Below are 230,686 nucleotides of genomic sequence, written 5' to 3' on the forward strand. Positions count from 1 at the left end.
CCCACAGATTGCGCTCGCGCGTGGTGCGCCAGCGGAATTCGAAGGCGACGCCGCGAAACACCAGCCCCAGCAGCATCACGATCATCGGCGTATAGAGCGCCGGCATCAGCACCGCATAGGCCAGCGGAAACGCCGCCATCAGCCCTCCGCCGCCGAGCACCAGCCAGGTCTCGTTGCCGTCCCAGACCGGGGCGACCGAGTTCATCATGACGTCACGGTCTTCCTTCTTCGGGAAGAGTGGAAACAGCATGCCGAGGCCGAGATCGAAGCCGTCCATCACGACATAGACGAACACGGCAAAGGCGATGATGAAGGCCCAGACGACCGCTATATCGATCATGACGCGTGCCCCGATGCGGTTGCACCCACGGCCGGGGTAATGCCCGCCGCACGACTCGGCACGTTGCCGGCCGGGCCTTGCTCATCATGATGCGGTGGCGCGGCCATGAGCCGGAGCAGATAGATCGTGCCCGCGGCGAAGACCAGGAAATAGACGATGGCGAAGGCGATCAGCGACGACGCAACGGCTGGCGCCGCCAGCGGCGAGACCGAATCGCTGGTCCGCAGCAGGCCGAACACCGTAAACGGTTGCCGCCCGGTTTCGGTTGTCACCCAGCCGGCCAGCACGGCGATGAATCCGGCCGGTCCCATCGCCAGCGCAAAGCTGTGAAGCAAACGCGACTCATAGAACTTGCCGCGGAAGCGCATGAAGAGGCTCAGCAGTCCCAGCCCCAGCATCAGGAATCCGATGCCGACCATGATGCGGAACGACCAGAAGGTCACCGGCACCGGCGGCCAGTTTTCGCGCGGAACAGTATCGAGCCCGGCCATCGGCGCATTGAGGTCGTGCTTCAGGATCAGCGATCCGAGCTTGGGGATCTCGATGGCGTAGTTCACTTTGCCTTCGGCCTGGCTCGGGATGCCGAACAGGATTAGCGGTGCGCCATGGGGATGGCTTTCGAAATGGCCTTCCATGGCCATGATCTTGGTTGGCTGGTGCTCGAGCGTGTTGAGGCCGTGCTGATCGCCGGCAAGAATCTGCAGCGGCGCGACCAGCGTGGCCATCCACATCGCCATGGAGAACATCACGCGCGGGCCGGGCAGGCGCGTATCCTTGAGGAGATGCCAGGCGCCGACAGCGCCCACCACGAAAGCCGTGGTGAGATAGGCTGCCAGCACCATATGCACGAGACGATAGGGGAAGGACGGATTGAAGATCACCTTCCACCAGTCGGCCGCAACGAACTGTCCGGCAGCGTTGATGCTGTAGCCGGCCGGCGTCTGCATCCAGGAATTCGCCGAGAGAATCCAGAACGCCGAAAACAACGTGCCGATCGCGACCATCAACGTAGCGAAGAAATGCAGCCTTGGACCGACGCGCTTGAGTCCGAACAGCATGACGCCGAGAAAACCTGCTTCGAGAAAGAAGGCGGTGAGGACTTCATAGGCCATCAGCGGGCCGATGATCGGTCCTGCCTTGTCGGAGAAGGCCGACCAGTTGGTGCCGAACTGGTAGGACATCACGATGCCCGAGACCACGCCCATGCCGAAGGCCACGGCGAAGATCTTGAGCCAGTAATTGAACAGGTTGAGGAAGACGTCGCGCCCGGTCCACAACCAGAGCGCTTCGAGCACGGCGAGATAGCTCGCTAGCCCGATGGAGAACGCGGGAAAGATGATGTGAAATGACATCGTGAACGCAAATTGCGCTCGGGCTAGTATGACAGGGTCAAAGCCTTCGAACATCTGCATCCGTCCATGTGTAGTCTGGACGTGTTCTATCATGCAGAGCGCGCGGGCGAAACTGCGCGAGGTCTTTGTTAGTTGGCCGCCCGGATTCGGCAACGTCTTGAAAAGGCTGTCCATCTGCCCACATTGGCGTTCGCCGTTGGACTCGTAGACAATTTGTCCAATTTTGTCAGATGTATTGCGCAGGTCGATGCGGAAGTTCGTGCGTCCGCCGACGATGACAAAGCCGTAGCTCCAAACAGAATACGACCCGGAAGGGGGCATCCCGTCCGGGTCGCTGGAGGTGGGGAGGTTTACGCGAACTGACGTCTGGAACGTTGGAGCAAAAGGAACGCGGCAGATTACGCTGCGATACTGTCGATGCCGGCGGTCTTCAGGAGATCGGCGAGCTGCTTGCGGGCGTAGAACATGCGGGTCTTCACCGTCGACGCGGGGATGCCGATCAGGCCGGCGACCTCTTCCACTGACTTCTCATGATAGTAGACGAGGTTGACGATCTCGCGATGCGCCGGCGACAGCTTGGCAACACAGGCCCGGAGGATGGCGCTGGTGCGGCTGCGATCAAGCGACGCCTCAGGTGTATCGGCCTGGTCGGCGATTTCCATGACATCGTCCTGGTCGATGTCTTCATATTTACGCTGGCGCAGCGCGGTCAGTGCCTTGAAGCGTGCGATCGACAACAGCCAGGTGGAGACCTGCGAGCGGCCTTCGAATTGGCTGGCGGTCCGCCACACGTCGAGGAATACCTGGCTGACCAGATCTTCCGTCGCCGACGTGTCGCGCAGCATGCGGAGAACGAAGCGATAGACCCGCACATTGTGTCGGGCATAAAGCGTGTGCATCGCTGTGCGGTCGCCGCTGGCGATATTCTCCAGCAGCATCTCATCCGAGGTGGCGCGGGCCGTAACGATACCCTGCTGACCGGCGGCATTGAGGGCGATGACGTTCTGCATGACTAACTCCCGTAAGAGACCGCGTTGCGGCTTCGTTGGGAGGATTGTTAAGGAGCCCCGGTTTCAGGGCGTCTGCTTCAAAAGCGGAAAATGGTTTCATGGAACCGGAGAATTGTTTCGTCGCAGAGCTAGGGACGAAACATTCAGAGGTGAAATGCGTGTAAATTGAATGAGATAGATTCCAAAAGGGGTGCTCAGGCCTTGTCGCCCACCGGGGAGAACAAATAGCCCCCGCCGCGAATTGTACGGATCACGGCGGGTTTCGTCGGATCGGGCTCGATCTTGCGGCGGATTCGCATGATCCGTAGGTCAACCGCCCGGTCGAAAGCCTCTGCATCGCGGGCATTGGCCAGTTCGAGCAGCCGTTCGCGCGAGAGCACGCGCTTCGGATTCGCGGCGAATACCTTGAGCAGGCCAAATTCAGAGGCTGTCAGCGGATGTTCGTTGCCCTCATCATCGCGCAGGGCCTGCGCTTCCAGATCGAGCCATTTCGTGCCGAAGCGCACGAGATGATCCTTGCTCTCCTTGGCAGGCGTTGCGTCTGTTGCTGCGCCCTTCACCGGCGTGCTTCGGCGCAAGACCGAGCGGATGCGCGCCATCAATTCGCGGAGTTCGCAGGGCTTGGCGATGTAATCGTCGGCACCGAGTTCGAGGCCGACGACACGGTCGATCGGGCTTGCGGTGGCGGTGAGCATGATCACCGGCACGTTGATGCGGCTCTTGAGGTCACGGATGATCGAGAGCCCGTCTTCCTCGGGCATGTTGAGGTCGAGCACCACGAGATCCGGCACCTTGGTCTCGATCTCGCTGCGCAGGCTCTCGCCGCCGTCGCACAGGGTCACGGCAAAGCCGTGCATCTTGAGATAGTCGCCCACCATCTCGCGGGCGGGTGCTTCGTCGTCGACGACGACGATATGCGGGCTCTGGCTCATGACAGGCCCTCACTGGTGGCTGGCAGCAGGATGGTGAAGGTGGCGCCCTGGCCGGGGCTATGTGCATTCACCTCGCCGCCATGCATGTCGATGATGCGTTTGACGATCGACAGGCCGAGGCCGGTTGAACTTTCACCACCGGTCGGCTTGGCTGAAAGCCGCTGGAAACGACCAAACAGGCGGTCGAGATCCTCCGGCGACAGGCCGGGACCTTCGTCGCTGATGCTGATGCGGACATAATCGGCATCGCCTGTGATGAGCAGCGCGATCTTGCCGCCGATCGGGCTGTATTTGATGGCGTTGCTGACGAGATTGTCGATCGCTTCGCGCATCCGGTCGGCATCGCACATGGTGAGATCGTGGTGATCCGGCGCCGAGACGGAGAGGTCCTGCTGCTTGTTCACCGCAGACGGCCGATTCGCTTCAGCGACGTCCCGGACCAGCGTCGCCAGATCGACCGGCTCACGGCGGATGGTGATATCGAAGGCGTCCGCCATGGCGTCGGAGATCAGGTGATCGACCATCGAGGTCAGTCGCTTGGTGGCGTCACGAATGTGATCGACCTGCGCGGAGATGTTTTCCTTCGGCGATCCCGCGGATATCAGCTCGGTCAGCATCTCGGTGCGGCCGAGGATCACGCCGAGTGGATTCTTCAGGTCATGGGCGACGGTACCCAGAATCTCGTTCTTGAAGCCGTTGGCGCGCTGCAGCCGCAGCCACTGCGCGGAAAGCCGGCGATTGGCCTGCATCAGGGCGCGGGTACGCTGCGCCACGCGGTCTTCCAACTGCGTATTGGCCTCGTGCAGTTGCTGGTAGAGGATCACGTTGTCGAAGGCGATCGACAATCGGCTGCCGAAGATCTCCACCAGCGAGCGGTCTGTCTCCGACAATTGCCGCTCCGCCTGCAGCAGCACGACAACCTCGCGGCCGCTGCCGGTGCGGATGTAGAGCGCCGTCCGATGGTCGGCGAAATCATGCTTGCGGCGCTTGAAGGCCTCTTCGACCATCAGGCGCAGGTCCGGGTCGAGCGACTGCGCGGTGGCGGTACCCATGAAGCGGCTGTAGCAGCCGGATCCGGCGAGGACGGCATAGTCGTCGCCGACAACGCCGCCATCGCGCAGCACCAGAATGCCGGCGCAATCCACATTCAGCAGCGAGGCAATCTGGGTCAGCACGCCTTCGGCAAGCCGCTGCATTGACTTGAAATCATAGAGCGTCGAGGCTGCGTCGATGATGATTTCGAGGCCGCGCCGCGTCTGCACCATGCGTTCGAGTTGCTGATAGCTGCGCAGTGCCGCGGTCAGCGAGGTGAACAGCTTGTCGGCGGTCAGTTCGGTCTTCGCCTTGTAATCGTTGATGTCGTAGTCGACGATGACCCGGCGCTCCGGCGCCTGACCGGGCTGGCCGGTGCGCAGGATGATACGAACGGTTTCGTTGTGCAGTTCGTTGCGGATGAACTCGACCAGTTCGAGGCCGGCCGCGTCGGTCTCCATGATGACGTCGAGCAGCACGGCCGCGATATCCGTATGCTCGCGCATCAGGGCCTGGCCTTCGGCAGCGGAATAGGCCGACAGGATTTCCAGCGACTGGCCGTTCAGGGTGTAATCGCTCAGCGCGAAGCGCGTGCCCTCATGCACGGCCTGGTCATCGTCGATGACCGCGATCTTCCATTTTCGGTTATTGGATTCTTCCGGGACATCACCGGAGTCTTCAATCAGGTAGAGGACATCGTCCTGGTCGGCCATTGCGTAGTCCCGTCAAATGATCCGGCGGCGCCAGTGGCGGCCCGCGGCATGATAATGCGAAATGTCGTGCCTTGTCCCAGTCTTGACTCCAGCATCATCCGGCCACCCAGCTGTTGGGTCACCAGATTGTACACGATGTGGAGGCCAAGGCCGGTGCCGCCTTCGTTGCGGCGCGTGGTGAAAAACGGGTCGAAAGCCTGTCGCTGGACGTCCGGGCTCATGCCGGCGCCGTTGTCAGAGAAGCTGATCTCGATGTCGTCGGTGCCGCGCGGCTTGGCGGTGATAGCGATGGCGCCCGGTTTGCCGTCCGGAAATGCGTGATTGGCCGCATTCAGGAACAGATTGGTCAGGATCTGGCCGTAGGACCCGGGATAGCCATCGATCATCAGCCCGTCCGGCACGTCGACCGTCAGTGTGATCGGAGCCTTTTTCAGGACGGGGCGCAGACTAGCGATGATCTGATCGGTGGCCTCGGAGAGGCTGAATTGCCGCCGTTCAGCGTGGGACCGATCGACGGCGACCTGTTTGAAGGACTGAATAAGCTCGCCGGCGCGATGCAGGTTGGCGACCAGTTGCTGCGCCGCATCGCGTGACGTCTTGACGAATTCTTCCAGTTGCGAGCGCCGCAGCGGGGCATTGGAGCGCAGCTCGGCCTCGAACATTTCCGAGCGCCGCGCGAAGCTCGATGCCACCGTAAGGCTGATGCCGATCGGATTATTGACCTCATGGGCCACGCCGGCGACCAGACCGCCAAGTGCGGCCAGCCGTTCGGCGTCGATCAAATTCTGCTGTGCGGCATTTAGTTCGAGCAAGGCGCTTTCGGCCTTCTCCTTCGACGCGCGCAGCTCGTTCTCGGCTTCGCGCTTGGCGACGGCGTTCTCACGGAACACTTCGACCGCGCGAGCCATGGCGCCAACCTCGTCCTTGGCGGCCGTGCCCTGGACCTTGCGATCATAGTCGCCCGAGGTGATCGCACGCATCGACGCCATGATCTGCTGCAGCGGCAGGCGGATGCTCAGCGCGATAATGATGCCTGCGGTGATGATCAGCCCGAGGAATGCCGCTGCGATGACCATGACATTGCGGGAGATCGCCGTCAGAGTGCGGTCGAAAGTGGCCTGCGCGGACTGCTCGCGCTGCCGCATCTTGACGGACAGGCCATCGATCGCAGCAATCGTGTCGGCCTGGCTGGCATCGATCGAATTGCGCAGCAGGTCCGTGCGGCTGGAGAGTTGTTCGGACAGTTTTGCGAGCCCCTGGCGGAGGGCAACTGAGCGTCCCTTGAGCCGCTGCAACGCAATACGCTGCAGATCATTGTCGGCGAGGTCGGTCATGACCGGGATAGTACGCTCGATCGTCTCGGTGTTGCGGCGTGCATCTTCGGCCGAGGCGGATGCCAGCGACAGATAATAGGCGTTGGCGGCGACCAGCATCGCGGTGAATGCCTCACGCGACTTGCCGAGTGCCGGCCAGATCAGCGCGTCGCGCTGGCCGGTGGCGCCCTCGATGATGGAGTACAGTCCCGCCATGTCCTTGGCAGGCCCAAGCACCTGTTCTTCGTAGGTCTTGGCAATGGTGGTTTGAAGCGTCCGCAATTCACCGAAGCCGCTAAGGAAGCGCTCGGTGACGCGTTCCAGCTCGGCGACCGAGCCGGACAGCATGGGGTCGGTCGAGGCACGGGTATTCAGTGTTCCAAGCACAGCCTCGCGGAGCAGCAGGATTTCGGCGAACAGTTCGGGGCTGGGCTGATTGATATAGCGATGGATCAGGTTCTGCAGCCGGCCGGTCTCGCTCTCGAGCAGGGCCAGAACCTGATCGGACTGCCGGACCTGGCGCACATCGTCCCAGGCGGAGGACAGCACCCGCGAGCCGCTCCAGATCAATCCCGCCAGGACGAGGACGACCGCCGAGTTCAGGGCTGCGATGGACAAAATGCGCCAGCGGATCGGAATCGCACGGACAGCCGCGACGAGGCCGGTCCGGCCTCGCGCCGCCAGCTCGTCCTGTCCTTCAGAAACTCCGTTGTGCGGGCTCGTCACCACAGGTGTGTCATTCGGCCTTGCGAAAGGTTCAATCGGTGAGACAGCCGTGCGTCGCAACCCGGCAATTCGTTTTTTCTAGTCTGAAAGAGTTTCGTTGAGGTTGCGAGACAGTTCAATGTAGCAAATACAGGCGGTGCTGGCTATTAACCTGCAACAACTGGTTGAACTGGCGCAGTCCCGATTGAACCGAACGCCGCGAAGTCGCAACAGAGTGCTGCGGCTGATCGTGTCCGGTGAACGCCACCGTGCGGGGCAATTTCGATCAAAACTATAATGGAATCATTATTTTATTGGGCGGCGGAAGCTTTGGCCTCCCAACAAGAATGATAGCACAGCAGGCCGGCAGCCGACGGCGTTGTAAGGGCAGAATGAAATGAAGTTGAAGGCGGCGCTCGGATATCTCGCGCTCGTGATGACAGTCAGCCAGACGGCGACGCCCGCACGCGCCACCGACATTCAGTGGTGGCACGCGATGTCCGGAGAACTCGGCCGGCACGTCGAAAAGCTGGCCGCGGATTTCAACGCCACACAGACGGGCTATCGCATCGTTCCGGTCTACAAGGGCAACTATACCGAGACCGTCACGGCGGCGATCTTTGCCTTCCGGTCCCGGAGCCAGCCGGCCATCGTCCAGGTCAATGAAATCGCGACGGCCACCATGATGGCAGCGAAAGGGGCGACCTATCCAGTCTATGAGCTGATGCGCGATCAGGCGGAGGCGTTCAATCCGTCAGCCTATCTGCCAGCCATTACGGGTTACTACACCGACATGGCCGGCAACATGCTGTCCTTCCCGTTCAATGCGTCGACGCCGATCCTTTACTACAACAAGGATCTGTTCCGTGCTGCCGGGCTCAATCCGGACGAGCCGCCGCGGACCTGGCCGGAGCTCGGCGCCGCTGCCAGGCGATTGCGGACGGCAGGCGCGGTTTGCGGCTTCACGACGGCTTGGCCGTCATGGATCAATGTCGAGAACTTCTCGGCATTCCACAACATTCCGGTGGCCACCAAGTCCAACGGCCTTGGCGGGTTGGATGCCGTGCTCACCTTCAACAATCCGCTGATGGTGAGGCATATTACGCAACTTGCCGAATGGCAGAAGACCAAGGTCTTCGACTATAGCGGCCGCGCGACAGCGGCTGAGCCACGCTTTCAGAAGAGCGAATGCGGGATTTTTCTGGGCTCGTCAGGCACCCGCGCCGACATTCTCGCCAATGCGAAATTCGAGGTCGGCTATGGCATGATGCCGTACTGGCCGGATGTCACGGCCGCGCCGCAGAATTCGATCATCGGCGGCGCAACACTCTGGGTACTGCGCGATCGCCCGCGCGAAGAATATAAGGGCATCGCGAAGTTCTTTGCGTTTCTTTCGCAGCCCGAAGTGCAGGCGACCTGGCATCAGAAGACGGGTTACCTGCCGATCACGCGCGCCGCCTATGAGCTCACGCGCCAGCAGGGCTTCTACGACCGCAATCCCGGCACCGTGAAATCCATCGAACAGATCACGCTCAAGGCGCCGACGGAAAATTCGAAGGGATTGCGCCTCGGCTCGTTCACGCTGATCCGCGACGCCATCGAGGATGAGCTGGAGCAGGCCTTCAGCGGCAAGAAGCCCGCGCAGGAGGCCCTCGACGCTGCCGCAGAGCGCGGTAACAAATTGCTGCGCCAGTTCGAGCGCGCCAATCCCGTGCAGTGATATCTGACCGGTCGCGGCGCATCATGATCTTCGTTAGTCGCTAACGAAGATCATATCTCAATGGAACATTGAACGCCTCCGTACCGCCGGTCTTCTCCGGCGGAAATGCCGGGAATGGCTGCGCGCGACGAACCATGGCGAGCGTTTCGGCATCGAGCGCTTGATTTCCCGACGATCCCAGGAGGCGAGAAGACAGCACGCGACCGCTGCGATCGAGTGTAAAGGCGATTCTGACGACTGCTGTGCCTGACTGACCGGTGCGTGCACTTTGGGGAAATTGCTTGAAGCGCTGCAAGTGTGATTGAACGAGCTGATTGTAAGACGCTGACGCTGCCCTCGAGGCACCGGCGGCGGCCGCTGATGCTGCAGGCGCGATGCGTTCTGCGCGCGGTGCTGCAGTGGTCTGCGGCGCTGCCGGCGTATCGTTCGGCTTCTTCTTGACCTCGGCGCGTATCGGCTTCGGCTTGGGCTTTTCCGGCACCGGCTTTGGCGGATCGGGAATGATCTTGGCGGGCTCGGGCGGGGGAGGCGTCGGCTCGGTCTTCTGCTCGGGCGGCGCTTCGACGACCGGCTTCTCCATCAGCGGCGTCGGCGGAATCTGTTCTTCCACCTGCTTCTGCTGAACCGGTTCGGGCGGTGGCTCGGACGGCGCTTCCGCTTTCTGCATCTCGGGGCCGGGCGCGATATCCAGTGGTTGCGTTTCAGGCGCGGCGGTGGCCGGCGCCATGTCGATCATGATGGTCGGCATCGTAACGCCCGGCGGGGTCGGTTGATGGTACCACCAGATGCCTGCGGCGATCAGGCCGGCATGGATCGCGACGATAGCGATCGCCGACCCGGTCCAGCGAAGACCGACGCTGTCGGTCGGCGCATGTAGCGCAAAGACGTTCATGGCGCAGAGGTTCGTCCGTCGAGGCCGACCAGCGCGATCTTGAGATAGCCTGCATTGCGCAGCAGGTTCATCACTTCCATCAGATCGCCATAGCTCACGACCTTGTCCGCGCGCAGGAAGATGCGCTCGTCCTTGTTGTTCTTGGTCGCAGCATCCAGCGTGCCGCTCAGCGTATCGCGCGGGATGATGTCTTCGCCGACGGCGATCGTCAGGTCAGGTTTGACGGTGACGAAGACCGGCTTGTCGGGACGCGGCTGTGGTTCGACGGCGCTTGCCGGCAGGTCGACACCGAGATCGACCGTCGCCAGCGGCGCTGCCACCATGAAGATGATCAGCAGAACCAGCATCACGTCGATGAAGGGCGTCACATTGATTTCGTGGTTGACTTCGAGGTCGTCACCGCCACCTGAGCGTCCACCTAATCTTGCAGCCATGATCTATTCCGCCGCCCGCGAGATCGGCATTCCGCGACGGCCGTGATCGCGGCTCATCAGCAGCATGACCTGTGCGGAGGCATCGCCGAGCAGCGCACGGTAAGTCGTGATGTTGCGAACGAGCTGGTTATAGATCACCACGGCCGGAATGGCTGCGACAAGACCGAGTGCTGTCGCGAGCAAGGCTTCGGCGATGCCCGGCGCGACGACGGCGAGGTTGGTGGTCTTGGTTTCCGAAATACCGATGAAGGCGTTCATGATGCCCCAGACGGTTCCGAACAGGCCGACAAAGGGCGCAGTCGCACCGATCGTTGCGACCACGCCGATGCCGCGGGAGATCCGGCGCGACATCGCCTGTTCGACGCGCTCAAGGCGGAGCGCAATGCGCTCCTTGAAGCCGTCATCAAACAGTCCATGGGAGAGGGCAGTCTCGCGCACTGCCGAATGAATGAGCTGGGCCACGGGATCGCGGGCGTTGGCGCTGTCGCGCTCGACCTGGGCTAGCGTCGTGTCGCTTTCCAGTATGTCGAGCCGCCGTTTGGCAGACCGTGTTTCGCGGTTGAGTTCGATGGTCTTTGCGAGCCAGACCGTCCAGGTCACCAGCGAGGCGATGGCAAGCCCGATCATCACGGCCTTCACCACGATGTCGGCGTTCATGAACATGCCCCATGGGGACAGATTATGCGGAAGCAACGCTTCCGTGGTCGCAGCGACAGCAAACTGCGGAACCGCCGCCGTTCCGCCAACCGCCAGGAATACAGTTGCGATGGGAGACCAGGATCTTGTCATAGGGGCTGCATTCCGTCGGTCGAAGTTTGCAATGGGAGATAATGGCGAAGAATACCTTCGCGTGTGAACGATGTCGCCCTCTGGAGGCCGAGTTGAGGCCCAAACTGGAGCGATTCCAAGGTCATTGGGCTCAAAATCTCATACTCGTGAAGAGCCGCACGCCGCGTCCAGGCTGCAACACCTCCGCCTTCTTGAAGGAGATGTGGTTGCGGACCTGCTCGTCGAGCAGATTGTCTCCGGTGACGCCGAAGGTGATGTCGCGCAGGCCGCCGTCGACCTTCGCGAATGTGTGGGTATAGCTCACCTCAGCCTTCAGCAGATTGTAGCCGGCCGTCGAAGTTTCATTGAGCGCAATGTCGTTCTGCGTGAATGCATGCAGGACGCCCAAACGGGCATACCATTCGGCGCTGCGCCACCAGACGCCGCCGCCGACACGCATCGGTGCGATGCGCGGAACATTGCTGCCATCGGCAAAGGTCGCGCGGACCACGTCGAACTGGGTGTCGATCCCGAGCATGCCGTCGCTGAGCGGCGTCACATCGAGTTGTGCCATCAACTCGGCGCCGCGGAAGTTCGCATCTCGCTGACCGTAGGCCACTTGCAGCAGTGGGCCGGTCGCGCCGCAGCTTGCGAAAGTGTCGGTGCAGAAGTTGCCGGTCACCTGCTTGAAGATGAAATCGAGATAGCGCGTGTAGTAGAGACTCGCCTCGAAGCGAAGCTGGCCGCTGCTGCGTTTCAGGCCGACTTCGACCGACTCTGCGGTTTCGATTTTCAGATCCGGATTGCCGATGACGAAGGTGCCGGATGCGCCGTCGGAGCCGCGCGAATAAAGCTCAGGCGCGGCAGGCGCGCGCTGCGCACGCTGTACGCTCAGATTGGCAACCATGTCCCAGGGCAGTGATTTCAGCAGTCCGAAGCTGAAGCTCTTCGGGGTGAAATCGCGTGTCGCTGCGGTCTCGGAAAATGTGTCGGGTGGTGGCAGGAAATTGCTGGGGAAGATTGGCGCCATGCCGGAGACTGACAGGCTCTCGATACGGCCTGCGGCCTGGAATTTGAGTGTGTCCGAGAGCTGCAATTGCTCGAACACGAAGCCTGCGACCGTGTCCGTATTGGTGGGAGCGAGCAGCCCGCCGAGCAGGCCTGCAGTGCCGAGCTTGCGGTTGCTGGCCTGTACGCCCCAGCTTCCGGTCAATGCGCCGAGCGGTGTTGCGACCGCGGCGTGGTCCAGTTCGAAGCGGCCTTCGATTTCCTTGTTGGTGATGGTGTTCTGCAGGCCGTCGACGCCATTGCCGCCGATGCCGAGCTCGCCATGCTTGTAGTCGCTGACACCGAACGTATAGCGGATCGCGGCGATGCCGTCGGTGGGCGCGCGCCATTCGCCCTTGCTGGTCACCTTGGTCTGTTCGAGATCGATGCGAGTCCGCGACGCGGATTCGGCGATGCCGGGGATATGATACAGGCTGGTGATGTGCTGGATCGCGGTGCCGATATAGCCGCCATCGAAGATGTAGGAACCGCCGACCGACTGGCCTTCCGAGCGTAGCCTTGTATTGGCCTGCACGCCGCCGCCGGGAATTCTGTAATCGCCGGCGCTGCGGCCGAAGGTATCGACGTGAATGGCGACATTGTTGCCTGAGGCATCGATGCTGGCCGCGCCGTCGATACTACTATCCACCGAGGAGCCGCCGCCCTTGATGCGTGCGCTGAAATTGTCCGGCACGAGATTTTCCGGAATGCGGTTGTTGCTGGCATTGACGACGCCACCGATGGCCTGATTGCCATAGCGCAGCGTTGCGGGACCGCGGATCACCTCGATCTTGTCGGCGGAGAGCGGATCGACCGGGACCTGATGATCCTGGCTGAAATCTGAAGCGTCCTGGCTGCCGATGCCGTTCTCCTGAATGCGAACACGATAGTCATCGAGGCCGCGGATATTCGGCCTGCTCGCGCCCGGCGCAAAGGTCGATGCCGCAACGCCCGGCTGGGTTGCCAGTAAGTCGGCGATGGAGGCCGAGGTAGTGCGTTGGAGGGCGTCGCCGGTCAGCAGGGTGGTGGACTGGAAGGCGTCCGCTTCTTTCTGCCGCTCGGCACTGACCACGATTTCCGACAGCGTTTGTCCCTCCTGGGCCTTCGCCTCTCCAATCCAGATTGATGAGAGGCACGCTGCCCCCGTGATTGACGCCCACAACCTCAAACTCACGCCATTCCCCAAGGTTCTTGATCTGATGCAAATGCTAATGCGAACTATTCGCAATAAGAAGCGGGAGCCGATATATGTCAAGCCAGAAACAGGCGACCAATGACCGAGCACGGCTGCACGGCAGTCTAAATTATGTGCATATCAATATCTTTGTATGCAATTAAGTCGGATCTCTGGCTACGTCGGCCGCCGGGCTCGTTGCGTAAATGCAAGATTTATCAGTCCCCTAGACGGTCATTAGGGGTTCGTTAAGCTCTGGCACGAAGTTTGCGATGTCTGTTCCCAAGCCGATCCACTCGCGCCCTTGGGGAGAGCCAGAATGAAGCGTCGTGATTTTCTGAAAACCGCCACAGGCGCCGCCGCTGGCGCCATGGTCTCCGGTCCGGCGATCTTCTCGCCCGCCAAGGCAGATGCCCGATCTGAAACCTTGCTGATCGTCTCCGAAAGCGGCCCCAACAATCTCGACATTCACGGCGTCGGCACCAACGTGCCCGGCTATGAAGTGTCCTGGAATTGCTACGACCGCCTGATCGGCCACGAGATGAAGGCCGGCCCCGGCGGCGTGCCCTATTACGACCGCGACAAGTTCAAGCCCGAACTCGCGGAGGACATGACCATCAGCGACATGTCGGCGACCTTCAAGCTGCGCAAGAACGCGAAGTTTCACGACGGCACGCCGGTGACGGCGAAGGACGTCAAGTGGTCGCTGGATCGTTCGGTCAGCGTCGGCGGTTTTCCGACCTTCCAGATGAGCGCCGGATCGCTGAAGAAGCCCGAGCAGTTCGTCATTGTCGACGATCACACCGTGCGCGTCGATTTCGCCACCAAGGATCGCCTGACGATTCCGGATCTCGCGGTGATCGTGCCCTGCGTGATCAATTCCGAACTGGTGAAGAAGAACGCCACCGAGAAGGATCCGTGGGGTCTCGAATATACCAAGATGCAGACCGCCGGCGGCGGCGCCTACAAGGTGACCAAGTGGACCGCGGGCACGGACGTCATCCTCGAGCGCAATGATGATTGGGTCTCCGGCCCGATGCCGAAGATCAAGCGCGTGATCTGGCGCATGGTGCCGCAGGCCGGCAACCGGCGTGCGCTGCTCGAGCGCGGCGATGCCGATATGTCCTATGAACTGCCTTACAAGGATTTCCAGGAGATCAAGGCCAACGGCAAGCTCGACGTGGTGTCGCTGCCGTTCAGCAACGGCATCCAGTATATCGGCATGAATGTCACCAAGCCGCCCTTCGACAATCCGAAGGTGCGTCAGGCCGTGGCCTATGCGCTGCCCTATCAGAAGATCGTCGATGCCGTATTGTTCGGTCTCGCCAATCCGATGTACGGCGCATCAGCCGACAAGCCGACCGAAGTCGCGTGGCCGCAACCGCATAAATACAATACCGACATGGCCAAGGCGAAGGCGCTGCTGGCCGAGGCCGGCTATCCCAACGGCTTCGAGACCACGATCTCATTCGATCTCGGCTTCGCCGTCGTCAACGAGCCGCTGTGTGTGCTGGTGCAGGAGAGCCTCGGCCAGATCGGCATCAAGACGACCATCAACAAAATCCCTGGCGCCAATTGGCGCACTGAGCTCAACAAGAAGGAGATGCCGCTCTATACCAACGTGTTCTCCGGTTGGCTCGATTACCCCGAATACTTCTTCTACTGGTGCTATCACGGGGACAATTCGGTGTTTAACACCATGAGCTACAAGTCGCCCGAGATGGATAAGCGCATCAACGGTGCACGCACCGCCGCCGCAACCGGCGACAAGGCAGCCTATGATGCGGACGTGAAAGGCTTCGTCGATCTCGCTTTCACTGATGTGCCGCGAATCCCGCTGTATCAGCCCTATGTCAACGTGGCGATGCAGAAGAACATTTCCGGCTACCAGTACTGGTTCCACCGTCGACTCGACTATCGCGCGCTCGTGAAGGCGTGATGTGTCATGCTCAGCCTGATCGGCAAACGATTGATGTTCGCGATCCCGAGCTTGATCGGGGTCGTCATCGTCACATTCCTGTTGACGCGCGCGCTGCCCGGCGATCCCGCGGCCTATTTCGCAGGACCGTCAGCGGACAAGCAGGCCATTGAGGAAATCCGCAAGAAGCTCGGTCTCGACAAGCCGCTGATCGAGCAATTCTTTCGCTACACCGCCGATCTGGCCAAAGGCGATTTCGGCAACTCGCTGACGACCGGCCAGCCGGTGGCGACGGAGCTTCGCAATCGCTTGCCGGCGTCAGCCGAACTGACGCTGCTCGGTCTGCTCGTTTCGATCATGATCGCCATTCCGCTTGGCATTCTCGCCGCCACCCGGCCGGGTTCATGGATCGATCATCTCTGCCGGGTGACGACGACGGCCGGCGTGTCGCTGCCGGTGTTCTTCACCGGCCTGGTGCTGGTCTATGTCTTCTATTTCAGGCTGGGCTGGTCGCCGGCGCCGCTCGGACGACTGGATGTTTTCGCATCGACGCCGCCCAACGTGACCGGCTTCTATCTGATCGACAGTCTCATCGCCCGTGACTGGGAAGCCTTCAGGTCCGCCTTCAACCAATTGATCCTGCCGACGGCGACGCTGGCGATCTTCTCGCTGGCGCCGATCGCGCGCATGACGCGCGCGTCGATGCTGGCGATCCTGTCATCGGACTTCGTGCGAACGGCCCGCGCAAGCGGTCTGTCGCCACGCGCCGTGATCGTCACTTACGCCTTCCGCAACGCCATGCTGCCGGTGATCACAACGCTGTCGATGACCTTCTCTTTTCTGCTCGGCGCCAATGTGCTGGTCGAGAAGGTCTTCGCCTGGCCGGGCATCGGCTCCTACGCCGTCGAAGCGCTGATCTCGTCGGATTTCGCGCCGGTGCAGGGCTTCGTGCTGACGATGGCCGTCATGTATGTGCTGATCAATCTGATCATCGACATTCTTTACGGCGTGATCGATCCGCGCGTGCGGCTGGAAGGGTGAGGTGTAAACCATGAACGCTGTCACGCCTGTCGATTCCGAAGCCGTTCCCGCGCCGAAACCTGAGCCCGCAAAGCGTACGTCCGGCTTTGCCGCGACGCTGTCGCACACCCGCTACATCCTGGGCGAGAACCGCGTCACGGCCTTTGCTTTCGGCTTGCTGGTGCTGATCGTGTTTGCAGCGCTGTTCGGTCCCTATATCGTGCCTTACGATCCGCTCGCCAGCGACACGGCGCAGGCGCTGAAGGCGCCGTCCGCGGCGCACTGGTTCGGGACCGATCAGCTCGGGCGTGACATTTTCAGCCGCGTCATTGTCGCGACCCGGCTCGATTTCTTCATCGCTATCGCCTCGGTCATCCTGGTGTTCGCCATGGGCGGCCTCGCCGGCATCGCCTCGGGCTATTTCGGCGGCTGGACCGATCGTATCGTCGGCCGCATTGCCGATACGATCATGGCCTTTCCGCTGTTCGTGCTGGCCATGGGTATCGTCGCTGCGCTGGGCAACACCGTGCAGAACATCATCATCGCCACCGCCATCGTGAACTTCCCGCTTTATGCGCGTGTCGCTCGCGCAGAGGCCAATGTCCGCCGCGAGGCCGGCTTTGTGCAGGCGGCCCGATTGTCGGGCAATAGCGAGATGCGCATCCTGCTGGTGCATATCCTGCCCAACATCATGCCGATCATGATCGTGCAGATGTCGCTCACCATGGGCTATGCGATCCTCAATGCCGCGGGGCTCTCTTTCATCGGTCTTGGTGTCCGCCCGCCGACCGCGGAATGGGGCATCATGGTCGCCGAAGGCGCGTCCTTCATGGTGTCCGGCGAATGGTGGATCGCACTATTTCCCGGTCTCGCGCTGATGATCGCGGTGTTCTGCTTCAACCTGCTGGGCGATGGTCTGCGCGACATCGTCGATCCGCAGCGACGCACCTGAGGGCCCGGACATGACCGCTCAACCGCTTCTCGACGTCAGCGATCTCACGGTCGAATTCGCCACACGGCGCGGCATCGTCAAGGCCGTGCAGCACGTCAATATTTCTGTGGCCAAGGGCGAGACGCTGGGCATCGTCGGCGAGTCCGGCTCGGGCAAGTCGGTGACGTCCTATGCGGTGATGCGCATTCTCGACCGCGCCGGCAAGATCGCCGAAGGCTCGGTGATGTTCTCCGGCGTCGACGTGAAGGCGGCGACCGAAAACCAGATGCGCGATCTGCGCGGCCGCGAAATCTCGATGATCTTTCAGAATCCGCGGGCGGCGCTCAACCCAATTCGCAAGGTCGGCGATCAGATCGAGGACGTGTTGCGCCAGCATGCGCAGGCCGGCAGCGCCGATCGTGCCGAGAGAGCCATCGAGGCGCTCGAGCAAGTCAAGATCGCACGCCCGCGCGAGCGTTATCACGCCTATCCGTTCGAACTCTCCGGCGGCATGTGCCAGCGCGTGGTCATCGCATTGGCGCTGGCCTGTAATCCGCAGCTCCTGATCGCTGACGAGCCGACCACCGGCCTCGACGTCACGACGCAGAAGGCGGTAATGGATCTGGTCGTCGAGCTCACCAAGAGCCGCGGCATGTCGACGATCCTGATCACCCATGATCTCGGTCTTGCCGCTGCCTATTGCGACCGTGTCGTGGTGATGGAAAAGGGCAGGGTGGTCGAGACGGCGCTGTCGGCCGATATCTTCGCCAATCCGAAGCACGCTTATACGAAGAAGTTGATGCAAGCGACGCCCCGGCTTGGCGTCTCGCTGCGCGATCTGCTGCCGGCCGAAGAACGCGCGGCGATGCCAGTGCAGCAGCCGATTGCTGACAGTGTCAGCGCCGATACTGCCGCAAAGCCGCTGCTGGTGGTCGAAAATCTGGTCAAGGAATATGCCCGCCAGGGCGCAACCGCCTCTCTGGCAAAACTGTTCTCGCGCAAGCCGCCGACCGAGCCGGACAAGTTTCGTGCTGTCGATGGCATCAGCTTTACGGTCGGCCGTGGCGAGAGCGTCGGTCTTGTCGGCGAATCCGGTTGCGGCAAGTCGACGACGTCGATGATGGTGATGCGGCTGATCGACAAGACCTCGGGCCGCATCTCGTTCGATGGCGACGAGATCGGCGAGATTGCGCCGAACTCTTTTGCGCGGCTGCCGCTGCGCAAGAGCATCCAGATGGTGTTTCAGGATCCCACGGACAGCCTGAATCCTCGTTTCACGGCGGCGCGGGCCATCGCCGATCCGATCATGCAGCTCGGCGATATCAAGGGCTCCGATGCATTGCGTGCAAAATGCGAAGACCTCGCGCGACAGGTGGGGTTGCCGCTCGAGTTGCTTGATCGCTTTCCGCACCAGATGTCCGGCGGCCAGAAGGCGCGTGTCGGCATTGCTCGCGCCATCGCGCTGCAACCCAAGCTGATCATCCTGGATGAGCCGACGGCGGCGCTCGACGTCTCCGTCCAGGCGGTGGTGCTGAACCTGCTGCAGGATCTCAAGCAGTCGATGGGGATGAGCTATTTGTTCGTATCGCACGATTTGAATGTGGTGCGTTTGCTGTGCGATCGTGTCATCGTGATGCGCACGGGGCGGATCGTCGAACAGGGCCTGACCGAGGCCGTGCTGGATGCGCCGCAAGATGCTTATACGAAGGAGCTGCTGTCGGCGATCCCGCATCCGCCGCTGCCGGTTCACTGATACGAATGATCGAGAGAGGGACCGTGGCCGAACCGCTTGATGACTATATCGACGCTGTCGCCGGGGCGTTGGGACTGCCGATTGAAGACGCGTGGAAGCCGTCCGTCCGTGCCAATCTCGCGGTGACGCTGAAAATGGCTAAAATGGTCGACGAATTTTCGCTGCCAGATGAAACCGAACCGGCCAGCATCTATGCAGCTTGATCCTGTCATCACAGCCCAGATTTTTCAAACCAATGGCGATTGGCGCCCGGCGTCCGACATCGCACAGGCAGTCGCCGCGAAGAAAATCTCGGCGCTCGCCGTCACGGAAGCTGCGCTCGCGCGCATCGCTCAGCACAATCCGGTCCTGAACGCATTCACCGATGTCACCGCCGATCGCGCGCGCGCCACGGCGAAGGCGCTGGATGCCGCGATTGCCGCCGGTCAAAGCGCCGGCCCGCTTGCAGGCGTGCCGTTTGCGGTGAAGAACCTGTTCGATGTCACTGGCCTGCCGACCCGCGCCGGCTCCAAAATTAATCGCGATCGTCCGCCCTCGACCCGCGATGCGACGCTGGTCGAGCGCATGGAAGCCGCGGGCGCCGTCTTGGTCGGCGCGCTCAATATGGGCGAATACGCCTACGATTTTACGGGCGAGAACATTCATGACGGGCCGTCGCGGAATCCGCATGACGTGACCCGGATGACTGGCGGCTCGTCGGGCGGTTCCGGCGGCGCAGTCGGCGGCAGTCTCGTGCCGCTTGCCTTGGGTTCGGACACCAACGGCTCAATACGCGTGCCGTCGTCGTTTTGCGGTATCTTCGGCCTGAAACCGACTTACGGCCGGTTGTCGCGGGCGCGCTCATTTCCGTTTGTCGCGAGCTTCGATCATCTCGGCCCGTTCGCACGATCGGTCGAGGACCTCGCGTTGTCCTACGACGCCATGCAGGGACCCGATGCCGAGGATGCTGCCTGTTCAACCCGCGCGGTCGAGCCGGTGACGGCGCTGCTTGGACAGGATATCGGCTCTCTCCGCATCGCTGCGGCCGGCGGATACTTCCGCAAGAACCTGTTTCCGGAGGCCCAGGAAGCCGTTGCGCGTGTCACGAAGGCGCTCGGCGTCACACGCGACATCGAGCTGCCCGAGGTCGCCCGCGCGCGTTCGGCGGCCTACGTCATCTCGACCGTTGAAGGCGCCTCGCTGCATCTGGATCGCTTGCGCACACGTCCCAATGACTTCGACCCGGCGGTGCGGGACCGGTTGCTCGCGGGCGCCATGGTCCCGGCGCCCTTGGTTGATCGCGCGCAGAAATTCCGTCGCTGGTACCGCGCGAAGGTGCTCGAACTGTTCAAGGACGTCGATGTGATCATCGCGCCGGCGACGCCTTGCGTCGCGCCGAAGCTGGGGCAGGCGACTTTTGTGCTCGACGGCATCGAGCTGCCGGTGCGGGCCAATATCGGCATCCACACCCAGCCGATCTCCTTCATCGGCCTGCCCGTGGTGGCCGTGCCGGTGCCGCTCGATCCGATGCCGATCGGCGTGCAGATCATTGCGGCGCCGTGGCGGGAAGACATCGCGCTACGCGTCGCTTATGCTTTGGAGCGGGCCGGCGCGGTTGCCGCGCCGCGCGCAAAAGGGTTCTGACATGGAAATCGATCTGCCGGACGTCATCGCCGAAGTGGGCGCCGCCTTCGCACGTTATGAGAAGGCACTGACGACCAACGATACGGCGGTGCTTGGCGAATTGTTTCGCAACGATCCGCGGACGCTGCGCTATGGGATGGGTGAAAACCTCTACGGTTATGACGAGATCCAGGCATTTCGCGGTGCACGCTCGCCGGTCGGATTGATGCGCCGCACTGCGCGCACGGTGATTTCCGCCTATGGCCGCGACACTGCGGTCGCCTCGACGCTATTTTATCGCGACACGGCTCCGGGTAAGGTCGGTCGACAGATGCAGACGTGGATCCGCTTTCCAGAAGGCTGGCGAATCGTGGCGGCGTCTGTCAGCCTGATCGACGAACCGCAGGGCGCCAAGGGATGAGTTTCGACGACATGCTGATCCAGCCGGGGAAGCCGCGCCGCAAGGCGGGCATCGCCGGGTCGGTCAGCCGGGTTGACCGTGCCGGGACTATCACCGGCAAGATGACGCGCGCCGAAGAACTCCGCCTGCAACTGGCCGACGAGATCGTGCGCGGCGTGCTGCCCCCCGGTACCTCACTCGACGAAACCGATCTGGCACAGCGTTTCAATGTTTCGCGCACGCCCGTTCGTGAAGCGTTGCGTCAGCTCACGGCCAGCGGCCTTGTCGACTCGCGCGCGCATCGCGGTGCCGTCGTGGCGCAGCCGTCGATCGATCGTCTCACCGGCATGTTCGAGGCGATGGCCGAGCTCGAAGCGATATGTGCGGGTCTCGCCGCCGAACGGATGCCGGCCGTGCAACGTCACGGATTGGAGGCCATTCACGAAGAGCTGCGGGTGCTGAGCTACGACGGCAATCCGGATCGCTTCCACGAAGTGAACGAACGTTTTCACAACGCGATCTATGCGGGCTCACAGAACGAATATATCGCGGAGATCACGCTCGCGACCCGGGTGCGGGTGCAGCCGTTCCGGCGCGCCCAGTTTCGCAATCTCGGCCGTCTTGCCAAGTCGCAGGCCGAGCACGACCGCGTCGTCGTCGCCATCATGCGCGGCGATCGCAATGGCGCCGCGGCGGCGATGCGTGCCCATATCGAACTGGTACGCGGCGAATACGAGCATTACGCCGTTTCGCTCTAGGTCCAATTCCCCTGCATAAAATGGGAACCAACGCGTTCTTCGTGGGTTGTTTCACGGAGAATGTAACCCTCTGGCGCTGAATCACCCGTCACCGCAAGGTTTCGGGCTTTTCGCGTTGATGTCGATTTCCGCTTGTCCATGGGGGTAGCGAACAAATGCTCAGGAGCAAGGCGGCATGGCTTATCTGAGCAGCGCGGATATCGCGGCTTCGCCGGTGCCGGGCCAGACGCCAGCTTCTGACTCGGGTCGTATCATCGAAACCGATATTCCCGCACGCCTGGATGCGCTGCGCTGGAGCGGCTTTCACACACGGGTTGTCCTGGCGCTCGGAATTACATGGATTCTCGATGGCCTTGAGGTGACCCTGGCGGGCGCGCTGTCCGGCGCGCTGAAGGAAGATCCGGCGCTCAAGTTTTCGAACCTCGATGTCGGCTTTGCCAACAGCGCCTATCTTGCAGGCGCTGTGATCGGCGCGCTGGGCTTCGGCTGGCTGACGGACCGCATCGGCCGGAAGAAACTGTTCTTCATTACGCTCGCGCTTTATCTCACCGCGACTGCCGCGACAGCGCTGTCATGGAATCTTGCCAGCTATGCCGTGTTTCGATTCCTGACGGGTGCCGGCATTGGCGGGGAATATACGGCGATCAATTCGACGATTCAGGAGCTTGTCCCAGCGCGCTATCGCGGCTGGACCGATCTGGTGATCAACGGCAGCTTCTGGCTGGGAGCGGCTATGGGCGCCGTTTGTGCCATCGTCTTGCTGGACCCCGCAGTCATCTCACAATCCTATGGCTGGCGGCTGGCCTATTTCACCGGCGCCATTCTGGGTCTCATCGTGCTGTTCATGCGGATGTGGATTCCGGAAAGCCCGCGCTGGCTGATGATCCACGGTCAGCCGCAGCGCGCAGAGGAGATCGTGGCTGAGATCGAAATCTCCGCGCACCAGAAGGCCAAGCCGTCGGTTCTGGCCGCGCTGCCGAAGATCAGGCTGACGATGCGCGATCATACGCCGCTGAAGGAAGTCGCGCAGACACTGTTCGTGCTGTATCGGCAGCGGTCGCTGGTCGGACTCGTGCTGATGGCGTCGCAGGCGTTTTTCTACAACGCGATCTTCTTCACCTATGCGCTGGTACTGACGGATTTCTTCGGTATCCCGTCCAACCATGTAGGCTGGTATATCCTGCCGTTTGCCGCAGGCAATTTTCTTGGACCGCTGCTGCTCGGCCGGCTGTTCGATACGCTCGGGCGTCGCGTCATGATTGCGGTTACCTATGGCATGTCGGGCATCTTGCTTGCGATCTCCGGCTATCTGTTCTCGATCGATGTGTTGAGTGCACAGACCCAGACCATCGCCTGGATGATCATCTTCTTCTTTGCGTCGCCGGCGGCGAGTGCGGCCTATCTCACCGTCAGTGAGACGTTCCCGATCGAGGTGCGCGCATTGGCGATCGCTGTCTTCTACGCGATCGGCACCGGGATCGGCGGCGTTGCCGGCCCGGCGCTGTTTGGCGTGCTGATCGATACCGGGTCGCGCAATAGCGTGTTTGCCGGCTACCTGTTTGGCGCTGTTCTGATGATCGTGGCTGCGATCGTCGGCTGGCGCTATGCCGTCGCGGCGGAACGCCAGCCGCTTGAATCAGTTGCACGGCCGCTGGCCGTGGTGGAGTAACTTGATGAACATGTCTCAGAAAATTATCGAAATTCATGTCGACGATGCGCCGCACTCCGAAGAGGTACTGTATCCGGGTGCGGAATTGCCGCGGCTTAGCGAATGTGCGCTGCTGCTCGATATCGACGGTACGCTGCTCGATCTGGCGCCGACGCCGCGTGAAGTATGGGTGCCGCCGGATCTGGCGACGTCCATGGGCAAGCTGCTGCAGCGCACGAATGGCGCCATGGCGCTCGTTTCGGGCCGCTCGATCAACGATATCGATCTGATCTTTGCGCCTATGCAGTTTCCTGCCGTCGGCGGTCATGGCGCCGAAATGCGATTGTCAGGCGACAATGAATCGGTAGCGTCAGGCGCGCCGCCGATGGACAAGGAACTGAAGCGTCGCCTCGCTGCCATTGCGAAGTTGAGCCCGGGCATTCTGCTCGAGGATAAGGGCTATGCGCTCGCGCTGCATTACCGTCTCGCGCCGCATGCGGAGAAGGCGATCTATGATGCGGTTTCCGCGATCCGTGCCGATCTGCCGAATGCGCCGATCGAAGTGCTGCCCGGCAAGGCTGTCTGCGAGATCAAGCCCGCGGGTGTCACCAAGGCGACGGGCGTGATCGAATTGATGACGCATGAGCCATTCAGCGGGCGCCGTCCGATCTTCATCGGCGATGATGTCACCGATGAATCTGTATTTGCGATCATGCCCGGCATGAATGGTCTCGCATTCTCCGTCGGTCGCCGTGCGCAAGGTGTGTCGGGTCACTTCGACGAGCCGCGCGATGTGCGCGCATGGCTCGCGCGCTTGCTGATCGACGATGCAGCCAAATCGAAGTGATTCATCTCATGTCTTGATACCGATGCAGATGGAACTCACTGAAAGGTGAGTTCCATCGTCGCGTGCCCGAATTTGGTTTCAATTGGGTCGAATGGTGACGAGGAACCATATTGATGAACGGACGTTTATCAATGTGTGCAATCAGGAGGGGACCCTGTGAATCTCGTCGTAGTCTCAAACCGAGTATCGCGCGCTTCGGCGAATGAGCCGATGACCGGCGGTCTGGCAGCAGCCTTGCTGCCCGTGGTGGAGAAATCTGGCGCGATTTGGGTGGGTTCCAGCGGCCGCGTGCGCGACGGCGCGCAAAAGGAACCGTTTGCCGAAATCGAGGCGCTTGGCGCCGGTGCGCTGGCAATGCTCGATCTGCCTGCCGCGCATTACGGTGGCTATTACGAAGGCTTTGCCAATTCGGCGCTTTGGCCTGCGCTGCACTCCCGTACCGACCTAATCTGCACGTCGCACGATGATTATCAGTCGTATCGCGAAGTGAATTCGTTCTTCGCGCGCGCGCTGCTGCGGTTCCGCAAGCCCGATACCGCGTTCTGGATTCAGGATTACCATTTCCTTGCGCTCGGCGCAGAATTGCGCGCGCTTGGCGTGACGCATCCGCTCGGCTTTTTCCTGCATACGCCGTGGCCGGCACGCGATATTTTTGGCGGCGTGCCGCATCATCGCGAACTGGTCGAGGCAATGCTCGCTTATGATCTGATCGGCTTCCAGACCGAAGGTGATCGCGACAACTTCCTGTCTTATGTCGATAGCGAGCTCGGTCTGGACACGACGGGTGGTGTGGTGATGTCGCGTTACGGCGTGTCGCGCTGTGCGGTATTTCCGATCGGCATCGATCCCGCGAAGTTTGCTGCGCATGCTGCCAAGGCGGCGTCGCATCCCGATGTGTCGCGGCTGCGCCGCAGCCTGAACGGCGAGAAACTCGCCATCGGCGTCGATCGCGTCGATTACTCCAAGGGCCTCGTCAATCGTCTCGATGCATTCGATCGCATGCTGACGCGGCAGCCGCAGCTCAAGCGCTCGGTCTCGTTGTTGCAGATCGCGACGCTGTCGCGCGGCACGATCGAGGCCTATGGCGATCTGCAGAACCAGCTTGCGAAGCTGGTGAGCGATATTAACGGGCGTCACGGCGAAGTTGACTGGACGCCGATCCGCTATCTCAACAAGGGCTTCAGCCAGACCGTGCTCGCTGGCCTCTATCGCACCGCGCAGGTCGGCCTCGTTACGCCGCTGCATGACGGCATGAATCTGGTCGCCAAAGAATATGTCGCTGCGCAGAACCCGGTCGATCCCGGTGTGCTGGTGCTGTCGAAATATGCCGGCGCCGCCAACGAGCTCGATACGGCCCTGCTGGTCAATCCGCATGATGTGGACGGCATGGCGCGCACCATCGCGACCGCATTTTCGATGCCGTTACTGGAGCGCCGGATGCGCTGGGAAGCCATGATGGCGAAGCTGCGCGCCGGCACCATTCAGGACTGGTTCGCCGATTTCGTCGAGGCGCTTCAGCAAGCCCATGTCGCCAATGACAAGACGCCGGTGGAAACGCTGCCGGTTGAGCCGGCCGTACTCTGGCCGGTCCAATCGCTGGGCGCTGGGGTCGGTAGCCGGTTCCACTGAGCCGCGGCGCCGCCCAGGCGAAATGGGCAGGTCCCCCGCTGGCGCGGGGGCAGTGCCGACGCATCGCAAGCCGATTCGCCGCTCGCCAGGGCCAGCAGGCGGCGCCAAGGCTCCCCGAATTCCCTATATCCTTCAATAATTTGAGAAAAACCGCCGGGCCGGGCCGGCGGTCCCTTGCAAATCTCGCTCCGGCCCGTCATGAGAAGGCGCGCCGGAGAGATGGCCGAGTGGCTTAAGGCGCACGCTTGGAAAGCGTGTGTGCGGGAAACCGTACCGTGGGTTCGAATCCCACTCTCTCCGCCAGCACCCCCTCCTAACCATCTGATCCATTGCGAGCCGGCCGTCGTCCTTCCGCGTCCCGCGCGCGGTAACAGGATGACGCCTGCGTCGATGGCCAGGTTTTTAAGGAGCCTGTATCGGCAGGCTGGATTGGAAAAGGAATCTCTCGCTCTGGGAGACGGACCTTCCTGAATGGCGCAAAGTCTGGCAAGGCCAAAATGGCCTAATACGTCAGGCTCGTTGGCTTGATTTGAGCCTGAATCATTGGGTAGCCTTTTTGCGTCGTGTCCGGGGCATCAATTGCGTAGATCTCGAATTGTTATCGCTGCTGCGTCTGTCGGAGCCCTCGCTGCGGCCCTGACGTTATGCGCGTATGTTCGAGAGCCTCAAAATGTACTGAGCTTCTTTAAGGCCAAAAATCCAAGTAGTCCCCAGCTCGACGACGTCTCGTTCGTTCAGCGTTTTCCACAAGCGTTTGATTTTGAAGTGTCGGCTTCTAATGTCGAATTGGAAGTTCAGCGGGCTAAGTCGCAGCTCGCGCAAGCAATGCGATCGCAGCCAGTGCTTCCCGCCGACAGTTCGCTCGGAATCTCGGCGGTGAATGGAAAAGTGCCGCTACCGAGAGTCCGACCGTCAGCGGCCAATTTGATTGCTGTGTCTCTGCCCGATCAAGCGTCAACACCGTCTGATCCTTTGTCCAACGTGAGCGCAGCACTTAAAAAAGTCTTCGCGATGCTACAGCCGTCTGAAACTGTTTTGGCATCTGCGTCACCCGAGGGTGGAATCTCCGGTGACGGAAAGGACAGTGCACCTCCAACGTTGGCGGAAACGCGGACGGCACTTTACGACATTTCCGCGCGCACCGTTTACATGCCCGACGGAACGAGGCTCGAGGCTCACTCCGGACTTGGCGATCTGATGGACGATCCAGCGCAAGTCCATGTCCATGATCGAGGCGCGACGCCACCGCAGATATATGAACTGAGCAAGCGAGAGAAGCCGTTTCACGGCGTTGAAGCATTGAGAATGAAGCCGGTGGGTCAAGGTGATCTGTTTGGCCGCGCCGGATTGCTTACGCACAGCTACCTGATGGGACCAAAGGGAGATTCGAACGGTTGCGTATCGTTCAAGGACTACGCAACGTTCTTGCAGGCCTACAAGGCAGGCGCCGTGAAGAGATTGATCGTCGTACCGAGCCTGGCCGATCCGACCGTCATGGTGGCACAAAAAACGTCGATGTAGCCGTGTCTGTGAATACTCAGATATCGCGCCGGCTTAAGATTGATCTTCAGAACTAATTTTCGCCCAGATTTAGATTGGTAGTATGCCAACGCCGAATCGGGGGATTCGCATATGACACCCAGTGACTACGCGCGAATGGCGAAAAATTGCGCTGAGCGAGCTGACGCCTTGGAGCCCGGCCCGAAGAGAGACGAACTGCTTAAGAAAGCACAGCAGTTTCGTTTTTACGCGAAGGTCGAAAATTGGGTGGCGTCACCGGGGCTGCAACCCCCGGATTGATTTCCGCGAAGTCAAAGCGGCAAACTCCGCAGTGCCTGGAAGACGGGACGCAGATAGTCCAGCATTTTCGGCGGATTCTCTGTCATCGGAAAATGCCCGAGCTCCGGCATCTCTGTCACCACGGCGCCCTCGATCCATTCGGCGAGCGCGTAGGCATCGCTCACGGTGGCGGAGAAGTCGTAGTGACCGATCAGGAGATGCACGGGGATCTTGTGGCCATCGATGAGCTTGGCGGTCTGCTCGCCGTCGAACTCGTCCGAATAGAAAGCCAGATCGCCGTCATAGATGCCCGGCGCACCCTGTGAATAGATCCATGCAGCACGTCGGCGCTCCTCAGTGGGGCTGGACGGGCTCATCAATCCGCGCACATAGGCTGCCGAATGCCAGCCGCCATTGACGCGTGCATGCGTGAGATACTCGTTCCGACGGCCGCGTGGGCGCACAGGCGCTTCGAGCGCGATCACGGCTTTCACGAGATCAGGTCGCTCTGCGGCGAGCGCCATGGCGATGCCGGCGCCCATCGAGCAGCCCATCACCACAACGGGCTCGCCGATCGCCTGTTCGATGAAGCTCGCGCACCAGTCCAGATAGGTCGGCTGATCGAGCTGATAGATGCTGCCGTCCCAACCGGCGGGTGGCATGGAGCGGCCGTGATGCGGCATGTCGAAGCCGATCAGGCGCCAGTCGCGCCCGAGTTCGGGATCGCACATTACACCGTGAAACTGCCGCGTATCCGCTCCGGCTGTGTGGAGGCACAGCACTGGCCTGCCGGTGCCCGTGGCCTCTGAATAGATTTCGGCAATCTGCCCGCCGGCGCTGTGCACGCGGTGATAGCGGCCCTCAAGGCGCGTGAGATCGACTTCGACCGCATGCGCGGCCGGTACCGTCAGATTCGCAAACACGGCTTCTAGAAATGCGCGGGCCTGCGCAATAACCAGCGCATCGCCGCTCACGGTGAAGCTGGTATTGCGCAGCTGGATCGATGAAAACGAATGATAGGTCGGCGGCGGGCAGGGCGCCAGCACCTTCAGCCATGCTGTGGCTGGCCCGGATAGCGCGATGTCTGGCGCATTACTGGGTATACTGACAACCGGCTGGTTGTTGCGACAAGCGATAGCGACGGCGGCTTCGTCGATCCCAAACTGAATTTCAAGATCCAGTCCGCGCGCAAAGGACTGCACCTCCGGCGCGGCGATCGCGACCGCAAGTCGATTGCGAAGCTCGTCGATCAGGCCCATGCCCAACGTTACCTACTTCCCGGCAGTGAGATAGCGGCCAATCTCGACATGATCGGCCGACGGTCCGAGTTTCTCCAGCGCAGCATCCCACAATGCGGCGACTTCGTCTGCCAGCGGCGCGCTGACGCCGATCTGGTGTGCGAGCTCGTCGGCGGTGCGGATATCTTTCGCCATCAAGGCCAGCCCAAATCCCGATGTGTATTTCTCGGGAATGATGAACTGCTTGAGCTTGTTTTCGGTCGAATTGTTGCGCCCGGTGGAGGCATTCAACACGTCGACGAGGACATTCGGATCGATGCCGAATTTTCCACCGATGGCAACGGCTTCGGCGGCAGCGGCGAGGCCTGCTGCCGAGACGTAGTTGTTCAATGCCTTGGCGGCGTGACCGGAGCCGAGCGGGCCGGTGCGGAACACCGACTTGCCCATGGCATTCAGCACGGGATCGGCGCGATCGATGGTCTTGCCGTCGCCGCCGGCCATGATCGCCAGCGTGCCGTCGACGGCGCGTTTCACGCCGCCCGACACCGGTGCGTCGATGAAAGCAAGGCCTGCCGCGATCAGTTCTTCGCCGAGCGCGCGCGTGCCCATCGGAGCGGAGGAGCTCATATCGATCACCACCGTGCCCGGCGCGAGCTTCGCCTTGAAGCCTTCCACGGCCGCGCGCACGATCTTGCCATCTGGCAGCAGCGTGATGACCGCGGCTGCGTCCTTAACGGCTTCATCGACGGTCGCAGCTGACGTGCCGCCGGCTTCGGCATATTTGGCGCGGGCTTCTGCAAACGTATCGAAGCCAACCACCTGATAGCCCGCGCGCGCAATGCATGCGGCCATGGGGCGTCCCATATTGCCGAGGCCGATGACGGCGATCTTGGCGGGCGGATTGATGGCGGCTGAATTCGACACGGGCGTTCCTCTTCAAGTTCTTATTTTATGCGATATCTGGCGCGGCAGGTGATCGCGCTGGTCAGGGATTATCGCGCCGTAACGCTTCCAGCGCTATCGCGGCGGCATTCTTGATGTGCTGGACGCAAGCCTGCTCGGCGCCATCTTCGTCGCCGGCCTCGATCGCCACAAGGATGGTCTCGATTTCGGCAAGACTGCGGCCGATGCGATTGGACTGGGTCATCGATGTCATGCGCAGTACCGTGACGCGGTTCAGCAGCATCTTCAGAAAGCGTTCGACGAAAACATTGCCGCAGCCTTCGAGCAGCGCAGCATAGAATTCAGTCTTGGCGGCCAACAGGTCGCTGCGGTCTTCCTGACCGGCAACCGCGCCCATCTGGACGAACTGTTTGCGCAATCGTTCGATGATCACCGGGTCGCGCAGCCGCGCACATTCACGGCCGGCATAACCCTCCAGCAGCGCGCGCAGATCATAGAGCTGCTCGGCTTCCTCGACGCTGATGGTGCTGACGATCGGGCCGCGATGCGGGATCGTGGTGACGAGGCCCTCTGCCTCCAGTTGCCGGAGCGCCTCGCGGATCGAGGTGCGGCCGACGCCGACCTGCTCGCACAGTTCGCGCTCGATCAACCGCTGGCCAGGCTTGAACAGCCCGCTACCGATTGCAGAGCGTAGTCGATTTTCAACCAGCAGCCGCAGGCTGGTCGATTCCCGCGAGACATTCAGGTCCGATTCGATCTTTGCCATGCGTCAAGTTGACCGACTATCAGACAATCTGTCAAGCAGCTTGACCGCTCGTCTGTTTTATGCCGAATTGGCGACGAAGCCGCAAAGGCCGTTCTGCATTCGGAGAAAACGCCCATGTCCAAGACAACCTCCCATCGTGGTGGCCTGAGCCGACGTTCGCTGCTCGCCGGAACCGCGTCGCTGCTGGCCAGCCCGATGATTGTTTCGTCGGCACGCGCGCAGGCGAAGCCGGTCAATATCGGCGTGATCATGCCGCTGTCGGGCGCCAATGCGCAGTTCGGCATCAATTCGCGTAACGGCATCGAGCTGGTCGCCGATGAGATCAACGCAGCCGGCGGCATCAAGGCGCTCGGCGGTGCCAAGATCAATTTGATCGTGGCGGACGCGACCTCGACACCGACCACCGCGGGCACCGTTGCGCAGCGCCTCATCACCCAGAACGAAGTGACGGCGATCCTCGGCGCATTCGCGTCGTCGCTGACCATCGCGATTTCGGAAGTTACAGAGCGCCGCGACATTCCGCTGCTCACCATGTCCTTCGCCGACCAGATCACCGGTCGCGGCTTCAAGAACATCTTCCAGATCGTCGCCAAGGCCTCCGCACTCGGAAAAGCACAGCTCGACTATACGCTGGCGATTGCGCAGGCATCCGGCGCCAAGATCGACAAGATCGCGATCATGTATGAGGACACTGCCTATGGCACTGCGCAGGCGGCCGGCCTTCGTGCCGCTGCCAAGGCAGCCAATATCGACATAGCGATGGACGATGCCTATCCGCTGGGGATCACCGACACCACGCCGTTGATCAACAAACTGCGTGCGTCTGGTGCCCAGGCCGTCTTCCCGGTGTCCTATCTCAACGACAGCCTGCTGCTGATCCGCACCATGCGCCAGCAGCGCATCACCATCCCGGCCATCGGTGGTGCTGCCGGTTATGTCATTCCGGATTTCGAGAAGGGTCTCGGCGAATTCGCCGAGAACGTGCTGTCGATCGCGCCGGCCAATTACGATCTCGCGCCGGATCTCACCGAACGTTTCCGCAAGCGCTTCGGCTACTTCATGGTGCATGAGGCGCTGGAACACGCCGTCGCGCTCGACGTACTGGTGCAGGCGATCGAGAAGGCGAAGTCGGCCAAGGCCGAGGACGTCACCATGGCGCTGCGCGGCGCGAAGTTCACCGGCGGCTGGACCAAGGCGATGACCGGCGGCGCCGTCGAATTCGACAGCACTGGCCTCAATATCCTGTCGGTTCCCGTCATGGCGCAATGGCGCAACAAGGAGCTCGTCACGGTCTGGCCGAAGGACGTCGCCAAGGGCACGGCGGTCTGGAAATCCTGACGAACTGAAGAAAGATCGCAGTGTCATTTCTACAAGCAATAATCGACGGGCTGCTGGTGGGCGGCGTCTACGCCGTCATCTCCATCGGCCTGACGCTGGTCTATGGCGTGATGGGCATCGTGAATTTCGCGCAGGCGGAATTCCTGATGATCGGCATGTTCGTGTCCTGGTTCGCCTGGGCCTATCTCGGCCTTGACCCGGTGCTGGCCGCGCCGCTGTCCTTTGCGGTGGCATTCGGCATTGGCTGGCTGGTGCAGGGGCAGTTGATCGCACGCGTGCTGAAGGCGCCCTCGGTGGCCCAGATCTTCCTCACCGTTGGTCTGTTGATCGTCATCGAAAACGGCTCACTGCTGCTGTTCGGCTCGCAGTTTCGTTCGGTGACCACGTCCTATCAGACCATGTCGCTGTCGCTCGGCGCGCTGTTCATCAGCGTGCCGTATCTGATCGCCTTCGGCATGTCGCTGGCCTGCGGTCTGGCCCTGTGGTGGTTCATGCGCACGAGCTGGTTCGGCCGGGCGATGCGCGCGACGGCGCAGAACCCGATGGCTGCGCAGCTGATGGGGATCGATACGGCATTGATGTACAAGATCGCCTTCGCACTCGGCGTCGGCCTCACGGCCTTCGGCGGCGCGGTGATCCTGCCTTATGTCACTGTCTTCCCCGGGGTCGGTGGCCAGTTCGTCGTGCTGATGTTCACCGTCGTTGTGCTCGGTGGTCTCGGCAGCGTTGCGGGTGCCGTCGTCGGTGGGCTCGCGGTGGGCGTCATTCAGGCATTGTCCTCGCTGTTCTTTCCGATCCAGTTGCAGAACCTCATTCTGTTCATCGTCTTTATCTTCGTGCTCGCGGTGAGGCCGCAAGGTCTCGTAGGAGCATCCCGATGAAACGCTGGATCGCAATTCTGGCTGTGATCGCCATTGCGGCTGTGTTGCCGCTGCTGCTCAGCCCGACCGGATACTGGATCCGCGTGCTCACCTTTACGCTGCTATTCGCGGCGATGGCACAGGTCTGGAACATCATCGGTGGTCTGGCCAACCAGACGTCACTCGGCCACGCCGCCTTCTTCGGCATCGGCGCCTATACGTCCACCATCCTGGTGCTGAAATTCGGCATCAGCCCGTGGATCGGCATGTTCGCCGGCGGCTTCCTCGGCGGCATCGCGGCGCTGATCATCGCCGTTCCGACCATGCGACTGCAGGGGCATTACTTTGCATTGGCAACGCTGGCGTTCGGCGAAGTGATGCGCGTCATCGCCAATGTCTGGTCGTCGCTCACCGGCGGGCCGGTCGGCCTGTCGGTGCCGTTCGTGCCGCCCAGCATCGCGGCCTATTCGTTCAAGCAGCTGCTGCCGCATGCCTATATCGCGCTCATCGCTTTGATCATTGTGACGGTCATCTTCGAGGCGATCCGGCGCAGTGCCATGGGCTATCGGCTGCGCGCAATCAAGGAAAACCCGGCCGCGGCCGAAGTGATCGGCATCGACACCACAAAGGTGAAGCTGCAGACCGCTGTGATCTCCGGCGTACTGATGGCCATGCTGGGCACGCTTTATGCACAGGTCGCGGTGTTCTTCGATCCGGATACGGTGTTCAGCGCCGCGTCCATCTCCATTCGTGTCGCGTTGATCGCTATTCTGGGCGGCGTCGGTACGGCGATCGGTCCGATCCTCGGCGCATTGTTCATCATCCCCGTGGAGGAGGTGATGAACGATCTGTTCTCGTCGGGCGCAGCGGGCCTGTCGCAACTGATCTTCGGCGTCATCCTGATCGCCGTCATTCTGTGGCGTCCACGCGGCTTCATCACCGTGTTCGACGCGTTGATGGCACGCTTCTCGAGCAAGGCACGCTCATGACCATTCTCGATGTGCGTGGCATCTCGCGTCGTTTCGGCGGCCTTCAGGCGCTGTCAGACGTGACGTTCTCGGTGCCGAAGGGTCAGATCGTCGGCCTGATCGGCCCGAATGGCGCCGGCAAGACGACGTTCTTCAGTACACTGGTCGGCCTCATTCGCCCGGACAGTGGCTCGATTCAGCTCGACGGTACCAGTGTGGTCGGCCAGAAGCCGCACAAGGTCGCGGCGCTTGGCATGACCAAGACGTTCCAGAACGTGGCGCTGTTTGCCGAAAGTTCGGTGCTCGACAACGTGCTCACCGCGGGCCTGTTGCGCCACGATGTGGAGACCGCGCGCAAGGAGGCATTGATCTGCCTCGACCGCGTCGGGCTCAAATCCGTTGCTCACAAGCTTGCCGGCAATCTCTCGTTTCCCGAGCGTGCGCGCGTCGAACTGGCACGCGCATTGTGTACCGGCCCCAAGGTGCTGCTGCTCGATGAGGTGATGGCCGCGCTCAATCCGGTGGAGATGCAGGAGATCATGGACCTGATCCGCTCGCTGCGCGACGACGGCATCACGCTGCTGGTTGTCGAGCATCATATGCGCGCAATCATGACGATCTGCGATCGCATCCTGGTGCTGAACTTCGGTCGGCTCCTGGCCGATGGCACGCCGGAGCAGGTGGCGAACGATCCGGTGGTGGTGGAAGCCTATCTCGGCCGTTCGATGGAGGCCCACAAATGAGCGCATCTCAGCCACTGCTCGAGATCAAGGGCCTCAATGCCGGCTACGGCGAGATCGAAGTGCTGCACGGCATCGATCTGCAGTTGTTCGAAGGCGAGTTCGTCTGCATCATCGGCGCCAATACCGCCGGCAAGAGCACGATTCTGCGCGCGATCTCGCGCCTGGTGCCGCATGTCACCGGCACGTTGCGTTTTGCAGGCAATGATCTGTCGAGCCGGGCTTCGCATGACATCCCCACGCTGGGCATCGCGCATGTTCCGGAAGGGCGTCATGTGTTTTCGGATATGATGGTGGAAGAAAACCTGATGCTCGGTGCCTTCACCGCACGCCATGCCAAGGATCTGTCGTCGCGCATGGAAGGCATCTTCGAACTGTTTCCGCGTCTGCGCGAGCGGCGCGGTCAACTGGCAGGCACGCTTTCGGGTGGTGAACAGCAGATGGTCGCTGTCGGGCGCGCGCTCATGCTGCAGCCGAAGCTGTTGCTGCTCGATGAGCCGAGCCACGGTCTGGCGCCGAAGGTCGTCGAAGAGATGCACGATGCCTTCACCAAGATCCACAGCCGTGGAACGTCGATCCTGCTGGTGGAGCAGAATGTCGGACTGGCGCTCGATGCCGCGACGCGCGGCTATGTTCTGGAAAGCGGTCGCATCGCACTGCAGGGCACGTCTGCAGAATTGAATGAAAATCCTGCCGTTCGCGCGGCCTATCTCGGCATATGATCGAGGCAGACGGGCGAACGACGTCGAACCCTTAGCAATCGCAAACGGAAGGACTACAATATGAGCTACGATCAGAACATCACACTCGGCGGAATGTTCGACATCGGTCTTGCCGCACGGCGCGAAGTGCTTGGTGCTGCCTATGTCGACAAGTCGATGCAGTCGACCAATGACTTCATGATGTCGTTCCAGCACATCACCACCGAATGGTGCTGGGGCTATGCCTGGAATCGTCCGGGCCTCGATCGCAAGACCCGCAGCATGCTGAACCTCGCAATGCTGACTGCCCTGAACCGCGCGCCGGAAATCAAGCTGCATACCCGCGGTGCGATCACCAATGGCGTCACGGTCGACGAGATCAAGGAAGTATTGCTGCACGCCACGGTCTATTGCGGCATCCCGGCCGGCCTCGATGCCTTCAAAGCCGCCAACGAAGTGCTCAAGGAAATGGGTAAGGTGGAGTAAGCCGCCGGCCTAACAACGACACCTCAAACGCAAGTTCAACAGTCCGCTTGATCTGCGCAAGATCAGGCGGACTTCGTTATTCGCGGCGATGATACGCACAAGAGCAATTGGCGCAGATATCTACGCCGGACGCTTCTGTTGTACCCATGCCAGTCCCGCAAACTCAGGCAGCGGGCTTGGATGCCGCTGGTGCTCCCTGAGCCTGGGGCTCGGTTGTGGCCTTGGCGAGCGCGTTCCTGAGCGCCTGCTCCTTGGCATCGTCCAGGGACGTCTTCAGCACAGTGCCGCCGGCGTCCTGAATTTCCTTGAGCACCTTGTCTGCAGTGATGCTCTTGATGAGAACGAACAGCGTCGCATTTCCCGGCTGAAGGTTTGCCGATAGCTCCTTCATGAAGTCGTCGTTGATGCCGTAATCCGTCAGTGCGCCGCCCAATGCACCGGATGCGGCGCCCAGTGCTACGCCGAGAAGGGGATTCAGGAACAGCACGCCGATCAATAATCCCCAGAAGCTGCCGGAGGCCGCGCCGGCCATGGTGGTATTCATCAGCTGGTTCAGCTTCACGGGGCCGGCTTCGGTTTTCACCGCGATAACGGCATCGCTGATCGTGATCAGATATTCCTTCTGCAGCTTGAACAGACGCTGCCGCACCTCTTCGGCTTTTGCCTCGGATGGATAGATGATCGCAACGAGATCTGACATTTCCAATCCTCCTGACTAAGAGATTTCTATTCCGCCACGTGGTCTGCGTCGTTGATGGTTCCTTCTGCGGCTATGCTGCCTTGGTTCTCAGCTGCCATGCGTAAGCGAGCCACGCCAGACCGTGAGAGATCATGTCGACGGCCAGCAGAGAGCCGAGGACCCACAGGCCTGTCCTGGGAAAACCTGTCAGAATAACCAGACCTGCCAGAACGCCGAACAGTCCTGAAGCCAGCATGATCCGGCCCCCTTTGCTCCAGCGGCTAAATCCGAGCAGCGCGCGAATGACGCCGGAAACCAGCAGCAATATACCGAGGACATAGGTGAGGATGATTGCGCTGGCGACGGGCTGTTGCACCAGAACGATGCCGAATGCGACGTAGAGAATGGCGAGGAGGATCTGCCACAGAAATCCTCCCCATCCCTTGGTCCAGAACGCATGGATCATTTCGAACACGCCAGCGGCAATGGCCGTCCAGCCGATGAACAGCGTGCTGATGACAGTGGCGAGAACGACATCGCCGAGGATCAGGAGCCCGGCCAAAATCAGAACGATGCCAAGCAGTACGCATATCCAGAACGGCGGGGAAGACAATCCGGTGACGCTTACCGAGGAACTATTGCCATACGTCGTCATCTTGTCCTCCCGCTCCTGCGCTGCTTTTGCGCTATGATTTGAGGCCGCTCGTGTCACCGCGCATGCGCTTCATACCATCAGCGCCAAGCGCAGACGCGGCGACCATGGCGCCACCAACACACACGGCGACGACGTCGCCACGATCGATGCGGGTGGTGAAGGACCCTGCGTGGCGGCCGGCCTGCCACAACCACCTGGGCGTTTTCGGTGAGGGGCTCCAACTTGTTGGCAAGGTCTTTCTGCAGCGGGATTGGCGCGGCCTTGACAGTCGTCAGAAAGACGCTCGTGCCAAGCCCCGTGGCGACCGCGCTGAACAGAAGGCCCTGCAAGAGGTTTCGCCGATCCATCGCTTCCATAGAACTTCTCCTTTCAAGAATAGAAAAGGAACGTCAGGGGATATAAGGGGGCACCGGAACTGCACGGCAGAGCCGATAATCGTAGCGACTCCGAATGGCGACGGCATCGCAAGATCAACGGTGAGGCGCGGACGTGCATGGGCCCGCAAATGGCGGCCGCGAATGATAGTTCACCCATGAAAGCTGTTGTGAAGCGGCGATGGGTTTCAGGCGCCAGCCCTTGAACAGTCTCCGACCAGGTCGATTGCCCAGTCGGGACATCAGGCCGTTCAGCCTGTGTTGCGATCGATTGCGAGTCCATGGGACTCCGTTCCGGCTTTTTATCAGCCTGATTTTTGATATCGCACGGGGCGAATGGATATTACCAAAGGCGTAGTCCGTCAATCAGAACGGGAAGATGCGCTCGATATGGGTATGCCTCGCTGTCTCAATTTTCAGAAGTCTTGAACCGCCTAATTAGATCTGCATGCCGCAACATGTTCGAGAAATTGAGTGATATTTTCAGTGACCTGTCTCTATTTGCCGCGCTCATCTCTCGCCATGCCTCGGTAATTACATCATACGAGCGGTGATGTTGCATCGGGTCAAACCCTGACGCGCGCGGATGTCGTCGAAGACGTGATAGCGTTACTCTCGTGACGGGATTGGGCCTGCTCACAAGAGGCGATGTCATGAAGAGAGGGGATGCGGGAGAAGATAAGCCAGCGAAGGAGCGGAACAGGGAAACGATCGACCCGCGTAGGGGCGATATCGAGGACGATGCCGCCAGCCCTGAACAGCGAACCCTGCTCTCGATGGCCGGGAGCCTGCTTGTTGAAGTCAGTCTGCCGAAGCTCCTGTTTGCCTGGACAGTATCGTTGTTATTGCCGGCGGTGTCGTTGGGTCTCGCGGCATTGGTTGCTTCTGCCTGGCTCTCAACTCTGTCGGACAAGGTGCTCGTCCTGACCGAGATCGGCGCGCTGCTGGTGGCAATCGGGATTGTCGCGCTGGGGTGGATCGGCTGGAAGCCTCTGTTTCGGTTCGCCGAGGTCAACTTCTGGTCTCTTAACGCGCTTGCCATCCAGCCGGGATATGTCTTCGGCCGTGAAGGGCTACAGCATCTGACGGAGAAGGTGCTGGGAAGACATCTGACCGTGCATGGAAGAGCGCGGCTCCGCGCGGTGAATTCGGCCGCGGCAGGAATCGCCATCTCCATCTGCGCTGTAGCGGTTGCGATGTGGGCGTGGCCAGCCTCGCGCTGGACAGGAGGCCTTGAAGATCTTGGTGTTCCTCATCGTTTGATCATTCCAATGCTGGCAAATGCCGCAGTCTTGATATGCGGCTATCTTGCCGGCGCATCGCTTGTCTGGGGTCTGGCCGATGCCCGTATGGCGCAGCCGGTGGACATTGTCGCGTTCGATGCAGCGCCGGCGCATGCCAGGATCTGGCGTGTGGCTCATTTGTCGGACCTCCATGTGGTCGGCGAACGATACGGTTTTCGCATTGAAAGCGGGCGTGCCGGACCGCAGGGAAATGAGCGTCTGCAGCAGGTGATGGCGCGGCTAGCCGCCATTCACGCCGTTGATCCGCTCGACCATGTGCTTGTCAGCGGCGATATGACCGATGCCGGACGGGCGACTGAATGGGCGGAGTTTCTGGACGTCCTGTCGCGATACCCGGACCTCGCTGCGCGCATGTTCGTACTGCCCGGAAATCACGACATCAATATCGTGGACCGGGCGAATCCGGCACGGCTGGATCTCCCGTTCAGCCCGGGTAAACGGCTGCGGCAGGTCCGCACGCTTTCGGCCATCGCTGCCATTCAGGGCGATCGCGCGTTTGTTGTGAAAGACGGAAAAGGTCATACAACGACACTCAACGACGTGCTGGCGCCGTATCGCCGTCAGATGGCCGATTTCGCGGATCTCGGTGGTCTGCAGCGTGCAGCCCGGTTACGTGGGGTCTTCGATGACTTGTATCCGATGGTGGTTCCGCCTCTGGAGGAGAATGGACTCGGCATAGCGCTACTCAATTCCAATGCTGAAACACATTTCTCCTTCACCAATGCACTTGGCCTCGTCTCGATCGAGCAGACCCGCCGGCTGGAGGCCTTTATCGCTCAGTTCCCGAAAGCGCGCTGGATAATCGCATTGCATCATCACCTGATGGAGTATCCGATGCCAGTGACCGCGTTCGCGGAACGCATCGGAACGGCCGTGATCAACGGCAGCTGGTTTGTACGTCGGCTGGAGGCCTTTGCCGATCGGGCCGTCGTCATGCACGGACATCGCCATATCGACTGGATCGGCACCTTTGGATCGTTGAAGGTCATTTCGGCGCCGTCACCGGTCATGGGCGCTGCTGATGCGGCCAGCACGCACTTCTATATTCACAGGCTTGCGGCAGGGCCGGGTGAGCAGCTTTGCTTGCTTGAGCCGGAGCGGATCGACGTGCTGGCGGGCGCGCTTGACCGTGCGGATGCAGCGGAGGATACGACCGCAAGGCCATCGATCGCGTAATGCTGCTACTCGCAATCGTCTGCGGAAATGTATCGACCAGAAGAACCGCGCCGAGCCGTATCGCGTCGTAACTATTCGAATCGAAATCGAGTCAGCTTGTGAGTTGTGCCTGACGTGGCGATCTTGCGGCGCTGAATAGCGACTGCCATATTCTCGCGCAGAAAGTGGAGGCTCCCATGATCAAGAAGGCCCTGCTTGGACTTTTCGGTGCATCCCTTTTGCTTTGCGTTTCATCGCTGCCGGCTTTCTCTGCGGCATTCAGGGCAGGAACGCTGACATGTATGAGCACCCCCCGGATTGGATTGATTATCGGTTCACGTCAGACGCTGCGATGCGTGTTCAGGGTACGAAATGCGTCACGGCAGTACATCTATGAGGGAACGGTGCGCCGTATCGGCCTGGATCTCGGGGTGACTCCGTCGAGCGCGCTGGTCTGGCGGGTCTTCGCCCGAAACTCACAGGTCGGTCGGGGTACGCTCCGTGGAAATTACGTCGGAGCGAGTGGGAGTGTTGCGTTTGGCCCGGGTCTGGGCGCGAATGTTCTGCTCGGGGGATCTCGCAGGACCGTGATGCTCCAGCCACTGTCGCTTGAGCGCCAGATAGGCGTGAGCCTTGCCGCGGGAATAGCGACGCTGACGTTACGCTAGTGGTGGCGCCAGCTATCTTCATAGTTCCGTGGAGCCAAGCCAACGACATCACGCGATGCAGGATCGTGGTCCGCCAGCCGTGGAAACCGCTAGTTTAATCCTGTCACTCAACTGATTTCTGTTGCCGGCGCAGCCGCAATTGTCGCTCGCTCGGAGGTCGCGGCATGGCGTGCAAGCGTGGTCGCCCTCTGCGGTGCAGTGTCTGTCCTTGAGGTTGCCGCGGTTGTTCTACGCTGAGCGGTGACGCTGGTGTCTTCAGGCGGTTGGTGCGGACATCGTCCCGAATTGCTTCAGAATCCAGCCTTTGACCACGCTCGACGGAGTCGCGAGGGTCTGCAGTTGCAGAGAACGCAGCGCACAAGAAAATCAACCCTGAACCTGCCGCAGCAATAAAGTGCTTCATGATATCTCCTGTTGAGGATCGCTCCGAACGGAAACTCTTAAATGAGAAAGCTGCGCATCTCCATGGGGCCTAACGTAGCTTCCTGGTTTGTCAGATCCGCTAATCGTCGCTTAGCCCAAGGCGTCGGCGAGCCGCCTCGATGTCCGATGTGTCTTCGTCCGATGCGTCTTTGTGATCGGGAACCGGATCGCCTGGCGAGGCGGGCCGTGAAGACTTCGTTCGCTCAGATCGACGCGTATCCGTCCGGAGCGACCAGAAAGCCATGGCAAGGCCGATCACGAAGACCACAACCAAAATCAGAAAGAGCGCCGATTGCTTGATCCAGGAGATCGCGGGAACTGCCAGAGCCATCGAGAGGCCGAGAAAGCCCATTTGCAGCGACATAAGGTTCAGGCCGGCGAGAAAGGTGCCGAGCGCCAGCAACATCAGAAGCACGAGACTCGTCGCCGGCGCGGGCAGAAGCTGTTGAACGCCCGCCAGCAGCATGATGTTCATCGTAACAAGAACCGCGATCCAGTGAAGCGCTTGCGTCCATACCAGTCGAACCCGAGCCTGCCTGTCATCGCGCTCAGTCCATTCGGTTACGACGCATACAACGCCAATTGCGAGGGCAAGGAACTCCCAATAGCCAATGAGCGGTTTGCCTGAAAAATTCGTATAGGCCACGCCCGCGATTGCGAGCGCGAGGATCGCGAGAAAGGGGAGCTGCCTGAGGACGATACTTCTCGTTCTGAAGCGAATGTCCTCAGTATCCCGGCTCGGCGGCAGGTCCAGTTCACTCATCGGCGATCCAGTCGTAATTCTGTCCGCTGTCGCGAATTCCGAAACGGCGCTGCCTCCTTCAAAAAGCTAGCCTAAGCTTCTGTGAGGCCGATGCGATATCGGATGATCACCTTAGTGGACTTAGGGGATTTCCCGATGAGCTCGCAGATGCCAATTCGTTTCCCGCCTGGGTGAGGCGTCGCTGGACGCAACAAACGCGGCGCAATCGGCGTTCCCTAATCTGGATTTGCATCTCGCCCTAGGGGAAACACCTGATTGTACTGGTGGCAGCGTCAATGATCTGCTGGGATTTCTCGGCTCGTCGGACGTTCCCTGCGACGGCCGCGCCAGCACGCTGTGTTGCTCGAAGACGATCGAGAAAGGCTATGAGAAACCGTTCGACCGAAGTGGCACAAGTCGGGCGAATAGAAATGAAGCTTCGCAAGGTATCGCAGCTCTTCGATACGCTCGATCCGTCTCCGTTCCGCGAGACTGATCTCGCGCTACAGGCTGAAGATTATATCGTTGATCGCGCGCTGGAGTTTTCCGACCGTGTCCCAATTAAAATCGTCATCTATCTGCCGCCTGACGAACTGCGGAAAACGCATGTATCCGATATCGCAGCCGCGGTCAGATACTACTTTGGCCTTCGAAGCCAGGCCGTCTCACGTGAACTGAGCGAGTTGTTCAAGACCGGCCGGCTGTCACTCGTCGTCGGAATGGTGATCCTTTTCATTTGCCTCTTGCTCGGCTGGGTCTTCGCTCAGCGAATGACGGAGGGACCGTTTTCAAGGGTTCTGTCAGAGAGCTTTCTTATTCTGGGCTGGGTTGCGATCTGGAAGCCTTCGGAAATCTTTCTTTACGCCTGGCCACCCGTTGCAGCTCGCAGAAAACTCTTTGACCGGCTTTCCAGGGCGGCTGTTCTGCTCGATGAGAACGACACCGTGTTGTCGACTGCAGAAGGTGCAAACGGATAGCCGGAACGATCTCGGAGGGACCAGGAAACGGTGCCCTTCTATTGCTGCGCCAATACCGGTCCTTCTTCATTCGACCGATCGTCTTCGAGCGTCAGGTTCAATAGAAAAATGGGAACATCATCCAATCCATCCGATCAGAAGCTCTCGCGCGGCGCGTTGATTGCGCTCGTGGTCGGCTCGATGGTCGGCTCCGGGATCTTTGCATTACCATCGGCATTCGGTCGCGCCACGGGCGGTCTCGGCGCCCTGATTGCCTGGTGCATCGCCGGCACCGGAATGCTGATGCTCGCTTTCGTCTTTCAGACGCTGTCCCGGCGTCGGCCCGATCTCGATACGGGCATTTTCGCCTATGCTGAAGCTGGCTTCGGTGACTATGCCGGCTTTGCATCTGCGGCCGGTTACTGGATCGGATGCTGCCTTGCCGATGTTGCGTGTCTTGTGCTGATCAAAGCGACATTGGGACAGTTCTTTCCGGTGTTTGGCGACGGCACCACGCCCGTTGCGATCGTGGCCGCTTCGTTGCTGCTCTGGAGCGTTCATATCCTTATCCTCCGGGGCATCAAGGAAGCTGCTGCGCTCAATACGATTGCGACATTCGCGAAGATGATACCGATACTCCTGTTCATCGTCGTTGCCGCTTTTGCGTTCAAGGCCGACGTCTTCGCGCTCAATTTCTGGGGCGGTGAGGAGCCGAGCTTTGCCAGTGTGTCGAGCCAGGTTCGCAACACGATGCTCGTCACCGTATTCGTGTTTGTGGGGATCGAAGGAGCAAGCGTCTACTCGCGCTATGCAAGGGACCGCAATGATGTTGGGATCGCGACGGTTCTGGGTTTTCTCGGTGTGCTCGCTTTGCTTGTCCTGGTCACCATGCTGTCCTATGGAATTCTGCTGCGCCCGGAGCTGAGCGCGCTCGCGACACCCTCGATGGCAGGCGTATTGGAAGCGATCGTTGGACCCTGGGGCAAGGTATTCATCAGCATCGCTCTGCTGATCTCCGTGCTTGGAAATTATCTATCCTGGTCATTGCTCGCCGCCGAGGTTCTCCATTCCGCAGCCGTCAGTGGCACGATGCCGCGCTTCCTCACGCGCGAGAACGTCAATAAAGTGCCCGCAGGGGCGCTGTGGCTCACCAACTGCCTGATCCAGCTTTTCCTGCTCGTCACCTATTTTGCTGAATATGCCTTCACGCTGGCATTGAAGATGACGAGTTCAATGACGCTCATTCCCTATCTGTTTGTCGCTGCATATGCACTTAAACTCGCATGGACCGGTGAAACATATCAGGCGGAGCCACGTAGCCGCGCTGTCGACTGGGTGCGCGGTGCGCTTGCCACTATTTACGCGGCTGTGATGATTTACGCAGGCGGTCCCACCTTCCTGCTGCTTTCGGCACTTCTCTATGCACCGGTCACGATCCTGTTCGTGATCGCGCGGCGGGAACAGAAAGCGACGGTCTTTGCGTCTCCCGAGGGAATCTTGTTCGGAGCGATCCTCGTGGCAGCTGCCGCTGGCCTCTACAATCTGGCGATGGGCAATATTTCCATCTAGTCGGAGTTTCCCGCCTCTACCTAAGGTCAGGACCGTCGTTCAGGTTATCTCCCAGGCAGTCCTCTACATAGAGCCGAAGAACGGCGACGCGCCCGATCGCGAATAGCGGCATCGCAAGCGCAATTCCCAGGACGCCGAACAGAGAGCCGAGCAGGACGATGGCGACCAGCGTCCATGCGGGGGGCAGCTCCACCGCGCGCCGCTGAATAAGCGGGCCGATCACATAGCCCTCGATGGATTGAATAACGGTGTAGATCCCGATGGCCCAGATCACCATCGAGGGACCAAGCGGCATTGCCACCAATCCCACGGGGATACTGGCCAATATCGGCCCGAGATAAGGCACGAAGTTCGACAGACCGGCCTGCAGGCCAAGCAGAAAGGCGCTTGGAAGCCCGAGCAAATAGAGCGCCAGCCACACGCAGGCGGTCATCAGGACGATCCGGATCAATTGCCCCATGAGCCATGAGCGCAGCACGGCGCCCATTTCATCCAGAACAGAGCGCATGCGCTCACGCGAGGAGGGCTTGACCAGCAATACGACACCGTCGCGATAGGCCTGCGGATCGAGCGAAAAGAGAAGGCCGAGAAATATGATGACGAGCGTATTGGCAAGAAAGCTTGAGGCGGTCCCGACGGCCGATTGAGCGTGGCCAAAGAGCTTGTCGTGATCGGGAAACCAGCGGGAGAAGTCGCGCCCTCCGTCCGGGCCGAACAGATCCACGCCAAAAGCCAGAAGACGTTGTTGCAGGACATCCAGTTGTGCGTCCATGACGCGCATCAGGATCCGGGCCTGCTCGGGGATTTTTCCAATCCCCCATATTGTCCCGAGCACGATCACTGCAGTCAGGATGACGATCACGATGGCTAGCCGCCACGCGCGCCCGATCGGAATGTATCGACCAAGCGACCGAGCGCAGGCGTCGAGAAGTGATGCAAGCAAGATCGCCGCAAATATGATGAGAAGGCTGGACGACGCGCGCCATGCGAGGAAGATGCCGCTGGCAACACCCAGAATAACGAGTGCCCCCCCGAGGGTCAGCCGCCGGCCGGCGTTCGCGCCTGCCGTCGGAAGATCCCGACTTCGAACGTCCTTGGCTAGGATGGCTTGATCCACTCTCGGCTCAGGCATGGTCCCCCACATTTTCCATAGCAACTAGGGTCCAATCAGTTTCATGCGAATTGCATACCGGACCAGTTCGGCAGTGGAGGAAACTCCAAGTTTACGCATGGCGGATGCGCGGTGGGCCTCGACAGTTTTCACGCTGAGATTCAGTACCGTGCCGACGGACTTGTTGGTGTGTCCTTCGGCGATCAGCTGGACAACGTTTTGCTCGCGTAACGACAGCAGGACTTTCGATTTGTCCCTCTTGCTGGCCAGGTAGTCGTGAAGCAATTTTTCCACGACCACACCGGTGAAGTAAGGCCGGTGATTGAGTAATGCGTCGATCGCTGCAATGAGATGATGTCGCGCATCTGACTTTAACAAGAAGCCTCGTACCCCTGCCAGGAGGGATTCGGTGAGGATTTCATTGCTTTCATGCATTGTCAGGATGAGCACCTCCGTCCGCGGGTAATGCAACTTGATCTGACGGCTCACCTCCAGACCATTCAGGACGGGCATGGAATAGTCGACAATTGCTATATCGGGCTTCAACTCCCTGATCATGGCGACCGCAGCCCTGCCATCGCTCGCTTCTCCGCTCACCGCCCAGTCCGCACGGCTTTCGACGATCGCGCGCAATCCGGATCGCACGACTTCATGATCGTCTGCAATCAAGATCTGCTTCACAGTGCCGTTCCCATTCGTTGGAACCACTGGCCATATCCAATTGACGAAAGCAGCTCGCTAGAACGACCGCCTCGAAATGATATGCGTCACGACTGCCAATTCCGTGAAGGCCGTCGATTACGTTTGCGCAATCAAGCTTCTACTAGATTATTTCGTACGGCGTACCGAACCAGACCTGCAGTTGATTTTACGTTGAGCTTGCGCATCGCGGCAGCTCGGTGGGTCTCGGTCGTCTTGATACTCAAATTCAAGGTCTCGCTTACACGCTTATTGCTGTAACCCTCGGCAACCAGTTTAACGATTGTCTTCTCGCGCGGCGAAAGCGATCGGCCTGTGCCAATATTTCCGTCGGATGATCCGACCATTGTGCCGCAAGTCTCGCCGGCATGAAACGATCTGTGATGCATCAGTGATTCAACGGCCGCCAGGAGCATTTTGTTGGCATCGGATTTTCGCAGGAATGCGCGAACGCCAACTTGAGATGCCTGTAGCTCGAGCGCGATCGAGTCGTGCATCGTGAAGATGAGCACCTCTGTTGCGAGTTTGCACTCCTTCATCCGCCTCGCGACCTCGATGCCGGTCATGAATGGCATCGAATAATCAACGATAGCGACATCCGGCTGCTTCTCGATGGCGCAAGCGACAGCTTCTTTACCGTCGCGGGCCTCGCCAACGACCTCCCATCCGGGACGTCGTTCCAGAACTGCACGAATTCCAGCCCGCACCGCGTCATGATCATCGGCTATCATAATCTGCTTCATGGTCCTCAGTACTCCGATGTCATTTCCTTATGGGCGGCAAAATACTTTCATCGAGAAGATCCAGCCCTTGGAGTTCGTTGCCCTCGCTGAGCGTCAAATTGCTGCATCCGTTAGCTGACCTTTAGCCATGCGACGGTCGGATCTTCGCCGATCCTCGGCCGCCCTGGTGGATATCTGCTGGTTTGTTTCCTTTGCGCGAGATGGCTCGTGGAATAGTCGCGTACACTGTGGTCCCGCTCCATGCCGCTGTGGATGACGAGTGGATCTCAAATGTGCCTCCCATCTGATCCAGTCTCGCTCTCATGGCCGGAATTCCAACACCAAGCGGCACTGCTTTATGGCGATCTCTCGCCTGAGAAATCGGCATTCCGCAGCCATTATCGCTAATCCGAAGCGTGACGTTGGTGTCTGTGGCCTTGATCGAGATAGTCACCTGCGTCGCTTTCGCGTGCCTGAAGACGTTCGCGAGCGCTTCCTGGACAACTCTCAGCAATGAGCGCTGCGTTTCGTTAGGCAATGCGTCGACCGCAGCATCGATCTTGAGACGCGTTTCCAGCGATGTCCGCGATGAAAGCCCCACCACAAACTCCTCGATCGCCGACTTCAATCCGCCGTCGAGCAAATTCTGGGGATGCAGGAGGTAGGTGAAAGCCCTGATTTCCCTAAGAGCCTCACAGATCGACGCGTCGATCTCATCACAAATTTTTATAGCGCTGCCGATGCCAGAAACGGCGCACCTCATTCGCATCATATTCAAACTTGCGGCCAGCAGATGCTGGCAAGTCGAATCGTGAAGGTCTGATGCAATCCGCTGCTGCATATCTTCTTGCAGCGCCAAAAGCTGGATACCAAGGCCTGATTTGCCAAGTTTCGATTTTGTTCGTGCACTAGCGCTGCCGTTGAAAGTGTCGTGAACCACGATCTTTTCCCGAACGTGAATTCGACACGAGTCGTCTACGTGAGCCTTGTGGGCCATCATGTAGTCCGATGCATCTTGGATCGAGTGGCGAGTAACCACTAAGGTTAAATGCCATCGTTCTCTTGCGCGAAGTTATCCTTACTAAATACCCTTGATTGAATCGGCGTCAAGTAAGATGTCGCCAGATCGTCCGATGTCGCGACTGACTATACTCAGTCTCAAAATATACGAAGTAACAATAGAAGTAATTTCAGTTAATTGCCGCGTTTGCTTTGCACAAGGAACCTTGTCGTCTTCAACAGGGCGCATGAATCCCGCTACGGTTTGAGAGCGTCCAGCAGCGCGTCAGAGAATCGTTGGTGCGATCAGTAGTTTCCCCGATACCGGGTAGATATCCGCACCCCCAGAATAGTTTGAGTCATAGAAGAATTGGCGGGCAAGCGATCACGCAGGCAGAAGCCAGTTACCTGCTTTTGCAAGATGGTCGCGAATCTGGTGTGCAATTTTGCTCAGCGAGGGTTTCTTTATGCCTGCGTATGCGCGTCATGCCTACCTATGTCGAGTTACACGATATCGGACGATTATAATTATTCTAACAATTGTGCCGGCGTTTCTGCTGACGGCGTGCGGCAGAGAGTCTGATGAAGCCGCTCCAGTCGTGCGGCCCGTGCGTACAGTCACTGTTGCGAAGAGCATTGCGGGCGCGCCGCTTTCATTCACCGGCCGTATCGAAGCGGAAGACGAGGTGGCGCTGGCATTTCGCATCTCGGGCCGACTGATCGAAAACAACGGGAAAACCGGAGATCGGGTTCAGCCCGGTCAGGTCATCGCGCGGCTTGAATCCCAGAATGAGTTGAACACGTTGCGCCAGGCCCAGGCGGCAGTCGCGGCCGCGCAGGGGCAGCTGACCCAGGCACGCAATCACTTCGATCGTCAGCAGACGCTGCTTGCACAGGGCTGGACCACCCGCGTCAACTACGACCAGGCAACGCAGGCGCAACAAACCGCTCAATCGCAGGTCGATGCCGCCGAGGCCCAGCTCAAGACGGCACATGATCTGGTGAGCTTTACCGAGCTGAAGGTGGACGCACCGGGCGTCATAACCGCTGTCGGACCTGGCGCTGGAGAAGTTATCCAGGCCGGGCAAATGATTCTCAGGCTGGCGCGGCAAGATGGCCGCGATGCAGTCTTTGACGTACCGGCTCAATTTTTCCGATCGGCACCGAGCGATCCGCAAATAGCCGTCAGCCTGACGGACGATCCCGCGGTGACGGCTCACGGTCGTGTCCGTGAGGTCGGCGCCCAGGCCGATCCCGTCACGCGCACCTTTGAAATCAAGGTTGGCCTGACGGATCCGCCGCCGGCCATGCGGCTTGGCGCGACCGTCGTGGGGCGCATGGAAATGGATGCCGTCCCCATGATCGAGATCCCGGCATCGGCATTGACGAGGGCCAATCAACAGCCCGCAGTCTGGATTGTCGATCCCGCGAGTCGCACGGTTTCTATCCGAAACGTGGACGTCTTGCGCTTCGAGCAAGCGCAGGTCGTGGTGTCTCAGGGACTCGACACGGGGGAGGTCATCGTGACCGCGGGTGTGCAGGCGCTGCACCCCGGCCAGAAAATACGTCTTCTTGGGTCAGAGCAATGACCGGCTTCAACCTCTCGGAATGGGCACTTAAGCACCGTTCCCTGGTGGTTTATGTCATGATTGTTGCCGTTATCTTCGGTGTCCTGTCCTACTTCCGCCTCGGTCGCAGCGAGGACCCGTCATTCATCATCAAGACGATGATCGTTCAGGCGGCATGGCCCGGAGCAACGGTTGAGGAGACCGTCAAACAGGTCACCGAGCGCCTCGAGCGCAAGCTGCAGGAAACACCGCATCTGGACTTCCTGCGCAGTTTCACGCGGGCAGGCGTCACCACGATCTTCGTCAACCTGCAGGGGAACGCGAACGCCAAACAAGTCTCCGACACCTGGTATCAGGTCCGCAAGAACATTGGTGACATCCGCCATACGCTGCCGGCAGGGGTGGTCGGACCCGGGTTTAACGATGATTTCGGCGATACGTTCGGAATTATCTATGGCTTCACGAGCGACGGTTTCACGCACCGCGCGCTTCGCGACTATGTAGAAGACGTCCGCTCGAAGCTTCTTCTAGTCCCCGACGTATCGAAGATCGAGTTGCTGGGAGCTCAGGACGAGCGGATCTTCGTTGAATTCTCGATGAAGGAACTGGCAAGCCTTGGCATCGACCGCACGGCACTGCTGTCCGCTCTCCAGACGCAGAATATCATAAGGCCAGCCGGCACGATTCAGACGGGCGACGAGACACTATCGCTTCGGGTGTCAGGCGCATTTCAGTCCGAGCAGGATGTTGCTGACATCAATTTCGTTGCTGGCGGGCGCATGATCCGCCTGAGCGACATTGCTCGGATTACGCGCGGCTATTCCGATCCGCCGCAGCACCTCTTTCGCGTCAACGGCGAGCCAGCCATCGGCCTGGCCATCTCGATGCGTGACGGCGGAGACATTCTCGCGCTCGGAAAGAGTCTCAAGCGGGCGATGGCTGCTATCACGGCGGATCTTCCGATTGGCATCGAACCGAAGCTCATCGCCGACCAAGCTGTCACGGTCGAGAGCGCCATCTCCGAATTCATGATGTCATTGCTGCAGGCAATTGCCATCATTCTCGTGGTGAGTTTTATCAGCCTTGGCGTGCGCCCGGGCCTGATCATTGCGCTGTCCATACCGCTGACACTCGCCATCGTCTTCCCGATCATGAAGCTTGCGGGAATCGATATGCAGCGCATATCGCTCGGTGCACTCATTATCGCCCTCGCGCTCCTCGTCGATGATGCGATGACCACCACGGATGCCACCCTGAACCGGCTGGCTGAAGGCGACGACAAGGTCCAGGCCGCCAGCTTTGCCTTTCGCACCTACGCGTTCGCCATGCTGGCGGGAACACTGGTGACCATCGCGGGCTTCGTGCCCGTCGGTTTTGCCGCGAGTTCTGCGGGAGAATACACGTTCTCCCTCTTTGCCGTTGTCAGTATCGCCCTGATCGTCTCCTGGTTCGTTGCTGTGATCTTCGCTCCGCTGATGGGCGTTGTCATCCTCAAGCCGCCGAAGGAACGCAAGACGGACGCCCCCGGCAGAGTTTTCAGGTGGTATCGCGGCTTCCTGATATTCGCCATGCGGGCGAAATGGCTGACCATCGCGCTCTCGCTGGTTCTTTTCGTCGGTTCGTTTCTTCTTCTCCCGTTCATCCCCCGGCAATTCTTCCCGTCGTCCGATCGTCCGGAGTTGCTCGTCGATATCAGCCTGCCGCAGAACGCATCCATCTATGCCAGCCAGACAGCCGCACAGAAATTCGATGCCGCCCTGAAGGGCGACCCGGATGTTGCGCGCTGGAGCACCTATGTGGGCCGCGGTGCTATCCGGTTCTACCTTCCGCTCAATGTTCAGCTGCCAAATGATTTCTTTACCCAGTCAGTGGTCGTCGCAAAGGATGTCGCAGCGCGTGAACGTATCCGCGCAAAGCTGGAGACGCTTCTGGCGAATGATTTTCCCAATGCGATTACACGGGTCTCGCCTCTTGAGCTTGGGCCGCCGGTCGGCTGGCCCGTCCAATATCGCGTCAGTGGTCCTGACGCAGGCACGGTGCGCGAAATTGCGTTCAAGCTTGCGCAAGTCATCGCCGCCAATCCCAAGGCGAATGGCGTCAATTTCGACTGGATCGAGCCGGCAAGGCAGGTGCGTATTCGGGTCAATCAGGACAAGGCCCGGTTGCTCGGGCTGAGTTCTCAAACCCTGGCAGGCGTGCTGAACACGGTCATATCAGGCACCACGGTCACCCAGGTTCGCGATGATATCTATTTGATCGATGTCGTTGCGCGCGCGGTCGATGACCAGCGCGTCTCGTTGCCCAACTTGCGCAATTTGCAAGTTCCGCTGCCAGGCGGGCAGACGGTTTCGCTCAGCCAGTTTGCAACTTTCGAATACGAGCAGGAATATCCCCTGATCTGGCGGCGTGATCGTGTCCCGACCCTCACGGTGCAGACGGATATCACCGCCGGTGCAATTCCGGAATCCGTCGTCAATTCGTTGACGCCGGCCATTGCCGCACTCTCGAAGACCATTCCAGGATCCTACAGGATCGTGGTTGGGGGCACGGTCGAAGAAAGTCAGAAATCGCAAGCGTCGGTCATCGCCGTTGTGCCGGTGATGCTGCTGATCATGTTTACGGTCCTCATGATCCAGCTCCAGAGCTTTCAGCGGCTGTTTCTCGTCCTGAGCGTGGCGCCCCTTGGGCTCATCGGCGTGGTCGCCGCCCTTCTGCTGTCAGGCCGACCGCTCGGGTTTGTCGCGATTCTGGGCATTCTCGCGCTGCTCGGCATGATTGCAAAAAATGCGGTGATCCTGATCGGTCAGATCGACGCCGAACGCGACGAAGGGAAAAGCGTGTGGGACGCCGCGCTGGATGCCTCAAGCTCTCGTTTTCGCCCGATCATGCTGACGGCCGTGTCGACCGTGCTCGGCATGATACCGATCGCCCCAACGGTGTTCTGGGGACCGATGGCTTTTGCGATCATGGGTGGGCTGTTGGTTGCGACGGTTCTCACTCTGATCTTTCTGCCCACATTGTATGTGGCATGGTTCGGGGGAAAAGAGAGGGCGCCGGAGCCGCTCCGATCGGCGCAAGCATAGTCAGATCGTATCTGTTTCACGCCGGACGCTTCGGCACTTAGGGTAACTCCCGGTCTTCAACCTAGGGCATCACCCGATATCGTGGTGCGTCCCGAATGTGCTCTTCTTTCCAGTAGTTGATGTTGGAAGGGGACGCCGGTGCAGGACCTGATGTTGTTTACATCTGCCAGCGCCTTGCGCGCAACGGCGTGGCTCCTGCGCCAGCCCTATGAGGCTGCGCAACACAATCGGTGCGCACGCTCTTCGCGGTCAATCATTCCTCAATCCCGTCGCCGCGTCTTGCAGACCCCGGTCGCAGGTGGTCGCCTGCATGTCTCATTTGCTGCAGGCCGACTGCATCTGCACATGGGAGTGCTTTGGTCATGAGCAGTGCAGGTGACCAGAAATTGCCGCTTTGGACGCTCACGGCCATGGTGGTTGGCGGGATGGTCGGCGCTGGCGTGTTTTCGATACCGCGTAACTTTGCGCAGGCCACCGGCATCTATGGAGCGCTGATAGCGTGGGCCGTCGCGGGTGCCGGCATGCTGATGCTGGGATTTGTGTTTCAGACGCTGGCCAACCGCAAGCCGGATCTCGATGCGGGCGTCTACGCCTATGCGCGCGAGGGGTTCGGGCCCTATGTCGGCTTCTTCTCCGCCTTTGGCTACTGGGCCAGTGCCTGCGTCGGCAACGTATCCTATTGGATTCTGATCAAGTCGACGCTCGGCGCGTTGTTCCCCGCGCTCGGTCAGGGCAATACGGTCACTGCCATCGCACTATCGTCGGTCGGTGTCTGGGCGTTCCATTTCCTTGTGTTGCGCGGCGTCAAGGAGGCGGCAGCGATCAACAAGATCGTGACGATTGCCAAACTCATTCCACTGCTGTTGTTCGTCGTCCTGTCGATCTTCTTCTTCAAGCCCGACGTGTTCGTCGGCAACCTCTGGGGGGGCGCAAGCGGGGACTACGGAAATCTCTTCGCGCAGATCAAGGCGACGATGCTGGTAACGGTCTTCGTGTTTCTTGGTATCGAAGGCGCCAGCAACTACTCCCGGTTCGCGCAACGGCGCGAGGACGTCGGTATTGCGACTGTGACGGGATTTCTGGCCGTGTTGGCCTTGTTCGCGTCGGTGTCCATTCTTGCATACGGCATCCTCCCCCGCGAAGAGCTGGCGCAACTGCGTCAACCCTCGGTTGGTGGCGTGCTCGAAGCGGCCGTTGGTCATTGGGGTGCGATCTTCATTGGCATCGGCGTGATTATCTCGGTGCTCGGGGCCTATCTTGCCTGGACCCTCATGGCCGCCGAAGTGCTGTCGGTTGCGGCGAAGAGGCAAGATATGCCGGCCTTCCTGGCGCGCGAAAACGCAAACCAGGTCCCATCAATGGCGCTCCTGATGAGCACGTTGCTGGTTCAGGCTGTTCTCATCGCGACGTTGTTCTCCGACGATGCCTTCACCTTCGCTCTCTCGCTGTGCAGCCACCTGTCGCTGATTCCGTATTTCCTCTCGGCGGCGTTCGCGCTGATGCTGGTCTATCGCAAGGAGACTTACGAGACCGATCCGAGCGATCTTCGCAAGGACACGATCATCGCTGTTCTGGCGACAGCCTACACGATCTTCCTGCTGTTCGCCGGCGGCATGAAATTTCTGCTGCTTGGCTTCATCATCTACGCGCCCGGCACAATCCTGTATTTCATCACACGGAGGGAGCTCAAAAAGCAGCTCTTCACTCCGGCAGAATGGGTTCTGTTCGGCGTCGCCGTCGTCGGATGTGTTGTCGGCATCCACGGCCTCGCCACCGGCTATATCAGCATCTAGGAAATCGATGGGAGTTCATGATGGCCAGTGCAAAAAAAGTCCCGTTTGGTGTGCACTCCGAAGTTGGCCAGCTGCGCAAGGTCCTGGTCTGTGCCCCGGGTCTTGCCCATACGCGCTTGACCCCGTCCAACTGCGATCAGTTGCTGTTTGACGATGTGCTCTGGGTCGATAATGCGAAGCGCGACCACTTCGATTTCGTCACCAAAATGCGGGACCGCGGCGTCGATGTCGTTGAGATGCATAACCTGCTCGCCGAGACGCTGGCAGTCCCGGAGGGCAAGGCCTGGATCCTCGACAATCAGGTCGTGCCGAACCAGGTTGGCCTTGGCTTCATCGACGAGCTCAAAAGCTACCTGTCCGGGCTGGACAACCGAAAGCTCGCGGAAACGCTGATCGGTGGCCTGTCGACCCATGACTTTCCCGAAGCACATGGGGGCGCGGCACTCAGGATGGTCAAGGAGGCCGCGGGGGCGACTGAATATCTTCTGCCGCCGCTGCCGAACACGCTGTATACGCGCGACACGACCTGCTGGATCTATGGCGGTGTCACCCTCAACGCGCTGTACTGGCCTGCGCGACATGAGGAAACGATCCTCACCACAGCGATCTACAAGTTTCATCCCGATTTCGCCGGCAACGTCAATGTCTGGTGGGGCGACCCGACAGAGGACCATGGACTGGCCACGCTGGAAGGCGGCGATGTGATGCCCATCGGCAAGGGGGTGGTGCTGATCGGCATGAGCGAACGCACCTCACGCCAGGCGATCAGCCAACTTGCCGCGACCCTCTTTAAAAAGAAGGCCGCGGAGCGCGTCATCGTTGCGGCAATGCCCAAGATCCGCGCGGCCATGCATCTCGATACTGTTTTCACATTCGCCGACCGCGACTGCGTGCTGCTCGCGCCGGACTTCATGAATCAGACACGTACCTACTCCTATCGTCCGAGCGATCATCCGAGCGGTGTCGAGTTGCATGCCGAGAAGAAGTCGTTTGTCGGCGTTGTCGAGGAAGCGCTGGGCCTCAAGAAGCTCCGCGTGGTCGAAGCCGGTGGCAGTGACTACCAGCGGGAACGGACCCAATGGGACAGCGGCGCCAATCTCGTCTGTGCATCGCCGGGTGTCGTCTATGCCTATGACCGCAACACTTACACCAACACATTGCTGCGCAAGGAAGGCATTGAGGTGATTACGATCGTCGGCGCCGAACTCGGTCGTGGCCGTGGTGGTGGTCACTGTATGACCTGCCCGATCATCCGCGATGCCGTGGATTACTAACGCAATCGACCATTCTCTGCTCGGGGGAGCGAGATCGTGGGACTGTTAATACCGAAGCCAGCACCATCGACCGACGGAGAGTAATTGTCTGGGGAGTGTGCAATGCGTGGATCCAGAATTGTCCTGGCAGCAACAAGCTTCCTTTATGCCAGCGGGGCAGTAGCTGCCGACATAGATCTGACCGAGCTCAGAAAGGTCGAGTACACGTCGATGAGCCCGACATGGAGCGTTGTTGGATCCCTATCGCCCACCTACACGGCCAATGCCCTGTTTTCGCGCGACGACCGGCGGGGGGATTTTTACTATGAGCCCGATGTGAGCTTGCGGCTGGACGGCAAACTTGCGCCGGATCTGTCCTACCGTATTTTTGCACGTGCTCAGTTCGAAGCATTTTCCAGGGAACACGACGGCAATGCCGCCATTGCGCGTCTGGGCGCGCGGCTGACGAAGAATCTGTATGGCTGGAGAATAAGCGCCACCTACGAAAACAGATATGACTATGACGGCGTGTTTCGCGATCTCGCCTTCACCTCCCACGACGTCACCGGCGCTATCGCGCGTGATTTCAGCTTCGACAATGTCACGCTCTCGCCGCTCCTCCAACTCACTTATCGTTTCTCCGATCTCGCCGAGGCCAGGCGCTGGCGTGCCGATGCGCTGCTTGGCATCGAGGTCGAGCTGAATTCGAAATGGTCGATCGTCAGCACGCCTTTCATCGAAGCGTTCTGGTTTACAGACGGCTTGAACCGCGACCGGCAGGACCAGATCTATTCGGCGTCTCTCGGCCTGAAATACAACATCGCCAGCAACGTATCGCTCACCACGAACGTCATCTACGAGGCGCGAAACTCAAACGTGGCGCTGCGTCACTATAGAGACTGGCTGATCGGCCCACGGCTCGACTTCGCGTTTTAGCGATCAGGACACAAGAGACGATCATGCGGAATTCGATTGTGGCGGCAGGTACCGCTATTCTCTTCATCTGTACGGCATTCGCCGCCAGCGCGGAGCCGCGCGACTCCGTCGAGCGCGGCGACCGGATGGACCGGGATGCCTTGCGGGACGATGTGCGCATCGATCGTCTGAAGATTCCGCAGCATCCCATCGTCGTCGAAGAACCGCAGCAACCCGTTTACAACACGAAGAGCAAGCAGAAATCAAAGCGGAGCACGGACAGCGGTCGTTAGGGTGGCTTCAATGAATTTGATCAAGGCCGGCAATATTGGCGAGGCGAGTCCGGCGAGGTGGTCGGATGCCATCGGCAGTGCTGTGATCCGCGCTATCGGCTTTTTCTGCTTCTGGCTGATACTGACGCGCGGCGATCCCGGCGATGTGGGGCCCGGTCTGATTGCAGCTACCGCAGCGACCTGGGCAAGCCTCAAGCTGCTGCCTGCCGAACAATGGGGCTTCCGTCCGGTCAAGTTTGCCGGATTCGTCCTGCACTTCCTCCGTCAGTCGATTGTCGCGGGAGCGGACGTTGCGCTGCGGGCGCTTCACCCACGACTGCCGCTGCAGCCAGGCTTCGTCACCTATCAGGCGCAGCAGCCGCAGGGCAGGAAGCGAAATACGTTTTGCGCGATCATGAGCCTGATGCCGGGTACGCTTCCGTGCGGAACCTCGAATGACGGCAGTCTGGCCATTCATTGCCTCGATGTGACGCAGCCCGTCGTCGAGCAATTGTCGATGGAGGAAACTCTGTGCATGGCGGCGCTCGGGGGCGCAAGATCCGATGCCTAGCCTGCTGTTGGGTGCTTCGGTCTTTGTGCTGCTGACGGTGGCATTGGGCCTGTTCGCCATCCTTCGGCGATCGGCCGATGTGGACCGCCTGATGGCCGTCCAACTGCTGGGCACGGGAGGAGTCGCCATCCTGCTTCTGCTCGCGGTCGCAACCGAGACGCCGCCTGTCATGGATGTTGCTGTGATGCTCGCGCTGTTCGCGGCGTTTGCGGCCGTCGCATTCGTCAGAGACGCGTCCGGCGCGTCATCCGAGGCCAGAGGGGAGTGAGGGGCGCATGAGCCTCGTCATGGATATCCTGACCATTTGCGCGGTCTCCGCAGGAGCGCTGTTCTTCCTTGCGGGCACGGTGGGTCTGTTGCGTTTCCCAGATACGCTGACGCGTCTGCACGCGCTGACCAAGGTTGATAATCTCGGTCTTGGCCTGATCGTTCTGGGCTTGCTGCCGCAGACGAGTAGCCCGCTGTTCGCGGTCAAATTGGTGATCGTCTGGCTGCTCGTCCAGCTGTCCGGGGCGGTCGTCACCCAATTGATCGCCGGTGCGGTACGCCACCACGGAGCGGACGGATGAGCATCGCCTCCGTCTTCGATATTGCTCTCGTTGCGCTGATCCTGACGATCGGTGCTTCAGCCATCCTTGTGCGCACGGCATTCGCCGCAGTTGTCATGTTCGTCGTCTATGGGCTGCTTCTGTCCATGGCATGGGTCCGGCTCCACGCTGTCGATGTGGCTCTGACAGAAGCGGCGATCGGCGGCGGCATGACCGGCCTGTTGCTGCTCGGCGCCGTCGCGCGGTCCCGCTCCGATGATGTCGATCGCGTAAGAGTTAGTCATCCGCTGCGCCTTGCCGCAGGTGCATTGTGTGCGCTGGTCGCGGCGGGTCTTGCCGTTGCCATCTTCTATCCGCCGGCGCCCGTTCCGACGCTCGCGCCGATGGTGATGGAAAACCTGCCGCCGAGTGGTCTCGGCAACCCCGTTGCCGGCGTGCTGTTCGTGTTCCGGGCACTCGACACGCTGCTCGAAAAGGTGGTCCTGCTACTCGCTTTGCTCGGGGTCTGGTCGCTGGCGCCAGATCATGCCTGGGGTGGAACGCCAGGTTTGCAGGTTTACGCACGGCCCGATCCCACGCTGATCTTTCTGGCTCAGCTTTTGCCGCCGGTGGGAATCGTGTTCGGAATCTATATGTGCTGGGTCGGCGCGAAGGATCCTGGTGGCGCCTTTCAGGGTGGCACGGTGCTGGCTGCGATGTGGCTCCTTGTCATTGTCGCGGGATTGCAAAAAGCTCCTGCGATCGGTCGGCTCTGGCTACGTGTTCTGCTCGTCACCGGACCGGTGCTGTTCCTTGCCATTGGCCTTGCTGGATGGGTATTTGCCGACGCTTTTCTCGCTTACCCGGCAGGCTACGCCAAACCGCTGATTGTCGCCGTGGAAGCCGCTCTCACGCTGTCGATCGCTGTGGCGCTTGGCATGCTGGCCGCAGGACCGCCGGTACGGGCGCAGCAGCAATGAACGCGACAACGCTGTTCGGCTTGTGTGGCGCAGCGCTGGTGGGCATCGGACTGTACGGGCTCATCACGAATCCCGAGCCGCTACGCAAGATCCTTGCATTCAATTTGCTCGGGAGCGGTGTGTTTCTGCTGTTCGGTGTGATCGCCAGGCGGGGGGCAGCGGCCGGGCTCGGCGGTGACCCGGTCCCCCAGGCGATGGTGATCACCGCGATTGTCGTCGCGTTCGCGGCGACGGCCATGGCTATCGCGCTGGTGCAGCGTCTTGGCGATGAGACCGGCCGGGCCTCGATCAGTTCCGACAGATCTGAAACCGGCGAGGAAAAATCCTGATGCCGGCTGCAACCGCGCTTGAGGCGACAACTGCCGACGGGGCGCTTCTTGTTCTGGCCATCGTATTGCCGGTTGTCGGCATCCTGCTGTCGTTTGTCCTTGGCGGACGGTACGCCGAAAGGATTGCCGCGTTCCTGTTGCCCGCAAGCCTCTGCGTGGCCTGCATTGTCTTCGTGAAAGTATGGCAAAGCGAAACGTCGCTGAGCTACGTTGTGGGTAATTGGAAGCCCCCGCTCGGCATCACCCTGCGCGCCGACGGACTTTCAGTCGCGATGATGGTGGCCATGGCCATCGTGATCTGCCTCATCGGCGTGTTCGCGCATGCGAATTTCGGCAGTCGCGCAGCGTCCGTCGAAACCCGCGCGCCGATGGTGTTCTGGGTCATGCTCATGGCGATCTCGGGCGCGATGAACATGATCTTTCTCGGCGGCGATCTGTTCACACTTTACGTTGCGCTTGAGCTGCTGACCTTCGCTGCGGTGCCGCTGGTCTGTCTCGATGGCCGCGCGGAGACCTTGCAGGCGGCATTGCGCTATCTGCTCTTCGCGCTGCTGGGCTCGATCCTCTATCTGGTCGGAACGGCCTTGCTGTATGGCAGCTATGGAACCCTCGACATCGTCCTGATGTCGCAACGCGTGCAGATCGAGCCGGCGACGCTCGCTGCCGCGACGCTGATGACGGTGGGGCTGTTCGCCAAAACCGCGCTCTTTCCACTGCATCTCTGGCTTCCCCCGGCGCATGCCGGCGCACCGGCGGCGGCAAGCGCGGTTCTGTCAGCCGTCGTGGTGAAGGGATCGTTCTTTCTCATTGTGCGGCTCTGGTTCGACGCTGTGCCGGGACTCTTGAGTGTGGCTGCCGGTCAACTCATTGGGGTGCTCGGGGCGTCAGCGATTATCTGCGGCAACATTGTCGCGCTCCGACAGAAGCGGCTCAAATTGTTGATCGCCTATTCGACGGTTGCGCAGATCGGCTATCTGTTCCTGATGTTTCCGCTCGCTGCCGACCCGTTGCATCTCCAGTATGGCGATGCCCTGACGGGAGGCATGCTTCAGGCCATCTCGCACGCCACGGCCAAGGCAGCCATGTTCATGGCTGCGGGACTTGTCTATGCCGCGCTTGGACATGACCAGATTTCGGAGCTCGGCGGGATCGCACGCGCGCTTCCCATGACGATGTTCGCCTTCGGCCTCGGTGGCCTATGCCTGATCGGGTTGCCGCCAACGGGCGGTTTTCTGGCAAAGTGGCTCTTGCTGGAGGCGACGATTGCAACGGCGCAATGGTGGTGGGCAATCGTGATCATCGCAGGAGGGCTGCTCACGAGCGCATATACCTTCATCGTGCTGTCGCGTGCGATGGGAGCGCCGAGCGCGCCGCTGACATTGCACACCGCGGTGCCGAAGTATCAGGAAGTGGCGGCGCTGGGGCTGGCATTGCTCTCGGTTCTGCTGGGGCTCGTGGCGTTCGGTCCTATCGATGTATTGCAAGTTGGTCGTCCGGAGGCGCCGATGGCTTGGCTGCGATGATAGAGGCCTATCCCTTGCTGGCTTTCGCCTTGCTCTTTCCGCTCGGGATGCTGCTGGCTTGCCTCTGGCCAATGGCATTACTGCGAATGCCTTCATATCTGGCGTTTGCTCCGATTCCTGCATTTGTGGCCGTGCTCCTTGTCTCCGACGATTCCCCGCTTGTCGTCGGCCCCGCCCGTCTGCATTTGACTTTCGCCCTTGATCTCCCCGGGGCACTGCTACTCGGCGTTGCCGCGCTGCTATGGATCATGGCCGGGGCCTATGCGTCACCGTATCTGCAGGGCAGGCCGAATCGCGGGCGGTTCGCCGTGTGCTGGCTCACCGCATTGACGGGTTGCATCGGCGTCTTTCTCGCTGCCGACATGGTGGGTTTCTATTTGTTTTTGGCGATGCTGACGCTTGGCGCCTGTGGCCTCATCATCCAGCATGAAACGGCCGATGCGTGGCGGGCCGGCGCGCTCTATATCGGCCTTGGATTGCTGGCGGAGACATTGCTGCTCATCGCCTTCGTGCTGCTCGCGGCGGATATTCCCGGCAACGGGCTGTTAATCGGCGATGCCGCCGCCGCACTGCCGACGTCGCCGCACCGCGACCTGATCATCAGCCTGTTGATCGCAGGTTTTGGCATGAAGGCTGGCCTTGTTCCATTTCACGTCTGGATGCCACGGGCCTATGCGGCCGCGCCGGCGCCGGCTGCCGCTGTTCTGAGTGGTGCAGCCGTCAAGGCAAGCATCCTCGGAATGATCCGCTTTCTCCCCCTCGATACGGCACTGCCCCACGCAGGAACGTTACTCGCAGCTGCAGGCCTGTTCGCGGCGCTCTACGGGGTGGTGATTGGAATGACGCAACGCAGGCCCAAGGTTGTGCTGGCTTATTCGAGCGTCAGCCAGATGGGATTCATCGTGGCCGTCATTGGCATGGGCATGATCGCCGGAGATGGCCGCGCTGCACTGGCGGCGATCTTCTATTCTGCGAACCATGTGCTGGTCAAAGGCGCGCTGTTTCTCTCCGTCGGCGTGATCGCCGCGACCGGTCGCCGATATCTGTTGCCCATCCTTGTCCCAGTGGCGATCATTGCCGTCGGCCTTGGCGGTCTCCCGCTGACCGGCGGTGCGCTGGCAAAAATCGTGGTCGACGGACCGCTCGGGGACGGGGCCGCCAACACGGTTGCAACGCTGTCTGCTGTCGGCACGACGCTGCTCATGCTGCAGTTCGTGCGAGGCCTGGTGACGACGGCATCAACGGATTACGAGGCGACCGCTGCGCCGAGCCTGTTCTGGCCATGGCTGTCGACCGCCGTAGCGTCGCTCATCGTACCATGGGCGCTATTCCTCGCGGTCCCCGAAGGAATGTTGCCCAATCCTCTGGCGCCCGAACTGCTGTGGAAGGCCCTGTTTCCAGTTCTGCTGGGCGCCATATTGGCGGCAGTGCTGTGGCGCTGGGTGCGGCTACCCCATATTCCCGAGGGAGATATTGTCGTCGTTCTGGACAGGTGTGTGAAGATCGCTCCAGCCTGGGGCAGGACCATCGAGCAAGCGGAAGGCACGCTTCGCCAATGGCATGTGGCTGGAATTTCACTGCTCGCACTGACGGTGGCTCTCGGAGCCGCGCTGTTGGCCCAGTGAGTATGCCGAACAATCGACATCGCTATGGATGCGATGCTCGTGTCGTCAGGCTGATACCGTCGCCAAATTCTTCATGCCGGCGACGACGCGCTGTCGAAGTTCAACGCGCTGCCGGGACGATACGCCCAGAAGGTCTGCCGCACGCCAGATCAGATTCTCTTCAAACTCGTTGACCCGCTGATCCGCGTAGACGGTCTCCCACATCAGTTGAACGATCCGTCGACGTCCATCGTCATCGAGGAACTCGTTGAGTTGCCGGGTAAAGCGATAAAGATCGACCGCGCTACGGGCGACTGCATCTGCATCAACGAGAAGCTGAGCCGTAGCCGTGTCATCGAGCCCATAATGCGATTTGAAAATAGCATGCAATCTGGCGCGCCTGATATTCGATAGCTCGCTATGGACGGTGGCAACGCGGATGAGCAATGCCGCGGTCACGATGAGAAGCTCTCTCTGCTCGACGTTTTTCCGTTGATTGGCGTCTTCCATCGCACGCGAGATGAACGCCTTGATTGATCCAAACATCACCCGACCATTCTCTGTCAGAGACAACGACGACTGCGCTCTTGCGGCCGGCCATCCGGGCCCGCGATATCTGGGAAGTTTCAGGAGCGGTCGCCTGAGCTGAAGATGGCGTTTGTCCATCGGCGCCGCCACTTTCTTACCGAATTTTAAAGTTTCCGGATTCGGCCAAAAGCGAGGCAAAGCAGCCGTAGTTGTGGCGCTCCGGCCTCTGCGCATGGCCTGGAATTTTCCGCGGGGACACGCGTTGCTGCGCGTACCTGAATCCAGATCAATGTTCCCCGGCAATCCGGGTACTCATCACGACCTCTTCAGGGTTTTTCCCGATTACCTATTGCGTGCTGACGGCTAGCCTCGTGCAGCAGACGTCACGTCGTTCGTGTCGCGGTTTCGAGAGGGAAGCAAATGTTCAGCATTCGCATATTGACCGTGGCATGCGCCTTCCTGATCCCGCAGATGCTATCCGCACCGGCTCACGCGCAACAGCTTTTCCGCGTTGGCGGACTGACATGCAGCACCGGTCCGAGAGTCGGGCTGGTTCTAGGCTCACGCCAGGAGATGCAATGTGTCTTCCTGTCGACCGTGGCTGCACGGCAATACAGCTACAGAGGCACGATCAGGCGGGTTGGCCTCGATGTTGGTGTCACGCGCGGGGGAACGCTGTTCTGGGGTGTCTTTGCGCGCAACAGTAATATCGGCCGCGGTACGTTGAGAGGCAGCTATGTCGGGGCAAGCGGAAATGTTGCCATCGGCCTGGGTCTTGGCGCCAATGTCCTCGTCGGCGGATCACGCCGTACGATCACGCTGCAGCCGCTCTCTGTCGAGGGCCAGATCGGATTGAATCTGGCACTGGGCATATCCAACCTCGTTCTTCGATAGTCGGCATTTATCATCGGTCATCGCTTTATCGGGCAGGTTGGGCGGTCTTTGCGGGGGTGAGAATGCTCTCACCGATCCGGCCGACCATATAGGGGAAGAACGGGTTTGATGACGCCCGCATCAGCGAGTCGAGGCTGGCGATCAGCACATTGCGTTCCCCGCGCGGCGCCAGGGTACCGAGGTTCTCGCCAAAATCCTCGGACTTGTCTGGCTCCGCCCCATAGAGAGAATCGCTGACCGGAAATGGCAGCGCCACGTGTGACAGCGAATAGAAGCCCCGTGGATAGTTCAGGCCGAGCGGGCGGGAATGCTCGTCGACGGTGCCGGCCTCGGTCACACGCTCGATCACGTCGTCATTATTGTCACCGGAATTGGTAATGACGGCGAGGCCGTAGCGCCGCGGGCCGGCAGGTACAATGCGTGCCAGCGCGGTATCGGTGCTGGTTCGGAGCAGCGGGCCAAATCTGGCGGTGCGGTTGACGTCGAACAGAACGAGTTCGCTCCCATTGGCCGGCAGATGGGCATAGAGATCGGAGACGATGGCCCGCGTGCTGACGGTGAAATCCATCAGCGACTGGAATGTCAGGATGGGTGGAAACCGGCCCAGTCTTCCTTCGCTCGCATAGCGCGCGAGTCTCCGTTGCAGAGCCCTGGTCAGAAGATGCGATTGACGCGCGCCGTTTACCGGGAATGAATTGTACTTGAAGGGATTGAACTCCGGAACGACATCGAGCCATGCGGCCTTGGCGAAGGCGGGCAGAATTGCCGGAAATCCCGCAAGGCCGGCAAACCGTGCAAAACTGGTGATGCCGACCATCGGCGAGATCAGTATCAGGCGGTCGGGTCGTGACAGTTTTTCGTCGTCGATGGCATCCAGCGCATACATGATGGCCAGTGCACCGCCGTTGGAAAATCCCACCAGATGCAGCGGCACGGGCGAATCCACACGCTTCTTGACTTCCCGCACGGCGAGCCGCGTGGCGGCCATCCAGTCTTCCCACGCGACGTCGGTCAGCGCGGCCGGAACCGTGCCATGTGCCGGTAGCCTCGGTACGATCGCCAGGAAGCCTTGGTCGCGGTAAAAGCGCGCAATATGGCGCTGGCTGTAGGGAGAGTCCGTCAGGCCATGAAGAAGCACGACCGCGCCGATCGGCTTCCCCTTCGGCTCCAGCACAAAGGAGCGATTGAAATCCTGCACGAAATGCGCGGGATAGACTGGGCTGCCTTCGAAATACCGATTGGGTGGCACACGTTCTGTCGGATCGAGCTTCTGCGATACCTCGCGCTGGACTTCGTCGAAAAGCTCCGCCTCAGCCGCCATATATTGCGCCCAGTCGGCAGTATCCAGCTTGCTCGCATGGAACTCATGCGGAACGTAGGTATGCCATGTCTCGAGTGGCAGGCCGCGCTGCGAATCGTAGATGCGGACAGCGAAGATCGTCATCAGCGCGATGCCGAAAAACGCCATCAGGATCTTTGCAAATCTGAAGATTCTGGCCCGCACGACCGAACCCCGTAAATGACGACGTGGTGCAGGATAGCCCGGAAAATTTGAAGCGTGACGGGAGATATAGGGGAAAGCACCTGAGCGGGTATCGGGCTTTACCCTGATAATCGGTAACTTCTTCGGCGACGTCTAGATCCGCGCATGCGACGGCAGTCATATGCAAAGCCGTCAGTTAGCCCGGCAGCCGAAGATCCGGTTGCCGTTCTCGTCGAGAACGAACACCAGATGGGACCCGCAAAGCGCGCCGGCCTTGCCTAGTTCCGTAGCAAGGGCGCGCGCTTGCGTGATCGCAAGCTTCGGATTTGAAAGGCGGCTTCCGACCTCATCGGGAAAAACTTTCGGCCCGTCCAGGATATGGAAAAAGTATCGCATCGCGCTCCAATAATTCGGAAGAGCCGCGTGTCCCAGTGAATAATTAGTAAGGCGCTGACACATACGATGGCGCGTCATGTGCACCGACCAAGGGTTTTCCCCGATAGCCATGGTTCTGGATGTGCATTTCAAATCGGAACGCGTGCGGGGGCCACAGCATCAATTGTCAGGGAGTTACGCATGCGAAGGATCTCAGCCTTGCTCGTTCTACTCGCGCTATCTGCAGTGGTTCCGCTGGCGGATGCGCTTGCCCAAAGCGCAGCAGGACGCGGCGCAGTGTCCGGTGCCATCATTGGCGGCGCCGTCGGTGGGCGACGCGGCGCGGCCATAGGCGCTGCCACCGGAGCGGCCGTGGGGAGTCACAGGCGGCATTGGCATAACCGGTATTACTGGCGTCATGGTCGTTGCTGGGTCCGCACATCGAGCGGAAGATCCCACCCGGTATCGCATCGCTATTGCAGGTGAGCGATACGATTGCACCGTTGCGCCTGCGATAGCCATTCCAGCGCATCACGATCTTTCGCCGTGATCGCAGGGGTGATTCCGCGGCTCGGATCAGGTCAACACCCGATATCGTGATGCAATCGCGTCATCCATTATTCCGACGATTGAAAAGGAGGATGCGATGCAGAACCTGAAAAAGCGTTTCTTATTGTCCCTGCTTGTTTCCACGATTGTGGCGAGCGCGAGCATGGTATTCGTCACCACGCAGAGCGAAGCCAAGGGGAGGGCGTGGTGCGCCAAATCACAGTCGCGGGGCACCGATTGTAGTTATGACACGATCGACCAATGCCGTGCAGCGGTCAGCGGAACAGGTGCCTCCTGTCGCAAGCGCGTCCGCTGAGGCGTAGTGTCGTTTTTGAATCGGCAGCCGTCGCCATGTCATCTGGCGACGGTACCTTTATGCACAGACGAAGCGGCGCCCTTACGGCAAGGGCCTCCGTCAAACAGATCTTTGCTGCGATACGACTGAACAGCGGGCATTGACCACATATCGCAGCGTCTTGCGCTCTCTTTATTCCGCCGCGACCGCGACCGCGACCTGACCCAGCCTGTCGAACACGACGTCGCCACCGAGAATGGTGAGATCGCAGCGGGTGTCTTTCTCGACTTCCTCGGGCACGCAGGTGAAGACGTCGTGGCTGAGCACGGCGATATCCGCGAGCTGGCCCGGCACCAGACGGCCCATGCGATCTTCGGCGAACTGCGTATAGGCGCCGAAATAGGTGTAGGCGTGGATCGCTTCCGCCATCGACAGCTTCTGTCCTTCGCCCAGCAATGTATGACGGTTGGACATGCGCGTGGTCATCGTGAACAGGTTCTTGAACGGATCGGTGGTGGACACCGGCGCGTCCGAACTCGCCGCCGGATGCAGACCTGCGTCGAACCACTTGCGCATGGGATAGGCGACATCGGTGCGCGCCTGGCCGAGATTGGTGATGTAGAGATCGCCGAATTCATACATGAAGACCGGCTGCGGCACCGGGTCGATGCCCGCGGCTGCCATGCGCGCGATCTGGCTGTCGCTGAGGAAGCCGCAATGTTCGATGCGATGGCGACGGCCGAGGATCGGATTGTCCGCCGTACCTGCTTTCTCGATCCCTGACAGCACCTGCTCGATGGCGGCATCGCCGATGGCGTGGATGGCGAGCTGGTAGCCGAGGCCATGATAATGCGCGAGATAGTCGTGCATCTCCTTGTCGGTGTAGCAGAAGATGCCGCGATTATCGGGATCGCCCACGAGATAGGGCTTCGACATCGCAGCGGTGAGGCCGCCGGCGCTGCCGTCGCCGAACACTTTCATCGCGCCATAGCGCAGCATGCCGACCTCGCGGCCGAAGCGATAACCGGCAGCATGCGCCTGGTCGCCGATGCCGTCGGTGTTGCCGTAGATACAGACCCAGGTGCGGATCGGCAGCGTGTTCGATTTCGCAAGATGCTCGTAGGCATCGATCTCATCCATGCCCGCGGCCATGCCGACCGCGGCATCCATCACGCTGGTGAAGCCTTGCTCGAGCATGAACCGGCTGGCGCGGTCGATCGCATCGCGCAGGCGTTCGGCGCTGGGCTTCGGCGCGGCGTCGACGATCAGGCGCAGCGCGCGTTCGGCGAGCAGGCCGGTCAGCTTGTTGTCGCGGCGTTCGATCATGCCGCCATCGGGCTGCGGCGTGTTGTGGCCGATGCCGGCCGCGCGCATCGCCTGTGTGTTGATCACGGCGACATGGCCGCAGGTGCGCTTGAGATAGACCGGATTGTTCGGCGCGACCTGATCAAGCTCTTCCGCGGTGGGATGACGCTTTTCCGCGAGCTCGTAATGGTCATAGCCGCGGCCATTGATCCATTCGCCGGGCTTGGCCGTCTTGGCCTTCTCGGCGACGCGGCGCAGGATTTCGCCGATCGAGTTAGCGCCGGTCTCCGGCCGTAGATTGATCTCGGTCATGGTCAGGCCGAGCGGCAACAAATGCATATGGGCGTCGTTCAGGCCCGGGATGGCGGTGCGGCCGGCGAGTTCGATGATGCGCGTATCCGGTCCGGCAAGCTCGGCGATTGTCTGGGCCGAACCGGTCGCCAGCACGCGTCCCGATGCGATCGCGATGGCTTCGACAAAGCCCTCGTTGAGACCACAGAACACGCGTCCTCCGGTCAGGATGAGGCTTGGCTTTTCCATCTTAAGTCTACCTTTTATTCACGGGATCGAGTGCAGCGACGGGTACGCCAAAATTATTCAGCGGAGCAAGATCGCAGATTGTGCAGTGTGAGCCTGCAGACGGGGCAACGCGCCGCATATCGCGCTTTATGTTGGAGTTTTTCTCGCAGGTCAGGAATTAGACACCTGCCATGCGCGTCACGCAGCGACATTTGCGTGAGGCGCGCGTCGGTGTAGGATTCGCCTGATGTCTGGAGCCGGTGTGATGACGACCAATACTCAAGCTGCAACCCGTGCGACGGCCGAAATCCCGAGCATCCCCTGTGACGCCGAGGGTCCGGTGTTTCGCGAGCCGTGGGAGGCCCAGGCCTTTGCCATGGCCGTGACGCTGCATGAGCGCGGCGTGTTCACCTGGACGGAATGGGCTGCGGCGCTGGCTGCCGAGATCAAGCGCGCCCAGGCGGGAGGTGATGCCGACACTGGCGAGACCTATTACCGGCACTGGCTGGCGACGCTGGAAAATCTGATCGCCGAGAAGGGCGTGACGACGGCGGATGCGCTGCATCGCTATCGCGATGCCTGGGACCACGCCGCCGATCGCACGCCGCATGGCCAGCCGATCGAACTGACCCCGGCGGATTTCGCGCATCACGACTAGCGGTGGCGCGATTACGCCAGCGCCTTCACCACCGCATTGAAGAATGCATTGTCCGCCACCGCCGGGTTCACCATCGTCGGTGGCTTCGACCGCGCGCTCAGCACCGCGCAGATCACGCGATGCTTGGGATTGATATACATCAGTTGCCCGAATATCCCGCGTGCGGTGAAAGCGCCGTCATCGAGCGAGCCGTCCGCGCCCGGTACGATCCACCACATATAGCCGTAATCGACGCGCTGGCCGTTGATCTCACGCGGGGCACCGGCCGCGCGCATCCAGCCTTCCGGCAGCACGCGCTCTCCATCAATCACGCCGTCATCGAGAATGAAACGGCCGAAGCGTGCATAGTCGCGCAGGGTGGCAAACATCCCGCTGCCGGCGACTTCCAGTCCGCCCGGCGCTTCCAGCCACCAGGCGCCGTCGGCCTCCATGCCGAGTCTGGACCAGATCTTCTCCGAGAGATAATCGCTCAGCCATTTGCCGGTGGCCGCCTTCACCAGCGCGCCGACAACATGGGTATCGCCGGTCGAATAGGTCCATTGCGTGCCGGGCGTCGCGGCGCGCGGACGCTCCGCCATGTAGCGCATGATGGCGCCGGGCTGCTGGGCCACCTGCAATTCGAGCAGCTTGCGGCGTTCGGACTGTGCGTCGGTCTGATCGTCGCTCCAGCGCACACCTGACGTCATCTGCATCAGCGTCTTCACGCTGACGCCCTCATAGGCGGTGCCGGAAAATTCGGGAAGATAATTCACCAGCGGATCGTCGACGCTCTTGATGTACCCGTCCTGGATGGCAGCGCCGATCAGTGTGGTGCTGAAGGATTTCGCCATCGACATCGACAGCCAGCGTGTCGATGCCTCGATACCGAGATCGTAATGTTCGAGCAGAACCTCGTCGTCCTTCATCACCAGAAGTCCGGCGACGCGGTTGCGCGAAACATAGTCGTAGATGTCGTAACTCGCGCCATTGGAGACGATCGGAAAGTCAGGCAGCGTATGCTTGCTATAGATCAGTGGCCGCACCGGTGCGCCCGCCTTGATGGTGCGCGTCGCGAAATTCATCTCGGGCGTGACGAAGGTCCGCAGATGATCGACAGGCATCGATCGGCCGGCATAGGAATTGATGATCGCGTCGGTTGCAGTTTGGGGGCTCGTCGCGGAAGCCTGACGAATGGTGCTGTTGGCTTCGCCTGCACCCGGCGCCACATCTGTCACAGTCAAAGGTCTGTCCTGCATCTTCGGGCGCGTCGATGCGCTCAAGGATTTACTATGGCAGGGGAGAAGGACTGTCGAGGGTGCCAAGGTCGAAACGCGCGGTGCGCCGGGATCACCGGCGCGTGCCGCTGATCCCGGCATCACCGGCGCATTATGCTGATTGATGTCAAACCGGTACGGTGTCCTGATGCGACAATCAGCGAACCGCCGTCGTGTTCGAACTGGTGAGCGCGGTCGGCTGACCGGCCTTGATGACGCGGGCCGTCTGGGTGCCGTCGCTGGTGCCCGTGCGGGCGGCAATGCCGAAACCTGCAACCGCGATGCCGGCAACCAGGGCGACAACGACGATCTTCAGATGCGTGCTGCGGTCTGCGCTGTGGATCGAGTGGTTCATGGCGGCCTCCTGCCGTCTACGCGGCTACTTGTTGCATGGAGGTGTAATCCCGGCCGGTTTCCAGCCGATGGCGTCTGTGTAGAAAATTGTTTCGTGGAAGCGGAGATTTGTTTCGTCGCGTAGCCGGATACTTACGAATGCAGCGGTTTTGGCGCCTTTGGCGGTATTTGCGTCACCCGTATTGTTCGATGCCGGGGAATCCCGACCCACGCTTGTCATTCCGGGGCGCGGCCGGCACTTGCCGGACGCGAACCCGGAATCTCAGAGAGTTTTGCGCTGAACAGGTCGAGATTCCCCGCCACTCGAATTGGAGTGGCTGAGGTTCGTCTGCGCGACGGCGCGCAGCCGCCCCGGAATGACAGTTTGGAGCGGCAAGACAGCGCCAAACATATTTTCCTATCCAGTGTTGACAATATCCCGATATGGATTATATTCCCCTTTGTCCGGCCCCGATGAGAGGGGCGAGCGCGATCGTCACGTTCGCGGGGCTGGATGCGGTGGACGCCGGAGATGCGGCGTCACGCGGTTCACGGGGGACGTCTGTCTTCGGGCAGGACGGATCTGCGCCAGCACTGCCACTGGCAAGGAGACGGCCGACCTTCGGATGGAAAGACCCCTGGACAGTGTGACGGACGACCAAGTCAAAACACGTTCGGCCTATTCGCTTGAGGCCCCCTTCCCATCGCCTTGGGACTTTAATTCGCGATCGGAGCGTTCGTCGAGGCAAAGTGCAAGCAACCGAAAAAACACCGCAGGCGGAACGTCGGGCAATCGCTCGTGCTTCCGAAAGTCCTGATGCATTACCCCATGCGGAAGACCGCATTCGCATCAGGCCCAAGGGTGCATCGGGCACCCGGCGTTCCGCACGCCCTCTCGATTGAGGGTGGGAAGGAATGCGCAAAACTCGGACGCCATTGGCGCCGCGAGAATGCGAGCGTGTGTTTCCACGTCACCGAAGCAGGTACCGCCACCCCACTCGATTTAGGTAAGCACTCCTGCTTGTTATTGCGGAGGGCGGCCTTCAAAACTCCTCTTCGAAGGGCTCATGGGCAGACGAGGATCACATGATCATCAAGCCCAGCGCATCGTGGCACACCCGCTCGACCCTCAGCAGGTTGGCGCACATTCTCGAACGGACCGGACTCGCTTTGGTTGGCGCTGCCTGCGGGCTGTTCGTTGCCGAGGTCGGCCGCTTCATCGAGGTCATTGGTTCGGGTGAAGTCGTGTTCGCTATGATCATTTACGGGGCTACCGGTTTCTATCTCGGAATCGATCTGCCCCAGGTTCCTGCCGATTACCGCATGCATCTGCCGCTATGGCGCGGGCTGGGCAACAGTGCGGATATGGTGGAGCTGCTCACTGCGGCCGGTACCTTCATCACATCGGTGACGGCGATCACGTCAGTCTCCAGTATCATTCTGGGTGAAACCGTGCGCCCCAAGACGGCTGGCATCATCTGTTTGAGCTGGGCAATCGGCGCCACCATGCAGATCGCTGCCGGTATCATCGCGCGAATAGAGTTAGGCCGTGCCGTGAAAATGGCGAAGCTCGCGCTCTTCTCCCGGTGAAAGGTCAGGACAATTCCGGCTGACGGAGGTCGAACATGCCGCTCTATATGTATCAGGCTGCCTACACGCCGGAATCATGGGCCGCGCAAATGAAGAATCCGCAGAACCGCGTTGAATCCGTTGGACGGCAGACGACGGAGGCTGTCGGAGGAACGTTGATCGGAGGTTGGTATTGCCTGGGCGAATATGACGTGATGCTGATCGCCGATGTGCCGGATATCGAGAGCATGGCGGCCATCGCCGTCGCGATTGCGGCCGGCGGCGCCATCAAGTCCAGCCAGACGACTGCATTGATGACCGGGGCGGAACTTGTAGCGGCCCTGAAGAAGTCGGAGTCCGTCATCAAGGGTTACAAGCCCGCCCGATAGACATCGGTGGCGTCGAACGCCGCTAGCGTCCCGGCGTCGCATTCACCAGCGCGAGGATCTCGTCGCCGTAATGCTCCAGCTTCTTGTCGCCGATCCCCGGGATTTCGCGGAGCTGGTCGAGCGTGGTGGGATGTTCGCTGGCGATGCCATCGATGGTGGCGTCGTGCAGCACGACATAGGCCGGGACGTTGCGCTTCTTCGCGACTTCCGAGCGCCAGGCACGCAGCACGGCGAGCAGATCGGGATTGGCGTTGTCACTGCGCGGTGCCGCAAGGTCGCCGCGGCGGGATTTGCTGCGCGGGGCGCGGCCGGTACCGCCGGTTTCCTCGCGGAACATCAGCTCGATCTCGCCCTTGAGAACGCCGCGCGCTTCTTCGGTGAGCTTCAGCGCATTGAAACTATCTGCATCCGCATAGAGAAAGCCGCGCGCCACCAGTTGCCGCATCACGGCGCGCCATTGTTTCTCGGTGAGTTCGCCGCCGATCCCGAATACCGACAGCTTGTCATGGCCGAATTGCTTGACCTTGTCGGTGAGGCGGCCGATCAGCACGTCCACCAGATGCATGGCGCCGAATTTCTGCCCGGTGCGATAGGCGCAGGACAACAGCTTCTGCGCGGCGACGCTGCCGTTCCAGACTTTCGGCGGCGAGAGGCAATTGTCGCAATTGCCGCAGCGCGTGCCGGTCGCCTCTTCGCCGAAATAACCCAGCAGTCGGGTGCGGCGGCAATCGACTGTTTCGGCGAGGCCGACCAGCGCATCGAGCTTGCCGATGGAGACGCGCTTGAAGGTCTCCGATCCCGTGGACTCGTCGATCATGCGGCGCTGCTGCACGATGTCGGAGAGGCCATAGGCCATCCACGCATTCGACGGCTTGCCGTCGCGGCCGGCGCGGCCGGTTTCCTGATAATAGGCCTCGATGCTCTTCGGCAGATCGAGGTGGCACACGAAGCGCACGTCGGGCTTGTCGATGCCCATGCCGAAGGCGACGGTGGCGACGATCACCACGCCGTCTTCATTGATGAAGCGATCCTGATTGGTCTCACGCAGGCGTGCGTCGAGCCCGGCGTGATAGGGCAGCGCGAGGATTCCGGCCTTGTTCAATGCGGCTGCGGTGTCCTCGACCTTGGCACGCGACAGGCAATAGACCACGCCGGCCTCGCCGGAATGCCGGTCGCTGATGAAAGCCTGCAACTGCTTCTGTGCGTTGGTCTTGTCGACGATCTCGTATTTGATGTTCGGCCGGTCGAAGCTCGCCACGAAATTCGGTGCGTCTTCCAGGCGGAGGCGTTGCACGATCTCCTGCCGAGTCAGATCGTCGGCGGTTGCCGTCAGCGCAATGCGCGGAATGTTCGGGAACCGTTCGGCGATGACCGAGAGGCCGATATATTCGGGCCGGAAATCGTGGCCCCATTGCGCGACGCAATGCGCTTCATCGATGGCGAACAGGGCGATCCTGGCGCGGCCGAGCATCGACAGACAGCGCGGCGTGACCAGACGTTCAGGGGCGACGTAGAGAAGGTCCAGTTCTCCGGCGAGCAATTGCCGCTCGACCTCGTTGGCTTCGTCCCAAGACAGGGTGGAATTCAGCACCGCCGCCTTGACGCCCGCCTCAAGCAGGCCCGCGACCTGGTCGCGCATCAGTGCGATCAAGGGCGAGACGACGATACCGCAGCCCGGGCGTAGCAAGGATGGCAACTGGTAACACAGGGACTTGCCGCCGCCGGTCGGCATCAGCACCAGGCAATTGCCGCCATCGGTCACGTGGCGAACGATATCTTCCTGTGCACCGCGAAAACCCGGCAGACCGAACACCGAATGCAGCACGGACAATGCGTCCGAGGTCTGGAACACGTCTGGCTGATTTTTCGATTGACGCGAGGCGCCGGCGGGAACGGACATGGCGCAGGTCTATTCCTGATTCGAGGGTCGCGTATATCCCGGGAAACGCGTCGTTCCCCCAGGAGAACGCGTCATTCCCGAGAGAATGCTTCATTCTCTATGGCATCGCGACGTTTCGCCTTGATCGCGCCGCTTTACCCCTGTCGATGATCCGTTCTAAGAGAATGAGTGCGCGACCGCGCCAGCGTCGCTGCAACCGGGCAAAAAGAAAAGCCGTATGCCATTCATTTTGCGAATCTTTTCTTGGCTTCTGAACCGTCGCCGCGGACCCAAGATCCGCTGGCACGCGGCCAATGAGAATGCCGCGCGAAAAGTGCGCCGGAAATTCAAAAAGGGGCCAAAGTCCGCGATCCTGTCCCATGTCATCGCGCATCGGCCGTCCGTGACGCTGGTGGGGCGGCTGCCCGCGGTCGAAATCTGGAACCTGTCAGATCCGAAGCGTGTCGCGCTGCTCTATCTGCAGCATGGCCGCCGGTTGCGGCTGCCAGCGCCAAAGGCGTTGATGGACGATGCCGTGAAGCGGGCCCGCGCCGCGGAATAGCGGACGTGGTCCACGCGGGGCCACTTGTGCCGTGTGACGTCATGGGCTTGACGGGCCAGTTCCGAGCGGGGATGGTCGCGCCCGGGTCACTCCGTTCCACACTCAATGAAAGACTTCTGCATGATCAAGCGTCTCGGTCCCGGCAAGCGTCTCAGCCAGGCTTCCATCCATGGCAACACCGTCTATCTGGCCGGCCAAGTGCCCGATGAATATTCGGGCGACGTCAAGACGCAGACCAAGCAGGTGCTCGACAAGATCGATGCGCTCCTCAAGGAAGCCGGCACCGACAAGAACAACATCCTCAGCGCCACCGTCTGGCTGCCGAATATCAATGACCGCGATGCCATGAACACGGTGTGGGATGCCTGGGTGCCCGAAGTTGGCCCAGCGCGCGCCTGCGTCGAGTCGAAGCTCGCCGACCCCGCCATCAAGGTCGAGATCGCCGTCATCGCAGCGATTCCGTAAATCATGTCACCCGTTGCCATTGCGGTCGCCCCCAACGGCGGCCGCAAGGTCAAGGCCGATCATCCCGCCGTGCCGCTGACGCCGGCGGAGTTGGCGGTGACGGCTGCGCATTGCCTTGAGGCAGGCGCGGCGATGATCCATGCCCATGTGCGTCATCCCGACGGCAGTCACCTGCTCGATGCGGCGGCCTATCGGGACGCCATCGCGGCGATCCGCAGCGCGGTCGGCGACAGGCTTGTCATCCAGATCACCTCCGAGGCGCTCGGCAAATACACACCAGCGCAGCAGTGCGCGGTGGTGCAGGCGGTAAAGCCGGAAGCGGCGTCGCTGGCACTGCGCGAACTGGTGCCCGATGCGAGCGAGGAGCAGGCCTTCGCCGATCTGCTCGGCTGGATGAAGCGCGAGCGCGCGACACCGCAAATCATTCTCTACGATGCGCAGGATGCTGCGCGGCTGGCTGAGTTTCGCAAGCGCGGGCTGGTGCCGTTCGAGAAGCTGCCGGTGCTGTTCGTGCTCGGCCGTTATACGGCGGGGCAGACGTCGCACCCGGCCGATCTGCTGCCGTTCGTCGCGCCCGGTGCGCCAACATTCGAACACTGGAGTGTCTGCGCCTTCGGTGCGCAGGAGACGGCCTGCGTCACCGCGGGCGCATTGCTGGGCGGCCATATCCGCGTCGGCTTCGAGAACAACGAATTGCTGCCGGATGGCTGCCGCGCCAAAGGCAATCAGGATCTGGTTGCGGCGGCGCGACGCGCGATCGAGGCGGTTGGGCTTAAGCACGCGACGGCGGATGAGCTCAGGGCCGCGACCGCGGAGCTTCCCTAACCTCTCCCCGCGCAGTGCGGGGAGAAGGAGCGCACTGCCGGCGCCAGGACTACTCACTCAAACCACGGCCATTCCGCGCCGCCATCATGCGTGACGGCGCCGCCGGGGGCCTGTCCGACGAGCTTGGCATATTTCGCCAGCGCACCGGCGCGGTGACGCGGCGGGCGCTGGGTCCATGCGGCCTTGCGTGCGGCGAATTCGGCATCACTGATCATCAGATCCAGTCGCCGCGCCGGCGCGTCGATGCGGACCTTGTCACCGTCACGCACCAGCGCGAGCGGGCCGCCGATATAGGCTTCCGGCGAGACATAGCCGATGCACATGCCGCGCGTGGCGCCGGAGAAGCGCCCGTCGGTGATCAGCGCGACCTTCTCGCCCATGCCCTGGCCGTAGATGAGCGCGGTGACTCCGAGCATCTCGCGCATGCCGGGGCCGCCGACCGGGCCCTCGTTGCGGATGATCAGCACGTCGCCTTCCTTGTAGTTCTGGTCCTTCACCGCGGCGACGCAGCTTTCTTCGTCCTCGAACACGCGCGCCGTGCCTTCGAACACCGTCTTCTTCAGTCCGGCGACCTTGATCACTGCGCCATCGGGGGACAGGTTGCCCTTCAGCACCGCGACGCCGCCATCTGGCTGGATCGGCTTCGCTGAGGAGTAGATGATCTCGCCATCGGCCTTGTTGGCGTTGCCGTATTCCTCGGCAATGGTCCGGCCGGTGATGGTCAGGCACGAACCGTCGATATGGCCGCTCTCGACCAATGCACGAATGACGACCGCCGTGCCGCCGATATCGTAGACATCCTTGGCCACATATTTGCCGCCCGGCCGCAGATTGCCGATCAGCGGCGTGCGCGCGAACACCTCGCCGACATCGTCGATGGTAAATTTGATGCCGGCCTCGTTGGCGATGGCCGGCAGATGCAGTGCGGCATTGGTCGAGCCGCCGGTGGCGGCGACGATGGCGGCGCCGTTCTCGAGAGACTTGCGCGTGACGATGTCGCGCGGCAGCGGGCCATCGTTGCGCAGCATGTCCATGACCAGACGTCCGGCGCGCCGGGCGAATTGCGCGCGCTCGGCATAGACGCCGGGAATCATCGAGACATTGGGCATGGTGATGCCCAGTGCCTCGGACACCATCGCCATCGTATTGGCGGTGAACTGGCCGGCGCAGGCCCCTATGGTCGGAAGACACGCGCGTTCGATGGCGTCCAGTTCCTGCTTGTCGATGTCGCCGGTCATGAAGGCGCCGACGGCTTCATAGGAGTCCAGGGCGGTCAGCGTCTTGCCTTTGTGCAGTCCCGGCAGCGAACTGCCGCCATAGATGAAGATCGATGGTACGTTGCAGCGGACCATGCCCATAATGACGCCGGGCAGCGTCTTGTCGCAGCCGCCGAAGCCGATCAGCGCGTCGTAAGCGAGGCCATGCATCACGGCTTCGATACTGTCGGCGATGATCTCGCGCGACAGCAGCGAGAACTTCATGCCCTCATGGTTCATGCTGATGGCATCGGAGACCGAGATGGTCGAGAACTCGCGCGGCGTGCCGCCGGCTTCGGAAATACCGGTCTTGGCGGCGTCGACCTGAAAGTCATGGGTCATGTTGCAGGGCGTCTGCTCGCCCTTCATCGACACCACGCCGATCATGGGTTTTGCGATCGCTTCGTCATCAAGGCCCATGGCGCGCATGAAGGCGCGGTGCGGGGCACGGTCAAGGCCGTCGGTGGTGACGCGGGATCGCAATTTCTTCATGGGATCTGTCCGTTTCTTGGTCTTGTCGTCCAATGCAGTGAGGCCACGCCGTGGGGCGTGGCCTCAGGACATCATATAGTGAGATATCGCGTCTTGCTCTACTGGATCGGCGCCACGATGGTCGGGTGCTTGAATTGCATCGCGTCCATCTTCGGCAGCATGCCGGCCTCGGTGTAGATATCGAGCATCTTCTGCATGGCCGGGAAGTTCGGTGCTGCGCCGGGGTCGCGGGCGAAGTCGTTCTCCTTCAGCAGATAGGTCTCCAGTACCGGGATCGGCGCCTTCATGACTTCGTTGACGACCTTCAGCGTTTCCTCGCGGTTGGCCAGCGCCTTCTTCATGCCAAGGGTGATGTCGGCGACATAGGCCTTGGCGAGTTCGGGGTTCTTGTCGACGAAATCGGCGCGGCAGGCTTCAAGGATGTGCACGATGTTCGGCATCGCTTCGTTCAGCGAGAACAGCTTGCGCGTGCCGCCCTTGGCTTCCATGCGCGCGGCAAATGGCTGGTTCATGTTGATGGCGTCGACGCGGCCCTGGCGCAGCGCATCTTCCGAGGCTGCGAAGCCGATCTCGATCAGCTTGACGTCCTTCTCGGGATCGACACCGGCGCCCTTCAGCAGCATCTTGAACGGACCATAGGTACCGCCGCCGATGACGGAAATGCCGACATTCTTGCCCTTGAGGTCGGCGATGGTCTTGATCGGCGAGTCATCCTTCACGGCCCAGTAGACCGAGAAGCTGCCGGGCTTTTCCGACACGTGCTGCGCGACGATATAGGCCTTGAGGTTGCCGCCGTTGACGCCGTTGGCGAGCGACAGCACGCCCTGGGTGGCGCAATCCAGGGCGCCCGCGGCGAGCGCCTGCGTCATCGGCGAGGTGCCCTGAAACTGGGTCCATTCGATATTATAGGTCTTGCCGAGATTGGTGAATTCGGTCGGGCGCTTCATCATCCAGTATTTGGATTCTTCGGCCGGAATGGTCCAGCCGACCTTGATGGTCGGAATCGTCTGCGCCTGCGCCACACCCGACACCGCTCCCGCCGCGAGAGCCGCAGCCACCAGCCACTTCGAAGAACCCAGCTTCATGCCCGCTCACTCCGTTTGATGATGGCCAGACCCGGCCAAAAGAAAAGCCCCACTGTCTTGAAGCCTTTCATGCTTCAAATATTCTGGCAAGCGAGGTGCGTGCCCAACATTCATTCGTGCTGTGGCGCAACATTTGGCAGTTACGCAGGCGTTGATATCATCGTTGCTGCGGCTGCGGACGCAGCGTAGATAGCTCGCAGATGCGAGCAGCGTGGCTCGGCGGCAGAAGGACAACGGCGTCAAAATGGTGGATTCAGCGGGCGGCAAAGAGAAGCTCGGTTACCTTGGCCTCGGCCTGATGGGACTGCCGATGACCAAACGGTTGCTGGGCGCCGGTTACGATGTGGCCGTCTGGAATCGCTCGCCTGGCAAGGTCAATGCGTTGCTAGAGGCCGGTGCGAAAGCCGCCGCTAGTCCGCGCGATGTCGTCGCTCATGCCAGCATCATCTTCATGTGCCTCACCGATGCATCGGCGGTAGAGGAAGTGGTGTTTGGCGACAACGGCCTGTCCGGCACCGACGGCAATGGCAAGCTGGTCGTCGATTTCTCCTCGATTCATCCGGACAAGACCAAGTCCATCGCGGCACGATTGAAAGCCGCAAACGGCATGGGCTGGATCGATGCGCCGGTGTCGGGCGGCACCAAGGGCGCTGAGGAAGCCACGCTGGCCATCATGGCCGGCGGCGAGGCCGCCGATGTCGAACGTATCAGGCCCTATATTCTGGCGATGGCGCGTAACTTCACGCATATGGGGCCGACCGGCGCCGGGCAGATGACCAAACTCTGCAACCAGGTGATCGTCGGCTGCGCCATGGCGGTGCTGGCGGAAGCAACGCGGCTCGCGGTGAATGCCGGCATCGACGCCAAGCGTCTGCCGGAAGCGCTCGCGGGCGGTTTTGCAGACTCGATCCCGCTGCAACTGTTCGTGCCGCGCATGGCGCAGGGCATTCACTCGCCGCCGCTCGGCCACATCCATACGATGCTCAAGGACCTCGATACGGTCGTCGCCGTGGCGCAGGACACATCGACGCCGGTGCCGATGGCTGCGCTCGCGGCGCAGATCTTCCGCATGGGCAAGGCGGTGCGCGGCGCCGATGCCGACGCGCTGGAGATCTACAAGCTGTCGGCGCCCAAAGAGTGAAGATCAAGGAATGAAGGTTCTGGTGATTGGCGCGACCGGCATGATCGGCCGCAAGCTGTGTGAGCGGCTGCTGAAGGACGGTCATGTCGGCGGTGGGGAAATCGGCGATCTGGCGATGGCCGATGCGGTCCCCAGCGATCTGGTCGGCGCGCGCAGCATCATGGTCGATCTCGCAAAACCGGATGCGCCCGCAGCACTGCTGGCGTCAAAGCCCGACCTGATCTTCCATCTTGCTGCGGTCGTCTCAGGCGAAGCCGAGCAGAATTTCGACAAAGGCTACGCAGTCAATCTCGACGGCACGCGCAATCTGTTCGAGGCGATCCGCGCGATGGGGGGTGGTTATCGCCCTCGCATCGTCTACACCTCGTCCATCGCGACCTTCGGCGCGCCCTATAACGGGCCGATCGCCGACGACTTCTTTCATACGCCGCTGTCGAGCTACGGAACGCAGAAGGCGATCTGCGAATTGCTGCTGGCGGACTATACGCGGCGCGGCTTCTTCGACGGCATCGGAATTCGCCTGCCGAATATCTGCGTACGGCCGGGCAAGCCCAATGCGGCAGCGTCGGGTTTCTTCTCCAATATCATCCGTGAGCCGCTGGCCGGCCGCGAGGCGGTGCTGCCGGTAACCGACGAGGTCGGGCAGACACATGCCAGCCCGCGCGCGACGACGGAATTCCTGCTTCATGGTGCGACGCTCGACAGCGCCAAGCTCGGCGCGCGCCGCACGGTGATGATGCCCGGCGTGCGGGCATCGGTCGCCGACATGATCGCGGCGCTCCGCCGTGTGGGAGGTGACAGTGTTGTGACACGCATCAAGCATGTGCCAGATCCCGCCACGATGGCGATGGTTGCCGGATGGCCCACGACGTTCGATACCACACGTGCGCTGGCGCTGGGTTTCCAGGCGGAACCGGACTTCGATTCCATCATTCGTGCTCATATCGAGGATGACCTCGATGGCGTCTTTGTGCGTTAGCGGTTAAGGACAATCATGGCGCGCGATATCATCATGGCGGCGGGAGGCATTGTCGTGCAGCGGGGCGAGACGCCGCTGTTTGCCGTGGTCTGCCTGCGCAAGCGCGGCGACTGGGTGCTTCCAAAAGGCAAGCTCGACAATGGCGAGACGCCGCGTGATGCGGCAGAGCGCGAGGTGCTGGAAGAGACCGGTCATGCCGCGTCGGTGCATGACTATCTCGGAGCGCTGGCCTATCCGCTCGGCGAACGGACCAAGGTCGTGCATTTCTGGCATATGGAGGCCGCGCCCGCGCCGTCACGCAAGCTGATGAAGGATATCAGCGAAGTCGCGTGGCTGCCATTTGACGCCGCGCTGGCGCGGCTGACGCGCAGCCATGAACATGCGTTCCTCGCGCAGGTCGGGCCCATGGCGCTGGCGGCAGCAAGGGCAGCGCCGGTCGTGGATGGCGAGCCCGTGCGGCCAATTGCCGTGGGGCCTGTCGGCGTGCGACGTGACACGGGGTTCTTCGCGAAGATCCGGAACTGGTTGAACGGGTAAGTTCTCGTTGCAGCGATGGCTGAAGCGGCGGGCTCAGTGCGTGTTGGTCGCGTCATCGAAGCGCAGCACATTGCCGAACGGGTCGGTGATCTTTGGGCCCCTATCGGTCGGACTCGGGCGCGCGAAGCGGGCCTGCTTGTCATGCAGCTCCTTTGCGAAAGCCGCGATATTGCTGCCGCGGATATAGACCACGCTACCCGGCGTGCCGTCGCCATAGTGTTCGCTGAGATGCAGCTTCACGCCGCCGCGCGACACCTGCATGTAGAGCGGGGAGTCCGGCTCGTAACGATGTTCCCAGTCGATCGCAAAGCCGAGGAAGTCGACATAGAACTCCTTCGCTTTAGCAATGTCATAGATGCGCAGAACCGGAATTGCCGGTTCGAAAGTGACGTCGGTCATCGCTGTCTCCCGCTCGTGGCGTAGGGGAGATTATCGCAGCGAAGTCGTCATTGACTAGATCGTGCGGCTAGGCGCCGCGCATGATCACGCCGTACCAGCCGAGACCTTTGTAAGTCTCATAGCCCGGTGTGGCATGGAAGGCGACGAGGCCGCCCGAACGGTCGTGATAGAAGCCGCTGCGGCGGCCGTTCAAGGCCAGCGGGATGCGTTCGGTGAGCAGGCCCTGGCCGTCGGACGAGGCGATGACGCGCAGGTTCGAATCCACCAGCAGCACGCGCGTCTTGTCGTCGTCGACGCGAACGCCCTCGACGATGGCGCGCGCCTGAGCTTCCCAGTCGAAATGAATCGCGAGCACGCCGATGGCGCGGCCATTGGCCTTGCCGCCTTCGCGCACGCTGGCGCAATAGGTCGCGACCTGCGCATTGTTCAGGAGCGGCTGGCGCTCGACGTCGCCCGCGGTGTAGTCGTCGCCGGAGCGCAGCGTACGGGCATCGCGAAACCAGGCGGTGCCGGCGATGTTCTGGCCCGTCACATTGAAACGATCGCCACGGCCACTGGCGATGACGTTGCCCTGCATGTCGCACAGCCAGAGATCGAGATAGACGGTGTAGGCGCCGAGGATCACGGCGAGCCGCTCCGATACATGGGCGACGGTGGCGTCGCTCGGTGCGGCCGCGCAGTCGACGACGGCGGAGTCGGTCGCCCACCAGCGGACGTCGCAGGTCCGCTCATAGAGATTGCGGTCGATCAGCTCGATGGCATTCAGCGACAGGTCGACCATGCGTTCGCCGCGCGAGCGTTCGGTCATCTTCTCGATCGACGCCATCAGGCTGCCGGTGCGGGCTGTGAGCTGGGATTCCAGATCGCGCGCGATGGTCTCGACCTGCTGGCCGACATTACGCACTTCCTGCGCGACGACGGCGAAGCCCGCGCCCTGCGCGCCGGCGCGCGAGCTTTCGATCAGCGCGTTCAGCGCCAGCATCTTCATCTGGTTGGTGATGTGCTGGATCGACCTGGTCTTTTCGCAGGCGATCTCGTTGACCTCGGCGGTCAACCGCCCGATCAGCGCGGAGATATCGGAGCTATCGTCGTTCTCTCCGGTTGCATTGGCATGCGCAGAATGACTGCTGCGGTTCATTGCCAAGACCATCGTCGTATCCCCGTTGACAGCAATCAGTTACCTCCCCGTTATTGCCCGGTCATGGTTAATCGTGGCTTAATTTTCCGTGTGCCGGGTTCCGCCGACTTGCACGAATAAGCGGCAGGAGTGCGCAACAGCCACTATCTCATTGTGTCTGGTCATGCGCGGCCGCATCCGCAGGACGTTCGATGCCCCCTAACGGTACAAATTAGGGCGTCATTAGTGATGCTTATGCACGCGCGCCCGATTACTCTGACGAACAACGCGATATCAACCACACTCGTGCAGGCTCAAGGCTTCATAGGCCGAGCCATTGTGATGAGCGTTCTCGAAGACCTGACCGGTGCGACCACGTCGGAACTGTCCGACGAATTGATCTTCCAGATCGCCTCGGCGTCCAGCCCCGAGCAGCGCAAATACGCGGCTGACCTGTTCCGGTATTTCGCCAAACAGCTCGAATTCGAATCTTATCGGCGCGGGCAGCAGAGCATGGCCGTTCCACAGCTTCCGTCGCCGGCCATGATTATCGACGCGACGCCCGAACAGGACGAAGCGCCCACGATCCAGCCGTCGGATGACCCTGGCGATGACCCGTCCGTCGGTCTGATCCCGCCGGTGGGCTGGCAGGATTGACGGCGGCGCGACAGTTTTACGTCAGATCCGTTGCTTCCTACCGATTGGCTTAACCATTCGCAGGCCAAATGAGTCGCGAGTGATTCGAGCGTTGCAATCGTGAAGAGCGGGCGTGCCAGTGAGTGTAGTTATCCCTTTCCCCATGCGTGTAGCGGCCCCCCAGGCCGATGAGTGCGAAATCGATCTGCTGAGCGCCGTCGATCTGGCGATCCGCGATCTCCGCGAAATCTCCCAGACCGCGAACGACATCGCGCAGGCGCGTGCGCGTGAATGCCTGGCCATGCTGGAAAGCGCCTATCACGGTGCGCTGCAGGGCTGACGCATTCTGAGTGCGCCGACAGGAGATCAGCGATGCTGTTTCTGGTGATCTCGAATCCGCGCGCTGATCGTCCGTCCGACATGGCGGCCGCGCGTCAGAGCTTCTGGCCGTGGATGGCGGGGTATCAGGCGTCGGGCATCTGCCAGCACATCTATCCGCGCGTCGGCCGCGGCGTGGTCGCGGTGTTCAAGGTCGATGGCAATGAAGTGCTGCATCGCATCCTGAACGAATGGGCCGATATCATCCCGGCGCAGTTCGAGGTCTATCCGCTGGTCGATCTCGATGCGACCACGGCTCTGCTCGCATCGCAGGTCGCTGCTTCGAAGTAGCGTCGCGAGTTTCAGTTCCCGATCAGCCTTTTCGCGCGGAAACCATCGGTTCGCACCATGGACTCGGCAAATCCGCGTCGCTATATGCGTGATCTCTCCCTTACCAGTATCGGGCACTTTTCATGACGACCACTGACACCGCTGCACCCGTTTCCCAGCCGTTCCAGGCCGAAGTCGCCGAATTGCTGAACCTGATGGTTCACTCGGTCTATTCCGAGACCGATATCTTCCTGCGTGAACTGGTCTCCAACGCGTCCGACGCCTGCGACAAGCTGCGCTATGAGGCGATCGCCAATCCGCAGCTGATCCCCGACGGCCAGTCGCCCAACATCACCATCATTCCGGACAAGGCGGCCGGTACGCTGTCGATCGTCGATACCGGCATCGGCATGGATCGCCAGGAGCTGATCGACAATCTCGGCACCATTGCGCGCTCCGGGACCAAGTCATTCCTGTCGCGGCTCACCGAAGCCAAGGACGGCTCCAACCTGATCGGCCAGTTCGGCGTCGGTTTCTATGCAGCTTTCATGGTTGCTGAGAAGATTGTGGTCACCAGCCACCGGGCCGGCACCCATGACGCCTTCACCTGGACCTCGACCGGCGGTGCGGGTTTCGAGATCGGCCAGGTCGCTGATGGCATGAGCGTGCCGACCGGCACGTCGATCGTGCTGCATCTGAAAGACGACGCGAAGAAATATCTCGAAACTTACGAGATCGAGCGCATTGTCGGCGCCTATTCGGACAACATCCAGTTTCCGATCATGCTCAAGGACGGCGATGCCGAGCCGCGCCAGATCAATTCGGCCAGCGCGCTGTGGCAGCGCTCCAAGTCCGAGCTGACGCCGGAAGATTACAGCGCGGCCTACAAGTCCATCGCCCATGCCTATGACGAACCGGCGATGACGCTGCATTACCGTGCCGAGGGTCGCTATTCCTATGCGGTGTTGCTGTTCGCGCCATCGCAGAAGCCGTTCGACCTGTTTGAGCCGAACCGCAAGGGCCATGTGAAGCTCTATGTGCGTCGCGTCTTCATCACCAATGATGCGGACCTGTTGCCGTCCTATCTGCGCTTCATCCGCGGCGTCATCGATGCCGAGGATCTGCCGCTGAACCTCTCCCGGGAGATGCTGCAGAACAATCCGCAGCTGGCGCAAATCCGTAAGGCCGTGGCGACGCGTGTGATCGGTGAGCTGGAGACGCTGAGCGAGAAGGATGCCGAGACCTTCACCAAGATCTGGGATGCCTTCGGTTCGGTGATCAAGGAAGGCATCTATGAGGACTTCGAGCGCCGCGAGAAGCTGCTGGCGCTGTCGCGCTTCACCACGACCTCGGGCGAGAAGCGCTCGCTGAAGGATTATGTCGCCGACCTGAAGCCGAACCAGACCGAGATCTATTATCTCGCCGGTGACAGCCTCGATCGCCTGAAGTCGAATCCGAAGCTGGAAGCCGCCAAGTCGCGCGGAATCGAGGTGCTGCTGCTGACCGACGCGGTCGATGCGTTCTGGTCGTCGGCGCCGCTGGATTTCGACGGCAAGCCGCTGAAGTCGCTGAGCCAGGGCGAGGTCAATCTCGATCTGATCCCGCGCATTGATGAAGATGCGACCAAGGACGAGCCGAAGACCGAGACCGATGAGGCGGCGACCATCGCCGTCATCAAGGATGCGCTCGGCGAGCGCGTTTCGGACGTGAAGGCCTCGACGCGTCTGACCACGTCGGCGTCGTGTCTAGTCGCCGGCGGCGCCGGTCCGGATCGCGAGCTCGAGCGCATGCTGGCGATGCAGAATCGCGGCAGCGTCACCAAGCCGATCCTCGAGATCAATCTGCGCCATCCGCTGGTGGCGAAGATCGCCGGTGCCGACAAGGCGGCGGGCGGCGAAGCGTCCGACATCGCGTTCCTGCTGCTGGAGCAAGCGCAGATCCTCGACGGCGAATTGCCAGAAGATCCGGCCGCGTTTGCGAGCCGTCTCAACCGGTTGGTGCTGCGCGGTTTGTGATCGCCGACCGTTCACGGCGCGGGGCATTCGTCCCCGCGCTTTTGATGCCAAGGAATTCCCCCATGAGCACTGTCTTCGAAAAACTCATCGCGAAATACGCCGAGCGCGGCGATTTCGAGCGCCTGCAGGGTTATCGGGACGATCGCCTGGCCATCCTGAAGAGCATTCAGGACGGGACATACGAGAAGATGCACCTGATCTCCGACGCCGATCCTGTCTCGATGGTCGCGGAGATCGAGCGGGAACTCGCCTGTATCGACGCCGCGCTGAAAAAGCGGATGCAGTGACCGCGCGCGTGCGTTGCAGCAATCGTCGTTGAGAGTGATCTTGAACTAACGCAAAGCTGATCTGCACATTTCGGCTAAGTCGAAAGATTATCTGGTTCGTCCCGAGCTTCTCACATAGCGTGCGCCCAAATTGAAAACCTGGGAGGCATTGATGAAATTCGGACTGTTGTCGACGGCTGCGCTGTGCGGTCTTTTCCTGGCCGCGCCGGCCTCGGCGCAAGGCGTCAAGATCGGCATTCTCAACGATCAGTCCGGTGTCTATGCCGATTACGGCGGCAAATATTCGGTCGAAGCCGCCAAGATGGCGATCGAGGATTTCGGCGGCGAGGTGCTCGGCAAGAAGATCGAACTGGTCACCGCGGATCACCAGAACAAGCCTGACCTCGCCGTCTCGATCGCGCGGCGCTGGTATGACGTCGAAGGCGTCGACATGATCACTGAATTGACCACCTCGTCGGTGGCGCTCGCGGTTCAGGAGCTCTCCAATCAGGAGAAGAAGATCGACATCGTGGTCGGCGCGGCCTCGTCGCGCGTCACCGGCGATGCCTGCACGCCCTATGGCTTCCACTGGTCGTTCGATACACGCGCCTTGGGTGTTGGCACCGGCGGCGCGCTGACCGAAGCTGGCGGCGACACCTGGTTCTTTCTCACGGCGGACTACGCCTTCGGTTATTCGCTGGAGAAGGACACCGGCGACATCGTGAAGGCAAAGGGTGGCAAGGTGCTCGGCGCCGTTCGCCATCCGCTGAACTCGTCTGACTTCTCGTCCTTCCTGCTGCAGGCGCAGGCGTCCAAGGCCAAGGTCATCGGCCTTGCCAATGCCGGCCTCGACACGACCAACGCCGTGAAGCAGGCGGCTGAATTCGGCATCGTCGCCGGCGGCCAGAAGCTCGCCGGTCTCCTCCTCACGCTGGCCGAAGTGAATGGCCTCGGGCTGCAGGCGGCGCAAGGCCTGGTGCTGACGGAATCTTTCTACTGGGACCGCGATGACAAATCGCGTGAGTTCGCCGATCGCTTCTTCAAGCGCACCCAGCGCATGCCGAACATGATCCAGGCCGGCACCTATTCGTCGACGCTGTCTTATCTGAAGGCAGTCAAGGCGGCAGGCACCAAGGACTCCGAAGCTGTCGCGAAGAAGCTGAAGGAACTTCCGGTCGATGACGCCTTCGCCCAGGGCGGCAAGGTGCTCGCCAATGGCCGCATGGTGAAGGACCTCTATCTGTTCGAGGTCAAGAAGCCGTCGGAATCGAAGAAGCCATGGGATTACTACAAGCAGCTCGCCGTGGTGCCCGGCGACAAGGCCTATCCGACCGCGGCCGAGAGCGGATGCCCGCTGACGAAGTAAGCTTCGCTTCCTTAACCTCTCCCCGCTTGCGGGGAGAGGTCGGAGTCGACGCGAAGCGACGGCTCCGGGTGAGGGGCAAGGTACGGCGTTCGCCGCAAGCTCGTATTCGCGGATCGGATGATGATGCGATCAGAGAGTTGGGTGATCGGGTAGGCAGTGTGCCATGCCCCTCACCCGACCGTCTTCGCTGCGCTTCGCCGGTCGACCTCTCCCCGCAAAGGGCGGGGAGAGGTTAGGTAACAGCCTCAATATCCCGTCATTTCCAGATAGCCTGTACCGCTGTGGCTGCCGGTGAAGCTCACCGGCCCTTCCCAATAGGGGAAGCTCGTCGTCATCCAGCTCCTGGTATTCAGCGGCGAGGTCGCGATCTGCAATCCGCGCGATGCGATCGATACCTTCCATGACGTCGGGATCCTGCGGCCGGCGATCTCCGTCATGACCGTCGGCGTCATATCTATAGCGCCTGAGGCAACCTGTTCGGATTTTCCGTCCGCGGTGATCCAGTTGCCGGCAAAATAATGCGCGCCATCCTTCTGCCGGAGACGAAACAGCATCAGCTTTGCGTTATCGGGCAGATGCAGCGAGAACCAGTCCCAGCCGGTTTGGTCGGAAGCGAGCGGCTGGCTCGAATATTCCCTGTCCATCCAGGCGTGGCCGGTGACGGCAATCTCCTTGCCGTCGATGGTCAGCACGCCCGATGCGGTGAAATAGGGCTGGCTGTAGTAATACGACGCTTGCCCACGTTCCGACTTGCGGCTGAAGCCGTTGTCGCCCTGCAGCACCAGCGGCTGCTGCGCAGTGAGCCGGAGCCGGTAGCTGAAATCCGCTGACGAAGCGGACACGTCGAGCGGCGCAATCGACACGTCGTCGAAGTTCTCAAGCCCACGGATCTCCCATGCATCGATCCATGCCCGGAACGGCGTCGCAGTCACGCCGGCCTGGCCGATGCCGCCGCGGGCAAAGGTTTCTGTCGCATGATGCGACTTTGCAGATGTCACCGCCGCGTGGCCCATCCAGATCTGCGGCGTCGCCCAGCCATCGTCTGGCGCGCCCGCCGCCATCGCCTGACGAAACAGCGTCCACTGCGCGCCATAGGCATTGCCTGATGCATCCGTGAGATTGGCGGTGAGGTACCACCATTCGATGCGATAATCCGGATGCGGGCCGTGATCAGCCGGAAAGGTGAGGGGGCGGCCCGGAACGACAGCCGCAAAACCTTCGGCGTCGCGGCCGAGGCCGGCAAAGCCCTGGGCGAATGCGCGTGAACCGCCGAGGCCGAGCAATGCGGCGGCGCCGATCAAGCTGCGACGTGTGAGCAAGCTATCGCTCATTGGCGAACACTTTCACCAGCGTGGCCGGTTGCATGCGCAGCAGTTTCAGGATCGGTAGCAGAGCTGCGAGCAGCGAGGCCAACATGGCAACGCCGAGCAACTGGACCAGTTGCAGCGGAAACACATGGAACGGAAGTCGCCAGCCAAAGGCCTTCACATTGACGATAGCGATGAGGCACCACGCCACCAGCAGCCCGAGCGGCAGCGCCAGCAGTGAGGTAATCAAGGCAACCGACAGTGTCTTCAACAGCTCGATACCGGCAAGGCGGCGACGTGTGATGCCAATGGCCCAGAGGGGCGCGAGTTGGGGCAGGCGCGAATTGCTCAGCGTGAGCAGGCTGGTGAGCAACGCGACGCCTGCAACGCCAAGCGTAAAGGCATTGAGCGCTGCGGTGACCGCGAAAGTGCGGTTGAAGATTGCCCGTGACTCCGATTTCACCGTCGTCTGATCGGCGAGGTTGCGGCCGTCGAGACCGAAGCGCGTGCGGATGGCGTCGATCAGCCCGGGCACATCCGCAGGTGCGACGCGCAGGCCCATGCGGGTCTGCGAAATGTCAGGGAAATGTCTGACCAGCGCATCGATATTCACGCCGATCTGGCTTTTGGGATTGCCGTAATCCGCATATACCGCAACGACGTCCATCGGCCATGTACCGGTCGGCGTCGGCACGTCCAGACGGTCGCCGGGTTTGAGCTTCATGCGCAGCGAGAGTTGTTCGCTGACGAGTGCGCCGTCGCCGCTGCGCACGCGATCCCATGCATCGCTGGTTGAATCCAGCAGCGGCCATTGATCGCGATAGGTGGCGTGATCGGCGAAGCCGAGAAGCTCGATCGGCGCACCGTTGAACTGCAGGTCGGTGCGGCTGCCCGGCAGAACGGCCTGCACGTCGGGGCGCGTCTTCAGCCAGGTCTTGATCTCGATCGCCTGCTTCTCGCTCGCCGCGTTCAGATAGATCTCGGACGCCAGCCGCCCGTCGAGCCAGCCCGTAAAGGTCCGGCTGAAACTCTCCACCATGGTGCCGACGCCGACATTGACGGCGAGCGCCAGCAGCAACGCCATCAGCGCCAGCGACAGGCCGGAAAGCTGCAGTCGGCTGTCGGCCCAGAACCATGTGACGAGCGGCCGTCGCGTGCTGCGTTCACCGCAGGCAAGGACGATGCCGAGGATAACCGGCAATGCGAGCGCTGCGCCGAGCAGCAATGCAGCAAGCACGAAGAAGCCAGCAATCAGTGAATCGCCAAGCCAGAGCGCGAGCCCGGCAGCGATGAACACGAGCAATGCGCCCGTGCCTTGCAGTCGCAGCCAGCGATGCTGTGCCTGTTGCCAGGCATAGGGCTGTGCGGTGGCGAGCAAGGGGAGATGGACAGCTTTCAGCAGGCTCGATGTCGCCGCCAGCAGCGCACCGATGATGGAAATCGCGAGACCAGCGAACCACCATTCCGGCTTCAGCGTCAATTGCCCAGGGATTTGCGCGCCATAGAGCCCGCGCAGGCTGGCCGCAACATCGGGCAGCAGCGATGCGGCGATGAAATAGCCGCAGACGAGACCGATGGCGCCGGCGATCAGTGCGATGCTGACGAGTTCGAGGATCAGCACACTGTTGAGCTGCCGCGCCGAGACGCCGCAGGCACGCAAGGTGCGCAGCATCGGCAGGCGCTGTTCGAAGCCGAGGCCGATGGCCGAATTGACGATGAACAGCCCGACGAAGAAGGATAGCAGGCCGAAGGCGGTGAGATTGAGATGGAAACTGTCGGTGAGACGTTCGAGGTCGGTCTCTGCATCGGGCTGCACCAGCCGCAACCGATCGCCGGCGACGCTTTCAAGCGAAGCGCGGGGACCCTTGGCGCTGCCGATCAGCAGGCGCGAGATCTGATCCGGCATCTTCAGCAGTTTCTGCGCAATGCCGATATCGACCACCAGCACGCCGGGTGCGAGCTGCGGCTGCAGTTTCAGGGGCGGCAGCAGCGCTCCGTCATTGAGCGCGGGCGTCGCGCCCTCGGCGAGACCGAGGCTCGCCAGTGTTTCCGGCGCAATCAGCGCCTGACCGGGCGGCGTCAGAAACGCCTGCGCGCCGGTCCTGCCGATCTCCGTCGCAGCGCTGGCTTCGACAGGCATGGTCACCGGCTCGATGCCGAGCAGGCGCACCGAGCGGCCGCCAATGGAGATGCGGCCTTCGACCACAGGGGACACCGGCCAGCCCGCGCGGCGGAGATCGACAAAGAGCTGTTGCGAAAACGCGCCGCCATTGGTTGCGACCAGCATCGGCGTGCGCGTTCCGCCGAAGGCCGCGGCGGCGCGGTCATAGCTGGTGCGGGCCTGCTGGTTGAGCGCCTGCACACCGCTCCATAATGCGGTCGCGGCGATCAGGCCGATCAGGAGCGTGGCGAACTGCATCGGATGCCGGCGCCAGTGGCTGAGCAGTACCGCAAGGATCCAGAGCGCGCGTCTCACGCGATCAGCCCGGCATGAAGATGGATGCGGCGATCCAGCGTGGCCGCGAGACGCTCGCTATGGGTCACCATCAGGAAACCGCAGCCGGTGCGGGCGACCAGATCGCGCGCCAGCCTCAAGACTTCGTCAGCCGTATCCTCGTCGAGATTGCCGGTGGGTTCATCGGCGAGCAGCAGCGGCGGCTTCGATGCCAATGCGCGGCCGATGGCGACGCGCTGTTGCTGGCCGCCGGAGAGTTGTTCGGGATAGCGCCTGAGCAGCGCGCCGAGGCCGAGGCGCTCGGTCAGTTCGCGCTGCCAGGCTGCGTCATGCTTACCGGCGATGCGCGACTGGAACGCCAGATTGTCGGCGACCGACAGCGACGGGATCAGGTTGAACTGCTGGAACACGAGGCCGAGCCGGTCGCGGCGCAGCGCGGCGCGGGCGGAATCATGGAGCCCGGTGACGATGATATCGCCGAGTTGGATCTCGCCGCTGTCGGCTTCATCGAGGCCGGCGATCAGATGCAGCAGCGTGCTCTTGCCGCTGCCGGATTCGCCGGTCAGCGCCACGCTCTCGCCTGCGGCAACGCTGAGATCGACGCCGCGCAGAACGGCGATCTGTTCCTGGGCTGAACGATAGGATTTGGTGAGATGGCGAACCGTGAGCATGCGGCGGAGACCATAACAGAACCGCTGCCCGTCGTCCCCCACGCAGGCGGGACGACAACCCGTTACCGCTTGCGTTCCGACACCAACGCGAGCAGCACTGTCGCCGCCATGAAGCAGGCGGATGCGCCGAACACCCAATGCGGCAATGCGTGGTCCATGAACCAGCCGAACAGGATGGGACTGATGATGCCGCCGAAATTGAAGCCGGTGGAGACAATGCCAAAGGCGCGGCCGGCGGCGCCGGGAGGGGCCGCCTCGCGCACCAGCATGTCGCGCGACGGCGTCAGCACGCCGCCGAGGAAGCCCGCGGTGGTCATGGCCGCGACGATCACCGGCGTCGGCAGCGTGAACACGGCGATGGCACAGATGATGGCGGCATTGATCGTGAAACACACGGCGGCGACGCGGCTGTGGTGTCTGGTCCGATCGGCCAGCCACCCGCCGGCAAGCACGCCGACGGCGCTGGCCGCGAGGAAGGCGGTGAGCGCGATATTCGCCGATGACAGCGATGTGCCGTAGCCGTTCATCAGCGCGACGATGCCGAAGCTGTTGATGCCGTTCTGCGACAGCGACAGCAGCGTGAAGAACAGCGTCAGCATCAGGATCGCCGGGGTCATCATGCTGACCTTGGGCGACTCGGCGCCCTTGGCGTCATCGCCATCAGCCATCGCGCCGGCATCGGGAATGCCGACCACGATCAGCATCAGTGCAATTGCCACGCCGATGGCGCCCGCGACGATCAGCGCGCCCTGGCCGCCGATACCAACCAGCAGTGCCGCCATCAGGGGAGGCGCGACTGCGCCGCCGACGAAGCCTGCGAATGTATGGATCGAAAATGCGCGACCCATCTTCGACTCGTCCATATGCGCGGCGAGGATGGCGTAGTCGGCCGGGTGATAGACGCTGTTGGCGAGGCCGAGCAGCGCGGCGCAGACGATCAGGGCGGGATAGCTCAGCAACAGGCCGAGCGCGATCAGCGCGCAGCCGCCGAGCGTGACGCCGAGGATCAGGATCTTGCGCGCGCCGATGCGGTCGACGAGATAGCCGATCGGCGCCTGCGTGAGGCCGGAGACGACGGCAAAGGTGGTCAGCGCGAAGCCGAGTTCGATATAGCCGACGCCGAGCCGATCCTTCAGGAACGGGAACAGCATTGGCAGTACGAAGATGTGGAAGTGGCTGACCCAATGCGCAGTGGAAATCGCCGTCAGCGTGCGCGTCGCCGAAGGGACATGGTCACGCGCAGCGAGATGCGAGGTCGAGGCCGGAATATCGACCATATGCGTTTCCACCCAAGGCGGCTGACGGCCGCTTTTTGCAGCCTCGAAAAGGTGCGCTATGCCTACGTTCTCAGCAGGTTAATGTCTATCAGCGCTGCGACATGCAGGTGTTGCGGCCCGTGCAGGGCGGCATCGGGAAACGCGACCACGGCCCGGGAATGCGACATGATTGAGCATGATGACGAGCAGCCCGAATTTTAAGCCGCTGCGGATACTGCTGTCGGAAGGCACCAGCACCTCCGCGCGGGAGGCTGTCACCGTGCTCGGCCTCGCCGGCCATGTGGTAGATGTCTGCGATCCCGCCGCTGCCGGGCTGGCGCGGTTCTCGCGATTTATCCGCACATATCACCGCTGCCCGGGAATGCGGGAAAATCCCCTGGGCTTCCTGCGGTTCATCGAAGGCCTGCTGGCGACTGGCGACTATGACGTGCTGCTGCCGATCCACGAACAGGGCTTCCTGTTCGCGAAAGTGCAGGAGCGGCTGAGGCCGCTGGCCGGCCTGGCCTTGCCGTCCTTCGCGAGCTACCGGGCGGCGCATAGCAAGGCCGGTTTCAGCCGTATGCTGAGCGAGCTTGGATTGCCGCAACCCGAGACGCAGATCGTCGCAAGCGCCGATACGCTTCGTGCTGCAGTCCGCTTCCCCTGCGTTATCAAGACCGCCATCGGCACCGCCAGCCGCGGCGTCTGGATGGTGCGCAATGATGCCGACCTTGCGCTCGCAATGAAAGAGCTTGAGGCCGGAAACGGCCTTGCCAGCGAAGTACTGGTGCAGGCCCGTGTCACGGGCGCGACCGAGAAGGCGCAGGGCGTGTTCTGCCGCGGCGAACTGGTCGGCTTTCACGTCACTCGCCAGATCATGGAGGGTGCCGGGGGCGGCGATGCCATCAAGCGCGGCGTGCGACGTGACCGCGTGCGTGACGATCTCGCGGCCATCGGCCGGCATCTCGCCTGGCACGGCGCGCTGTCGATCGACTTCATGATGCCGGACGATGACAGCGGGCCATTCTATATCGACTGCAATCCGCGGCTGGTGGAGCCGATGGCCGCCTGGCTCGCCGGCGTCGATCTGGTCGATCTGCTGCTGCGCGTTTCCCTGGGCGAGACGCTGGATGTCGCACCGGCGACGTGCAAGGACGTCGTCACGCATCAGGCCATGCAGGTGCTCCTCGGCAGTGCGCAGCGCGGCGGCAACAGGCGCGATCTGCTACGCATTTGCCGCGATATCTGGCGTCGTCGCGGCGACTATGCCGGCAGCACGGAGGAGCTCACGCCGGTGCGCATCGACTGGCTCAGCGCCGTGCCATTGGTCATGACCGCGCTGTTGCTGTTGATGTCTCCGGGGCTGTCGCATGCGCTGGCGAAACGCGGTTGGGGCCAGCATCTGCTCGATGCCGGGACGGTTGCAGCCATCGAAAGCGAGAGGTTTTAGTTTCATCCGGCCGCGTTAGAGTTGAATAGTTGCGGCAGACGCGGCCGGCTCCCTCTCCCCGCTCTGCGCGGGGAGAGGGGCGTGGCACCTCAGCCACTGCCATCTCTGTTTCTTCGATTCGATAGGTCTTGCTAGGCTGCAACTGCAGTGCGCCGCCCCTCACCCGGATCACGCGCGATGCGCGCGACCCGACCTCTCCCCGCGCAAGATGCGGGGAGAGGTAAGAGGCGATTGATGTGTATCAATGTGTGCCGCGCTGATCCGGTTATCCAAAAGTGCCCCGCACTTCCGCGAGGCCAACGAAACCCGGGGAGCGCATGACAAAGCTGATGGCTGCATCGTCGTTCGCTGCACCTTGTGCGAATGCGGCTGTGCAGCCGGGCGGCTTCCTGTCTCATCTGGGTGCCGCCGATCTGCGCCAGTTGATGGCCCTGGGCGAGCGGGTGCCCTACACTTCGCAGGATGTCCTGTTCACGCAGGGAGCGCCGGCGGGCAAGTGCTTCAGCGTGGTCGAGGGTGTGGTCGGCATCTACAGGACCGAATGCGATAATCGTCGCCAGATCACAAGTTTTGCTCTGCCGGGCGACATCCTCGAGATCGCAACGCAGGGGCATCATGAAGTGTCCGCCGCTGCAATCGGTCCTGCAGTGGTCTGGGAAATCCCGCGTGAGAAATTCGCGCAATTCGCCAGTCACCGGCCCTATGTGTTGAACGAGATCGTCGCGCTGATGGCGGCCGAGATCGCCGATGCACATGACAAGATGTTCTCGCTGGGCCGCCGCGTGGCTGAAGAGAAACTGATTGTGTTCCTGACATGCTGGCGTGACCGGCTGGCACGGCTCGGTCGCGATGTGGATCCGCTTCCGGTGCCGATGAGCCGGCGCGATATCGCCGATCATCTCGGTCTCACCGTCGAGACGGTGAGCCGGACGCTGGCCAAGCTCGAACGCCGCGGCGCGATCGAGATTCTGCCGGGCCGTATCCGGCTACTGGACGCCGAATCCGTCGCGGCTCCCGCTCTCGCCTGACGACGCGCGCAGCGAGCAAGCGAGCTCTCCCCGAACTTTGATTTCAATCAATTCACTGAGCGCGCCGCCGTGATTGATGGGTGCGTGCTCGGGAAAGAATCATCATGACGAACCAGACTGACAGCGTGAAGTGGATGACGATCGGCGAGGCCGGTCTGACCGTGATCCTTGCGGCCACCGTATTTCTCTCCATCATCGCAGCGGCCAAGGCGGAAGATGCGGCCTATGCCTTTCACGTGACGCTGGCCGGCCTCGCCAGCCTGGCCTCCGTGTTCGTCATCCTCAATCGCTATTTCGAGCGCGGCGCATTGCCGCCGCAGGAGATCGACGGGCGGCCGAATTACAATTTCGAGCCGATCAAATTTGCCACTGTGGCCTCGGTGTTCTGGGGCATCGCCGGCTTCACGGTGGGGCTGCTGATCGCCTTGCAGCTCGCATGGCCCGATCTGAATTTCAATCTGCCCTGGACTTCGTTCGGCCGGCTGCGGCCGCTGCATACCTCGGCGGTGGTGTTCGCCTTCGGCGGCAACGTGCTGATCGCGACGTCCTTCTTCGTGGTGCAGAAGACCTGCCGTACCCGTCTCGCTGGCGATCTTGCGCCGTGGTTCGTGGTGCTCGGCTATAATTTCTTCATCGTCATTGCCGGCACCGGCTATTTGCTCGGCGTCACGCAATCCAAGGAGTATGCCGAACCGGAATGGTATGCCGATCTCTGGCTGACCATCGTCTGGGTGACTTATCTGTTGGTGTTCCTGATGACGCTCGTGAAGCGCAAGGAACCGCATATCTTCGTCGCCAACTGGTTCTATCTCGCCTTCATCATCACCATCGCGGTGCTGCATCTCGGCAATAACCCGGCTCTGCCCGTCTCCGTCTTCGGCTCCAAGTCCTACGTCGCCTGGGCCGGCGTGCAGGATGCCATGTTCCAGTGGTGGTACGGCCACAACGCGGTAGGCTTCTTCCTCACCGCCGGCTTCCTCGCCATCATGTACTACTTCATTCCGAAGCGCGCCGAGCGGCCGGTCTATTCCTATCGGCTGTCGATCGTGCACTTCTGGGCGATCATCTTCCTCTATATCTGGGCCGGTCCGCATCACCTGCACTATTCGGCGCTGCCCGACTGGACGCAGACGCTCGGTATGACCTTCTCGATCATGCTGTGGATGCCCTCCTGGGGCGGCATGATCAACGGCCTCATGACGCTGTCCGGCGCATGGGACAAGCTGCGCACCGATCCAGTGCTGCGCATGCTGGTGGTGTCGGTGGCGTTCTACGGCATGGCGACCTTCGAGGGGCCGCTGATGTCCATCAAAGTGGTCAATTCGCTCAGCCACTATACCGACTGGACCATCGGTCACGTGCATTCCGGCGCGCTCGGTTGGGTCGGCTTCGTCTCCTTTGGCGCGCTCTACTGCCTGGTGCCGTGGCTGTGGAATCGCAAACAGCTCTACAGCCTGAAGCTGGTCGAGTGGCACTTCTGGATCGCGACGCTCGGCATCGTTCTGTACATCTCGGCGATGTGGGTGTCGGGCATCCTGCAGGGTCTGATGTGGCGTGCCTACACGTCGCTGGGTTTCCTCGAATATTCCTTCATCGAAAGCGTCGAAGCGATGCACCCGTTCTACATCATCCGTGCAGCGGGCGGCGGGCTGTTCCTGATCGGTGCGCTGATCATGGCCTGGAATTTGTGGATGACCGTGCGCGTCGGCAAGGCGGAAGAGGGCGCGCTGTCGAGCCCTGGCGCCACGTTGCAGCCGGCTGAGTGAGGATCAATCATGTCGTTCTGGAGTCGGCACCAAATCTTCGAGAAGAACTCGATCGTTTTGATCGTGAGTATCATCCTCGTCATCGCCATCGGTGGCATCGTCGAGATCGCGCCACTGTTCTATCTCAAGAGCACCATCGAGGCCGTCGAGGGCATGCGGCCCTATACACCGCTCGAACTCGCCGGGCGCAACGTCTATGTCCGCGAGGGCTGCTATCTCTGTCATTCGCAGATGGTGCGGCCGCTGCGTGACGAGGTCGAACGCTATGGGCACTATTCGCTCGCGGCGGAGAGCATGTATGACCATCCGTTCCAGTGGGGCTCGAAGCGCACGGGGCCGGATCTGGCCCGCGTCGGTGCCAAGTATTCCGATGAATGGCACGTCACGCATCTGAGCAATCCGCGCGCCATCGTGCCGCAATCGGTGATGCCGTCCTACAAGTTCCTGGCCGAGACGCCTGTCAGCACCGAGAACGTCGCCGATCATCTGCGCACCAACCGCGCGGTGGGTGTGCCCTATACGGACGATCAGATCACCAATGCGGTGGCGGACCTGAAGACCCAGGCCGATCCCGACAATGGCGATACCGACGCGCTGCTCAAGCGCTATCCGAAATCGGTGGCACGTAACTTCGATGGCAAGCCGGGGCTGCCCACCGAGATGGACGCACTGGTGGCCTATCTGCAGATGCTGGGCACGCTGGTCGATTTCAAACTCTACAACGAAAAAGCAAACCTCCGCTGAGGAGATGGAAGCATGCGCGCAATCCTGACCGTCGAGAACTTCGCGTCGAACCTCGTCCTCACATTCTGGACGCCGGTCTTTGTCGGAATCTTCATCGCAATTCTGACTTACGCTTTGTGGCCCCGCAACAAGGCGATGTTTGACGCAGCCGCGCGTCAGCCGTTGCGAGAGGATTGATCAGATCATGAGCGATCACGAAGGTGAATTCGACAAGGCCACCGGCAAGACCACCACAGGTCACTCCTGGGACGGCATCAAAGAACTCAACACGCCGCTGCCGCGCTGGTGGGTGATGACTTTCTATCTCACCATCGTGTGGGCGCTCGGCTATTGGGTCGTGTATCCGTCCTGGCCGCTGGTGCAGAGCTACGCGACGGGCGTCATGGGCTATTCGTCACGCGCGGATGTCGCTGTCGATCTCGCTAATCTCGAGAAGATCCGCGGAGGCAAGATGGCGGCGCTCGGCGCTGCACCGCTCGCGGACATCGAGAAGGATCCGGCGCTGCTGGCACTGGGGCGTGCCAGAGGCCGTGTGGTGTTCGGCGACAATTGCGCGCCGTGTCACGGCACTGGTGCGGCCGGTGCCAAGGGCTTCCCCAACCTGAACGATGACGACTGGCTGTGGGGCGGCACGCTGGAGCAGATCGAGAAGACCATCCAGTTCGGCGCGCGTTCCGCCCATGCGGAATCGCATGAGGGATCGATGCTGGCCTTCGGCCGCGACGGCATGTTGAAGAAGCCGGAGATCGAGACGGTTGCGAATTACGTGCGCTCACTGTCGGGATTGCCGACGGCCAAGGGGTACGACGCCAATGCCGGCCAGAAGCTGTTCGCCGACAACTGCGCCTCGTGTCACGGCGACGCCGGCAAGGGAAATCCCGACATGGGGGCGCCGAACCTGACCGACAATATCTGGCTCTACGGGTCGGACGAAGCGACCATCGTCGAAACCATCACCAATGGCCGCAACGGCGTGATGCCGGCCTGGATTGGCCGTCTCGATCCGGCGACCATCAAGGCACTGACGATCTACGTCCACTCGCTGGGGGGTGGACAATAAGTCATAGCGCGTGCGGGCAATCGCGCTCGCGCGTTTGACGTACATCAATTGCACCGCACCGGCGAAGTCTAGGGTCATTCCAAGGACGAGAGTGACTCCATGAACAAGCCTGTTACGCCCCAGGAATTCGACTACGGCCCGCTCTATGCGGCGCAGAAGAAGGTCTATCCGCAGAAGGTCTCCGGCAGGTATCGCAACGTCAAATGGGCGCTGATGGCGGTTTGCCTTGGCATCTATTATCTGCTGCCATTCGTGCGTTGGAACCGCGGTCCCGGTGCCCCCGATCAGGCGGTGCTGGTCGATCTGCCGAACAGTCGCTTCTATTTCTTTTCCATCGAGCTGTGGCCGCAGGAAGTTTATTTCTTCACCGGCCTGCTGATCCTTGCCGCCCTCACGCTGTTCCTGATGAATGCCATCGGTGGTCGCGTCTGGTGCGGTTATCTCTGTCCGCAGACAGTCTGGACCGACTTGTTTTTCGCCGTCGAACGCCTGATCGAAGGCGACCGCCGCGAGCGGATGAAGAAGGAGGCCGAAGGGCTCACGCTGCAGCGTGTCGTCGAACTGACGATGAAGCATTCGATCTGGCTCCTGATCGCATGGTGGACCGGCGGCGCCTGGGTGCTCTATTTCAACGATGCGCCGACGCTGGTGAGGGAACTCGTCACCTTTCAGGCGCCCGCGCTGGCTTATATCTGGATCGCGATCCTGACGGCGACGACCTACACACTGGCAGGCTGGATGCGCGAGCAGGTCTGTCTCTATATGTGTCCGTGGCCTCGCATCCAGGCGGCCCTGACCGACGAATGGGCGCTCAACGTCACCTACAAGACCGATCGCGGTGAGCAGCGGACCTCGTTGAAGAAGGCGGCCGAGCTGCGCGCGCTCGGCCAACCCGCAGGCGACTGCATCGACTGCTATCAATGCGTCAACGTCTGCCCCGTCGGCATCGATATCCGCAATGGCTTGCAGATGGATTGCATCCAGTGTGGGTTGTGTATCGACGCCTGCGACGGCGTGATGAGCAAGATCGGCCGGCCGACCCGGCTGATCGGCTATGACACCGACATCAACATTGCCAGGCGCAAGGCGGGCAAGTCCGAAATCTATCGCGTCATCCGGCCGCGTACGGTGGCCTATGTCGGCATGATTGTCGCTGTCGGTGCGGTGATGCTCTATGCGCTGCTGAACCGCTCGCTGCTCGATATCAATGTGCTGCATGACCGCAATCCGGTTGCCGTGCGCCTCAGCGACGGTTCGATCCGCAATGCCTATACGGTGCGCCTCTTGAACAAGCGCGGCGCCGGCCGCGTGGTCACGCTCGACGTCAACGGGCCGGTCAATGCCACGGTGCATGTGGTGGGTATGGATGCGGTGTCATCGGGCCGGCCGGAGATCGTGCTGGGCCGCGACCAGACTACCGAACTGCGTGTACTGGTGACGGCGCCCGCGGCGGGCAATTCCGAGAAGTCGATCCCGCTTGTGATGCGGGTCACCGATGCCGTCCATGGCGACATGGCGTCGGCGACCGATCATTTCGTTGCACCGTGAAGGAGAACAGTATGAGCGCCGCCGTTGCCGCACCTCGTCCGATCACCGGCCGGTTCGTCCTGATCTGCCTGATTTTGTTTTTCGGCATGATCATCGGCGTCAATGTCGTCATGATGAAATTCGCGCTGGAGACGCTGCCGGGTGTCGAAGTGGATAGTCCCTATACAGCGAGCCTCGCTTACGGCAACGAGATCGAGGCCGCGCGCGGCCAGAGCAGTCGCGGCTGGAAGGTCAGCGCGCATGTCGAGCGCGATGCTGCAGGTGATGCCGCGGTCCGTGTCGAAGCGCGCGATCGTCACGGCGATCCGATCACGGGGCTGAGTTTCACCGGGCGGCTGGAGCGGCCGGCCGATCGTCGCGCGGACCGGCCGGTTGAGCTGATCGGGGCCGGGGGCGTGGTCTATCGCGGCAAGGTCGCCGAACTTGCGCCGGGACTGTGGGATCTGGTGCTTGAAGGCGAGGCCGGCGGACAGCGCATGTTCCTGTCGAAGAACCGCCTCGTGCTGAAATAGGTCCAACCATGCAGTCCCTCGTCGTCCTCGTGCCGCTGGCGCTCGCGCTTGGGTTGCTCGGCCTCTGGGCCTTCATGTGGTCGCTGAAAAGCGGACAGTATGAGGATCTGGAAGGTGCGGGATGGCGCGCGATTCTCGATGAGGATCCGCCGGCGAAGAAGCCTGGCGATCCCCTCTGAGGCGGCTCTTTCCGTTCAATCCATCACCGCCACAACTTGTGGCCATATTTTTCCAACCGCCATGCCTTTGCCGCGCGTTGCCTCTGCAGCGCGCGTGCTGGCGTCTGCTGTGCACCGGGCGCATAATGGCGGGAACGGATTTTGCACGCGTTCGGCCGGACAAGATCGGCGTAGGGCGCCGCAGCAGAAAGAAATGAAGCACTATGTATGATGTGATCGTCGTCGGCGGTGGATCTGCCGGCGCTGCCGTGGCTGCCAGGCTCTCCGAAAATCCCGCCACGCGCGTGCTGCTGCTGGAAGCCGGGCTCGACTGGCGCGCGGCGGATGCGCCGTGGGAAGTCACCACAGCGAACCCGATCCCGATCATTCACCAGCGCGAATTCCAGGAAAAGTGGCAGTGGCCGCAGCTGCATTCGCGTCGCGTTGCCGGACAGGATCAGCGCTTCTACTGGCGCGGCAAGGGCCTCGGAGGCTCGTCGATGATGAACGGCCAGATCGCGATCCGCGGTGTCGCCGCTGCATTCGACGAATGGGCATCGCTGGGGTGCACCGGCTGGTCGGCCAGGGACGTCATGCCGCTATTCTCGGTGATCGAGGATGATCTGGACTTCGGCGACAGGCCCGGCCATGGCCGTGGTGGTCCGCTGCCGGTCTATCGCGCGCCGCCGGAGACATGGGGGCCCATCGACAATGGCTTGCGCGATGCGGCGCTGGCGTCGGGCTATGCCTGGTGCGACGACGTCAACGGGCCGGATGGCGAAGGCGTTGCCTGCTATCCGATCAATAGCCGCGACCTGCGGCGTATCTCCACCAATGAAGCCTATCTCGAGCCGGCGCGTGGCCGCGCCAATCTCGAAATCCGCGGTCATGCGCTGGTCGATCGCGTCGTGATCAAGGACGGTCAGGCGACCGGAGTGATCGTGCACTTCGAGGGGCAAGGCACGCAGGAAATCAGCGCGCGCGAGATCGTGCTATGTGGTGGCTCGATCCACAGCCCGGCGATCCTGCTGCGCTCGGGCGTCGGCCCGGCAGACGAGCTGAGGGACATGGGCATCGCCGTGGAATGCGATCTGCCCGTCGGCCAGAATTTCTTCGATCATCCGCTGTTTCGCACCACCATCAAGCTGCAGGACGATATAGCGCCCAAGGATAAGGACACCCGCCATACCAATTGCTGTGTGACCTATTCGTCGGGTTTGGCTGAGGGCGGCAAGCGCGACATGATCCTGATCGCGTTCAATCATCGCGGTATCGGTAATCCCGGTGCGATCGGTGCCGGCCTGTTCAACGCCTTCTCGCGCGGCACGCTGAAGCTTGCATCCACCGATGCGACGATCGATCCGATCGTCGAGGAGAACATGCTGGCTGACCCCCGCGACATGCTGCGGATGGTCGATGCCGTGAAGCGGCTTGCCGCGATCACCACGCAGCCGGCGCTGGCGGGCATCGCTGACTGGATCCGCCTCACCGATACCGACATGACGCTGCCGCAGGCGGCGGCGTTGCCGACGCGCGAGCTCGAAGCCGTGCTGCGCCGTGACACCGGTGATATCCAGCACGCCGCCGGCACCTGTCGCATGACCGGCTTCAAGGACACCGGTGGCGTGGTCAATCCGGATGGCACCGTGAAGGGCCTCAAGGGTCTGCGCATTGCCGATGCGTCGATCATGCCGTCGGATTGCCGCGCCAACACTCATTTCACCACGGTGGTGATCGGCGAAGCCATTGCGCGCATGATGATGCGCAGGTCGAATGTAGCGTCGCCCGCCGTGGCGATGGCGAAGTAAGAACGCGCAACGCAAGCGCTCAAGAGTGACCGAAGGACAATTCATGTCAAACACTACCGAAACCCAGATTATCGAATGGCTTGCCTCGCAAAAGCAGCCGATGATCGACCTGTTGCGCGACGTCGTGAACATCGATTCCGGCTCCTTCGACAAGGAAGGTGTCGATGCCGTCGGCGCGCGCTTCGAGCAGCATTTTGCCGACTACGGCATCGAGACCTGGCGCGAGCCTCATGATGTCTATGGCGATGCCGTGCATGGGCTGATCACCAAGCCCGGCAGCAACGAGAAGCCAATCCTGCTGATGGGCCATCGCGATACCGTGTTTCCCAAGGGCGAAGTCGCCAAGCGCCCGTTCACCATCAAGGACAATCTGGCCCATGGGCCTGGTGTCGCCGACATGAAGGCCGGCGTGGTCATCAACGTATTCGTTGCCGCTGCCCTGAAGAAATTCGATGCCGCGCCGTGCCCGATCAAGCTCCTGATCACCGGCGACGAGGAGATCGCATCGCGCTCGTCGCGGCCGATCATCGAGCGCGAGGGCCGTGCCGCCCGCGCGGTCTATAATTCGGAGCCGGGGCGTCCGACCGGGAATATCACCACCGGCCGCAAGGGCGGCGTGTTCATGCGCTTCGAGGTATTCGGCAAGGCCGCGCATTCCGGCAATAACTTCTCTGTCGGCATCAGCGCCATTGGCGAGCTCGCGCATAAGATCGTGCAGATTCATGCACTGACCGATATGGACAAGGGCATCACGCTGAATGTCGGCCTCGTATCGGGCGGCCAATCGGTCAACACCACGGCGCCGCATGCCGAAGGCGAGATCGACTTCCGTTACATCGATCCCGCCGATCGCGCGACCATCATGGGCGCGATCGAAAGCATCATTGCGACGTCGACCGTGCCAGGCACGACGGCGAAGCTGCACATCAACGGCGAATTCCTGCCGCTGGTGCAGGACGCCGCCGCCAAGGCGATGTTCGAAGCCTATCAGGCGGCCGCTGTCGACTCGGGCCTCACCACGCTGACCGGCGAATTCGCCGGCGGTTGTGCGGATTCCGGTTTTACCGCCAGCGTCGGCACGCCGACGCTCTGCGGTCTTGGCCCGGTCGGCGGCAATGTCCATACCGACCTGGAGTGGCTGGACATAGAGAGCATCGTTCCGCGTGCACAGACACTGGCGCGGGCGATCCTGCGCACGGAGATCTGACGACGGGAGATGCCGCATGGCATGGTTCTGGCACGGCGATGGTTGCTGACAACGCCTTTGTTTGAAGAGACGCTCGCCTGATCATGACATCATCTTCTCCCAATACTTCGGTTCCCACCCATCTCGAAGCCGATGTTCTCGTGATCGGCGCCGGTGGTGCCGGCATGTATGCGGCGCTGGAAGCGGCGAAGGGTGGCGCGGCCGTCATTCTTGCCGATCGCAGTTTGATCGGGCGCGGCGGCGCCACTGTCATGGCGCAGATGACGGTCGCAGCCGCTTTGGGCGAGCAGACACCAGATCACTGGGAACATCACTTTGCCGATACGCTCGCGGCCGGCCGCGGGCTCTGCGACGAACGTCTTGCGGCGCTGCTTTGTGAAGATGGCCCGCAGCGGCTGCGCGAAATGGATGCGTGGAAGGTCGGCTGGGCGCGCGAGGACGGCCATATCAAGCAGGCGCAGGCGCCGGGCCATGATCGGCCGCGTTGTGCCTATGTGGATTTTCTCTCGACGGGCCCCGCAGTGTCGAAGACGCTGCGCACGCAGCTGAATAATGCGAGCGGCATTCGCCGCATAGGCGATCTCACTATTGTCGATATCGCATTGCGTGATGGCGAAGCCTGCGGCGCCACGGCGCTGCATCTGCCAACGGGGCAGGCGGTGACGCTGGCGGCGAAGGCTGTGATCATCGCCACGGGCGGGCTCACCGGCCTCTATCGCCGCAACAGCGCGTCATCCAATATGGGGGGCGACGGCTATGCGCTGGCATTGCGCGCCGGCGCCGAACTGATCGACATGGAGTTCGTGCAGTTCTTCCCGATCGGTCATCTGGCACCGCGCCTTGTCGGGATGGATCCGATCATGTGGGACCCGTTCCGCTACAAGCTTGGCGGCAAGCTGCTCAATTCCGAGATGCGCGAATTCGAAGAGGATTATGCGACGCGGGACAAGCGTAGCGACGGCACCTATGTGCTGACGCGCGATCTGGCCACCTATGCGATCACCAAGGAAGTCGAAGCGGGCCGCGGCAGCCCCGCCGGCGGCGCCTATCTCAGCTTCCAGCATGTGCCGGAAGCTGAAATTCGCAAGGCATTCGGGCCAGTGGTGGATCGGCTCGCAGAGAACGGCATCGATCTCGCGCAGCGCCCGGTCGAGGTTGCCCCGATCGCGCATTATCATATGGGCGGCATCCGCGTGGACGAGACGATGGCGACCGGCGTGCCCGGGCTCTATGCCTGCGGGGAGGCGGTCGGCGGCGCCAATGGCGCCAATCGGTTGTCGGGCAATGCGATCACCGAAGCCTTCGTGTTCGGCGCGCGGGCAGGACGCAGCGCCGCTGAGCGCGCGAAGCAGGGCACGTCGATGTGGTCAGCCGATGCGGCGAAGCCTGCAATCGATCTGCTGCGCAGTGCCAGCAAACGTGATACGCCAAATCCCGCAGCGGTCATCGCGAAGCTGCAGACCGTGATGGCCGACGACGTCGGTCCGTTCCGCACTGATGCGAAATTGCGGTCGGCGATTTCTCAGATTGCGCAATTGAAGGCCGATATCGGCGATACGCCATTTGCATCTGCAGACGCGTTTGATCCTGTACTGGCCGACTGGCTCGATCTGCGCAACATGCTCACTGTCGCACAATCGGTTGCCGTACCGGCGCTGGCGCGTACCGAAAGCCGCGGCGCGCATCAGCGTGATGATCATCTCGGTCTGAACGATGCGTGGAGCGTCAACCAGATCGTGTCGATGTCGGATGGCGACATGACCCTGCGCAAAGTGATGCCCACCACCGGAAAGGCCGCCGCATGAAGGCGACGCTCAGCATTCAGCGCGGCGCACTCGGCGAAGCACCGCATCAGGACACGTTCGACATTCCCTTCGAACACGGCCAGTCCATTCTCGATGGCTTGCGTGCCATCAGGCGCAGCATGGATCCTTCGCTGGCGTTTCGCTTCTCCTGCATCAATGCGAATGCATGCAAGGAATGCATGATGCTGATCGATGGCAAGGTCGATTACGCCTGCACGGTTCGGCTCAAAGAGGGAATGACGACGCTCGCGCCGCTACCGAAAAAGGCGCTGATTCGCGATCTCGTCACCGAAATTGCACCGCCTGATGAACGGCTGGTGCTGCGGTCCTGAATAATTGTCTGCCTGCGCGGCGATCAGGCTGATTAATTTATAGTCGCTCTAATCTGGGAAGAGCCGCCTTGGCGACCTTCAATCCGATAGATCAGCGGCTCCGTCGCGGCTGCTGTTCGCTGCGACAATGCGCTGCATCATGGCAATAAACGCAGTCTGTTCCGTCTTGGTGAGGTTGCCGAGCGTGGCGCGGTGCGCCTCGCGTGCGGCGGTTTCGATCTTGTCGAGCAGGGCTGCACCGGTCGGTGTGAGCCGGCAGACGCGGGCGCGGCGGTCATCGTCGCTGACCGGACGCTCGACCAGCCTGCGTGCTTCGAGTCGCTTCAGCGCGCCGGTCGTGGTCGTGCGATCCAGAGCAATATCAGCAGCTAAGCTGGTCTGATCGGCAGTTCCGCGCGCCGCCAATGCAGACAGCAGGCTGTATTGGAGTGGCGTCATCTCGAAGGCACTGCAGGCTTCCTGGAACAGCGCGACATGGATCTGGTGTAGCCGTCTGATCAAAAATCCCGGTCGCTGGGCCAGCGGCCAGGGCTTGTGGACGGGCTTGTCACGGCGCGGCTTGGCCTGGGGCAACGCAGTCTCTCCTTGTGTCGGCTACGACTCGTATGGTGCGAGCGCGTTGAAAAACTACCGCATCGCAATGTTTATGGCACGGACTTTGCTTTTGTAAAATACGAAGTATGCTTCGTATTTTGGTGGATCTCTAATGTCCGCCGGAACGCAAGGAGACCGCCATGTCCGTTACCGCCTCATTCGACCTGCTGCTGCGCGGTGGTCGTGTTATCGATCCCGCCGCCGGTGTTGACGGCATCAAGGATGTCGCCATTCGCAATGGCAAGATTGCCGCCGTGCAGTCCGATATTCTGCCGACCAGCGCGAAGGAAGTGGTGGATGTGACGGGCAAGCTGGTGCTGCCGGGCTTGATCGATACCCACGCGCACGTCTTTCAATACGTCAGCGGTCGTTTCGGCATGCAGCCCGACATGGTCGGCGTGCAATCCGGCGTCACCACGCTGATCGACCAGGGCGGCCCGTCCTGCATGACCCTGCCAGGCTTTCGTCACTTCATCGCCGAGCCCGCAAAATCGCGCGTCTATGCGTTTCTGTCGGCCTATCTCGTCGGCGGTCTCGAAGGGCATTTCTATCCCAACCTCTACAGCCCGGATGGCGTCGATATCGACGCGACCGTGAAATCGGCGGTGGCCAATCGCGATCTCGTTCGCGGCATCAAGGCCCATGCGGAAATCGGCGGCTTCGCGCGCTGGGGCATTCGCGTGATGGAAATGGCGGCCGAAATAGGCAAGCGCGCGGAATTGCCGGTTTACGTGCATTTCGGCCAGCTCTGGGGGCTGCCGGAATCGGGCAACAACGGCGAAGACGTCGATACGATTCTGGAGCGCGTGATTCCGCTGCTGAAGGAAGGTGACGTGCTCGCGCACCCGTTCACGCGGCATCCCGGTGGCTTCGTCAATCGCGAAGGCGAGGTGCATCCGGTGATCCAGGCGGCGATCGACCGCGGCCTCAAGATCGATGTCGGTCATGGCAGCCACTTCTCCTATCGCCTTGCCAAGAAGGCGATTGCCGCTGGCATCGTGCCGAACACACTCGGTGCCGACATCCACGGTTACAACACCGAGGTGCCTGCGCCTGCCGGCACGCCGGATGAGCACGAGGATGACGAGAACCATCCGTTCAAGGGCCAGGCCAAGTTCAGCCTGGTGCAGGCGATGAGTTCGATGATTTCGCTCGGTCTCACGCTGGAACAGGTGGTGCCGATGGTGACGTCGAACCCGGCCAAGATGATCGGCCTGTCCGACAAGATCGGCTCGCTCAAGGTCGGCATGGATGCCGACGTTTCGGTGCTCGTCGAAAAGCCCGGTCGTTACATCCTGCGCGACAACGAGAACACCGACGTGATTGCGAACGGCCTGCTGCAGCCGGCCTTCTGCCTGCGCGCGGGCACCCGCTTCGATCCGATCGCTCCGATCCTTCCTCAGGCCGTTGCGGCCTGAGCTTTGCAAGCCAGCTCGCTAGTCAATCCGGAAGACGCCGGGAGTTCGTCGATGCGCAATGAGCGAGATATCTCGCCCGCCGCGCCTGCTTCAAAGCAGGGCGTCGGCGCGCGCGTACCGCGCAAGGAGGACGATCGCCTCATGCGCGGGCGCGGGCAATTCGTCGGCGATATCAGGCTGGCGGGATTGCAGGACGTCGCGTTCGTGCGCAGTCCGCTAGCGCATGCGCGAATCCGGGCGATTCATATTCCCGAGCGTTACCGCGATGTGGTGTTCACGTCTGCCGATCTTGTCGGTATCAAGCCGATCCGCGCGATCACGGGATTGGCCGGCTTCAAGCCGTCCGATCAACCCATTCTGGCCACCGACAAAATTCGTCAGGTCGGCGAACTCGTCGCCATGTGCGTCGCGCCGACGCGTGCCGAGGCTGAAGATATCGCGGCCTCCGTCACGCTCGATCTCGAAGAGCTGCCCGCCGTCTATGACATGCTCAAGGCTCGCGAGCCCGGCTCGCCGCTGGTGCATGAGCACTGGGGCGACAACGTCTTTCTCGAAAGCTTCTTCGAACTCGATATTTCCAGCGCTCTCGACGCACCGATCAAGGTGACGCGCGAAATCTCGACCGCGCGGCAATGCATGTCGCCGCTCGAAGGTCGGGGTGTCATCGCGACGTTCGATCATCGTCTCGATCAGCTCACGCTCTATACGGGCAGTCAGATGCCGCACATTGTGCGCAACGGTCTGTCCGATTGCCTTGAGATGGATCAAGGACAGATCAGGATCGTCTCGCCGGATGTCGGTGGCGGCTTCGGTCACAAGGGCATCTTGCTGCCGGAAGAAGTCTGTCTGTCATGGCTCACCATGAAGCGCGGCTTCCCGGTGCGCTGGATCGAGGATCGCCGCGAGCATTTGGTCGCCAGTTCCAACTGCCGCGAGCATCACTACAAGATCACCGTCTATGCCGATCGCGACGGCACGCTGCGCGGCATCGATTGCGAAGCCACGGTCGATTCCGGCGCCTATTCGTCCTATCCGTTCTCGGCCTGCCTCGAAGCCGCGCAGGTGGTCAGCATTTTGCCCGGCCCCTATCAGATGCCGGCCTATCGCTGCCGTACCTATTCGGTGGCCACCAACAAGTGTCCGATCCTGCCCTATCGCGGCGTCGCCCGCACCGGCGTGTGTTTCGCGCTGGAACTGATGCTCGATCTTGTCGCGGCGGAAGCAGGGCTTGAGCCCGGCGACGTCCGGCTGCGCAATCTGGTGCGGCCGGAGCAGATGCCGTTCGACAATATCACAAAGAAACATTTCGACAGTGGCGATTATCCCGAGGTGCTGCGCCGCGCTGTCGCGCAGATCGATATCGATGGCATCCGTGCGCGGCAGCGCAAGGGCGAGGATGACGGCCGGCTGATCGGTGTCGGTCTCTCGATCTATTGCGAGCAAGCCGCACATGGCACCTCGGTCTATTCCGGCTGGGGCATTCCCATGGTGCCCGGCCATGAACAGGCCACCGCGCGACTGACGCCGGATGGTGGACTCGAACTGAAGGTCGGGGTGCATTCGCACGGTCAGGGTCTGGAGACGACGCTCTCGCAGGTCGCATTCGAGATGCTCGGTGTCGATGTCGGCAAGATTCGCGTGGTCCATGGCGACACGGCGATGACGCCGTATTCGACCGGCACCTGGGGCTCGCGCTGCATGGTGATGGCCGGTGGTGCCGTCGCCACGGCCTGTCACGAACTCGGCGAACGCGCCAAGAAGATCGGCGCCAAGCTGCTGCAGGTCGACGAAGCCAATGTGGTGCTGGTGGATGGCGAGATCCGCGGACCCAATGGCAGCGTCACGCTGAAGGAAATCGCGCACACCTGGTATCGCCGCCCGCAGGATCTGCCCGGCGATGTCGACCCCGGCGGGCTGGAAGCGACCTCCGGCTACAAGCCGCAGCGCGACAGCGGTACATTTAGTTACGCCGCGCATGCGGTCACCGTCGCTGTCGATCCCGATCTCGGCGATGTAGAGATTCTCGATTACGTCATCGTTGAGGACGGCGGCGTGCTGGTCAATCCGATGATCGTCGATGGCCAGATCTATGGCGGTCTCGCGCAGGGCATCGGCACAGCGCTGTATGAGGAGATGCCGTTTGATCGCGCCGGCCAGCCGCTCAACACGACGCTGGCCGATTATCTGCTGCCCGGTCCGACCGAAGTGCCAATGCCGTGGCTCGATCACATGGAAACGCCGTCGCCTTACACCAAGTTCGGCGTGAAAGGCATCGGCGAAGGCGGGGCCATCGCGCCGCCGGCGGCCATAGGCAATGCGGTGAACGATGCGCTGCGCGGTCTCGGCGTCGAGATGCTGCAGTCGCCGATCACGCCGCGCCGCGTGCTGCAGGGCATTCTCGCAGCGCGCGATGCGAAGAGGACCGCCGCATGAAGCCGGCACCTTTCGCCTATGAGCGCCCGCGCGACGTCGCCTCGGCCTTAGCCGCAATGGCTGGCGATGGCGTGATCAAGATCATGGCCGGAGGCCAGTCGCTCGGGCCGATGCTGAATCTGCGTCTGGTGGCTCCCGACACCATCGTCGATATCACCGGGCTCGCCGAGCTGAAGCATGTGGAAGTCGCCGGCGATGAGCTGGTGATCGGCGCCTGCGTCACCCATGCCGATATCGAGGATGGCCGCATTCCCGACGTCACCCGCGGCGCGATGCAACGCGTGGCCTCCGCCATCGCCTATCGCGCGGTGCGCAACCGCGGCACCGTCGGTGGTTCGCTCAGCCATGCCGATCCGTCCGCGGACTGGGTCTCCACTTTCGCCGCACTTGGCGCGACGCTGTCGTTGCGTAGTGCAAGCGGAGCGCGGCGTGTTGCGATGAAGGATTTCATGCTGGGTGCGCTGGAAAGCGTGCTGCAGCCCGGCGAGATGCTGGAAGCCGTGCGCGTGCCGGCGATGTCTCGCTCCGCGCGCTGGGGCTATGTGAAGAGCTGCCGCAAGACGGGCGAGTTCGCCCATGCCATTGGCGCGGTGCTGATCAATCCAGAAGCTGGCAGGGCACGTATCGTCATTGGCGCAGTCGAAGCCGCGCCGATCATCGTTGAGAATGCCGAAGAACTGTTCGGCGGGCGTATCACCAGCGATTTCAAGTCGCGCTTCGACGCGCGCGTCGCCGACACCCTGCTGTCGAAGGCCGGCATGGCCGATGCCGCCGATCGGCATATTCACGTCACCATTCTGCGCCGCGCTGTTGCGGAGGCCGCGGCATGAACTCGGTCGAACTCACCGTCAACACCCGTGCCGTGAAGAGGGATGTCGAGCCGCGCACGAGTCTCGCCGACCTGATGCGCGATACGCTCGATCTCACGGGGACGCATCTCGGCTGCGAGCATGGCGTCTGCGGCGCCTGCACCATCCTGGTCGATGGCGTACCGACGCGCTCCTGCATCACTTATGCGGTGGCATGCGATGGCGCCGATGTCACCACCATCGAAGGTCTTGATGATGACGAGATTGCCACGGAGCTGCGCGCCGCCTTTACCCGCGAACACGCGTTGCAATGCGGCTACTGCACGCCGGGCATGCTGGTCTCGGCGCGCGATCTGGTGAAGCGCCTGCCGGATGCCGACGAGAACCAGATCCGCATCGGCATGTCAGGCAATCTCTGCCGCTGCACCGGCTACGTCGGTATCGTCCGTGCCGTGCAGTCGGTCATCACCGAGCGCCGCGCGCGCGATATCGCGCCGGAGCCGGATGGCGGGCGCAAGGTGCTGGGACCGGCAGGGTCAGGGCACAAAGCCTGTGTCAGCTCCCAGAAGCTGATGCCCGCGCAGCCTGCTGTATCCGAACCGGCTGCCGCCGTCGCACCGCTGGACATTCCAGACTTCACGCCATCGACCACGCTCGAGCAGCAATTCACTGTCGCGCATGCACCTGCAAAAGTCTTTGCACTGTTCGATGACATCGCGGCCGTCGCCTCGTGCCTGCCGGGCGCCACGCTGGTCGGCGCGCCCAGACCCGAGCGTGTCGAAGGCGCGATCCGCGTCAAGATCGGGCCGATTTCGGCCAACTTCAACGGCGCCGCCCGCGTTGAGCGCAACGAGGCCGATCTCGCCGGCCGCATTCTCGGCATAGGCAGCGACCAGCGCAGCCGCTCCACCACGCAAGGCGAAATCCGTTACCGGCTGGTGCCGCAGGATGACGGCGCGGCGACGCGTGTGGAGCTTTCCATCGGCTACAGCCTCACCGGCATGCTGGCACAGGTCGGTCGCAGCGGGCTGGTGCGCGATCTCGCGGCGCGGCTGGTCGCGGAATTCGCCGGCAATCTCGATCGCCGCCTGTCGGGCGATGTGACATCGGCGCCGTCAGCGGCAGCCGATCTGAATGGTGTTTCGCTGATCCTTGGTCTCCTGCGTGAGCGCGCGACGAATGTCGTTCGCCGCCTCACCGGGCGCGGAGGATCGGCGTGAGAGATCGACGTTCGCGCGGACATGCGAGCGGCGGGGTTTGGACTGCGCAAGTTTCATCAGCGTAACACTGGAGGACCACATGATACGGACCATCAAAGCCGCCTCGGCGACCGCCCTGGCCATTGCTTTCCTGAGCAGCGCCGCCACTGCGCAAACCATTAAGATCGGCGTCAACGAGCCTTTGACCGGCGCCTTCGCCGCGTCGGGTACCTATGTCGTCAACGGCGCCAAGATCGCCGCCGACGAAATCAACGCCAAGGGCGGCCTGCTCGGCAAGAAGATCGAACTCGTCATCGAGGACAACAAGAGCAACCCGACCGAAGCCGCTGCCGTCGCCGAAAAGCTGATCACCCGCGACAAGACGCCGGTGATGCTCGGCGCCTGGGGCTCGAGCCTCACGCTGGCGGTGATGCCGAAGCTGGTCGAATACGAAACCGCGATGGTCGTCGAGACCTCGTCGGCGAGCAAGATCACCACCTCGGGCAATCCTTACGTGTTCCGTATCTCGCCACCGTCCTTTGTCGAGGCGGCTGCGTTCAAGAACATCGTCGACAAGCTGGCGCTGAAGAAAGTCGACTTTCTCGTGATCAACAATGACTGGGGCCGCGGCACCGCCGAGGACTTCAGCAAGATGATGAAGGAAAAAGGCATCACCATCGGTCTCGTCGAGACCATGGACCAGTCGGCGCAGGACATGAGCGCGCAGCTTGCCAAGATCAAGGCAACGGATTCCGAGACCGTGATCATCACGGCTGCGGTCGACCAGCTCACTTTGATCTTCAAGCAGGCCGCAGCACTCGGCCTGAAGAAGCGGATCATCACTACCGGCGGTTCACAGAATCCCGATCAGATCATCGCGCAGGCCGGTGCCGCTGCCAACGACACCATGCATCTGACGACGTTCTTGCCGTGGATGCCGGAAAAGACGCCCAACCCGGAAGCCACCACCTATTTCATCAACGAGTGGAAGAAGCGCGGCTTCGATTTCGCCGGCTGCACAGAGAGCTTCCGCGGCTATGACGGCATCCGCACCATCGCGGCCGCCATCGAGAAGGCCGGCAAAGCCGAGCCGGCAGCGATCAAGGACGCGCTCTGGAAGATCGACGTCAAGGGACTGAACGGCGACATCATCTTCAAGAAGTCGGGTCCTGCAGGTCAGGAGAGCGGCCAGAGCTTCCCGAATGTCTATTTGGTCGAAATCTCCGGCGGCAAGATCGTGATGAAGGATCTCTGATCCAGACGAATTCCGGCAGCGAGCTCCCTCTCCCCGCTCTTGCGGGGAGAGGGGTGGGGTGAGGGGCACTTGCGAGTGAAACACTGGCTCCCCCTCACCCGAAGCCTCGCTGTCGCTCGGCTCCGACCTCTCCCCGCCTAGCGAAGCAAAGCTTCGCTAGGCGGGGAGAGGTTAGCACCTTACTCGAACCTTTAGGGCCGCTCGTGGACCAGCTCCTGCAACACCTCGTCAATATGCTTGTGCTCGGCGGCACCTATGCGCTGCTCGGCATCGGGCTGACGCTGATCTTCGGCATCATGAACGTGGTGAACTTCACCCACGGCATCCTCTACACATTCGGCGCCTATATGATGTTCATTGTCGTGCATCAGCTCGGGCTGAATTTCTTCGTGGCGCTGCCGGTGGCGATCGTCGCGGGCTGGTTGCTGGGTGCCGTCATCGAGATCACGCTGCTGCGGCCGCTGCGCGGCGCCGATATCGACACTACCATGCTGGTGATGATCGGTGCCTGGATCGCGATGCAGTCCGGCGCGCTGTGGATCTGGGGTGGCGTTGCCAAGTCGATCGACAATCCGTTTCCCGACGCGCCGCTGGTGATCGGACCTGTGTCCGTGTCCTGGCTTCGCCTGTTCGTGCTGTTCGCCGCCGCGCTGCTGATCGTGCTCGCCTACTCACTGATCAATCTCACCAAACTCGGCAAGGCGATGCGCGCGACCTTCCAGGATTCCGACACCGCCGCACTGATGGGGGTCAATGTCAGCCTGATCTACACATCGACTTTCGCCATCGGATCGAGCCTTGCGGCTGCCGCTGGTGCGTTGCTCGGTCCGGTCTATGTCGTGTTCCCGCAAATGGGCGATCTCGCCGCGGTGAAGGCCTTCGCCATCGTCATTCTTGGCGGCCTCGGCAATATCACCGGCGCTGTCATCGGCGGCTTCATTCTCGCACTCGCTGAAGAGCTCGGTGCTGGCTACATCTCGTCGGGCTATCGCGATGCCATGGGCTTCCTGATCATCATCATGGTGCTGATCTTCAAGCCGACAGGATTGTTTGCACGGGCGGAGCGCGTCGGATGAAACAGATTGTCACGCTCCTCTGTCTTGCCTTCTTCATCTCTGTGCCGATGTGGTTGACGGATCCGTATCTGCTCAATGCGCTGATCACGACCGGCATCTTCATCATCGGCGCCATGAGCCTCAATCTGCTGCTCGGCTTCACCGGCCAGCTCAGTCTTGGCCATATCGCCTTCTTCGGCATCGGCGCCTATGTCAGCGCGCTGACATCGCTCGGCTTCGACGTCCCGATCTATGGCGATTTCCACATCGTCCACGTGCCGTGGCCGCCGATTGCAGGCTTCTTTCTGGCGATCGTCATCTCGGGCTTCTGCGGCTATCTGGTTGGACGCCTGTCTTTCAGCGTGCGCGGCGCATACTTCGTCATCGTCACGATCTCGTTCGCCGAAGTGGTGCGGCTGGTGGCGCTGAACTGGGTCGAGCTCACGCAAGGTCCGCTGGCGTTGACCAATATTCCGTCGATCACCATCGGGCTGCCAGGGCTTGGCTATCTCGTGCTGAAGACGAAATTTCACAACTACTATCTGGTATTGGCCGTTGCTGCGATCTCCTACTTTCTGATTTCGCGCCTCGTTCACTCCCATTACGGCCGGGCCATGCGCGGGCTGATGGAGAACGAGACGCTGGCTGTCGCCGTCGGCATCGATGTGACAAAGACGCTGACACTGGCTGCCGTGATCTCTGCCGGTATTGCCGGCGCGGCGGGAAGCCTTTACGCGCATTACATCCGCATCATCGATCCCGACGTGTTCGCTTTCATCTTGACGGTGACCATGGTGATCATGGTGGTGTCGGGCGGTAAGGGATCGCTGGCCGGGCCTGTGGTCGGCGGCGTCATCTTTGGCCTGCTGCCTGTGTTCCTGCGGCCGATCATGCCGCCGGAGGCACAGTGGATCACCTATGGCGTGGTGCTGATCGTCATCCTGTTCGTCATGCCGCGCGGCATCGTGCCGTCGTTTGCCGCGAAACTCGGTTTGGCCCGTGCCGGTGGAACCAGACGAGCGTCCATCGCGGTCTCCGAACGCACCGCCGAGGAGCACGCGTGATGGCCGAGACAGTCCTCAGCATTGAACACGTCGCCGTTCATTTCGGTGGCCTCGTCGCGATCTCGGACATGAATTTCCATGTCGACAAAGGCGAGATCGTCAGCCTGATCGGGCCGAACGGCGCCGGCAAGACCACGGCCTTCAACGTCATGACCGGCTTCCTCACGCCGACCAAGGGCGCGGTGAACTATTGCGGCGCGGACCTCAAGGGCAAGAAGCCGCATGAAATCGCGGATCTCGGCCTGATCCGCACCTTTCAGCGCACCAGCGTATTTCCGAACGACACCGTCTACGACAATGTGCTGATCGGCCTGCATCGCCAAGGCGAGCTTAAAGGCAAGCTCGGCCTCGCCGAAGCCATTCTCGGTCTGCCACGCGCCCGCGCATCGGAGAAAGCCCAGCGCGCGCGCGCGGCCGAACTGGTGCGCTGGATCGGCCTCGAAGCCCGCGCCAACGACCTCGCCGGTTCACTCTCCTACGGCGAGCAGCGTCTCGTTGGTGTTGCACTGGCGCTAGCCGCGCAGCCGAAGATGCTGCTGCTGGACGAGCCTGTGTCCGGCATGAACGCGTCGGAGACACATACTTTCGTGCAGCTGATCCGCAATATCCGGGATCGTGGCGTCACGATCCTCTTGGTCGAGCACGACATGCCAATGGTGATGAGCGTGTCGGATCGCATCGTGGTGTTGAATTACGGACGCATCATCGCCGAAGGACCGCCCGACGAAATCCGCAAGAATCCCGCAGTGATCGAAGCCTATCTCGGTCAGAGCGCGAAGGATGTGGTCAAGGAGGTCGCAGTCCATGCTTGAGATCCGTGACATGGTCTGCGCCTATGGCCAGATCTCAGCCCTCAAGGGCATTTCGCTTTCGGTCAAGGCCGGCCAGCTCGTGGCGCTGATTGGCGCCAATGGCGCCGGCAAAAGCACGACGCTGCGGGCGATCTCGGGCCTCGTGCCGTCGCGCTCCGGCAGTCTGCATTTCGACGGCGAAGACATCACCGGCATTGGCGCGCAGCGGGTGCTCACAAAGGGCATCGCACATTGTCCGGAAGGACGTCGCGTTTTTCCGCATATGACGGTGGCCGAAAATCTCGACATGGGCGCCTATCTGCGCTCGGACACGAGCGAAGTCGCAGTGGACCGCGATCGCATTTATGGCGAATTCCCGCGCCTCGCCGAACGCCGCAAGCAGGCGGCTGGCACGCTGTCCGGCGGCGAGCAGCAGATGCTGGCCATCGGCCGTGCATTGATGTCGCGCCCGCGCCTTATGATGTTCGATGAACCCTCGCTCGGTCTCGCGCCCAACATCGTCGAGCGCACCTTTGCGATCATCCGCGCGATCCGCGATGCCGGCACGACTGTTTTGCTAGTTGAGCAGAATGCCTTTGCGGCGCTCGAGATGTGCGATCATGCCTATCTGCTGGAGTCTGGGCGTGTCGTGCTGTCCGGCGCGGGAGCGGAGCTGATCGAGAACGAGCATGTCCGACGGGCCTATCTTGGCGGATGACGACAATCCCGCCCGATGGGTCGCGGTCTGCTCACGCGAGCGCCTGACCGAACAGACGATCGTTTGCGTCAACGTGGCTGGCCTCGGTGTTCTCATCGTGCAGGATGGTGAGACGATCTACGCCTGCGAGCGCGCCTGTCCGCATGAGCAGGCCGATCTCAGCCTTGGCCGTGTCGCCGATCGCCGGCTGCACTGTCCGCGTCATCTGGCCTGGTTCGATCTGGCAGACGGCAGCATGTCGCCGGGTTGGCCGAGCAGGGGTTTGCGACGCTATCCGGTGCGTGAAAGCGATGCGCAAATCTGGGTCGATGCACAGGCCGTCGTCCCGAAGTAACAAGCCTTCGCGCGAGTTACGCGGCATCGGGCCTGGATGCAGAATTCGTTGGCGCTGCAGCATTCAATTGGTGCAGTTGCGGTATAATAATCATGCTTGCCCCCTCGTAAAGCGCGGATAATACTGCTGAAAAGTCGGACTCATGAGTGTGTCTGGCAGTACACAAATGGGCGCAAGACCCATGCTTCTCGTCGATCTTTCAAGCGATCTCCGTCAAGGGCCAGGGATGTGACCATTATCGATTTCGGCAGGGCCATCCCATCGTCGCAGGGGCGCGGCTGGCAGCAATGGCCTGGCCATGAAGACTTTTCGCTGCAGTTCCTGCGCGTGCTGCGCGCGGCGCAGGAAGGCGGAAGTACCGTTTCGGAATGTTTCCTGGCGGCGGAGCGCATCAATCCGCGCGATGACGAGAGCTGGTATCGCGAATGGCATAGTGCGGCTGATATCAACCGTGAGCGCGCCGCGGAGGCGCTGGCCAGCGGCCGCATCCCGACGGCGCTGAGCAACTGGCTGCGCGCAGCCAACTACTATCGCACTGCTCAGGTCATGCTCGCTTGCAGCGATCCGCGGCAGGGCGCCGCCATCGCCTTGATGCAGGATTGTGCCCGACTTTACGTGCAGCATGCAACGCCTGCCGGCGAGGTCGTCGAGATCCCGTGGCGGGATGGTGTGTTGCAGGGATACTTCGTTCCTGCGCCGCGCGCGACGCGGCCGCTGCCGGTCGTTCTCTGCGTCGTCGGGCAGGGCCACTACAAGGAAGAGCATCTGCACAGGGTGCCCAGCTACGCGCTGGACCGCGGTCTCTCGCTGTTGCTCGTCGATCTGCCCGGTCAATCCTATAGCCAGGAGATGATCGGGTCGCCTTGTCGGTATGAGGTCGAAACGGCGATCAGCGGCTGGGTCGATTTCCTGGCCGACCGCAGCGATATCGATCAGGAGCGAATTGCGATCTTCGGAGACGGCCTGGGAGCTGCCTTTGCGACGCGCGGCGCCAATCTCGACGACCGCTTTGCAGCAGCTGTTTGCGATGCCGGAATCTGGGAGCTTCACGAGCGCGCGTTTATTGCCAGCCGCATTTCAGGCCGGGCTGGTCTGGGCTGTCCGAGTGAAATCGAGGGCTTCAACAGCAGCAGTGTCGCCGCCAATATCAAATGCCCGGTCCTGGTTGCGATGGGCGAGCGCGACTGGCTCGATGTCGATCACGTCACGGAATGTTGCCGCGTCATGAAACAAAACGGCCTCGACATCGAACTGAAGATCTTTCGCGCGTCGGAAACGGTGGCCCCGCCCGCCCAGATCGATATTCCGACCGTGGGCAACGAGTTCATCTTCGACTGGATTGTCGATCGCCTGCGCGCAGGGACGAAGTAGGGGCGCGGCTCGGTCGATTGACCGCCGCTCACCCGGCGACGTTCAGCTCTCGACTTCCAGCATCAGTGTCGCTTTTTCGAGGCGACTCTTGAGCCGGGACATGTGCTGTCCGATCTCCTTCAAGGCCTGCTCGTCGAAATCGCTGAGAATGAAATCCCCGAGCGACTCCCTGCGGGTTGATAGCGCGGAGATCTTCTTGCTGGCCTTGTCGGACAGCGACATCAGTACGACGCGGGCATCCTCGCGGGACGCGACGCGCCGCATGAAGCCATTCTTCTCGAGCATCTTGGATTGGGTGGTGACGAAGGAGGGGTCGACGTGGAGCATGGCGGACACATCCTTGACCGGCACGCCGTTGCCGCGATCGAGGTCGCTGACGGCCATCAGGATCATCCATTGCGGTCCGCTGATGCCGAGCTCCTTGGCCCAGAACTGTCGGATTCCCTCAAGATGGACGTTGATCGAGGCGATGTCCCAGATGAACTGTCGGATGATCTCCTGATTCTGGCCGGTCACCCAAATCGAAAGCTCATTTTCGTTCCAGCCCGCAGATCCCCCACGCATAGTCACCACTGCCCCGCCGGCCATTCCATCGTCCCACACTTCTCAGAATTCTATAATTGTATCAGTGAATTGTGACGTGCAAACCACGATTTCGTGTGTTGCCGGGAAACCACACTGCATCGCGATAAAGTTACCTGAGTTCATAAAGTATTTTGCTTCTAAGAATTGCGCAGGCATTCTCAGTTCCGGCGATGGGGAAACCCTCGATCGTCCCGTTGAAGTAGTTCGCTTGAGTGCCTCGCGTTATGCGGGTGTTTCCGAAAGCGCGAAGTGCTCTAGCGGTTAGTTTGGGGACTTGGGGGACTAAATCTTCGGGCGCACGCGCCTGGCAGATCCGGAACCTTCCCTTTTGGACAACTTGGAGGTTTAACATGACGATGATTAAGAGCCTTATCCTCGGCTCGGCGGCGGGTCTGATCGCCATCGGCGGAGCTCAGGCAGCCGATCTTCCGGTGAAGGCCAAGGCAGTGGAATACGTGAAGATCTGCTCGCTCTACGGCGCAGGCTTCTACTACATCCCGGGCACCGATACCTGCATCAAGATCGGCGGCGCGATCCGTTTGGACGTTGCGTTCAACGGCAGCACCTACGACGTTCCGTTCTGGCAGGGTGGTGCCGGTGGCAACAATCTCTGGACCAAGAACTATTTCTCGACCCGTGAACGCGTCAACTTGACGACGGACACCCGCACCGCGACCGAATACGGCGTGGTTCGTACCTACGCGAACATTCAGTTCGACTTCCTCCAGGATCGTGAATCGATCGCTGGTGGTTACACCGAAGTCGACTACGCGTTCATCCAGTTCGCAGGCTTCACCTTCGGTAAGGCCGTTTCGCAGTTCGATCCCCAGTGGGCGCTTGCCAAGCCATACATCTCGTCGGGCTTCAACGCTGGTTCGAACAACGCAACCGGTATCCCGCAGCTCGCCTACACCGCTTCGTTCGGTAACGGCGTGTCGGGCACGATCTCGGTTGAGAACGGTTCGGCCTACCGCAACGCCGGCCTCTGGAATACCGACACCTTCATCGTCGGCCCGGGCGCTACGACCTTCACCGGTACGTTCTACGGTTCGAACTCGAACACCTTCCTGGGTAACGCCTACGGCGGCAACCACATTCCTGAAATCGTCGGCAACATCCGCCTCGATCAGGCTTGGGGCACCCTGCACTTCGCCGCTGCGATGCATGCTGCAACTCCTGGCTTCTACGCCACGGCTGCGGGCGGTGCAGGCAACGAGTCGCTCGGTCACCCTGACGACAAGTACGGCTTCGCTGTCACCGGCGCGGTCGAGTTCAAGAACCTGCCCACCGGCGCAGGCGACAGCTTGAAGCTCGAAGCTACTTACGCCAAGGGCGCCGCCAAGTACGTCTTCGGTGGTACGACCGACACCGTCGGTGGTGGTCGTTACGCGAAGGTTGATGGTTCGACCCTCGGCTTCGGCTACGTGCTGGACGGCGTTTACAACAACGGTGGCCAGATCGTTCAGAGCGACGCATGGCAGGTCAGTGCTTTCTACGAGCACTACTGGACCCCGGCTTGGCGTACCTCGCTGTTCGGCAACTACAGCCACATCTCGTATGGTTCGGGTAACGCCGCTATGCTTGCTGCATTCTCGGCAGCCCCCGGCGCGACGGGTGGTCCGGGTGCGAATAGCTCGGCAGCCGCAGCTGCTCGCGCTGGCGTCTTCGCCGGCACCGGCAACTTCGACCTGGGTCTCGCCCAGATCGGTACCCGTACGGCCTGGACCCCGGTTCAGAACCTGACCCTGTCGGCTCAGTTTACCTACAGCCGTCTGGATCAGAACCTGAACGGCACCTACACTGCGGCCAGCATGTCGGGCAAGCCGGCTGGTACGGTCTTCACGACCGCCGACCAGAACCTCTACAACGGTTCGGTGCAGATCCTGCGCTCCTTCTAATTCTGATCGTCTCACGACGACCAGTCTTTGAAACAAAGGCCCCCGGCAGGAAACTGCCGGGGGTTTTTGCTTGTATGGAGCCGGGCCGGACTTCATCCGCTCAAACAGGCGTTCTCGACGCCGTCGAGACGGGCGTCTATACCGGCGGTGTTGCTCCCGGTCCTACAAGCCGCAAAGCCCGAAGTCCTCAGGATCATGGCGTCTCCAGCTGAATTGTTTCAAAGCGCATTCGCGGCCTTCCAGCAGGGGCGCCTGAATGACGCCGAGCGCGGCTTCAGCAAGTTTCTGCGCAAGGAGCCGAAGCATTTTCCGGCGCTGAACGTTTTGGCCATCGTGCTGGTGGCGCTGAAGCGCCATGCGGAGGCCGAGCCGCATTTGAAGGCGGCCCTGCGCATCGATGCGACGTCGGATGCCACCTTCTACAACTACGGACTGGTGCTGAAAGCGCTGAACCGGCCGGACGAGGCATTGCAGCGTTTCACCGAATCGCTCGCGATCAATCCCGGCAATGCCGAAACGCTGAATAATCGTGGCACGGTTCTGAACGATCTGCGCGACCACCCCGCCGCGCTAGCGGATTTCGATCGCGCGCTGGCGCTCAATCCGCGCTACGCCGCGGCCTTCTTCAACAAGAGCAAGTCGCTGGCGGAGTTGAAGCGCTATGACGAGGCCCTCGCGGCTTGCGAGTCGGCGCTCGCCCTGCAGCCCGATTTGGCAGAAGCTTGGTTTGGCCGCGGCTACATCTTTGGCCAGATGCGGATGCCGGCTGAAGCGGTGGAGGCTTATGGCCGCGCACGCCAGTTCAATCCGGACCTGCCATTGCTCAAGGGCAATCTGCTGCATCAGAAGATGCTGGTCTGCGACTGGCAGGGGACCGACGCGCTGATCGTCGAGATCGAGGCCGATCTTGCCGCGGGCAAACTGGCCGCCGAGCCATTCGGTTGGCAGGGCGTCGCCACCTCGGAACGCAGCCTGCAGCGCTGCGCCGAACTGACCAACGCCTCGCGTTTTCCCATGCAAGCTCCACCGCTGCGCGCTTCCCCGACCGGGCCGAATGCAAAAATTCGCGTCGGCTATCTGTCCGGTGAATTTCGACAGCAGGCGACCTCGCTGCTGCTGGTCGGCGTGCTGGAGCAGCACGACAAAAGCGCATTCGAGATTTTCGCCATCGACAACGGGTATGACGACGGCAGCGACATCAGGCGACGCATCGCTGGCGCCGTGGATGGGATCGTCGATATCTCCACACTGAGCGATCCGCAGGCGGTGGACGCCCTTCGTGCGCATCGCATCGATATCCTTGTCAATCTCAACGGCTATTTCGGCGAGCAGCGCACCGGCGTATTCGCGCGCAGGGCCGCGCCGGTGCAGGTCAATTATCTCGGCTTTCCCGGTACACTCGGCGCGGGTTTCATGGATTACATCCTCGCCGATCAGCACGTTCTGCCGCCCGAGCACCGGCAATTCTATAGCGAGAAGGTGGCCTGGCTGCCGAATTGCTATCAGGCCAATGACGATCGCCGGGAGATATCGACGCGTGCATTCACACGTGCCGAGGTCGGCTTGCCTGCGCAGGGCTTTGTGTTCTGTTGCTTCAACAATGCCTACAAGATCACGCCCGATGTCTTCGATAGCTGGATGCGGATCCTCTCAGCCGTTGACGGCAGCGTTCTCTGGCTGCTGGAGGACAGCGCTGCGGCTGTGGCGAATCTGCGCCGCGAAGCGGAATTGCGGGGCATCGACCCCGCGCGTCTGGTGTTTGCCGCGCGCATGCTGCCGGCCGAGCACCTGGCGCGGCATCGTTGTGCGGATCTATTTCTCGATACGTTGCCGTACAATGCGCATACCACAGCGAGCGACGCATTATGGGCTGGATTGCCGTTGCTGACGTGTCGTGGAGAAACCTTTGCAGGGCGGGTTGCCGCGAGTCTTCTGCAGAATCTGGGTGTGCCGGAGTTGATTGCGGCGAAGCGAGATGACTATGAGCGTATGGCGATCGAGCTGGCGGAAAATCCCGAGCGGTTGTCGTCGATCCGGGAGAAGTTATCGGCCAATCGTCTGAACATGCCGGCCTTCGACACCCGGCGTCTGGCGCGTGATATCGAAACCGCATTTCGCAAGATGGCCGAACGGGCCCGGGCAGGGCTGGCGCCAGCCCACATCGTGTTTCCCGCTAACGATAGCGGCCAATAATATATTTGATTGAGCAAATCAGGTATTGCGCTCAACATTCTGGCTCATGTAATATTTTCGTGCGCAGCCGGCAAATTTTTGACGGCCCTAGGTCTTCAAGGAGACTCGCGCACTCTGCTGTAAATCTCCGAAACCACCGGCAATGCCCTGCCGGTGGTTTTTCGGCTTTTTTGGGGCCAGTTTCGAGTGGCCCGCTGGTATTCCAGGATTATTGCTAACGCGGAAAGGGCGCGGGAACTGTGTCACGCCGGCACGCCCTTGAATCAGTCCAACCCCCTCTGAAAACGGCAGAATTGCTGCTGACCAGATCGGCAGCATGCGATGGAATCTGTCGCAGAGACATCCAAATTATGACCTGTTGCCCATCGTTGCATATCAGGACTGACGAGCTATCTGACCGAAATTGCTAGAGATTTCTTGCTTTTTGAGCAAGTTGTGGCTAAAAGCCGCTCATCGTGGAGAGTATGAATAATGGCGCATAACTACGCAATTAATGAGGACGTTCACCACCAGCTGCAGGGGCCGCAGGGCCGTTCCACCATCAAGGAACGCAGCATCTACACCATCACCTCTCGCCTTCCGATCGAAGCCGATGGTCGCCCGCGTTACCGGATCAAGAGCAAGTCCGAGAACATCGAGCGTGTCGTGACCGAAGAGCAGATCAGCCGCCTGGGTTGATCTCGGATCAGCCTTCTTGCTGATCGTACTTGCCGTTTGCTGTCGTCGCCGGGGCCTTGGACCCCGCGACGAAGCAGACCGCCCCAAAGACCCCAACCAGATTCTATCTTGAAGCGGGAAGCTTGGCCGGGGCTGATCTCTACTCGTCCTGCTGCGATGGTTGCGGCAAGGCGGCTTCGCACCATATGCTTTGCCCCGAGGGCGGACACCGAAGGCCACACACGCGATCGTCGCGCCGCACCTCGGCAAAAATGATGTGGTCGGAGCGGGGCGTCCCTTGATCGAAAAACTTGAACTGCTGTTGTCGCTGGCGAAGGAACGGCATTTCGGCCGCGCCGCGGAAGCTTGCGGCGTGACGCAGCCCACCATGTCCACCAGCCTCAAGCAGCTCGAGGATATGCTCGGCGTGATGCTGGTGCAGCGCGGCTCGCGCTTCCAGGGCTTTACGCCGGAAGGCGAACGCGCGCTCGACTGGGCACGCCGCATCGTCGGCGATGCCCGCGCGATGAAGCAGGAAATCAACGGCCTCAAGGACAGTCTGTCCGGCGAGATCCGCATCGCCGCAATTCCCACGGTGCTCGGCATGGTCGCCTCGCTGACGACGCCGTTTCGCGCGCGGCACCCCGATGTACGCTTTAAAATCATGTCCTGCACTTCGGCGGCGGTGCTGGGCCTCCTGGAAAATCTTGAGGTCGATGCGGGGCTGACCTACATCGAAAATGAACCGCTGGGCAAAGTCCGCTCGATCCCGCTCTACAAGGAAAGCTACCGGCTGCTTACCTCGCCGGACGGCCTGTTCGGTGATCGCAAGGAAGTCACCTGGAGCGAAGTCGGCCAAGTGCCACTGTGCCTGCTGACCCCCGATATGCAGAATCGACGCATCATCGATCGTGCCCTGAAGTCGGTCGGCGCCGAGGCGATGCCGATGCTGACGTCGAATTCGATTATCGTGCTCTATACCCATGTGAAGACCGGCCGTTGGGCCAGCGTGATGCCGGCCAAGCTGGCGGAGACGCTGGGTCTGACCGCCAATGACTCGGTCCGTATGATCCCGATCGTCGATCCTGTGGTGAATTACGGCGTCGGCCTCGTGGTGCCCCAGCGCGATCCCATGACCCCGCTGGTGGCAACGCTGGTCCAGATCGCCCGGGAGGTTGCGCCGTCGCTGGAGGCGTAAGACCTTCTTTTCGGGTGCTGCAATTGCTGCGCTGCAACCAAGCTAACCATTTCAAATTCATCGATTTCGCCGGGTGTCGATACCGTTTCCGTATCGCAGCATGAGACAGCTTTATTGATCTTTGGATCGATTCCAATTTTGATTGGTTCTCCAGTCATAAGATCAATTGAGTACCGGGATGAACGCAGCCTACGAGCCGAATGCTTATGAGCCTTGGAGTGCCGACCGAGGCACCGAGATCATCGAGAGCCTGTCCCATGTGGAAGGTGGCGTGATCGTGATTCTGCATGCGATGCAGGAAGCCTTTGGTTATGTGCCAGAGGCGGCAATCCCGATGATCGCGCTGGCGCGTAACCTGTCGCGCGCCGAGGTCCATGGCGTGTTCACCTTCTATCACGACTTCCGGCATGAACCGGCTGGCAAACATGTGCTGAAGATCTGCCGGGCCGAGGCTTGCCAGGCGGCCGGCGGCGACGCGCTGGCTGCGCGCGCGGAAGCGAAATTGGGAGTAAAATTCGGAAACACGACGGCGGATCAGCGTGTTACGTTGGAGCCGATCTATTGCCTCGGGCTCTGCGCCACGGCGCCATCGGCGATGCTCGATGGCCGTCTGGTTGGCCGCCTCGATGAGAAGCGCATCGATGCGCTGGTCGCGGAGGCACAGCGATGACATCGTCTGATAAAACTCTGAAGATCTACATTCCGCGCGATGCGGCCGCCGTTTCCGTCGGCGCCGATGAACTCGTCAGTGCCTTCGAAGCGGAGGCTCAAAAGCGCAAGCTTGCAATCGAGATCATTCGCCCCGGTTCGCGCGGATTGCTGTGGCTGGAGCCGATGATCGAAGTCGCGACGCCGGAAGGTCGCGTCGCCTTCGGGCCGGTCGAAGAGAAAGACGTTGCGTCGGTGCTCGATGCGATGGTCGCAAACGGCCAGCACGCGCTGCGTCTTGGTGTCGCGGAGGAGATTCCGTGGCTCAAAAAGCAGACGCGTCTGACCTTTGTGCGCTGCGGCGTCGTCGATCCCCGGTCAGTCGAGGATTACATCGCGCATGGCGGCTACAAGGGCCTCACGCGCGCGCTGACGCTGGATAGCGCCGGCATCATTGCCGATGTCACCACTTCCGGCCTGCGTGGCCGCGGCGGGGCCGGCTTCCCGACCGGCATCAAGTGGAAGACGGTGGCCGATACCAAGGCCGATCGCAAATTCATCGTCTGTAATGCGGACGAGGGCGACAGCGGCACCTTCGCCGACCGCATGATCATGGAAGGCGATCCCTTCGTGGTGATCGAAGGCATGACCATTGCCGGCATCGCGGTGGGCGCCACCAAGGGCTACATCTATATCCGTTCGGAATATCCGCATGCCGTCGAGGCGATGAATGAGGGTATCGCTGCCGCCAAGCGCGCCGGTTACCTCGGCGACAAGATTCGCGGCTCGGCGCACGCATTCGATCTCGAAGTCCGCGTCGGCGCCGGCGCCTATGTCTGCGGCGAGGAGACCTCACTGCTGGAGTCGCTCGAAGGCCGTCGCGGCATCGTCCGCGCCAAGCCGCCGCTGCCGGCGCATAAAGGCCTGTTCGGCAAGCCGACGGTCATCAACAACGTCCTCTCGTTTGCGGCGATCCCGTTCATCCTCGACAACGGCGCCAAGGCCTATGCGGATTACGGTATGGGCCGCTCGCGTGGCACGATGCCGATCCAACTCGCGGGTAACATCAAGTTCGGCGGCCTCTTCGAAGTCGCTTTCGGCATCACGCTGGGTGAGCTGATTGATGATATCGGCGGCGGCACCTTCACCGGCAAGCCGGTCCGCGCGGTGCAGGTCGGCGGTCCGCTCGGGGCCTACTTCCCGCGCGAATTGTTCGACACGCCATTCGACTACGAGGCTTTTGCCAAGCGCGACGGCCTGATCGGCCACGGCGGCATCGTGGTGTTCGACGACACCGTCGATATGTCGAAGCAGGCGCGCTTTGCGATGGAATTCTGCGCCATCGAATCCTGCGGCAAGTGCACGCCGTGCCGCATCGGCTCCACCCGCGGCGTCGAGACCATCGACAAGATCCGCCGCGGCGAACGCGTCGCCGAGAACATCGCCGTGCTGCAGGACCTCAGCAACACCATGAAGTTCGGCTCGCTCTGCGCGCTGGGCGGCTTCACGCCGTATCCGGTGATGAGCGCATTGAAACATTTCCCTGATGATTTCGGCCCGGTGCCCACGCGCCTTCAGGCCGCAGAGTAAAGGAGCTACACATGTCGCTCGTTCACGAAATCGATTTTGGTACGCCGCGCTCGAAGTCCGAAAAGATGGTCACGCTGACCATTGACGGGCAGAGCGTCTCGGTGCCCGAGGGCACCTCAATCATGCGCGCCGCCATGGAGATGGGCACGCAGATTCCGAAACTCTGCGCCACCGACATGGTGGATGCCTTCGGCTCCTGCCGCCTCTGTCTCGTCGAGATCGAAGGCCGCGCGGGCACGCCGGCCTCCTGCACCACGCCGGCCATGGAAGGCCTCGTGGTTCATACCCAGAATGCGCGGCTCGCGGCGCTGCGCAAGGGCGTGATGGAGCTCTATATCTCCGACCATCCGCTCGACTGTCTCACCTGCGCCGCCAATGGTGATTGCGAATTGCAGGATATGGCCGGTGCCGTCGGCTTGCGCGACGTGCGTTACGGTTATGACGGCGAGAACCATGTCTTCGCCAAGACCGGTCCGAAGCACAATCACAATTCGCCGGAAGCCTGCGAAAACGATCACTGGATGGCGAAGGACGAGTCGAATCCGTACTTCACCTATGACCCCTCCAAGTGCATCGTCTGCTCGCGCTGCGTTCGCGCCTGTGAAGAAGTTCAGGGCACTTTCGCGCTGACGATCTCCGGCCGCGGTTTCGAGAGCCGGGTCTCGCCGGGCATGAGCGAGAGCTTCCTGGGTTCGGAATGCGTGTCCTGCGGCGCCTGCGTGCAGGCCTGCCCGACCGCGACGCTGACCGAGAAGGCCGTGATCGAGATCGGCCAGCCTGAGCACTCCGCTGTGACCACCTGCGCCTATTGCGGCGTCGGCTGTACCTTCAAGGCGGAAATGCGCGGCGAGGAATTGGTGCGCATGGTGCCGTACAAGGACGGCAAGGCCAATCGCGGCCATTCCTGCGTCAAGGGCCGCTTCGCTTGGGGCTATGCGAACCACAAAGAGCGCATCCTCAATCCGATGATCCGGGAGAAGATCACCGATCCATGGCAGGAAGTGTCATGGGATGAGGCCTTCAATTTCGCGGCCAAGAAGTTCAAGGGCATCCAGGCCAAACACGGCAAAGATTCCATCGGCGGCATCACCTCGTCGCGCTGCACTAATGAAGAAGTATTCGTGGTGCAGAAGCTGATCCGCGCCGGCTTCGGCAACAACAATGTCGATACCTGCGCTCGCGTCTGCCATTCGCCGACCGGCTACGGCCTGTCCTCGACCTTCGGCACCTCGGCCGGCACGCAGGATTTCGACTCGGTGGAAGACACCGACGTCGTGATGATCATTGGTGCGAACCCGACCGATGGCCATCCGGTGTTCGCGTCGCGCCTGAAGAAGCGTTTGCGCGCCGGAGCCAAGCTGATCGTGGTCGATCCGCGCCAAACCGATATCGTGCGCTCGGCCCATATCGAGGCACAGCACCATCTGCCCCTGATGCCCGGCACCAATGTCGCCGTGCTCACCGCGCTGGCGCATGTCATCGTCACCGAAGGCCTCGCCGACGAGACCTTCATCCGCGAGCGCTGTGACTGGAGCGAGTTCGAAGACTGGGCGGCCTTTGTCGCGCAGCCGAACCACAGCCCCGAAGCCACCGCCATCATGACCGGCGTCGATCCGAAGGAGCTGCGCGCCGCCGCCCGTTTGTTCGCCACCGGTGGCAACGGTGCGATCTATTACGGTCTCGGTGTCACCGAGCACAGCCAGGGTTCGACCACCGTAATCGCGATCGCGAACCTCGCGATGGCGACCGGCAATATCGGCCGTCCCGGCGTCGGCGTGAATCCGCTGCGCGGCCAGAACAACGTGCAGGGCTCCTGCGACATGGGCTCGTTCCCGCACGAGCTGCCGGGCTATCGCCACATCTCTGGCGATGCGGTGCGCGAGCAGTTCGAAGCGATGTGGAACGTCAAGCTCAACAGTGAGCCGGGCCTGCGCATCCCCAACATGTTCGATGCCGCCACCGAAGGCACTTTCATGGGCCTCTACGTGCAGGGCGAAGACATCCTGCAGTCCGATCCCAACACCAAGCATGTGGTCGCGGCGCTGTCGGCGATGGAATGCGTCATCGTCCACGACCTGTTCCTGAACGAGACCGCCAACTACGCCCACGTGTTCTTCCCGGGCTCCACCTTCCTGGAGAAGAACGGCACTTTCACCAATGCCGAACGTCGCATTCAGCGCGTCCGCAAGGTGATGTCGCCGAAGAATGGTCTTGAGGATTGGGAAGTGACCTTGGGATTCGCCAAGGCACTCGGCTATGAGATGTCCTACAATCACCCCTCGGAGATCATGGACGAAATCGCGGCGCTGACGCCGACTTTCGCCGGCGTCTCCTATGCGAAGCTGGAGGAGGTTGGTTCGGTGCAGTGGCCGTGTAACGAGAAGCAGCCTCTGGGCACGCCGATTATGCATATGGACGGCTTCGTGCGCGGCAAGGGCAAGTTCATGCTCACCGAATACATCGCCACCGACGAGCGTACCGGGCCGCGCTTCCCGCTGCTGCTCACCACCGGCCGTATTCTCAGCCAGTACAATGTCGGCGCGCAGACACGGCGCACCGAGAATGTGGTCTGGCATGAAGAGGATCGTCTGGAGCTGCATCCGCATGACGCCGAACTGCGTGGCATCCGCGACGGCGACTGGGTGAAGCTGCAGAGCCGCGCCGGCGAGACGACGTTGCGTGCGCTGCTAACCGAGCGTATGGCGCCGGGCGTGGTCTATACGACCTTCCATCACCCGACCACGCAGGCCAACGTCATCACCACCGAGTTCTCGGACTGGGCCACCAATTGCCCGGAATACAAGGTGACGGCGGTGCAGATCTCGCCCTCGAACGGTCCGTCCGAGTGGCAGAAGGAATATGACGAGCAGGCCCGCCAGTCGCGCCGGATCGCCATGCCCGTCGTGGAAGCCGCGGAGTAGGTCTGGAGACCAGAGATGCACGAGCCGGTTCGCTCAGTCCCCCGCAAGATCTGGCACCAGTCCGGCGTCAGCGAGGGGTTGCGCGCGGTGCCGGAAGAGACCGCGCTGGCGATCACCTATAATGGCGGCACCTATGCCGTCATGATGGGGACGCCGCAGGACTATCGCGACTTCGCCTATGGCTTCAGCCTAAGCGAAGGCGTGGTCACCTCGATCGACGAGATCGAGAGTTTCGAGGCCGTTGAATTCGACGATGGCGTTGAGCTGCGTATGTGGCTCGCAGGCGAGAAGGCCGAGAGCATCAGCGCGCGGCGCCGGCAGATCGCAGGGCCGACGGGCTGCGGTCTGTGTGGCATCGACTCGATCTCGGAAGCCGTTAAGCCGGCGGCCATAGTCGCGCCCGGCGGCGTGTTCTCCTTCGACCAGATCATGGCGGCGATGGAGACGCTGTCGCCGCTGCAGAAGGTCAACATCCAGACCCGCGCCGTGCACGCCGCGGCGTTCTGGACGCCGGCCGACGGCATCGTCGCGTTGCGTGAGGATGTCGGCCGTCATAATGCGCTCGACAAGCTGGCCGGCGCGCTGGCGCAGGCCAAGGTCGATGCAGGGCAGGGCATCGTGCTGCTGACCAGCCGCGTCTCTGTCGAGATGGTGCAGAAGACGGCTGCCATCGGCGCGCCGCTCATGGTGTCGGTCTCGGCACCCACCGCACTGGCCATCCGCATGGCGGAAGCCGCAGGCATTACGTTGGCCGCGATCGCGCGCAGCGACGGGTTCGAAGTTTTCACACATCAGCATCGCGTGCGTCAGCACGGCGTCACCGCGGATGCATCAGGGCAAGAGCATGGACACCCACACATCGACGTCGCCTGACCGGCTGATCTACATGGCCAACCAGATCGGCGACTTCTTCAACAGCCAGGGCCACGATCACGCCGTGGCCGGCATTGCCGAGCACATCAAGAAGTTCTGGGATCCGCGCATGCGGAAGAAGATCTTCGAACATCTGGATGCGGGCGGCGCCGGGCTGAAGCCGAATGTGCTCGAGGCGATCGCTTCGCTGAAGAAGTAGGACCAACCCGCACTCGTCATTCCGGGGCGCGGGCGTCTTCGTGCACGCGAACCCGGAATCTGGACATGGCATGGCGCTGTCGGAGACTCCCATGCTGAGATTCCGGGGCGCGATCGCCAAGCGGCGCTCGCGCCCCGGAATGACGGTGTAGGGTGCCGCGACGAAACCTAACCCGCTTCCTTCGGCGTCTGCGGTTTCAGCGCCAGCGCATGTACCGTTCCCGCAAGTTCCGCCGCTAGCAGTTCGTTGATCATGCGATGGCGGTCGATCCGGCTCTTCCCTTCGAAGGCCTCCGACACAATATTGACCCTGAAGTGGGTTTCACCCTCCGGGCGGTGGCCCATGTGACCGGCATGCAGATGCGATTCATCTGAAACGTTGAGGCTGAGGGGCGCGAAAGCCTCTGTCAGCTTCTTTGTGATGTTATCTTTCATGGTCATGATGGCCGGCTTAGCGGTTCGCCCCACTCATGGTCAATCACGATGTGGCGACCATATTGGTGCGGCGCAGGGCGCCGAATGAGGTAATCGGAATGTCAAGACTTGAAGCTTTTTGCATTGCGTTGTCATAGTCAGCCATGCCCATCGACTCATCCAAATTCTTCGACAGCATCCGTATCAAGCCGAACAAGCTGAGCGCGAAGCAGCAGGCCGCTGCGCGCGAAGAAGCTATTATGTGCGAGTGGCCCGAGTGCAAGAACAAGGGTCCGCACCGCGCGCCCAAGGGCCGTGCGCAGGACAAGGAATACTGGCACTTCTGCCTGAACCATGTCCGCGAATACAATCAGGGCTACAACTTCTTCCAGGGCATGGCCCCGGACGCGGTCGCCAAGTACCAGAAGGACGCGCTGACCGGCCATCGTCCGACCTGGAAGATGGGCGCCAACGGCTCTGCGGACAAAACCAAGGCCGGGCAGCCCGACCTCGACGGCGCGATTGATCCGTTTGCCATGTTCAACGAGATGAACGGCATGGGTATGGGGCGCGGCCGGGCCCGCAAGCCGCAGCAGCCGATCAAGGAAGAAACCCGCAAGATCTTCAATGCCGAGCGCAAGGCGCTGCAAGTCATGGGTCTCGGCCCCAGCGCGACGCTGGACGACGTCAAGGCGCAGTACAAAGCGCTGGTGAAGCAGCACCACCCCGACGCCAATGGCGGCGACCGCTCCACCGAGGACCGCTTGATCGAAATCATCAAGGCTTACAACTACTTGAAGACTGTGGTCCGGGGCTCCTGAGGCGCTCCGAGATTGTCCACGCCCTTGCCAATGTTCGTCGCGTCCGGCCAGCGTGAAGCGAGCTTCGCTGGATGTGCCGGGCATTCACGTCTTTGGTGGCGAGTGAACAAAGACGTAGGTGGCCGGGACAAGCCCGGCCATGACGGCCGAGAGCGCTGCCAAACTATTAAGCATAACCCATCGCCGCCTGCTTAATTCGCCTTCCCGCCAGATACCGCCGCAATTCCGCCCGGCCTGAGATCTTCAATCTCTGTTGACCATCGCCGGAACGGAACCAGCTGGTCACGGCCAGTTGCCTTGCGAGCAAGGGGCCTTAAGGCTAATATTTGCGTACGAATAAGGGCTCATTTGTCTTTATTCCTTGGGGTGTCGACGTCCCGTCGGCTGCGGAGCTTGGCTTTGAAACATCGCTCGCTTGTTCGCGCGCTGCTGACGTCGGTCGTACTTGCGACAGGCGTGGTGCTGGCCGGCTGCAACGGCGAAGACATGTCGCTCGCCAGCAACGCGAAGGCGAACCAGCCCGTTCCTCCCAAGCTCGTCGCCGAGATGACCGAAAAGGACATGGACCTGCAGTCGCCGATGCTGGTCCGTGTGTTCAAGCAGGAAGCCGAACTCGAAGTCTGGAAGCAGAATCGCTCCGGCCAGTTTGCACTGCTGAAGACCTATCCGATCTGCCGCTGGTCCGGCGATCTCGGCCCCAAGGTCAAGGAAGGCGATCGTCAGGCACCGGAAGGTTTCTATGCGATCACGCCGGCGCAGATGAATCCGCGCTCGTCCTATTATCTCTCCTTCAATACAGGTTTCCCCAACGCCTTCGACAAGTCGCTGGGACGCACCGGTTCGCAACTGATGGTGCATGGCGATTGTTCGTCGCGCGGCTGCTTCGCCATGACCGACGAACAGATCGCCGAGATCTATTCGCTGGGTCGTGAGTCTTTCTTCGGCGGGCAGCGCTCGTTCCAGTTCGCGGCGTTTCCGTTCAAGATGACGCCGGTCAACATGGCCAAGCATCGCAACAACCCGAACATGCCGTTCTGGAAGATGATCAAGCAGGGCTATGATCATTTCGAAGTGACGCGGCAGGAGCCGAAGGTCGAGTTCTGCGAGAACAAGTATGTGTTTGATCCGGCCGCGCCTGCGGGATCGACCAAGCCGCTGGTGTTCAATGCCTCGGCCAAGTGCCCGGTCTACCAGATCCCGTCCGAGATCGCCGATGCCGTCAGCGCCAAGCAGGCGCAGGATGATGCGAAGATTGCCGAACTGGTTGCCAAGGGCACGCCGGTAGCGCAGCGCCGTCCCGATATCGACGGCGGCATGAACCGCGTCTTCGCCTCCAAACTGCCCGATGGCGCCACCGGCCTGTCGGATCCGGAGCCGCCGGGCGTGCAGACCGCCGCCTATTCGCGCGCACCGGGCACTATCCCGCCGCACGTCAATCCGCCGAAGGCCACTGCTGCGGCCTCGACGTCCTATTCGGCCTCGCTTTTCGCAGCGTCGGAAGAACCCGTCGTCGCCGCGCCCTCCACGCGTGTCGCGTCGGCCTCGTCGGATGGTGGCTTCTTCAGCAATCTCGCCAAGAAGGTCGGCATCGGCGGCTCGGAAACGACCACGACCGCAACTACGGCGCCAGCCGCTCCCGTGCCGACACCGGCCGCAAAGCCGAAGGCCGTCGCCAGCAAGGCCGCCCCGTCGGCTGCTCCTGCGACGCCTGCTTCTGTAGCTGCAGCGAAGCCGGCCGCTGCACCCGCACCGCTCGTCGTCACCCCACGCCCGCCGCTCAAGCCGACGCTGTCGGCCGAATCATCCACGCCAGCCTCCGGCGGCGGCGCCGGCACAGCCGCGCTGTCAGGCGCAGCCCCGGTCGTGTCCGCGAATTCGTTCACGGACCGCTTCTCGGCGATGCGCTAGGCGCGTCGCTCTTCCTGCAGACATATCGCTCAGGTGTGTTTGGCGCCGTGGTCGCTGACGCGTTTGACAATACTCACCTGACGCACGCCGTCGAGCTCCTGCAGCTTCGAAGGATAGCTCGCGATATCCTGTGACGACACCTTGCTGAGCAGGATCGAGAGCTGGTCGGTGCCCTGGGGATCGCGGCTTTCCACGAGGAAGCGCTTCACCTGGCCGGCGCGCAGCGACAACGTCTCGCGGAGTAATTCCGGCGTCAGGCCGTTGTTCTCGACTTCCACCTTCAGCATGCAGGTCTGGTTGCGCGAGCGATAGGCTTCCTCGAGCGGCTTGATACCGACGAGGATGATCAGGATGATCACCGTCGATGCGCCGGCCGCGAGATACAATCCTCCGCCGACCGCAAGCCCGATCGCTGCCACCGTCCAGATACTTGCTGCTGTAGTCAGTCCCTTGACGATCTCGCCGCGCGCAAGGATCGATCCTGCGCCGAGAAAGCCGATGCCGGACACCACCTGCGCCGCGATACGCGATGGATCGAGCACGACATTGGATTGCGTGAGCAGGATGTTGGAGAAGCCGTATTGCGAGACCAGCATGATCAGGCAGGAGCCGACGCAGACCAGCATATGCGTGCGGATGCCCGCGGCCCAGAGCAGCCGCTCCCGCTCGAAACCGATCAGACTGCCGAGCGCCGCGGCGGAGATCAGGCGGATCAGCATTTCGGAATTGGACATCATCGGCACGCCCCCCTCATTCCTGCGGTCGCTCGTGTCGGCACGATGAAACAGGCTAATCCTCTGCGGCGCGTTGTCCAATCGTCGTCAGCGTCGTCCAGCGCAGTGCTTGGCTGCGTGAATGCGTGGAACCAACAGCCCAAAGAAAAATCCCTCCCGAACGGGGAGGGATTTCAGATGGCTTCGCGATCTACCCGGTGGTCAGCTTACGCATACCGCCCGTGGCAGTGCTTGAACTTCTTGCCGGAGCCGCAGGGACAATCTTCGTTGCGGCCGACCTTGCCCCAGGTGTCCTGGTTGTTCGGGTCGCGGGCGACGGCGGGCTGTTGCTGGCCCATCGGTGCCAGCGCCGCATTGGCGAAGGCCATTTCGTCTTCGCCGGTGTTGTAGTCGAGCTTGTGGGCTTCCATGACAGGCAGTTCGGGCTGCACGTCCGGCGGCACGATTTCGACGCGCATCAATTGTGCGGTGACGGCTTCGCGCAGATTGGCGATCATCGCCTCGAACAGGTTGAAGGCTTCCGCCTTGTATTCCTGCAGCGGATCGCGCTGGCCGTAGCCGCGCAGGCCGATGACCTGACGCAGGTGATCCAGCATCACCAGATGTTCGCGCCACAGATGATCCAGCGTCTGCAGCAGGATCGTCTTCTCGACGTAACGCATCACGTCGGGGCCCCACTGGGCGACCTTCGCGGCCATGTGCTCGTCGGCCTTCTGCTCGATACGGTTGAGCAGCTCCTCGTCAGCGATGCCTTCTTCCTTGGCCCATTCGTCCACCGGAAGATCGAGGTCGAGCACGCGCTTGAGCTCTTCCTTCAGGCCGGCCACGTCCCACTGCTCGGCATACTGGTTTTCCGGCACGTGTTTGGTGACGAGATCCTCGACGAAGGCGCGGCGCATGTCGTTGACGGTCTCGGCGACGCTATCGTTCTGCATCAGGTCGACGCGCTGCTCGAAGATCACCTTGCGCTGGTCGTTCTGTACGTCGTCATATTTCAGCAGGTTCTTGCGGATGTCGAAGTTGCGCGCTTCGACCTTCTGCTGGGCCTTTTCGAGCGCCTTGTTGATCCACGGATGGATGATCGCTTCGCCTTCCTTCAGGCCGAGGCGCGTCAGCATCGTATCGAGACGATCCGAACCGAAGATGCGCATCAGGTCGTCTTCCAGCGACAGGAAGAACTTGGACCGGCCAGGGTCGCCCTGACGGCCGGAGCGGCCGCGGAGCTGGTTGTCGATGCGGCGTGACTCGTGGCGCTCGGAGCCCATGATGTAGAGGCCGCCGGGCTTCTCGACGGTCTTGGCCGGCTTGCTGCCCTTGGCGGGCTCGATCTCGACCACTTCCTTGGCGTTCAGCACGATCTCGCGGAAACGCTCGATCTCGGCCTTGATCTCGGCGATCTTGGCGGCCTTCTCGGCCTCGTCGGCGATCTCGGCCGTTTCGATCTGCGCGCGCATCTCGACCGAGCCGCCGAGTTTGATGTCGGTGCCGCGGCCGGCCATGTTGGTGGCGATGGTGATGGCGCCGGGGACGCCGGCTTCGGCGACGATATAGGCTTCCTGCTCATGGAAGCGCGCATTCAGGACCGCGAACAGTTTCGCCGGCTTGCCGGAACGCGCGGCCGCATAGAGCTTGTCCATCGCCTTCGGCTTGGTGAAGTCGATCAGCTTGTAGCCGTTCTTGAGCAGATACTCGCCAAGCACTTCCGATTTTTCGATCGACGCGGTGCCGACCAGTACCGGCTGCATCCGCGCATTGGCGCGCTCGATTTCGGCGAGGATGGCGGCGTGCTTCTCGTCTTGGGTGCGATAGACCTCGTCGTCCTCGTCCATGCGGCCGATGCCAACATTGGTGGGCACTTCGACGACTTCGAGCTTGTAGATGTCGAACAGCTCATCCGCTTCGGTCAGAGCCGTACCGGTCATGCCGGCCAGTTTCTTGTACATGCGGAAGTAGTTCTGGAACGTGATCGAGGCCAGCGTCTGGTTTTCCGGCTGGACCGTCACATGTTCCTTGGCTTCCAGCGCCTGGTGCAGGCCTTCCGAATAACGGCGACCTTGCATCATGCGGCCGGTGAACTCGTCGATGATGATCACTTCGTCGTCGCGGACGATGTAGTCCTTGTCGCGGTTGAACAGCGAGTGGGCGCGCAGCGCCTGATTGATGTGATGCACGACGGAGACGTTCTCGACGTCATACAGCGTCTCGCCCTTGAGCTGGCCGGCATCGCGCAGCAAGGTTTCGATCTTCTCCATGCCGGCTTCGGTCAGCGTCACGGTGCGCTGCTTCTCGTCGACTTCGAAGTCGATGACCTTTTCGAGCTTGGGCAGGAAGGTGTCGATGGTGTTGTAGAATTCCGAGCGGTCGTCGAGCGGGCCGGAGATGATCAGCGGCGTACGCGCTTCGTCGATCAGGATCGAGTCGACTTCGTCGACGATGGCATAGAAGTGCTTGCGCTGGACCATATCCTCCAGCCGGTACTTCATGTTGTCACGCAGATAGTCGAAGCCGTATTCGTTGTTGGTGCCGTAGGTGATGTCGCAGGCATAGGCCGCCTGGCGCTCGGCATCGTCGAGGCCGTGAACGATCACGCCGGTGGTGAGGCCCAGGAAGCTGTAGATCTGGCCCATCCAGCCGCTATCGCGCTTGGCGAGGTAGTCGTTGACGGTCACGACATGCACGCCCTGACCGGCGAGCGCGTTCAGATAGACGGCGAGCGTGGCGACCAGCGTCTTGCCTTCGCCGGTCTTCATCTCGGCGATGTCGCCCTCATGCAGCACCATGCCGCCGATCAGCTGCACGTCGAAGTGGCGCTGGCCGAGGGTGCGCTTGGCGGCTTCGCGGACGGTGGCGAAAGCGGGAACGAGGAGATGGTCGAGAGTCTTGCCGGCCCCTAACTGCGCCTTGAACTCGGCGGTGCGCGCTTTGAGCGCATCGTCCGACAGCGCTGCGACCTCAGGTTCCAGCGCGTTGATCGCGGCAACACGCGATTGATATCCCTTGACGCGGCGGTCGTTGGCAGAGCCGAAGAACTTGCGGGCGAGCGCGCCGATCATCACGAAATCCTGTCTTTAGCAATGCGGCCCGAAGGCCGTGGAATGGTGCAGCGGTCGCCCAGCCTCGTCATATCCAAAGTCTGTGGCGGATTGCTGTCTGGACCCCGGTGCGGGAGTGCCAAAAAAGCAAGACCCCGGGAGATGAGTGGGAGCAGGGCAATCAGGGGTTCAATGACCACGGCGCGGCCGAAATCGCGCCTTCGCCACCGGCCCGGTCGGGGAGAGATATGGCCCGTGTGGGGGGTTGTCAACGGCGCGAACCTCTCAAGGATTTCATCATTTTGACAGAGTTTTCGCGTTGCCAAGACGGTACGTTTGGGAGAGTGTCCGCCGTCCCCAACAGGCTCTTATCCGAGATAAGGATTTTCCATGACCTTCGTATCGCTCGCCCTGACGCCGGGCCTGCGCCCGGGCCGCACCCTGGCTGCCCTGACCGGCGCCGTTGCGGTGGCCTTTCTCACCAGTTTCCCGGTTTACGCGCAGGATGCCAATCCGGTCCTCGCCAAGGTCAACGGCCAGGAAATCCGCCAGAGCGACGTCACCATTGCCGAGGAAGAGCTCGGCCCGAGCCTCGCCCAGATGGATCCCGCGACCCGGAAGGACAATGTGCTGTCGTTCCTGATCGACATGAAGATCGTCGCCAAGGCTGCCGAGGACAAGAAGATCGCCGATCGTGAGGATTTCAAGTCCAAGCTGGCCTTCGCCCGTAATCGTCTGCTGATGGACAACCTCCTGGCCGTCGAGGGCAAGGAAGCCCTGACCGACGACAACATGAAGAAGGTCTATGAGGACGCGGCCAAGCAGATCACCGGCGAAGCCGAAGTCCATGCCCGCCACATCCTGGTGGAGAGCGAGGCCGAGGCCAAGACGGTCGCCGACGAGCTGAAGAAGGGCGCCGATTTCGCCGAACTCGCCAAGAAGAAGTCGAAGGATCCGGGCGCGGCCGATGGCGGCGATCTGGGTTTCTTCACCAAGGACCAGATGGTGCCGGAATTCTCCGCCGTTGCCTTCGCGCTGGAGCCGGGCAAGATCTCGGACCCCGTGAAGTCGCAGTTCGGCTGGCACATCATCAAGGTCGAGGAAAAGCGCAACCGCAAGGCGCCGGAATTCGACCAGGTGAAGCCGCAGATCGAACAGTATGTCGTGCGCAAGGCGCAGGCCGACTACGTCACCAAGCTGCGTGAAGGTGCGAAGGTTGAGCGTATCGATCAGGCCGCCGCAACGCCTGCTCCGGCGGCACCCGCCGCGCCTGCTGCCAAGGACGCGCCGAAGCCGGCCGACAGCAAGATGGCTCCGGCGAAGAAGTAATTCTGGACTCGAAAAGCCCGCCCTCTGTCGAGAGGGCGGGCTTTTTGCTGCCTGTAACACATACGCTGTCATGGCCGGGACAAGCCCGGGCATGACGGAGTTTTAGTTGCCGGGCTCGGCAGATAATCCCCGGCCGAGCCGACAACGTCTATGCCGGCACGGTCACCCGATAGCGCGGCGCTGGCGTCGCATGACCGAATTTGGTCGAGAGGGCGCGGCGATCTGCTTCGAAGCGGGTCCAGTTCGCGCCGTCCTGCAGGCCCGGAATGGTGACGCGTTCACCCTGGTCGAGGCCAGCCAATGCAGCATCGACCATGTCGTCGGCGCGCATCACGATGGCCTGATCCATATTCTGGTGCGGGAAGCCCGCGATGTCCCAGAACTCCGTGGCCGTTGCACCCGGCAACACTGCCTGCACGCGGATGCCCTTGTCGGCCAGTTCATGCACCAGCGAATGGCTGAAACTGAGCACATAGGCCTTGCTGGCTCCGTAGACGCCATTGAGCATCTCCGCGGCAATGCCGACGATCGACGAGATGTTGATGATCGTGCCTTTGTTGCGCGCGACGAAGCCGGGCACGGCGGCATAGGTCAGCCGTGTCAGCGCGGTGATGTTCAGCGTGATCATGTCTTCCATTTTGTCGACATCGGCATTGAGCAACGGTGCCACCGCGCCGACTCCGGCATTGTTGACCAGCATCGTAATGCTCGCATCGTCGCGCAGCGCGGCTTCGACCTTTGCCAGATCGGCCTTGTTGCCGAGATCGGCGGCCAGCGTGCGGACCGATCGTCCGGTCTCGCTGGTCAGTCGCTTGGCGAGGGCCGCTAGGCGGTCCTGGTTCCGCGCCACCAGAATGAGATCGTAGCCGCGCTTGGCCAGTCGGTCCGCATAAACGGCGCCAATGCCCGTCGAGGCGCCCGTAATCAGTGCCGTGCCCTGATGTGAATTCGTCATTGTCGTTCTCCTGAATGCTCTCGGCCGTAGCGGCCGTGTCAGGAAACCTAGTCTTGCGTGGAAGTGTCTTAAATGTCATATAAACGGCGTTTTAGGACGTCTTGTCCTGGGGGGAGCGAACACATGCAGCGCATCGGCCTTGTTGTTTCCCCGGGGTGCTCGCCCATCAGCCTTGCGGCGATGTCGGTCTTTGAACTGGCCAATATGCTGACCGATCCGCCCACCTACGATCTGCATGTGTTGTCGGAGCGGGGCGGTCAGGTCGGCACCTCGCTGGGCATGAGTTTGACCACCGAACCGTTCAATGCGGCTGATGCCTATGACACGCTGATCATTGCCGGCGGTCTGACGGTCGAATCCGCGACGCCCGGCCTGATCGATTTCGTGCGACAGGCGCCCAAACATGCGCGGCGTGTTGCGTCTATCTGTATCGGCGCCTTCGTGCTCGCCGAAGCCGGCATTCTCGATCAACGGCGCGCGACCACGCACTGGTTCTATGCGCGCGACATGCAGAAGCAATTTCCGAAAGTGAGGGTCGATGAAGACCGCATCTTCGTGAATGACGGTCCGGTCTGGACCTCGGCGGGCATGACCGCGGGCATCGATCTCGCACTGGCGATGGTCGAGGCTGATCTCGGCGAGGACGTTGCACGCAACATCGCGAAAAAGATGGTCGTGTATCACCGCCGTGCCGGCGGTCAGTCGCAGTTTTCCGCGCTGCTGGAATTGGCGCCGAAGTCGGACCGTATCCAGAAGGCGCTCGCTTTTGCGCGAGACAATCTGCAAAAGCCACTGACGGTGAATGATCTCGCCGATGCTGCGAGCCTGAGCCCGCGGCAGTTCAGCCGCGCCTTTCACGCCGAGACAGGCCAATCGCCCGCCAAGGCCGTCGAGCATCTGCGGCTAGAGGCCGCGCGGTTGATGATGGAGCAGAGCCGGCATCCCATCGACACCGTCGCGCAGCAGACGGGGTTTGCCGATCGTGACCGCATGCGCCGCGCATTTCTGCGCGCCTATGGCCAGCCGCCGCAGGTGATCCGCCGAAATGCGCGGTCTCAGATGGACGCGTGAGAGAACGTCAGCTCAGCCGATCTTGCGGCCGATATCCAGAAACTTCTGCCGGCGCTGCTGACGAATAGTCGCCGCGTCCATGCCGCGCATGTCGTTGAAGGCCTGGGCGATGGCGTCGCCGGTGATGGCAATCATGGCGGCGGGGTCGCGGTGGGCGCCGCCCGGCGGCTCTTTCAGGATGGAATCGATCACACCGAAGCGCAGCAAATCCTGCGCCGTGATCTTCATATTGGTCGCGGCTTCCTGCGCCTTGGATGAGTCGCGCCACAGGATCGACGATGCCGCTTCCGGCGAGATCACGCTGTAGATGGCATGTTCCAGCATCAGCACCTTGTTGGCGGTGGCAATGGCGATGGCGCCGCCCGAGCCGCCTTCGCCGATGATCACAGCGACATTGGCAACGCCAAGGCCGAGGCAGGCATCGGTGGAGCGTGCGATGGCTTCAGCCTGGCCGCGCTCTTCCGCGCCGATGCCGGGATAGGCGCCGGCGGTGTCGACCAGCGACAGCACGGGAATGTTGAAACGGTCGGCCATCTCCATCAGGCGAACTGCCTTGCGGTAGCCTTCGGGGCGGGCCATGCCGAAATTATGCTTGAGGCGGCTCTCGGTGGTGTTGCCCTTTTCCTGGCCGAGCACGCAAACGCTCTCGCCGCGGAAACGGCCGAAGCCGGCCACCAGCGCTTCATCCTCGCCGAACTTGCGGTCGCCGGCGAGCGGCGTGAATTCGGTGATCAGCGCTTCCACGTAATTCATGCAATGCGGGCGCTGCGGATGCCGCGCGACCTGGGTCTTCTGCCACGGCGTCAGGTTCGCATAGAGCTCGTGCAGCGCGGCGACGGCCTTGTCCTCGATGCGCACGATCTCTTCGCCGATGTCGCTGCCGCTGGCGGCCAGCGTGCGCAATTCATCGATCTTGGAATCCAGCTCGGCGACGGGCTTTTCAAAGTCGAGATAGCTGCGCATGGGTTCGGACATTCACTGGATATGGGAAGGACGGACGGCGGGCGAAACTGCCGGTGCAGGCTTTTCAAGTCAATCGGGGCTGCAAGTCAAGCCGCGAAGGTGTCATTTACTTTGAAAAATCAAAGAGATATTTCAACATTCAAGCGCCTTTTTATGACGTTTCCATTGCTGTGTTGCGCTTGCGGCGATGCCACCACCAGATGGTGGCGCCGGCTAGCACGGCCGCCACGATCACGGCCTGAATCCAGTAGTGTTTGGCTTGGCCTTCGAGGCCGGCAATGCCGCCATAGCGGTCCAGCACCGACACTGCGAGCACGCCGGGTAACACGTGCGCCGGCGCCCAGAGCAATGCTGCGGGGATGTTTACGGCATAGAATTTCGCCGGTGCGGTCCCCAATGCTCCGGCCGTGACCGGCACGAAAGCACGGATGGGCGGAACGAAGCGGCCGAGGAACACGGCCAGCGTGCCGAAGCGATGGAAGAAGGCCTCGCTCTGCGCCACCACGCCCGGATAATTCGAAAGCGGCCACGCGTCGAGCAGTTGTCGTTGCCGGACATGCCCGATCCAGAATGCGCTCCCGTCGCCGAGCACGGCGCCCGCCACGGCGGCCGCCAGCACCGCCACGAGATCGAGGTCGCCTGCCGGAATCAGGGCGCTCAGCGCCAGAATGACCGTGGTGCCTGGGATGAATGTTCCGAGCACCGGCACGGCTTCCAGCAAGGCAGCGAGGAAAATAGTGAGGTAGCCCAGCCAGGCATGCGCGGCGACAAAATGGGTCAGGGAATCGATGAAGGACGTCACGAAATTCCGATCCAGCGCGGGGTGCCTCAGCCAACTGACAGCATATATGATTGAAATGGCCGGCCGCGCCGTTCGATCCCCAAATACCGCTGCAAATTGATCGACCCGGAGCATCGGCTGATTCGCAGGGCAGACTTCCAAAAATTGCCGTTAGAACCTATCTCGATGATAACATTCGGGAACTTTGATGAAGAGCTGGGCTTTGTCCAGCCGCGGCTCTCTGATACGTTCCACAAAGCACCCCATCCGCAGCCATTACTAGACTGGTTTCGGGATATCCGGGACCACGGAGGATTGATGACCGCCGCCTCGACCAAACTGCAAGAAAAGACCGACGCGTTGATTGGCATTCCCGACAAGATGGTGTCGGTGCGCAAATTGTTCGGCATCGATTCCGACCTCGAAGTGCCTGCCTTCTCCGAATCCGATCCGCATGTGCCGGACACCGATCCCGATTATCGGTTCGATCGCGCCACCACGCTTGCCATTCTCGCCGGCTTCTCGCGCAATCGTCGCGTGATGGTCACGGGCTTCCACGGCACCGGCAAATCGACCCATATCGAGCAGGTCGCTGCCCGCCTCAACTGGCCCTGCGTGCGCGTCAACCTCGACAGCCACATCAGCCGTATCGACCTCGTCGGCAAGGACTCCATCGTGGTCCGCGACGGCAAGCAGGTCACCGAATTCCGTGACGGCATTCTGCCCTGGGCGTTGCAGCACAATGTGGCGCTGGTGTTCGACGAATACGACGCCGGCCGTCCGGACGTGATGTTCGTGATCCAGCGCGTGCTGGAAGTCTCCGGCCGCCTGACGCTGCTCGATCAGAACAAGGTCATCAAGCCGCATCCGGCGTTCCGTCTGTTTGCGACCGCGAACACCATCGGTCTCGGTGATACGTCGGGCCTCTATCACGGCACGCAGCAGATCAACCAGGGCCAGATGGACCGCTGGTCGATCGTCACCACGCTGAATTATCTGGCGCATGACGAGGAAGTCGAGATTGTACTGGCGAAGGCCAAACACTATCAGAATCCCGAGGGCCGCGACATCGTCAACAAGATGGTGCGCCTCGCGGATCTCACGCGTAACGCCTTCGCCAATGGCGACCTGTCGACGGTGATGAGCCCGCGTACGGTGATCACCTGGGCCGAGAATGCCGACATCTTCAACGATATCGGCTTCGCGTTCCGCGTGACCTTCCTGAACAAGTGTGACGAACTCGAGCGTCCGCTGGTCGCCGAATTCTATCAGCGCTGCTTCAATGCAGAGCTGGCGGAAAGCTCGGTGAATGTGGCGCTGAGCTAAGACGTCTTCTTCCCCTCTCTTCCAAGAGAGGGGAATGCACCTCCGCATTCAATCGGTTGCTCCCGCATGCGCGGTGACAACCCGCGCAAAGGCTGCGATGAGCACGACGACCACCAACAAATTCCGCCCCGGCTCCAAGGAAGCGCCGACCGAGCCGTTCAAGCGCGCGGTGACGTCGTGTTTGCGCGCCATCGCCAAAGCGCCGGAGCTTGAAGTGACCTTCGCGGCCGAGCGGCCGGGTCTCTCACCGGGCAAAGCCCGTCTTCCTGAACCCGCGCGAAAAATGAGCAAGCGCGACGCCGCCATCGTGCGCGGCCACGCGGATTCGATCGCACTCAAACTCGCCTGTCACGATCCCAAGGTTCACCGCAAGCTGATGCCGGGTAATCCGCAGGCGCGCGGCGTGTTCGAAGCCGTCGAACAGGCCCGCGTGGAAGCGCTCGGGTCGCGCCGCATGGCCGGCGTGGCGAAGAACCTCACGGCGATGCTCGACGATCATTTCCACCGCGGCAAGTTCGACGAAATCACCGACCGCGCCGATGCGCCGCTGGCCGATGCGCTGGCGATGCTGGTGCGCGAGCGCCTGACCGGCATGGCGCCGCCGGCCGCCGCGAAGAAGATGGTCGACCTCTGGCGGCCGGTCCTCGAAGACAAGATCAGCGATCGCCTCGACCAGCTCGATCGGTTCGCGGAGAACCAGGCCAAGTTCGGCGATGCCGTCCATGACCTGTTGTCGGCGCTGGAGCTCGGTGACGATCGCAATGCCGAGCCGGATGACGAGGAGAGCGAGGACGACGAGCGCCAGGGCGAGAACGATCAGGCCGGCGCCGAAGGCTCGCCGGAGAGCGACGCCTCCCAGGAAATGAGCGCCGATCAGGCGCAGCAGTCGTCCGACGAAATGTCTGACAGTTCGATGGAGAGCGCGCAGGCCTCTGCATCGGACACGTTCGACGAAGACGGCGAGATGGGCGACGACGAAACGCCCGGCGAAGCCACGCGTCCGAATTCGCGCGGCGCGAACGAGCCGCGCGGTCCGGAATATCACGCCTTCGCGCCGAAATTCGACGAGGTCATCGCAGCCGAAGACCTCTGCGATCACGACGAACTCGAGCGGCTGCGCTCCTATCTCGACAAGCAGCTCGCGCACCTGCAGGGCGTCGTCGCGCGTCTGGCCAACCGGCTTCAACGTAAGCTCATGGCGCAGCAGAACCGCGCCTGGGATTTCGACCTCGAGGAAGGCATCCTCGACCCCGCGCGCCTGTCTCGCGTGGTGACCGACCCGCATCATCCGCTATCCTTCATGCATGAGAAGGAAGCGACCTTCCGCGATACGGTGGTGACGCTGCTGCTGGACAATTCCGGTTCGATGCGCGGTCGCCCGATCACGGTCGCTGCGACCTGCGCCGACATTCTCGCGCGCACGCTGGAGCGTTGCGGCGTCAAGGTGGAAATCCTCGGCTTCACGACGCGCGCCTGGAAGGGCGGGCAGTCGCGTGAAGCGTGGCTCGGCGCCGGCAAGCCGGCCAATCCCGGCCGCCTCAACGATCTCCGTCACATCATCTACAAGTCGGCGGACGCGCCGTGGCGCCGCGCGCGCAAGAATCTCGGCCTGATGATGCGCGAAGGTCTGCTCAAGGAGAACATCGACGGCGAGGCGCTCGACTGGGCGCACAAGCGTCTGCTCGGTCGTCCCGAGCAGCGCAAGATCCTGATGATGATCTCCGACGGCGCGCCGGTGGACGACAGCACGTTGTCGGTCAATCCCGGCAATTATCTGGAACGCCACCTGCGCCACATCATCGAAGAGATCGAGACCCGCTCGCCGGTCGAACTGATCGCCATCGGCATCGGCCATGACGTGACGCGCTACTATCGCCGTGCCGTGACCATCGTCGACGCCGAAGAACTCGGCGGCGCCATTACCGAGAAGCTGGCGGAATTGTTCAGCGAAACGGCAGGGCCGGCACCGACCCATGGTCGGCGACGCAGAACGCATTAGGCTTTACAAGATGGGTTTTGCTTTGCTCTACCCATCCTCCAGGGCCATCGCTTGACCGCTCATCTCACCCGTCGTCATTTTCTTGCAGTCGCGGCTTCAGCAGCCGCGCTGCCATCGCTTGCCCGTGCGCAGCCCGTGCTGGCGCCGGCAACGCCATCGGCCCGTGCGCCGGTGTCGATCGAGATCGAAGCGCGGCCGATCCCGGCTTTCGATACGCGCGATCGCGCGCATACACGGTTCGGGTCGCTGCAATATCGCAGCGGACTGGTCCTGACGTCGCGCTACAAGGACTTCGGCGGCATCTCCGGTCTTCGCCTGGACGACAAGGGCGAGGGTTTCATCGCCATCAGCGACAAGGGCAACTGGTTCACCGGCAAGATCGCCTATAGCGGCGATGCCATGGTCGGCATTGTCGATGTCGAGGCGGCGTCGATGCTGGGCGCCGACGGCAGGCCGATCACCGCGCGCGGCTGGTACGATACCGAGTCGATCGCGGTGGACGGACCGACGGTCTATATCGGCCTCGAACGCGTGCATCAGATCCTGAAATTCGACTTCGGCCGCGATGGCGTGCGCGCCCGGGGCGAGCCGATCCCGCAGCCGCCGGGTATGCGCAAGCTGCCCAGCAATGGCAGTCTCGAAGCCCTGGTGATGGTGCGCAAGGACAGGTTCAAGTCTTCGCCGCTGGCCGGCATGCTGCTGGCGATCTCGGAGCGCGGGCTCGACAGCGCCGGCAATATTGCGGCCTGGATCATCGGCGGCAAGGCGCCGGCGAGCTTCTCGGTTCGCCGCACCAAAAACTACGACATCAGCGATGCGGCGCTGCTGCCATCCGGCGATCTGCTGCTGCTGGAACGCAAGTTCTCGCTGTTCGGCGACACCGGCGTCCGCATCCGCCGCATTCCCCTCGCATCGATCGTACCGGACGCCGTCATCGACGGTCCCACCATCTTCGATGCGGACCTCGGCTACGAGATCGACAATTTCGAAGGGCTCGATGTGCATGTCACCCCGGAGGGCGACACGGTGCTGACGCTGATCTCGGACGACAATTTCTCGATGCTGCAGCGAACCCTGCTGATGCAGTTCACGCTCGTGGAATAAACGGTCAGGCCGCAGCCTCGGCCTTGTTGGCCTGATGCGCGATCAACAGATCCCGCAATTCTGCTGCGGGCTTGGCGGGGCTGAACAGATAGCCCTGCATCTCGGTGCAGCCGAGCGCGCGCAGCAGCTCCTTCTGCCGGGGCGTCTCGACACCTTCGGCCGTCGTCGTCATGTTGCGCGAACTCGCGATATTGACCACGGCCTGCACGATCGAGGACGACCCCTGTGCATCGGCGATATCGGTCACGAAACAGCGGTCGATCTTGATCTTGTCGAACGGGAAGCGCTGCAGATAGCTCAGGCTGGAATAGCCGGTGCCAAAATCGTCCAGTGCAATGCGCACGCCGATCTCGCGCAGCCCGTGCAGGATTTCCAGTGCGATCTCGTCGTCGCGGATCAGCACGGCCTCGGTAATTTCGAGCTCCAGTCGCCGCGCCGGCAGTCCGGACGCGGCGAGGGCGGAGGTCACCTTCAGGGCGAGCGACGCGCAGCGGAACTGGACCGGCGAGACATTGACCGCCACCCGGACGTCGTCGGGCCAGCTGGCAGCCTCGGCGCAGGCGGTGTTCATCACCCATTCGCCGAGCTCATTGATGATGCCGATATCTTCGGCGACCGGAATGAACTCGGCCGGGGAGATCATGCCGCGTTCGGGATGACGCCAGCGCAACAAAGCCTCGCAGCCGACGATGGCGTCGTCGCGCAGCGTCAGCAGCGGTTGATAATAGACTTCGAAGCCGCCTTTGGCGAAGCCGCCATCACCGGCGGCGTGACGCAGTTCAAGCTCCAGCGAGCGGCGGGCCTGCACCCGCGCATCCATTTCGGGCTCGAAGAAGCGGAAAGTGCGGCGGCCGTCGGCCTTGGCGCCATACATCGCAAGGTCGGCGTTCTTCAGCAGCGTATCGAGGTCTGCGCCGTCGCGCGGCGCCAGCGCGATGCCGATCGACGCGTCGGTGAGCAGGCTGTGGCCGAGACAATCGAATGGCTGGCGGATCGCATCATAGATGCGGCCGACAAGATCCGTGATATCGGAATGGCTCTCCACACCGGTCTGCACGATGGCGAATTCGTCGCCGCCGAGCCGCGCCACCACGTCGGAGCCGCGCACGCAGCCGCGCAGCCGCAGTGCAATGCCCTTGAGCAGTTCGTCGCCGACGGGATGGCCGAGTGAGTCGTTGATGCCCTTGAATTCGTCGATGTCGATATAGAGCACCGCGCATTGCGCGCCGCGCGCGACGCGCTTCAATTCGCGTTCGAGTTCGTTGCGGAACAGCGTGCGGTTCGGCAGGTCGGTCAGCGCATCGTAATGCGCCAGATGCGCGATCTTCTCCTCGGCATTGCGCCGCTCGGTGATGTCTTCATGGGTCGCGACCCAGCCGCCATCGGCCACCGGTCGCGACGAAATCTGGATGGTGCGGCCATCGGCGGTCTGCATGATCTGGATGTGCGACCGCCCGACGTCGGGCAACACTTCCGCCACATAGGCGTCAACGCTGCCAGCGAAGGAGCCCGTTTCCTTGCGATGTGCGATCACGTCGCGGAACGTACGGCCGGGTGTGATGACCTCGCGCGACAGTCCGTACATATCAAGATAGCGCTGATTGCAAACCACTACGCGCGCCTGCGCATCGAACAGCAGCAGGCCCTGTGTCATGTTGTTGATGGCGGTGTCGAGGCGGTTCTTCTCCAGCGTCATCTGCAACTGTGCTGCACGGTTCTGCCGCTGGATGTGACGGATCATCAGATATAGCAGGCCTGCCAGGATGAGGGCCGACAGCGTCGCGAGGGTCACGAGAAATTTGGTCTGGTCGCGCCAGTTGGCCAGTGTGCCCTCGACCGTCGTGGTTGCGACCAGCGCGACCGGAAAGTTTTGCAGCAGGCGGATCGAGCCAAGGCGATCGATATTGTCGATGGGGCTGACGGTGCGGATGGTTGCGGGCGCGTCGCTGAAGCGCAGATGCTGCAGCAGCGGGCCGCTATTGAAAACCTTGCCGATCGAAGAGGGCGTCTGCGGGTAGCGCGCCAGCAACGTGCCATTGCGGTGGAACATTGCGATGGTCCCGTTCTCGCCGAGCGAGACGGAGGCAAAGAATTTTTCGAATTGCTGCGGTTCGACGCTGCGCGTCACGATGCCGAAGAATTCGCCCTTAGGCCCTGTAATGCGACGTGCGAACAGCGTCTTCCACCGGCCGGTGATGCGGCTCAGGACGGGCTGCACGATCTCTTCGTCCTGGGTGAAGGTCTGCGATTTGAGTTTCTGGAAATATTCGCGGTCGGCCAGCACCAGATCCGGTCCGGGCCAGGCTCCTGTCCAGTTGACCAGACGGCCTTCGGCATCGAGAACGGTGATGTCGTTGACGAATTCATCATCCACCTTCGACTTCAGCATCATGTGGGATTCGTAGCTCGACATACTGCTGGCAAAGCTGTGGACCGACATCACGCCATTGGCGAGAAGATGAGCCGTGAGGCTCTTCTGGATGCGCTGCAGATCCTGGAACTGCTGATCGAAATGCCGGCTGAGCAGCAGCACGGTGTTTTCAAGTTCGCGGTTGGAATTGTCGATCGTGCGCTGACGGAAATTGTTCACGGTCATCGCCGTGCCTGCGGCAATGGTGACGATCAGCACGGCGCCAACGAGCACGAGCCAGCGCACTGGCGCACGACGTGTCGTCGAGCGTCCATCGCCATGTTCGGCGGCGCCCGGCGCTGAAACGCGCACGTCGTTCGTCATTCGCCTCCCCAGCAGCCGCATGGATCCCTACCCCTCGTGCATAGGAATACCCGAGCAAGGGTGGAAGACGCGTTAGGAAGTCAGGTGAACCGCGGGTTAATTACAACCGTACAAATGGTATCTGCTTACGCCGCAAGGCTTTTCTGCAGCGGTGCGACCGGCCATGTCTGGTTGCGACCGTGCGCTTTTGCGGCATAGAGCGCACTGTCGGCATTGCTGATCAGGTCGTTCGACGTGGTTAGCGATGACGGCACGAGACACGCTGCGCCGACGCTGATCGTCGTCGTGGTCATGCCGTCGCGCTCGAGATGGCCGACTTCGACGCGGATCCGTTCGCCGAGTTCGATGGCGTCGGCGAGGGAGAGGCCCGGCAGGATCAGCGCGAATTCCTCGCCGCCATAGCGCGCGGCGCAATCGCTGGCGCGTTTGGCATGCCGGGCGATGCTCCAGGCGATCCCGCACAGAACGAGGTCGCCGGCCTGATGGCCGAAATTGTCGTTGAACACCTTGAAGTGGTCGGCGTCGATCATCAGCAGCGAGATCGGTGCGCGGGCGCGCTGGGCGCGCTGCCATTCCTTATCCATCACCACGTCGAAATGACGTCGGTTGGCGAGGCCGGTGAGGCCGTCGGTCATTGCGAGGCGCGCCATCCTGTCTTCCATCTCGCCGCGCTTGCCCATCTCGCGCGCCAGGATCAGCATCAGCGCGCAGGCGATCAGGCCGAGTGCAGCCATGGCGCCGCCGATCTGCAGCGCTTCCTTGCGCCACTGGCCGAAGATCACGTCGGTGGATCGCCCCACCATCACGATCAGCGGGTGCGAGCCTTCACGCCAGACAAAAAGACGCCGCACGCCGTCAGTCGCGGAATCGCCGATATGGGAGCCGGAGAAATAGGCCAGCGCTTTCTGTACGCCCGGGACCCGACTGAGATCGCGGCCGATGATCTCCATGTCGAACGGTGCGCGCATGATCAACACGCCGTCCTGCCGGATGACGGAAATCACGTCGTTCGGCTCGAGCTGCAAGCGATCGGCGATCTCGTGGAAATAGCTGTAGCGGATGAAGCCGGCGACGATGCCCAGAAAGGTTCCGTCGCGCGCCGCGATGCGGCGGCTCAGCACGATGCCGTAACTGCCCTGATGCAGCATCGGCTTGGAGATATAGAGGCCGAACAGCGGATCGCGCTTGTGGACCTTGAAGAATTCCTCGTCGGCGAAATTCTGCGGCTTCGGATCCAGCGTCGACGAATCCAGCGTCACATTGCCGGCGACGTCCGTGACCTGGATGGCGCCGAAGTGGCGCGCGGTGGCGGCATGGTCGAACAGGATCAATTGCCGCATCGGCCGCGAAATCTCGACCAGTTCCGGCTCGGTCATGTTGCCGACCACATTGCGCAGCGACAGATCGTAGAGTTCCACATTGCGGGCGACATCGGCATCGATGCTGGAGGCGAGGTTGCCGAGTGTCTGGTGCGCCAGCTTCTCGTCGCCGCGCCGCATGCTCATCAGCACGCTGCCGCAGATGACTGTGAATCCGACAACGACGATCGCCGCAGCGGCCAGCAGCCAGCGCGGGGAGATCCGGCGGGTCGTCTCGGATGTATTACGGGCCAGCATTGGCTTTCGTCGATCAAAAAGGACTGCGTTACAATCACCGACGCATAGCATCAGAACCGGTAATTCTTTGACAGCTACGCGGTGATCAACAGTTTCGTTTCGCCGTTTTGTGACGGGCGGTTAATAGGATGTGAAAGAAATCGAGACGCTTTGGTCGGCGAATGCGCAAAAAGAAATATGGGCGTGCCGCGCAGGCACGCCCACAAACGTCGGGAGGAACCTGGAAAGCCGGGTTCCCGGCGTCACCGCATGGCGCCGGCCACCATGATGTCGCGGCCGGAACGATCAGCACTGTCGTCGCAGGTCAGCGCCACGGCGATGTCGGCGATGCCTTCGGTTGTGTGGTTGCGCGCAGCGGGCAAAGCGATGAACTGCCGGTTCCGCACGCTGCCGTCGAGCACGTCGATGGCGGCGGGTTCCTCCGGGCCGAGCATTCCCGGCGCGATGGTGCTGACGCGGATGTTGCGCGTGCCATAGGCGCGCGACAACCCGCGGGTCATGGCATCGATGGCGGCGTCGGCGCCGGGGTCCGGCAGCGATGCGGGCGCTGTCGGAATCCCGTCGAGCGCGGTGAGATTGACGATGCTGCCGCCGGCGACGCCGAACATCCGCACCGCCTCTTGGCACAGCAGCATGGCGCCGAACACCTTCAGCTCGCGCTGCCGGTGCAACTCGTCCTCGGACACCACGTCCGCCGCCTCGCTGCGCGCGAAGGCGCCGTTGTTGACGAGAATATCGAGCCGGCCGAAGGTTGCCGCGATTTCCTCATAGAGCCGCCGCACATCCGGCCAGCGGGCGATGTCGCCCTGCACGGCGATGGCGCGGCCGCCGCGCCACACGATTTCAGCGACCACGCGCGCCGCGCCGCGGGGATCGTCCGCGTGATGCACGATCACCGCCGCGCCTTCCGCGCCGAAGCGCCGTGCAATGCCCGCGCCGATGCCGTCCGCGGCGCCGGTCACGAGCGCAACTTTTCCTGCCAGTCTTGTCATGGCATGTCCTTAGATCTGGATGATGTCTGTCTTGATCGTCAGTCGTGTGCGTAGATTTTGAGGCGGAATCGATCCGGGCGTGATCGCGCCCCGACAACAGTCTGGACGCGCAATGCGGGGAGTTCGACCCGATACCCGTATGGCCTGGCAGATCCGAGGCCCGCGGGCGGCTCGCCGATCTGCTCTGTGGCTGACGCTGTTATCGCAAATGCAGCCGCCTCGGCGTTAGCGCGATCCTGCATCTGTTTTGCACGATCCTGCAAAAGTGATCCCGCAGCCATTTCCCTGCCACGGCACTGCACCTAGATACACCTCGGCATAAAAGGCCTGCCGCTTGAGGGGTTTGCGTGTGACCGAGACGATTCGTGAGATTGCCGACATCATTGCCCGTTACGCCGCCAATGGCAGCGACCATCCGACCGGCCTCGCCAGCCTCTATCTGAAGCGGCAGACCGAGCCGACGCAGCTCGTGCATACCGCGCAGTGGCCGTGTTTCGGCCTCGTGGCGCAGGGCGCCAAGCGGCTGCAACTAGGCACCGAGACCTACACCTATGCCGCGGGCGATTATGTGCTGGTGTCGCTCGACCTGCCGATGTCGTCCTGCATCGTCGAGGCCTCGGAAACGCAGCCGCATCTCGGCATGGGCTTTGCGATCGATCCGCAACTGTTGAAGGAGGTGCTCGGCCGGTTCGGCAACGGTCATGCCGATGCGCCCGCGCATCCGCAGCTCCCCGAGCGCGGCGTTGTCGTTGCCAAGGCCTCCGCCGATCTGCTCGACGCCACGCTGCGGCTGCTGCGTCTGCTCGACCGGCCGCAGGACATTCCGGTGATGGCGCCGCTCCTGGAACAGGAAGTGCTGTATCGCCTGCTGGTCGGCCCTTACGGCGCGCGTCTGCGGCAGATCGCGCTGGCCGAGAGCCCGAGCAACAAGGTCGCCAAGGCCATTTCCTGGCTGCGCAGCAACTATGCCAGCCCGCTCCGCATCGAGGATCTCGCCGACCGCGTCGGCATGAGCGAGTCCTCGCTGCACCACAATTTCAAGACCGTCACCGCGATGACGCCGATGCAGTATCAGAAGCAGCTTCGTTTGCACGAGGCGCGCCGCCTGATGCTGGTGGAGCGGCTCGATGTCGGCAGCGCCGGCTATGCGGTCGGCTATCAGAGCCCGTCGCAATTCTCCCGCGAATATGCCCGGCTCTACGGCCAGCCCCCGATCCGCGACGTCGGCTCCGCGCGCGGCCCCGTGCTCGGAGGCGAGGCCCGCGTCGCGGGGTGAGGTGACGTTGTCACGCTGACTCCTCGCGAGCGCGCTCCCTTTCTTCCCCTCTCCCCCGGCGAAGGGCAGCTTCGCTAGGCGGGAGAGGGTGGCGCGTAGCGCCGGGAGAGGGGGACTTTCCGCACGCGCGGAGTTCGCGTAACCCCTCTCCCCGACCCTCTCCCACCTAGCGAAGATTCGCTTCGCGCGGGGGAGAGGGGGCACATCGTCCGTGCAAAACAAGGGCGCATGACCGAGGAATATCCATGATCTTTGCGGTGATCTTTGATTTCGGCGGGGTGATCACCTCCTCGCCCTTCGAGGCCTTTGCGCATTACGAGCAGAGCCATGGCCTGCCGAAGGACATCATCCGCCGCACCAATGCGAACAACCATTTCGAGAATGCCTGGGCGAAATTCGAGCGCGCCGAAATCGATCTCGCCACCTTCGACGCGCTGTTCGCCGCCGAGTCCAAGGCGCTTGGCGCCGAAGTGCCGGGCCGCGATGTGGTCAAGCTGCTGAAGGGTGAGATCCGCCCCGAAATGGTCGAGGCGCTGCGCCGTATCAAGGCGGCGTTCAAGACCGGCTGCATCACCAACAACCTGCCGGCCAACGCGATGGGCTCCACCGACGGCCGCGCGCTCTATGTGGCCGAGGTGATGGTGCTGTTCGATCACGTCATCGAATCCGCCAAGATCGGCCTGCGCAAGCCCGATCCGCGCATCTACACGATGATGACCGATAAACTGTCTGTCGATCCGAAAAATTGCGTCTATCTCGACGACCTCGGCGTCAACCTCAAGCCCGCGCGCGAACTCGGCATGACCACGATCAAGGTGACATCTGCCGCGCAGGCGCTGGCCGAGCTCGAAGCCGCGACGGGATTGAAGCTGACCTGAGCCGCACGCGCCGGCGGCCGTGCTCCCTCTGCCATTCGCGGAAGAGGAAGCACGTCGGCAGTTGTCAGATTTTGCCGGTCAGTCCGATGCGATAGATATTGGCGAATGTCCCGGTGTCTTCGTCATTGCCTCGTTGATAAGTCAGCGCGAGGGCGAGATGGCCGGCATCGTCGATATTGTATTTCAGCGTGGCGTCCAGCCATGAGAGCTCGGTGCGCGAATAGGTTTCGTGCGCCCAGTGATAGCTGAACGAAGCGCTCATCCTGCCCAGAAAGCCTTTCTCGAGCGGATCGGGGAAAAGATGCGCGGTGACCTGGGGGCCAATGCGTAGCGCCCGGGTCATATTGTTGAAATCGAGCAACTGGCCCTTCCCGGTGGTCTGATTGTACTGCAGCAGAATTTCGGGATCGAAGCGCAGGATGACTGGCAGACCCAGCGGATGCGGTATCGGCCTCTGAAAGTAGAGCTGGAGCGACGTCGGGAGATATTCGAGCGTCACAGCCGCCGACGACGTTTGTTTGATGTTGTTCTCGACGCCGCCTCCGCGAAGACGGAAGAAGTGTCCGCCATCGGGGACGAGATAGCCAATTTCGGCGGCAACGCCATAGGCCAGCTTGTCGACATTGGAGTCCGCGAATTCGGACGCCGAGTTGAAGGCCCGATTGACCGTGACATAGGTGGCAAGGCTTTTCGCGCCTGGATCCCACCAGGCGACGGAATCGTGCACCGACGAGTAGGAGAGCGCGGCGGTGCCGTTGATCGCCCAGATCTGGTTATGGTTCGCACGATCGCCGGCGAACGCGATTTCCGCGCCTGTGGCCTTGTCGACACTCATGGGACAATCCAGAAAGCCGATGTCTTTCCAGTCCCGCCGCAGAAGAAACGTCAGGCCGGGACATTTACTGTGTTCGATCAAGGCATTCGTTGATTTCTCCCGCTTTCTGACCAGCGTTCCCATATCGTCCAGATAGGCGACCGACTGGATGGGTACGGCGACCGTTGGCGTTGCGGCCGCCGGACTGGTCCGGTTGGCCGCCCGTCGTTTTGTTCTTGTTGCCGCCGCGATCTTGTTTTGCGCTTCGGCAAGTTTGTCGCCGTCGCCTCTCGCGATGATGCCGTCGATGACCTCCTGCTCATGGGCCGTCAGTGCGCCTGCATGCGCCTCGCAACCGAGCATGACAGAGGCGCATAGTGCGAGGGCGGATATCTGCCGCGAATAGGTCATCGCACGCGCCCCATCTCTTTGAGAACGCAGGCGATGTCGCCGCAGACCAGAATGGCTGCGGGGCTCACATTGACGCCATGCTCGATAATGTTCGCGGCCAGAACGGAATTCGCTTCACCACCATATCCAAGGGCGTCGAGGCCGGTGTCGTCAGGGTAGTCGCCGTCAAAAATGTCGTGAAGTATTCCCCTGTTCGTTTGGCGAGCAGTGGCGCGTGGGCGCAGGGTGTCGAATCGAAGTCGCCCAAGTGGCTTGAGAGACGTGTCGCTTACCAGCGTGCGATCTGCCAGCGCGCCCTCTGCCAGCTTGCCCCCGGCCTGCTTGTCACCGGGAATCAGAAACGGTGCCAGAATTCCGAAAAGACCTGCGATGCCTCCGGCGGCCCATTCCGGCAGGCCATAGGCGCCGAGCGGGGACGGTGGGCCCATGGCACACGCCCAAAGCACAAACGCGATCGACGATACGAGGACGCTGGCCCATTGTGGCTTCGCCGGTTCGGTGCTGTCGCGGGGCATGCTGGAATATGCGCGAAGGCAAATGCATGCGAGCAGGCACAGGCCAAACCAGTAGAGGAGTGCGTTATTCGTGACCCAGGCCGCCTTGGCCGCGAGATAGATGGCGACGATTTCCGTCGGGATCAACTTGAGGAGCGCAGACAGATAATTGTCTGCAGGTGCGCTGGCCGCTGGCGCGGTGTTGAAAGATCTGAGATTGCCTGCTGCGGTTGCCGCAGGTGCTGCATAAATGCGTGTCCCGCCCCTGATAAAATCGACCATATATCCATACCCCCCTTGGATGGCGAGGGACTCGATCGAACTCTGTGGGAGGGCCACCAGCGTCAGACAGGCTGCGTGCAAGGAGGTCGATCTCAAGGCAGGCAGATATCAAGACAGGCAGATCTGATGAGAAAATGGTTTGTCGTGCCACAAAGCTAAATGGAAATGCCCCGCCGGTTAAAAAAATCATCGATCCCGGCCAGGCAAGAATACACGTCGTAGTTGATGAGTCCAGATGTATCGCAGGAGAATTGACGATGTGCGCGAGGCTCGCCGCGTCCGCCCATCCGGATGAAGCGTGACGACGCCATGGTGGTGATCGTCGCGCCATCGGGCATCGCGTCATCTGGAATGAGACCAGACGCATCGGTGGTCGCCGTCATCCGGCGTCGCACTCACAAGCGCTTACACAAAAACAAACGGCGCGCTCATCGCGCGCCGCTTGCTCACTTCCCACCCGATCAGATAATCGAACGGTCCACATGCCGCACTTCGCCGGTGCGCGCATCGATGTCGACCTGGATCCACTTGCCGTATTGATCGCGGCCCTCGATCTCCCATTCGTTGTCGTCGAAATGGGTGTTCTGCACCGTCACCACGCCGATCCCCGACGCGATCGCCAGCGCATCCTGCAGCGTCAGCGGGCCGGACGGCACCGGCACCATGGCCGCGCGCGGCGCGGGCTGGCGCATATAGACATCGGCGGCGAAGGCCGGCGCCGCGACGCCAATCGCGCCCGCCAGTGCCAGCGGAAGCAAGGCCTTCGAAAACACGGCCTTCTTCAAAATCTGTTGCATCGAAATCTCCTCATCTGTCCCACGCGCCGCATGCGGCGCAACCGGGTTAAGAACGGTGCACGCTGCACTGCGTTCCCGGAGGAAATGAGGCGATTTGGTGCGGGAAAAGCGGTGATGCGCTATACTGGCAGCAGCACATCAGCACTCTCACGAATGAGATTTTTGGTCGAGGTCAGTGATGACAAAGAAAGCTGGCAAAGCGTTGGTGAAAAACCGCAACGTCCGCGGGTGAGGGGCCTTGCGCTTACTCTGCTGCGCTCACCGCTGGCAGCGCGCACGTCTCGATTCGCGTGAGGTCGAGCTTGCCGGATGCCTGATCGATAGCGAAGCCCACCACATCGCCGTTGGCGTCGAGATCGACCACCAGCCCTGCGACGATTTCCCGGCTCCCGGCGCCGGGCGCATCCTTCAGCGCGATAGAGAGACTGTCAGGGATTTTTATTCCGCTGAGATGTCGGGGCCTGGCGGCCCCGTTCGTCATGGATGTATCGGGCGGCGGAAGCTGCCCGCCGGACGACAACCGAAGTAACCGAGCCACAGGAAGAAGCCCATGCCCAGCACGATCCGTCTGCATCGCGTCATTGCCGCCAGGCCGCAGAAGCTCTATCGCGCGTTCCTCGAACCAGACGCGATTGCGAGCTGGCTCCCACCCTACGGATTCACATGCACCGTCCATGAGCTGGATGCGAAGGTCGGTGGCCATCACAGGATGTCATTCCGGAACTTCACCACGGGCGGCAGTCACGCCTTTGGCGGGACCTATCTGGAGCTCGTTCCCGGTGAGCGTCTCGTCTACACCGACCGCTTCGATGATCCCAACCTGCCGGGCGAGATGAAGGTCACGGTGACGCTGAAGGCCGTGTCTGTCGGCACGGAGGTGAACATCGAGCAGCAGGGCGTGCCCGACGTGATCCCGCCCGAGGCCTGCTATCTCGGCTGGCAGGAATCCCTGCGCAAGCTCACGAAACTCGTCGAGCCCGAGATCAACCAGTAGCGCCGTCGCTTCCGGAACGGCTTGGGCAAATTCAATCAACAGCAGGAAGGAGCGCCAGCCATGGCACTCGCCCGTGTCCAACATGTCTCCGTCTCGCTCGACGGTTTCGCCACCGGCGAAGGCCAGAGTCTTGACGCGCCGTTCGGTCACGCCGGCGAGCGGCTGCACCAATGGATGTTCGCGACCCGATGGGGTCGCCAGATGCTCGGCCAGCCCGGGGGCACGGCGGGCATCGACGACGCGTTCCTGCGGCTGTTCGCGCCCGGGATCGGCGCCGAGATCATGGGCGCCAGGAAGTTCGGTCCTCCCACATGGCATGAGGATCCGGACTGGAAAGGCTGGTGGGGTCCCAACCCGCCGTTCCATACGCCGGTCTTCGTCCTCACCCATCATCCGCGCGCATCGATTGAAATGGAGGGCGGCACGGTGTTCCACTTCATCGACGCTTCGCCTGCCGAGGCCCTTGAGACGGCCCGCGAGGCTGCGGCCGGCAAGGACGTGCGCATCGGCGGAGGTCCCACCACGATCCGCGACTTCCTTGCCGCCGGGCTCGTCGATCACATGCACATCGTGGTGGTTCCGATCCTGCTCGGCCGCGGCGTGCGCCTGTGGGATGGCGTGGAGGGTCTTGAGAAGGACTACGAGATCGAGACGACATCCTCTCCCGGCGGGGTCGCACACATGACATTCGCGCGAAAGCACCAACCGCTATGAGAAACCGCGCCAGAAACCGATCCCAAAATGCCATGTCGTCGAACTGCCGAAGGCGCTTGGTAACGGCGTGATCCACGAGGAACCGATGGTCCGTTTGGCGTAGGGGAGTGCCGAGACCGCCAGATCGATGATGACCGTTTCGTTGCAGTCTGTGATCGGAATATTCGTAAAGCACCTCAGGTCGCGCCGGGGCAGCCTCGGGAGGCCGGGGCTGGCTGGCGCGATGTGCGGAAACTGCAATGTTGCATTGCGGTATTGAACTGTTGCAATGCAGCAAAAGAAGTCTAGGCTCCCTCGTTCAATCCTACGAGGAGATTAATAGTGAAGATGACCTTATCGATCGCCGTCGCGGCCGTGATCACGATTGCGGGTGGCTGCGCCGGCTTCGCTGCGGAGTTGCCGATCTATGGATCGGCGGGTTTGCCGATATCGGCGGTGCAGGTTCGCGTGCTGGGAGCTGCGAACGTCCAGGAACAGTCGGCGGCGCCAACCTCCACGGCGTCTCTGCATCAGCTGAGAGTTCTGGCACCGCGGACGGAAATGACGACCGCGACGGCACCAACCCGGACCGAAACCGCTCGCTCACTTCGTTGACCGGCACCTCGTACCGATATCGCCGCGTCTTTCATTTTCGAAAGGGCTTCGCGTGCACATCAGGGCGGTGCCGCACCTCTCCCCGCCGGGGAGAGGTCGCTGCGTCTTCGCGGCGGTGAGGGGGCTCATGGCAGACGGGCGATCCATCTGCTCAATGTTTCCAATCCCGTGATATCTCTATCAGACGAGAGGTTCGGGATGGACCTCGACAGCTAAAAAAATCAACTAGCAAAGAGTGCGAAAAAGCGTGCGATGACGGCCGGCAAAAAGGCCGGGACAGCACGCGTGACAAAGGGCAACACCCGCCTGACCCTGGAGCTGCTGGAAACGGCGCGTGACATGCACGCCGGCGGTGTTCTGACGGACGTTGTCCGCGAAGATCACGATGCGTCACCTCGGTGGTGCCGCCACTCCTGCAGATCCGGCTGAATTGACGGGCGAGGACATCAAGGCACTTCGCGAGCAGGCCAATCTCAGCCGGGCAGTGTTTGCAAGCTAACCTGAAGCTGACAGTCGGCTATGTCTCCAGGCTTGAGCGCGGCACGGAAAGTCCGAAAGGACCGACGCTCGTCCTGCTCGATGTCATCCCCCGGAAGGGCTTTGAGGCGATTCTCTGATTGCGATAAGAGCCGTGAGTTGCGCGCGCCCCGTGCGGCGCAACCGGGTTAAGAACGATGCTCGCGTCGCCGCGTTTCCGGGGGAAATGAGACGATGTTGTGGGGGAAGCGGAGTTACCCTTGATGGATCTAGCGTTCTACTTCGATCCACTTATTTCGATTCCGTTTTCCAGAACTTACGCGTCCAACGATAGAATTGGTGGATAGCTCAAAGATGGCACCCACGTGATGAACGCGCAGCCCCATCATCGTCTTGACCTGCGAACAAGCAGCTAGATGTCGACCGCTGGGTGAACGAACTGCAGCCTCAATGATACACTTTCCGCCGCCAATGGCATTGGCAACGCGCTCAGAAACGTTGCTCCATACATGAGCTTCCTCGGCGTTTCGCCGCACACCATCCAGAATTTCCGCGAGGGGTCTCAAGCGGGGCTGGCCAGCTTCGTCAATATACTCAACATGGATTGGTAAGCCGGTTAGCTGGCAGTCACGAATATCGTCGGGGTGCGTCTTTCGTTCGCTCCACACGCAGATCTTTGCCTCGCTGGGCGCGCAAAATTTAGATGCGGCCGATCTGACTGCAATTTCTTCTAGAACCCGACATTGCGAGATGCTGCTATTCACTAAGAAGCGTTTCAATGCTCGTTTGCTGGTAATGTCACAACGGCCGAGGCCAATGGGTAAAACCTTCTTTCCTGTAACCTCGCATCGTTCCAGCACGCCTAGTCTAACAGCATACCCGGTTACTTCGCATTTTTCAGATTCATCATGCGTGATTGGCTGTCGGGTCTCGTGGCAAACAACGAACTCGGTGCTGTGCCCACTTCTCCCTGAAACGGCCGATATTTTCTTCTGATCGACACGGTAGTTTTGGCCCGATATCTCGCTCTTTGCGATCTCATCGCGCAACACATTGTCCTTCGTGAAGTTGCATACCTCAAAATGCTCTGGTTCGGCTTTGACCCCGCTGAGCGCGGAAACCTTGAGGAGGTCAGAGCGAACGAACTGTCCGGAGATGGCCGACTTTTCAGCCTCGTCGGCTAAAATGCGTTTATTTGTTACGCCGCATGTCACCATGAATTCTGGAAGCGCCATACGACCGCTGACCTCGGATCGTTCGAGTAGGTGGCTCAAGACCTCAGCACCGGTTACGTCGCATTTCGATATGCAAGAATTCGGAACGGTTTTTCCTGATTTTGAACACAGAGCTAGTTGAGGGGCTCCTGCCACAACCTTGTTGTGTGGGGTGATCGTGATCTCACTCTCGTAATCCGGTCCGGAGTTAAATCTGTAGCTTGTCTTAACCTCAATTTTTCTATGGAGCTTACCCTCTAAGCCAACCAGCATCATTTCTAGTCGCGGGGTAAATTCGTCTTGCAGCTTCTTTCGTTTGCGCTCGTCTTTCGACGATTTTGTTTCTTGCTCGCGGCGCTCTAGGTAAAAGCGACAGAATTCTGAGATGTGCTCGTCGCCGCTAGCAGCGGTTTCTAATTTTTCTATCAATAGCCCGAGTTCATTGGGATTCTCGAAAGATCGGGGCAAGGGCGCCAGCGCAGTGCGGCCCCTCGAAGTATATGCGTCTTCGTGTAAGCAGGCGACGTCGACCAATCGTTCATAACTATCGTGAGCAACAGTCGCTCTAACGCGGATCACTGCGGTTCCATTAAATACGCGCGTGATTTTTCCAATCTCGGTAGAAGTCTTTGTTCCGCCGAATGTTTCAGCCCAAGCGGAGGCGGTGTCGTCGCAAGCTTTAGCCGGGTCTATGTCTAGATCTTCAACGTCATGCACCCCCGACGCTACAAGCCTGCTAACGAGGCGTTGGAACGCTGGCGCTCCTGGGCCATAAAATGTGCTTTTCAGGTTTGCCGTTGTCTGTTCCTGAAAACGTATGTACTCGCGGCCCGCATTCTCCTCAGCGAGAAACAATCCTGCTGGATGGGGTGTAAGTCGAACTCCGACTACATCGAGTGCTTTTAGAGTGAACTCTTCAGCGCCCATTGTGTGGGGAGTTGGAGGCAGGCTGGGAGATCGAGGCCCTACGTACTCGCTACCATCCATGCTGCCGAGCATTTCACTGATCGCGGCCTCCTCGCGTTCTAATTCGGCTTTGGCGTCCTCAATGCTCTTTTCTGCAAGGCGCGTTGCCTTATCGGTGTCTTTTCCTGCTAGCGCGGCGAGGACCAATTTAAGTATTTGCTCCTCAAAGCCTTCTCCATTGTCGTCATCGCCTTCTCCGATATCAGATCCGTGAAGTAGTGCCTCGACGTCGCCAATTGCGTGAGCGGCCATCTGGAGCTTTTCCATGAGGCGTCCAACGATATATTCTTCAAAGGTGCCGCGTAGCGTAACATTATAGATGCTCACATAAGCATGATTGGAAGCTAGGCGCTGAACACGGCCTATTCGTTGCTCCACAATCATTGGATTCCAAGGCAAGTCGTAGTTGACGAGTACATTTGCGACCTGAAGATTCACGCCCTCAGAGCCCGCTTCGGTTGAAACGATGACTCTGCAGCTCGGTGGGTCGGCGCGAAACCGATTGATCGTCTCTTGATTGCGTTCTCCAGAGTCTCCGTTAATTATCCCGACCGTCAGTCCCTTCTGTTCAAGGAAATTCTGAATAGTTGTTTGCGTCTCGCGGCGGATCGTAAAGATCACAAGTCGCCAGTCTGCTGGACTTTCTTTTTTAAGTTTTTCTATGAGGCCACCGAGACCTAGAAGTTTGGCAGTTGGAGGCATTGTTGTGACAATGCTTTTCACTGCGGCGGCCAAATCGGCCGGCACAGTGCCTTTGCGCGCCATATTTAGTAATTGCGCCATCAAGGCTTCGGGGCTGCTTGTAAGCGCCTGTAAAATTGAGATCTGAGTTAGCTTGTTGAGCTTTTGTATTGGTTTGGCGATTGTCTTGATGAGCTCAAGTTCTGCTGACGTCGGATCAACTTTATGCATCAAGACTTTACGGTCCGGGAAATAGAGTTGAGCGTCTCCTCGTCGTACCCGAGACATATAGCCGTAGACGATCGAACGAAATTCCTCACGCGCCTCGTGCTTTAGCTCGCGGGCATCTTCTCTATCATCCGCGATGAAGCGCCGGGCAAACATGCCCGGGCTTCCGAAGGGGTTGTCGTGCCCCCTGGCCACGGTCAGCAAGTCCACTAGTGAGTAAAGATCCCACAGGCGATTTTGAATGGGCGTAGCAGTCAGCATCAGAACAAAGCGAAAGCGCCGAGCGTCTAGGGCCTTCCTGAATTGCTTGGCAACTTCGGGCGGCTTCTTGGTGCCATATAAATTGCGAAGTTTGTGTGCTTCATCGAGGATCAGCATCTGAAAGCGATCCTCGGGAATTCTTTCGAGGTACAATCTCGCAGAGTTGTAGGTAGTAATGATCGCAACAGTCTCTTCGGCAGGCTCTTCTAGAAGCTCTTTCCCAATTGCAATCTGCGCCAAGATATCAAATTTTGCCTCAAGTTCCTCCTTCCATTGCTGTGCCAGTATCTTGGGGCAAACGATCAAGATTCTTGATAGACGAGACCTCGCCTTCAGTTCGCTGACGATCAGTCCGGCGCTAATTGTTTTTCCTAAGCCGACGTCGTCAGCAAGCAGAGTGACCGGCAGACGTCGACAAAAGGTGACGAGGTTGCTGACCTGATGGCGATATGGCGTAAGCCTGTCGCGCCAGCCTTGTGTGGATTTAAAATCTTCGGGGCCGTCTATTACAATTGGATCAGTCAAATCCCATTCGAGACCTGCTCGATAGACGCGGTATTCCTCAGCGCTTCTCTTACGGCTCAGGAGTTTCGTATGAAATTCCGACGCTATGTCCATTCAGTCCGATACTCCAGCTCGGTTCAACCGCAGGATGCTTACTTGCGCATCCACAGGCAAGTGCGAGGTCGGCTCAAGTTGGCGTCGTTTAATCCCAAACGCAAAAACGGCCGGATCTCGCGATCCGGCCGTTCTGTATTCTAAAACCTAAAGTCTGATCGAAGCGATCAGGCCGCGACTGCTGCGGTCTCGGCCTTCTTCTTCTCGATGGCGCGCTTGAGCAGCACGGCCTTCTGCGACAGCTCGCTCTCGCGGGCCTTGATCAGATAGGCATCGAAGCCGCCGCGGTGGTCGACCGACTTCACGGCATTGGCCGACACGCGCAGGCGCACGCCGCGGCCAAGCACGTCGGACAGGAAGGTCACATTGACCAGGTTCGGCAGAAACCGGCGCTTGGTCTTGATGTTCGAGTGGCTCACCTTGTGGCCCACCTGGGGGCCCTTCAGTGTCAGTTCACAGCGCCGAGACATGGCGAAAATCCTCTGTCATCCCCGCAGCTAAAAGGCGAAGAGCCCAAAGCCGGGCAGGGGGTCAAAAATCACGTCCATTTCAGGAGTGGCGGACGTATAGGGGGCTTGGCCGCGATCGTCAAGATATCCGGCCAGCGAAAGTCGCGGCAAAACCGGCAAAAGCCTGCGCTTTCGGGGGCTGTATAGCCCGTCCTAACAGCGGAAACCACATGGAATCTGGCGCGGTTCCCATCATATAAACGACGTATTCGGGCCGGAAACAGGTCGCTCCAGCCGAATTCAGCGATGCGGCCCTGCGCCTTTGGCCGGGGATCGCCGACCAGGTGATATCAGCAAGTGAGCCTTCGCACGCCCCGCTTTGTGACCCGACCGGTGACGACCGCGCGGACCGCCGCGCCCGCAAGAGTACGATTTGCGGGCTTTGGCGCGCGTTTCGCCGTCGCCGCGGGCCTGATGCTGCCGGTTTTGCCGGTGGACGCCTCGGCGCAGGTGCAAGGCCAGATCCAAAGCCAGACGCAAGGCCAGGCCCCGGCCGCCGTGCCGGTTCAGGCCCCCGCGCAAGCGGTGTTGGCCGGCGGCAAGCTCGAGGCCAAATATGAAGCCAGCCTCGCCGGCATTGCGGTGGGCAAGGGCCAGTGGGCCATCGACATCAATGAAGACCAGTATTCCGCGACCGCCAGTGGCGGCACCGCCGGTCTGCTGAAAGCATTTGCCGGCGGCTCGGGCTCCGGCCAGTCCACCGGCCGCGTGGTTGCGGGCGCGCTGGTGCCGTCGAATTATCAGGCCGTCACCACCTCCGCGAAGAAGTCCGAGACGATCAAGATGCTGATCACGCCGGGCTATGTGAAGGAGTTCTCCATCGAGCCGGAGCCGCCGCTCGATCCCGAGAAGATTCCGATCACCGATGCGCATCGCCGTAACGTGATCGATCCGATGACCGGCTCGCTGATGCGCGTCGGCGGCACCGGCGAATTGCTGACGCCGGATTCGTGCCGCACCGCCGCGTCGATCTTCGACGGCCGCATGCGCTACGATCTCAAGCTCGACTACAAGCGCATGGAAAGCGTGAAGGCCGAGAAGGGCTATCGCGGGCCTGCCATCGTCTGCGCCGTCTATTTCACGCCGATCGCCGGCTATGTGCCCGACCGCGCCGCCATCAAATATCTCGCCGCCCAGCGCAATATCGAAGTGACTCTGGTGCCGATCGCCGGAACCCGCGTGCTAGTGCCGTATCGCATGGTGGTGCCGACCCCGCTTGGCGTCGCCATGCTGGAAGCCACCGAATTCGTCACCACCCCCGCGCCGGCCAAGGCCGTGGCCAAGACGAACTGAGAGAACGAGGCAAGTTCTAAAGGAGGCGGCTCCACACACCGGCCTCATCCTGAGGAGCCGCGCCCTTGCGCGGCGTCTCGAAGGATGGTGACGGGTCTTGGCCCCGCCAGCTCATGGTTCGAGACGCGCGAAGCCGCCCTCCTCACCATGAGGGACCGAGACGGGACGCTGCCGCAAGGATGCCGCAAGACAAAGTGCGCCATCGCAGCATCGTCGCAAACGCGCCGCAGGATTTGCGCAGGATCCCGGCTTGACTCAAAGCCGGTTCGGAGTCCGTGCGCTGTTCATAACTTCGGGGATTTGTCGGCCCTTGTTGCGCTGTCACAAACTTGATCTAGTCAGTCTCGGAGAATGTCAGCGCGAGATGTTGGGGTGATGCGGCCAGGGAGGTGCCGAGTCACCGATTCGGGCCGCTTTCGTTCCGGACTCGTTCCAAACCATCAAAAAGCGCGGCTCTGAAGCGTCGTAACCTGTCTCGGTCTTGACAGTCGGCGACGCGGAAATATCTGAAAAACATGGCCTTTTTGTCTTCTCCGCCCACGCTGTCCAACGGCAGGGCCCCCGGCGCCGGCGTCACTGCAGTGCTCGGCCCCACCAATACCGGCAAGACCCATCTCGCCATCGAGCGCATGCTCGCGCATTCGTCGGGCATCATCGGCCTGCCGCTGCGCCTGCTGGCGCGCGAGGTCTATAATAAAATTTTGGACCGCGTCGGCCCCGAAGCCGTGGCGCTGATCACCGGCGAGGAGAAGATCAAGCCCGCCAAGCCGCGCTACTGGGTGTCCACCGTCGAGGCGATGCCGCGGGATCTCGACGTGTCGTTTCTGGCCGTCGACGAAATCCAGATCGCCGCCGATCTGGAGCGCGGCCATGTCTTCACCGATCGCATCCTGCATCGCCGCGGCCGCGACGAGACGCTGCTGCTTGGCGCCGCCACCATGCGCCCGATCATCGAGCGGCTGCTGCCCGGCGCCAGCATCGTCACGCGGCCGCGTCTGTCGCATCTGGAATTCGCCGGCGATCGCAAGATCACGCGGCAGCCGCGCCGGACAGCGATTGTCGCATTTTCCGCCGACGAAGTTTACGCCATCGCCGAACTCATCAAGCGCCAGCACGGCGGCGCTGCGGTGGTGCTGGGCTCGCTGTCGCCGCGCACCCGCAATGCGCAGGTCGCGATGTTCCAGAATGGTGACGTTGACTACCTAGTGGCAACCGACGCGGTCGGAATGGGCCTCAATCTCGACGTCGACCACGTCGCCTTCGCCAGCGATCGCAAATATGACGGCTATCAATTCCGCCGTCTGACGCCATCCGAATTCGCGCAGATCGCCGGCCGCGCCGGCCGCGCCACGCGCAACGGCACTTTCGGCACCACAGGTCGCTGCGAGCCGTTCGAGCCGGAGCTCGTCAATCAGTTGCAGAACCACATCTTCGAGCCGGTGAAGGTGCTGCAGTGGCGCAATTCGAAGCTGGATTTCTCGTCGATCGCGTCGCTGCAGGTGTCGCTGGCGGAGGTGCCGCGCCACGAGGCGCTGACCCGTGCGCCGATCGCCGAGGACCTGCGCGTGCTCGATCATGCCGTCCGTGACGTCGACGTGCGCGAAATGGCGCAGGGCAAGGCCGCCGTCGAGAAACTGTGGGATGCGTGCCAGATTCCAGATTACCGCCGCATCGCGCCCGCTGCACACGCAGAGCTGGTAGTCACTATCTTCAACTTCCTGATGCAGCGTGGGCGCATCCCCGATGCCTGGTTTGGCGCTCAAATCGCGCAAGCGGACCGAACCGATGGCGATATCGACACATTATCGGGCCGAATCGCGCAAATCCGGACCTGGACATTCGTGGCAAATCGTCCCGATTGGCTCTCAGATCCGGATCATTGGCAGGGAATTTCGCGCGAATTGGAAAATAAACTGTCAGATGCCCTTCATGAGAGGCTCACTGAGCGTTTCGTTGATCGTCGTACCAGTGTATTGATGCGCCGCTTGCGGGAAAACACGATGCTGAATACTGAAATTGGTAAGACGGGCGAAGTGATCGTAGAGGGCCATGTAATTGGCCGTCTCGACGGATTTACATTTTTGCCCGATGCGGCCGAGGCTGGCTCGGATGCGAAGGCCTTGCAGGCCACGGCGCTGAAGGCGCTGGCCGGCGAGATCGACGCGCGCGCCGAGAAACTCGGCAACGCGCCGGACGATCAGTTCGTGCTCGCCTCCGACGGCACCATGCGCTGGACCGGCGACGCGGTGGCCCGTCTGGTCGCAGCCGACGATGTCCTGCATCCTCGCCTGCGTATCATCGCCGATGAGCGCCTCTCCGGCGCGCCGCGCGATGCGGTTCAGGCCCGTCTGGATCTCTGGCTGAAGACGCATATCGAGAAGCTGCTCGGGCCGCTGTTCGATCTCACCAAGGCCGAAGACATCACCGGTATCGCACGCGGCATCGCGTTCCAGCTCACTGAAGCGCTGGGCGTGCTGGAGCGGCAGAAGATCGCGACCGAGATGAAGGATCTCGATCAGCCGTCGCGCGCGACCTTGCGCAAATACGGCGTCCGCTTCGGCGCCTATCACATCTATATTCCCGGTCTGCTGAAGCCTGCGGGGCGTTCGCTCGCGGCGCTGCTCTGGGCGTTGAAGCAGGACAATGTCGACATGTCGGCGCTGTCGAGCGCACAGCACCTCGCAGGGTCGGGCCGTACATCCTTCCCGGTCGACAAGCTGCTCGATCGCGATGCCTATCGCGTGCTGGGCTATCGCCAGTGCGGCGAGCGCGCGGTGCGCGTCGACATTCTGGAACGTCTTGCCGATCTGATCCGTCCCGCGCTGGCGTGGCGTGAAGCCTCGCCGGGCGAGAAGCCCGCCGGTGCTTTCGATGGCCGCCACTTTGTGGTGACGCAGGCGATGACCTCGCTCACTGGTTCGGCCGGCGAAGATTTCGCCTCGATCCTGCGTGCCCTGGGCTATCGCATGGAGAAGAAGGCGCCGCTGCCGCCGGCACCGCCGAAGCCGGTTGCTGCGACGACGCCGATTGAGGCCAAGGCAGACGACAACACCGGCGATCAGTCCGACGCCTTGGTGGGACTTGCCGAGTCCGACAAGCCCGGTGAGGACAATGTCATTGCGGTCGAGGCTGCCGCTGAGACGGCTGAGACGGCTGAGATCGCGGCTACGGATGTCGCACCTGCCGAGGTTGCGACCGAAGCGGCCCCGGCCGAGGAAGCTGCAGCCGTGCCGTCTGCATCGCTGTTGCCCGAAGTCGCATTGGTACCGAGCACCGAGCCCGAAGCGGCGCCTGTTGAAGAGACAGCTTCCGTCGAAGCGCAGCCAGAGCCCGCTGCGGCCGTTGCCGAAACCGGGGCTGTTGCCGAGACCGCACCTGCTGCAGTGGCCGATGCTGCTGCGCCTGCCGAGGGCGACGCCGCTGCGGCGCCTGCCGTCGCTGCCGAGCCCGAACTGGTCGAAGTCTGGCGCCCGGGTGGCCGTTCGGAAGAACGCCGTCCGCCGCGCCACGACCGCAACCGCCACCATCGCAATACCAACGCCCTGCAGGGCGCTGCGCAGTCGGCTCCCGCCGAAGGCGCCGCGGCCGATGGTGCGCAGCGCGAGCGGCATGACCGCAACGGTAATGATCGGGGTGGCCAGGGCCGCCGCGATCGCAACAATAACAACGAGTTCCGCCGTCCGCGCAGCGATGCACCGGCCGCCGCGGTCTCCGCCGAAGGTGCGCCGAACCGTGGCAATCGCGGTAACCGCGACAACAACAAGCCGGGCGATGGTGGCCGTCCGCCGCGTGAGCGCGAACGCTTCCAGGGCAAGGGCAAAGGCCCCTTCAAGGGCGGCGACAAGGGCCGTGAGGGCCGTGGCAACGACCGCGGCGGGGCGACCCGTCCATTCGCCACATCGGCCGCACCGCGCGAACGGGACCGTCCGATCGATCCGAACTCCCCCTTCGCGAAACTCGCCGCGCTCAAGGAACAGCTCAGCGGCCGCAAGGATTGATGCAGGTCATGTAAGGCGGCACCGAGCCGCCATTTGGTGGTGTGCTGATTGGAGCGCCAGCGTCTCGATAAATGGCTGTGGCACGCGCGGGTGGTAAAGGCCCGCACCAGTGCCGCTGCGCTGGTGGAAGGCGGCAAGGTTCGCATCAATGGCGAGCGCGAGAAATCGCCGGGCCATGGTGTGAAGATCGGCGACGTGCTCACGGTGGCGCTGGATCGCACCGTGCGGGTGATGAAGGTCGAGGGCTTCTCGGAACGGCGTGGCGATGCCACTGCGGCGCGTGTGCTCTATACCGATTTGCAACACCTTCCGGAGTAACTATCTAGGCTGGATGCCGCGTCCAACGATGGTTTCGTGGCAGGCTTTTTCCTTGGTCGAAATGCCCTGACCTATGCCGGCTGCATCCCTTGCGGCAGCGGGGTTGGTGCGCTACGCAAACATTGAATATCGATCGTTTCCGGAGTTCTGGATGACTTACGTCGTCACCGACAATTGCATCAAATGTAAATACACCGACTGCGTCGAAGTGTGTCCCGTGGACTGCTTCTACGAGGGTGAAAACATGCTGGTCATCCATCCGGACGAATGCATCGATTGCGGTGTCTGCGAGCCCGAATGCCCGGCGGACGCGATCAAGCCCGATACCGAAGGCAATATCGAGAAGTGGCTGCAGATCAATCTGGAACACGCCAAGACGTGGCCGAACATCACCCAGAAAATCGACGAACTGCCCGAAGCCAAGGAATTCGATGGTCAGGAAGGCAAATACGAGAAGTATTTCTCGGCGGCGCCTGGCAAGGGCGACTGAGTTCCCCGGTCACAGTGATCAAGCAATTGATTGGGTGACCCCGATACCCCCAGCCACACGAAATTTACCCTAGCCCCGATTATGCCCCGGAAGCGCCCGCCGAGCGGCCGCGACAGGGCATAAATCATTGATTTTTGCGGGAAATGTGCTATAATAGGCACAATTCAAGAAGCTGGACCATGTGGTGCCGCTCGATTTGGCCCTGCCGGGTTCCCGTTTAAACATCAAACAGGGGCGTGGCGGTTTCCACGCGCAGGCTGTGTCACAGAAAACGCGTAAAAAGAGTGTTTCCAAGGCTGCTGTTTCGAAGAAGGCTACTGCTTCGAAGGTTTTGGATCCGAAGGCTTCCAAGAAAACAACTGCGGCGAGCCGCGTTGTGAAGGGTCCTGCTGCGAAGAATTCTGTCACCAAAGGCCGTGCCCGGGCTCCTGTCAAGGACACCCGGACCGCCGCGAAGGCTGCGGCTGAAAAGTCCTCCAAAAATAAAAGAAGTGCAATGCCCAACAAGACTGCCAAACCTGCCCCGAAGGCTGCTGCTTCGAAGACCACTGCCGCCAAGCCTGCTGCGCCGAAGACGGCTGCGAAGGCTCCTGTGGCCAAGGCTCCGGTTGCTGCGCCCGCTGTGAAGGCTGCTGCGCCGAAGGAAGCTGCCAAGGTTGCTGCAAAGCCCGTGGCCGCCAAGCCGGCGCCCGCTGCGGCTCCGCGCGTCGAAGAGCCGAAGAAGCCACTGACCCAGCGTCAGGGCTTCAAGACCAACGAATTCGTTGTCTATCCGGCGCATGGTGTTGGCCAGATCCTCGCCATCGAAGAGCAGGAAATTGCAGGCGCCAGGCTTGAACTCTTCGTGATCAATTTCATGAAGGACAAGATGACCCTGCGCGTTCCGACCGCGAAGGTCGCGAATGTCGGCATGCGCAAGCTGTCCGAGCCGGCGCTGGTCAAGCGCGCGCTGGAGACACTGAAGGGCCGTGCCCGCATCAAGCGCACCATGTGGTCGCGCCGCGCACAGGAATACGAAGCGAAGATCAACTCGGGCGATATCGTTGCCATCGCCGAAGTGGTCCGCGATCTGTTCCGCTCCGACTCGCAGCCCGAGCAGTCCTACAGCGAACGTCAGCTGTATGAAGCAGCTCTCGATCGTCTGTCGCGCGAAATCGCTGTGGTTCAGCACGTCACCGAGACCGAAGCGGTCAAGGAGATCGAAGGCCAGCTCGCCAAGAGCCCGCGCCGTGGCGCCAAGGCCGAGGCAGGCGCCGAAGCCGGTGCTGACGAGGCCGACAGCGATGGTGACGACGATGTCGCCGCCGCGGACGAGGCTGCATAAGCAGCGTCTCGCAAGTTGAATACGAAAAGCCCGGCCGAGAGGCCGGGCTTTTTTGTTGTCTATGAGAAAGTACTTGGTGGATCTCAATCCACCACGACCTTGACGCGGTCGCGGGCTTTCACGCTGGCATTGTTCTCGAGCCCGTTCAATACGCGGAAGCGCTCCAGTGGACGATCGACGCCGCTCATGCGATGCGACAGTGACTCCACGGTGTCTCCGGGCTGCACGGTGATCACCTTGATGCGCAGCGGACGGGCGGCCTGAATCTCGGCCAGGGTCAGGCGGCGGAACGAGTTGACGGTGTCGCGGGCGTTGCGTTCGCTCTCGGTGCTCTTCTGCTTGGCAGCGAAGATGAAGCGGTAGACATCGCTGCCGAAGCGCAACGCGTAAACGCGGAATTGCCACTGGTCGCCGCGCGCGATGGCGGACGCTGCCGGGAAGCCGTTGATGGTCAGCTCTTCCGTGGTGGCTTTGTCGACATTCTCCATCCATCCGGAATTGAGGTAGTCGCTCAGCGTCTGTTCGGATGGTACGCGGACCACGTCGAAGCGCATGGCCTGATTGCCGCCCTCGCGCACGCCGATCACCGCCTGCGCCGTATTGTCGAGGGTGAAGGCCTCTGGCGCCTGGAAGGTGAAGCCGAGCTTGGGATGCAGGAAGCGGCGGCCGCGCACGAAGCCCTCGCTCGGGTCCTCGCCATAGACGATGCCGTCGATGGCCGTGAGATAGGTCTCGCGATCGCGCTCGCCACCGTCCGGCGAAGAATATTGCCGCGCATTGGCCTGCGCATTCTGCACGCGCTCGGGCGTCGCCGGGTGCGACGAGAGGAAGTCCTGCGCGCGGGGATCGAGCGGCGTGCGGCTGGCCTTCAGTGCCGCGTTACGCTCCATCGCCGCGAGGAAGCGCGACGCGCCATAGGGATCGAACTTTGCGCGGGCCGAGATGCCTACGCCGATGCCGTCGGCTTCGAATTCCTGCGCGCGCGAGAAGCTCGCCATTGTCAGTTTGGATTTGGCGAGCGCGAGCGCAGTGAGATCGGGATCGCTGCCCATATCGGTGACGACGCGCGTGACGATCGATGCCTGCCGTGCCTGCTCCTCGCGGATAGACGCATGTTTGGCCAGCACATGCGCCATCTCGTGCGACAGCACCGATGAAATCTCGGATGTATCGCTGGCCAGCGCGATCAGGCCGCGCGTGACATAGAGTTGTCCGGTCGGCAGGGCGAAGGCGTTGACGGCGCCGGAATTGAGGATCGTGACCTTGTAGGCGAGGTCCGGTCGCTCAGAGGCAGCGACCAGCCGATCGACGGTCTTGGTGATCAGTGATTCCAGCCGCGGGTCGTCATAGGCGCCGCCATAGGATGCGAGGATGCGCTCGTGTTCTTTCTCGGCGGCCGGGGTCTGCACCACGGCAGGCTTCGGCGGCTTGGCCGGCACCGTCGGCTTGACCGACGAGGCGGCCTCGAACCGGCTGGCATCGCCACAGGCCGATAGAGCGAGCGCGGCGCACAGCACAACAGGCGCAGCCCAAAGGCGGCGGCTCAAGCTGGTTTGCCGTCCCACACCCGTCACGTCGTCCACTCTCTGCCCAAACAGCCCATTCGCCCAAATCATCTTCGCTCAAGCGATCTTGCTGCCCAAGTGGCCTACTTGTCCCCGACCACTTCGATCTGCCACACCCCGAGCGCCTCGATCCGCGGCCCGCCGCGCCTCTCGATCCATCCCCGAACGCGAATATGTCGTCTTTCCAGGGACTTAAGCATAATTCCTGCCGTCTCGAAGGCGGCTATCATGCGCCTTGAAACGGTCACCGCAAAGTCCTCAGTCCAGCGACGCCCGAAATTGACGTAGGTCACCGTCCCGGCCTGGCGAACCGACAGAACCCGCCCCTCGACCACCCCGAAACGCCCCACATCGGCCAAGATATCGCCGGGACTTTCCGCGTTTTTTATGACGTTGGTTTGAGCCCAGATTCCGCGCTTCAGCCGGCGGGCCAAGCCTTCTGCAGCGACGAGTTCCGCCGCACAGGCCTTGTCGGAAATCGTGCCGGAGGCGAGGGCGGCGCCCTGTGCCAGAAGCTGCGCCTGGAGCGACGGCGCAGCGGGATCGACGAAGACAAAAGCCGGTTGCCGGCCGTAGCGATCCGGCATGTCGCTTTCGCCGTACAAGGTGACATCACGGCCGGAGGCCAGTGCGAAGAGATCATTCGTCGGCCCTGATGAGTTTGCGATCGGCTCGATCCCCGCCAGACGGATCACGTTGCCGTCGCTCAAACGCAATGTTCTGACATCGATCACGTCGGCGACACGACCTTCGCCCTGCGCGGCGAACATGCAGGCCGCCGACGCAGATTGCGCGGACGTTGAAATGCCGATTGCCAGCCACAGCGCTGCGGCATGCGACAAGTCACACTTTGCAGATGCGGCACGCATCACGCCACCTTGCGAGCTCCGGTCAACCTCTCGTCTATCATAGCCAGCAATCCATTCCGCTTTGCGGAAAACCTTGATGTCTTTGCAGCTATTCTTGGCAGCGCCGCCGCTTGCCGCTGTTGTTCCGTTGCGGCATGATCGCGATAACAACAACACCGCGCACGAACAATAACGGCGCGTCCGAGGGAGGGATTTTTGAAGAAGATCATTTCAGGTCTGCTGGCGTCAGCAATGGCGTTCGCGGCAACAAGTGCCATAGCGCAGACCAAGCCGCTGAAGCTCGGCGCCATTCTCGATATGTCGGGTCTGTATGCCGATATCACCGGCGTCGGCAGCGAGACCGCAGCCAAGATGGCCGCGGAAGATTTCGGCGGTGAAGTGCTGGGCCGCAAGATCGAGATCGTTGCTGCTGACCATCTCAACAAGGCTGATCTGTCCGCCAACATCGCACGCGACATGCTTGATAATCAGGGCGTCGAGGCGATCATCGACGTTGCGGCATCGGCGACCGCGCTGGCTGCGAGTGAAATCGCGCGCGCGCGCAACAAGATCATCATCTTCAACGGTCCAGGCTCAATCCGCCTCAGCAACGAGGCCTGTGGCCCCTATACCGTGCATTATGTGTTCGACACTTACGCGCAGGCAAATGTGACCGGTCTCGCCACCGTGAAAAATGGTCTCGACACCTGGTTCTTCCTGTCCGCGGATTATGCATTCGGTGCGGATCTCGAGAAAGACACCACGGCTGTCGTCACCAAGGCCGGTGGCAAGGTGCTGGGATCGGTCAAGCATCCGCTGAATACGTCGGATTTCTCGTCCTTCCTGCTGCAGGCGCAGAGCTCCAAAGCCAAGGTCGTCGGCCTCGCCAATGCTGGCGGTGATACGATCACCGCGATCAAGCAGGCGGCCGAGTTCGGCCTGACGCGGAGCGGCGGACAGAAACTGTCGCCGCTGCTGGCCTTCATCTCCGACATCGACAGCGTCGGTCTCGATACCGCCCAAGGCCTGATCTTGGCGGAAGCGTTCTATTGGGATCTCAATGACGAGACGCGCGCGTTCACCAAGCGCTTCCAGGAGCGCACCAAGCGCGTGCCGACATCGGCCCAGGCAGGCGTGTATTCATCGGTGCTGCATTATCTCAAGGCCGTGAAGGCCGCCGGCACCACGGACTCGGCTCCGGTCATGAAGCTCATGAAGGAGACGCCGATTAACGACATGTTCGCCAAGAATGGCCGGATTCGCGAGGATGGCCGCATGGTGCATGACATGTACCTGTTCGAGGTGAAGAAGCCGTCGGAATCCAAGGGCCGCTGGGACGACTACAAGCTGCTCGCGACCGTTCCCGCAGAGCAGGCATTTCAGCCGCTGGAAGCCTCGCGCTGTCCGCTGGTGAAAAAGTAATCGTCGGGGCTTGAAGCTTGCCGGACGATCAAGAACAACAACAAGGAGCGCAATCATGAGCGACATCGTCCTGCAGGACCTCGACAACGGTCTTCTGACCATCACCATGAATCGTCCGGATCGGCGCAATGCGCTCAATCCGGAGATGACACAGGGCCTGGTTGCGGCAGCACGCCGCGCGCAGGAAGATCACGACGTCCGCGCCGTGCTCATCAAGGGCGCGGGCGGCACCTTCTGCGTCGGCGGTGACGTCAAATCGATGGCGGCTGGTCGCGCGCCGCTGCCGTTCGAGGCCAAGCGCGCCAACCTGCGCCGCGGCATGGAAGTGTCGCGGATCCTTCACCAGATGGCGAAGCCGGTGGTGGCGCAGCTCGACGGTGCGGCCGCAGGCGCTGGTCTTTCGATCGCGCTGTCCTGCGATCTTCGTGTCGCCAGCAAATCGGTGAAGATCACCACGGCTTTCGCCAAGGTCGGCTTCTCCGGTGATTATGGCGGCACCTATTTCCTGACCAAGATGCTCGGCAGCGCCAAGGCACGCGAGCTCTATCTGATGTCGCCGGTGCTCTCCGCACAGGAAGCGCTGGCGCTCGGTATGGTGACCAAGGTCGTCGATGACGCCGAGGTGGAGACAGCGGCGCGCGACCTGGCGATGTCACTCGCCCAGGGCCCGAGCATCACCTACGGCTATATCAAGACCAACATCAACAATGCCGAGACGATGACGCTCGAAGCCTGTTTCGACGGCGAGGCGATCCATCACACCCGCTGCAGCGATACCGACGATCACAAGGAGGCCGCCAAGGCCTTCGTCGAGAAGCGCAAGCCGGTCTTCAAGGGGCAATGACCATGAGCCGGATGCGGTTGCGGCAAGTTTGTCTGGTCGCTCCGCATCTGGAGCCAGTGGTGAGCGATATCGCGGCCATTCTTGGCCTCAATGTCTGCTACCGCGATCCTCATGTCGGCAAATACGGGCTTGAAAATGCACTGATGCCCGTTGAGGCGACGTTGCTCGAAGTGGTCGCGCCGACGCAGCCGGGCACGGCGGCTGGGCGGTTCATGGAGAAATCCGGCGGGCGCGGCGGCTATATGGTGATCCTGTCCTGCGAGGATCCCGACGAGCGTGGGCGCTTCGCCGCCAACATCGGCGTGCGCACCGCCAATGTGATCGATCATCCGCCCTATCACGGCGTGCAATTGCATCCACGCGATTGCCGGGCCGCCTTCATCGAGTTCAATCACACCAAAGACAGCGACGACGATTTCGGGCCGTATCCGCCGGCCGGTCCGGACTGGCAGGAGGCGATCCGCCACGACATCACGCGCGCGCTCACCGAGGTCGAGCTGCAGAGTCCGGACCATTACGATCTGGCGCAGCACTGGAGCAACATCATCGGCGTGCCGCTGACCTCGGCCCGCAACGACGATCCGCAGATCGCGTTCACGAACGGCTGTTTGCGCTTCGCCAAGGGTAAGAGCGAAGCGATGACCGGGATCACTTTTCGCGTCAACGACGTCGCACAGGTGCTCGGCAGCGCACGGGCACGCGGATGTCCCTGCGCCGGGGATGCATTTCTGCTGGCCGGGGTCACGTTTCGCGTCGTTGCGTGATCGCGGCAATCGCCGCACGGTCCCTTCTTTTCTGACGCGTTTCCTTCATGCGAACCGGTATCCACTTCGCTCGGAAACGCTACGGCAACAACAATAAACCGGAAACGCCATGACAGTGACACGTCCGCATCCGCTGGACTCGTTCTTCAATCCATCCAGCATCGCCATCATTGGCGCCTCTCGCGATGTCACGAAGATCCCGGGCCTGCTTCTTTCCTTTTTGCGCAAGAATCAGTTCTCCGGCGCGATTTATCCGGTCAATCCGAACTATCCGGATATCGATGGGCTGACGTGCCATCCGAGCATCGCAGCCATCGGGCAGCCGATCGATCTCGCCATCGTGATCATTCCTGCGCGTGTCGTGCTCGGCGCGCTTGAGGAGTGCGCGACGCTCGGCGTCAAACACGCCATCATCATCTCCTCCGGCTTTGCCGAGGAAGGCGGCGATTCCATCGCGATGCAGGACGCCATCGCGGCGCTGGCCAAGCGCACGGGAATGCGGATCTCCGGACCGAATGCGGAGGGGTATTACAACCAGATTGCCGGCATTGCCGCGACCTTCAGCCCAACCGTTGATGTAAGGCCGGATCAGCTACCGCTGGCCGCTACCACGAAGCGGATCGGCATCGTCGCACAATCCGGCGGCATCGGCTTTGCGATCTATAACCGCGCCAAGTCGCTCGGCATTGCTCTGAGCACCGTGATCTCGACCGGCAACGAGTCCGATCTCGGCGCCGGCGAATTCTTCGACTACATGGTGCAGGATACGGCAACCGACGTGATCCTGCTGTTCATCGAGGGCATTCGCGACGTCGACAAATTTCTCGCCGCGGCTCGCAAGGCAGCGGAGCTCGGCAAGCCGGTCATCGTCGTAAAGGTCGGCCGCTCCGGTGCTGGCGGGCGCGCAGCAGCCTCGCATACCGCCAGCATGGCGGGCTGGACGGCCGCCTATGATGCGGTGTTCGCGCGTTATGGCTTCATCGTCTCCAACGATCTCGACGAAGCGGTGACCATCGCCGCCGTGCTGACCACGTCGCCGCTGCCGAAGGGCGACCGCGTCGCTGTCGTCACCGTCTCGGGCGGCGCAGGTATCTGGGGCGCTGATGCGGTGTCGGTGCAGGGGCTGCAGGTGCCCGAATTGTCGGACGGCGTTCAGGCGACGATTCGCGGGTTGATCCCGTCCTACGGGTCGCCGTGCAATCCGATCGATATCACGGCCCAGGCAGTGCACAGCGGCGGGCTGCAAAAGACCATTGAATTGCTCGACAGATCTGACGAGGTCGATGCAATCCTGGTGGTCATCTCGCTGTCGAGCGAGACGCGGATGCCGTTCAAGACGCCGGAGCTGAAGCCCGTCATTGCTGCGCAGAACAAACCGATCGTGTTCTGGTCCTATACGCTACCGTCGAACTTCGCGCGCACCGGTCTCGCCGAATCCGGCGTGGTCGTGTTATCCGGGCTGACTCACGTGAGTGTCGCACTGCGGCGGCTGGTCGATCACGCTAGGTTCAGGCTGGCAGATCCGGTCGCAACAGCCATCGTTGCGCCGAACGATTTAGTTGAGCATCTGACCGCGCCGACGCTCTCCGAGTATGACAGCAAGATGCTGCTGCAGATTGCGGGTGTCGCGCTGCCAGGCGAGGTTCTTGTTGCCGACAGATCGGCGCTGGATGCAGCGATTGCCAAGATAGGCTTCCCGCTGGTGATGAAAATCCAGTCGCGCGACATTCCGCACAAGAGCGAGGTTGGCGGCGTCAGGGTCAGTATCACCACGAAGAATGAAGCCGCAGCTGCCTATGATGCTCTGACCGCCAGCGCCCGGCAGCACCGACCGCAGGCCGCATTGCAGGGCGTGCTCGTTTCGCCGATGGCCAGGAAGGGTGTCGAGATCATCGTGGGCACACTACTGGACGAGACCTTTGGGCCGATGGTGATGGTCGGCCTTGGTGGAGTGACGGCGGAATTGTTCAAGGACGTGGTCTATCGCCCGGCGCCCGTGAGTGCCGCTGAGGCTGCTTCCATGCTAGGCGCACTCAAGGCTGCGCCGTTGCTGAACGGCTTTCGCGGCGCGCTGAAGGCCGACGTGTCGGCGGCGGCGGAGCTGATTGCGCAGCTCTCGCAGCTCGCAGCTCAGTTCAAGGGCGAGATTGCCGAGATCGAACTCAATCCGGTACTGGTGCATCCGGCGGGCGAGGGCACCACCATCGTCGATGCGTTGGTGGTGCGGAAAGACTAGAGTGCCCATGACATAAAAATGGCCGGGCGAACCCGGCCATTTCCAAGTGAGGTTTGAAAAACAAACCCGACGGGGACTTAGCGCCCCTTGAAGTTCGGCACCCGGCGTTCGGCAGTCGCCGCAACGCCTTCCTTGAAATCTTCTGTCTTACGCAGGCGCGTCTGTTCGGCGAGTTCGTGCTCCGTCGCCTTGGCGACGCGGTCGGCGAGGCCGTTGCGCATGGTGGCGCGGGTCGAGAGCAGGCCGAGCGGCGAGCATTCGGCGATCTCCTCGGCGAGCTTGATGGCGGCGTTGCGGACCTCGGCCCGCGGCACCAGCACATTGGCGAGGCCCATCTTCAGGGCTTCCTCTCCGCCCACACGGCGGCTGGTGTAGAACATCAACTCCGCATTGTTCTTGCCGACCACTTCGGTGAGCGCGACCGTCAGGCCGAAGCCGGGATGGAAGCCGAGCTTGGTGAAATTGGCAGCGAAGCGCGTTTCCGGGCAGGCGACGCGGAAATCGGCCGACACCGCGAGGCCGAGGCCACCGCCAATGGCCGCGCCCTGTACGGCGGCGACGATCGGCTTCTTGGCGCGGAAGATGCGTACGGCTTCCATATAAAGATGCCCGATGGAGCCGAGATTGTCGGCGGGGTCGCCGCTCTTGGCGGCTGCCTCGGTCTCCTTGCGGTTCGGGTCGCTGAAATCGGCGCCGGCGCAGAATGCCTTGCCTTGCGCGCACAGAACCGTCGCCCGGATTTCGGGATTGGCATCGATCTCGTCCAGCGCGTTGGCGATCTGCTGGATCAGCAGGATGTCGAAGAAGTTCAGAGGCGGCTTGCGAATCTCGATAATCGCAATGTGGCCGCGGGTCTCGACGCCGATGTCTTTGTAGGTGGTCATGATGGCTCTCTGTTGAATGGATGGATCAGCGCAGACCAAGTCCGCGCGCGATGATGCCGCGCAGGACTTCGGTGGTGCCGCCCTGAATGGTGAGTTTCGGTGCCGTCTTGATGGCGAAGCCGAGCATTTCGTCCAGCGTGGCGTGGTTCGAGGCGTTGTCGTCGACGAAGGCTGCGAGTTCGCGCACGCGATGCGGCAGCTGCTGCTCCCAGATCGTACCGATATCCTTGACGATGGACGCTTCCACCACCGGCTCCTTGCCGGCCTGCAGCATGCCAGCCACCGACACCGACATGCGGCGCATCGTGTGCAGCTGTGCGACGAGGCGGCCGATGCCTTCGGCGCTGCGAGTGTCCGGCTTCGGCCCGACGGCGCGAACCAGCTCGGTCAGCACGTAATAGGTTTCAAGGAAACGTTCGGGGCCGGAGCGCTCATAAGCGAGCTCGCTGGTGGCTTGTTTCCAGGCGCTGTCGATCTCGCCGAGCATGTGGTCGTCCGGCACGAAGTGATCGGTGAACACGACTTCGTTGAATTCGTACTGGCCGGTGATCTGCGCGATCGGGTTCACCGTAATGCCCGGTTTCTTCATATTGACCAGAAACTGCGTCAATCCGTGGCGGCGATTTTCCTTGGTCGGGGCCGATGTGCGGAAGATCGCGATCATGTAGTCGGCCATATGCGCCGAGGTCGTCCAGATCTTGCTGCCATTGATGAGCCAGCCGCCGTCGGTCTTGGTGGCCTTGGTCTTGGCAGCGAACAGATCGGAGCCCGAATTCGGCTCGCTCATGCCGATAGAGAAACAGACCTCGCCGCGGCAGATGCGCGGCAGGATGTCCATCTTGATGTGCTCGGGGGCGTATTTCAGCAGCACCGGGCCGCTCTGGCGGTCGGCGACGAAAAAGCGGCGCACCGGCGCGTTGGCCACGCGCATCTCTTCGGTAACAACGTAGCGTTCAAGGAACGAGCGCTCGTGGCCGCCATACTTCTTGGGCCAGGTCATGCCGAGCCAGCCGCGCTCACCTACGCGTTTGCTGAATTCGGGATTGTCCGAGTCCTCGCGCTGGGGCTTGTGCGGATCGAAAGTGCCAGCGGCGATTTCCTCGGCGAGGAACGCGCGGACTTCCTTGCGCAACTGCTCGCATTCGGGCGGCAGGCGGATCGGATCGAAACGAAGGGCTGCAGTCATGTGAAAGGATCTCGTTTCTTGTGTTCGATCAGCGCGACGTAACCAGTGGCCATAGCTCGTCGGCGCCGCGCGCAGCGACCAGTTTGCCGAGCTCGACCGCCCAGTAGCTCTCGCTGCCGAAATCATCGCGCCATGCCAATGCGCGCAGCGTGTAGCGATGCAGGATGTGTTCCTGCGTGAAGCCGATGGCGCCAAGAACCTGATGCGCGATGGCGGCGCCCTTTTCGGCGGCCTCGGAGCAACGGATCTTTGCAGCGGCGGCCTCGAGGAAGAGTGCGTCATCGAGCGGCGCGCCGCTGGAGAAGGCGTCAGCCGCGGAGCTGGCAGCGGCGAGGGCTGCTGAGGTTTCGCCTGCGAGTTTCGCCAGATTGTGCTGCACCGCCTGGAACTTCGAGATCTTCTTTTCGAACGCCACGCGCTCGCCAGAATAGTTCACGCCGATGCTGAGCATGGTTTCCAGTGCACCGGCAATCTGCTGGCTGCGCACGAGTGCGCCCATCAGCAACAGCGCGTTCTGATCGAAGCCCGATGGTGCAGATTGAAGGGTCACCGGCTTCACAGCGTCGAAATGCACTGTGTCGGACGGGTCATCGGCCAGACCGAGCCCAGCCTCAATCCGGCAGGCGCTGGCGTCCACCAGCGCAATAGAGGCGCCGCCGGTGCCGGAGGCGACGACGGCGATGTGTTTCGCATCCGTCGCGAACGGCACGCCGCGCGCGCGGCCGGTAATTGTACCATTGGCGTTGAGCGTGAGGCGATCGCGCGGGCTTGCCGGCGCGACGGTCATCATGCCTTCGGGCGATTTGATCTGGGCCTGCGCGAGCAGCCAGCCCGCCAGCATGGTCTCGGCGAGCGGCACCGCAACGCCGGCGCGGCCGGCGACGCTGAGGACACTGAAACCTTCGGCCATGCTGGTGCCGGAGCCGTCGCACTCTTCAGGCACCCATGAGAGCGGCAGGCCAGCATCTGTCAGTGCCTGCCAGAGCGGCGCTTTCCAGCTGCCGTTCTTGTCGTGATTGATGGTCTGTGCGTCAGCGAGATCGGCGAAAATACGTTCCGCGGTTTCCGCAACGATATTGTCTGCGTCCGTCAAGGCGTTCCCCGTGTGCTAGCGCATCTCATTCGGCAGGGAATGCCGGGCATGGGCGCTGCCACTTTTCTTGCATTCATGATGCGGAAAAGGCGGAAGGAAGACAAGCGGGCTGGCCGCAGAGGGGCCTGCGGTGGCGGCATGATGTGTTGGTGCAGCGCAATTTAATTCCGCAAAGCGAACTTGTGCCGCGTTGTATACCAGCGCGACCGCATTATGGTAGATCGCATCAGCGGCAGAACAAGCAGAGGAAATGCAGATGGCAAGTGACGGTTTGTGCGTCGTGATTACGGGGTCGGCATCGGGGCTTGGTGCGGCGACTGCGGCCATTCTCGCCAAGGACGGCGCCCGTATTGTCATCAACTATTCGTCGAGTCAGAAGGAAGCCGAAGCCACTGCCGAGCTGTGTCGCGATGCGGGTGCAACCGAAGTCATCGTGGTTCAAGGCGACGTATCGAAGGACGATGATTGCAAGAACATCGTCGCGGTCGCCCAGCACTGGGGGCGGATCGATGCGCTGATCAACAATGCCGGCATGACCAAGCATGTGCCGCATCACGATCTCGATGGCCTTTCCGCGGAAGATTTCCAGCGCATCTACGCGGTCAACACGATCGGGCCCTATCAGATGGTGCGTGCGGCGCGCGCCTTGCTCGAAGCCGGCGCCAAGGCGTCGGGTCGCGCCTCGGCCGTCGTCAATGTCTCGTCGATGGCCGGTATCACAGGCGGCGGTTCGTCAGTCGCCTATGCCGCCAGCAAGGGCGCGCTGAATTCGATGACGCTGTCGCTCGGCCGTGCACTGGCTCCGTTGATCCGCGTCAATACGGTCTGCCCTGGCTATATCGATACGCCATGGTTCACCAAGGGACGCGGTGCGGACGGCGCTGCCAAAGTTCGCGATGCCGTGATCGCGCGAGTTCCGCTGAAGGTGGCCTCGACCGCGGAGGACGTCGCCGCCCTGATCTGCTTCCTCGCCACGTCGCCATCGAGCAATATGACGGGCGAGTTGGTGCGGATGGATGCCGGCATGCATCTGCTGGCCTGATCGGAAGCCTGCGTCAAACAGCAAAAAGCCTCGGGTGATGCCCGAGGCTTTTTTCATTCTCGATTGCTCGGAGATCAGCGATTGCCCGGATCCGAAATCATGTTGCGGGCGACCAGCCTGTTCCAGATGAACAGCACCACCAGGGCGCCGATCGTGGCAGTGATGAAGCCGGCACCCTGGTTCGGGCCGTAATGGCCGATCTGCTGGCCGATGAACGTCGCCAGGAATGCGCCGGCAATACCCAGGATAGTGGTCAGAATGAAGCCGCTGGGATTGTTTGGCCCCGGTGACAGAAGGCGGGCGATAATGCCTGCGACAAAGCCCACAACGAGAATCCAGATCATAGCAATATCCCCTCTTCTAAGTGCGCGTTAAACCCAGCTGGACTTAACTTCGTCTTCCGTGGGTAGCCGGCCATGCGGTGTGAACTGATTAACGGCATCGGGCAGTTCGTTGCTCAGCTCCGCGAGAAGCTGCTCGCGGGACATGCCGGTGCGCGACGTCAGTTGCGCGATCTGATCCGCGCCAAGTGCGGCGCCGAGATCATTAGGCGAGATCTGCTTGTTCGGGCCGGAGCTGACCCAGGAATCCGCGGCGTCGCCATGGCCGTTCTGCTGGAACTGCTTAAGCAGGTCGCCGAGGCCACCGCTGAGCACGCTGCCGGCGGCACCGCCCGCCAACAGACCGCCGAGCGGGCCCTTCAGAAGGTCGCCGAGACCGCCACCGCCTGCTGCAGTGCCAGAATTTCCGCCGAGGAGGCCGCCAAGCATACCACCAAGGCCGCTATCTTGCGCGCTGGCCTGCGTCGTATTTGGCGGCGGGATTTCTTGCGAGTGCCCCTGTGCCGCCGGTTGGCTACCAGTGAAGTGCTTGTAGCCTTTGTAGGCGAGCAGCGCGAGGATCGCCATCGTCATCGGCGACATGCCGCCGCTCTTGTCGTCGGGATCGCTGGGGCCACGCGGCCCGTTGGCCATGCCATTCAGAATGTCGAGCAAACCCATGATCATCTCCTGTCCTGCCAGCCCGGCGAAAGCATAGCTGCGCGGTATGACGCCTACAAGGCGCGTCGGTTCCGCCGATAGGCAGCGCTGCGGCATTTTGCTAGTAACGGATGCTGGATGAACGGGAGATGACGTGATCGAAACGCGGCCCATTTGTATCGCCGGTGCCGGCAGTATCGGCTGTTTCGTGGGTGGCATCCTGGCGGCAGTCGGCCGCGACGTCGCCATACTGGCGCGGCGGCGCATCGTGGACCGCATCGAGGGGCACGGTCTGAGGCTGACGAGCTTCGAGGGACTTGATCAACGTCTCGCCCCCAGCCAGCTGCGGCTGTCGGATGACCCCACCATCATGAGCGAGGCGAAGATTATTCTGGTCGCGGTCAAGAGCGGCGATACGGCGGAGATGGCGAGGCTGATCGCAGATTATGCTGCGAAAGACGCGATCGTCGTCAGCCTGCAGAACGGCGTCGGCAATGTTGGGGTCCTCCGCGCAGCTCTGCCCGGGCGCCGTATCCTCGGCGGAATGGTGCCATTTAATGTCATCGCAAAGGACGATGGTCATGTTCACCGCGCAACGTCCGGAAACATCGTCGTCGAACGCGATGGGGCCGATACCGCTTCGGAGCTATCCGTGCCGCATCTTGCCGTCCTTGCGAGCGACGATATCGTCGGTGTCCAGTGGGGTAAGCTGCTGGTCAATTTGAACAACGCGCTCAATGCGCTGTCGGATATACCGCTGCGGTCGCAGCTTGCACAGCGCGCGTGGCGCTCGTTATTCGCCGATCAAATGGCGGAAGGCCTGGCCGTTCTGAAAGTCGCCGGTATCAAGCCCATCTCGGCGACGCCGATCCCTGCGCGACTAACGCCGCATTTGCTGCGGCTACCTGACGGCCTGTTCAATATGCTGCTCGGGCGGACGATGAAGATCGACGCAAATGCGCGCTCGTCCATGTGGGAGGATCTGCAGCGCGATCGACGCACCGAGATTGACTATTTGCAGGGTGTCGTCGTTGAGCTGGCGGCGAAATATCAGATCACGGCTCCGCTATCGCTGCGCGTGATGACACTGATCAAGCACGCAGAGACGTCAGGCAGGGGATCGCCCGCACTCACGCCAGATCAGATTCGCAGTTAGCGTGAAATTGATTGAGCTGAAGGGAGTGTTGGACCGGCTTCGGCGCTATCATTACGAGAATGTTACTAATCATTTCGGCTACTATCGGCGGACTCAACTATCCGAATGCTCCAATTGCGTCTGCCGGTCAATGCGATGGTACCATTATCCGTTGCATTCGCATCAAGCCGATGATTATCCGTTAAATATCAATTGCGGATACGCGTCGGTGAATTCTCAGTAAATGAGATGTAAAGCGTCTTTTAGCCCGTTATTCGCAGACGAGTAGCAGTTCGCGTCGTGAAGAAGGCTCGCAGGAGTACGGCTGGTTCAATACTAGACATCATGATGTGACATCAGGGGCTATGTCATTCGCGACATCTTTAGTATAGAAGGCCGCGTGATTTGACGGTGGTTCGCGCTTCGCGCGCCGGGCTGGGCGTTTGATCCTTTCATATCATCGGCAAAGCGTGTGCCGGTCGAATTATTCAACTAACAATCGGAGCTACAATGGCCAAGAAAGCGAAAAAGAAACTCGTCCGTCGCGAGTACACCAAGGAAGACGTGAAGATCCTGAAGGCGCATTCGAAGGCCCAGACCCCGCTCGAGAAGATTTCCAAGGAGATGAAGCGCACCGGTGGTTCGCTGCGTCAGAAAGCCATCAAGCTTGGCATTCCGCTCGGTCATCGTCGCCGCAAGGCGAAGAAGGTTGCCACGAAGGCTACCAAGGTGACTAAGACTGCAAAGGCCAAGAAGGCCAAGAAGTAAACTTTCGTACTGAACGAAGCCGGCCTGAAGTTCGTTAGCGCTTCAGGCCGTTTTCTTGGGTGGAGCGATCGATGCGAACCCTGTTTTTGAAGGTCTTGAAGCGGAAATCCTGCGCCGCTATCGCTGCGGTTGCGGCGATACTAAGCATTGGTGCCATCGCACCTGCATTTGTGGTTCCTCCGACGGTCACCCCGTCGCCGGGTTATAATGCCCGGCTTGCCGAGCAACGACGCGCGACTGAAGTGCAGGCGCCTGCGCATGCTCGCAAGCCCGCTGCCGCGATCGTCTGCGCAACGTCGTCGGTATAGTCATTGAATCTGATCCGTGAAGCGATTGTCATGACCTACCGCCCCTTGAGGTTGTTTGTGCTCTGTGGTGCGTTGATCGTGGCAACCATTGTCGAAAGCAGAGCGGCGGATTATGCGAGCCAGATCAGTGCCTTTCGTCGAGCGCACAAGCTCTCCTCTGTCACGCTGGACAGTAAATTGAACGCGGTCGCGCTTGCTCAGGCGCAGGCGATGTCATCCAGTGGCAAGGTCAGCCACGAGGTCGGCGGTGTTTTCTCCGCGCGTGTGGGGAAGCTCCGCAAATCCAAAGCAGCAGAGAATATCGCGGCGGGCTTCCTGACATTTCCCGAAACGTTGAGGCAATGGGAAGAGAGCCCACGTCATCGCGAGAACCTGCTCATGTCCGGCGCACGCAAGGTCGGCGTCGCTTACGTCGCCAATCCCAAGTCGCCCTACCGGATGTTCTGGGCGATGGTCATCACGGATTGATACCTGACAGGTTGCTATGGCTCAAGTGCGCTTGGTCTTGGCCGGCGCGGGCGTGCCGAACAGCGCGTCCTTGATGTCTTTCAGCCCCGATGACAATTTGGACCACCCACAGGTAAGCGGCTCGATCGCGCAATCCGGCTCCTTGGCGCGCACTTTGGGCCGAGGCCTAGGTAGCACGACAGGCTTCGCATCGCTTGGGGTTTCCGCGGTCTGCCGAAAGTCCGTTTCGAGCGCAGCCTGGGTTTGCGCTTCGCGCTGCTTTTCAGCGAAGGCCGCGACGATGACGCTGCGACGCTGATTGTCCAGATAGATCTTGTACTGCTCGTCGATCGCCTTCTGTTCAGCCGTGGTTGGGTTCGGGCCAGCGATATCAAAGCTGCGGTTCTGCATGAAGTCGTGATACGTATAGCCGCCACCGCGCTTGCGCCGTCCCGCGAACTTGCTTTCGCAATCCGACAGCGCCGTAGCCTTGGCGTCTTTCGAAGCCGTCGATTTTTCGATGCGCTCGGCGCAATCTTCATAGTCCGCAGGCGCGGCAGTCCACCATTGCGCACGGGCAGGCGAAGACATCAACGCGAGACCGGAGAGTGATGCGGTCGTCAGTAGCGCAAATATGAGTAACTTGTATGCGGACAAATGAGCCACGTGGGTTCCGATGTAGATAACAAACCCAATTCTCGCCATTTGTGGGCCATTTTTCAACCTCGGATGTGTTACTCTCCCCGCTTTTGGAGCAAGTGCAGCATGACTGCATCAGTGCCGTCATGTGGTAGGCAGACCGGCGTTATTTCGCGATACAACGCTGATGTGGAAGTGTTTTCAGGCAGAGATCTGTGGCTGCTCTCATATCACTGAAATTGATGACTTCAGAGTTTTGAGTCATTCTTGACAGTAGTTTTCGGATCGCGCTGCTACTCGACGCGCAATCACCTACACGGGACCACACGTAGTTTGCGAAGCGACGGGCTCACGTCCGATAGAGCGGTGTTGTCGTTTCGTTTCGTGCGCCTGGGACTCTATCCGATAACAGACACGAAAAAGGGCGGTCCTTTGGGCCGCCCTTTTGCTCAGATGTCAGTTGTCTTACTGGCAGATGTGTCGTCGGCCGTCCTCGCCGCGGAACCAAGTTCCCGGCTGACACACGAAGCCCATGCGCTGTGCGTAGGAATCGCGCGGGACGCCATTGTAGCCATCATAGGAACTGTAGCTGTTCCGGAACGGCGCAGTTGCGATGGCCCCGGCGGTGCCCACAGCCGCACCCGCTACACCGACCGCGCCGCCAACCACGCCTGCCGCAACGTCACCCGGCCAGAAGCCCGAATCACGATAGCCGCTATCGACTGTACTGGCGCGATATTCCTGCGTGGCCTGCGCCCGGCGATTCATCGGGTCCTTTGCCATCACTGGCGTAGCGATCAAGCCAGAGACCACGGCAGCAGCAGCAAGAAGTTTCATCTTTGTCATGCGGGATTCTCCATCGTTATTATGACAACCAGCCAACGATGGGCGGTCCGAGACGTTCCGCGATAGATGTCCCGATCTTTTAAGGGCATGTGACGCCGGTTCCGGCCCCGTCCTATTTGAACTGCCAACGGGTAGCGATGATCGAACGGCTCTGGTATGGAACTGTCCATGCCCGGTGTTCCTGACCGGGATCGCGGTCCCGTAGCTCAGCCGGATAGAGCGACGGTTTCCTAAACCGTAGGTCGCATGTTCGAGTCATGCCGGGATCGCCAGCTTTCCTTCTGTTTAATCCAAAACAGGCCATTTTCGCGACGATTTCGGGCCTGCTAATGTCAGGCGACGGCGATCTCGCGCTTCTGGAGCATGGCGCGAATCTCTCGTGACGGCTTGGCGGCACTGAAAAGAAAACCCTGCATCTGGGTACAACCGAGCATACGCAGTGCGTCGAGTTGATCAGCTGTCTCAACGCCTTCCGCCGTGGTGATCATGTTGCGGGCGGCCGCGATGGTTACAACCGCCTGTACGATCGATGACGATCCGCCGGGCGCCACGATGTCCCGGATGAAACTGCGGTCGATCTTGACCTTGTCGAACGGGAATCGCTGCAGATAGCTGAGCGATGAATAGCCGGTCCCGAAATCGTCCAGCGCAATCCCGACACCGATGCCGCGGAGCTGATGGAGGATCGCGAGCGCCATCTCGTCATCGCGGATCAGCACTGTTTCGGTGACCTCAAGTTCGAGCCGGTGAGCCGGCAAGTTTGCTGCCACGAGGGCTCGAGTGACATTCAAGGCCAGGGTCTGCGTCGTGAATTGAATCGGCGATACATTGACAGCGAGCTTGATCGGCGCCGGCCAGGAGGCCGCCTCAGCGCATGCCGTTCGCAATACCCAATTGCCGAGTTCGGTAATCAGGCCGGTTTCTTCGGCGATCGGAATGAACTCTGCCGGTGAAACCATGCCGCGAACCGGATGCCGCCAGCGGAGCAACGCTTCGCAACCAGTAATCTCGTTGCTGGCGATATCGACGACGGGTTGATAGTGAACCTCAAGTCCGTCTTCCGCGAGCGCCTTCCGCAGATCCTGCTCCAGCGCGCGCCGCGCCCTTGCGCCTTCATCCATGGCAGGCTCGAAGAAGCGAAAGGTGCGCCGTCCGGCGGCCTTGGCGCTATACATTGCAAGGTCGGCATGTCTCAGCAATTCGTCGAGATCGGAGCCGTCATCGGGGGCTACAGCGATTCCGATGCTGGCATCGGTCGTGATCTGGTGACCAAGGCATTCATAGGGCTGCCGGATGGCGTCATAGAGCGGCACCACCAGATGGGTGACATCGCTGCGGCGGGCAATTCCCGTATGCACGATGGCGAATTCGTCGCCGCCAAGTCGCGCGACAAAGCCCGCATTACCGACACAGCTGCGCAGCCGCGTGGCCACGATTTTTAGCAGTTCGTCGCCGATCGCATGACCGAGCGTGTCATTGACGCTCTTGAACTCATCGATATCGATATAGAGAATCGCAAATCGCGCGCCGTCATGCAGCGTTGCGATTTCCGCTTCGAGGCGCTCACGGAACATCACCCGATTGGGAAGATCTGTCAGAGCGTCGTAATGCGCAAGATGGGCAATGCGCTCTTCCGAACGTTTGCGATCGGTGATGTCCTCAAGCGTCGAGGCCCAGCCGCCGTCCCCCGATCTCTGAACGAGGATCTGGATCGAACGACCATCCGGCGTGGTCAGTAGCGTATCGTGGACAGGGCCTTCAGCAACGCTTCGCAAGAACGACGTGCAGTATTCGTCGACATCGCCGATGAAGGTTCCGTTGTCCTTGCGATGCTGGATGAGGTCGCGGAAATAGCAGCCTGGCTTCACGATCTTGTCGGATAGTCCGAACATGTCGATGAAGCGCTGATTGCAGACGACCAGCCGGCCATAGGCATCGAACAACAGCAGTCCCTGCGTCATATTGTTGATTGCAGTATCGAGATGTGTCGATTTTTGCGCCAGCATCCGTTCGGCCGAGCGGTGCTGGCGGTTCAGCTGCCGGACGATCAGGAACAGCGTCGCCAGGATCACCAATGCGGCAAGTGTCGCGCCGATGATTTGATATTTGGTCTGCTCGCGCCAGTCATGCAGGGCCGCGGGCATGCTGGTGGTCGCGACGATCATCACGGGAGCCGCCGCGAGGCGCCTTGCGGAGCCCAATTCGTCTTCCCCGTCGATGGGGCTGATATAGTGCCCCGTCGAGGTTCCCCCCGTCGACCAGAGGTCCTTGAAGACTGAGCTGTTGCTGAGGTTCTGGCCGATAACGGTCTCGTTCTGCGGATAGCGAGCAAGCACGGTGCCGTTGCGGTGGATCATCAAGATCTTGGCGTCTTTTTCGAGCGCGAGGGATGCGAAGAAGCTCTCGAAGTGAACCGGCTCGACGCCGCGGCTGATGATGCCCATGAATTCGCCATGGCGTCCGATCAGCTTGCGCGAAAACACGGCGGTCCATGCACCAGTCACCCTGCTGATGACGGGTTCGGCCAATACGACCGCGGGCCCGTTGTCGGCCTGCAGCGTCTGGAAATGCTGACGGTCGGCAATGTCGATGGCAGGCACCGGCCAGGTTTCCGACGAGTTGAGCAGCTTGCCTTCGGAATCGAACAGGTTGATGCCGCCGACATAGGGCAGGCTGCTGAGCTTGGTGCGTAGCATGCGGTGGACGTCGATCCCCGACATCAGATGCTGATAGGCGGCGCTGTTCTGGATGTTGGCCGACTTCATATAGGTGATGACGTCGTTCTGGATGCCCTGCAGGTCTCCGAACTGCTGGTCGAAGTGTCGCGCGACCAGCAGAACCGTGTTCTCCAGTTCGCGCTTCTTGCTCTCGATGGCGCGGTCTCTGAAATGGACGGTGATGTAGGCCGTGCCGATGGCGATGGCGGTAATCAGCAGGCAGCCGCACAGGATGAGGCCTTGGATCGGCCCGCCTTGAAATCGGAAACGGCGCAGCGCGGCGAAGCCAGCAAGGCCGCCAGCGCCATCAGACCGTTCCCCCGACTTTGCGTCGTTTTGCCCCATGCGTAGTTTTGTACCGGGGGGACCGCCAACGCGCCGTTACGAACTTCGGTGAACGATAGGTTAAGACGCTGCGCCATCGCGACGATGTCGATACGCCGCCGATGGCCTATCCCGCCGCCGAACCATTGACGATATCGGCCTGCTCGCCGCGCTCGATCAGCGATTTGACCAGCGAGGATTTCACGCCGGAGACGTGTTCGCGCATCAGTACCTCCGCGCGCCAGGGCTCGCGGGCCATAATGGCGTCGTAGATCCGGTGGTGATCATCATGACGCCGGCGCACGTCGCGATGCTCGAAGGCGACGATGTTGCGGCTCGATGACATCGGCACGTGGTGGCAGATCCGGATCATCTCCGCCAGCATGCGGTTACGGGCGGCGCCCAGCAGGGTGTCGTGGAAGTCGCCATTGATGCCGCGATAGATGGTGAGATCGCCTTCCGCAAACTCACCGCGCGCCAGCAGTTTATCGCCGGCGACAAGGCTTTCCTCGATGATGGCGCGCTCCTCGGCGCTCAGTCCACGTTCGGCGGCGAAGCGTGCGGCCACGCCTTCCAGCGATGCGCGAATTTCATAAGCATCGACGATGGCCGAGAGCGGGAATTCACGGACGGTGAAGCCGCGATTGGGGGCGTAGTCGAGCAGCCCTTCGCCGGCCAGTGCCTGCAAGGCGGCCCGGACGGGGGTCCGCGAGACCTCCAGCGTCTTGCTGAAACGAACTTCGTTGATCCGTTCGCCTGCGCTGACCGTGCCATCCAGAATGGCGTCGCGGATCCGATCCGTCACCGATAGCGACCGGTTAGCGGCGCGGCCGGGGCCGCCAGCTTCAGGCGGCGGCAAGGGGGATGAGTCGGGCATCGGTGGTGCTCCGCAGCAAAGTGAATACAATTCAATCCGAGTGTGATCCGTCTTTGCTACTCAGCATACAGGAAAGCGCAATTTTACTGCATAAATATCGCGCATAAAGGGGAGGCAATTCGCGGAAATGATGAGCATCTGAAAAAGTGTATGTAATTCCGATTGACTCGTGACCCGAACCCGCAATGATGCGGTCACGTTCACAAGAAGCAGGCGGTACGCGTCTCATGGCGGCAGGGAAGTCGATCGGCGAAAACGCCATCGAGGAGATCACGGCGGATCGCACCCCGCACTATGAGCCGTTTGGCTGGCATCACTGGCCGGAGCATCCCTGGCTTGCCTATCAATTCCGCCGCGGTCTCGGTGAGACCCAGGAGGGCGGCGGCAGCGTGTCCGAGGTGATGCTGGCCGGTTCGCGGATGATCCCGGGCGACCTCGAAAGCTGGCATAAGGAGTGGATGGTGATCGCGGATGCCAACTGGCAGCGCGGCCTTTCCGAAGAAAAGCTCGGCCACATCCGCACGGCGATGAACTGTTTCCTGCGGGCTGCCGATTATTACCGCCAAGCCGAATTTCATCTCGAGCCGACCGATCCGCGACGGCTGCCGACCTTCGAGAAGATGGAAGCCTGCTCGCATAAGTTCATTTCCTATCTCAATCCGCCCGGCGAAGTGGTCGAAATCCCTTATGAGCCGGGCAAGCCGATCTGCGGCTACTTCATCCGTGCGCCATTTCCGGGAGACAAGCTGCCGGTGCTGATCTGCATGGGCGGTCTCGACTCCATCAAGGACGAGATGTGGTTCATGCAGGCCCATGGTTGCCTGCAGCGCGGCATCTCGGTGCTGATGGTCGATCTGCCCGGGCAGGGCGGTACCTTGCGCCGCCACGGACTTGCAACCCGCGCCGATACGGAAGTGCCGGTCGGCAAATGTGTCGACTGGCTCGAAAAGCGCGCCGATGTCGATAGCTCGCGCATCGCGGTCTGCGGCTCCAGCATGGGCGGTTACTACGCCGCGCGCGCCGGCTGTTACGAGCATCGCCTCGCGGCGGTGATCTCGCACGGGGCTGTCTGGTCGGTGCATGACATGTGGGGCCAGAAGGGCGACGACTTCGGTCTGGCGATGCATATCCGCTGGGTATTTGGCGCCAAGACCATGAAGGAAGCTCATGATCTGATGAAGCCCTTTACGCTGAAGGGCCATCTCGAACACATGAAGTGTCCGTATCTCGTGCTGCATGGCGGCCACGACGTGCTCACGGTGACCGCGGCGCGCTCGACCTATGACCATGCGATTGCCAATGGTGTTGATGCGACATTGCGCGTGCTTGAGCCGGACGAGACCGGCGCCGAACATTGCCAGCACGACAATCCCACCATTGGACAGGAAGTGTTGGCCGACTGGCTCGCCGACAAATTCAAGATCGATCAGCGCACTCTGCTGAAAACTTCGTTCAACCCGCTGGTGTGATCATGAATTTTGGTGTCGATCAGATCAAGGCTGCCGTTGTCGCGATCGACCTGCATCGCGGTCATCTGGACATGTCGGTGGCGACCATGCCGACCACGCCGGATGTCGCGAAGACGGTGATCGCTGCCAATAAGCGGCTGTTCGACTGGTGCCGTAGTGTCGGCATTCCCGTGATCCACCAGGTCACGTCCTATCGCGACGAGGCCGAGATCCGCGCCAATCCGTTCTGGCGGACCCGCGCCGAGGATCCAAAAGCAACGCGCAAGAATGTGATGCGGCACAATATCATGGGCGGCCCCGGCTGCACCGTGATGCCGGAGCTGCTGAACCCCAGCGACTTCATCGTCAACACCAAGAAGCGCTACGATTGCTTCTTGGGCACCGATCTCGATTTCGTGTTGCGTTCGCACAGCGTCAATACACTGCTCATCACCGGCGTGAACACTAACTCTTGCGTATTGGCGACGACGACGGCTGCCAATGTGCGGGATTATTCGGTGATCGTCGTCGAGGACTGCGTCGACAGCATGGACGGGCCAGAGTTGCATGCCGCCGGCCTCGCCTGCATCCGCACCGCCTTCGGTTTCGTGATGGATACCGATGCCGTGATGCAGCTCGATGGCCTCAAGGGTGCAGGACGCGCCGCATGATCCCATACAATTTCCCACTTTCGAAGGGCATCCAGCCATGACCGGTCCCATGCAGCCGCGCGAGCGTTGCGACTATTCCGCCATCGTCGATCGTCCCAAACTGAAGCTGCCGGGCAATGCCCGCATGATCGTCTGGACCATCGTCAATCTCGAGGTCTGGGATATTGCCAAGCCGATGGCGCGCCAGGTGCTGCCGGCGCCGACCGGCATTCCGCTGCTGCCAGATGTCGCCAATTGGGGCTGGCACGAATACGGCATGCGTGTCGGTGTCTGGCGTTTCTTCGATCTCTACAAGAAGCTCGGTATCAAGCCGACGCTGTCGCTCAATGCGCGTGTCTGCGAGGACTATCCACGCGTCGCCCAGCAGGCGAAGGACGCCGGCTGGGAGTTCATGGGCCATGCCTATGAGCAGGGGCCCATCCACAAGGAGGCCGACCAGAAAGCGATGATCAACCGCTCGATGGATGTGATTGAGAACTTCACCGGCAAGCGCCCGGTGGGCTGGCTCGGGCCGGGTCTTACGCAGACGCTGGAAACCCCCGAATTCCTCGCCGAAGCCGGCGTGAAATATATCGGCGACTGGGTCTATGACGACGAACCGACGGTGATTCGTACCGAGAAGGGGCCGCTTACAACGCTGCCTTACACGGTGGAGATGAACGACATCCCGATGATGATGGTGCAACATCACGAGAGCACGCAGCTCCTGAACCGCGCCAAGGATCAGTTTGATCGCCTCTATGCTGAAAGCGCCGAGCGGCCGAAGATCATGTCGATCGCGATCCACCCGTATATTTCGGGTCAGCCGTTCCGCATCAAGTATCTCGAAGCGATCTATGATTACGTCAACCAGTTCGAAGGCGTGGTGCATTGGAATGGCGCCCAGATCCTCGACTGGTACAATACCCAGGTGACGAAGTGAGCGTGACGTCCCAGCAGATGCTGCCCGCAATTCCCGTCACCGGCGTGCCGGTCGTAGGCGGCGGTTTTTTCCCTGTCCGCCGCGTCTACTGCGTCGGCCGTAACTATCTCGACCACATCCGTGAGATGAAGGAAGCTGACGAGCGCGATCCGCCGTTCTTCTTCCAGAAGCCGCGCGATAGCGTGGTGCCGGACGGCGCGCGCGTGCCTTATCCGGCGTTCACCGAAGACTTCCAGTTCGAGGTTGAGCTGGTGCTGGCGATCGGACGCGGCGGCCGCGATATCGCGGTGGAGGATGCGCTCGATTATATCTGGGGTTATGCCGTCGGCATCGATCTCACCCGTCGCGACCGCCAGCGCGATGCCCGCGATATGCGACTGCCTTGGGAAATGGGCAAAAGCTTCGACGCGTCTGCGCCTTGCGGCGAAATTGCGCCGGCCCGTGATGCCCGGCATTTCAACAATTGCGCGATCACGCTGTCGGTAAACGGCGTCGAGAAGCAGCGCGGCGATATCGGCCAGATGATCTGGAGCGTGCCGGAGATCGTGGCGCAGCTCTCGAAGCAGATGAAGCTCGAACCGGGCGATCTCATCTATACGGGCACGCCTGCCGGCGTGGGTCCCGTCGTTCCGGGCGACGTTATCGACGCGCGGATCGAAGGCCTGCCGTCGCTCGGCATTACCATCGTTGAGCCGGAGGCTTGATCATGTTGCCGACCGAACGCATTTCCTACTCGCCGATTGACGCTCGTCCACCGCTGAAGCTGCCGAATGGCAAGCGAATGGCAGTGTGGATCATCGTCAATGTCGAGGAATGGGACGCCAAGCAGCCGATGCCGCGTACGGTGCTGACACCGCCGGCCGGCGGCTCGCCGTCGCCAGACGTTCCGAACTGGGCCTGGCACGAATACGGCAATCGCGTCGGCTTCTGGCGCATGCTGAAAGTGTTCGACGACTACAAGCTCCCCGCCGCGCTGGCGATCAATGGTTCGGCGATCGCTGCTTACCCGCCCATCGTCGAGGCAGCCAAGGCGCGCAACTGGGAATTCATGGGTCACGGTTTCACCCAGCGCAATATGCAGAAGGTTGAGAACGAACGCGAGGATATCCGCAAGACTGCCGACGTGATCGAGAAGGCCACTGGCAAGCGGCCGCGCGGTTGGCTCGGGCCGGGTCTGACCGAGACCTGGGAAACGCCGGACCTGCTGAAACAGGAAGGCTATGACTACGTCGCCGACTGGGTACTCGACGATCAGCCGGTGTGGCTCAAGACCACGACGACACCGATCGTCAACGTGCCCTATACGCAGGAATGCAATGACGTCGCGATGATGCTGATCCAGCATCACAAGGCGTCGGAATATTACGACCGGGCCATCGACCAGTTCGAGCAGATTTACGAGGATTCCGAGAATTCGGCCCGGGTCATGGCATTGGTTGTGCATCCCTACATCATGGGCGCGCCGCATCGCCTGAAGCACTTCCGCCGGATCTTCGAGACCATCCAGAAGAAATCCGACGTGGCCTTCATGACCGGCGAACAGATTCTCGATTGGTATCTTTCGGTCGGACCGAAAGCGCCAGAAGCATAGATCAGGCAAGCGGCAGGGCATGAGTCTCTTTCAACTCCTCAACGGCCTGACTTTCGCCGCGTTGCTGTTCGTCGTGGCAAGCGGCTTCACGCTGATCTTCGGTCTGCTGCGCATCGTCAATCTCGCGCATGGCGCGCTGTATCTGTTTGGCGGCTATATCGGCTATAGCGTTGCGGTGAAGACCGGCAGCTTTGTGCTCGGCGGTATCGGCGCCATGGCGGCGATCGCGGCCATCGGCTTCGTGCTCGATCAGGGATTGCTGCGCTTCGTACGCGGCAACGAGCTGCGGCAGGTGCTGCTGACGCTTGGCGTTGCCTTTTTCCTCAACGACCTCGCGCTGGTGATCTGGGGCGGCGACAGTTTCACGGTGCCGATTCCGGAGATGCTGCGCGGCGGCACGCGGGTGTTCGGTACATTTTATCCGATCTACCGGTTGTTCGTGCTGGGGATGGGTATCTTCGTTTTCATCGGCCTGTGGGTGCTGCTCAATCATACAAGGCTCGGCGCACTAATCCGTGCCGGCGTGGATGATGCCGAGATGGTCGAAGCGTCCGGCGTCAATATCCGCCGCGTCTTCCTCTTCACCTTCCTGTTCGGCTCGGCACTGGCCGGCCTTGGCGGCCTGATGGGAGGCGCGTTCCTGTCGCTCTATCCGTCGGCGGACGCGGAAATCCTCACCTTCAGTCTCGCCGTCGTCATCATCGGCGGGCGTGGCAGCCTCGTCGGCGTCGGTGTCGGTAGCCTGCTGGTCGGGCTTCTGAATACGCTCGGCCAGGTGATGTTCCCCGAGCTCGCTTATTTCGTGATCTTCGGCCCGATGGCGGTGTTGCTCGCATTCCGCCCGCTCGGCCTGTTCGGACGTGCCACATGACGCAGCCCGTATCCAAAACGTCAGTTCTCGCCGGCATGACCAGCCGTGCGCTCGTCATTACCGGGCTGGTGGTAATCGTCGCGGCCTGCCTGCCGATGGTGCTGTCGAGCTATCAGGTCGGCCTCGCCACCGAAGTGTTGATCTTCGGAGTCCTTGCCATGTCGATCGACATTCTCGCCGGTTTTGCCGGCCGGACTTCCCTCGGGCATGGTGCCATCTTCGGTGTCTCGACCTATGTCGTCGTTTATGCGACCGGCCAGGCCGGTCTGTCGCCCTGGGCGGGCTTCGCGCTCGGTGTGCTGGCGGCGACCGCGGTGGCCTCGATATTTGCGCTGCTCGCCGTGCGCACCTCCGGCGTCTATTTCCTGCTGCTGACGCTTGCGCTCGGCATGATCGTGTGGGGCGTCTGCCTGCGCTGGACGCAGGTCACCGGGGGCGAGAATGGCATGCGCGCCGATGTGCGGCCGGCAGCCCTGATGAGCCACAGCGCGTTCTATTGGGCGGTGCTCGCTGGCGCCGTCATTGTATCTTTTGCCATGTGGCGGTTCGTGCGATCGCCGTTCGGCCTGACGCTGCGCGGTATCCGCGATAGCGAAAGTCGCATGCGCAGCCTCGGTTACAATGTGCCGCTGCATCTGTTCATCGGCTTTACGGTGTCCGGCATCTTCGCCGGTATCGCCGGGGGCCTCTACGCGATGTTCAACAATTTCGTCAGCCCTTCGACCGTCGCGCTCGCGCAATCGGTGGAGGGTGTGTTGATGATGATCGCGGGCGGTGTCGGCACACTGTTCGGCGCCTTTGTCGGCGCAGCTGCGATCATCGTGCTGGAGAACATCGTCAGTTCCTACACCGAACGCTGGCTGATGGTTCTCGGCATCACATTCGTTCTCATCATGATCTTCGCCCCCGAGGGCATCATAGGCAAGCTGCGCGCGATCACCTCGCGCAAGGTGCGATAAGTCGGTTTCACGTTTCAATCGGGTTGCTCACGAAAGGACTTCGAGATGGATCGCAGGCAATTTCTCAAGAACACGACGGCGGCCGTCGCTGCCGCGGGCGTCGGCGTCGCTCCGTGGCGCTCGGCTCAGGCCCAGGCGAGCCCGATCAAGATCGGTCTGCTGGCGCCGCTGACCGGCGTTGTCGCTTCGGGCGGCAAGGAAATGGTCGAGGGCGTGCAGTTCTATCTCGATCAGGTAAAGAACGAGATGGGCGGCCGCAAGGTCGAGCTGGTGATCGAGGACGATGCGTCGAATCCCGACACCGCTTTGCAGAAAGCGCGCCGCCTGGTCGAGCAGGGCAATTGCCACATGTTGATCGGCAATCTGCTCGCCAATACCGGCCTTGCTGTCGCCAACTACGTTAAGGGCACCGGCACGCCCTACTTCATTCCGATTATCGCGGCTGACGATCTCACCCAGCGCGCCCGCATCAAGAACGTAATCCGCGTCGCCGGCTATTCTGCCAGCGCCTTCACCCATCCGTTCGGTGATTGGGCCCTGAAGCAGGGCTACAAGAAGATCGCCACCATCAGCCAGGATTACACCTTCGGCCACGAACAGTGCGGCGGTCTCGCCCAGGTGTTCACCGAAGGGGGCGGGCAGATCGTGCAGCAGTTCTGGCATCCGCTGAACACTGCCGACTTCAGCCCCTATCTCGGCCAGCTTGCCGATCTCAAGGTCGACGCAATCTTCGCGATGGAGACCGGCGCGGACTCGACTCGTCTGATCCAGCAATATGCGTCATTCGGTCTGAAGGAAAAGACGCCACTGTTGATGGCGATGAACGGCACCGACCAGTCGGTGATCCGCACCATGGGCCCCGAATGCGAAGGCATCATCGCAGCCGCGCATTTCGCCGAAGGTTCGGACGTCCCGACCACGGCGAAGTTCGAGAAGGATTATGAGGCGAAGTACGGCAAGATCCCGTCGCTCTACGGTTTCTCGATGTATTCCGGTATGATGTGGATCGATGCCGCGCTGAAGAAGATGGGCGGCAAGGTCGAGGATCGTGAGGCTTTCATTGATACGGTGCTCAAGACCGAGCTCGACAATTCGCCGCTCGGCAAGACCGTGAAGTTCGACGACTACGGCAACCCGATCTACGACGTCTACATTCGCAAGGTCGTCAAGCGCGCCGATGGTAAATACTGGAACGTGCCGATCGAGACCTATCCGAATGTCTCGCAATTCTGGAAGTACGATCCGGCGACCTATCTGAAGCAGCCGCCTTACTCGCGGACCTTTCAGGGCATCAAGAAGACCTGATTCAATGTTGCTGACATCGAGGCGCGGCCGTGTCGCCGCGTCTCGTTCACTGGGAATTATTCGTGTCCGATCCGATCCTGACGCTGACAGATGTGGTAGTGGCCTTCGATGCCTTGCGGGCGGTCGATGGCGTCAGCCTGATTGTGCCGCGGGGCCAGCGCCGCGCCATCATCGGCCCCAATGGCGCCGGCAAGACCACATTGTTCAATGCCATCGCCGGCGCGCATCCGCCGACCTCCGGCAAGATCACATTCAATGGACACGACGTGTCCAGACTGCCGCCACACCGGCGTGCGCAGCTCGGCATCTCGCGTACCTTCCAGATCACCAACCTGTTCCCCACGCTGAGCGTGCAGGACAACATGATGCTGGCGCTGCGTGGATTGAAGCCGAAGAAGTTTTCGCTGTTCGGCTCGCCAGATGCGGACGAGGGTGAGGCTACACGTATCGCGGCCGCGCTGAATGCCGCACGGATCGCCGAACGCGCGGACATCATCGTCAAAGAAATGTCCTATGGCGAGCAGCGTCAGCTCGAAATCGCGATTGCGCTGGTGACGACGCCAACCATGTTGCTACTGGATGAGCCCGCGGCCGGCCTGTCGCCGTCGGAGCGCTCGATGATTGCCGAGGTGATCCGTTCGCTCGATCCGGCGATCACCGTGATCCTGATCGAACACGACATGGATCTGGCACTCGGTCTGGTCGACTACGTCACCTGCATGTTCGAAGGCCGCGTGCTGGTGGAGGAGCCGCCGGAAGGCATCCGCCGCAACAAGCAGGTTCAGGAAGTCTATCTCGGGAAGCCGCGTCATGCTTGAGGTCAAGGATCTGCACAGCGGTTACGGCGACGCGGTCGTGGTGCGCGGTGCGTCGCTTGAGGTGCGCCCTGGCGAGATCGTGGCGCTGCTCGGCCGCAATGGCATGGGCAAGACCACCTTCATTCGCTCGATCATGGGCCTGACGCCGCCGCAGGTACGCTCGGGCACGATTACCTGGCGCAGCGATAGCCTTATTGGTCTGCGTCCCCATGATATCGCCAATCGCAAGATTGCGATCGTGCCGCAGGGGCGGCGGCTGTTTCCGTCGCTGACGGTGACCGAACATCTGACCATGCTGAAGAGCGCGCGCGCCAAGGACGGCTGGACGCTCGATCGCGTATTCGGCATTTTCCCGCGGCTTGCTGAGCGCCGCTATCACCGCGGTGGCCAATTGTCTGGTGGTGAGCGCGGCATGCTGGCTGTGGGCCGTGCGCTGATGATCGACCCCGAACTGATTCTAATGGACGAGCCGTCCGAAGGCCTCGCGCCGGTGATGGTGCAGCACCTCGAAAGCATCATTCTCGATCTTAAAAAGGAAGGGCTGTCGATCCTGCTGGTCGAGCAGAATCTCTATAGCGCGCTGGCCGTCGCCGATCGCGTCTACATTATGGAAACCGGGCAGATCGTGCATCACGGCACGTCGCAGGAAATGAATGAGCAGACTGACGTGCTATTCCAGCGCCTCGGCGTGCATTGAGGTGATCATGAGCGAAGACCTATTGCGTCAAGTCGCCGCCGAATTGAACAAGGCGCCTGGCGCCGCTGAACGCACACCGCGCATGACGGGGCTGGTCGTGGAAAACAACACGCGCGTCGCGACTGCGGCTATTCAAGACATGGCGTTCGATTCGACGCCCTACGCCTATCAGGCGTGGCTCGCTGGCATGGACAAGCGCTGATGCAGAGCGCGATTGCAGCCCTTGATCTCTGCGCCCTCGCGGATGCTGTCGCTAAAGGCGAAGTTACGTCCGTGAAGGCGACAACGGTGGCGCTGGAACGGCTCGATCTGATCGGCCGCAAACTGAATGCCGTGGTGCGGCTTGACGACGAACGGGTGCTGAACGCGGCCGAAGCCGCCGACAAGTTGCGCGCATCGGGAGCGGCATTGCCAGTACTGCATGGCGTGCCCCTTGCACATAAAGACCTCTTCTATCGCGCCGGTGATCTGTCCGGTGGCGGCTCAAAAATCCGGGCGGACTTTCGCGCCGACGTGACAGCCACGGTGATCGCTCGGCTCGACGCCGCCGGCGCGCTCGATCTCGGCCGGCTGCAGCTGGCTGAATTCGCGATGAGTCCGACGGGCTATAACGAATCGCTGGGGCATGCACGCAACCCATGGAATCCTGGGCATGTGCCGGGCGGCTCGTCCTCTGGTTCCGGCGTCGCCATCGCCGCGCGCCTCGTGACCGGCTCGCTCGGGACGGATACCGGCGGTTCACTACGTCATCCCGGCGCGATGTGCGGCCTGATCGGGCTGAAGCCGACCTGGGGACTGGTTCCGACCGATGGTGTGATGCCGCTATCTGCCTCACTGGATTGCACGGGACCTCTGGCTCGTACCGCACGGGATGCCGCGCGACTGCTGTCGGTGATCGCGGATCGCGACTATGAAGCGACGCTCGACAGGGGTGTGACCGGGATGCGCATCGCAATTCCCGGTGGGTACTACCGCGAGCTCCTGCATCCGGATGTGGCGACTGCGCTCGACGAAGCCGTGAAGACGTTGCGGTTGCTCGGCGTCACCGTCGTCGAGACCTCACCGCCGGATATGGCCTTGATCAACGCGCTGATGCAGATCGTCATGAGCGTCGAGGCCGCGACGATCCATCGCCGCTGGCTAATCGACCGCCCGCAGGATTATGCCGATCAGGTGCGCTCGCGCATCGAGCCTGGCCTGCTCTATCCGGCGACCCGTTATGTGGAAGCGCTGTCGCTGCGTACGCAGATCACCCAGCAATGGATCGCGTCCTGCATCGGATCCGCCGATCTCGCGCTTCTGCCGGCGATCTCGATTCCGGTACCGACCATCGCGGCGACCACCGAAGGCAACCCCGCCGACGTCGCTGCTGTGATCGGCCAGCTCACACATTGCACCCGCGGCATCAATTATCTCGGCCTACCCGGAGCGTCAGTGCCGTGCGGCTTCGATGCGGCAGGTCTGCCGATCGCGTTCCAGCTGGTCGGCCGCCCCTATGCCGAGGCCGATATCCTGCGCGCCGCTCACGCCTATCAGGGCGCGACCGACTGGCATCATCGCGTCCCCGACGCTGCCGAACTGAACTAGGAAAAAGAGATTCCGAATGCCCATCATCGATATGCACACCCATGCCCTCAGCAAGCGCGTCGAGCCGCTGGTGGCCGGGCACTACGATCCGATGGACAATCCCTATCGCCGCGACATGTCGCCCGCGAGCCGCGAAACTGATGCAGAGCAGGGCAAGCTGCTGCCGGGCTTGATGCTCGACATCGCCAAGCGCCGCGAGATGATGGCGAAGATGGGCGTCGACTTTCAGGTGATCGCGCCGGCACCGGCGCAACAGAACTACTGGGCCGACGAAGATTTGCAATGTGCGCTGTCGCGCGTGCAGAACGAAGACATTGCCGCGCTTGCGGCGCAGGATCCTGCACATTTCGCCGGGATGGGTACGCTGCCGATGCGGTTTCCCGAGCGTGCGGTGGAGGAGGCGGTTCATGCAGTCGAGCAGCTCGGCCTGCGCGGATTCCAGATCGATACCCGCGTCGAAAACCTCGAACTGTCCCATGCCGCCTTCGATCCACTCTATGCGCGGCTTACCAATCTGCGCGTACCGCTGTTCGTGCATCCCCTGGGCTTCTCCCATGGCCAGCGGCTCGGCGATTTCTTCATGGTCAACAGCGTCGGCCAGCCCATCGAAGAGACGATTGCGATCGCCCACTTCATCATGGGTGGCATTTTAGACCGGCATCCGGATCTCGACGTGGCTATCGCTCATGGCGGTGGTTTCTACCCATTCTACGCAGCCCGACTGGATCACGCCTGGAAGGTGCGTCCGGAAGTACGCCGGCTCACGGCAGATGCGCCGTCGACCTATCTCAAGCGGCTCTGGTTTGACACCTGCGTGTTCTCTGAGGAGCTGATCGACAACCTGGTCAAGACGGTGGGCGTGGATCGCGTCATGATGGGCTCGGACTACCCGTTTGACATGGGGGACCCCGACCCGGTGGGGCTGGTCAACAAGGCCAAGCTATCGGACACTGATCGTCAGAAAGTCCTGTTCGGCAATGCGAGCCGGCTGTTCAAGATCGGATAAGCTCCTGCCTCGTTGCGGCAAGGTGCGGCACAAGAGGCAAAACCTGCGATGACGATCCACTTTGATTTCGCCAAGCTTAGCGCGCCGGAGCGCTACAAGTTGCTTTGTGGTCTCGTTGTCCCGCGACCGATTGCGTTGATCACAACCATTTCCGAGGCTGGCGTGGTCAATGCAGCGCCGTTCTCTTTCTTCAATGTGTTCTCCGAAAAGCCGCCGCTGGTGGTGGTCGGCCTGCAGGCCAGGCCCGACCTGTCGGTCAAGGACACGACCCGCAATGTGCGCGCCAATGGGTTGTTTGTTATCAATATGGTGGATGAGGCCCTCGCCAACGATATGGTCGATTGTTCGATCAGCTTTCCATCTGACATCGGTGAACTGGATGCCCTGCAGCTCCCAATGACGGCTGGCATCAATGTGCCGGTCCCGCATTTGGCGAAGGCGCCTGCGGCACTGGAATGCCGAAAAGTGACAATGATGAACTTTGGCGCAGAACGCGACCTACTGGTCGGAGAGGTCCTGGGCATTCAGGTTCGCGATGGTGTTGTCGACCCCGTCACCTTGCGTACGGACTATGATCACTATCTTCCGGTCGCACGCATCGCGGGAACCATGTATGCACGGATGCAAGATCGGTTCGAGATCAAACCTGACAGTTTAGACACTTGGCAACTCCGCAATCCCCGCTGAGGGAGGTTTTGTCCGCGGAGTGCGTCGGAATGCCGGTGGTAGTTCTCTGCGCGTTCGATTAACCGTCAGAGGTGAGAAATTGCCGCTCCTGCGGTTGCATGGGATATGACTGCTGGATGTATCGGAAAACCGTCATTGTTGTCGCGTGGACTACACTTGCATTGATTGCTTTTGCGACTCTGTCACCGATCGGGCTGCGGCCGCATTTTGGCGGCGTCAGCCTTGAGCGCTTCGGCGCATTCGCACTCGTGGGCCTTTTGTTCGGTCTCGCCTATCCCCGCCATCTCTGGCTTGTTCTGACGCTCGTTGGGGGGGCGGCAGTCGGGCTGGAGGTGCTGCAACATCTGACGCCGGACCGCCACGGCGAGGTGCGGGATGCGCTGGTCAAACTTGCAGGTGGCGTCACCGGCATCGGGATATCGCTCGCGCTCCATCAGACCTTAAAGCGATTTATCACCTTAGGTTGAGAATGAGCTGAACTACCTCACTGAGGTACGTCAGCTTTTTCCGCGAATCGCGGTTGCTGAGTTCCAGCCTGTGAAGCGCTATCCCGATGCTTTACATCTCGCGGCTTTAAAAAAAATACGTGTATCACGGTAGCGCTCTACCCGCGCCCCTCTTTGAGACTGCTAATGGCAGAAATCACACATGTCTCCACATGAAAGTACTTGGCATGTGTAAAAAGACACCGATACAACTTGAAGGAAGGTGTATGCCGTAGCGTCTACAATTTCGACGAGCCTAAGAAACGTTTCGGCCAGATTGATGTAGATGGCCGATGACTTTGGTGTGACGTCTCGAAGCGGACAATTCCGTTGCGTGGAGAAGACGTCGATCTCAAAGGACAACGTATTATGCATCGGCGGTACCAGCATTCGAGCATCCCGACCGAAATCATGCGATCGGTTGTCGGGATCTCCGAAGCCGGCAGCATCACCAAGGCCGCGAAGCTGCTCGGCCTGAGCCAGCCGGCCATCAGCTCGCAGATCAAGCGCATTGAGCACGCGGTCGGCGGCAGTATCTTCCAGAAGTCTGCCAACGGCTCATCGACGACAGAACTCGGAAAGCTCGTTCTGATCCAGGCCAGGAAGATTTTGGAGGCGAACGACCAGTTGCTCTTGCTGCGTGGCGCTTCGCCCGAAGATCAGACCATCCGGCTTGGTCTGACCAATTTCTATTCGCAACGCGCAATGGAAGGGATGAGCAAGGCGGCGATGAGCAATGTCTGCATCTATTCAGATAATTCGGCCGAGATCGCGAAAAGCATGCTCGACGGCTACGTCGATGTCGGCGTGTTCCTCAGTATCTCCGATATGCCCGGGGATGCGGCCATCGATGTCATCGCGCAACGCGACGATGAATTGGCCTGGGTTCGATCCAGGGATTTTACGTTAAGCCCTGGCGCACCCATTCCGTTACTGACCTGGCCGGGGCAGATCGTGCATAACGTCATGATTCAGGCGCTTGAGCGCAAGGGAATGATCTATCGTATCGCATTTTCCAGCCCGGACTATCATGCACGGATCGAGGCTGCGAAGGCGGGCATCGGTTTGACCCTGCTGCCAACGGCACTGATCCCGGCGTCGCTCTTGGCGGCCAATGAGTATTATCTTCCAAAGCTGGCGATACCCAAACTCGTGCTATGCGCGCGCGAGGGTATTCGCAAGAAACACAGCATTCTAATAGAGGAACTACACGTTAAATTCTTCAGTATATAGTTCTCTCATCAGCGCGCGTATCAGAAAACATGATCACCTCATCAAATCCAATGCCATCATCCAACACAATGCAGGCATTGGAGATGATCGATCCCACCAAGTGGTAGCAGAAGTTGTATAGGTAGTTTTCACGCGGTCTTGCGAAGCTCAGCGCATGTTGAGATTCGATGCCAGCATGAAAAAACTCCTATCGTGTCGACGCGGTTCTTCCGCAGTCGAATTCGCGATGCTGCTTCCCGTCTTTCTGTCGATCGTTTTCGGCATCGTCGTCTTCGGGTCATATTTTGCGGTCGTTCACGGTGTTCAGCAGCTTGCTGCCGAGGCAGCACGTTCCTCTGTCGCCGGGCTGACCGAGACCGAACGTGGCTCGATCGCATCGACCTATGTCACGTCGAATGCCGCGACTTATCCGCTGATCAATGCGTCAAAGCTGAGCGTCAATGCGGCGACATCGTCGTCGAACGCAAACGTCTTCGTGGTCACGGTCAACTACGACGCGTCGACCATGTTCATCTATTCACTTCCTTTCGTGCCGATGCCTCCATCGCAAGTCTCGCGATCTGCCGCCATTCCCTACGGAGGGTTTTGAGCGATGGAACCGATGCGCGCACTTCTCAAGAGGTTTCGCACCGACCAGCGCGGAAATATTGCCATCATGTCTGCGGGCGGCATGATCCTGGCCGTTTGTTGTGCTGCACTGGGTGTCGATATTGGGACCATTGCCGCCGATCGTCGCAAGACGCAGGCTGCCACGGATCTCGCCGCGATCGTTGCGGCCAGCAACTTAAGCAATGCGACAAACGCAGCAAAGGCGGCGGTCACCAGCAATAACTATCCAGCCAGCGCTCTGGTCGGTGTAGAACTCGGAACTTACACAGCCAATTCCGCCGTCGCTACGCAAAGCCGCTTTGTCACGCCAGCGACTGGAACAGCCAATGCGGCGCGGGTCAGTCTTCAGACGGCGACGCCCCTCTACTTCAGCCATTTCTTTACCGGCAGCAACAATTTCACCATCAAGACAACGGCGACCGCAACAACGACGGCTATCGCGTCGTTCTCGATCGGTTCGCGATTGGCATCGTTAAATGGCGGCTTGTTGAATAGTGTTCTCGGATCAATGCTGGGCACGACCCTGTCGCTGTCAGTCATGGACTACAATGCGCTTCTTGGCGCGCGCATCGATGCTTTCACCTTCCTCTCGGCGCTGGCGACGCGCGTCGGTCTGACCGGTGTGACTTATGACACGCTGTTGAATTCGAACGTCAAGATCGGCGACGTTCTTGCCGCAGCGCTGAGCGCGCAGCAGGCTACCAATGGCAGCGGCACCGCGACCACCGCACTCTCGACGATATCGCAGGCTTCGGCATCCGTGACGACCAAGATTGCGCCTGGCAAGCTGATCGATGCGGGCCCCTACGCGAACCTGATTGTGGGCGTCAAGCCGAAAAACGGTGTGAGCATCTCGCTTTACGATTTGCTACAGGCAACAGCTGGAATCGCTAACGGCACCAACCAGATCGCCACATCCGTCAATTTAGGTCTGCCTGGCATTGCCAGCGCGTCACTGACGGCGACCATTGGCGCACGGCCACAGGGATCCGGCTGGATTGCCGTGGGCACGCAGGGCGTCAGTGTTCATACAGCTCAGACACGTGTGCTGCTATCCATCCAGTTGATCGGAAGTGGTTCGGCGTCATTGGTCAATCTACCGGTTTATGTAGAGGTCGCGTCGGGCACAGCGACGCTGAACAAGGTCAGTTGCGGCTATCCCAACGTCAATACATCGAGCGTCACGCTTGGCGTTACGCCGGGCATTGTCGATGCATGGATAGGTAACGTCACTGTAGCCGACCTCAACAATGTTGCGACCAAGCCGAATCCAGGGCCGGCACCGCTTGTGAATCTCCTGGGTATTCCAATTGTGACGGCAAAGGCCCATGCGGGCATGGGCAACACCACGCCGGTCAGCGTCAATTTCAGCTATTCGGATATCACGTCGCAGACGAAGAAGACCGTAAACACGACAAACTTCACGTCGTCCCTGACGGGCAGTCTGCTTGGCGACCTCAACATCAGTGTTCTTGGACTGGGTTTGGCGATCCCGGGTCTTGGTGGACTCGTCACCAGCATCATCAGCGGGGCAACCAGTTCAATCGATCAATTGCTGGCGGCAACGTTGGCAAGTCTCGGCGTCGGAATTGGACAGGCCGATGTGTGGGTATCCGGCATTCGCTGTGACGGTGCAGTGTTGGTGAACTGAATCAGTAACGCGTGAACTTCAATGCCAGCTTTAACAGAAGAGGACTGATAAAATGGGATACGAAGCCGCAATGAACCGCCCCAACGTTAACCGCAAGCGCTCGGTTGTCGTCTCGAAAAAACGCACTAGCGTCAGCCTGGAAGACAGCTTCTGGGCCAGCCTGCAAGCGATCGTTCGCATGGAGAATACCACTATCGAGCACTATATCGAGAAGATTGAGCGCAAGCGCGAAACACCAAATCTATCATCCAACCTGCGTATCGCTGTGCTCGAGTATTTTCAGCAGATTGCTGCACGCAGCTTGACAGCCGGTACGGCCGATCAACCGGCGGCGAGCAGCAACGCCAAGCTCCATGACAACCACAACCAGCTGGCTGAAAAGGTAGCGGCCTATTGGGGGCGTGAGGGATCACAGAATCAGCAGCTGGTCGACTAGGTCAGCTGCTCGAACCTTCCAGTTTATTTGATTTGAAGAAACGACGCGCAGTGCCGCGCGACGTCGTTCGTCGACTATTTTACGACAACGGCCGTTTTGGCCACGGAGCGACAGATGTTTAACCGACAGAGCAAGACCGATTTGCAGAATGCGTTGGCGCAAGCGACCGCCATCAGTCGCTCCCAGGCCATCATAGAATTCAATCTCGATGGCACGATCATCAAAGCGAATGAGAATTTTATCAAGGCGCTCGGCTACACGCTCGATGAGATCAAGGGCAAGCACCACAGTATATTTGTGGAGCCTGCCGTACACGAGAGTGTCGCCTATCGGGAGTTCTGGGGTAACCTTAACAGGGGTGAATTTCAGGCAGGGCAGTTCAAGCGGGTCGCCAAAGGCGGCAGGGAGATCTGGATCGAGGCCTCCTATAACCCGATCATGGACAAGAGTGGCAAGCCGTTCAAAGTCATCAAATTCGCTACAGATATCACGGCGCAGAAACTCGAAAGCCTCGAAGCCTCCGGAAAAGTGATCGCGATCAGCCGTGCGCAGGCGGTCATCGAATTCAATCTTGACGGAACTATCATTACCGCAAACGAGAATTTCCTGAACACGCTTGGTTACGCGCTGTCCGAAATACAGGGGCGGCATCACAGCATGTTCGTGGAAGCCGGTGAACGCGATGGCGCAGCCTACCGGGACTTCTGGGCGCGGCTCGGCCGGGGTGAGTATCAGGCGGCCGAATACAAGCGCGTCGGCAAGGGTGGCAAGGAAATCTGGATTCTCGCGACCTATAATCCGATTCTCAATGATGCCGGCAAGCCGTTCAAGGTTGTGAAATTCGCGACCGACGTGACCCAACAAAAGTTGCTTGCCGCTGATAGCAACGGCCAGATGGCGGCTATTCGCAAGTCGCAGGCGGTCATCGAGTTTCGCATGGATGGCACCATCCTGACGGCAAACCAGAATTTCCTTGATACGGTCGGTTACACGATCGACGAAATCCGGGACCGGCATCACAGCATGTTTGTCGATCCGATAGAGCGATCTGGCGCGGCCTATGTGGAATTCTGGGCGAGCCTTAATCGCGGGACCTATCAGGCCGCGGAATACAGACGCATCGGAAAGGGGGGGCGGGAGATTTGGATCCAGGCTTCCTACAATCCGATTTTCGATCTCAACGGCAGGCCGTTCAAAGTGGTCAAATACGCTGCCGATATTACGGCGCAGGCTATGGCCCGCCTGAAAGCGGAGCGCGCTCGTTCCTTGATCGAGTCGGTCGCTGCCGGCAGCGAAGAGATGAATGCATCGATCCGCGAAATCTCCGAGACGATGGTGAAGTCTCGGCAGACGGCAGAGTCCGCGGTGCAACAGGTGGAGACGGCGGACATCCAGGCGCAGCGGCTCACCTCGGCTGCACATGCCATGGGAGGCATCGTTGGGCTCATCGGCGACATCACCGGCCAGATCAACCTGCTCGCCCTCAATGCGACCATCGAATCGGCTCGCGCCGGTGAGGCGGGGCGGGGCTTTGCGGTGGTGGCCGCGGAGGTCAAGAATTTGGCCAACCAGGCCAAGCAGGCGACCGACAAGATAAGCAGCGAAATCGAGGCCCTGAACGGTATCTCCGGTGACGTGGTTGGCGCGCTGGTCTCGATCAAACAGGCGATCGAGCATGTTAACGAGTTCGTGACCTCGACGGCAGCAGCCGTCGAGGAGCAGAGCACTGTGACCAGTGATATGTCGGACAACATGCAGCGCGCGGCATCTGAACTGGCCTGATGCGCTGAATTTATCGACTTTGTTGGATCATCCGTGACTGTGCTATCAATCGCGGATGATCCTGCCGTTCAATGCCGCCACCCGAACAATGATCGAGAATCGCCTGGCCGCATTCACGCGGATCGACGAGGGCCAGTACGCTTCGGGGCTGAAGCGTGCGGCGGTGGCCCTGGTGATGGTTGAAGCGGCGCCCGAATTGGAGACCTCGCTGTTGCTGACGTTACGCGCGTCCGGTCTGCGCGCTCACAGTAATCAATGGGCACCTCCTGGCGGTCGCTGCGATCCCGGCGAGACGCCCGTGCAGGCGGCAATCCGCGAGTTGCATGAGGAGCTCGGTCTGCAGCTTACGCGGGACGATGTCGTCGGTGTCCTCGACGATTACCCGACCCGCTCCGGCTATCTGATCACGCCTGTCGTCATGTGGGCGCACGACAGCGTTCAATTGATGCCGAACCCCGATGAGGTCGCCTCGGTTCATCGCATTGCGCTGTCGCAGATCGCGCGGCCGCAGGCGTTCGATTTCGTTGCCATTCCCGAGAGCGACCGGCGTCTGATCCGCTACAGCCATTTCGGCCACTTTATTCACGCGCCGACCGCCGCGTTGATCTATCAGTTCAGCGAAGTTCTTGCGGGGCGCACCACCCGTGTGGCCGAGCTGGAGCAGCCGGTCTTCGCCTGGAAGTGATTCTGCTCCCCGGCGCGACGTGTCAGCGCAGGCAGCGTCCGGCCTTGGAAAGACATTGTTCACCAAACTCATCCAACGTCATTTTAAGCGGGGTATGTTTGACCCGCCTGGGACGGGCGCGGGGCGGCGTCCCGCCTCATTCCTCTGCATTGCCGGCTATGCCGGCGGCCATCTCGACAGGTCCCATGTCTCATTTGATTCGCACCTTTACTGCCACTGTCCCGCTCGCGGTATTTTTGTTCATGCCGGTCGCTTATGCGCTGGATTCCGCCCAATTACCGGCAGGCGTTGCCAATGCGATGGCGCAGGGCGCCTCGCCGCAGGCCGTCGCAGAATACCGACGCAAGCTTGCGGAATATCAGGAAGCGCGCGCGGCCTTCGATCAGGAGGCCAGTGCCTATTGGGATGCAATCTCTGAGAAGCGAAAAATCCGCAATGCCAAGCGCCGCGACCGCCAGCAGATCACGCTTAATGACTACGTGCTGGAACAGGCGCCGCTTTATGAAGGACCAAAACGTCCGGTGAATCCGGAGCCCGAGGATAGCGATCCGCGCGTCCGCAAGGATCTTCCGGTGGTGGCGGATTTCCTCGCGGCGGCGAGGGAGCAATTTCAGTTCGTGCCGCAGCGGCCTGCCAATGAGATGGAGTTCAAGCGCGCTTATGCTCGTGCCGCCCTGCAGGCCGGGCTGACACGCGACATTGCGGTACGCGTCTATTCCTTCGAGACCGGTGGCAATGGCGGCCATGACATGCAGTCGGGCCTGAACCCGTCACGTCCGGGGTCTCGCGCGATCTCCACCGCTATCGGCTACAATCAGCTGCTCACAGCCAATACGACGACGCTCGTTGCCGAACAGGGGCCTCAGATTTTGAAAGTTCTGACCGAGAAGGCATCGACGCTCTCGGGCCCGCAGCGTAAGGCGATGGATCACAAGATTGCGGTCTTCAAGCGCATGCAGGCGACTGTGCGCACTGTTCCACAAAACTGGAGCGCTCTTGAGAAGCTTGGCACGACCCCGCAGGGCTGGGCCATGCATGCGCTGGTGCTGGACATGGATATCGGCCCGCAATTGCAGGTCCACAAACTACTGACGTCAGTGAATTTTGCCCGCGCCCGTGGGTTTGATCGCCCGCTCAGCGCAGCCGAGCTTGAGATGATGAATCTCACTGGCGATGGCAACGGCTTCGATATGGTGACCATGCCGCTAGCGATGCGCGAACAGGTGCCGACGGCGAACTTCTTCCAGCGTGGCGGGTATGAGCGCAATCCGGTGGCGATCCGCCACAATACCGTGGCCAAGCTACTTGCAGTCACCAACGCGCGGATGGACAGCAACAGCAATTTACCAGGCGCAAAAGAATTGGCCGCGGCTTTTTGAGCCACGGCCAATCTAAGCCTCGTGATGTGCGCTCTCTCGCCGGAGAGCGGCTGGGCTTATGAGTTGCCCGGATTGAAATCGTCGCTTGGTGCTTCTGCCGGCGCGCCAGCTGCAGCAACGTCGGGGCGAGGACCGTGCGGACGGCGGCGACGACGCGGCGGGAAGCGCTCTCCACCAGCATTCTGTTCGAAGCCGCCTGGAGCAGCACCCGGCTGAGGCTGCGCACCACCCGTGATGAAAGAAGGCAGACGATCGACACCATCGCCGACCGGCATCATCGGCTGCGGTTGCGGCTGATATTGCGGCTGGCCCTGCGGCTGATTCTGCTGACGGTGTTCGCGATTATTGTTCTCGCGGGGCTGATAGGGCTGTTCGCCGCGCTGCTGATAGGGCTGACCACCCTCACGCTGCGGAGGCTGCTCGCGCTGCGCAAAGGGCTGCTGTTGTACCGGCACGAAACCGGGCTCGGCACCGAAGTTCGAGTAGCTCTCGCTCTCGTCATCGTTGTCCTCAGGCGGCATCTCGTTTTCGGTGCGCGGTTGCGGCTGATTCTGCCGGAACTGCTCCTGCGCGGCGGCGATCAGGCGGAAATAGTGCTCGGCGTGCTGATAGTAGTTCTCGGCAGCAACGGGATCGCCGGAGCTGCGTGCATCGCGGGCGAGCTGGACGTACTTCTCTGCGACGTGGGAGGCGGTACCGCGGATCTTGATGTCGGGGCCATTCGATTCGAAGACCCGGGTCATCGGGTTCTGGCCGCGCCGATTGTTATTGTTGCTATTATTATTGTTGTTGCGGTTGTTGTTGTTCCGCATCCGCTTGTTGTTGTTGTTCTGACCGTTTCGCATGTGTCGCCTTCAGTTATCGATCCAGAGTGTCACAGAGCTATGTTTCAAAGAGATGATTGCCGCAGCACATTGCGGGATGCGGACGCGTGAAGCGCCCGAATCGTCGTGCAGACCTTTGCTGCATCGATCTTGCCGTCATTCGCGTTCAACAAAGACGCGTTCCCCAACCGCCCGCTGACCATGCCAGCCGGACCAAATCACCCACCTGCCGAAACAAGGTCAGGCTTCTGTGCGTGAAGTTTAAAGCGCAATATCAGGCTTTCGTTCGCTTTGCGGTCGCGAGCAGCGCAGCTCTCTCAGCCATCGCGCTCAACCAAACCTGCCTGTTGGAACCTTTCACCCGGACGGGCTCTCTAGCGAGAATTCTGGCTTCCTGCCGTAAATCTACGGGGCGAGCCAACCCTGAACCGATGTTGTGACAGGAAGGTAGTCGCTCCCCGGGGATATTCCAAGTGGTTTTTTCTGTCGCAAGAAGGCTTTATCGGGGCTTTTTTTGTCCCGATACCGCCCTGCGAATGCCGCCCAGATCGGCTTTGGCCGGCCCCGGCAGGGTCAACCCGGACACCGTCATCAGACCGGCGACATCGTCGCTTTGGTCGTGGCCCACCTCGACCACCAGGAGGCCGCCGGGCACCAGCAACCGGGCGGCTTCGGGGGCGATGGTTCGATAGGCATTTAGTCCGTCTTTTCCACCATCCAAGGCGCGGAGCGGGTCGTGGTCGCGCACCTCGATGTCGAGGTCGGCAATGTCGGCCGAGGGAATATAGGGCGGATTGGAGACGATCAGGTCGAAGCCGCCGGCCAGGGCTGAGGCATAGTCGCAGACAGCGAAATGGGCGCGCTCGATCAAGCCGAGTTGCGCAGCGTTGGAGCGAGCCGTTCGCAGGGCGTCGAGATTGATGTCGGTCGCAATGCCTGTGGCGTTGGTTAACTCCGAAAGCAGCGCCAGCAGGATTGCGCCGGAGCCTGTGCCGAGATCGGCGATCACAAGCGGACGGTCGCGCGGACCAGCCGCATCGAGAAGTTCGAGCGCCGCCTCGACGAGGGTTTCCGTATCGGGACGGGGCACCAGCGTGTCGGGCGATAGCTGCAGCGGCAGGCCCCAGAATTCTTTCGTGCCTAGGACACGGGCCACGGGTTCGCCATCGATGCGGCGCTGTGCGAAGCGGGCAAGTTGGGCCGCTTCATTGGACGTCAAGATGCGATTCGCAGCCGAGATCAACCCGGTCAGATCGAGTCCGAGCGCGTCGCCTGTCAGCAAGCGCGCGTCGAGTTCAGCGGAATTGATGCTGTGGGTGCGGAGCAGATTGGTCAATGAGCGTCGTGCGTTCTCGACGCTCTGTCCGGCGAACATGTCGCCGGCGCTCACGCCGCGTCGCCCTGGGCAGCGAGTTGTGCAGCCTGATGCTCTGTCGTCAGCGCATCGACCAGTTCGCCCAGTGCTTCGCCGGCAATCACCTGCGGCAGCTTGTAGAGCGTGAGATTGATGCGGTGGTCGGTGACGCGGCCCTGCGGGAAGTTATAGGTGCGGATGCGCTCCGAGCGGTCGCCGGAGCCGACCTTCTCCTTGCGCTCAGCCGAGCGGGCGGAATCGATACGCTGCTGCTCGGCGTCATAGATGCGCGAGCGCAGGATGTTCATCGCCGAAGCGCGGTTCTTATGTTGCGAGCGGCTGTCCTGCATCATCACCACGATGCCGGTCGGGATATGCGTGATGCGGATCGCTGATTCGGTCTTGTTGACGTGCTGGCCGCCGGCGCCCTGGGCGCGCATCGTGTCGATGCGCAGGTCGTCCTGCTTGATGTCGATATCCACTTCTTCGACTTCGGGCATGACAGCGACCGTTGCCGCCGACGTGTGAATGCGCCCCTGAGTCTCCGTATCGGGCACGCGCTGCACGCGGTGTACACCGGATTCGAATTTCAACTTGGCGAAAGCACCGCGGCCCTTCACCTCGGCGATGATTTCCTTATAGCCGCCCATGGTGCCTTCGGACGCCGAAATCACCTCGACCTTCCAGCCGGCCAGTGCCGCGAAGCGCTCATACATCCGGTACAGGTCGCCGGCGAAGAGTGAAGCCTCGTCGCCGCCGGTGCCAGCACGGATTTCCAGCACCACGTTGCGCTCGTCCATCGCATCCTTCGGCAGCAGCGCCACGCGGATTTCCTGCGCCAGCGCCTCGATGCGTTCTTCCAGCGCCGGGCGCTCGGCCTGCGCCATCTCGCGCATCTCCGCATCGGTCGAAGTATCGGCGATCATCGCATCGATATCTTTGAGCTCTGCAAGCGCGCCGCGATAGGTCTTCACCGCGTCGATCAGCGGATTGAGCTCGGACAGCTCGCGCGTCATCTTCACATAATTCTCGGCGCTAACCTGACCCATCAGTTGTGCCTCGAGCGAGGCGTGATGTGCGAGGAGTACGTCGAGTTTGGTTTCGGGCAGCAGGGACATCGTGGAATCTCGGAGATCGCGGAAAGGGGAAGCGCGTCGTACGGGCAGAGCCTCGCTACAACGACAGTCCCTCGGCCTCAGCGAATTCGGTGAGCTTCTGCCGAATCGAGACGCTGCCCGAGGGGGCGTCGAGCAGTTGTGTCATCAGCGCCTCGGCCTTTTTGGCATCGAGGTCGAGAATCATTGCCTTCACGGGGCCGTGTGCGGTGGCCGACAGCGACAGCGAGCGATAGCCCATGCCAATCAGCGCCAGCGCGCCGATCGGCTGCGAGGCCATCTCGCCGCACAGCGAGACGTGACGTTTGGCGGCGTCGCCCTTTTGCACGATCTCACGCAGTACGCGCAGGATCGGCGCCGACAGCGTATCGAAGCGTTCCGACACCTTGGCATTGCCGCGGTCGACAGCGAACAGGAACTGGAACAGGTCGTTGGAGCCGACCGAGACGAAGTCGACCTTCTTCAGGAGTTCGTCCAGCTGATAGACCAGCGCAGGCACCTCGATCATGGTGCCGACATCGATTCGCTCGGGTAGGGCATGACCGTGCTGGCGCAAATAAGTCAGCTCGCGTTCGATGATCGCCTTGGCCTGATCGAATTCGGCCACTTCCGAAATCATCGGGAACATGATGCGCAGCGCGCGGCCGCCGCCGGCGCGCAGCAATGCGCGGATCTGGCCGCGCAGCAAGCCGGGTCGATCGAGGCCAAGACGGATCGCGCGCCAGCCTAGCGCCGGGTTCTCCTCGACGATGGTCTCCATGTAAGGGAGCGCCTTGTCGCCACCGATGTCGAGGGTGCGGAACGTCACCGGCTTGGAGCCGGCAGCATCGAGCACCGCACGATACAGCGCCAGCTGATCGCTGGAGCGGGGCAGGCTTTCGCCGACCATGAATTGCAGTTCGGTACGGAACAGGCCGATGCCCGCCGAGCCGGTATCGTCGATATGCGGCAGGTCGATGATCAGGCCGGCATTGATCAGCAGGTCGACCTTCTGGCCGTCCTTGGTGACGCAGGGAAGGTCGCGCAACGCTGAATACTGCGCCTGTCGCCGTGCGCGGAACCGCACGCGTTCGGCATAAGCGGATTCGATCTCGGCGGAGGGCCGAATATAGATCGAGCCCGAGGTGCCATCGACGATGACGGCGTCGCCTGGATCAGCAATGCCCGGCGCATTTGCGACTTCGCCGATCGCGGGAATGCCGAGCGCGCGCGCCACGATCGAGACATGCGAATTAGCCGTACCTTCCTCCAGCACCAGGCCACGCAGCTTCTTGCGATCGTAGTCGAGGAGGGCGGCTGGGCCCATCGCGCGTGCGATCAGGATCGCATTGTCCGGCATCTGTTCGCGCGACGGCGCGTGATCCTGGCCGACCAGCTGCCGCATCAGGCGATGGCCGAGATCTTCAAGATCGTGCAACCGGTCGCGCAGATAGGGATCGGTGGAACGCAGCATGCGCGCACGGGTATCGGACTGCACGCGTTCGACGGCGGCTTCCGCAGTGAGGCCGGTGGCGACCGCTTCGTGCAGCTTGTGCGACCAGCCGTGGTCATTGGCGAACATGCGATAGGCTTCAAGCACATCGCGGTGCTCGCCGCCGTCGGCGACGTCGCCGCGTTCCAGCATGCGGTCGAGGTCCGAGCGCAGCTTGGTCAGCGCGGTGTCCAGCCGTTTGATTTCCTTCGGCAGGTCTTCGGCGATGTAATTGGTGATGACGACGCGCGGCTCGTGCAGCACTACATGTCCGAGCGCGATGCCATCGGAAAGGATAGCGCCGGTCTTGTGCAGGGAATGCCGCGCAGCGGGCTCGGCGCCCGGCTGCGCCAGCGCCGATAGCTCGCCGGAGGCGATCATCTCGGCCAGCACCATGGCGGTGGTTTGCAGTGCCTCGACTTCTTCCTCGACATAAGTGCGCTTGGCGCGGTTCTGCACTACCAGCACGCCGAGCGTATTGCCGGCGCGCAGGATCGGCACGCCTAGGAACGAGTGATAGATCTCTTCGCCGGTCTCCGGGCGGAACGAGAACGCCGGATGGCTCTGCGCGTCGTTGAGATTGAGCGGCGTGGCTTCGGAGGCGACCAGGCCGACCAGGCCTTCATGGGAGCTCAGCACGGTCTGGTGGACGGCGTCGCGGTTGAGGCCTTCGGTGGCGTAGAGCTCGAGTGTATTGTCGACGCGCAGCACGTATGTCGAGCAGACTTCCGCCACCATATTGGCGGCGATCAGCACCACGATCTTGTCGAGGCGTTCCTGAGCGCTGACCTGCTCCGCCATCACTTCGCGGAGCCGTCTCAGCAAGACTCGGGGGCCACCCGACGCGCTCCGCATGTGCCGACACCCTCCCCACGAGGCCGACACCTGACAAAAGCCGTGCGCCGACGCTAAGCCTCAGAAAACAATAGAATTTGCACCGCCGCGCAACAAGAGGCGCAGCGACAGAACCGTATCAGATTGTCCGAAACGGCGCCCTCAGCCGCAACGGCTGCCCATGCAGGCCGTATAGCGAATTGAGGCTTGTTTTGCCAAGCAAAACACCTGCCAGACAAGAAACACACCGTTCACATCAAAATAACGGATGTTTCAGGAAAAATTTTCTACGCTTTGTCGAGACCATACAGCGTGTGCAGGGTGCGAACCGCCAGTTCCGTATAGGCTGTATCGATCAGGACCGAGAACTTGATCTCGGACGTGGTGATTGCCCGAATATTGATCTGGCGCTCGGAAAGGGCGGCAAAGGCTTGCGCGGCGACGCCGGCATGGCTGCGCATGCCCGATCCAATAACCGAGACCTTGGCGACATCGGTCGCGCTGTCGATGCGGGCATAGCCGATTTTGGCCTTGGCCGCCGTGATGGTCTCTTTGGCACGGGCATAGTCGGTGGCCGGGACGGTGAAGGTCAGGTCCGTGGTCTTGCCGTCTTCGGAGACGTTCTGGACGATCATGTCCACATTGATGTTGGCTTCGGCCAATGGCACGAAGATCGAGGCAGCGACGCCCGGCTTGTCCTCGATCTGGCGGACGGAAATCTGGGCCTCGTCCTTGGAAAAGGCGATTCCGGTAACGACGTGGCTTTCCATGATTTCCTCCTCGCTGCAGATCAGCGTGCCCGGCGGGGTGCCGTGCGGGTCGATGTCTTCGGGTCTGTCGAAACTTGAGCGCACGAAAATCGGCATATTGTGGGTCATGCCGAGTTCCACGGAGCGGACCTGCAGGACCTTGGCGCCCTGCGACGCCAGTTCCAGCATTTCCTCAAACGCCACCTTGTTCATGCGTTGTGCCTTCGGCACGACGCGCGGATCGGTGGTGTAGACGCCGTCCACGTCGGTATAGATGTCGCAGCGGTCGGCTTTGACGGCGGCGGCAATTGCCACTGCCGAGGTATCGGACCCGCCGCGGCCGAGTGTGGTGACGCGGCCGGTTTCGGCATGGATGCCCTGGAATCCGGCGATGACGGCCACTTCCTTGCGCTCCTTGAAGCGCTTGATGAGCTTATCGCCGTCGATCTCGTCGATTCGGGCCGAGGCATGGGCGTCCGACGTCTTGATCGGGATTTGCCAGCCCTGCCAGGAGCGCGCCTGGATGCCGATGGTTTGCAGCGCGATCGCCAGCAGGCCGGCGGTCACGAGCTCACCGGACGCGACGATGGCGTCGTATTCCCGGGCGTCATGCATCGGCGACACTTCGGTGCACCAGGCCACCAGTTCGTTGGTTTTGCCCGACATCGCCGACACCACGACCGCGACCTCATGACCGGCATCGACCTCGCGTTTGACGTGCTGCGCGACGTTGCGGATGCGGTCGATGTTGGCGACGGACGTACCGCCGAATTTCATTACGAGCCGGCCCATGACGAGTGGTGCATTCCCTGACGACAGTGGGTAAAGATACCGCGCACTACGCACGCGGGCGAAAACGCGCGTATACATAGCGGCCAGGGTGGGGGCAAGCAACCCGGGCTCCTGGTCCCTTAGAACGCACCGAGACAGGGCATTTTGGACGGTTTATGGGGCGCTATATCGACGATATCCTGCAGCCGGGCGAGAAGGTGCTGTATTCCAGCAACTTGCACTGGGTGGTCTATGTCCCGGCCATCGCGGCCTGGATTGTCTCCGCGGCTTTGCTGGTCCTGACGCGTTACGCGATCAACGAAACCCTTGTTCTGCTCTGCCTGGCATCTTCGGCCGTAGTGGCCTTCGCGGCGCTGTACTGGTCGATGAAGGGCTGGTTCCAGCGCTGGACGACCGAGACGGATGTCACCACGCTGCGGGTCGTGCACAAGGAAGGCTTCATCACGCGCAAGACTTTCGAGATCAGTATCGACAAGGTCGCGAGCGTCAGCGTCAATCAGAGCATTCTGGGACGCATCTTGAATTATGGTGACATCGCCATCGAGAACATGGGTGATGATGAAGAAGTCATCAAGATGATCGCGTCGCCACTCGCATTTCGCAGCCACATCACAGCGCGATAGGACAACGGCTTCACAATGGCCATGCAAGCAAACTACTCGGACGCTTCCGCATCCTCTGTCGATGCCAGCGAAGTCGCGAAATTCTCGAAGCTGTCGGAGGAGTGGTGGGACCCGCGCGGCAAGATGGCGCCGCTGCACAAGATCAACCCGCTGCGCCTGACCTATATTCGCGACGCCGCCTGCCGCAAGTTCGATCGCAATGTTCGCAGCCTGAATTGCCTGAGTGGCTTGCGCATGCTCGATATCGGTTGCGGGGCTGGTCTGCTGTGTGAGCCGTTCACGCGACTCGGCGCACAGGTGATCGGCATCGATCCCTCCGCCACCAATATTGCCGCGGCCAAGTTGCACGCCGACAAAGGGCATTTGTCGATCGATTATCGTTGCACCACCGTCGAGGAGATGGACGTGCGTGAGCGCTTCGACATCGTGCTGGCGATGGAAGTGATCGAGCATGTGGTCGATGTTGGTGCTTTCCTCGATCGCTGCGCGTCGATGCTGAAGCCCGGTGGCCTGATGGTGGTCTCAACGCTGAACCGAAATTGGAAGAGCTTTGCGCTCGGCATCGTCGCCGCCGAATATGTGCTGCGCTGGCTGCCGCGAGGCACCCATCAGTGGGACAAGTTCGTCACCCCGGACGAACTCGCGCATCATCTGTCGCGCAACAAGCTGGAAATCACCGAACAATCAGGCGTGGTCTACAATCCGCTCGGCGATCGCTGGACGCTGTCGTCCGATATGGACGTGAACTATATGGTGGTCGCGGAAGAGGTCTAGCGTTTCTGTTCCGCCTGTCCCCGTCTCGACAGGTCGTCAAACCCCGTTGAGAATAATCACCGTGGGTGCCTTGGGCAGCGCATTGAGTGATATCGTCAGCGTTTGGGCGCTGCGCTGGTCGATTTCGAAATCTTTTCCGATCTTCGTCATGAAGTCGCTGAGCGGTGTCATGAAGCGATGCATGGGCAGCACCACCGAAGCGCGCAGCCGCTTGGTGATCTCGGATACGCCGTCGAGGGACATTGTGTAGCTGCCATCGATCGGCACCATCACGATGTCGAGGCGACCGATCGCGGCGAAGTGACTCTCGTCGAGCTTGTGATGCAGATGGCCGAGATGGCCGATGCACAGGCCGGCAACCTCGAAGATGAAGATCGAATTGCCGTCCTTCACCATCTCGCCGCCCGCGTCATCGCCATAGTAACGGCGGATGTCCGTCGTGACGTTGCGGATCAGCACGTCGCCGATGCGCTCATGGATCTGCGCCGGCTGCCCACTCTCGCCCCACCCATGCAATACCGTCTTGATGCGCGGGTCGGGATACAGCGTGTAATGGGTGCTGTGGGCCCGGTTCATCGTCACCACGTCCGGGATGCGATCGAGCTTATAGATGCCGTTATAGTCGGTGGCGATAGTCACGCCGCCGGGTGTGTCGATGTAATAGGTGGAGTGCCCGGCATAGGTGATGGAGACTTGATCGGCCTTCGCCGCAGTCCGGCGCAAACTAACCGGAACCGCGAGTGGTGGCCGTGTGGCCATTGCCAGACACTCACTGCCGCGCGGGGCATTTTGCGCGAGTGCCGGTGTAACGACCCAACTCATTATCCAACAAGTCAGGGTGCCGAGGACGACAGGCAGAAATCGCAGCATGAGCCGGCAGTCTCCGAATGCGCTTTGCCTCAATGTATCGCCAAAAGCGGACGCTGCAATGCCGGTTGTGGCGCCGGACACTGCCCAAGATCGCGGCGCATCGCATGATGTGGATGCTCGGATGCCGCGATGGAATAGTCGTCATGCTGCAGGGATTGACACGTTGCCGAAGGTAAGATGGTTGGGTAGGTCTTGAGATCACTACCGCGAGCATTGCAGTTGTCATCCGATTCAGCCCCGCCCTGGGAATTCGTCAGCCGCGATGATCGTGTTGCGGCATCGCGATCGGGCTGGGTGTTCGACACGGCGATGCTGCTGCTGACGCGGCCGCTTGATGCGGCGATTGCCGAGTTACTCCAAGTCATAGGCGCGGACGCCGAAGCAGATCGCGCATGGATGTTCGAATACGACGCCGACCATCTGCGCTTTCGCAACACCCATGAGTGGAGTCGCGGTGGGGTCGGATCCTTTGTGCAGGATCTGCAGCATGTGCCGGTCACCATGATCGGCTGGCTGCATCAACGGCTGGTCTTGGGGCAGGCTGTGATGGTCAATGACATCGAGGCACTGCCACGCAGCGCCGGTGCGTTGCGCGCTGAGTTTATCCGGCAGAACAACAAAAGCGTACTCAGCGTGCCGGTATTTCATGACGGTAGGCTCGTCGCCTGCATCGGTTTCGATGCGGTCGCAGCGCCGCGCCGGTGGTCAGATGAAATTGCTGATCTGTTTCGTTGTGCCGACCTCATCGCGGCGGCGCGCTATGGCCGGTCGCCGATCACCTCTGGTGGGGAAGATTCTCAGGCTGCGTATCGCGCGCTGATCTACCTACGCCGCGCGCATGGCATTCTCGGCACGCCATTGACCGAAATCGTCGGCCTGCGCTCGTCGAAAGACTATACCGAGGTGTGGCTGGTAGATGGCGCGATGGTGCTCGATCCAAGGCCGCTGACACAGTGGCTGGGCCTGATCCCGCCGGGCTGGTTCGTTCGTATTCATCGCACGGCCGTCGTCAATCATCAGTTCGTGCGCGAGGTCGTGCGCCGGTCGAGCGGGGCATGGCAATTGCGCTTGCATGATTATGAAGACCATTGGCCGGTGTCGCGCGCCGGCCGAGCTGAGCTACGTGCGCACCTTGGCGTTTGAACGACACCAAGCGAGATGAATGCGAGCACGTTAGCGACTCACATTCCACGTGCCGATTGCTATCAATCGCGTGCTGATCACGACTTAACAAATCGTTAGCGACGTCATTGTGTTGAGTATTTTCCGCGTTGTGTGTTGCTGCATTTCAACACGCGAAAAAGCTGCAGGGCGTTCGTCGAACCTATAGGTCGATTCGTCGATCTTTGATTGCGACTCGTCATGCGATCGCGTGTCTCATGGAACTTCGCTCGCGTGGATCTGCGAGCTGGAGTTGGATCGTGAAGCTCCCGGTATTTTCAGTCGTCAGCGCAGCGTGCCGCAGCGGCTCGAGTACGAGCAGTGGCACCGGCGCGCGCCATGCTAACACATTGATGTCGTCGACAGCCATGATGCTGTCGCTGTTGTCGCTTGCGGGTCCGGTGCTGATGGTCGCGGCGATTGCCTCGTCGCAAGCGGTTCATGCGCAGGCTTCGGGCGTCGGCGGAAATGGCGGAGCGCATGCATCCAGCAATCCGAAAGCGGGCGGAATAGGCGGTGTGATCGACCCCGCCAATGGAGGCGGCGGCGGCGGCGGTGGCGGCAGGAATGCCAAGAACGAGTCGCTGAAGAACGCTTATATCGGCAATGGCGGCAAGGGTGGCAGTGGTGCACATGCCAGTGGAGGGGGAGACGGCGGCCAGGGTGGAAATCTGGGCTTCAACGGCTCGCAACTCCCAGGCGGTCAAATCCAGGGAGGCGCGGGATCGCCCGGGAAGCGTCCCCAGCGGCTCAAGGGTGGAGATGGCAGCAACTGGTTTCACGGAATGGGCCATGACGGCGGCAGTGGCGGCGGTGGCGGCGGTGGCGGCACCGGCGCGATATTCAGCGGGTCGTTCGTTCCGGGCAACCAGTTCATTGCGGGCGGCGCAGGTGGCAGTGGCGGAGCCGCCGCCGATGGTGGCGATGGTGTTGTGGCCTATTACGGAACCTTCATGGCCCCCGGCTACGGCGGCGGCGGTGGAGGTGGGGGTGGGGGCGGCGGCGGCGGAATAGGCCTCTACGCATCCGGACAAACCCTGGAAACGCTCGCTCCCGCTATCAAAGGTGGTTCGGGCGGTTGGGGTGGCGCCGGCGGCAATGGAGGCACGGGCGCGCCGGATAGTATCGGTAACTATTGCCCGGGCGGACAGCCGCCCTGCATCACCACCGCGACCGACGGCGGCGTCGGCGGCGATGGCGGCAGTGGAGGCAATGGTGGCAATGGCGGCGCCGGCATCGTCGTCGAAAGCGCTCGTATGACCGTCATTAGAAGCGGCGCCTCGGTGTTCGGCGGGACCGGCGGGACCGGCGGGGCGGGTGGATCGGGTGGCCAAGGCGTTTCCGGCGGCAATGGAGGCAATGGCGGCAACGGCGGTGCCGGCGGCACCGGCGTCGTGTTGGCGAGCCCGGGCACTGTGCGCGTCGACAATGGTGGACTGGTGCAGGGCGGCGATGCCGGAGCGGGCGGGACAGCCGGCCCGGGCGGCGGCGGCTGGGAGCTCGGCAATGGAAGCAACGGTCACGCCGGTGCGAATGGAGCGGCGGGAGTCGCCATCCTTGGGCAAAGCGCCGGCATAACGGTCGTTGCGGCCGGGACGATCGAGGGTGGGCGAAACGTCGACGGATCGCGCGCTGCGGCGATTCTGTTCTCCGGCGGCGGCAACAGGCTGGAGTTATGGTCCGGCGCGAACATTACAGGCGATGTCGTCGCCGGCTCGGATGCGAGCAATCCCAATGTCTTTGCGTTGGGTGGCAATCAGGACGCGACTTTCGATCTCTCCGGATTGGGCACGAAGTATCGGGGTTTCTCGGTGCTGGAAAAAAATGGCGACGCCGTCTGGACGCTTTCGGGGATATCGGCATCCTTCGCCGGCGATTTGCACGCCAATGCCGGCAGCCTGGCCTTTGCTGGCGGCGCCAGACTGACGACGGCCAATGGCTATGTCGGCTATGACAGCAGCACCGATGCCAATGTCACCGTCTCTGGCCCAGGCGCATCGTGGCTCAATACCAATCTGTTCGTCGGCTATCGCGGCAACGGCTCGCTCCTGATTGCCGACGGCATGCATGTGACTGCAGCTACCGCTTCAATTGGCAACGATGCGTCTTATGTCGCGCATGGCACGGTGAAGGTCGATGGCATCCGGTCGACGCTCGATGCCCAGACCCTGAAGATCGGCGCAGCGTCCGTCGGCGCGCTGACGGTGAGTAATGGGGGCGTTGCGAAAGCGCGTACGATTCAAGTAGGTGCCTCCGGTGTCAGCGGTGCGTTGAATATCGGATCCGAGCCGGGGGCAGCGGCTCTGGCGCCTGGTGTTGTGACAGGCCCGGTTGAACTTGCACAAAGCGGCACGCTCAATTTCAACCATACGAGCGGCGACTATTTCTTCAACAGTCTGATCACCGGCAATGGCGCGATCAATGTGCTGTCAGGCACCACGATCCTATCCGGTCGCAGTGCTGCTTTTACGGGCACCACGGAAATCCTGAGCGCAACACTTGGCGTGACCGGACAACTCGGTGGCACGGTCAATATCGATGCGGGTGGACGCCTCACCGGCAATGGCTCCGTCGGAGCCGCCACGGTGCTCAATGGTGGCACCCTCGCGCCTGATGGCACGGGTCGTCTGACGGTGAACGGCAACCTGTCAATGCTTGCCGGCAGCGCCTTTGATTTCAATCTGGGTCATTTCTCGAACGGAGCAGCCTCGACAACATCAGCGAGTGTCTTCGTCAATGGCGATGTTTCGCTCCACGATGTAACCTTTAATATCAGTGGTACGGGCGAACCTGCGGTCGGTTACTATCGTATGATCAACTACACCGGCGGTTCGTCAATCTCCGGATTGACCATCGGCACGACGCCCCCGATCTCGGGGCTGTTCCCCGTCACCTATTCGATCGACAGCTCGCGGCTCCATGTGGTCGATCTCATTGCTTCGCCCAACGGCACCGACATCCTTCAACGTTGGGATGATGCGTCGAGCGGCACCGCGGGTGGCAGCGGAACCTGGAATGCGCTCAACAACAATTGGTTTGATTTGGCCGGCGTTGCCAATACCCAGTGGGGATCCATTTATGGCGTCTTCAACGGCCCGGGCGGCACGGTCACGATAGATGGATCGCAGAAATTCTATGGGCTGCAATTCGTCGGCGGTCTCTACAACCTTGTTCAAGGCACTGGCGAACTGCGGCCAACCGCGCTGGGCGGTTCGGACGGTATTGGTGAGCTGCGTGTTCTGTCCGGCGAGACGGCGACGATTTCGGCTCCGATTGTAGGCGCCGGTGGTGTGAACAAGACGGGTGGCGGCACGCTCGTACTCGCTGGCGCCAGCACCTATGCTGGCGGCACGACCATCAGCGGCGGCACGCTGCAGATTTCGTCGAATGCAAATCTCGGCGCTGCAACCGGCGGTCTCACCTTCGACAACGGCATCTTGCATACGACTGCAAACATCGCCTCGGCGCGGAACGTATCGTTACTCGGCATAGGCGAGATTGATACCGACGCCGCAACGGCGCTGGTGCTCACCGGTACGGTGTCCGGCACCGGCAGCTTGATCAAGGCCGGCGACGGCACTCTGATGTTGGCCAATACCAACAGCTGGACTGGCGGCATGCTACTCGAAGCTGGCACGCTGCAGCTTGGCGCTTCCGGTGCGCTGCCCAACGGCAGTGACGTGATCGTCTATGGCGGCAAGCTCGATCTCAACAGCTACAACACTTCGACGCATTCGCTGATCGGCTTCGGTGGCGAGATTGCGCTTGCAAGCGCACAACTGACGCTCAATCAGGCAAGCGATACGGTCATCGCAAGCACCGTCACCGGTGTCGGCGGCAGTCTCGTGAAGACCGGCAGCGGCACGCTGCTGTTGTCTGGAGCGAATACTTACACGGGTGGCACGACAGTTTCCGGCGGCGCTGTTGCAGTTATCGCGGACGCTAATCTCGGCACGGGCACGCTGACGCTCTCGGGTGGTACGCTGCTGACGTTGGCCGATATCGCGTCCGCGCGAAGTATCGTGCTTTTCGGCAATGGCACAA

207 protein-coding genes and 2 tRNA genes (1 of these 209 cut by a window edge) are annotated in these 230,686 nt (G+C 61.4%); 139 read left to right on the forward strand and 70 right to left on the reverse strand.

The annotated features are described in order from the left end of the window. The 6 genes from AB7951_RS00005 to AB7951_RS00030 form a co-directional block, all read right to left on the reverse strand. On the reverse strand, positions 1-340 hold a 340-nt coding region (locus AB7951_RS00005; protein WP_441255637.1), incomplete at its 3' end, for a cytochrome d ubiquinol oxidase subunit II. Then, on the reverse strand, positions 337-1,746 hold the full coding sequence (locus AB7951_RS00010) for a cytochrome ubiquinol oxidase subunit I (protein WP_120288059.1): 1,410 nt from the start codon (positions 1,744-1,746) through the stop codon (positions 337-339). The genes AB7951_RS00010 and AB7951_RS00005, both read right to left, overlap by 4 nt. Positions 1,747-2,090: 344 nt before the next feature. After that, positions 2,091-2,702, reverse strand: coding sequence for a sigma-70 family RNA polymerase sigma factor (locus AB7951_RS00015; RefSeq protein ID WP_441255638.1), 612 nt, complete (start codon positions 2,700-2,702; stop codon positions 2,091-2,093). Between the two features lie 194 nt (positions 2,703-2,896). Further along, positions 2,897-3,634, reverse strand: coding sequence for a response regulator (locus tag AB7951_RS00020; protein ID WP_120287495.1), 738 nt, complete (start codon positions 3,632-3,634; stop codon positions 2,897-2,899). Then, on the reverse strand, positions 3,631-5,379 hold the full coding sequence (locus tag AB7951_RS00025; RefSeq protein ID WP_120287494.1) for a DUF3369 domain-containing protein: 1,749 nt from the start codon (positions 5,377-5,379) through the stop codon (positions 3,631-3,633). The genes AB7951_RS00020 and AB7951_RS00025 overlap by 4 nt, the downstream gene beginning before the upstream one ends. Beyond that, entirely contained in the window at positions 5,349-7,376 is a 2,028-nt protein-coding gene (locus AB7951_RS00030) for a sensor histidine kinase (protein ID WP_231081267.1), read from the reverse strand. Before AB7951_RS00030 ends, AB7951_RS00025 begins: the two co-directional genes overlap by 31 nt. Before the next feature lie 418 nt (positions 7,377-7,794). On the opposite strand from AB7951_RS00030, the gene ugpB reads away from it, so the two are divergent. Beyond that, positions 7,795-9,117 carry a sn-glycerol-3-phosphate ABC transporter substrate-binding protein UgpB gene (gene ugpB, locus AB7951_RS00035; RefSeq protein WP_120287493.1) on the forward strand — a complete coding sequence of 441 codons (1,323 nt, stop codon included), beginning with the start codon at positions 7,795-7,797 and terminating at the stop codon, positions 9,115-9,117. A gap of 40 nt (positions 9,118-9,157) precedes the next feature. Here the strand turns inward: ugpB and AB7951_RS00040 are convergent, their stop codons facing one another. The 4 genes from AB7951_RS00040 to AB7951_RS00055 form a co-directional block, all read right to left on the reverse strand. Further along, positions 9,158-10,009: an energy transducer TonB gene (locus tag AB7951_RS00040; protein ID WP_120287492.1), complete on the reverse strand. Its 852-nt coding sequence runs from the start codon at positions 10,007-10,009 to the stop codon at positions 9,158-9,160. Continuing rightward, entirely contained in the window at positions 10,006-10,443 is a 438-nt protein-coding gene (gene exbD / locus AB7951_RS00045; RefSeq protein WP_089263503.1) for a TonB system transport protein ExbD, read from the reverse strand. Before exbD ends, AB7951_RS00040 begins: the two co-directional genes overlap by 4 nt. A gap of 3 nt (positions 10,444-10,446) precedes the next feature. After that, the gene (exbB, locus tag AB7951_RS00050; protein WP_120287491.1) at positions 10,447-11,232 is read right to left on the reverse strand and encodes a tonB-system energizer ExbB; all 786 of its coding nucleotides are present in this window, start codon (positions 11,230-11,232) and stop codon (positions 10,447-10,449) included. Between the two features lie 130 nt (positions 11,233-11,362). Then, a complete protein-coding gene (locus tag AB7951_RS00055) occupies positions 11,363-13,432 on the reverse strand; it encodes a TonB-dependent receptor (RefSeq protein ID WP_231078811.1) in 2,070 nt (689 codons plus the stop codon). Between the two features lie 319 nt (positions 13,433-13,751). Here AB7951_RS00055 and AB7951_RS00060 point away from each other — a divergent pair, with 319 nt between their 5' ends. From AB7951_RS00060 to AB7951_RS00120, 13 genes are all read left to right on the forward strand, one after another. Continuing rightward, positions 13,752-15,371 (forward strand): ABC transporter substrate-binding protein, encoded by a 1,620-nt coding sequence (locus AB7951_RS00060; RefSeq protein WP_120287489.1) that lies wholly within the window; start codon positions 13,752-13,754, stop codon positions 15,369-15,371. A gap of 6 nt (positions 15,372-15,377) precedes the next feature. Beyond that, positions 15,378-16,391: an ABC transporter permease gene (locus AB7951_RS00065; protein WP_120287488.1), complete on the forward strand. Its 1,014-nt coding sequence runs from the start codon at positions 15,378-15,380 to the stop codon at positions 16,389-16,391. Positions 16,392-16,401: 10 nt separating this feature from the next. Continuing rightward, on the forward strand, positions 16,402-17,322 hold the full coding sequence (locus AB7951_RS00070) for an ABC transporter permease (RefSeq protein WP_120287487.1): 921 nt from the start codon (positions 16,402-16,404) through the stop codon (positions 17,320-17,322). A gap of 10 nt (positions 17,323-17,332) precedes the next feature. Further along, entirely contained in the window at positions 17,333-19,054 is a 1,722-nt protein-coding gene (locus tag AB7951_RS00075; protein ID WP_120288057.1) for an ABC transporter ATP-binding protein, read from the forward strand. Positions 19,055-19,077: 23 nt separating this feature from the next. Beyond that, positions 19,078-19,257: an AtzG-like protein gene (locus AB7951_RS00080; protein ID WP_120288056.1), complete on the forward strand. Its 180-nt coding sequence runs from the start codon at positions 19,078-19,080 to the stop codon at positions 19,255-19,257. Beyond that, the gene (locus AB7951_RS00085) at positions 19,247-20,677 is read left to right on the forward strand and encodes an AtzE family amidohydrolase (protein ID WP_120287486.1); all 1,431 of its coding nucleotides are present in this window, start codon (positions 19,247-19,249) and stop codon (positions 20,675-20,677) included. The genes AB7951_RS00080 and AB7951_RS00085 overlap by 11 nt, the downstream gene beginning before the upstream one ends. Before the next feature lies 1 nt (position 20,678). Then, positions 20,679-21,077, forward strand: a complete 399-nt coding sequence (hpxZ, locus tag AB7951_RS00090; protein WP_120287485.1) for an oxalurate catabolism protein HpxZ — start codon at positions 20,679-20,681, stop codon at positions 21,075-21,077. 11 nt (positions 21,078-21,088) lie between these two features. Continuing rightward, positions 21,089-21,814 carry a GntR family transcriptional regulator gene (locus AB7951_RS00095; RefSeq protein ID WP_439062691.1) on the forward strand — a complete coding sequence of 242 codons (726 nt, stop codon included), beginning with the start codon at positions 21,089-21,091 and terminating at the stop codon, positions 21,812-21,814. Between the two features lie 175 nt (positions 21,815-21,989). Then, positions 21,990-23,483 (forward strand): MFS transporter, encoded by a 1,494-nt coding sequence (locus AB7951_RS00100; protein ID WP_439062018.1) that lies wholly within the window; start codon positions 21,990-21,992, stop codon positions 23,481-23,483. 10 nt (positions 23,484-23,493) lie between these two features. Beyond that, complete coding sequence (gene otsB / locus AB7951_RS00105) at positions 23,494-24,309, forward strand: trehalose-phosphatase (protein ID WP_093758174.1); 816 nt, start codon at positions 23,494-23,496, stop codon at positions 24,307-24,309. A 156-nt stretch (positions 24,310-24,465) separates the two neighbouring features. Beyond that, the gene (locus AB7951_RS00110) at positions 24,466-25,938 is read left to right on the forward strand and encodes a trehalose-6-phosphate synthase (protein WP_175369157.1); all 1,473 of its coding nucleotides are present in this window, start codon (positions 24,466-24,468) and stop codon (positions 25,936-25,938) included. 213 nt (positions 25,939-26,151) lie between these two features. Then, positions 26,152-26,241: transfer RNA gene (locus AB7951_RS00115), tRNA-Ser, on the forward strand. Between the two features lie 276 nt (positions 26,242-26,517). Beyond that, the gene (locus tag AB7951_RS00120; protein WP_246297916.1) at positions 26,518-27,459 is read left to right on the forward strand and encodes a DUF2778 domain-containing protein; all 942 of its coding nucleotides are present in this window, start codon (positions 26,518-26,520) and stop codon (positions 27,457-27,459) included. Positions 27,460-27,749: 290 nt separating this feature from the next. Here AB7951_RS00120 and AB7951_RS00125 read toward each other — a convergent pair whose 3' ends face one another. The 3 genes from AB7951_RS00125 to AB7951_RS00135 form a co-directional block, all read right to left on the reverse strand. Beyond that, entirely contained in the window at positions 27,750-28,976 is a 1,227-nt protein-coding gene (locus AB7951_RS00125; protein WP_147421585.1) for an alpha/beta fold hydrolase, read from the reverse strand. Between the two features lie 12 nt (positions 28,977-28,988). Beyond that, complete coding sequence (locus AB7951_RS00130) at positions 28,989-29,879, reverse strand: NAD(P)-dependent oxidoreductase (protein WP_120287480.1); 891 nt, start codon at positions 29,877-29,879, stop codon at positions 28,989-28,991. A 61-nt stretch (positions 29,880-29,940) separates the two neighbouring features. Then, a complete protein-coding gene (locus AB7951_RS00135) occupies positions 29,941-30,624 on the reverse strand; it encodes a GntR family transcriptional regulator (protein ID WP_068729690.1) in 684 nt (227 codons plus the stop codon). 114 nt (positions 30,625-30,738) lie between these two features. On the opposite strand from AB7951_RS00135, the gene AB7951_RS00140 reads away from it, so the two are divergent. Genes AB7951_RS00140 through AB7951_RS00165 form a run of 6 tightly spaced genes read left to right on the forward strand, consistent with a single transcriptional unit; the run spans position 30,739 to position 35,717 of the window. Then, positions 30,739-31,962, forward strand: coding sequence for an ABC transporter substrate-binding protein (locus AB7951_RS00140; RefSeq protein ID WP_120287479.1), 1,224 nt, complete (start codon positions 30,739-30,741; stop codon positions 31,960-31,962). A gap of 20 nt (positions 31,963-31,982) precedes the next feature. After that, positions 31,983-32,843: a branched-chain amino acid ABC transporter permease gene (locus tag AB7951_RS00145; protein ID WP_089263519.1), complete on the forward strand. Its 861-nt coding sequence runs from the start codon at positions 31,983-31,985 to the stop codon at positions 32,841-32,843. Continuing rightward, on the forward strand, positions 32,840-33,811 hold the full coding sequence (locus AB7951_RS00150) for a branched-chain amino acid ABC transporter permease (RefSeq protein ID WP_120287478.1): 972 nt from the start codon (positions 32,840-32,842) through the stop codon (positions 33,809-33,811). Before AB7951_RS00145 ends, AB7951_RS00150 begins: the two co-directional genes overlap by 4 nt. Continuing rightward, on the forward strand, positions 33,808-34,533 hold the full coding sequence (locus AB7951_RS00155) for an ABC transporter ATP-binding protein (RefSeq protein ID WP_093757598.1): 726 nt from the start codon (positions 33,808-33,810) through the stop codon (positions 34,531-34,533). Before AB7951_RS00150 ends, AB7951_RS00155 begins: the two co-directional genes overlap by 4 nt. Continuing rightward, on the forward strand, positions 34,530-35,252 hold the full coding sequence (locus AB7951_RS00160) for an ABC transporter ATP-binding protein (RefSeq protein ID WP_120287477.1): 723 nt from the start codon (positions 34,530-34,532) through the stop codon (positions 35,250-35,252). The genes AB7951_RS00155 and AB7951_RS00160 overlap by 4 nt, the downstream gene beginning before the upstream one ends. A gap of 60 nt (positions 35,253-35,312) precedes the next feature. Continuing rightward, the gene (locus AB7951_RS00165; protein ID WP_170849614.1) at positions 35,313-35,717 is read left to right on the forward strand and encodes a carboxymuconolactone decarboxylase family protein; all 405 of its coding nucleotides are present in this window, start codon (positions 35,313-35,315) and stop codon (positions 35,715-35,717) included. A 163-nt stretch (positions 35,718-35,880) separates the two neighbouring features. Here AB7951_RS00165 and AB7951_RS00170 read toward each other — a convergent pair whose 3' ends face one another. Both AB7951_RS00170 and AB7951_RS00175 read right to left on the reverse strand, forming a co-directional pair. After that, the gene (locus tag AB7951_RS00170; RefSeq protein ID WP_120287476.1) at positions 35,881-36,417 is read right to left on the reverse strand and encodes a DUF1269 domain-containing protein; all 537 of its coding nucleotides are present in this window, start codon (positions 36,415-36,417) and stop codon (positions 35,881-35,883) included. Between the two features lie 70 nt (positions 36,418-36,487). Further along, on the reverse strand, positions 36,488-37,108 hold the full coding sequence (locus AB7951_RS00175) for an HdeD family acid-resistance protein (protein WP_439062017.1): 621 nt from the start codon (positions 37,106-37,108) through the stop codon (positions 36,488-36,490). Between the two features lie 970 nt (positions 37,109-38,078). Between AB7951_RS00175 and AB7951_RS00180 the strand changes: the two genes are divergently transcribed. Together AB7951_RS00180 and AB7951_RS00185 are read left to right on the forward strand one after the other, a co-directional pair. Continuing rightward, a complete protein-coding gene (locus AB7951_RS00180) occupies positions 38,079-39,905 on the forward strand; it encodes a metallophosphoesterase (RefSeq protein ID WP_120287473.1) in 1,827 nt (608 codons plus the stop codon). A gap of 176 nt (positions 39,906-40,081) precedes the next feature. Continuing rightward, positions 40,082-40,552 carry a DUF992 domain-containing protein gene (locus tag AB7951_RS00185; RefSeq protein WP_120287472.1) on the forward strand — a complete coding sequence of 157 codons (471 nt, stop codon included), beginning with the start codon at positions 40,082-40,084 and terminating at the stop codon, positions 40,550-40,552. A gap of 502 nt (positions 40,553-41,054) precedes the next feature. Here AB7951_RS00185 and AB7951_RS00190 read toward each other — a convergent pair. Further along, positions 41,055-41,738 carry a hypothetical protein gene (locus tag AB7951_RS00190; RefSeq protein ID WP_439066697.1) on the reverse strand — a complete coding sequence of 228 codons (684 nt, stop codon included), beginning with the start codon at positions 41,736-41,738 and terminating at the stop codon, positions 41,055-41,057. Between the two features lie 410 nt (positions 41,739-42,148). Between AB7951_RS00190 and AB7951_RS00195 the strand changes: the two genes are divergently transcribed. Further along, entirely contained in the window at positions 42,149-42,694 is a 546-nt protein-coding gene (locus AB7951_RS00195) for a hypothetical protein (protein WP_439062015.1), read from the forward strand. Positions 42,695-42,802: 108 nt separating this feature from the next. Then, positions 42,803-44,242: a basic amino acid/polyamine antiporter gene (locus tag AB7951_RS00200; protein WP_120287470.1), complete on the forward strand. Its 1,440-nt coding sequence runs from the start codon at positions 42,803-42,805 to the stop codon at positions 44,240-44,242. A 16-nt stretch (positions 44,243-44,258) separates the two neighbouring features. On the opposite strand, the gene AB7951_RS00205 is transcribed toward AB7951_RS00200, so the two are convergent. From AB7951_RS00205 to AB7951_RS00220, 4 genes are all read right to left on the reverse strand, one after another. Continuing rightward, positions 44,259-45,359, reverse strand: coding sequence for an AI-2E family transporter (locus tag AB7951_RS00205; RefSeq protein ID WP_439062014.1), 1,101 nt, complete (start codon positions 45,357-45,359; stop codon positions 44,259-44,261). Between the two features lie 39 nt (positions 45,360-45,398). Next, complete coding sequence (locus AB7951_RS00210) at positions 45,399-46,034, reverse strand: response regulator transcription factor (RefSeq protein WP_089263530.1); 636 nt, start codon at positions 46,032-46,034, stop codon at positions 45,399-45,401. 131 nt (positions 46,035-46,165) lie between these two features. Next, positions 46,166-46,795, reverse strand: a complete 630-nt coding sequence (locus AB7951_RS00215; RefSeq protein ID WP_120287469.1) for a response regulator transcription factor — start codon at positions 46,793-46,795, stop codon at positions 46,166-46,168. Between the two features lie 121 nt (positions 46,796-46,916). Beyond that, positions 46,917-47,714 carry a sensor histidine kinase gene (locus tag AB7951_RS00220; protein WP_439062013.1) on the reverse strand — a complete coding sequence of 266 codons (798 nt, stop codon included), beginning with the start codon at positions 47,712-47,714 and terminating at the stop codon, positions 46,917-46,919. Between the two features lie 526 nt (positions 47,715-48,240). On the opposite strand from AB7951_RS00220, the gene AB7951_RS00225 reads away from it, so the two are divergent. The 13 genes from AB7951_RS00225 to AB7951_RS00285 all read left to right on the forward strand — a co-directional run bounded on the left by AB7951_RS00225 (position 48,241) and on the right by AB7951_RS00285 (position 62,212). Continuing rightward, on the forward strand, positions 48,241-49,362 hold the full coding sequence (locus AB7951_RS00225; protein ID WP_120288053.1) for an efflux RND transporter periplasmic adaptor subunit: 1,122 nt from the start codon (positions 48,241-48,243) through the stop codon (positions 49,360-49,362). After that, complete coding sequence (locus AB7951_RS00230) at positions 49,359-52,424, forward strand: efflux RND transporter permease subunit (RefSeq protein WP_441255639.1); 3,066 nt, start codon at positions 49,359-49,361, stop codon at positions 52,422-52,424. Before AB7951_RS00225 ends, AB7951_RS00230 begins: the two co-directional genes overlap by 4 nt. A gap of 362 nt (positions 52,425-52,786) precedes the next feature. Then, complete coding sequence (locus tag AB7951_RS00235; RefSeq protein WP_439062011.1) at positions 52,787-54,217, forward strand: basic amino acid/polyamine antiporter; 1,431 nt, start codon at positions 52,787-52,789, stop codon at positions 54,215-54,217. A gap of 20 nt (positions 54,218-54,237) precedes the next feature. Then, positions 54,238-55,491 (forward strand): arginine deiminase, encoded by a 1,254-nt coding sequence (gene arcA / locus AB7951_RS00240; RefSeq protein ID WP_244528053.1) that lies wholly within the window; start codon positions 54,238-54,240, stop codon positions 55,489-55,491. Positions 55,492-55,575: 84 nt separating this feature from the next. Continuing rightward, positions 55,576-56,406 carry an outer membrane beta-barrel protein gene (locus AB7951_RS00245; RefSeq protein WP_439062010.1) on the forward strand — a complete coding sequence of 277 codons (831 nt, stop codon included), beginning with the start codon at positions 55,576-55,578 and terminating at the stop codon, positions 56,404-56,406. A 23-nt stretch (positions 56,407-56,429) separates the two neighbouring features. After that, complete coding sequence (locus tag AB7951_RS00250) at positions 56,430-56,678, forward strand: hypothetical protein (protein ID WP_439062009.1); 249 nt, start codon at positions 56,430-56,432, stop codon at positions 56,676-56,678. Between the two features lie 10 nt (positions 56,679-56,688). Continuing rightward, a complete protein-coding gene (locus AB7951_RS00255) occupies positions 56,689-57,228 on the forward strand; it encodes a Na+/H+ antiporter subunit E (protein ID WP_439062008.1) in 540 nt (179 codons plus the stop codon). Beyond that, positions 57,221-57,496, forward strand: coding sequence for a monovalent cation/H+ antiporter complex subunit F (locus AB7951_RS00260; RefSeq protein ID WP_089263539.1), 276 nt, complete (start codon positions 57,221-57,223; stop codon positions 57,494-57,496). Before AB7951_RS00255 ends, AB7951_RS00260 begins: the two co-directional genes overlap by 8 nt. A gap of 7 nt (positions 57,497-57,503) precedes the next feature. Further along, a complete protein-coding gene (locus AB7951_RS00265) occupies positions 57,504-57,797 on the forward strand; it encodes a monovalent cation/H(+) antiporter subunit G (protein WP_439062007.1) in 294 nt (97 codons plus the stop codon). Continuing rightward, positions 57,794-58,735, forward strand: a complete 942-nt coding sequence (locus AB7951_RS00270; RefSeq protein ID WP_439062006.1) for an MnhB domain-containing protein — start codon at positions 57,794-57,796, stop codon at positions 58,733-58,735. Before AB7951_RS00265 ends, AB7951_RS00270 begins: the two co-directional genes overlap by 4 nt. Continuing rightward, positions 58,732-59,064: an NADH-quinone oxidoreductase subunit K gene (locus AB7951_RS00275; RefSeq protein WP_439062005.1), complete on the forward strand. Its 333-nt coding sequence runs from the start codon at positions 58,732-58,734 to the stop codon at positions 59,062-59,064. The genes AB7951_RS00270 and AB7951_RS00275 overlap by 4 nt, the downstream gene beginning before the upstream one ends. After that, positions 59,064-60,587, forward strand: coding sequence for a complex I subunit 5 family protein (locus AB7951_RS00280; protein WP_184512273.1), 1,524 nt, complete (start codon positions 59,064-59,066; stop codon positions 60,585-60,587). The genes AB7951_RS00275 and AB7951_RS00280 overlap by 1 nt, the downstream gene beginning before the upstream one ends. Positions 60,588-60,601: 14 nt before the next feature. Further along, positions 60,602-62,212 (forward strand): proton-conducting transporter transmembrane domain-containing protein, encoded by a 1,611-nt coding sequence (locus AB7951_RS00285; protein WP_441255640.1) that lies wholly within the window; start codon positions 60,602-60,604, stop codon positions 62,210-62,212. A gap of 45 nt (positions 62,213-62,257) precedes the next feature. Here AB7951_RS00285 and AB7951_RS00290 read toward each other — a convergent pair whose 3' ends face one another. Continuing rightward, positions 62,258-62,737, reverse strand: coding sequence for a TerB family tellurite resistance protein (locus tag AB7951_RS00290; protein ID WP_158596727.1), 480 nt, complete (start codon positions 62,735-62,737; stop codon positions 62,258-62,260). A gap of 453 nt (positions 62,738-63,190) precedes the next feature. On the opposite strand from AB7951_RS00290, the gene AB7951_RS00295 reads away from it, so the two are divergent. After that, on the forward strand, positions 63,191-63,613 hold the full coding sequence (locus AB7951_RS00295; RefSeq protein WP_231081269.1) for a DUF992 domain-containing protein: 423 nt from the start codon (positions 63,191-63,193) through the stop codon (positions 63,611-63,613). Between the two features lie 25 nt (positions 63,614-63,638). Here AB7951_RS00295 and AB7951_RS00300 read toward each other — a convergent pair whose 3' ends face one another. Further along, on the reverse strand, positions 63,639-65,081 hold the full coding sequence (locus tag AB7951_RS00300; RefSeq protein ID WP_120287455.1) for an alpha/beta hydrolase: 1,443 nt from the start codon (positions 65,079-65,081) through the stop codon (positions 63,639-63,641). A 207-nt stretch (positions 65,082-65,288) separates the two neighbouring features. Next, complete coding sequence (locus tag AB7951_RS00305) at positions 65,289-65,603, reverse strand: DUF6894 family protein (RefSeq protein ID WP_439066699.1); 315 nt, start codon at positions 65,601-65,603, stop codon at positions 65,289-65,291. 514 nt (positions 65,604-66,117) lie between these two features. Here AB7951_RS00305 and AB7951_RS00310 point away from each other — a divergent pair. After that, a complete protein-coding gene (locus AB7951_RS00310; protein ID WP_089263548.1) occupies positions 66,118-66,336 on the forward strand; it encodes a DUF3551 domain-containing protein in 219 nt (72 codons plus the stop codon). A gap of 171 nt (positions 66,337-66,507) precedes the next feature. Here the strand turns inward: AB7951_RS00310 and AB7951_RS00315 are convergent, their stop codons facing one another. Further along, complete coding sequence (locus tag AB7951_RS00315) at positions 66,508-68,160, reverse strand: amidohydrolase (protein WP_120287453.1); 1,653 nt, start codon at positions 68,158-68,160, stop codon at positions 66,508-66,510. Positions 68,161-68,404: 244 nt separating this feature from the next. On the opposite strand from AB7951_RS00315, the gene AB7951_RS00320 reads away from it, so the two are divergent. Continuing rightward, positions 68,405-68,797: a nitrile hydratase accessory protein gene (locus tag AB7951_RS00320; RefSeq protein WP_120287452.1), complete on the forward strand. Its 393-nt coding sequence runs from the start codon at positions 68,405-68,407 to the stop codon at positions 68,795-68,797. Positions 68,798-68,808: 11 nt separating this feature from the next. Here the strand turns inward: AB7951_RS00320 and AB7951_RS00325 are convergent, their stop codons facing one another. Together AB7951_RS00325 and AB7951_RS00330 are read right to left on the reverse strand one after the other, a co-directional pair. Further along, a complete protein-coding gene (locus AB7951_RS00325; RefSeq protein ID WP_439062690.1) occupies positions 68,809-70,011 on the reverse strand; it encodes a serine hydrolase domain-containing protein in 1,203 nt (400 codons plus the stop codon). 196 nt (positions 70,012-70,207) lie between these two features. Further along, complete coding sequence (locus AB7951_RS00330; protein WP_089263559.1) at positions 70,208-70,405, reverse strand: hypothetical protein; 198 nt, start codon at positions 70,403-70,405, stop codon at positions 70,208-70,210. Between the two features lie 1,064 nt (positions 70,406-71,469). On the opposite strand from AB7951_RS00330, the gene AB7951_RS00335 reads away from it, so the two are divergent. Both AB7951_RS00335 and AB7951_RS00340 read left to right on the forward strand, forming a co-directional pair. Then, the gene (locus AB7951_RS00335; RefSeq protein WP_439062003.1) at positions 71,470-71,973 is read left to right on the forward strand and encodes a hypothetical protein; all 504 of its coding nucleotides are present in this window, start codon (positions 71,470-71,472) and stop codon (positions 71,971-71,973) included. A 35-nt stretch (positions 71,974-72,008) separates the two neighbouring features. Then, complete coding sequence (locus AB7951_RS00340) at positions 72,009-72,341, forward strand: GYD domain-containing protein (protein WP_116659949.1); 333 nt, start codon at positions 72,009-72,011, stop codon at positions 72,339-72,341. 22 nt (positions 72,342-72,363) lie between these two features. Here the strand turns inward: AB7951_RS00340 and recQ are convergent, their stop codons facing one another. After that, complete coding sequence (gene recQ / locus AB7951_RS00345; protein ID WP_120287450.1) at positions 72,364-74,241, reverse strand: DNA helicase RecQ; 1,878 nt, start codon at positions 74,239-74,241, stop codon at positions 72,364-72,366. Positions 74,242-74,554: 313 nt separating this feature from the next. On the opposite strand from recQ, the gene AB7951_RS00350 reads away from it, so the two are divergent. From AB7951_RS00350 to AB7951_RS00360, 3 genes are all read left to right on the forward strand, one after another. Continuing rightward, complete coding sequence (locus tag AB7951_RS00350; protein ID WP_147421582.1) at positions 74,555-74,782, forward strand: hypothetical protein; 228 nt, start codon at positions 74,555-74,557, stop codon at positions 74,780-74,782. Positions 74,783-74,902: 120 nt separating this feature from the next. Further along, positions 74,903-75,247, forward strand: coding sequence for a RidA family protein (locus AB7951_RS00355; RefSeq protein WP_120288051.1), 345 nt, complete (start codon positions 74,903-74,905; stop codon positions 75,245-75,247). 3 nt (positions 75,248-75,250) lie between these two features. Continuing rightward, complete coding sequence (locus AB7951_RS00360; protein ID WP_120287448.1) at positions 75,251-76,072, forward strand: 3-keto-5-aminohexanoate cleavage protein; 822 nt, start codon at positions 75,251-75,253, stop codon at positions 76,070-76,072. Between the two features lie 53 nt (positions 76,073-76,125). On the opposite strand, the gene ilvD is transcribed toward AB7951_RS00360, so the two are convergent. Together ilvD and AB7951_RS00370 are read right to left on the reverse strand one after the other, a co-directional pair. Continuing rightward, positions 76,126-77,820, reverse strand: coding sequence for a dihydroxy-acid dehydratase (gene ilvD / locus AB7951_RS00365; RefSeq protein ID WP_120287447.1), 1,695 nt, complete (start codon positions 77,818-77,820; stop codon positions 76,126-76,128). Positions 77,821-77,918: 98 nt separating this feature from the next. Continuing rightward, entirely contained in the window at positions 77,919-78,905 is a 987-nt protein-coding gene (locus AB7951_RS00370) for an ABC transporter substrate-binding protein (RefSeq protein WP_120287446.1), read from the reverse strand. 244 nt (positions 78,906-79,149) lie between these two features. Between AB7951_RS00370 and AB7951_RS00375 the strand changes: the two genes are divergently transcribed. The 3 genes from AB7951_RS00375 to AB7951_RS00385 are packed head-to-tail and all read left to right on the forward strand — an operon-like array spanning position 79,150 to position 81,562. Next, on the forward strand, positions 79,150-80,046 hold the full coding sequence (locus AB7951_RS00375) for an NAD(P)-dependent oxidoreductase (protein ID WP_120287445.1): 897 nt from the start codon (positions 79,150-79,152) through the stop codon (positions 80,044-80,046). Between the two features lie 10 nt (positions 80,047-80,056). After that, entirely contained in the window at positions 80,057-81,025 is a 969-nt protein-coding gene (gene denD, locus AB7951_RS00380) for a D-erythronate dehydrogenase (RefSeq protein ID WP_120287444.1), read from the forward strand. Positions 81,026-81,040: 15 nt separating this feature from the next. Further along, positions 81,041-81,562: an NUDIX hydrolase gene (locus AB7951_RS00385; protein WP_093757561.1), complete on the forward strand. Its 522-nt coding sequence runs from the start codon at positions 81,041-81,043 to the stop codon at positions 81,560-81,562. A gap of 33 nt (positions 81,563-81,595) precedes the next feature. Here AB7951_RS00385 and AB7951_RS00390 read toward each other — a convergent pair whose 3' ends face one another. Continuing rightward, positions 81,596-81,961 (reverse strand): glyoxalase superfamily protein, encoded by a 366-nt coding sequence (locus AB7951_RS00390; RefSeq protein ID WP_093757560.1) that lies wholly within the window; start codon positions 81,959-81,961, stop codon positions 81,596-81,598. Positions 81,962-82,028: 67 nt separating this feature from the next. Continuing rightward, positions 82,029-83,111 (reverse strand): methyl-accepting chemotaxis protein, encoded by a 1,083-nt coding sequence (locus tag AB7951_RS00395; RefSeq protein ID WP_120287443.1) that lies wholly within the window; start codon positions 83,109-83,111, stop codon positions 82,029-82,031. A 309-nt stretch (positions 83,112-83,420) separates the two neighbouring features. Between AB7951_RS00395 and AB7951_RS00400 the strand changes: the two genes are divergently transcribed. The 6 genes from AB7951_RS00400 to AB7951_RS00425 all read left to right on the forward strand — a co-directional run bounded on the left by AB7951_RS00400 (position 83,421) and on the right by AB7951_RS00425 (position 88,009). Continuing rightward, the gene (locus tag AB7951_RS00400; RefSeq protein WP_441255641.1) at positions 83,421-83,735 is read left to right on the forward strand and encodes a hypothetical protein; all 315 of its coding nucleotides are present in this window, start codon (positions 83,421-83,423) and stop codon (positions 83,733-83,735) included. 142 nt (positions 83,736-83,877) lie between these two features. Beyond that, complete coding sequence (locus tag AB7951_RS00405) at positions 83,878-84,054, forward strand: hypothetical protein (protein WP_210269243.1); 177 nt, start codon at positions 83,878-83,880, stop codon at positions 84,052-84,054. Positions 84,055-84,086: 32 nt separating this feature from the next. After that, positions 84,087-84,383, forward strand: a complete 297-nt coding sequence (locus AB7951_RS00410; protein ID WP_120287442.1) for a DUF3303 family protein — start codon at positions 84,087-84,089, stop codon at positions 84,381-84,383. Between the two features lie 122 nt (positions 84,384-84,505). Further along, entirely contained in the window at positions 84,506-86,377 is a 1,872-nt protein-coding gene (gene htpG / locus AB7951_RS00415; protein ID WP_120287441.1) for a molecular chaperone HtpG, read from the forward strand. Positions 86,378-86,439: 62 nt separating this feature from the next. Continuing rightward, positions 86,440-86,664, forward strand: a complete 225-nt coding sequence (locus AB7951_RS00420) for a hypothetical protein (RefSeq protein WP_120287440.1) — start codon at positions 86,440-86,442, stop codon at positions 86,662-86,664. Between the two features lie 151 nt (positions 86,665-86,815). After that, positions 86,816-88,009: an ABC transporter substrate-binding protein gene (locus tag AB7951_RS00425; RefSeq protein ID WP_089267812.1), complete on the forward strand. Its 1,194-nt coding sequence runs from the start codon at positions 86,816-86,818 to the stop codon at positions 88,007-88,009. A 245-nt stretch (positions 88,010-88,254) separates the two neighbouring features. Here the strand turns inward: AB7951_RS00425 and AB7951_RS00430 are convergent, their stop codons facing one another. From AB7951_RS00430 to AB7951_RS00445, 4 genes are all read right to left on the reverse strand, one after another. Next, positions 88,255-89,340 (reverse strand): lipocalin-like domain-containing protein, encoded by a 1,086-nt coding sequence (locus tag AB7951_RS00430; RefSeq protein WP_441255642.1) that lies wholly within the window; start codon positions 89,338-89,340, stop codon positions 88,255-88,257. Next, positions 89,330-91,792 carry an FtsX-like permease family protein gene (locus AB7951_RS00435; protein ID WP_120287438.1) on the reverse strand — a complete coding sequence of 821 codons (2,463 nt, stop codon included), beginning with the start codon at positions 91,790-91,792 and terminating at the stop codon, positions 89,330-89,332. The genes AB7951_RS00430 and AB7951_RS00435 overlap by 11 nt, the downstream gene beginning before the upstream one ends. Beyond that, the gene (locus AB7951_RS00440; RefSeq protein WP_120287437.1) at positions 91,789-92,442 is read right to left on the reverse strand and encodes an ABC transporter ATP-binding protein; all 654 of its coding nucleotides are present in this window, start codon (positions 92,440-92,442) and stop codon (positions 91,789-91,791) included. The genes AB7951_RS00435 and AB7951_RS00440 overlap by 4 nt, the downstream gene beginning before the upstream one ends. A 62-nt stretch (positions 92,443-92,504) precedes the next feature. Then, positions 92,505-93,719 (reverse strand): MFS transporter, encoded by a 1,215-nt coding sequence (locus AB7951_RS00445; RefSeq protein ID WP_175368132.1) that lies wholly within the window; start codon positions 93,717-93,719, stop codon positions 92,505-92,507. Positions 93,720-93,894: 175 nt separating this feature from the next. On the opposite strand from AB7951_RS00445, the gene AB7951_RS00450 reads away from it, so the two are divergent. From AB7951_RS00450 to AB7951_RS00510, 13 genes are all read left to right on the forward strand, one after another. After that, positions 93,895-95,148 (forward strand): ATP-grasp domain-containing protein, encoded by a 1,254-nt coding sequence (locus AB7951_RS00450; protein ID WP_439062002.1) that lies wholly within the window; start codon positions 93,895-93,897, stop codon positions 95,146-95,148. A gap of 317 nt (positions 95,149-95,465) precedes the next feature. Next, positions 95,466-96,176 carry a helix-turn-helix domain-containing protein gene (locus AB7951_RS00455; RefSeq protein ID WP_120287434.1) on the forward strand — a complete coding sequence of 237 codons (711 nt, stop codon included), beginning with the start codon at positions 95,466-95,468 and terminating at the stop codon, positions 96,174-96,176. A gap of 134 nt (positions 96,177-96,310) precedes the next feature. Next, complete coding sequence (ccoN, locus tag AB7951_RS00460) at positions 96,311-97,942, forward strand: cytochrome-c oxidase, cbb3-type subunit I (RefSeq protein WP_120288050.1); 1,632 nt, start codon at positions 96,311-96,313, stop codon at positions 97,940-97,942. Between the two features lie 9 nt (positions 97,943-97,951). Beyond that, positions 97,952-98,686 (forward strand): cytochrome-c oxidase, cbb3-type subunit II, encoded by a 735-nt coding sequence (gene ccoO / locus AB7951_RS00465; RefSeq protein WP_120287433.1) that lies wholly within the window; start codon positions 97,952-97,954, stop codon positions 98,684-98,686. Between the two features lie 12 nt (positions 98,687-98,698). Then, positions 98,699-98,863, forward strand: a complete 165-nt coding sequence (locus tag AB7951_RS00470) for a cbb3-type cytochrome oxidase subunit 3 (RefSeq protein WP_068729582.1) — start codon at positions 98,699-98,701, stop codon at positions 98,861-98,863. Positions 98,864-98,870: 7 nt separating this feature from the next. Next, positions 98,871-99,746 (forward strand): cytochrome-c oxidase, cbb3-type subunit III, encoded by an 876-nt coding sequence (ccoP, locus tag AB7951_RS00475; RefSeq protein WP_120287432.1) that lies wholly within the window; start codon positions 98,871-98,873, stop codon positions 99,744-99,746. Between the two features lie 99 nt (positions 99,747-99,845). Beyond that, positions 99,846-101,294, forward strand: a complete 1,449-nt coding sequence (ccoG, locus tag AB7951_RS00480; protein WP_120287431.1) for a cytochrome c oxidase accessory protein CcoG — start codon at positions 99,846-99,848, stop codon at positions 101,292-101,294. A gap of 11 nt (positions 101,295-101,305) precedes the next feature. After that, complete coding sequence (locus AB7951_RS00485) at positions 101,306-101,806, forward strand: FixH family protein (RefSeq protein WP_120287430.1); 501 nt, start codon at positions 101,306-101,308, stop codon at positions 101,804-101,806. An 8-nt stretch (positions 101,807-101,814) separates the two neighbouring features. Continuing rightward, positions 101,815-101,985, forward strand: a complete 171-nt coding sequence (ccoS, locus tag AB7951_RS00490; RefSeq protein ID WP_089267801.1) for a cbb3-type cytochrome oxidase assembly protein CcoS — start codon at positions 101,815-101,817, stop codon at positions 101,983-101,985. 203 nt (positions 101,986-102,188) lie between these two features. Continuing rightward, a complete protein-coding gene (locus AB7951_RS00495) occupies positions 102,189-103,772 on the forward strand; it encodes a GMC family oxidoreductase (RefSeq protein WP_439062001.1) in 1,584 nt (527 codons plus the stop codon). Between the two features lie 43 nt (positions 103,773-103,815). Beyond that, on the forward strand, positions 103,816-104,979 hold the full coding sequence (locus AB7951_RS00500) for a M20 family metallopeptidase (protein ID WP_439060029.1): 1,164 nt from the start codon (positions 103,816-103,818) through the stop codon (positions 104,977-104,979). An 83-nt stretch (positions 104,980-105,062) separates the two neighbouring features. Further along, complete coding sequence (locus tag AB7951_RS00505) at positions 105,063-106,784, forward strand: FAD-binding protein (RefSeq protein ID WP_120287428.1); 1,722 nt, start codon at positions 105,063-105,065, stop codon at positions 106,782-106,784. Then, entirely contained in the window at positions 106,781-107,116 is a 336-nt protein-coding gene (locus AB7951_RS00510; protein ID WP_120287427.1) for a 2Fe-2S iron-sulfur cluster-binding protein, read from the forward strand. Before AB7951_RS00505 ends, AB7951_RS00510 begins: the two co-directional genes overlap by 4 nt. A 78-nt stretch (positions 107,117-107,194) precedes the next feature. On the opposite strand, the gene AB7951_RS00515 is transcribed toward AB7951_RS00510, so the two are convergent. Further along, on the reverse strand, positions 107,195-107,689 hold the full coding sequence (locus tag AB7951_RS00515) for a MarR family winged helix-turn-helix transcriptional regulator (RefSeq protein ID WP_439062000.1): 495 nt from the start codon (positions 107,687-107,689) through the stop codon (positions 107,195-107,197). 161 nt (positions 107,690-107,850) lie between these two features. Here AB7951_RS00515 and AB7951_RS00520 point away from each other — a divergent pair, with 161 nt between their 5' ends. From AB7951_RS00520 to AB7951_RS00570, 11 genes are all read left to right on the forward strand, one after another. Continuing rightward, positions 107,851-109,128: an amidohydrolase/deacetylase family metallohydrolase gene (locus tag AB7951_RS00520; protein WP_120287426.1), complete on the forward strand. Its 1,278-nt coding sequence runs from the start codon at positions 107,851-107,853 to the stop codon at positions 109,126-109,128. A 51-nt stretch (positions 109,129-109,179) separates the two neighbouring features. After that, positions 109,180-111,561 (forward strand): xanthine dehydrogenase family protein molybdopterin-binding subunit, encoded by a 2,382-nt coding sequence (locus AB7951_RS00525; protein WP_120287425.1) that lies wholly within the window; start codon positions 109,180-109,182, stop codon positions 111,559-111,561. After that, positions 111,558-112,391: an FAD binding domain-containing protein gene (locus AB7951_RS00530; protein WP_120287424.1), complete on the forward strand. Its 834-nt coding sequence runs from the start codon at positions 111,558-111,560 to the stop codon at positions 112,389-112,391. The genes AB7951_RS00525 and AB7951_RS00530 overlap by 4 nt, the downstream gene beginning before the upstream one ends. Beyond that, positions 112,388-113,590, forward strand: a complete 1,203-nt coding sequence (locus tag AB7951_RS00535) for a xanthine dehydrogenase family Fe-S subunit (protein ID WP_120287423.1) — start codon at positions 112,388-112,390, stop codon at positions 113,588-113,590. The genes AB7951_RS00530 and AB7951_RS00535 overlap by 4 nt, the downstream gene beginning before the upstream one ends. 79 nt (positions 113,591-113,669) lie before the next feature. After that, positions 113,670-114,824 (forward strand): ABC transporter substrate-binding protein, encoded by a 1,155-nt coding sequence (locus tag AB7951_RS00540; RefSeq protein WP_120287422.1) that lies wholly within the window; start codon positions 113,670-113,672, stop codon positions 114,822-114,824. Between the two features lie 203 nt (positions 114,825-115,027). After that, the gene (locus AB7951_RS00545) at positions 115,028-115,900 is read left to right on the forward strand and encodes a branched-chain amino acid ABC transporter permease (protein WP_176454739.1); all 873 of its coding nucleotides are present in this window, start codon (positions 115,028-115,030) and stop codon (positions 115,898-115,900) included. Continuing rightward, on the forward strand, positions 115,897-116,943 hold the full coding sequence (locus tag AB7951_RS00550) for a branched-chain amino acid ABC transporter permease (RefSeq protein WP_120287421.1): 1,047 nt from the start codon (positions 115,897-115,899) through the stop codon (positions 116,941-116,943). The genes AB7951_RS00545 and AB7951_RS00550 overlap by 4 nt, the downstream gene beginning before the upstream one ends. After that, a complete protein-coding gene (locus AB7951_RS00555) occupies positions 116,943-117,755 on the forward strand; it encodes an ABC transporter ATP-binding protein (RefSeq protein WP_089267863.1) in 813 nt (270 codons plus the stop codon). Before AB7951_RS00550 ends, AB7951_RS00555 begins: the two co-directional genes overlap by 1 nt. Beyond that, positions 117,748-118,452 carry an ABC transporter ATP-binding protein gene (locus AB7951_RS00560; protein ID WP_120287420.1) on the forward strand — a complete coding sequence of 235 codons (705 nt, stop codon included), beginning with the start codon at positions 117,748-117,750 and terminating at the stop codon, positions 118,450-118,452. Before AB7951_RS00555 ends, AB7951_RS00560 begins: the two co-directional genes overlap by 8 nt. Then, a complete protein-coding gene (locus AB7951_RS00565) occupies positions 118,424-118,786 on the forward strand; it encodes a Rieske (2Fe-2S) protein (protein WP_120287419.1) in 363 nt (120 codons plus the stop codon). The genes AB7951_RS00560 and AB7951_RS00565 overlap by 29 nt, the downstream gene beginning before the upstream one ends. A 228-nt stretch (positions 118,787-119,014) precedes the next feature. After that, entirely contained in the window at positions 119,015-120,157 is a 1,143-nt protein-coding gene (locus AB7951_RS00570) for an alpha/beta hydrolase family protein (protein ID WP_309942280.1), read from the forward strand. 42 nt (positions 120,158-120,199) lie between these two features. On the opposite strand, the gene AB7951_RS00575 is transcribed toward AB7951_RS00570, so the two are convergent. Continuing rightward, entirely contained in the window at positions 120,200-120,673 is a 474-nt protein-coding gene (locus AB7951_RS00575; RefSeq protein WP_309942281.1) for a MarR family winged helix-turn-helix transcriptional regulator, read from the reverse strand. Between the two features lie 419 nt (positions 120,674-121,092). Here AB7951_RS00575 and AB7951_RS00580 point away from each other — a divergent pair, with 419 nt between their 5' ends. The 9 genes from AB7951_RS00580 (at position 121,093) to AB7951_RS00620 (ending at position 132,919) form a co-directional block, all read left to right on the forward strand. Continuing rightward, entirely contained in the window at positions 121,093-122,640 is a 1,548-nt protein-coding gene (locus tag AB7951_RS00580; RefSeq protein ID WP_120287417.1) for a porin, read from the forward strand. A 195-nt stretch (positions 122,641-122,835) separates the two neighbouring features. Then, the gene (locus tag AB7951_RS00585; RefSeq protein WP_120287416.1) at positions 122,836-124,833 is read left to right on the forward strand and encodes an O-linked N-acetylglucosamine transferase family protein; all 1,998 of its coding nucleotides are present in this window, start codon (positions 122,836-122,838) and stop codon (positions 124,831-124,833) included. Positions 124,834-125,304: 471 nt separating this feature from the next. Beyond that, entirely contained in the window at positions 125,305-125,511 is a 207-nt protein-coding gene (locus AB7951_RS00590) for a hypothetical protein (RefSeq protein ID WP_068729538.1), read from the forward strand. Positions 125,512-125,788: 277 nt separating this feature from the next. Next, positions 125,789-126,688: a LysR family transcriptional regulator gene (locus tag AB7951_RS00595; RefSeq protein ID WP_120287415.1), complete on the forward strand. Its 900-nt coding sequence runs from the start codon at positions 125,789-125,791 to the stop codon at positions 126,686-126,688. Between the two features lie 178 nt (positions 126,689-126,866). Beyond that, entirely contained in the window at positions 126,867-127,358 is a 492-nt protein-coding gene (locus tag AB7951_RS00600) for a formate dehydrogenase subunit gamma (RefSeq protein ID WP_089267785.1), read from the forward strand. After that, complete coding sequence (locus AB7951_RS00605) at positions 127,355-128,926, forward strand: formate dehydrogenase beta subunit (protein ID WP_120287414.1); 1,572 nt, start codon at positions 127,355-127,357, stop codon at positions 128,924-128,926. Before AB7951_RS00600 ends, AB7951_RS00605 begins: the two co-directional genes overlap by 4 nt. Before the next feature lie 11 nt (positions 128,927-128,937). Then, on the forward strand, positions 128,938-131,847 hold the full coding sequence (gene fdhF, locus AB7951_RS00610; RefSeq protein WP_120287413.1) for a formate dehydrogenase subunit alpha: 2,910 nt from the start codon (positions 128,938-128,940) through the stop codon (positions 131,845-131,847). A 15-nt stretch (positions 131,848-131,862) separates the two neighbouring features. Beyond that, positions 131,863-132,720, forward strand: a complete 858-nt coding sequence (fdhD, locus tag AB7951_RS00615) for a formate dehydrogenase accessory sulfurtransferase FdhD (RefSeq protein WP_120287412.1) — start codon at positions 131,863-131,865, stop codon at positions 132,718-132,720. Then, entirely contained in the window at positions 132,692-132,919 is a 228-nt protein-coding gene (locus AB7951_RS00620) for a formate dehydrogenase subunit delta (protein ID WP_068729526.1), read from the forward strand. Before fdhD ends, AB7951_RS00620 begins: the two co-directional genes overlap by 29 nt. 167 nt (positions 132,920-133,086) lie before the next feature. On the opposite strand, the gene AB7951_RS00625 is transcribed toward AB7951_RS00620, so the two are convergent. Beyond that, positions 133,087-133,359, reverse strand: a complete 273-nt coding sequence (locus AB7951_RS00625) for a BolA family protein (RefSeq protein ID WP_120287411.1) — start codon at positions 133,357-133,359, stop codon at positions 133,087-133,089. 137 nt (positions 133,360-133,496) lie between these two features. Between AB7951_RS00625 and AB7951_RS00630 the strand changes: the two genes are divergently transcribed. Together AB7951_RS00630 and AB7951_RS00635 are read left to right on the forward strand one after the other, a co-directional pair. Next, positions 133,497-134,153, forward strand: a complete 657-nt coding sequence (locus tag AB7951_RS00630) for a J domain-containing protein (protein WP_089267780.1) — start codon at positions 133,497-133,499, stop codon at positions 134,151-134,153. 399 nt (positions 134,154-134,552) lie between these two features. Continuing rightward, complete coding sequence (locus AB7951_RS00635) at positions 134,553-136,061, forward strand: L,D-transpeptidase family protein (protein ID WP_120287410.1); 1,509 nt, start codon at positions 134,553-134,555, stop codon at positions 136,059-136,061. Positions 136,062-136,090: 29 nt separating this feature from the next. On the opposite strand, the gene AB7951_RS00640 is transcribed toward AB7951_RS00635, so the two are convergent. Continuing rightward, a complete protein-coding gene (locus AB7951_RS00640; RefSeq protein WP_093757530.1) occupies positions 136,091-136,798 on the reverse strand; it encodes an MgtC/SapB family protein in 708 nt (235 codons plus the stop codon). A gap of 203 nt (positions 136,799-137,001) precedes the next feature. Further along, positions 137,002-139,848, reverse strand: coding sequence for a preprotein translocase subunit SecA (gene secA / locus AB7951_RS00645; RefSeq protein ID WP_439061999.1), 2,847 nt, complete (start codon positions 139,846-139,848; stop codon positions 137,002-137,004). A gap of 369 nt (positions 139,849-140,217) precedes the next feature. Here secA and AB7951_RS00650 point away from each other — a divergent pair, with 369 nt between their 5' ends. Next, the gene (locus tag AB7951_RS00650) at positions 140,218-141,156 is read left to right on the forward strand and encodes a peptidylprolyl isomerase (RefSeq protein WP_089267776.1); all 939 of its coding nucleotides are present in this window, start codon (positions 140,218-140,220) and stop codon (positions 141,154-141,156) included. Positions 141,157-141,304: 148 nt separating this feature from the next. On the opposite strand, the gene AB7951_RS00655 is transcribed toward AB7951_RS00650, so the two are convergent. Further along, complete coding sequence (locus AB7951_RS00655) at positions 141,305-142,111, reverse strand: SDR family NAD(P)-dependent oxidoreductase (RefSeq protein WP_309942307.1); 807 nt, start codon at positions 142,109-142,111, stop codon at positions 141,305-141,307. Between the two features lie 123 nt (positions 142,112-142,234). Here AB7951_RS00655 and AB7951_RS00660 point away from each other — a divergent pair, with 123 nt between their 5' ends. Continuing rightward, the gene (locus AB7951_RS00660) at positions 142,235-143,182 is read left to right on the forward strand and encodes a GlxA family transcriptional regulator (protein ID WP_089267774.1); all 948 of its coding nucleotides are present in this window, start codon (positions 142,235-142,237) and stop codon (positions 143,180-143,182) included. A gap of 12 nt (positions 143,183-143,194) precedes the next feature. Here AB7951_RS00660 and AB7951_RS00665 read toward each other — a convergent pair whose 3' ends face one another. Both AB7951_RS00665 and AB7951_RS00670 read right to left on the reverse strand, forming a co-directional pair. Further along, positions 143,195-144,157, reverse strand: a complete 963-nt coding sequence (locus AB7951_RS00665) for an acetyl-CoA carboxylase carboxyltransferase subunit alpha (protein ID WP_093757526.1) — start codon at positions 144,155-144,157, stop codon at positions 143,195-143,197. Positions 144,158-144,296: 139 nt separating this feature from the next. Further along, positions 144,297-144,947: a DedA family protein gene (locus AB7951_RS00670; protein WP_089267860.1), complete on the reverse strand. Its 651-nt coding sequence runs from the start codon at positions 144,945-144,947 to the stop codon at positions 144,297-144,299. Between the two features lie 297 nt (positions 144,948-145,244). Here AB7951_RS00670 and cobS point away from each other — a divergent pair, with 297 nt between their 5' ends. The 3 genes from cobS (at position 145,245) to AB7951_RS00685 (ending at position 149,355) form a co-directional block, all read left to right on the forward strand. Then, positions 145,245-146,252 carry a cobaltochelatase subunit CobS gene (gene cobS, locus AB7951_RS00675; RefSeq protein WP_068729504.1) on the forward strand — a complete coding sequence of 336 codons (1,008 nt, stop codon included), beginning with the start codon at positions 145,245-145,247 and terminating at the stop codon, positions 146,250-146,252. Positions 146,253-146,349: 97 nt separating this feature from the next. After that, on the forward strand, positions 146,350-148,251 hold the full coding sequence (gene cobT / locus AB7951_RS00680) for a cobaltochelatase subunit CobT (RefSeq protein ID WP_093758161.1): 1,902 nt from the start codon (positions 146,350-146,352) through the stop codon (positions 148,249-148,251). Between the two features lie 51 nt (positions 148,252-148,302). Next, a complete protein-coding gene (locus tag AB7951_RS00685; protein WP_439061997.1) occupies positions 148,303-149,355 on the forward strand; it encodes an esterase-like activity of phytase family protein in 1,053 nt (350 codons plus the stop codon). Between the two features lie 4 nt (positions 149,356-149,359). On the opposite strand, the gene AB7951_RS00690 is transcribed toward AB7951_RS00685, so the two are convergent. From AB7951_RS00690 to AB7951_RS00700, 3 genes are all read right to left on the reverse strand, one after another. After that, complete coding sequence (locus AB7951_RS00690; protein WP_175368101.1) at positions 149,360-152,089, reverse strand: bifunctional diguanylate cyclase/phosphodiesterase; 2,730 nt, start codon at positions 152,087-152,089, stop codon at positions 149,360-149,362. A 125-nt stretch (positions 152,090-152,214) separates the two neighbouring features. Next, positions 152,215-153,705, reverse strand: a complete 1,491-nt coding sequence (locus AB7951_RS00695; protein WP_439066701.1) for a diguanylate cyclase — start codon at positions 153,703-153,705, stop codon at positions 152,215-152,217. 242 nt (positions 153,706-153,947) lie between these two features. Next, on the reverse strand, positions 153,948-154,667 hold the full coding sequence (locus AB7951_RS00700; RefSeq protein WP_439061995.1) for an SDR family NAD(P)-dependent oxidoreductase: 720 nt from the start codon (positions 154,665-154,667) through the stop codon (positions 153,948-153,950). A 379-nt stretch (positions 154,668-155,046) separates the two neighbouring features. Between AB7951_RS00700 and AB7951_RS00705 the strand changes: the two genes are divergently transcribed. Then, positions 155,047-155,973, forward strand: a complete 927-nt coding sequence (locus AB7951_RS00705) for an AraC family transcriptional regulator (RefSeq protein WP_439061994.1) — start codon at positions 155,047-155,049, stop codon at positions 155,971-155,973. A 245-nt stretch (positions 155,974-156,218) separates the two neighbouring features. Further along, positions 156,219-156,851, forward strand: a complete 633-nt coding sequence (locus AB7951_RS00710) for an HAD-IA family hydrolase (RefSeq protein ID WP_439061993.1) — start codon at positions 156,219-156,221, stop codon at positions 156,849-156,851. A 64-nt stretch (positions 156,852-156,915) separates the two neighbouring features. Here the strand turns inward: AB7951_RS00710 and AB7951_RS00715 are convergent, their stop codons facing one another. The 5 genes from AB7951_RS00715 to AB7951_RS00735 all read right to left on the reverse strand — a co-directional run bounded on the left by AB7951_RS00715 (position 156,916) and on the right by AB7951_RS00735 (position 160,130). Next, the gene (locus AB7951_RS00715) at positions 156,916-158,076 is read right to left on the reverse strand and encodes a hypothetical protein (RefSeq protein WP_439060006.1); all 1,161 of its coding nucleotides are present in this window, start codon (positions 158,074-158,076) and stop codon (positions 156,916-156,918) included. Beyond that, a complete protein-coding gene (locus AB7951_RS00720; RefSeq protein WP_439061992.1) occupies positions 158,073-158,852 on the reverse strand; it encodes a hypothetical protein in 780 nt (259 codons plus the stop codon). Before AB7951_RS00720 ends, AB7951_RS00715 begins: the two co-directional genes overlap by 4 nt. 155 nt (positions 158,853-159,007) lie before the next feature. Next, complete coding sequence (locus tag AB7951_RS00725) at positions 159,008-159,235, reverse strand: hypothetical protein (protein ID WP_439061991.1); 228 nt, start codon at positions 159,233-159,235, stop codon at positions 159,008-159,010. A 78-nt stretch (positions 159,236-159,313) separates the two neighbouring features. After that, a complete protein-coding gene (locus tag AB7951_RS00730) occupies positions 159,314-159,649 on the reverse strand; it encodes a PepSY domain-containing protein (RefSeq protein WP_184512217.1) in 336 nt (111 codons plus the stop codon). A gap of 244 nt (positions 159,650-159,893) precedes the next feature. Then, positions 159,894-160,130, reverse strand: coding sequence for a DUF2283 domain-containing protein (locus AB7951_RS00735; RefSeq protein ID WP_441255643.1), 237 nt, complete (start codon positions 160,128-160,130; stop codon positions 159,894-159,896). A gap of 69 nt (positions 160,131-160,199) precedes the next feature. Here AB7951_RS00735 and AB7951_RS00740 point away from each other — a divergent pair, with 69 nt between their 5' ends. The 3 genes from AB7951_RS00740 (at position 160,200) to AB7951_RS00750 (ending at position 161,951) form a co-directional block, all read left to right on the forward strand. After that, positions 160,200-160,643 (forward strand): SRPBCC family protein, encoded by a 444-nt coding sequence (locus tag AB7951_RS00740; RefSeq protein WP_320445778.1) that lies wholly within the window; start codon positions 160,200-160,202, stop codon positions 160,641-160,643. A 60-nt stretch (positions 160,644-160,703) separates the two neighbouring features. After that, positions 160,704-161,357 carry a dihydrofolate reductase family protein gene (locus tag AB7951_RS00745; RefSeq protein WP_439060003.1) on the forward strand — a complete coding sequence of 218 codons (654 nt, stop codon included), beginning with the start codon at positions 160,704-160,706 and terminating at the stop codon, positions 161,355-161,357. 327 nt (positions 161,358-161,684) lie between these two features. After that, positions 161,685-161,951, forward strand: a complete 267-nt coding sequence (locus AB7951_RS00750) for a hypothetical protein (RefSeq protein WP_441256105.1) — start codon at positions 161,685-161,687, stop codon at positions 161,949-161,951. Between the two features lie 746 nt (positions 161,952-162,697). On the opposite strand, the gene AB7951_RS00755 is transcribed toward AB7951_RS00750, so the two are convergent. Then, positions 162,698-166,396, reverse strand: a complete 3,699-nt coding sequence (locus AB7951_RS00755) for a DEAD/DEAH box helicase (RefSeq protein WP_093757517.1) — start codon at positions 166,394-166,396, stop codon at positions 162,698-162,700. Between the two features lie 167 nt (positions 166,397-166,563). Beyond that, entirely contained in the window at positions 166,564-166,866 is a 303-nt protein-coding gene (rpmB, locus tag AB7951_RS00760; RefSeq protein WP_089267758.1) for a 50S ribosomal protein L28, read from the reverse strand. A 372-nt stretch (positions 166,867-167,238) separates the two neighbouring features. Between rpmB and AB7951_RS00765 the strand changes: the two genes are divergently transcribed. The 5 genes from AB7951_RS00765 (at position 167,239) to AB7951_RS00785 (ending at position 174,328) form a co-directional block, all read left to right on the forward strand. Then, positions 167,239-168,198: a DUF3108 domain-containing protein gene (locus AB7951_RS00765; protein WP_441255644.1), complete on the forward strand. Its 960-nt coding sequence runs from the start codon at positions 167,239-167,241 to the stop codon at positions 168,196-168,198. Between the two features lie 515 nt (positions 168,199-168,713). After that, positions 168,714-172,196: a helicase-related protein gene (locus tag AB7951_RS00770; protein WP_441255645.1), complete on the forward strand. Its 3,483-nt coding sequence runs from the start codon at positions 168,714-168,716 to the stop codon at positions 172,194-172,196. A gap of 48 nt (positions 172,197-172,244) precedes the next feature. Next, on the forward strand, positions 172,245-172,514 hold the full coding sequence (locus tag AB7951_RS00775) for an RNA-binding S4 domain-containing protein (protein ID WP_089267756.1): 270 nt from the start codon (positions 172,245-172,247) through the stop codon (positions 172,512-172,514). 151 nt (positions 172,515-172,665) lie between these two features. After that, positions 172,666-173,004 carry a ferredoxin FdxA gene (gene fdxA, locus AB7951_RS00780; RefSeq protein ID WP_068730400.1) on the forward strand — a complete coding sequence of 113 codons (339 nt, stop codon included), beginning with the start codon at positions 172,666-172,668 and terminating at the stop codon, positions 173,002-173,004. A 259-nt stretch (positions 173,005-173,263) separates the two neighbouring features. Further along, positions 173,264-174,328, forward strand: coding sequence for a CarD family transcriptional regulator (locus AB7951_RS00785; RefSeq protein ID WP_414717033.1), 1,065 nt, complete (start codon positions 173,264-173,266; stop codon positions 174,326-174,328). A gap of 83 nt (positions 174,329-174,411) precedes the next feature. On the opposite strand, the gene AB7951_RS00790 is transcribed toward AB7951_RS00785, so the two are convergent. Both AB7951_RS00790 and AB7951_RS00795 read right to left on the reverse strand, forming a co-directional pair. Beyond that, positions 174,412-175,944 carry a M48 family metalloprotease gene (locus tag AB7951_RS00790; protein ID WP_120287390.1) on the reverse strand — a complete coding sequence of 511 codons (1,533 nt, stop codon included), beginning with the start codon at positions 175,942-175,944 and terminating at the stop codon, positions 174,412-174,414. A 32-nt stretch (positions 175,945-175,976) separates the two neighbouring features. Next, entirely contained in the window at positions 175,977-176,762 is a 786-nt protein-coding gene (locus AB7951_RS00795) for a thermonuclease family protein (RefSeq protein WP_120287389.1), read from the reverse strand. 195 nt (positions 176,763-176,957) lie between these two features. On the opposite strand from AB7951_RS00795, the gene AB7951_RS00800 reads away from it, so the two are divergent. The 4 genes from AB7951_RS00800 to AB7951_RS00815 all read left to right on the forward strand — a co-directional run bounded on the left by AB7951_RS00800 (position 176,958) and on the right by AB7951_RS00815 (position 182,007). Continuing rightward, complete coding sequence (locus AB7951_RS00800; RefSeq protein WP_120287388.1) at positions 176,958-178,163, forward strand: ABC transporter substrate-binding protein; 1,206 nt, start codon at positions 176,958-176,960, stop codon at positions 178,161-178,163. Between the two features lie 55 nt (positions 178,164-178,218). Next, the gene (locus AB7951_RS00805; RefSeq protein WP_199711977.1) at positions 178,219-179,007 is read left to right on the forward strand and encodes an enoyl-CoA hydratase; all 789 of its coding nucleotides are present in this window, start codon (positions 178,219-178,221) and stop codon (positions 179,005-179,007) included. Continuing rightward, positions 179,004-179,771 (forward strand): hypothetical protein, encoded by a 768-nt coding sequence (locus tag AB7951_RS00810; protein ID WP_120287387.1) that lies wholly within the window; start codon positions 179,004-179,006, stop codon positions 179,769-179,771. Before AB7951_RS00805 ends, AB7951_RS00810 begins: the two co-directional genes overlap by 4 nt. 109 nt (positions 179,772-179,880) lie before the next feature. Next, the gene (locus AB7951_RS00815) at positions 179,881-182,007 is read left to right on the forward strand and encodes an acetate--CoA ligase family protein (RefSeq protein WP_120287386.1); all 2,127 of its coding nucleotides are present in this window, start codon (positions 179,881-179,883) and stop codon (positions 182,005-182,007) included. Between the two features lie 77 nt (positions 182,008-182,084). On the opposite strand, the gene AB7951_RS00820 is transcribed toward AB7951_RS00815, so the two are convergent. From AB7951_RS00820 to AB7951_RS00830, 3 genes are read right to left on the reverse strand one after another with little or no spacing between them, the layout of a single operon-like run. Then, entirely contained in the window at positions 182,085-182,891 is an 807-nt protein-coding gene (locus AB7951_RS00820) for an enoyl-CoA hydratase/isomerase family protein (RefSeq protein ID WP_120287385.1), read from the reverse strand. 25 nt (positions 182,892-182,916) lie between these two features. Further along, positions 182,917-184,077, reverse strand: a complete 1,161-nt coding sequence (locus AB7951_RS00825; RefSeq protein WP_120287384.1) for an acyl-CoA dehydrogenase family protein — start codon at positions 184,075-184,077, stop codon at positions 182,917-182,919. 28 nt (positions 184,078-184,105) lie between these two features. Continuing rightward, complete coding sequence (locus AB7951_RS00830) at positions 184,106-185,170, reverse strand: acyl-CoA dehydrogenase family protein (RefSeq protein ID WP_120287383.1); 1,065 nt, start codon at positions 185,168-185,170, stop codon at positions 184,106-184,108. A 256-nt stretch (positions 185,171-185,426) separates the two neighbouring features. Here AB7951_RS00830 and AB7951_RS00835 point away from each other — a divergent pair, with 256 nt between their 5' ends. Continuing rightward, entirely contained in the window at positions 185,427-186,212 is a 786-nt protein-coding gene (locus AB7951_RS00835) for an SDR family oxidoreductase (protein ID WP_120288042.1), read from the forward strand. A gap of 74 nt (positions 186,213-186,286) precedes the next feature. Here AB7951_RS00835 and AB7951_RS00840 read toward each other — a convergent pair whose 3' ends face one another. Together AB7951_RS00840 and AB7951_RS00845 are read right to left on the reverse strand one after the other, a co-directional pair. Then, positions 186,287-186,556: a GlsB/YeaQ/YmgE family stress response membrane protein gene (locus AB7951_RS00840; RefSeq protein ID WP_120287382.1), complete on the reverse strand. Its 270-nt coding sequence runs from the start codon at positions 186,554-186,556 to the stop codon at positions 186,287-186,289. A gap of 27 nt (positions 186,557-186,583) precedes the next feature. Then, positions 186,584-187,213, reverse strand: coding sequence for a YidB family protein (locus AB7951_RS00845; protein WP_089267854.1), 630 nt, complete (start codon positions 187,211-187,213; stop codon positions 186,584-186,586). 133 nt (positions 187,214-187,346) lie between these two features. Between AB7951_RS00845 and AB7951_RS00850 the strand changes: the two genes are divergently transcribed. The 3 genes from AB7951_RS00850 (at position 187,347) to AB7951_RS00860 (ending at position 189,871) form a co-directional block, all read left to right on the forward strand. Continuing rightward, the gene (locus AB7951_RS00850; RefSeq protein WP_120287381.1) at positions 187,347-188,348 is read left to right on the forward strand and encodes a 2-dehydropantoate 2-reductase; all 1,002 of its coding nucleotides are present in this window, start codon (positions 187,347-187,349) and stop codon (positions 188,346-188,348) included. A gap of 489 nt (positions 188,349-188,837) precedes the next feature. Next, positions 188,838-189,095 (forward strand): hypothetical protein, encoded by a 258-nt coding sequence (locus tag AB7951_RS00855; protein ID WP_231078919.1) that lies wholly within the window; start codon positions 188,838-188,840, stop codon positions 189,093-189,095. 338 nt (positions 189,096-189,433) lie between these two features. Beyond that, a complete protein-coding gene (locus tag AB7951_RS00860) occupies positions 189,434-189,871 on the forward strand; it encodes a CAP domain-containing protein (RefSeq protein WP_120288041.1) in 438 nt (145 codons plus the stop codon). Positions 189,872-189,892: 21 nt separating this feature from the next. On the opposite strand, the gene AB7951_RS00865 is transcribed toward AB7951_RS00860, so the two are convergent. Both AB7951_RS00865 and AB7951_RS00870 read right to left on the reverse strand, forming a co-directional pair. After that, positions 189,893-190,441, reverse strand: a complete 549-nt coding sequence (locus tag AB7951_RS00865) for a hypothetical protein (protein ID WP_120287380.1) — start codon at positions 190,439-190,441, stop codon at positions 189,893-189,895. A 513-nt stretch (positions 190,442-190,954) separates the two neighbouring features. After that, complete coding sequence (locus tag AB7951_RS00870) at positions 190,955-191,335, reverse strand: hypothetical protein (protein ID WP_120287379.1); 381 nt, start codon at positions 191,333-191,335, stop codon at positions 190,955-190,957. Between the two features lie 195 nt (positions 191,336-191,530). Here AB7951_RS00870 and AB7951_RS00875 point away from each other — a divergent pair. After that, positions 191,531-191,607: transfer RNA gene (locus tag AB7951_RS00875), tRNA-Arg, on the forward strand. A gap of 60 nt (positions 191,608-191,667) precedes the next feature. On the opposite strand, the gene AB7951_RS00880 is transcribed toward AB7951_RS00875, so the two are convergent. Both AB7951_RS00880 and AB7951_RS00885 read right to left on the reverse strand, forming a co-directional pair. After that, positions 191,668-194,397 carry an EAL domain-containing protein gene (locus AB7951_RS00880; protein WP_120287378.1) on the reverse strand — a complete coding sequence of 910 codons (2,730 nt, stop codon included), beginning with the start codon at positions 194,395-194,397 and terminating at the stop codon, positions 191,668-191,670. 106 nt (positions 194,398-194,503) lie between these two features. Next, positions 194,504-195,253: a GntR family transcriptional regulator gene (locus tag AB7951_RS00885; protein ID WP_120287377.1), complete on the reverse strand. Its 750-nt coding sequence runs from the start codon at positions 195,251-195,253 to the stop codon at positions 194,504-194,506. 227 nt (positions 195,254-195,480) lie between these two features. Between AB7951_RS00885 and AB7951_RS00890 the strand changes: the two genes are divergently transcribed. From AB7951_RS00890 to AB7951_RS00995, 22 genes are all read left to right on the forward strand, one after another. Next, positions 195,481-196,722: an alpha/beta hydrolase family protein gene (locus tag AB7951_RS00890; protein ID WP_158596726.1), complete on the forward strand. Its 1,242-nt coding sequence runs from the start codon at positions 195,481-195,483 to the stop codon at positions 196,720-196,722. A 2-nt stretch (positions 196,723-196,724) separates the two neighbouring features. Continuing rightward, positions 196,725-197,372 (forward strand): cysteine hydrolase, encoded by a 648-nt coding sequence (locus AB7951_RS00895; RefSeq protein WP_120287375.1) that lies wholly within the window; start codon positions 196,725-196,727, stop codon positions 197,370-197,372. Positions 197,373-197,409: 37 nt separating this feature from the next. Continuing rightward, entirely contained in the window at positions 197,410-198,294 is an 885-nt protein-coding gene (locus AB7951_RS00900; RefSeq protein WP_439061979.1) for a polysaccharide deacetylase family protein, read from the forward strand. Beyond that, entirely contained in the window at positions 198,291-198,998 is a 708-nt protein-coding gene (locus tag AB7951_RS00905; RefSeq protein WP_315844112.1) for a fumarylacetoacetate hydrolase family protein, read from the forward strand. The genes AB7951_RS00900 and AB7951_RS00905 overlap by 4 nt, the downstream gene beginning before the upstream one ends. 2 nt (positions 198,999-199,000) lie before the next feature. Beyond that, positions 199,001-199,885 carry a polysaccharide deacetylase family protein gene (locus AB7951_RS00910; protein WP_120287374.1) on the forward strand — a complete coding sequence of 295 codons (885 nt, stop codon included), beginning with the start codon at positions 199,001-199,003 and terminating at the stop codon, positions 199,883-199,885. Positions 199,886-199,904: 19 nt separating this feature from the next. After that, complete coding sequence (locus AB7951_RS00915) at positions 199,905-200,756, forward strand: branched-chain amino acid ABC transporter permease (protein ID WP_068729440.1); 852 nt, start codon at positions 199,905-199,907, stop codon at positions 200,754-200,756. Continuing rightward, on the forward strand, positions 200,753-201,715 hold the full coding sequence (locus AB7951_RS00920; protein WP_120287373.1) for a branched-chain amino acid ABC transporter permease: 963 nt from the start codon (positions 200,753-200,755) through the stop codon (positions 201,713-201,715). Before AB7951_RS00915 ends, AB7951_RS00920 begins: the two co-directional genes overlap by 4 nt. Positions 201,716-201,760: 45 nt before the next feature. Continuing rightward, positions 201,761-203,020 carry an ABC transporter substrate-binding protein gene (locus AB7951_RS00925; RefSeq protein ID WP_120287372.1) on the forward strand — a complete coding sequence of 420 codons (1,260 nt, stop codon included), beginning with the start codon at positions 201,761-201,763 and terminating at the stop codon, positions 203,018-203,020. Positions 203,021-203,082: 62 nt separating this feature from the next. Further along, a complete protein-coding gene (locus tag AB7951_RS00930) occupies positions 203,083-203,838 on the forward strand; it encodes an ABC transporter ATP-binding protein (protein ID WP_158596725.1) in 756 nt (251 codons plus the stop codon). After that, entirely contained in the window at positions 203,831-204,535 is a 705-nt protein-coding gene (locus AB7951_RS00935; RefSeq protein ID WP_120287370.1) for an ABC transporter ATP-binding protein, read from the forward strand. The genes AB7951_RS00930 and AB7951_RS00935 overlap by 8 nt, the downstream gene beginning before the upstream one ends. Before the next feature lie 7 nt (positions 204,536-204,542). Further along, positions 204,543-204,737 carry a hypothetical protein gene (locus tag AB7951_RS00940; RefSeq protein WP_147421581.1) on the forward strand — a complete coding sequence of 65 codons (195 nt, stop codon included), beginning with the start codon at positions 204,543-204,545 and terminating at the stop codon, positions 204,735-204,737. After that, on the forward strand, positions 204,737-206,122 hold the full coding sequence (locus AB7951_RS00945) for an amidase (RefSeq protein WP_120287368.1): 1,386 nt from the start codon (positions 204,737-204,739) through the stop codon (positions 206,120-206,122). The genes AB7951_RS00940 and AB7951_RS00945 overlap by 1 nt, the downstream gene beginning before the upstream one ends. 16 nt (positions 206,123-206,138) lie before the next feature. Next, positions 206,139-207,128 (forward strand): amidohydrolase family protein, encoded by a 990-nt coding sequence (locus tag AB7951_RS00950; RefSeq protein ID WP_120287367.1) that lies wholly within the window; start codon positions 206,139-206,141, stop codon positions 207,126-207,128. Between the two features lie 48 nt (positions 207,129-207,176). Further along, positions 207,177-207,815, forward strand: a complete 639-nt coding sequence (locus AB7951_RS00955; RefSeq protein WP_120287366.1) for a flavin reductase family protein — start codon at positions 207,177-207,179, stop codon at positions 207,813-207,815. Between the two features lie 116 nt (positions 207,816-207,931). Beyond that, positions 207,932-208,282: a VanZ family protein gene (locus AB7951_RS00960; RefSeq protein WP_093758154.1), complete on the forward strand. Its 351-nt coding sequence runs from the start codon at positions 207,932-207,934 to the stop codon at positions 208,280-208,282. A 348-nt stretch (positions 208,283-208,630) separates the two neighbouring features. Beyond that, positions 208,631-209,533, forward strand: a complete 903-nt coding sequence (locus AB7951_RS00965; RefSeq protein WP_147421580.1) for a LysR family transcriptional regulator — start codon at positions 208,631-208,633, stop codon at positions 209,531-209,533. 154 nt (positions 209,534-209,687) lie between these two features. Then, on the forward strand, positions 209,688-210,122 hold the full coding sequence (locus AB7951_RS00970) for a TadE/TadG family type IV pilus assembly protein (protein ID WP_089267729.1): 435 nt from the start codon (positions 209,688-209,690) through the stop codon (positions 210,120-210,122). A gap of 12 nt (positions 210,123-210,134) precedes the next feature. Next, positions 210,135-211,793 (forward strand): TadG family pilus assembly protein, encoded by a 1,659-nt coding sequence (locus AB7951_RS00975; RefSeq protein ID WP_309942433.1) that lies wholly within the window; start codon positions 210,135-210,137, stop codon positions 211,791-211,793. Positions 211,794-211,845: 52 nt separating this feature from the next. After that, positions 211,846-212,229: a ribbon-helix-helix domain-containing protein gene (locus AB7951_RS00980; protein WP_093757490.1), complete on the forward strand. Its 384-nt coding sequence runs from the start codon at positions 211,846-211,848 to the stop codon at positions 212,227-212,229. Positions 212,230-212,343: 114 nt separating this feature from the next. Further along, complete coding sequence (locus AB7951_RS00985) at positions 212,344-214,011, forward strand: methyl-accepting chemotaxis protein (RefSeq protein ID WP_120287364.1); 1,668 nt, start codon at positions 212,344-212,346, stop codon at positions 214,009-214,011. Positions 214,012-214,066: 55 nt separating this feature from the next. Further along, positions 214,067-214,696: an NUDIX hydrolase gene (locus AB7951_RS00990; RefSeq protein ID WP_120287363.1), complete on the forward strand. Its 630-nt coding sequence runs from the start codon at positions 214,067-214,069 to the stop codon at positions 214,694-214,696. A gap of 185 nt (positions 214,697-214,881) precedes the next feature. Further along, positions 214,882-216,075 (forward strand): hypothetical protein, encoded by a 1,194-nt coding sequence (locus AB7951_RS00995; protein ID WP_120288037.1) that lies wholly within the window; start codon positions 214,882-214,884, stop codon positions 216,073-216,075. Between the two features lie 56 nt (positions 216,076-216,131). Here the strand turns inward: AB7951_RS00995 and AB7951_RS01000 are convergent, their stop codons facing one another. The 5 genes from AB7951_RS01000 to AB7951_RS01020 form a co-directional block, all read right to left on the reverse strand. Next, positions 216,132-216,920, reverse strand: coding sequence for a DUF4167 domain-containing protein (locus AB7951_RS01000; RefSeq protein WP_120287362.1), 789 nt, complete (start codon positions 216,918-216,920; stop codon positions 216,132-216,134). A gap of 478 nt (positions 216,921-217,398) precedes the next feature. Beyond that, on the reverse strand, positions 217,399-218,274 hold the full coding sequence (prmC, locus tag AB7951_RS01005; protein WP_120288036.1) for a peptide chain release factor N(5)-glutamine methyltransferase: 876 nt from the start codon (positions 218,272-218,274) through the stop codon (positions 217,399-217,401). 11 nt (positions 218,275-218,285) lie between these two features. Next, entirely contained in the window at positions 218,286-219,371 is a 1,086-nt protein-coding gene (gene prfA / locus AB7951_RS01010; RefSeq protein ID WP_089267722.1) for a peptide chain release factor 1, read from the reverse strand. A gap of 55 nt (positions 219,372-219,426) precedes the next feature. Then, positions 219,427-221,694 carry a phosphoenolpyruvate--protein phosphotransferase gene (gene ptsP, locus AB7951_RS01015; RefSeq protein ID WP_120287361.1) on the reverse strand — a complete coding sequence of 756 codons (2,268 nt, stop codon included), beginning with the start codon at positions 221,692-221,694 and terminating at the stop codon, positions 219,427-219,429. A 266-nt stretch (positions 221,695-221,960) separates the two neighbouring features. Beyond that, positions 221,961-223,214, reverse strand: a complete 1,254-nt coding sequence (locus AB7951_RS01020; protein WP_120287360.1) for an aspartate kinase — start codon at positions 223,212-223,214, stop codon at positions 221,961-221,963. Positions 223,215-223,369: 155 nt separating this feature from the next. On the opposite strand from AB7951_RS01020, the gene AB7951_RS01025 reads away from it, so the two are divergent. After that, complete coding sequence (locus AB7951_RS01025; RefSeq protein ID WP_120287359.1) at positions 223,370-223,837, forward strand: PH domain-containing protein; 468 nt, start codon at positions 223,370-223,372, stop codon at positions 223,835-223,837. 15 nt (positions 223,838-223,852) lie between these two features. Next, positions 223,853-224,611, forward strand: coding sequence for a bifunctional 2-polyprenyl-6-hydroxyphenol methylase/3-demethylubiquinol 3-O-methyltransferase UbiG (gene ubiG, locus AB7951_RS01030; protein WP_120287358.1), 759 nt, complete (start codon positions 223,853-223,855; stop codon positions 224,609-224,611). Between the two features lie 36 nt (positions 224,612-224,647). Here ubiG and AB7951_RS01035 read toward each other — a convergent pair whose 3' ends face one another. Then, complete coding sequence (locus AB7951_RS01035; protein WP_441255646.1) at positions 224,648-225,481, reverse strand: MBL fold metallo-hydrolase; 834 nt, start codon at positions 225,479-225,481, stop codon at positions 224,648-224,650. A gap of 309 nt (positions 225,482-225,790) precedes the next feature. Between AB7951_RS01035 and AB7951_RS01040 the strand changes: the two genes are divergently transcribed. Beyond that, positions 225,791-226,624: a LytTR family transcriptional regulator DNA-binding domain-containing protein gene (locus AB7951_RS01040; protein ID WP_439061977.1), complete on the forward strand. Its 834-nt coding sequence runs from the start codon at positions 225,791-225,793 to the stop codon at positions 226,622-226,624. A 371-nt stretch (positions 226,625-226,995) separates the two neighbouring features. Further along, positions 226,996-230,686 carry the 5' portion of an autotransporter-associated beta strand repeat-containing protein gene (locus tag AB7951_RS01045; RefSeq protein WP_439061976.1) on the forward strand. 2,366 nt of this gene lie beyond the right edge of the window, so only the first 3,691 of its 6,057 coding nucleotides appear in the window; it begins with the start codon at positions 226,996-226,998; the stop codon falls past the right edge of the window.

Source organism: Tardiphaga sp. 285_C5_N1_2 (assembly GCF_052076065.1).
Classification (GTDB): Bacteria; Pseudomonadota; Alphaproteobacteria; order Rhizobiales; family Xanthobacteraceae; genus Tardiphaga; species Tardiphaga robiniae.

Coding starts and splice junctions, on each gene's coding strand:
- AB7951_RS01035 (WP_441255646.1), bottom strand. CDS start 225,481: ATGCTGCGATTTCTGCCTGTCGTCCTCGGCACCCTGACTTGTTGGATA.
- AB7951_RS00725 (WP_439061991.1), bottom strand. CDS start 159,235: ATGACGGCGACCACCGATGCGTCTGGTCTCATTCCAGATGACGCGATG.
- AB7951_RS00390 (WP_093757560.1), bottom strand. CDS start 81,961: ATGACCGACGTCACTTTCGAACCGGCAATTCCGGTTCTGCGCATCTAT.
- ccoS (WP_089267801.1), top strand. CDS start 101,815: ATGCAGTCCCTCGTCGTCCTCGTGCCGCTGGCGCTCGCGCTTGGGTTG.
- AB7951_RS00180 (WP_120287473.1), top strand. CDS start 38,079: ATGAAGAGAGGGGATGCGGGAGAAGATAAGCCAGCGAAGGAGCGGAAC.
- exbB (WP_120287491.1), bottom strand. CDS start 11,232: ATGACAAGATCCTGGTCTCCCATCGCAACTGTATTCCTGGCGGTTGGC.
- AB7951_RS00160 (WP_120287477.1), top strand. CDS start 34,530: ATGAGCGCATCTCAGCCACTGCTCGAGATCAAGGGCCTCAATGCCGGC.
- AB7951_RS01000 (WP_120287362.1), bottom strand. CDS start 216,920: ATGCGAAACGGTCAGAACAACAACAACAAGCGGATGCGGAACAACAAC.
- AB7951_RS00075 (WP_120288057.1), top strand. CDS start 17,333: ATGACCGCTCAACCGCTTCTCGACGTCAGCGATCTCACGGTCGAATTC.
- AB7951_RS00305 (WP_439066699.1), bottom strand. CDS start 65,603: ATGGCTATCGGGGAAAACCCTTGGTCGGTGCACATGACGCGCCATCGT.
- otsB (WP_093758174.1), top strand. CDS start 23,494: ATGTCTCAGAAAATTATCGAAATTCATGTCGACGATGCGCCGCACTCC.
- AB7951_RS00300 (WP_120287455.1), bottom strand. CDS start 65,081: ATGGCGTTTTTCGGCATCGCGCTGATGACGATCTTCGCTGTCCGCATC.
- AB7951_RS00735 (WP_441255643.1), bottom strand. CDS start 160,130: ATGACGAACGGGGCCGCCAGGCCCCGACATCTCAGCGGAATAAAAATC.
- AB7951_RS00560 (WP_120287420.1), top strand. CDS start 117,748: ATGCTTGAGATCCGTGACATGGTCTGCGCCTATGGCCAGATCTCAGCC.
- AB7951_RS00410 (WP_120287442.1), top strand. CDS start 84,087: ATGCTGTTTCTGGTGATCTCGAATCCGCGCGCTGATCGTCCGTCCGAC.
- cobT (WP_093758161.1), top strand. CDS start 146,350: ATGAGCACGACGACCACCAACAAATTCCGCCCCGGCTCCAAGGAAGCG.
- AB7951_RS00855 (WP_231078919.1), top strand. CDS start 188,838: ATGGCCAAGAAAGCGAAAAAGAAACTCGTCCGTCGCGAGTACACCAAG.
- AB7951_RS00430 (WP_441255642.1), bottom strand. CDS start 89,340: ATGAGCGATAGCTTGCTCACACGTCGCAGCTTGATCGGCGCCGCCGCA.
- AB7951_RS00370 (WP_120287446.1), bottom strand. CDS start 78,905: ATGAAGCTGGGTTCTTCGAAGTGGCTGGTGGCTGCGGCTCTCGCGGCG.
- AB7951_RS00825 (WP_120287384.1), bottom strand. CDS start 184,077: ATGACTGCAGCCCTTCGTTTCGATCCGATCCGCCTGCCGCCCGAATGC.
- AB7951_RS00960 (WP_093758154.1), top strand. CDS start 207,932: ATGTATCGGAAAACCGTCATTGTTGTCGCGTGGACTACACTTGCATTG.
- AB7951_RS00020 (WP_120287495.1), bottom strand. CDS start 3,634: ATGAGCCAGAGCCCGCATATCGTCGTCGTCGACGACGAAGCACCCGCC.
- AB7951_RS00270 (WP_439062006.1), top strand. CDS start 57,794: ATGAGCATCGCCTCCGTCTTCGATATTGCTCTCGTTGCGCTGATCCTG.
- AB7951_RS00165 (WP_170849614.1), top strand. CDS start 35,313: ATGAGCTACGATCAGAACATCACACTCGGCGGAATGTTCGACATCGGT.
- AB7951_RS00375 (WP_120287445.1), top strand. CDS start 79,150: ATGGTGGATTCAGCGGGCGGCAAAGAGAAGCTCGGTTACCTTGGCCTC.
- AB7951_RS00755 (WP_093757517.1), bottom strand. CDS start 166,396: ATGGACATAGCGTCGGAATTTCATACGAAACTCCTGAGCCGTAAGAGA.
- secA (WP_439061999.1), bottom strand. CDS start 139,848: ATGATCGGCGCGCTCGCCCGCAAGTTCTTCGGCTCTGCCAACGACCGC.
- AB7951_RS00835 (WP_120288042.1), top strand. CDS start 185,427: ATGGCAAGTGACGGTTTGTGCGTCGTGATTACGGGGTCGGCATCGGGG.
- AB7951_RS00125 (WP_147421585.1), bottom strand. CDS start 28,976: ATGGGCCTGATCGACGAGCTTCGCAATCGACTTGCGGTCGCGATCGCC.
- AB7951_RS00470 (WP_068729582.1), top strand. CDS start 98,699: ATGCGCGCAATCCTGACCGTCGAGAACTTCGCGTCGAACCTCGTCCTC.
- AB7951_RS00585 (WP_120287416.1), top strand. CDS start 122,836: ATGGCGTCTCCAGCTGAATTGTTTCAAAGCGCATTCGCGGCCTTCCAG.
- AB7951_RS00385 (WP_093757561.1), top strand. CDS start 81,041: ATGGCGCGCGATATCATCATGGCGGCGGGAGGCATTGTCGTGCAGCGG.
- AB7951_RS00860 (WP_120288041.1), top strand. CDS start 189,434: ATGACCTACCGCCCCTTGAGGTTGTTTGTGCTCTGTGGTGCGTTGATC.
- AB7951_RS00565 (WP_120287419.1), top strand. CDS start 118,424: ATGTCCGACGGGCCTATCTTGGCGGATGACGACAATCCCGCCCGATGG.
- AB7951_RS00745 (WP_439060003.1), top strand. CDS start 160,704: ATGGCACTCGCCCGTGTCCAACATGTCTCCGTCTCGCTCGACGGTTTC.
- AB7951_RS00260 (WP_089263539.1), top strand. CDS start 57,221: ATGCCTAGCCTGCTGTTGGGTGCTTCGGTCTTTGTGCTGCTGACGGTG.
- AB7951_RS00290 (WP_158596727.1), bottom strand. CDS start 62,737: ATGTTTGGATCAATCAAGGCGTTCATCTCGCGTGCGATGGAAGACGCC.
- AB7951_RS00975 (WP_309942433.1), top strand. CDS start 210,135: ATGCGCGCACTTCTCAAGAGGTTTCGCACCGACCAGCGCGGAAATATT.
- AB7951_RS01040 (WP_439061977.1), top strand. CDS start 225,791: ATGCTGCTGCTGACGCGGCCGCTTGATGCGGCGATTGCCGAGTTACTC.
- AB7951_RS00360 (WP_120287448.1), top strand. CDS start 75,251: ATGTCACCCGTTGCCATTGCGGTCGCCCCCAACGGCGGCCGCAAGGTC.
- AB7951_RS00010 (WP_120288059.1), bottom strand. CDS start 1,746: ATGTTCGAAGGCTTTGACCCTGTCATACTAGCCCGAGCGCAATTTGCG.
- AB7951_RS00170 (WP_120287476.1), bottom strand. CDS start 36,417: ATGTCAGATCTCGTTGCGATCATCTATCCATCCGAGGCAAAAGCCGAA.
- AB7951_RS00450 (WP_439062002.1), top strand. CDS start 93,895: ATGATGACGAGCAGCCCGAATTTTAAGCCGCTGCGGATACTGCTGTCG.
- AB7951_RS00510 (WP_120287427.1), top strand. CDS start 106,781: ATGAAGGCGACGCTCAGCATTCAGCGCGGCGCACTCGGCGAAGCACCG.
- AB7951_RS00920 (WP_120287373.1), top strand. CDS start 200,753: ATGACGCAGCCCGTATCCAAAACGTCAGTTCTCGCCGGCATGACCAGC.
- AB7951_RS00320 (WP_120287452.1), top strand. CDS start 68,405: ATGACGACCAATACTCAAGCTGCAACCCGTGCGACGGCCGAAATCCCG.
- AB7951_RS00505 (WP_120287428.1), top strand. CDS start 105,063: ATGACATCATCTTCTCCCAATACTTCGGTTCCCACCCATCTCGAAGCC.
- AB7951_RS00770 (WP_441255645.1), top strand. CDS start 168,714: ATGGCCTTTTTGTCTTCTCCGCCCACGCTGTCCAACGGCAGGGCCCCC.
- ccoN (WP_120288050.1), top strand. CDS start 96,311: ATGACGATCGGCGAGGCCGGTCTGACCGTGATCCTTGCGGCCACCGTA.
- AB7951_RS00280 (WP_184512273.1), top strand. CDS start 59,064: ATGCCGGCTGCAACCGCGCTTGAGGCGACAACTGCCGACGGGGCGCTT.
- ccoG (WP_120287431.1), top strand. CDS start 99,846: ATGAACAAGCCTGTTACGCCCCAGGAATTCGACTACGGCCCGCTCTAT.
- htpG (WP_120287441.1), top strand. CDS start 84,506: ATGACGACCACTGACACCGCTGCACCCGTTTCCCAGCCGTTCCAGGCC.
- AB7951_RS00740 (WP_320445778.1), top strand. CDS start 160,200: ATGCCCAGCACGATCCGTCTGCATCGCGTCATTGCCGCCAGGCCGCAG.
- AB7951_RS00155 (WP_093757598.1), top strand. CDS start 33,808: ATGACCATTCTCGATGTGCGTGGCATCTCGCGTCGTTTCGGCGGCCTT.
- prmC (WP_120288036.1), bottom strand. CDS start 218,274: ATGTTCGCCGGACAGAGCGTCGAGAACGCACGACGCTCATTGACCAAT.
- ubiG (WP_120287358.1), top strand. CDS start 223,853: ATGGCCATGCAAGCAAACTACTCGGACGCTTCCGCATCCTCTGTCGAT.
- AB7951_RS00945 (WP_120287368.1), top strand. CDS start 204,737: ATGCAGAGCGCGATTGCAGCCCTTGATCTCTGCGCCCTCGCGGATGCT.
- AB7951_RS00150 (WP_120287478.1), top strand. CDS start 32,840: ATGAAACGCTGGATCGCAATTCTGGCTGTGATCGCCATTGCGGCTGTG.
- AB7951_RS00425 (WP_089267812.1), top strand. CDS start 86,816: ATGAAATTCGGACTGTTGTCGACGGCTGCGCTGTGCGGTCTTTTCCTG.
- AB7951_RS00085 (WP_120287486.1), top strand. CDS start 19,247: ATGCAGCTTGATCCTGTCATCACAGCCCAGATTTTTCAAACCAATGGC.
- AB7951_RS00455 (WP_120287434.1), top strand. CDS start 95,466: ATGACAAAGCTGATGGCTGCATCGTCGTTCGCTGCACCTTGTGCGAAT.
- AB7951_RS00910 (WP_120287374.1), top strand. CDS start 199,001: ATGTTGCCGACCGAACGCATTTCCTACTCGCCGATTGACGCTCGTCCA.
- AB7951_RS00100 (WP_439062018.1), top strand. CDS start 21,990: ATGGCTTATCTGAGCAGCGCGGATATCGCGGCTTCGCCGGTGCCGGGC.
- AB7951_RS00630 (WP_089267780.1), top strand. CDS start 133,497: ATGCCCATCGACTCATCCAAATTCTTCGACAGCATCCGTATCAAGCCG.
- AB7951_RS00185 (WP_120287472.1), top strand. CDS start 40,082: ATGATCAAGAAGGCCCTGCTTGGACTTTTCGGTGCATCCCTTTTGCTT.
- AB7951_RS00600 (WP_089267785.1), top strand. CDS start 126,867: ATGAACGCAGCCTACGAGCCGAATGCTTATGAGCCTTGGAGTGCCGAC.
- AB7951_RS00895 (WP_120287375.1), top strand. CDS start 196,725: ATGAATTTTGGTGTCGATCAGATCAAGGCTGCCGTTGTCGCGATCGAC.
- AB7951_RS00620 (WP_068729526.1), top strand. CDS start 132,692: ATGGACACCCACACATCGACGTCGCCTGACCGGCTGATCTACATGGCC.
- AB7951_RS00095 (WP_439062691.1), top strand. CDS start 21,089: ATGCTGATCCAGCCGGGGAAGCCGCGCCGCAAGGCGGGCATCGCCGGG.
- AB7951_RS00625 (WP_120287411.1), bottom strand. CDS start 133,359: ATGACCATGAAAGATAACATCACAAAGAAGCTGACAGAGGCTTTCGCG.
- AB7951_RS00655 (WP_309942307.1), bottom strand. CDS start 142,111: ATGACGAATTCACATCAGGGCACGGCACTGATTACGGGCGCCTCGACG.
- AB7951_RS00215 (WP_120287469.1), bottom strand. CDS start 46,795: ATGAAGCAGATTATGATAGCCGATGATCATGACGCGGTGCGGGCTGGA.
- ptsP (WP_120287361.1), bottom strand. CDS start 221,694: ATGCGGAGCGCGTCGGGTGGCCCCCGAGTCTTGCTGAGACGGCTCCGC.
- AB7951_RS00550 (WP_120287421.1), top strand. CDS start 115,897: ATGAAACAGATTGTCACGCTCCTCTGTCTTGCCTTCTTCATCTCTGTG.
- AB7951_RS00690 (WP_175368101.1), bottom strand. CDS start 152,089: ATGACGAACGACGTGCGCGTTTCAGCGCCGGGCGCCGCCGAACATGGC.
- AB7951_RS00590 (WP_068729538.1), top strand. CDS start 125,305: ATGGCGCATAACTACGCAATTAATGAGGACGTTCACCACCAGCTGCAG.
- AB7951_RS00235 (WP_439062011.1), top strand. CDS start 52,787: ATGAGCAGTGCAGGTGACCAGAAATTGCCGCTTTGGACGCTCACGGCC.
- AB7951_RS00580 (WP_120287417.1), top strand. CDS start 121,093: ATGACGATGATTAAGAGCCTTATCCTCGGCTCGGCGGCGGGTCTGATC.
- AB7951_RS00440 (WP_120287437.1), bottom strand. CDS start 92,442: ATGCTCACGGTTCGCCATCTCACCAAATCCTATCGTTCAGCCCAGGAA.
- AB7951_RS00805 (WP_199711977.1), top strand. CDS start 178,219: ATGAGCGACATCGTCCTGCAGGACCTCGACAACGGTCTTCTGACCATC.
- AB7951_RS00225 (WP_120288053.1), top strand. CDS start 48,241: ATGCCTGCGTATGCGCGTCATGCCTACCTATGTCGAGTTACACGATAT.
- AB7951_RS00340 (WP_116659949.1), top strand. CDS start 72,009: ATGCCGCTCTATATGTATCAGGCTGCCTACACGCCGGAATCATGGGCC.
- AB7951_RS00275 (WP_439062005.1), top strand. CDS start 58,732: ATGAACGCGACAACGCTGTTCGGCTTGTGTGGCGCAGCGCTGGTGGGC.
- ugpB (WP_120287493.1), top strand. CDS start 7,795: ATGAAGTTGAAGGCGGCGCTCGGATATCTCGCGCTCGTGATGACAGTC.
- AB7951_RS00815 (WP_120287386.1), top strand. CDS start 179,881: ATGACAGTGACACGTCCGCATCCGCTGGACTCGTTCTTCAATCCATCC.
- AB7951_RS00665 (WP_093757526.1), bottom strand. CDS start 144,157: ATGTCCGAACCCATGCGCAGCTATCTCGACTTTGAAAAGCCCGTCGCC.
- ccoO (WP_120287433.1), top strand. CDS start 97,952: ATGTCGTTCTGGAGTCGGCACCAAATCTTCGAGAAGAACTCGATCGTT.
- AB7951_RS00990 (WP_120287363.1), top strand. CDS start 214,067: ATGATCCTGCCGTTCAATGCCGCCACCCGAACAATGATCGAGAATCGC.
- AB7951_RS01025 (WP_120287359.1), top strand. CDS start 223,370: ATGGGGCGCTATATCGACGATATCCTGCAGCCGGGCGAGAAGGTGCTG.
- AB7951_RS00315 (WP_120287453.1), bottom strand. CDS start 68,160: ATGGAAAAGCCAAGCCTCATCCTGACCGGAGGACGCGTGTTCTGTGGT.
- AB7951_RS00230 (WP_441255639.1), top strand. CDS start 49,359: ATGACCGGCTTCAACCTCTCGGAATGGGCACTTAAGCACCGTTCCCTG.
- AB7951_RS00870 (WP_120287379.1), bottom strand. CDS start 191,335: ATGACAAAGATGAAACTTCTTGCTGCTGCTGCCGTGGTCTCTGGCTTG.
- AB7951_RS00710 (WP_439061993.1), top strand. CDS start 156,219: ATGATCTTTGCGGTGATCTTTGATTTCGGCGGGGTGATCACCTCCTCG.
- cobS (WP_068729504.1), top strand. CDS start 145,245: ATGACCGCCGCCTCGACCAAACTGCAAGAAAAGACCGACGCGTTGATT.
- AB7951_RS00925 (WP_120287372.1), top strand. CDS start 201,761: ATGGATCGCAGGCAATTTCTCAAGAACACGACGGCGGCCGTCGCTGCC.
- AB7951_RS00310 (WP_089263548.1), top strand. CDS start 66,118: ATGCAGAACCTGAAAAAGCGTTTCTTATTGTCCCTGCTTGTTTCCACG.
- AB7951_RS00995 (WP_120288037.1), top strand. CDS start 214,882: ATGTCTCATTTGATTCGCACCTTTACTGCCACTGTCCCGCTCGCGGTA.
- AB7951_RS00795 (WP_120287389.1), bottom strand. CDS start 176,762: ATGCGTGCCGCATCTGCAAAGTGTGACTTGTCGCATGCCGCAGCGCTG.
- AB7951_RS00265 (WP_439062007.1), top strand. CDS start 57,504: ATGAGCCTCGTCATGGATATCCTGACCATTTGCGCGGTCTCCGCAGGA.
- AB7951_RS00845 (WP_089267854.1), bottom strand. CDS start 187,213: ATGGGTTTGCTCGACATTCTGAATGGCATGGCCAACGGGCCGCGTGGC.
- AB7951_RS00955 (WP_120287366.1), top strand. CDS start 207,177: ATGACGATCCACTTTGATTTCGCCAAGCTTAGCGCGCCGGAGCGCTAC.
- rpmB (WP_089267758.1), bottom strand. CDS start 166,866: ATGTCTCGGCGCTGTGAACTGACACTGAAGGGCCCCCAGGTGGGCCAC.
- AB7951_RS00900 (WP_439061979.1), top strand. CDS start 197,410: ATGACCGGTCCCATGCAGCCGCGCGAGCGTTGCGACTATTCCGCCATC.
- AB7951_RS00970 (WP_089267729.1), top strand. CDS start 209,688: ATGTTGAGATTCGATGCCAGCATGAAAAAACTCCTATCGTGTCGACGC.
- AB7951_RS00065 (WP_120287488.1), top strand. CDS start 15,378: ATGCTCAGCCTGATCGGCAAACGATTGATGTTCGCGATCCCGAGCTTG.
- AB7951_RS00715 (WP_439060006.1), bottom strand. CDS start 158,076: ATGACCTATTCGCGGCAGATATCCGCCCTCGCACTATGCGCCTCTGTC.
- fdxA (WP_068730400.1), top strand. CDS start 172,666: ATGACTTACGTCGTCACCGACAATTGCATCAAATGTAAATACACCGAC.
- AB7951_RS01020 (WP_120287360.1), bottom strand. CDS start 223,214: ATGGGCCGGCTCGTAATGAAATTCGGCGGTACGTCCGTCGCCAACATC.
- AB7951_RS00935 (WP_120287370.1), top strand. CDS start 203,831: ATGCTTGAGGTCAAGGATCTGCACAGCGGTTACGGCGACGCGGTCGTG.
- hpxZ (WP_120287485.1), top strand. CDS start 20,679: ATGGAAATCGATCTGCCGGACGTCATCGCCGAAGTGGGCGCCGCCTTC.
- AB7951_RS00810 (WP_120287387.1), top strand. CDS start 179,004: ATGACCATGAGCCGGATGCGGTTGCGGCAAGTTTGTCTGGTCGCTCCG.
- ilvD (WP_120287447.1), bottom strand. CDS start 77,820: ATGAAGAAATTGCGATCCCGCGTCACCACCGACGGCCTTGACCGTGCC.
- AB7951_RS00255 (WP_439062008.1), top strand. CDS start 56,689: ATGAATTTGATCAAGGCCGGCAATATTGGCGAGGCGAGTCCGGCGAGG.
- AB7951_RS00400 (WP_441255641.1), top strand. CDS start 83,421: ATGAGCGTTCTCGAAGACCTGACCGGTGCGACCACGTCGGAACTGTCC.
- AB7951_RS00520 (WP_120287426.1), top strand. CDS start 107,851: ATGTCCGTTACCGCCTCATTCGACCTGCTGCTGCGCGGTGGTCGTGTT.
- AB7951_RS00840 (WP_120287382.1), bottom strand. CDS start 186,556: ATGATCTGGATTCTCGTTGTGGGCTTTGTCGCAGGCATTATCGCCCGC.
- AB7951_RS00040 (WP_120287492.1), bottom strand. CDS start 10,009: ATGAACGTCTTTGCGCTACATGCGCCGACCGACAGCGTCGGTCTTCGC.
- AB7951_RS00530 (WP_120287424.1), top strand. CDS start 111,558: ATGAAGCCGGCACCTTTCGCCTATGAGCGCCCGCGCGACGTCGCCTCG.
- AB7951_RS00200 (WP_120287470.1), top strand. CDS start 42,803: ATGGGAACATCATCCAATCCATCCGATCAGAAGCTCTCGCGCGGCGCG.
- prfA (WP_089267722.1), bottom strand. CDS start 219,371: ATGTCCCTGCTGCCCGAAACCAAACTCGACGTACTCCTCGCACATCAC.
- AB7951_RS00495 (WP_439062001.1), top strand. CDS start 102,189: ATGTATGATGTGATCGTCGTCGGCGGTGGATCTGCCGGCGCTGCCGTG.
- AB7951_RS00720 (WP_439061992.1), bottom strand. CDS start 158,852: ATGGTCGATTTTATCAGGGGCGGGACACGCATTTATGCAGCACCTGCG.
- AB7951_RS00555 (WP_089267863.1), top strand. CDS start 116,943: ATGGCCGAGACAGTCCTCAGCATTGAACACGTCGCCGTTCATTTCGGT.
- AB7951_RS00985 (WP_120287364.1), top strand. CDS start 212,344: ATGTTTAACCGACAGAGCAAGACCGATTTGCAGAATGCGTTGGCGCAA.
- AB7951_RS00250 (WP_439062009.1), top strand. CDS start 56,430: ATGCGGAATTCGATTGTGGCGGCAGGTACCGCTATTCTCTTCATCTGT.
- AB7951_RS00640 (WP_093757530.1), bottom strand. CDS start 136,798: ATGATGTCCAATTCCGAAATGCTGATCCGCCTGATCTCCGCCGCGGCG.
- AB7951_RS00500 (WP_439060029.1), top strand. CDS start 103,816: ATGTCAAACACTACCGAAACCCAGATTATCGAATGGCTTGCCTCGCAA.
- AB7951_RS00890 (WP_158596726.1), top strand. CDS start 195,481: ATGGCGGCAGGGAAGTCGATCGGCGAAAACGCCATCGAGGAGATCACG.
- ccoP (WP_120287432.1), top strand. CDS start 98,871: ATGAGCGATCACGAAGGTGAATTCGACAAGGCCACCGGCAAGACCACC.
- AB7951_RS00880 (WP_120287378.1), bottom strand. CDS start 194,397: ATGGGGCAAAACGACGCAAAGTCGGGGGAACGGTCTGATGGCGCTGGC.
- AB7951_RS00650 (WP_089267776.1), top strand. CDS start 140,218: ATGACCTTCGTATCGCTCGCCCTGACGCCGGGCCTGCGCCCGGGCCGC.
- AB7951_RS00335 (WP_439062003.1), top strand. CDS start 71,470: ATGATCATCAAGCCCAGCGCATCGTGGCACACCCGCTCGACCCTCAGC.
- AB7951_RS00525 (WP_120287425.1), top strand. CDS start 109,180: ATGCGCAATGAGCGAGATATCTCGCCCGCCGCGCCTGCTTCAAAGCAG.
- fdhD (WP_120287412.1), top strand. CDS start 131,863: ATGCACGAGCCGGTTCGCTCAGTCCCCCGCAAGATCTGGCACCAGTCC.
- AB7951_RS00790 (WP_120287390.1), bottom strand. CDS start 175,944: ATGATTTGGGCGAATGGGCTGTTTGGGCAGAGAGTGGACGACGTGACG.
- AB7951_RS00950 (WP_120287367.1), top strand. CDS start 206,139: ATGCCCATCATCGATATGCACACCCATGCCCTCAGCAAGCGCGTCGAG.
- AB7951_RS00355 (WP_120288051.1), top strand. CDS start 74,903: ATGATCAAGCGTCTCGGTCCCGGCAAGCGTCTCAGCCAGGCTTCCATC.
- AB7951_RS00750 (WP_441256105.1), top strand. CDS start 161,685: ATGACCTTATCGATCGCCGTCGCGGCCGTGATCACGATTGCGGGTGGC.
- AB7951_RS00660 (WP_089267774.1), top strand. CDS start 142,235: ATGCAGCGCATCGGCCTTGTTGTTTCCCCGGGGTGCTCGCCCATCAGC.
- AB7951_RS00135 (WP_068729690.1), bottom strand. CDS start 30,624: ATGGCAAAGATCGAATCGGACCTGAATGTCTCGCGGGAATCGACCAGC.
- AB7951_RS00295 (WP_231081269.1), top strand. CDS start 63,191: ATGCTATCCGCACCGGCTCACGCGCAACAGCTTTTCCGCGTTGGCGGA.
- AB7951_RS00865 (WP_120287380.1), bottom strand. CDS start 190,441: ATGTCTTCGCCTGCCCGTGCGCAATGGTGGACTGCCGCGCCTGCGGAC.
- AB7951_RS00140 (WP_120287479.1), top strand. CDS start 30,739: ATGTCCAAGACAACCTCCCATCGTGGTGGCCTGAGCCGACGTTCGCTG.
- fdhF (WP_120287413.1), top strand. CDS start 128,938: ATGTCGCTCGTTCACGAAATCGATTTTGGTACGCCGCGCTCGAAGTCC.
- AB7951_RS00540 (WP_120287422.1), top strand. CDS start 113,670: ATGATACGGACCATCAAAGCCGCCTCGGCGACCGCCCTGGCCATTGCT.
- AB7951_RS00535 (WP_120287423.1), top strand. CDS start 112,388: ATGAACTCGGTCGAACTCACCGTCAACACCCGTGCCGTGAAGAGGGAT.
- denD (WP_120287444.1), top strand. CDS start 80,057: ATGAAGGTTCTGGTGATTGGCGCGACCGGCATGATCGGCCGCAAGCTG.
- AB7951_RS00445 (WP_175368132.1), bottom strand. CDS start 93,719: ATGGTCGATATTCCGGCCTCGACCTCGCATCTCGCTGCGCGTGACCAT.
- AB7951_RS00980 (WP_093757490.1), top strand. CDS start 211,846: ATGGGATACGAAGCCGCAATGAACCGCCCCAACGTTAACCGCAAGCGC.
- recQ (WP_120287450.1), bottom strand. CDS start 74,241: ATGTCCGTTCCCGCCGGCGCCTCGCGTCAATCGAAAAATCAGCCAGAC.
- exbD (WP_089263503.1), bottom strand. CDS start 10,443: ATGGCTGCAAGATTAGGTGGACGCTCAGGTGGCGGTGACGACCTCGAA.
- AB7951_RS00485 (WP_120287430.1), top strand. CDS start 101,306: ATGAGCGCCGCCGTTGCCGCACCTCGTCCGATCACCGGCCGGTTCGTC.
- AB7951_RS00395 (WP_120287443.1), bottom strand. CDS start 83,111: ATGGTCTTGGCAATGAACCGCAGCAGTCATTCTGCGCATGCCAATGCA.
- AB7951_RS00605 (WP_120287414.1), top strand. CDS start 127,355: ATGACATCGTCTGATAAAACTCTGAAGATCTACATTCCGCGCGATGCG.
- AB7951_RS00405 (WP_210269243.1), top strand. CDS start 83,878: ATGCGTGTAGCGGCCCCCCAGGCCGATGAGTGCGAAATCGATCTGCTG.
- AB7951_RS00195 (WP_439062015.1), top strand. CDS start 42,149: ATGAAGCTTCGCAAGGTATCGCAGCTCTTCGATACGCTCGATCCGTCT.
- AB7951_RS00420 (WP_120287440.1), top strand. CDS start 86,440: ATGAGCACTGTCTTCGAAAAACTCATCGCGAAATACGCCGAGCGCGGC.
- AB7951_RS00025 (WP_120287494.1), bottom strand. CDS start 5,379: ATGGCCGACCAGGACGATGTCCTCTACCTGATTGAAGACTCCGGTGAT.
- AB7951_RS00070 (WP_120287487.1), top strand. CDS start 16,402: ATGAACGCTGTCACGCCTGTCGATTCCGAAGCCGTTCCCGCGCCGAAA.
- arcA (WP_244528053.1), top strand. CDS start 54,238: ATGGCCAGTGCAAAAAAAGTCCCGTTTGGTGTGCACTCCGAAGTTGGC.
- AB7951_RS00695 (WP_439066701.1), bottom strand. CDS start 153,705: ATGCTGGCCCGTAATACATCCGAGACGACCCGCCGGATCTCCCCGCGC.
- AB7951_RS00015 (WP_441255638.1), bottom strand. CDS start 2,702: ATGCAGAACGTCATCGCCCTCAATGCCGCCGGTCAGCAGGGTATCGTT.
- AB7951_RS00730 (WP_184512217.1), bottom strand. CDS start 159,649: ATGCAACAGATTTTGAAGAAGGCCGTGTTTTCGAAGGCCTTGCTTCCG.
- AB7951_RS00330 (WP_089263559.1), bottom strand. CDS start 70,405: ATGAACCACTCGATCCACAGCGCAGACCGCAGCACGCATCTGAAGATC.
- AB7951_RS00915 (WP_068729440.1), top strand. CDS start 199,905: ATGAGTCTCTTTCAACTCCTCAACGGCCTGACTTTCGCCGCGTTGCTG.
- AB7951_RS00940 (WP_147421581.1), top strand. CDS start 204,543: ATGAGCGAAGACCTATTGCGTCAAGTCGCCGCCGAATTGAACAAGGCG.
- AB7951_RS00885 (WP_120287377.1), bottom strand. CDS start 195,253: ATGCCCGACTCATCCCCCTTGCCGCCGCCTGAAGCTGGCGGCCCCGGC.
- AB7951_RS00190 (WP_439066697.1), bottom strand. CDS start 41,738: ATGAGTGAACTGGACCTGCCGCCGAGCCGGGATACTGAGGACATTCGC.
- AB7951_RS00060 (WP_120287489.1), top strand. CDS start 13,752: ATGAAGCGTCGTGATTTTCTGAAAACCGCCACAGGCGCCGCCGCTGGC.
- AB7951_RS00820 (WP_120287385.1), bottom strand. CDS start 182,891: ATGACCACCTACAAAGACATCGGCGTCGAGACCCGCGGCCACATTGCG.